The organism is Rhizobium sp. NFR03 (genome assembly GCF_900111275.1).
Lineage (GTDB): Bacteria > Pseudomonadota > Alphaproteobacteria > Rhizobiales > Rhizobiaceae > Ferranicluibacter.
On the sequence record NZ_FOGR01000002.1, the window covers coordinates 1 to 224,896 of the forward strand.

At 63.4% G+C, this 224,896-nt stretch carries 221 protein-coding genes, 2 tRNA genes and 2 pseudogenes (1 of these 225 cut by a window edge); 122 read left to right on the plus strand and 103 right to left on the minus strand.

The window, feature by feature from the left end; genetic code table 11:
* Positions 1-88 precede the first annotated feature (88 nt).
* Positions 89-165 (plus strand) — tRNA-Met (locus tag BSG19_RS05180).
* Between the two features lie 475 nt (positions 166-640).
* On the opposite strand, the gene BSG19_RS05190 is transcribed toward BSG19_RS05180, so the two are convergent.
* A complete protein-coding gene (locus BSG19_RS05190; protein WP_092985663.1) occupies positions 641-1,009 on the minus strand; it encodes a transposase in 369 nt (122 codons plus the stop codon).
* 78 nt (positions 1,010-1,087) lie between these two features.
* On the opposite strand from BSG19_RS05190, the pseudogene BSG19_RS05195 reads away from it, so the two are divergent.
* Positions 1,088-2,168: pseudogene (locus tag BSG19_RS05195) on the plus strand (IS630 family transposase).
* Positions 2,169-2,216: 48 nt separating this feature from the next.
* Here the strand turns inward: BSG19_RS05195 and BSG19_RS05200 are convergent.
* Genes BSG19_RS05200 through gspD form a run of 8 tightly spaced genes read right to left on the minus strand, consistent with a single transcriptional unit; the run spans position 2,217 to position 9,289 of the window.
* Positions 2,217-3,089 (minus strand): type II secretion system protein GspK, encoded by an 873-nt coding sequence (locus BSG19_RS05200; protein ID WP_092985665.1) that lies wholly within the window; start codon positions 3,087-3,089, stop codon positions 2,217-2,219.
* Positions 3,086-3,859 carry a PulJ/GspJ family protein gene (locus BSG19_RS05205; protein WP_139274732.1) on the minus strand — a complete coding sequence of 258 codons (774 nt, stop codon included), beginning with the start codon at positions 3,857-3,859 and terminating at the stop codon, positions 3,086-3,088. Before BSG19_RS05205 ends, BSG19_RS05200 begins: the two co-directional genes overlap by 4 nt.
* Entirely contained in the window at positions 3,856-4,317 is a 462-nt protein-coding gene (locus BSG19_RS05210) for a type IV pilus modification PilV family protein (protein WP_092985669.1), read from the minus strand. The genes BSG19_RS05205 and BSG19_RS05210 overlap by 4 nt, the downstream gene beginning before the upstream one ends.
* A gap of 13 nt (positions 4,318-4,330) precedes the next feature.
* Positions 4,331-4,744: a GspH/FimT family pseudopilin gene (locus BSG19_RS05215; protein ID WP_092985671.1), complete on the minus strand. Its 414-nt coding sequence runs from the start codon at positions 4,742-4,744 to the stop codon at positions 4,331-4,333.
* 58 nt (positions 4,745-4,802) lie between these two features.
* Positions 4,803-5,252, minus strand: coding sequence for a type II secretion system major pseudopilin GspG (gene gspG / locus BSG19_RS05220; RefSeq protein WP_092985673.1), 450 nt, complete (start codon positions 5,250-5,252; stop codon positions 4,803-4,805).
* Positions 5,253-5,300: 48 nt separating this feature from the next.
* Positions 5,301-6,506 carry a type II secretion system F family protein gene (locus tag BSG19_RS05225; protein WP_244529170.1) on the minus strand — a complete coding sequence of 402 codons (1,206 nt, stop codon included), beginning with the start codon at positions 6,504-6,506 and terminating at the stop codon, positions 5,301-5,303.
* A 48-nt stretch (positions 6,507-6,554) separates the two neighbouring features.
* The gene (locus tag BSG19_RS05230) at positions 6,555-7,112 is read right to left on the minus strand and encodes a prepilin peptidase (protein WP_092985677.1); all 558 of its coding nucleotides are present in this window, start codon (positions 7,110-7,112) and stop codon (positions 6,555-6,557) included.
* Positions 7,109-9,289: a type II secretion system secretin GspD gene (gene gspD / locus BSG19_RS05235; protein ID WP_170865878.1), complete on the minus strand. Its 2,181-nt coding sequence runs from the start codon at positions 9,287-9,289 to the stop codon at positions 7,109-7,111. The genes BSG19_RS05230 and gspD overlap by 4 nt, the downstream gene beginning before the upstream one ends.
* A 330-nt stretch (positions 9,290-9,619) precedes the next feature.
* On the opposite strand from gspD, the gene BSG19_RS05240 reads away from it, so the two are divergent.
* From BSG19_RS05240 to BSG19_RS05260, 5 genes are all read left to right on the plus strand, one after another.
* Positions 9,620-10,519, plus strand: coding sequence for a ferritin-like domain-containing protein (locus BSG19_RS05240; protein WP_210185382.1), 900 nt, complete (start codon positions 9,620-9,622; stop codon positions 10,517-10,519).
* Between the two features lie 221 nt (positions 10,520-10,740).
* Positions 10,741-12,429, plus strand: a complete 1,689-nt coding sequence (locus tag BSG19_RS05245; RefSeq protein WP_092985681.1) for a GspE/PulE family protein — start codon at positions 10,741-10,743, stop codon at positions 12,427-12,429.
* On the plus strand, positions 12,426-13,529 hold the full coding sequence (locus BSG19_RS05250) for a PilN domain-containing protein (protein ID WP_092985683.1): 1,104 nt from the start codon (positions 12,426-12,428) through the stop codon (positions 13,527-13,529). Before BSG19_RS05245 ends, BSG19_RS05250 begins: the two co-directional genes overlap by 4 nt.
* A complete protein-coding gene (gene gspM, locus BSG19_RS05255; RefSeq protein ID WP_092985685.1) occupies positions 13,526-14,164 on the plus strand; it encodes a type II secretion system protein GspM in 639 nt (212 codons plus the stop codon). The genes BSG19_RS05250 and gspM overlap by 4 nt, the downstream gene beginning before the upstream one ends.
* The gene (locus tag BSG19_RS05260; RefSeq protein WP_092985687.1) at positions 14,164-14,745 is read left to right on the plus strand and encodes a hypothetical protein; all 582 of its coding nucleotides are present in this window, start codon (positions 14,164-14,166) and stop codon (positions 14,743-14,745) included. Before gspM ends, BSG19_RS05260 begins: the two co-directional genes overlap by 1 nt.
* A gap of 30 nt (positions 14,746-14,775) precedes the next feature.
* Here BSG19_RS05260 and nhaA read toward each other — a convergent pair whose 3' ends face one another.
* The 4 genes from nhaA to BSG19_RS05280 form a co-directional block, all read right to left on the minus strand.
* Positions 14,776-15,999: a Na+/H+ antiporter NhaA gene (gene nhaA, locus BSG19_RS05265; protein WP_092985689.1), complete on the minus strand. Its 1,224-nt coding sequence runs from the start codon at positions 15,997-15,999 to the stop codon at positions 14,776-14,778.
* Between the two features lie 239 nt (positions 16,000-16,238).
* Positions 16,239-17,060 (minus strand): bifunctional allantoicase/(S)-ureidoglycine aminohydrolase, encoded by an 822-nt coding sequence (locus tag BSG19_RS05270; protein WP_092985691.1) that lies wholly within the window; start codon positions 17,058-17,060, stop codon positions 16,239-16,241.
* Positions 17,061-17,166: 106 nt separating this feature from the next.
* A complete protein-coding gene (locus BSG19_RS05275) occupies positions 17,167-18,132 on the minus strand; it encodes an HD-GYP domain-containing protein (protein ID WP_092985693.1) in 966 nt (321 codons plus the stop codon).
* A gap of 469 nt (positions 18,133-18,601) precedes the next feature.
* Complete coding sequence (locus tag BSG19_RS05280) at positions 18,602-19,363, minus strand: sulfate transporter family protein (RefSeq protein ID WP_092985695.1); 762 nt, start codon at positions 19,361-19,363, stop codon at positions 18,602-18,604.
* Between the two features lie 187 nt (positions 19,364-19,550).
* On the opposite strand from BSG19_RS05280, the gene BSG19_RS05285 reads away from it, so the two are divergent.
* Genes BSG19_RS05285 through BSG19_RS05295 form a run of 3 tightly spaced genes read left to right on the plus strand, consistent with a single transcriptional unit; the run spans position 19,551 to position 22,533 of the window.
* Positions 19,551-20,915, plus strand: coding sequence for an amidase (locus BSG19_RS05285; protein ID WP_092987179.1), 1,365 nt, complete (start codon positions 19,551-19,553; stop codon positions 20,913-20,915).
* Positions 20,912-21,823, plus strand: a complete 912-nt coding sequence (locus tag BSG19_RS05290; protein ID WP_092985697.1) for an ROK family protein — start codon at positions 20,912-20,914, stop codon at positions 21,821-21,823. The genes BSG19_RS05285 and BSG19_RS05290 overlap by 4 nt, the downstream gene beginning before the upstream one ends.
* On the plus strand, positions 21,820-22,533 hold the full coding sequence (locus BSG19_RS05295; RefSeq protein WP_092985699.1) for a copper homeostasis protein CutC: 714 nt from the start codon (positions 21,820-21,822) through the stop codon (positions 22,531-22,533). Before BSG19_RS05290 ends, BSG19_RS05295 begins: the two co-directional genes overlap by 4 nt.
* Before the next feature lie 22 nt (positions 22,534-22,555).
* Here BSG19_RS05295 and nagA read toward each other — a convergent pair whose 3' ends face one another.
* Genes nagA through BSG19_RS05315 form a run of 4 tightly spaced genes read right to left on the minus strand, consistent with a single transcriptional unit; the run spans position 22,556 to position 26,462 of the window.
* Entirely contained in the window at positions 22,556-23,731 is a 1,176-nt protein-coding gene (gene nagA, locus BSG19_RS05300; protein ID WP_092985701.1) for an N-acetylglucosamine-6-phosphate deacetylase, read from the minus strand.
* Entirely contained in the window at positions 23,728-24,759 is a 1,032-nt protein-coding gene (locus tag BSG19_RS05305; protein WP_092985703.1) for an SIS domain-containing protein, read from the minus strand. The genes nagA and BSG19_RS05305 overlap by 4 nt, the downstream gene beginning before the upstream one ends.
* A gap of 42 nt (positions 24,760-24,801) precedes the next feature.
* Positions 24,802-25,566 carry a GntR family transcriptional regulator gene (locus BSG19_RS05310; RefSeq protein ID WP_092985705.1) on the minus strand — a complete coding sequence of 255 codons (765 nt, stop codon included), beginning with the start codon at positions 25,564-25,566 and terminating at the stop codon, positions 24,802-24,804.
* The gene (locus BSG19_RS05315) at positions 25,563-26,462 is read right to left on the minus strand and encodes a glucosamine kinase nucleotide-binding domain-containing protein (protein ID WP_092985707.1); all 900 of its coding nucleotides are present in this window, start codon (positions 26,460-26,462) and stop codon (positions 25,563-25,565) included. Before BSG19_RS05315 ends, BSG19_RS05310 begins: the two co-directional genes overlap by 4 nt.
* Before the next feature lie 199 nt (positions 26,463-26,661).
* Here BSG19_RS05315 and BSG19_RS05320 point away from each other — a divergent pair, with 199 nt between their 5' ends.
* Together BSG19_RS05320 and BSG19_RS05325 are read left to right on the plus strand one after the other, a co-directional pair.
* Entirely contained in the window at positions 26,662-27,567 is a 906-nt protein-coding gene (locus BSG19_RS05320; protein ID WP_244529106.1) for an N-acetylmuramic acid 6-phosphate etherase, read from the plus strand.
* 63 nt (positions 27,568-27,630) lie between these two features.
* Positions 27,631-28,251 carry a LysE family translocator gene (locus BSG19_RS05325; RefSeq protein WP_092985711.1) on the plus strand — a complete coding sequence of 207 codons (621 nt, stop codon included), beginning with the start codon at positions 27,631-27,633 and terminating at the stop codon, positions 28,249-28,251.
* A 111-nt stretch (positions 28,252-28,362) separates the two neighbouring features.
* On the opposite strand, the gene BSG19_RS05330 is transcribed toward BSG19_RS05325, so the two are convergent.
* From BSG19_RS05330 to BSG19_RS05360, 7 genes are all read right to left on the minus strand, one after another.
* Entirely contained in the window at positions 28,363-29,763 is a 1,401-nt protein-coding gene (locus tag BSG19_RS05330) for an FGGY-family carbohydrate kinase (protein WP_092985713.1), read from the minus strand.
* Positions 29,760-30,101, minus strand: coding sequence for an L-rhamnose mutarotase (gene rhaM / locus BSG19_RS05335; protein ID WP_170865879.1), 342 nt, complete (start codon positions 30,099-30,101; stop codon positions 29,760-29,762). Before rhaM ends, BSG19_RS05330 begins: the two co-directional genes overlap by 4 nt.
* Positions 30,101-31,129, minus strand: a complete 1,029-nt coding sequence (locus tag BSG19_RS05340) for an ABC transporter permease (RefSeq protein ID WP_092985715.1) — start codon at positions 31,127-31,129, stop codon at positions 30,101-30,103. Before BSG19_RS05340 ends, rhaM begins: the two co-directional genes overlap by 1 nt.
* Entirely contained in the window at positions 31,126-32,151 is a 1,026-nt protein-coding gene (locus tag BSG19_RS05345) for an ABC transporter permease (RefSeq protein ID WP_244529107.1), read from the minus strand. The genes BSG19_RS05340 and BSG19_RS05345 overlap by 4 nt, the downstream gene beginning before the upstream one ends.
* Positions 32,152-32,161: 10 nt before the next feature.
* Entirely contained in the window at positions 32,162-33,691 is a 1,530-nt protein-coding gene (locus BSG19_RS05350; RefSeq protein WP_244529108.1) for a sugar ABC transporter ATP-binding protein, read from the minus strand.
* A 65-nt stretch (positions 33,692-33,756) separates the two neighbouring features.
* A complete protein-coding gene (gene rhaS, locus BSG19_RS05355; RefSeq protein ID WP_092987201.1) occupies positions 33,757-34,752 on the minus strand; it encodes a rhamnose ABC transporter substrate-binding protein in 996 nt (331 codons plus the stop codon).
* Positions 34,753-34,790: 38 nt separating this feature from the next.
* Complete coding sequence (locus BSG19_RS05360; RefSeq protein ID WP_092985719.1) at positions 34,791-35,600, minus strand: DeoR/GlpR family DNA-binding transcription regulator; 810 nt, start codon at positions 35,598-35,600, stop codon at positions 34,791-34,793.
* Positions 35,601-35,800: 200 nt separating this feature from the next.
* Here BSG19_RS05360 and BSG19_RS05365 point away from each other — a divergent pair, with 200 nt between their 5' ends.
* Together BSG19_RS05365 and rhaI are read left to right on the plus strand one after the other, a co-directional pair.
* The gene (locus tag BSG19_RS05365) at positions 35,801-37,900 is read left to right on the plus strand and encodes a bifunctional rhamnulose-1-phosphate aldolase/short-chain dehydrogenase (RefSeq protein WP_092985721.1); all 2,100 of its coding nucleotides are present in this window, start codon (positions 35,801-35,803) and stop codon (positions 37,898-37,900) included.
* A 23-nt stretch (positions 37,901-37,923) separates the two neighbouring features.
* Entirely contained in the window at positions 37,924-39,216 is a 1,293-nt protein-coding gene (rhaI, locus tag BSG19_RS05370) for an L-rhamnose catabolism isomerase (protein ID WP_092985723.1), read from the plus strand.
* A gap of 28 nt (positions 39,217-39,244) precedes the next feature.
* Here the strand turns inward: rhaI and BSG19_RS25980 are convergent, their stop codons facing one another.
* Positions 39,245-39,403: a hypothetical protein gene (locus tag BSG19_RS25980; protein ID WP_170865880.1), complete on the minus strand. Its 159-nt coding sequence runs from the start codon at positions 39,401-39,403 to the stop codon at positions 39,245-39,247.
* A 196-nt stretch (positions 39,404-39,599) separates the two neighbouring features.
* On the opposite strand from BSG19_RS25980, the gene BSG19_RS05375 reads away from it, so the two are divergent.
* Positions 39,600-40,361 carry an EAL domain-containing protein gene (locus tag BSG19_RS05375; RefSeq protein WP_092985725.1) on the plus strand — a complete coding sequence of 254 codons (762 nt, stop codon included), beginning with the start codon at positions 39,600-39,602 and terminating at the stop codon, positions 40,359-40,361.
* A 43-nt stretch (positions 40,362-40,404) separates the two neighbouring features.
* On the opposite strand, the gene BSG19_RS05380 is transcribed toward BSG19_RS05375, so the two are convergent.
* Complete coding sequence (locus BSG19_RS05380; RefSeq protein WP_244529109.1) at positions 40,405-41,088, minus strand: Crp/Fnr family transcriptional regulator; 684 nt, start codon at positions 41,086-41,088, stop codon at positions 40,405-40,407.
* Between the two features lie 165 nt (positions 41,089-41,253).
* Positions 41,254-41,457, minus strand: a complete 204-nt coding sequence (locus tag BSG19_RS05385; protein ID WP_139274733.1) for a DUF6894 family protein — start codon at positions 41,455-41,457, stop codon at positions 41,254-41,256.
* Positions 41,458-41,762: 305 nt separating this feature from the next.
* Here BSG19_RS05385 and BSG19_RS05390 point away from each other — a divergent pair, with 305 nt between their 5' ends.
* Positions 41,763-42,719, plus strand: coding sequence for a GGDEF domain-containing protein (locus tag BSG19_RS05390; RefSeq protein WP_092985730.1), 957 nt, complete (start codon positions 41,763-41,765; stop codon positions 42,717-42,719).
* 21 nt (positions 42,720-42,740) lie between these two features.
* Here BSG19_RS05390 and BSG19_RS05395 read toward each other — a convergent pair whose 3' ends face one another.
* Positions 42,741-43,745 (minus strand): inorganic phosphate transporter, encoded by a 1,005-nt coding sequence (locus BSG19_RS05395; protein WP_092985732.1) that lies wholly within the window; start codon positions 43,743-43,745, stop codon positions 42,741-42,743.
* A complete protein-coding gene (locus tag BSG19_RS05400) occupies positions 43,745-44,404 on the minus strand; it encodes a DUF47 domain-containing protein (protein ID WP_092985734.1) in 660 nt (219 codons plus the stop codon). The genes BSG19_RS05395 and BSG19_RS05400 overlap by 1 nt, the downstream gene beginning before the upstream one ends.
* Positions 44,405-44,495: 91 nt before the next feature.
* On the opposite strand from BSG19_RS05400, the gene BSG19_RS05405 reads away from it, so the two are divergent.
* Positions 44,496-45,050 carry an NUDIX hydrolase gene (locus BSG19_RS05405; RefSeq protein ID WP_092985736.1) on the plus strand — a complete coding sequence of 185 codons (555 nt, stop codon included), beginning with the start codon at positions 44,496-44,498 and terminating at the stop codon, positions 45,048-45,050.
* A gap of 79 nt (positions 45,051-45,129) precedes the next feature.
* On the opposite strand, the gene BSG19_RS05410 is transcribed toward BSG19_RS05405, so the two are convergent.
* Positions 45,130-45,960 carry a class I SAM-dependent methyltransferase gene (locus BSG19_RS05410; protein WP_092985738.1) on the minus strand — a complete coding sequence of 277 codons (831 nt, stop codon included), beginning with the start codon at positions 45,958-45,960 and terminating at the stop codon, positions 45,130-45,132.
* Positions 45,961-46,063: 103 nt separating this feature from the next.
* Between BSG19_RS05410 and BSG19_RS05415 the strand changes: the two genes are divergently transcribed.
* From BSG19_RS05415 to BSG19_RS05425, 3 genes are read left to right on the plus strand one after another with little or no spacing between them, the layout of a single operon-like run.
* Positions 46,064-47,188: an ABC transporter substrate-binding protein gene (locus BSG19_RS05415; RefSeq protein WP_092985740.1), complete on the plus strand. Its 1,125-nt coding sequence runs from the start codon at positions 46,064-46,066 to the stop codon at positions 47,186-47,188.
* 3 nt (positions 47,189-47,191) lie between these two features.
* Positions 47,192-48,319 carry a FecCD family ABC transporter permease gene (locus BSG19_RS05420; protein ID WP_244529110.1) on the plus strand — a complete coding sequence of 376 codons (1,128 nt, stop codon included), beginning with the start codon at positions 47,192-47,194 and terminating at the stop codon, positions 48,317-48,319.
* Entirely contained in the window at positions 48,313-49,065 is a 753-nt protein-coding gene (locus tag BSG19_RS05425; RefSeq protein ID WP_092985742.1) for an ABC transporter ATP-binding protein, read from the plus strand. Before BSG19_RS05420 ends, BSG19_RS05425 begins: the two co-directional genes overlap by 7 nt.
* A gap of 129 nt (positions 49,066-49,194) precedes the next feature.
* On the opposite strand, the gene BSG19_RS05430 is transcribed toward BSG19_RS05425, so the two are convergent.
* Positions 49,195-49,425: a hypothetical protein gene (locus BSG19_RS05430; RefSeq protein ID WP_092931249.1), complete on the minus strand. Its 231-nt coding sequence runs from the start codon at positions 49,423-49,425 to the stop codon at positions 49,195-49,197.
* A gap of 194 nt (positions 49,426-49,619) precedes the next feature.
* Here BSG19_RS05430 and BSG19_RS05435 point away from each other — a divergent pair, with 194 nt between their 5' ends.
* A complete protein-coding gene (locus BSG19_RS05435; protein ID WP_092985744.1) occupies positions 49,620-50,546 on the plus strand; it encodes a manganese catalase family protein in 927 nt (308 codons plus the stop codon).
* 116 nt (positions 50,547-50,662) lie between these two features.
* Here BSG19_RS05435 and BSG19_RS05440 read toward each other — a convergent pair.
* Positions 50,663-50,752 (minus strand) — tRNA-Ser (locus BSG19_RS05440).
* A 421-nt stretch (positions 50,753-51,173) separates the two neighbouring features.
* Here BSG19_RS05440 and BSG19_RS05445 point away from each other — a divergent pair.
* The 5 genes from BSG19_RS05445 to BSG19_RS05470 all read left to right on the plus strand — a co-directional run bounded on the left by BSG19_RS05445 (position 51,174) and on the right by BSG19_RS05470 (position 56,987).
* Positions 51,174-51,485 (plus strand): hypothetical protein, encoded by a 312-nt coding sequence (locus tag BSG19_RS05445; protein WP_092985746.1) that lies wholly within the window; start codon positions 51,174-51,176, stop codon positions 51,483-51,485.
* A gap of 132 nt (positions 51,486-51,617) precedes the next feature.
* A complete protein-coding gene (gene msrA, locus BSG19_RS05450) occupies positions 51,618-52,274 on the plus strand; it encodes a peptide-methionine (S)-S-oxide reductase MsrA (protein WP_092987203.1) in 657 nt (218 codons plus the stop codon).
* Positions 52,275-52,413: 139 nt separating this feature from the next.
* Complete coding sequence (locus tag BSG19_RS05455; protein WP_092985748.1) at positions 52,414-53,313, plus strand: helix-turn-helix domain-containing protein; 900 nt, start codon at positions 52,414-52,416, stop codon at positions 53,311-53,313.
* Between the two features lie 228 nt (positions 53,314-53,541).
* Positions 53,542-55,734 carry a TonB-dependent siderophore receptor gene (locus BSG19_RS05465; protein WP_092985752.1) on the plus strand — a complete coding sequence of 731 codons (2,193 nt, stop codon included), beginning with the start codon at positions 53,542-53,544 and terminating at the stop codon, positions 55,732-55,734.
* Positions 55,735-55,994: 260 nt separating this feature from the next.
* Positions 55,995-56,987 (plus strand): BMP family lipoprotein, encoded by a 993-nt coding sequence (locus BSG19_RS05470; RefSeq protein WP_092985754.1) that lies wholly within the window; start codon positions 55,995-55,997, stop codon positions 56,985-56,987.
* 68 nt (positions 56,988-57,055) lie between these two features.
* On the opposite strand, the gene BSG19_RS05475 is transcribed toward BSG19_RS05470, so the two are convergent.
* Positions 57,056-57,265 (minus strand): SlyX family protein, encoded by a 210-nt coding sequence (locus tag BSG19_RS05475; protein ID WP_092987204.1) that lies wholly within the window; start codon positions 57,263-57,265, stop codon positions 57,056-57,058.
* A gap of 233 nt (positions 57,266-57,498) precedes the next feature.
* On the opposite strand from BSG19_RS05475, the gene BSG19_RS05480 reads away from it, so the two are divergent.
* The 6 genes from BSG19_RS05480 (at position 57,499) to deoA (ending at position 63,715) form a co-directional block, all read left to right on the plus strand.
* The gene (locus BSG19_RS05480) at positions 57,499-59,034 is read left to right on the plus strand and encodes an ABC transporter ATP-binding protein (RefSeq protein ID WP_092985756.1); all 1,536 of its coding nucleotides are present in this window, start codon (positions 57,499-57,501) and stop codon (positions 59,032-59,034) included.
* Positions 59,031-60,164 (plus strand): ABC transporter permease, encoded by a 1,134-nt coding sequence (locus BSG19_RS05485; protein ID WP_092985758.1) that lies wholly within the window; start codon positions 59,031-59,033, stop codon positions 60,162-60,164. The genes BSG19_RS05480 and BSG19_RS05485 overlap by 4 nt, the downstream gene beginning before the upstream one ends.
* Before the next feature lie 3 nt (positions 60,165-60,167).
* On the plus strand, positions 60,168-61,139 hold the full coding sequence (locus BSG19_RS05490; protein ID WP_092985760.1) for an ABC transporter permease: 972 nt from the start codon (positions 60,168-60,170) through the stop codon (positions 61,137-61,139).
* Positions 61,140-61,143: 4 nt separating this feature from the next.
* The gene (locus BSG19_RS05495; RefSeq protein ID WP_092985762.1) at positions 61,144-61,536 is read left to right on the plus strand and encodes a cytidine deaminase; all 393 of its coding nucleotides are present in this window, start codon (positions 61,144-61,146) and stop codon (positions 61,534-61,536) included.
* 84 nt (positions 61,537-61,620) lie between these two features.
* A complete protein-coding gene (gene deoC / locus BSG19_RS05500; RefSeq protein ID WP_092985764.1) occupies positions 61,621-62,397 on the plus strand; it encodes a deoxyribose-phosphate aldolase in 777 nt (258 codons plus the stop codon).
* Between the two features lie 4 nt (positions 62,398-62,401).
* The gene (gene deoA / locus BSG19_RS05505; RefSeq protein WP_092985766.1) at positions 62,402-63,715 is read left to right on the plus strand and encodes a thymidine phosphorylase; all 1,314 of its coding nucleotides are present in this window, start codon (positions 62,402-62,404) and stop codon (positions 63,713-63,715) included.
* Between the two features lie 2 nt (positions 63,716-63,717).
* Here the strand turns inward: deoA and BSG19_RS05510 are convergent, their stop codons facing one another.
* The 7 genes from BSG19_RS05510 to BSG19_RS05540 form a co-directional block, all read right to left on the minus strand.
* Positions 63,718-64,248 (minus strand): TIGR02281 family clan AA aspartic protease, encoded by a 531-nt coding sequence (locus tag BSG19_RS05510; RefSeq protein ID WP_092985768.1) that lies wholly within the window; start codon positions 64,246-64,248, stop codon positions 63,718-63,720.
* A gap of 114 nt (positions 64,249-64,362) precedes the next feature.
* A complete protein-coding gene (gene upp / locus BSG19_RS05515) occupies positions 64,363-64,992 on the minus strand; it encodes a uracil phosphoribosyltransferase (protein WP_092985770.1) in 630 nt (209 codons plus the stop codon).
* Between the two features lie 115 nt (positions 64,993-65,107).
* Positions 65,108-66,076 carry an adenosine deaminase gene (locus BSG19_RS05520; RefSeq protein WP_092985772.1) on the minus strand — a complete coding sequence of 323 codons (969 nt, stop codon included), beginning with the start codon at positions 66,074-66,076 and terminating at the stop codon, positions 65,108-65,110.
* On the minus strand, positions 66,073-67,290 hold the full coding sequence (locus BSG19_RS05525; RefSeq protein WP_092985774.1) for a phosphopentomutase: 1,218 nt from the start codon (positions 67,288-67,290) through the stop codon (positions 66,073-66,075). The genes BSG19_RS05520 and BSG19_RS05525 overlap by 4 nt, the downstream gene beginning before the upstream one ends.
* 144 nt (positions 67,291-67,434) lie before the next feature.
* Positions 67,435-68,031 (minus strand): TadE/TadG family type IV pilus assembly protein, encoded by a 597-nt coding sequence (locus BSG19_RS05530; RefSeq protein ID WP_092985776.1) that lies wholly within the window; start codon positions 68,029-68,031, stop codon positions 67,435-67,437.
* Between the two features lie 15 nt (positions 68,032-68,046).
* Positions 68,047-68,649 (minus strand): TadE/TadG family type IV pilus assembly protein, encoded by a 603-nt coding sequence (locus tag BSG19_RS05535; protein ID WP_092987205.1) that lies wholly within the window; start codon positions 68,647-68,649, stop codon positions 68,047-68,049.
* A 90-nt stretch (positions 68,650-68,739) separates the two neighbouring features.
* Entirely contained in the window at positions 68,740-69,105 is a 366-nt protein-coding gene (locus BSG19_RS05540; protein WP_092987207.1) for a pilus assembly protein N-terminal domain-containing protein, read from the minus strand.
* Positions 69,106-69,406: 301 nt separating this feature from the next.
* Between BSG19_RS05540 and BSG19_RS05545 the strand changes: the two genes are divergently transcribed.
* From BSG19_RS05545 to BSG19_RS05585, 9 genes are all read left to right on the plus strand, one after another.
* Entirely contained in the window at positions 69,407-69,580 is a 174-nt protein-coding gene (locus BSG19_RS05545; RefSeq protein ID WP_092985778.1) for a Flp family type IVb pilin, read from the plus strand.
* Between the two features lie 158 nt (positions 69,581-69,738).
* Positions 69,739-70,251, plus strand: a complete 513-nt coding sequence (locus BSG19_RS05550; RefSeq protein WP_092985780.1) for an A24 family peptidase — start codon at positions 69,739-69,741, stop codon at positions 70,249-70,251.
* A 140-nt stretch (positions 70,252-70,391) separates the two neighbouring features.
* Positions 70,392-71,204: a Flp pilus assembly protein CpaB gene (gene cpaB / locus BSG19_RS05555; protein ID WP_092985781.1), complete on the plus strand. Its 813-nt coding sequence runs from the start codon at positions 70,392-70,394 to the stop codon at positions 71,202-71,204.
* 23 nt (positions 71,205-71,227) lie between these two features.
* The gene (locus tag BSG19_RS05560) at positions 71,228-72,775 is read left to right on the plus strand and encodes a type II and III secretion system protein family protein (RefSeq protein WP_092985783.1); all 1,548 of its coding nucleotides are present in this window, start codon (positions 71,228-71,230) and stop codon (positions 72,773-72,775) included.
* Positions 72,776-72,832: 57 nt separating this feature from the next.
* Positions 72,833-73,519 (plus strand): CpaD family pilus assembly protein, encoded by a 687-nt coding sequence (locus BSG19_RS05565; RefSeq protein ID WP_170865904.1) that lies wholly within the window; start codon positions 72,833-72,835, stop codon positions 73,517-73,519.
* Between the two features lie 27 nt (positions 73,520-73,546).
* Positions 73,547-74,836: a CpaE/TadZ family protein gene (locus BSG19_RS05570; RefSeq protein WP_092985787.1), complete on the plus strand. Its 1,290-nt coding sequence runs from the start codon at positions 73,547-73,549 to the stop codon at positions 74,834-74,836.
* Between the two features lie 45 nt (positions 74,837-74,881).
* Entirely contained in the window at positions 74,882-76,342 is a 1,461-nt protein-coding gene (locus BSG19_RS05575) for a TadA family conjugal transfer-associated ATPase (RefSeq protein ID WP_092985789.1), read from the plus strand.
* 4 nt (positions 76,343-76,346) lie between these two features.
* Positions 76,347-77,357, plus strand: a complete 1,011-nt coding sequence (locus BSG19_RS05580) for a type II secretion system F family protein (RefSeq protein WP_092985791.1) — start codon at positions 76,347-76,349, stop codon at positions 77,355-77,357.
* A gap of 12 nt (positions 77,358-77,369) precedes the next feature.
* Positions 77,370-78,338, plus strand: a complete 969-nt coding sequence (locus tag BSG19_RS05585; RefSeq protein WP_092985793.1) for a type II secretion system F family protein — start codon at positions 77,370-77,372, stop codon at positions 78,336-78,338.
* Between the two features lie 32 nt (positions 78,339-78,370).
* Here BSG19_RS05585 and BSG19_RS05590 read toward each other — a convergent pair whose 3' ends face one another.
* Positions 78,371-79,237 carry a tetratricopeptide repeat protein gene (locus BSG19_RS05590; protein WP_092985795.1) on the minus strand — a complete coding sequence of 289 codons (867 nt, stop codon included), beginning with the start codon at positions 79,235-79,237 and terminating at the stop codon, positions 78,371-78,373.
* Between the two features lie 177 nt (positions 79,238-79,414).
* On the opposite strand from BSG19_RS05590, the gene BSG19_RS05595 reads away from it, so the two are divergent.
* The gene (locus BSG19_RS05595) at positions 79,415-80,833 is read left to right on the plus strand and encodes a leucyl aminopeptidase family protein (RefSeq protein ID WP_092985797.1); all 1,419 of its coding nucleotides are present in this window, start codon (positions 79,415-79,417) and stop codon (positions 80,831-80,833) included.
* Positions 80,834-80,908: 75 nt separating this feature from the next.
* On the opposite strand, the gene dnaA is transcribed toward BSG19_RS05595, so the two are convergent.
* The 3 genes from dnaA to mutM form a co-directional block, all read right to left on the minus strand.
* A complete protein-coding gene (dnaA, locus tag BSG19_RS05600) occupies positions 80,909-82,357 on the minus strand; it encodes a chromosomal replication initiator protein DnaA (protein WP_244529112.1) in 1,449 nt (482 codons plus the stop codon).
* Positions 82,358-83,449: 1,092 nt separating this feature from the next.
* On the minus strand, positions 83,450-83,716 hold the full coding sequence (rpsT, locus tag BSG19_RS05605; protein WP_062471541.1) for a 30S ribosomal protein S20: 267 nt from the start codon (positions 83,714-83,716) through the stop codon (positions 83,450-83,452).
* Positions 83,717-83,917: 201 nt separating this feature from the next.
* Complete coding sequence (gene mutM, locus BSG19_RS05610; protein ID WP_092985801.1) at positions 83,918-84,814, minus strand: bifunctional DNA-formamidopyrimidine glycosylase/DNA-(apurinic or apyrimidinic site) lyase; 897 nt, start codon at positions 84,812-84,814, stop codon at positions 83,918-83,920.
* Between the two features lie 196 nt (positions 84,815-85,010).
* On the opposite strand from mutM, the gene ubiE reads away from it, so the two are divergent.
* From ubiE to coaBC, 7 genes are all read left to right on the plus strand, one after another.
* Positions 85,011-85,787, plus strand: a complete 777-nt coding sequence (ubiE, locus tag BSG19_RS05615) for a bifunctional demethylmenaquinone methyltransferase/2-methoxy-6-polyprenyl-1,4-benzoquinol methylase UbiE (RefSeq protein WP_092987209.1) — start codon at positions 85,011-85,013, stop codon at positions 85,785-85,787.
* A 55-nt stretch (positions 85,788-85,842) separates the two neighbouring features.
* Positions 85,843-87,417, plus strand: coding sequence for a 2-polyprenylphenol 6-hydroxylase (gene ubiB, locus BSG19_RS05620; RefSeq protein ID WP_092985803.1), 1,575 nt, complete (start codon positions 85,843-85,845; stop codon positions 87,415-87,417).
* Positions 87,418-87,550: 133 nt separating this feature from the next.
* Positions 87,551-88,813, plus strand: a complete 1,263-nt coding sequence (locus BSG19_RS05625; RefSeq protein ID WP_092985805.1) for an efflux RND transporter periplasmic adaptor subunit — start codon at positions 87,551-87,553, stop codon at positions 88,811-88,813.
* A gap of 21 nt (positions 88,814-88,834) precedes the next feature.
* Positions 88,835-90,781 carry a MacB family efflux pump subunit gene (locus tag BSG19_RS05630; RefSeq protein ID WP_092987211.1) on the plus strand — a complete coding sequence of 649 codons (1,947 nt, stop codon included), beginning with the start codon at positions 88,835-88,837 and terminating at the stop codon, positions 90,779-90,781.
* Between the two features lie 97 nt (positions 90,782-90,878).
* On the plus strand, positions 90,879-91,448 hold the full coding sequence (locus BSG19_RS05635) for a biliverdin-producing heme oxygenase (protein WP_092985807.1): 570 nt from the start codon (positions 90,879-90,881) through the stop codon (positions 91,446-91,448).
* A gap of 40 nt (positions 91,449-91,488) precedes the next feature.
* Positions 91,489-94,020 carry an HWE histidine kinase domain-containing protein gene (locus BSG19_RS05640; RefSeq protein WP_092987214.1) on the plus strand — a complete coding sequence of 844 codons (2,532 nt, stop codon included), beginning with the start codon at positions 91,489-91,491 and terminating at the stop codon, positions 94,018-94,020.
* Positions 94,021-94,120: 100 nt separating this feature from the next.
* Positions 94,121-95,404 (plus strand): bifunctional phosphopantothenoylcysteine decarboxylase/phosphopantothenate--cysteine ligase CoaBC, encoded by a 1,284-nt coding sequence (coaBC, locus tag BSG19_RS05645; RefSeq protein WP_092985809.1) that lies wholly within the window; start codon positions 94,121-94,123, stop codon positions 95,402-95,404.
* Here the strand turns inward: coaBC and BSG19_RS05650 are convergent.
* Entirely contained in the window at positions 95,390-96,202 is an 813-nt protein-coding gene (locus tag BSG19_RS05650) for a class II glutamine amidotransferase (protein WP_092985811.1), read from the minus strand. The genes coaBC and BSG19_RS05650 overlap by 15 nt on opposite strands.
* Positions 96,203-96,443: 241 nt before the next feature.
* On the opposite strand from BSG19_RS05650, the gene BSG19_RS05655 reads away from it, so the two are divergent.
* The 11 genes from BSG19_RS05655 (at position 96,444) to otsA (ending at position 108,932) form a co-directional block, all read left to right on the plus strand.
* Entirely contained in the window at positions 96,444-97,346 is a 903-nt protein-coding gene (locus tag BSG19_RS05655) for a MurR/RpiR family transcriptional regulator (protein WP_092987215.1), read from the plus strand.
* Between the two features lie 103 nt (positions 97,347-97,449).
* On the plus strand, positions 97,450-99,378 hold the full coding sequence (gene iolC / locus BSG19_RS05660; RefSeq protein ID WP_170865905.1) for a bifunctional 5-dehydro-2-deoxygluconokinase/5-dehydro-2-deoxyphosphogluconate aldolase: 1,929 nt from the start codon (positions 97,450-97,452) through the stop codon (positions 99,376-99,378).
* Positions 99,379-99,498: 120 nt separating this feature from the next.
* Positions 99,499-101,388, plus strand: coding sequence for a 3D-(3,5/4)-trihydroxycyclohexane-1,2-dione acylhydrolase (decyclizing) (iolD, locus tag BSG19_RS05665; RefSeq protein WP_092985815.1), 1,890 nt, complete (start codon positions 99,499-99,501; stop codon positions 101,386-101,388).
* Positions 101,389-101,425: 37 nt separating this feature from the next.
* Entirely contained in the window at positions 101,426-102,328 is a 903-nt protein-coding gene (iolE, locus tag BSG19_RS05670; protein WP_092985817.1) for a myo-inosose-2 dehydratase, read from the plus strand.
* Positions 102,329-102,471: 143 nt separating this feature from the next.
* Positions 102,472-103,272 carry a 5-deoxy-glucuronate isomerase gene (gene iolB / locus BSG19_RS05675; RefSeq protein WP_092985819.1) on the plus strand — a complete coding sequence of 267 codons (801 nt, stop codon included), beginning with the start codon at positions 102,472-102,474 and terminating at the stop codon, positions 103,270-103,272.
* A gap of 552 nt (positions 103,273-103,824) precedes the next feature.
* The gene (locus BSG19_RS05680; protein WP_092985821.1) at positions 103,825-104,229 is read left to right on the plus strand and encodes a GFA family protein; all 405 of its coding nucleotides are present in this window, start codon (positions 103,825-103,827) and stop codon (positions 104,227-104,229) included.
* Entirely contained in the window at positions 104,226-105,056 is an 831-nt protein-coding gene (locus BSG19_RS05685; protein WP_244529113.1) for an AraC family transcriptional regulator, read from the plus strand. Before BSG19_RS05680 ends, BSG19_RS05685 begins: the two co-directional genes overlap by 4 nt.
* 37 nt (positions 105,057-105,093) lie before the next feature.
* Positions 105,094-105,705, plus strand: a complete 612-nt coding sequence (locus tag BSG19_RS05690) for a LysE family translocator (protein WP_092985825.1) — start codon at positions 105,094-105,096, stop codon at positions 105,703-105,705.
* Between the two features lie 156 nt (positions 105,706-105,861).
* The gene (locus tag BSG19_RS05695) at positions 105,862-106,584 is read left to right on the plus strand and encodes an HAD family hydrolase (protein WP_092985827.1); all 723 of its coding nucleotides are present in this window, start codon (positions 105,862-105,864) and stop codon (positions 106,582-106,584) included.
* A gap of 58 nt (positions 106,585-106,642) precedes the next feature.
* The gene (otsB, locus tag BSG19_RS05700) at positions 106,643-107,488 is read left to right on the plus strand and encodes a trehalose-phosphatase (RefSeq protein WP_092985829.1); all 846 of its coding nucleotides are present in this window, start codon (positions 106,643-106,645) and stop codon (positions 107,486-107,488) included.
* Between the two features lie 70 nt (positions 107,489-107,558).
* Positions 107,559-108,932 (plus strand): alpha,alpha-trehalose-phosphate synthase (UDP-forming), encoded by a 1,374-nt coding sequence (gene otsA, locus BSG19_RS05705; protein ID WP_092985831.1) that lies wholly within the window; start codon positions 107,559-107,561, stop codon positions 108,930-108,932.
* A gap of 173 nt (positions 108,933-109,105) precedes the next feature.
* Here the strand turns inward: otsA and BSG19_RS05710 are convergent, their stop codons facing one another.
* Entirely contained in the window at positions 109,106-110,689 is a 1,584-nt protein-coding gene (locus tag BSG19_RS05710) for a peptide chain release factor 3 (protein ID WP_092985833.1), read from the minus strand.
* 112 nt (positions 110,690-110,801) lie between these two features.
* On the opposite strand from BSG19_RS05710, the gene dut reads away from it, so the two are divergent.
* From dut to BSG19_RS05730, 4 genes are all read left to right on the plus strand, one after another.
* Entirely contained in the window at positions 110,802-111,266 is a 465-nt protein-coding gene (gene dut / locus BSG19_RS05715; protein ID WP_092985835.1) for a dUTP diphosphatase, read from the plus strand.
* A 210-nt stretch (positions 111,267-111,476) separates the two neighbouring features.
* Positions 111,477-112,793 carry an efflux RND transporter periplasmic adaptor subunit gene (locus BSG19_RS05720; protein WP_092985837.1) on the plus strand — a complete coding sequence of 439 codons (1,317 nt, stop codon included), beginning with the start codon at positions 111,477-111,479 and terminating at the stop codon, positions 112,791-112,793.
* 9 nt (positions 112,794-112,802) lie between these two features.
* Positions 112,803-115,967 (plus strand): efflux RND transporter permease subunit, encoded by a 3,165-nt coding sequence (locus BSG19_RS05725; RefSeq protein WP_092985839.1) that lies wholly within the window; start codon positions 112,803-112,805, stop codon positions 115,965-115,967.
* 85 nt (positions 115,968-116,052) lie between these two features.
* The gene (locus BSG19_RS05730) at positions 116,053-116,673 is read left to right on the plus strand and encodes a TetR family transcriptional regulator (RefSeq protein ID WP_092985841.1); all 621 of its coding nucleotides are present in this window, start codon (positions 116,053-116,055) and stop codon (positions 116,671-116,673) included.
* A gap of 184 nt (positions 116,674-116,857) precedes the next feature.
* Here BSG19_RS05730 and BSG19_RS05735 read toward each other — a convergent pair whose 3' ends face one another.
* The 3 genes from BSG19_RS05735 to polA all read right to left on the minus strand — a co-directional run bounded on the left by BSG19_RS05735 (position 116,858) and on the right by polA (position 120,512).
* Entirely contained in the window at positions 116,858-117,151 is a 294-nt protein-coding gene (locus BSG19_RS05735) for a type II toxin-antitoxin system RelE/ParE family toxin (protein WP_092985843.1), read from the minus strand.
* Positions 117,148-117,396 (minus strand): CopG family ribbon-helix-helix protein, encoded by a 249-nt coding sequence (locus tag BSG19_RS05740; protein WP_170865906.1) that lies wholly within the window; start codon positions 117,394-117,396, stop codon positions 117,148-117,150. The genes BSG19_RS05735 and BSG19_RS05740 overlap by 4 nt, the downstream gene beginning before the upstream one ends.
* 98 nt (positions 117,397-117,494) lie before the next feature.
* Positions 117,495-120,512: a DNA polymerase I gene (gene polA / locus BSG19_RS05745; protein WP_092985847.1), complete on the minus strand. Its 3,018-nt coding sequence runs from the start codon at positions 120,510-120,512 to the stop codon at positions 117,495-117,497.
* A gap of 419 nt (positions 120,513-120,931) precedes the next feature.
* Between polA and BSG19_RS05750 the strand changes: the two genes are divergently transcribed.
* From BSG19_RS05750 to BSG19_RS05760, 3 genes are all read left to right on the plus strand, one after another.
* Positions 120,932-121,435, plus strand: coding sequence for a MarR family winged helix-turn-helix transcriptional regulator (locus BSG19_RS05750; RefSeq protein WP_092985849.1), 504 nt, complete (start codon positions 120,932-120,934; stop codon positions 121,433-121,435).
* A gap of 63 nt (positions 121,436-121,498) precedes the next feature.
* Positions 121,499-122,917, plus strand: coding sequence for a dipeptidase (locus BSG19_RS05755; protein WP_092985851.1), 1,419 nt, complete (start codon positions 121,499-121,501; stop codon positions 122,915-122,917).
* 147 nt (positions 122,918-123,064) lie between these two features.
* On the plus strand, positions 123,065-124,009 hold the full coding sequence (locus BSG19_RS05760; protein ID WP_092985853.1) for a lysylphosphatidylglycerol synthase domain-containing protein: 945 nt from the start codon (positions 123,065-123,067) through the stop codon (positions 124,007-124,009).
* 202 nt (positions 124,010-124,211) lie between these two features.
* Here BSG19_RS05760 and BSG19_RS05765 read toward each other — a convergent pair whose 3' ends face one another.
* On the minus strand, positions 124,212-124,718 hold the full coding sequence (locus BSG19_RS05765; protein ID WP_092985855.1) for a hypothetical protein: 507 nt from the start codon (positions 124,716-124,718) through the stop codon (positions 124,212-124,214).
* Positions 124,719-124,901: 183 nt separating this feature from the next.
* On the opposite strand from BSG19_RS05765, the gene BSG19_RS05770 reads away from it, so the two are divergent.
* The 4 genes from BSG19_RS05770 to queC all read left to right on the plus strand — a co-directional run bounded on the left by BSG19_RS05770 (position 124,902) and on the right by queC (position 129,171).
* Positions 124,902-125,426 carry a cupin domain-containing protein gene (locus BSG19_RS05770; RefSeq protein ID WP_092931349.1) on the plus strand — a complete coding sequence of 175 codons (525 nt, stop codon included), beginning with the start codon at positions 124,902-124,904 and terminating at the stop codon, positions 125,424-125,426.
* A gap of 127 nt (positions 125,427-125,553) precedes the next feature.
* On the plus strand, positions 125,554-126,513 hold the full coding sequence (gene gshB / locus BSG19_RS05775; RefSeq protein WP_092985857.1) for a glutathione synthase: 960 nt from the start codon (positions 125,554-125,556) through the stop codon (positions 126,511-126,513).
* A gap of 134 nt (positions 126,514-126,647) precedes the next feature.
* Positions 126,648-128,180, plus strand: coding sequence for a YifB family Mg chelatase-like AAA ATPase (locus BSG19_RS05780; protein WP_092985859.1), 1,533 nt, complete (start codon positions 126,648-126,650; stop codon positions 128,178-128,180).
* A 271-nt stretch (positions 128,181-128,451) separates the two neighbouring features.
* Complete coding sequence (queC, locus tag BSG19_RS05785; protein WP_092985860.1) at positions 128,452-129,171, plus strand: 7-cyano-7-deazaguanine synthase QueC; 720 nt, start codon at positions 128,452-128,454, stop codon at positions 129,169-129,171.
* A 42-nt stretch (positions 129,172-129,213) separates the two neighbouring features.
* Here the strand turns inward: queC and BSG19_RS05790 are convergent, their stop codons facing one another.
* Together BSG19_RS05790 and BSG19_RS05795 are read right to left on the minus strand one after the other, a co-directional pair.
* Positions 129,214-129,483, minus strand: coding sequence for a hypothetical protein (locus BSG19_RS05790; protein ID WP_062595458.1), 270 nt, complete (start codon positions 129,481-129,483; stop codon positions 129,214-129,216).
* A gap of 89 nt (positions 129,484-129,572) precedes the next feature.
* Entirely contained in the window at positions 129,573-129,854 is a 282-nt protein-coding gene (locus tag BSG19_RS05795) for a hypothetical protein (protein ID WP_092985862.1), read from the minus strand.
* Between the two features lie 1,034 nt (positions 129,855-130,888).
* Here BSG19_RS05795 and BSG19_RS05800 point away from each other — a divergent pair.
* On the plus strand, positions 130,889-131,614 hold the full coding sequence (locus tag BSG19_RS05800; protein ID WP_092985864.1) for a Crp/Fnr family transcriptional regulator: 726 nt from the start codon (positions 130,889-130,891) through the stop codon (positions 131,612-131,614).
* A 64-nt stretch (positions 131,615-131,678) separates the two neighbouring features.
* Here the strand turns inward: BSG19_RS05800 and BSG19_RS05805 are convergent, their stop codons facing one another.
* Positions 131,679-131,879, minus strand: a complete 201-nt coding sequence (locus BSG19_RS05805; RefSeq protein ID WP_244529114.1) for a DUF6894 family protein — start codon at positions 131,877-131,879, stop codon at positions 131,679-131,681.
* A gap of 318 nt (positions 131,880-132,197) precedes the next feature.
* Between BSG19_RS05805 and BSG19_RS05810 the strand changes: the two genes are divergently transcribed.
* A complete protein-coding gene (locus tag BSG19_RS05810; protein WP_092985866.1) occupies positions 132,198-132,458 on the plus strand; it encodes a hypothetical protein in 261 nt (86 codons plus the stop codon).
* 43 nt (positions 132,459-132,501) lie between these two features.
* Here the strand turns inward: BSG19_RS05810 and BSG19_RS05815 are convergent, their stop codons facing one another.
* Positions 132,502-132,840 carry a hypothetical protein gene (locus BSG19_RS05815; RefSeq protein ID WP_092985868.1) on the minus strand — a complete coding sequence of 113 codons (339 nt, stop codon included), beginning with the start codon at positions 132,838-132,840 and terminating at the stop codon, positions 132,502-132,504.
* Between the two features lie 297 nt (positions 132,841-133,137).
* Between BSG19_RS05815 and BSG19_RS05820 the strand changes: the two genes are divergently transcribed.
* From BSG19_RS05820 to moeB, 6 genes are all read left to right on the plus strand, one after another.
* On the plus strand, positions 133,138-135,429 hold the full coding sequence (locus BSG19_RS05820) for a transglycosylase domain-containing protein (protein WP_092985870.1): 2,292 nt from the start codon (positions 133,138-133,140) through the stop codon (positions 135,427-135,429).
* A 231-nt stretch (positions 135,430-135,660) separates the two neighbouring features.
* Entirely contained in the window at positions 135,661-137,580 is a 1,920-nt protein-coding gene (dnaK, locus tag BSG19_RS05825) for a molecular chaperone DnaK (protein WP_092985872.1), read from the plus strand.
* Positions 137,581-137,835: 255 nt separating this feature from the next.
* Positions 137,836-138,966 carry a molecular chaperone DnaJ gene (gene dnaJ / locus BSG19_RS05830; RefSeq protein ID WP_092985874.1) on the plus strand — a complete coding sequence of 377 codons (1,131 nt, stop codon included), beginning with the start codon at positions 137,836-137,838 and terminating at the stop codon, positions 138,964-138,966.
* Positions 138,967-139,238: 272 nt separating this feature from the next.
* On the plus strand, positions 139,239-139,973 hold the full coding sequence (locus BSG19_RS05835; RefSeq protein ID WP_092985876.1) for a glutathione S-transferase: 735 nt from the start codon (positions 139,239-139,241) through the stop codon (positions 139,971-139,973).
* Between the two features lie 52 nt (positions 139,974-140,025).
* A complete protein-coding gene (gene recF / locus BSG19_RS05840; protein ID WP_092985878.1) occupies positions 140,026-141,150 on the plus strand; it encodes a DNA replication/repair protein RecF in 1,125 nt (374 codons plus the stop codon).
* Between the two features lie 10 nt (positions 141,151-141,160).
* Positions 141,161-141,937 carry a molybdopterin-synthase adenylyltransferase MoeB gene (gene moeB, locus BSG19_RS05845; RefSeq protein ID WP_092985880.1) on the plus strand — a complete coding sequence of 259 codons (777 nt, stop codon included), beginning with the start codon at positions 141,161-141,163 and terminating at the stop codon, positions 141,935-141,937.
* Positions 141,938-142,002: 65 nt separating this feature from the next.
* Here the strand turns inward: moeB and BSG19_RS05850 are convergent, their stop codons facing one another.
* The 3 genes from BSG19_RS05850 to BSG19_RS05860 form a co-directional block, all read right to left on the minus strand.
* Complete coding sequence (locus tag BSG19_RS05850) at positions 142,003-142,332, minus strand: type II toxin-antitoxin system RelE/ParE family toxin (RefSeq protein WP_092985882.1); 330 nt, start codon at positions 142,330-142,332, stop codon at positions 142,003-142,005.
* Positions 142,329-142,589 carry a CopG family ribbon-helix-helix protein gene (locus BSG19_RS05855; RefSeq protein ID WP_092985884.1) on the minus strand — a complete coding sequence of 87 codons (261 nt, stop codon included), beginning with the start codon at positions 142,587-142,589 and terminating at the stop codon, positions 142,329-142,331. The genes BSG19_RS05850 and BSG19_RS05855 overlap by 4 nt, the downstream gene beginning before the upstream one ends.
* 119 nt (positions 142,590-142,708) lie before the next feature.
* A complete protein-coding gene (locus BSG19_RS05860; protein ID WP_092985886.1) occupies positions 142,709-143,713 on the minus strand; it encodes a 2-hydroxyacid dehydrogenase in 1,005 nt (334 codons plus the stop codon).
* Positions 143,714-144,061: 348 nt separating this feature from the next.
* Between BSG19_RS05860 and BSG19_RS05870 the strand changes: the two genes are divergently transcribed.
* Positions 144,062-144,589, plus strand: a complete 528-nt coding sequence (locus BSG19_RS05870; RefSeq protein ID WP_092985890.1) for an SH3 domain-containing protein — start codon at positions 144,062-144,064, stop codon at positions 144,587-144,589.
* 21 nt (positions 144,590-144,610) lie between these two features.
* Here BSG19_RS05870 and BSG19_RS05875 read toward each other — a convergent pair whose 3' ends face one another.
* The gene (locus tag BSG19_RS05875) at positions 144,611-145,603 is read right to left on the minus strand and encodes an adenosine kinase (protein ID WP_092985892.1); all 993 of its coding nucleotides are present in this window, start codon (positions 145,601-145,603) and stop codon (positions 144,611-144,613) included.
* A 247-nt stretch (positions 145,604-145,850) separates the two neighbouring features.
* Here BSG19_RS05875 and BSG19_RS05880 point away from each other — a divergent pair, with 247 nt between their 5' ends.
* The gene (locus BSG19_RS05880) at positions 145,851-147,062 is read left to right on the plus strand and encodes an MFS transporter (protein WP_092985894.1); all 1,212 of its coding nucleotides are present in this window, start codon (positions 145,851-145,853) and stop codon (positions 147,060-147,062) included.
* A gap of 3 nt (positions 147,063-147,065) precedes the next feature.
* Here the strand turns inward: BSG19_RS05880 and nth are convergent, their stop codons facing one another.
* Positions 147,066-147,797, minus strand: coding sequence for an endonuclease III (gene nth, locus BSG19_RS05885; RefSeq protein ID WP_092987221.1), 732 nt, complete (start codon positions 147,795-147,797; stop codon positions 147,066-147,068).
* 97 nt (positions 147,798-147,894) lie between these two features.
* Between nth and BSG19_RS05890 the strand changes: the two genes are divergently transcribed.
* A complete protein-coding gene (locus BSG19_RS05890; RefSeq protein ID WP_092987222.1) occupies positions 147,895-148,395 on the plus strand; it encodes a DUF2244 domain-containing protein in 501 nt (166 codons plus the stop codon).
* An 83-nt stretch (positions 148,396-148,478) separates the two neighbouring features.
* On the plus strand, positions 148,479-149,351 hold the full coding sequence (locus tag BSG19_RS05895) for a methylated-DNA--[protein]-cysteine S-methyltransferase (protein ID WP_092985896.1): 873 nt from the start codon (positions 148,479-148,481) through the stop codon (positions 149,349-149,351).
* 175 nt (positions 149,352-149,526) lie between these two features.
* Here BSG19_RS05895 and BSG19_RS05900 read toward each other — a convergent pair whose 3' ends face one another.
* From BSG19_RS05900 to mepA, 6 genes are all read right to left on the minus strand, one after another.
* The gene (locus BSG19_RS05900; RefSeq protein ID WP_092931408.1) at positions 149,527-150,162 is read right to left on the minus strand and encodes a 2,3-bisphosphoglycerate-dependent phosphoglycerate mutase; all 636 of its coding nucleotides are present in this window, start codon (positions 150,160-150,162) and stop codon (positions 149,527-149,529) included.
* 62 nt (positions 150,163-150,224) lie between these two features.
* On the minus strand, positions 150,225-151,046 hold the full coding sequence (gene dapB / locus BSG19_RS05905; RefSeq protein WP_092985898.1) for a 4-hydroxy-tetrahydrodipicolinate reductase: 822 nt from the start codon (positions 151,044-151,046) through the stop codon (positions 150,225-150,227).
* Entirely contained in the window at positions 151,043-152,866 is a 1,824-nt protein-coding gene (locus tag BSG19_RS05910) for an ABC transporter ATP-binding protein (protein WP_092985900.1), read from the minus strand. The genes dapB and BSG19_RS05910 overlap by 4 nt, the downstream gene beginning before the upstream one ends.
* Positions 152,867-152,990: 124 nt before the next feature.
* Complete coding sequence (locus BSG19_RS05915) at positions 152,991-154,016, minus strand: glucokinase (RefSeq protein WP_092985902.1); 1,026 nt, start codon at positions 154,014-154,016, stop codon at positions 152,991-152,993.
* 104 nt (positions 154,017-154,120) lie between these two features.
* Positions 154,121-154,501 carry a methylglyoxal synthase gene (locus BSG19_RS05920; RefSeq protein WP_092987223.1) on the minus strand — a complete coding sequence of 127 codons (381 nt, stop codon included), beginning with the start codon at positions 154,499-154,501 and terminating at the stop codon, positions 154,121-154,123.
* Positions 154,502-154,575: 74 nt separating this feature from the next.
* Entirely contained in the window at positions 154,576-155,640 is a 1,065-nt protein-coding gene (gene mepA / locus BSG19_RS05925; protein WP_092985904.1) for a penicillin-insensitive murein endopeptidase, read from the minus strand.
* A gap of 198 nt (positions 155,641-155,838) precedes the next feature.
* On the opposite strand from mepA, the gene BSG19_RS05930 reads away from it, so the two are divergent.
* The 7 genes from BSG19_RS05930 (at position 155,839) to BSG19_RS05960 (ending at position 163,645) form a co-directional block, all read left to right on the plus strand.
* Complete coding sequence (locus BSG19_RS05930; RefSeq protein ID WP_092985906.1) at positions 155,839-157,743, plus strand: extracellular solute-binding protein; 1,905 nt, start codon at positions 155,839-155,841, stop codon at positions 157,741-157,743.
* A gap of 192 nt (positions 157,744-157,935) precedes the next feature.
* Entirely contained in the window at positions 157,936-159,027 is a 1,092-nt protein-coding gene (locus BSG19_RS05935; RefSeq protein WP_092985908.1) for a microcin C ABC transporter permease YejB, read from the plus strand.
* Positions 159,027-160,169 carry an ABC transporter permease gene (locus BSG19_RS05940; protein ID WP_092985910.1) on the plus strand — a complete coding sequence of 381 codons (1,143 nt, stop codon included), beginning with the start codon at positions 159,027-159,029 and terminating at the stop codon, positions 160,167-160,169. Before BSG19_RS05935 ends, BSG19_RS05940 begins: the two co-directional genes overlap by 1 nt.
* Positions 160,170-160,227: 58 nt before the next feature.
* A complete protein-coding gene (locus BSG19_RS05945) occupies positions 160,228-160,530 on the plus strand; it encodes a hypothetical protein (RefSeq protein WP_092985912.1) in 303 nt (100 codons plus the stop codon).
* Positions 160,527-161,024, plus strand: a complete 498-nt coding sequence (locus BSG19_RS05950) for a type II toxin-antitoxin system VapC family toxin (RefSeq protein ID WP_092985914.1) — start codon at positions 160,527-160,529, stop codon at positions 161,022-161,024. Before BSG19_RS05945 ends, BSG19_RS05950 begins: the two co-directional genes overlap by 4 nt.
* Complete coding sequence (locus tag BSG19_RS05955; RefSeq protein WP_092985916.1) at positions 161,021-162,649, plus strand: ABC transporter ATP-binding protein; 1,629 nt, start codon at positions 161,021-161,023, stop codon at positions 162,647-162,649. The genes BSG19_RS05950 and BSG19_RS05955 overlap by 4 nt, the downstream gene beginning before the upstream one ends.
* A gap of 33 nt (positions 162,650-162,682) precedes the next feature.
* The gene (locus tag BSG19_RS05960; protein WP_092985918.1) at positions 162,683-163,645 is read left to right on the plus strand and encodes a 2-hydroxyacid dehydrogenase; all 963 of its coding nucleotides are present in this window, start codon (positions 162,683-162,685) and stop codon (positions 163,643-163,645) included.
* A 253-nt stretch (positions 163,646-163,898) separates the two neighbouring features.
* Here BSG19_RS05960 and BSG19_RS05965 read toward each other — a convergent pair whose 3' ends face one another.
* The 3 genes from BSG19_RS05965 to xseA form a co-directional block, all read right to left on the minus strand.
* The gene (locus BSG19_RS05965) at positions 163,899-164,765 is read right to left on the minus strand and encodes a C40 family peptidase (protein ID WP_092985920.1); all 867 of its coding nucleotides are present in this window, start codon (positions 164,763-164,765) and stop codon (positions 163,899-163,901) included.
* A gap of 46 nt (positions 164,766-164,811) precedes the next feature.
* Positions 164,812-165,162 carry a MarR family transcriptional regulator gene (locus BSG19_RS05970; RefSeq protein ID WP_092985922.1) on the minus strand — a complete coding sequence of 117 codons (351 nt, stop codon included), beginning with the start codon at positions 165,160-165,162 and terminating at the stop codon, positions 164,812-164,814.
* A 107-nt stretch (positions 165,163-165,269) separates the two neighbouring features.
* On the minus strand, positions 165,270-166,838 hold the full coding sequence (gene xseA / locus BSG19_RS05975) for an exodeoxyribonuclease VII large subunit (RefSeq protein ID WP_092987224.1): 1,569 nt from the start codon (positions 166,836-166,838) through the stop codon (positions 165,270-165,272).
* A gap of 144 nt (positions 166,839-166,982) precedes the next feature.
* On the opposite strand from xseA, the gene BSG19_RS05980 reads away from it, so the two are divergent.
* A complete protein-coding gene (locus BSG19_RS05980; protein WP_092985924.1) occupies positions 166,983-167,246 on the plus strand; it encodes a spike base protein, RCAP_Rcc01079 family in 264 nt (87 codons plus the stop codon).
* A gap of 213 nt (positions 167,247-167,459) precedes the next feature.
* Here BSG19_RS05980 and BSG19_RS05985 read toward each other — a convergent pair whose 3' ends face one another.
* Positions 167,460-168,446, minus strand: coding sequence for a Gfo/Idh/MocA family protein (locus tag BSG19_RS05985; RefSeq protein WP_092985926.1), 987 nt, complete (start codon positions 168,444-168,446; stop codon positions 167,460-167,462).
* Positions 168,447-168,674: 228 nt separating this feature from the next.
* Here BSG19_RS05985 and BSG19_RS05990 point away from each other — a divergent pair, with 228 nt between their 5' ends.
* From BSG19_RS05990 to BSG19_RS06005, 4 genes are all read left to right on the plus strand, one after another.
* The gene (locus BSG19_RS05990; protein WP_092985928.1) at positions 168,675-169,625 is read left to right on the plus strand and encodes an aldo/keto reductase; all 951 of its coding nucleotides are present in this window, start codon (positions 168,675-168,677) and stop codon (positions 169,623-169,625) included.
* A gap of 63 nt (positions 169,626-169,688) precedes the next feature.
* Complete coding sequence (locus BSG19_RS05995) at positions 169,689-170,588, plus strand: polysaccharide deacetylase family protein (RefSeq protein WP_092985930.1); 900 nt, start codon at positions 169,689-169,691, stop codon at positions 170,586-170,588.
* Between the two features lies 1 nt (position 170,589).
* Complete coding sequence (locus tag BSG19_RS06000; protein WP_092985932.1) at positions 170,590-170,886, plus strand: hypothetical protein; 297 nt, start codon at positions 170,590-170,592, stop codon at positions 170,884-170,886.
* Positions 170,883-171,920: a CobW family GTP-binding protein gene (locus BSG19_RS06005; protein ID WP_092985934.1), complete on the plus strand. Its 1,038-nt coding sequence runs from the start codon at positions 170,883-170,885 to the stop codon at positions 171,918-171,920. The genes BSG19_RS06000 and BSG19_RS06005 overlap by 4 nt, the downstream gene beginning before the upstream one ends.
* Before the next feature lie 197 nt (positions 171,921-172,117).
* On the opposite strand, the gene pheT is transcribed toward BSG19_RS06005, so the two are convergent.
* The 7 genes from pheT to BSG19_RS06045 form a co-directional block, all read right to left on the minus strand.
* Positions 172,118-174,550 (minus strand): phenylalanine--tRNA ligase subunit beta, encoded by a 2,433-nt coding sequence (pheT, locus tag BSG19_RS06015; RefSeq protein WP_092985938.1) that lies wholly within the window; start codon positions 174,548-174,550, stop codon positions 172,118-172,120.
* Positions 174,547-175,020, minus strand: coding sequence for a hypothetical protein (locus BSG19_RS06020; RefSeq protein WP_092985940.1), 474 nt, complete (start codon positions 175,018-175,020; stop codon positions 174,547-174,549). The genes pheT and BSG19_RS06020 overlap by 4 nt, the downstream gene beginning before the upstream one ends.
* A gap of 1 nt (position 175,021) precedes the next feature.
* Positions 175,022-175,330 (minus strand): hypothetical protein, encoded by a 309-nt coding sequence (locus BSG19_RS06025; protein ID WP_092985942.1) that lies wholly within the window; start codon positions 175,328-175,330, stop codon positions 175,022-175,024.
* Between the two features lie 38 nt (positions 175,331-175,368).
* A complete protein-coding gene (gene pheS, locus BSG19_RS06030) occupies positions 175,369-176,454 on the minus strand; it encodes a phenylalanine--tRNA ligase subunit alpha (protein ID WP_092985944.1) in 1,086 nt (361 codons plus the stop codon).
* 104 nt (positions 176,455-176,558) lie between these two features.
* Entirely contained in the window at positions 176,559-176,963 is a 405-nt protein-coding gene (gene rplT, locus BSG19_RS06035) for a 50S ribosomal protein L20 (protein WP_092985946.1), read from the minus strand.
* A gap of 37 nt (positions 176,964-177,000) precedes the next feature.
* On the minus strand, positions 177,001-177,204 hold the full coding sequence (gene rpmI, locus BSG19_RS06040; protein WP_029620731.1) for a 50S ribosomal protein L35: 204 nt from the start codon (positions 177,202-177,204) through the stop codon (positions 177,001-177,003).
* A 161-nt stretch (positions 177,205-177,365) separates the two neighbouring features.
* The gene (locus tag BSG19_RS06045; RefSeq protein WP_092985948.1) at positions 177,366-178,316 is read right to left on the minus strand and encodes a lysylphosphatidylglycerol synthase domain-containing protein; all 951 of its coding nucleotides are present in this window, start codon (positions 178,314-178,316) and stop codon (positions 177,366-177,368) included.
* 107 nt (positions 178,317-178,423) lie between these two features.
* Between BSG19_RS06045 and BSG19_RS06050 the strand changes: the two genes are divergently transcribed.
* Both BSG19_RS06050 and BSG19_RS06055 read left to right on the plus strand, forming a co-directional pair.
* Positions 178,424-179,425, plus strand: coding sequence for a glycosyltransferase family 2 protein (locus tag BSG19_RS06050; RefSeq protein WP_092985950.1), 1,002 nt, complete (start codon positions 178,424-178,426; stop codon positions 179,423-179,425).
* Positions 179,409-180,947 (plus strand): glycosyltransferase family 39 protein, encoded by a 1,539-nt coding sequence (locus BSG19_RS06055; RefSeq protein ID WP_092985952.1) that lies wholly within the window; start codon positions 179,409-179,411, stop codon positions 180,945-180,947. The genes BSG19_RS06050 and BSG19_RS06055 overlap by 17 nt, the downstream gene beginning before the upstream one ends.
* Positions 180,948-181,050: 103 nt before the next feature.
* Here BSG19_RS06055 and infC read toward each other — a convergent pair whose 3' ends face one another.
* Complete coding sequence (gene infC, locus BSG19_RS06060; RefSeq protein ID WP_092931434.1) at positions 181,051-181,587, minus strand: translation initiation factor IF-3; 537 nt, start codon at positions 181,585-181,587, stop codon at positions 181,051-181,053.
* Between the two features lie 214 nt (positions 181,588-181,801).
* Here infC and BSG19_RS06065 point away from each other — a divergent pair, with 214 nt between their 5' ends.
* Positions 181,802-182,602 (plus strand): alpha/beta hydrolase, encoded by an 801-nt coding sequence (locus BSG19_RS06065; protein ID WP_092985954.1) that lies wholly within the window; start codon positions 181,802-181,804, stop codon positions 182,600-182,602.
* A 12-nt stretch (positions 182,603-182,614) separates the two neighbouring features.
* On the opposite strand, the gene BSG19_RS06070 is transcribed toward BSG19_RS06065, so the two are convergent.
* From BSG19_RS06070 to BSG19_RS06090, 5 genes are all read right to left on the minus strand, one after another.
* Positions 182,615-183,523 carry a sugar phosphate isomerase/epimerase family protein gene (locus BSG19_RS06070; RefSeq protein ID WP_092985956.1) on the minus strand — a complete coding sequence of 303 codons (909 nt, stop codon included), beginning with the start codon at positions 183,521-183,523 and terminating at the stop codon, positions 182,615-182,617.
* A gap of 75 nt (positions 183,524-183,598) precedes the next feature.
* A complete protein-coding gene (gene ugpC / locus BSG19_RS06075; RefSeq protein ID WP_092985958.1) occupies positions 183,599-184,720 on the minus strand; it encodes a sn-glycerol-3-phosphate ABC transporter ATP-binding protein UgpC in 1,122 nt (373 codons plus the stop codon).
* A 47-nt stretch (positions 184,721-184,767) separates the two neighbouring features.
* Positions 184,768-185,655, minus strand: coding sequence for an ABC transporter permease subunit (locus tag BSG19_RS06080; RefSeq protein WP_092985960.1), 888 nt, complete (start codon positions 185,653-185,655; stop codon positions 184,768-184,770).
* Between the two features lie 7 nt (positions 185,656-185,662).
* Positions 185,663-186,553 carry a carbohydrate ABC transporter permease gene (locus BSG19_RS06085; RefSeq protein WP_092985962.1) on the minus strand — a complete coding sequence of 297 codons (891 nt, stop codon included), beginning with the start codon at positions 186,551-186,553 and terminating at the stop codon, positions 185,663-185,665.
* Positions 186,554-186,630: 77 nt separating this feature from the next.
* Positions 186,631-187,980 carry an extracellular solute-binding protein gene (locus tag BSG19_RS06090; RefSeq protein ID WP_092985964.1) on the minus strand — a complete coding sequence of 450 codons (1,350 nt, stop codon included), beginning with the start codon at positions 187,978-187,980 and terminating at the stop codon, positions 186,631-186,633.
* 464 nt (positions 187,981-188,444) lie between these two features.
* Here BSG19_RS06090 and BSG19_RS06095 point away from each other — a divergent pair, with 464 nt between their 5' ends.
* Positions 188,445-189,065, plus strand: a complete 621-nt coding sequence (locus BSG19_RS06095; RefSeq protein ID WP_092985966.1) for a transglutaminase-like cysteine peptidase — start codon at positions 188,445-188,447, stop codon at positions 189,063-189,065.
* Positions 189,066-189,260: 195 nt separating this feature from the next.
* On the opposite strand, the gene mbfA is transcribed toward BSG19_RS06095, so the two are convergent.
* Complete coding sequence (gene mbfA, locus BSG19_RS06100; protein ID WP_092985968.1) at positions 189,261-190,244, minus strand: iron exporter MbfA; 984 nt, start codon at positions 190,242-190,244, stop codon at positions 189,261-189,263.
* Between the two features lie 245 nt (positions 190,245-190,489).
* On the opposite strand from mbfA, the gene BSG19_RS06105 reads away from it, so the two are divergent.
* The gene (locus BSG19_RS06105; protein WP_062471330.1) at positions 190,490-190,744 is read left to right on the plus strand and encodes a GlsB/YeaQ/YmgE family stress response membrane protein; all 255 of its coding nucleotides are present in this window, start codon (positions 190,490-190,492) and stop codon (positions 190,742-190,744) included.
* A gap of 57 nt (positions 190,745-190,801) precedes the next feature.
* The gene (locus BSG19_RS06110) at positions 190,802-191,131 is read left to right on the plus strand and encodes a hypothetical protein (protein ID WP_092985970.1); all 330 of its coding nucleotides are present in this window, start codon (positions 190,802-190,804) and stop codon (positions 191,129-191,131) included.
* Positions 191,132-191,206: 75 nt separating this feature from the next.
* On the opposite strand, the gene efp is transcribed toward BSG19_RS06110, so the two are convergent.
* Positions 191,207-191,776 (minus strand): elongation factor P, encoded by a 570-nt coding sequence (efp, locus tag BSG19_RS06115; RefSeq protein WP_092985972.1) that lies wholly within the window; start codon positions 191,774-191,776, stop codon positions 191,207-191,209.
* A 225-nt stretch (positions 191,777-192,001) separates the two neighbouring features.
* Here efp and epmA point away from each other — a divergent pair, with 225 nt between their 5' ends.
* Positions 192,002-193,066 carry an EF-P lysine aminoacylase EpmA gene (epmA, locus tag BSG19_RS06120; protein WP_092987229.1) on the plus strand — a complete coding sequence of 355 codons (1,065 nt, stop codon included), beginning with the start codon at positions 192,002-192,004 and terminating at the stop codon, positions 193,064-193,066.
* Positions 193,063-194,103: a lysine-2,3-aminomutase-like protein gene (locus BSG19_RS06125; RefSeq protein ID WP_092985974.1), complete on the plus strand. Its 1,041-nt coding sequence runs from the start codon at positions 193,063-193,065 to the stop codon at positions 194,101-194,103. The genes epmA and BSG19_RS06125 overlap by 4 nt, the downstream gene beginning before the upstream one ends.
* Before the next feature lie 232 nt (positions 194,104-194,335).
* On the opposite strand, the gene BSG19_RS06130 is transcribed toward BSG19_RS06125, so the two are convergent.
* The 3 genes from BSG19_RS06130 to BSG19_RS06140 form a co-directional block, all read right to left on the minus strand.
* A complete protein-coding gene (locus BSG19_RS06130) occupies positions 194,336-195,001 on the minus strand; it encodes a YiaD family glycine zipper/OmpA-like lipoprotein (protein WP_092985975.1) in 666 nt (221 codons plus the stop codon).
* Between the two features lie 92 nt (positions 195,002-195,093).
* The gene (locus BSG19_RS06135; protein ID WP_092987231.1) at positions 195,094-195,663 is read right to left on the minus strand and encodes a GNAT family N-acetyltransferase; all 570 of its coding nucleotides are present in this window, start codon (positions 195,661-195,663) and stop codon (positions 195,094-195,096) included.
* A 32-nt stretch (positions 195,664-195,695) separates the two neighbouring features.
* Positions 195,696-196,295 (minus strand): helix-turn-helix domain-containing protein, encoded by a 600-nt coding sequence (locus BSG19_RS06140; protein WP_092987232.1) that lies wholly within the window; start codon positions 196,293-196,295, stop codon positions 195,696-195,698.
* Between the two features lie 131 nt (positions 196,296-196,426).
* On the opposite strand from BSG19_RS06140, the gene lepA reads away from it, so the two are divergent.
* The 5 genes and pseudogenes from lepA to BSG19_RS06160 all read left to right on the plus strand — a co-directional run bounded on the left by lepA (position 196,427) and on the right by BSG19_RS06160 (position 199,494).
* On the plus strand, positions 196,427-198,253 hold the full coding sequence (gene lepA, locus BSG19_RS06145; RefSeq protein ID WP_092985977.1) for a translation elongation factor 4: 1,827 nt from the start codon (positions 196,427-196,429) through the stop codon (positions 198,251-198,253).
* A gap of 147 nt (positions 198,254-198,400) precedes the next feature.
* Positions 198,401-198,553: pseudogene (locus BSG19_RS26330) on the plus strand (DUF1508 domain-containing protein); the annotation flags it as partial.
* Between the two features lie 12 nt (positions 198,554-198,565).
* Positions 198,566-198,775 (plus strand): YegP family protein, encoded by a 210-nt coding sequence (locus BSG19_RS26335; RefSeq protein WP_244529173.1) that lies wholly within the window; start codon positions 198,566-198,568, stop codon positions 198,773-198,775.
* Positions 198,776-198,964: 189 nt separating this feature from the next.
* The gene (locus tag BSG19_RS06155; RefSeq protein WP_092985981.1) at positions 198,965-199,195 is read left to right on the plus strand and encodes a type II toxin-antitoxin system CcdA family antitoxin; all 231 of its coding nucleotides are present in this window, start codon (positions 198,965-198,967) and stop codon (positions 199,193-199,195) included.
* Entirely contained in the window at positions 199,195-199,494 is a 300-nt protein-coding gene (locus BSG19_RS06160) for a CcdB family protein (RefSeq protein WP_092985983.1), read from the plus strand. Before BSG19_RS06155 ends, BSG19_RS06160 begins: the two co-directional genes overlap by 1 nt.
* A 3-nt stretch (positions 199,495-199,497) precedes the next feature.
* Here the strand turns inward: BSG19_RS06160 and BSG19_RS06165 are convergent, their stop codons facing one another.
* The 3 genes from BSG19_RS06165 to BSG19_RS06175 all read right to left on the minus strand — a co-directional run bounded on the left by BSG19_RS06165 (position 199,498) and on the right by BSG19_RS06175 (position 201,682).
* Positions 199,498-199,956 carry a GFA family protein gene (locus BSG19_RS06165; protein WP_092985985.1) on the minus strand — a complete coding sequence of 153 codons (459 nt, stop codon included), beginning with the start codon at positions 199,954-199,956 and terminating at the stop codon, positions 199,498-199,500.
* A 27-nt stretch (positions 199,957-199,983) separates the two neighbouring features.
* Positions 199,984-200,700: a pentapeptide repeat-containing protein gene (locus BSG19_RS06170; protein WP_092987233.1), complete on the minus strand. Its 717-nt coding sequence runs from the start codon at positions 200,698-200,700 to the stop codon at positions 199,984-199,986.
* A 241-nt stretch (positions 200,701-200,941) separates the two neighbouring features.
* Complete coding sequence (locus BSG19_RS06175; protein WP_092985987.1) at positions 200,942-201,682, minus strand: type 1 glutamine amidotransferase; 741 nt, start codon at positions 201,680-201,682, stop codon at positions 200,942-200,944.
* Between the two features lie 178 nt (positions 201,683-201,860).
* Here BSG19_RS06175 and rbfA point away from each other — a divergent pair, with 178 nt between their 5' ends.
* From rbfA to BSG19_RS06205, 6 genes are all read left to right on the plus strand, one after another.
* Positions 201,861-202,274, plus strand: coding sequence for a 30S ribosome-binding factor RbfA (gene rbfA, locus BSG19_RS06180; protein ID WP_092985989.1), 414 nt, complete (start codon positions 201,861-201,863; stop codon positions 202,272-202,274).
* A gap of 95 nt (positions 202,275-202,369) precedes the next feature.
* Positions 202,370-203,305, plus strand: a complete 936-nt coding sequence (truB, locus tag BSG19_RS06185; protein ID WP_092985991.1) for a tRNA pseudouridine(55) synthase TruB — start codon at positions 202,370-202,372, stop codon at positions 203,303-203,305.
* A 257-nt stretch (positions 203,306-203,562) separates the two neighbouring features.
* Positions 203,563-205,266, plus strand: a complete 1,704-nt coding sequence (locus BSG19_RS06190) for a sensor histidine kinase (protein WP_244529116.1) — start codon at positions 203,563-203,565, stop codon at positions 205,264-205,266.
* Between the two features lie 187 nt (positions 205,267-205,453).
* A complete protein-coding gene (rpsO, locus tag BSG19_RS06195; RefSeq protein ID WP_092985993.1) occupies positions 205,454-205,723 on the plus strand; it encodes a 30S ribosomal protein S15 in 270 nt (89 codons plus the stop codon).
* A 293-nt stretch (positions 205,724-206,016) separates the two neighbouring features.
* Positions 206,017-208,149, plus strand: a complete 2,133-nt coding sequence (gene pnp / locus BSG19_RS06200; protein WP_092985995.1) for a polyribonucleotide nucleotidyltransferase — start codon at positions 206,017-206,019, stop codon at positions 208,147-208,149.
* Positions 208,150-208,320: 171 nt separating this feature from the next.
* A complete protein-coding gene (locus tag BSG19_RS06205) occupies positions 208,321-209,337 on the plus strand; it encodes a class I SAM-dependent methyltransferase (RefSeq protein ID WP_092985997.1) in 1,017 nt (338 codons plus the stop codon).
* Between the two features lie 113 nt (positions 209,338-209,450).
* On the opposite strand, the gene fabI is transcribed toward BSG19_RS06205, so the two are convergent.
* From fabI to fabA, 3 genes are read right to left on the minus strand one after another with little or no spacing between them, the layout of a single operon-like run.
* Positions 209,451-210,257 carry an enoyl-ACP reductase FabI gene (gene fabI / locus BSG19_RS06210; protein ID WP_092985999.1) on the minus strand — a complete coding sequence of 269 codons (807 nt, stop codon included), beginning with the start codon at positions 210,255-210,257 and terminating at the stop codon, positions 209,451-209,453.
* A 6-nt stretch (positions 210,258-210,263) separates the two neighbouring features.
* The gene (gene fabB / locus BSG19_RS06215) at positions 210,264-211,487 is read right to left on the minus strand and encodes a beta-ketoacyl-ACP synthase I (RefSeq protein WP_092986001.1); all 1,224 of its coding nucleotides are present in this window, start codon (positions 211,485-211,487) and stop codon (positions 210,264-210,266) included.
* Between the two features lie 55 nt (positions 211,488-211,542).
* Positions 211,543-212,058 (minus strand): 3-hydroxyacyl-[acyl-carrier-protein] dehydratase FabA, encoded by a 516-nt coding sequence (fabA, locus tag BSG19_RS06220; RefSeq protein ID WP_062595396.1) that lies wholly within the window; start codon positions 212,056-212,058, stop codon positions 211,543-211,545.
* 305 nt (positions 212,059-212,363) lie between these two features.
* Between fabA and irrA the strand changes: the two genes are divergently transcribed.
* Positions 212,364-212,783, plus strand: coding sequence for an iron response transcriptional regulator IrrA (gene irrA, locus BSG19_RS06225; RefSeq protein ID WP_092986003.1), 420 nt, complete (start codon positions 212,364-212,366; stop codon positions 212,781-212,783).
* A 28-nt stretch (positions 212,784-212,811) separates the two neighbouring features.
* Here irrA and BSG19_RS06230 read toward each other — a convergent pair whose 3' ends face one another.
* Both BSG19_RS06230 and BSG19_RS06235 read right to left on the minus strand, forming a co-directional pair.
* Positions 212,812-213,447, minus strand: a complete 636-nt coding sequence (locus BSG19_RS06230) for a trimeric intracellular cation channel family protein (protein WP_092986005.1) — start codon at positions 213,445-213,447, stop codon at positions 212,812-212,814.
* Positions 213,444-214,244, minus strand: a complete 801-nt coding sequence (locus BSG19_RS06235) for a YdcF family protein (RefSeq protein ID WP_092986007.1) — start codon at positions 214,242-214,244, stop codon at positions 213,444-213,446. The genes BSG19_RS06230 and BSG19_RS06235 overlap by 4 nt, the downstream gene beginning before the upstream one ends.
* Positions 214,245-214,438: 194 nt before the next feature.
* Between BSG19_RS06235 and BSG19_RS06240 the strand changes: the two genes are divergently transcribed.
* Entirely contained in the window at positions 214,439-215,725 is a 1,287-nt protein-coding gene (locus BSG19_RS06240; protein WP_244529117.1) for a TIGR03862 family flavoprotein, read from the plus strand.
* A gap of 19 nt (positions 215,726-215,744) precedes the next feature.
* On the opposite strand, the gene BSG19_RS06245 is transcribed toward BSG19_RS06240, so the two are convergent.
* From BSG19_RS06245 to BSG19_RS06255, 3 genes are all read right to left on the minus strand, one after another.
* Positions 215,745-215,933, minus strand: coding sequence for a hypothetical protein (locus tag BSG19_RS06245; RefSeq protein WP_092986009.1), 189 nt, complete (start codon positions 215,931-215,933; stop codon positions 215,745-215,747).
* Positions 215,934-216,037: 104 nt separating this feature from the next.
* A complete protein-coding gene (locus tag BSG19_RS06250; protein ID WP_092986011.1) occupies positions 216,038-216,196 on the minus strand; it encodes a YqaE/Pmp3 family membrane protein in 159 nt (52 codons plus the stop codon).
* A gap of 84 nt (positions 216,197-216,280) precedes the next feature.
* Complete coding sequence (locus tag BSG19_RS06255; RefSeq protein ID WP_092986013.1) at positions 216,281-216,454, minus strand: DUF1328 domain-containing protein; 174 nt, start codon at positions 216,452-216,454, stop codon at positions 216,281-216,283.
* A gap of 238 nt (positions 216,455-216,692) precedes the next feature.
* Between BSG19_RS06255 and BSG19_RS06260 the strand changes: the two genes are divergently transcribed.
* The 5 genes from BSG19_RS06260 to BSG19_RS06275 all read left to right on the plus strand — a co-directional run bounded on the left by BSG19_RS06260 (position 216,693) and on the right by BSG19_RS06275 (position 220,024).
* Positions 216,693-216,875, plus strand: coding sequence for a hypothetical protein (locus tag BSG19_RS06260; RefSeq protein WP_092986015.1), 183 nt, complete (start codon positions 216,693-216,695; stop codon positions 216,873-216,875).
* A 480-nt stretch (positions 216,876-217,355) separates the two neighbouring features.
* Positions 217,356-218,666, plus strand: coding sequence for an NAD(P)/FAD-dependent oxidoreductase (locus BSG19_RS06265; RefSeq protein ID WP_092986017.1), 1,311 nt, complete (start codon positions 217,356-217,358; stop codon positions 218,664-218,666).
* A 240-nt stretch (positions 218,667-218,906) separates the two neighbouring features.
* The gene (locus BSG19_RS25985) at positions 218,907-219,074 is read left to right on the plus strand and encodes a hypothetical protein (protein WP_170865884.1); all 168 of its coding nucleotides are present in this window, start codon (positions 218,907-218,909) and stop codon (positions 219,072-219,074) included.
* A complete protein-coding gene (locus BSG19_RS25675) occupies positions 219,071-219,247 on the plus strand; it encodes a hypothetical protein (protein WP_244529118.1) in 177 nt (58 codons plus the stop codon). The genes BSG19_RS25985 and BSG19_RS25675 overlap by 4 nt, the downstream gene beginning before the upstream one ends.
* 168 nt (positions 219,248-219,415) lie before the next feature.
* Positions 219,416-220,024: a DUF922 domain-containing Zn-dependent protease gene (locus BSG19_RS06275; protein ID WP_244529119.1), complete on the plus strand. Its 609-nt coding sequence runs from the start codon at positions 219,416-219,418 to the stop codon at positions 220,022-220,024.
* A gap of 15 nt (positions 220,025-220,039) precedes the next feature.
* On the opposite strand, the gene BSG19_RS25990 is transcribed toward BSG19_RS06275, so the two are convergent.
* A complete protein-coding gene (locus tag BSG19_RS25990; protein WP_170865885.1) occupies positions 220,040-220,177 on the minus strand; it encodes a hypothetical protein in 138 nt (45 codons plus the stop codon).
* Between the two features lie 241 nt (positions 220,178-220,418).
* Here BSG19_RS25990 and BSG19_RS06280 point away from each other — a divergent pair, with 241 nt between their 5' ends.
* A complete protein-coding gene (locus tag BSG19_RS06280) occupies positions 220,419-221,078 on the plus strand; it encodes a peroxiredoxin (protein WP_092986023.1) in 660 nt (219 codons plus the stop codon).
* Positions 221,079-221,105: 27 nt separating this feature from the next.
* On the opposite strand, the gene BSG19_RS06285 is transcribed toward BSG19_RS06280, so the two are convergent.
* The 4 genes from BSG19_RS06285 to phnC form a co-directional block, all read right to left on the minus strand.
* Positions 221,106-222,245: an alpha-D-ribose 1-methylphosphonate 5-triphosphate diphosphatase gene (locus BSG19_RS06285; RefSeq protein WP_092986025.1), complete on the minus strand. Its 1,140-nt coding sequence runs from the start codon at positions 222,243-222,245 to the stop codon at positions 221,106-221,108.
* Positions 222,246-222,314: 69 nt separating this feature from the next.
* Positions 222,315-223,145, minus strand: a complete 831-nt coding sequence (phnE, locus tag BSG19_RS06290; RefSeq protein ID WP_170865886.1) for a phosphonate ABC transporter, permease protein PhnE — start codon at positions 223,143-223,145, stop codon at positions 222,315-222,317.
* 82 nt (positions 223,146-223,227) lie between these two features.
* On the minus strand, positions 223,228-224,223 hold the full coding sequence (gene phnD, locus BSG19_RS06295; protein WP_092986027.1) for a phosphonate ABC transporter substrate-binding protein: 996 nt from the start codon (positions 224,221-224,223) through the stop codon (positions 223,228-223,230).
* Between the two features lie 47 nt (positions 224,224-224,270).
* Positions 224,271-224,896, minus strand: partial view of a phosphonate ABC transporter ATP-binding protein gene (gene phnC / locus BSG19_RS06300; RefSeq protein WP_092986029.1) — the 3' portion only. 241 nt of this gene lie beyond the right edge of the window; 626 of the gene's 867 nt are visible here — the last part of the coding sequence; its start codon lies beyond the right edge, outside the window; its stop codon occupies positions 224,271-224,273.

The window sequence follows — 224,896 nt, forward strand, 5'->3', positions numbered from 1 at the left end:
CTTAAGACGCGGGAGAGTCGGTCGCTGCCAGGTCTGCTAAAGGCAAACATATACCATCTTCTCAAACAATCTCAGTCCCTTTCCCTTCCGCGGGGTGGAGCAGCCCGGTAGCTCGTCAGGCTCATAACCTGAAGGCCGCAGGTTCAAATCCTGCCCCCGCAACCAAATCAAATCCGTCATACTGCACACAAAACAAACCCCCGTAGGCGCCCGCCCCGGGGGTTTTGTCGTGCCGGCATGACGCTGAGGCGGAAATAGACCGGCAGAGTGACAGAACGACGGCTATGATATACAGTCCTCACTGTATACAAGACGACGCCTTGCGACTTGGAAAGCAAGGGAGGCTGAGCCTCCAGTCCTTGAGCCTGCCGAACATGTTCTCGATTTTGTGGCGCTTCCTGTAGAGAACAGGATCGTGCGGGATAGGGACTTTCCGGTTGGTCCGTGACGGAGTGCAGGCATCGATCTTGCGCTCGGCCAGGGCCGTGCGATACCAGGCGGCATCATACCTCTTCTCTGCCAGTAGCGTCGTGGCCCGCGGCAGGACACGCAGCATATGTGCCGCTCCCTTTCTGGCCTTTGCACAAAAGCAGGACGAGAGGCCGATCGTCTTCATCACAGGCGGCATGCAGCTTGCAGTTCAGGCCGCCTTTGGCGTGTCCGATATCTCGGAGAACATCCCCTTTTTTAGCAGGCTGGCTGCCGTGCGGTGGGCTTTGACGTGGGTGGCCTCGATCATCAGGGTGTCGGATTTGCTCCGTTTCGCCGTCAGTTCGGCAAGGATCCGGTTGAAGACGCCCAGCTGGCTCCAGCGGATGAAGCTGACGTAGATCGTCTTGTGAAGCCCATATTCACGCGGCACGTCGCGCCACCGCAGGCCATTGCGCAGGACGAAGATGATGCCGCTCAACACCGAGCGGTCATCCACACGCGGCACGCTATGTGACAGCGGGAAGAAAGGTTCGATACGGCGTATCTGCGCCTCCGACAAAAGCATCAGGTCACTCATGCCAGCGTCTCTTTTGATTCCAGTGAATCAAAACGCAGAGCGCGCCGCAAACGGCAATAAACCAGAAGCTCCTGTGCAATCTGCAAAGCGGAGACTTGCCATGGGGCAGCGATTTCATTGCGGGCGGACTTCGACGCGGAAAGTCTCCTGCGTCTGGCCTGCCAGAGCAGGCATGCGGCGCAGGCGCGTCGTCTTTTGGCGCTTGCCTTGATCTGAGACGGAGGCTCGCGCATGGATGCGGAGCGGCTGGGCAGTGGGACGCTCCAGATCGTGTGGGACGGGCTCTTGCGGTTCAATGCTAATGTCCCCGACGGGCTGATGGAAAAGCTCCCGGACCTCGGTCACGGTTGAACGAAGCTCAGCGGGCTGCTCTGGCAAGAGCCATCAAACGGGGTCCGACGTCCTATCTCGACGGGGTCGTGCGGTGGCGTCTCTGTGATCTGGCTCGATGGCTCTGGGAAAAACTTCGTGTCTCGGTGAGCGAACAGACGCTGAACCGCGAGGTCCGTGCCCCTGGGTTACCGCAAACTGGCGGCCAGACCGAAACATCATGAGCAAGACCCACGAGCCATCGAGGGTTCTTAAAAAACTTCGCCGCCGCCGTGGCTGAGATCGCAAGCGGAGCGGCACGAGGAAAACGAAGAGAAAACTAATAGCAGGACGAGGCTTGGATCGGCCAAAAGAACAAGATCACCCGCCGCTGGGCAAAGCGCCGCTCAAGACCGTGCGCGCCATACGACCAGCGAACGCGATCCGCCGACATCTTCGGTGCAATCTGCGCCAAGCTCGGCAAGGCGGCGGCTCTCGTCATGCCTCGGCGTAGCGACACCTATGCCAAGACGCAGCATCTGGCGCAGATACCCACCATGTTGCCGATGATGCGCATGCCATCCTCATCCTGGATCAGGCAGGCTGGCATATGTCCAACGCACTCTTTGTGCCCGTCAACGTAACGATCCTGCCGCTGCCGCCGAAATCGCCGAACCTCAATCCGGTCGAAAATCCTTGGCGATTCACGCGAAAGAACTGGCTGTCGAGCCGCGTCTTCAAATCTTACGACGATATCATCGCCCATTGCCGCGACGCCCGGCGCAAACCCGAAAGCCAGCCATGGCGGATCATGTCTATCGGACGCAGAGAATGGGCCAATGGGTTCTGATCAATGAGGACGCATATAATAGGTCCTGAGCCTAGCGAAGAAGGCGTCTCAGTTCGGAACTGTCGGTTCACTCCAGGCAAGGACGTGGTAAGGCGCCGCCGGATTTGCGCCTGCGGATAGAACGGCCGTCACGGATGGGACAGGAGAGACTTCGTTCGTGGTGATACGGATCGCGACTTGATAGCTCACAGGTGGTTCCATGTCGACGTCTCCTGCCGCGCCGCGGATGAGGTTGGCGATGGCACGCTCGCTCTCTGGTGTCACGTTCCGCCGGAGCTTGACGATCTCTCGAGCTGTGGCGCCGCTGATCCCGACGACGGTGGCCAGAAGAGATTCCGGCGCTAGGGAGGCCGAGATGCGGCCCGACGCATTGAACGTCGTAAGGAAGGGGCGAAGCCGGAGGATGTCTTCTGGAGAAATGCCTGGAATGGCGCTGAGATCGTCGAGGCTTCGAAATGGGGCGTGACGGCTTCGGGAAGACGGCGGTGAAGCCGATGACGCGGGATCATGTGGCGCTCGCCAGTCCATGAGCCTTGACGCGAAGACGTCGGGGCGCAAGCCGGTTAATCCTGCGGCCCGGTAGGCAGCAGCGAGGAGCGTTGCTCTGGAACCATTCACGTCCGCCTTTCCGGCATCCGACGTGACCCGCAATGTGATCACACCGGCATCAAGTCGCAATTGTTGGCCATCAACCGCCTCGATCGGGCGTCTGAGCACGAAGAGCTGGTAACCGGCAAGCGCCACGGCGGACTGGATGAGAGCTTCCCGGCGGAGATCGCGGCCCGCGAGATATGCCGTATCGACCGACGCCCGCCCGAGACCGAGAAGCGCAGCAACGAGACCGGAGAGCAGAGCCACAATGGCGAGAACCGAGATGAGGATGTAGCCTGCATTTTCTGGAGGATGCGAAGGATGTGTCATGGCCGTACGTACCGCTCCCAGCCTCTGCTTTCATCGGGATCGATAGGCTCTCCGCCGGCTGGCGGCATGTTTCCGGCTCCGGATGCAGCGTCCGGCACCAGGCTGCAGATGCGTTGTTTGGGTGCGGCGCATCCGGGCTCCGCGTCGACGCGGATCGGTACGCGGACGCTGCCCTGATATTTCCCGCCTCGGTCACTCAGCGCGACCCGGATCGCGACGGGCATCGCGCGGCGACCGGACCAGCGGTCGGTCAAGGCTTCTCGGCCGTCGGGAAGGCGCGAGAAATAGGCAAAGCGGACCGTGTAACCCTGTTGAAGACGCGCGCTCACCACGTCCGTCGCTCGGTCGGTTACGGCTGCAATATTGGACGCATCGGGCGGAAGCAGACGTTCCTCTTCCTGCAAACTCGCGCCGTCGCTGGCAAGGATCACAAGGCGGCTGCCCGTGCCTGTGTCGGACGACTTTGCAAAACGGGCAAAGAGCAGGGTCGTTTCCGTACCCTCGAATACGAAGCCGCCCGCAGCGCCCGCCCAGCGCTGGGGCGTGATGGTTTCGATCCTGTCGATCAGTGTCGAAAAGATACGGCTCTTTTCCTCGATCTCCTGCGATGTTGCGGCGGTTCTGTCGGAGGCACGCAGGACCAGCGAGACCAGCGATCCCAAGGCAACCAGCAGGAATGCGCCGATGGCCATCGCCGTCAAGGCTTCCACGAGAAGGAAGCCGGAGGTCGAAACCGCTCGCGGCTGTCGGGAGGGCGAGGAGCGCATCACGGCGAGGGCTCTTCCGGGGTAGGACCTGCGCTGCGGGATGTCCGCACGAGCCGGATGGTCTCGATACGCACCACAGCATCCCGACGGCTTCCGAGCGACCAGCTGCTGCGCAGCGGCAGCGGCACGGTCACGATCATGCGACGTGGTATCCAGTCCACGGGCTTCCCCTCTATATTTGCGGCGGTCTCGAATGGAAGGCGGAGCGCTTCATATCGAACCTGCCATGGGAAGCCGTCCATCATGCCGTTCTGGATGGTTTCGCCCGGATCATCCGTAATGGGCGCTGTCATCAACGATCGCACGACCAGTTCCGCGCGCAGACGATCCTCGGCGCGCCGCGTACCATTGACGGCGGTCATCAGGGCCTGCTGGATCGCCAGCGTGCCTAAGGCCAGCACAAGAAACGCAACCAGCACCTCGATCAGGGTAAAGCCATCTTGCGCCCTGCCTCTCCTCATCGGAGAGGTTATCCTAACGCGCTGCAACGGATGGCTCCAGCATGCTGATCATGGCGGTCGGTCCGGAAATGGCGACGCGAACGCTGTCGCGTCCGGCGTTCAGAATCAGCTCGCCACCGGTCGCATGTCCGTCCGGAAAGAAACGAAAGCCACCCGATGAAGCTGGCAGGAGCCTGAGCGACATCGTCGCCGGCAGAACGATCTCGCCCTTCGAGCGCACGGACTGAATACGTCCCGCCTTCGCATCCACAACGACGGCGGTCGGACGCCCCGAGGCCAGCGCCGCATTGCGGTCCAGCCGCATCAGCGCGACGATTTCGAACGCCTTGGCGCGTAGCGCGGTTGCGCCGGTTTGCGTCCGAACGAGCGGCAAACCCAGCGCTGCGAGGAGGCCGAGCACAACGAGGGCCAGGACAACGTCGAGCATCGCGAAGCCGCCCCGTCTATCGCGTTTGAGCGGGCGGTGCGCATCCGGCAATCTGCGCCTATTGGCTGACGATGTCAGCATCGGCGCCGCTCCCTCCCGCCACCCCATCGGCGCCATAGGAGAGGATCCGGTAGGGCGCCTTGTCGCCCGGAACCGTGTATTGATAGGCGTTGCCCCAAGGGTCGGCCGGCACCGCCTGCTGCTGCAGGTAAGGGCCATTCCATCCTTGCGCGGAGCCCGGGCGCACGACGAGCGCGGTGAGGCCTTCGCTCCTTGAAGGATACCGGCCCATGTCGAGATAGAAAAGATCGAGTGACGACTTGAAAGAACTGAGCTGCAGCGCGGCAGCCCTTGTCCTCGAGCTCGTGAGATAATTCAGGACGCGTGGCCCGACGAGACCCATGACGAGGCCGAGGATGACGAGCACGACGAGGAGTTCCACCAGCGTGAAACCGCCGGTCCTGTCCCGCCGTGCCGGGCGCCTGTTTTGAGAGCGTGTCAGTATCATGTCTAGGTCCGATATCAGGTTGGCCAGGTCTTTAAACGAAAGGGTCTTTTACACGAGAAGGTCGTTGATGCTCATGAGCGCGCTCATGATGGAGAGAATAAGCCAGCCGATCAGCATGCTGACGCACATCATCAGCAAGGGGCCGGCTACAGCTGTCAGACGTGCAAGCGAGGCATCGAGTTTCGTCTCGTAGAAGACGGCGATCCGCCCGGCGCTGTCGGCGAGGTGACCGGACTCCTCGCCGACGCGCAGCATCTGCACGACATGTGCGGGCAGAAGGTTCTGCGCGGCAAGTGCCTGCGTCAGCCGCTTGCCGCCACGTACGTCGGAGATCACGCCGTCCACTTTGGTCGTCGTGCTCGGTAATGGGTGAATGCCGCGGATCAGCCGCAGGGCGGTCGAGATATCGACGCCGTTTTCCAGCAGAATTTCAAGCGTCCGGCAGAAGGTCAGTGTCAGGTGATAGGTGACGATGCGCGATGTCAGAGGCAGCACGGCAAGGATCTCGATGAACACCGACCGCCGCTGCCCCAGCCGCTTGACCAGCATGAGGCCGATGAGAAGCGCTCCTATCGCGACTAGCACGAGATCGACATTCCCGCGAAACCACTCCGAAAGGCGAAACACGAAGAGGGCCGATGGCGAGATCCGGTCACGGAAGCCGGCAATTGCGCCTTCGAACTGGGGAATGATGTAGAGAAGCACGAAGGCCAGCACGCCGAGCGCCGCGACCGTCAGAAAGGCGGGATAGGCAAGCGCCGAGACCAGCCGCTTGCGCAGGCGCTCGGATCGTTGCCGCTCGGTGGCAATGCTCGTCAGGGCCTGCTCCAGCCGGCCGGAGACTTCGGCAACCTCGATCATCTTCACGTAGAGCGGCGGAAAAAGCCGGGGATGCTGCGCCAGAACCTTGGAGAAGCTCTTGCCGGCGGACAGCTCCACATGCAGGCGCTCGATCAGCTTCACGAGCCAGCGGCGCGTTTCCATCTGCGTCAGGATGAGAAGAGCTTCGTTGAGCGTCACGCCACCCTTGAGGAGCATCGCAAGATCCACCGTGAAGCCGGTGATGTCCTCCCTCGCAGGCTCGATCGTCAGGCGGTCGCGCCAGCTGCGGGTTTCTTCTCCCGTCGTCTCCTCGATCGTAATCGGCGTGGCGTTCGCGCGGTCGAGTTGCTCGATGACATCCGCATGCGTGGACGCTTCCATCGTGCCGGCGATCATCTTTCCGCTGGCGCCCAGCGCCCGGTAGGAAAACACTGCCAATGGACGACCGCCCTTCACACAAAGATATGCTGTAGCATTTGCTCATGCCAGCGACGAGAGAATCCAGACGATGCCACAGGCTGGTGCAAGCAGAGCGCCGAACGGCAGGCGCTCGATAGCCACCGCACCCCGCCGCAAGGATAGCGCCAGCACGAGCGCGATGCCAAGCGCGCTTGCGGCGAGAAGCGCATGCGCAAAGCCGGTGACACCAACCAGAACGCCGCAGGCTGCCGCGAGCTTCACATCGCCGAAACCAAGGCCATCAACGCCTTTCCAGCGATGGTAGCCTTCGCGAATGGCAAGAAGAGCACCGCCACAGAGGAGCGCATCGATCGCGATGGCCAGAACCTCGTGAGGCAGATCGAGTGCCTGGGAAAGACGAAGGGAGGCGCCTGTCAGCGCGAGGGAGACGAGGGCACCGTCGGGAATTGTGAAGGTGCGAAGGTCCTGCCAGGCGATCCAGCCGATCATGATGATGAGCATGAGCGCGGCTGCCGCCTGTGCCGAACCGGCTGGCATCGGCAAGGCGATCACCACGGCAAAGACGAAACCGGCGACCAGCGCAAGGAGATCCGCCCGGCCCATCACGATGCGGCTCATTTCAGGCGCCCGCCGCCGCGTCCGCCGATGACGGACATCTGCGCGCGCAGGCTTTCTGCGACATTGGCGGCGTCCTGCGCATCGCGGATGATGACGGGGCGGATGAGAACGATCAATTCGGTGCGGTTTGCGCTTTTCTGGGTCTGGCCGAAAAGTCCGCCGATACCGGGCATGCGGTTTGCGCCGGGAATACCGCTCTTGCCATTGTTGGTGCCGGTGCTGATCAGCCCCCCGAGCAACACCGTCTGCTGGTCGTTGACGGAAATCTGGCTCTCGATGCGTCGCTTGGAAATCGTCGGCGTCAGGGTGTTGGCGCCGCTCGAAACGTTCGAGATTTCCTGCTCGATCTGCATCGTCACTGCATCGTTCTGGCTGATGCGCGGCGTAACGTTGAGAATGATGCCGGTATTCTTGAACTCGACCTGATTGATAACGGGTGCGACCGCGTTTTCGAGGCTCTGCGACTGGCGCGTCGTAATGGGCACTTCGTCGCCCACCTGGAGCGTCGCCGTCTGGTTCTCCAGCACCACGAGCGAGGGCGACGACAGCACCTCGACATCGCCGATGACATCGAGCGCGGAGATGATGACGTCGGGATCGGCATTGGCGCCGATAACGAAATTGAGCCCGGGGATCTGCCTCTTCAGGACACCGCTCGCCTGATCGACGAGGCTGACGGAGCCGTTATTGTTGCCAAGCCCGAGGTTCTTGCTGTTGATGAAATACTGGACACCGTATTTCAACTCTTTCGTCAGCCGCACCTCGGCAATCGTCACGTTGATGGCGACCTGCACCGGTGTCGCGTCGAGGCGCTTCAATGTCTGGATGATCTGGTCGGCCCGCTCTGAATCCCCATAGATGACGACCGAATTATTGGACGGATCGGCGCTGATGCGGATCGGCGCCTGTGTCTCCTGCCCACTGGAGGTGAGATCGACGACATTGGGAACGCCGCTCATCGCCGTGCCGGTGTTCTGGTCCGACGTCGTGGCGAACGCGGAGGCGATACGCGCATTGGCAGAGGCAGCAGAGCCCGATCCTTCGGTTTCCGACATCGCCGGATTGCCCGACGCGGAGGGATCTTCTTCCGGCTGCGTCGGCATGGGCTGCTGGGTCGGGGACGAAACCGCACCGCCTGATCCGCCGAAGAGATTGTTCATGACGGCGGCAAGCTCGGCTGCCTTGCGGTAGCGGGCCTTATAGACGACGACGTTCTGGCCGGACTGCCCGTCCTGCTGGTCGAGCCGCCGGACCCAGCTTTCCGCCCGCTTCAGAAGTCCGGCGTTGCGCGAGATCGCCATGATGCCTTTGAGACGGTTGACCGCGCGAAACTGGATGGCGCCGCTCTGTCCCTGGCTGTTGAAGATGCGCTCCAGTTCCGGAACGATCTGCTCCGGCCGGGCTTCGGCAAGGCGAAAGATCGAGACGGACTGGTTCTGCATGAAATCGGAGTCGAACGAGATGACGGCTTCTGCGACTTCGGCGCGCTGCGGACCGGAGCCGCGCACGATGATGCTGTTGCCGGCGGCGTTGACGCGCAACCCGTCGGCCTCGGCGACGAAGCCGGAGAGGAGCTCCATCATGGTCGATGCCGACACGAAGCTGAGCGGTATGACGGAAACGCCGAAACCCGCCCGTGTGCGGCCGCCGAAATCCACCGTGCCGCCGGAAAGCCCGCTGGCGGCGATGCGATACTCGCTGCCCGAGCGGATGAGGGCGAAGCCGAAGGAGGAGAGCGACGTCTCGAGCGTTGCCAGAAGTTGCTCCCGCGTAACGGGGCGGGCAGACGACAGCGTGACGGGGCCGGACAACTCGCCGCTGATGGAATAATTCAGATGCAGCGCGTCGTTGAGAATTGCGCGGGCCACATCCTTGATGTCGGTGCGGTCGAAGTTCAGCGTATACTGCCCGGCGGAGCCCGTGTCCGATGCGTTGACCGGCGTCAGCCCGCGGTCCGGACCGAAAGTCTGCGTGCTGCCGGTGCGTCGTGCGGGAGATGTCGAGGTCTGGTCGGGATGCTCGCGTGGATTGCGCGCCTGGAGATCACTGAAGACGCCACCGGCGAATGCGGATTCGCTGTCGCCGTCTATGGTCTGGCACCCGGCAAGAGACCCACCGGCGAGACCAACAAGGACGCAACACAGAACAGTGCGGCCAAATTGCATGAATGCCGGCACGCTCTCAACACTCCCCAGAGAAAGACGAGCCCCGCTCGCCATCATATCACCTCAAACGAAAACATCCGCCTGTGCAAGCTCCAAACCGGCCCGGCGCACGTACACCACAGATCTTTCGTTAGAGCCGCCTGTCTTACGCAGGCTCTGCGTCTGCCCTGCATCAAGGGACGACGAAGCGAGACTTTAAGTTTCAGGGCGGCGCCGAACATTTTGAACCCCCGAACGACGAGAACCGGGACCTTGAAACTTTTTGCGCGCGGACATCGTCACCTCTGCGCCGGTGATGATGTGCCGGTGTGCGCTTTCGGGCGAAGGGGAAGGGAAAAGCATATGACGCAGATGCAAGACGAGGGCCTCGTGCCCGCAAGAGCCATCGATCTCCAGGCGGGCCGTCGCGCCTTCCTGCGTTCCGCCGGCCTCATGGCTGCCGGGGCTGCAACCATCGGCCTCACCGGCCTGCCGGAACAGGCGCAAGCCCAGCAACTGGACGACGCGACGATCCTGAACTTCGCCCTCAACCTCGAATATCTCGAAGCGGAGTTCTACCTCATCGCTGCCTTCGGCCGCCGGCTGCTGGATGGTGACACGACGGGCAACGGCCGTCTCGGCGGCGTTCTCGGCGGGCGTAAGGTGCCCTTCAAGACGGCATTGGTTCGCAGCTATGCCGAGGAGATCGCCCGTGACGAGCAGGCCCATGTGCGCTTTCTCCGCAAGGCGCTTGGCGATGCCAAGGTTGCACGGCCGGGCATCAATCTTGCCACCAGCTTCACGGCCGCGGCCCGCGCCGCGGGCCTTGTCGGCGCAAAGGAGACGTTCGACGCCTTTGCCAACGAGAATAACTTTCTGCTCGCGGCTTTCATTTTCGAGGATGTCGGCGTGACGGCTTACAAGGGCGCCGCCCGCTTCATCGAGAACAAGGACTTCCTCGAAGCGGCGGCGGGGCTTCTGGCTGTCGAGGCCTATCACGCTGGCGAAATCCGTACGCTGCTCGCCTCGCGCGGTCTCTTTGCGCAGGCAAACGCGATCTCCGATGCCCGTGATTCACTCGACGGCACCACCGATCTCGACATGGGCATCGGCAGCGCGAAGAGCGTGAATATCGTGCCGACGGATGACAACGGCCTCGCCTTCAGCCGCACGCCGCAGCAGGTCCTGAACATCGTCTATCTCGGCTCGGGCGCAAGCGAAGCAAGCTTCTTCCCGCGCAAGCTCAATGGCACGATCGCCTGAGCTGACACGATCCCTCCGCGAGTATGGCAGCCCGTTCCCGGACGGGCTGTTTCTTTGATGCGACGGCACTGTTTTCAATGTGGCGTCATCCAGCCTGCAATCGGTTCTTGAACCAAGCCTCGTGCGGTGCTCAAAAGAGCAGATGATCGCGTGAATGCGTTGCGGCACCCGGCCCGTCACAGCCGGATGGGGTCGTGCGAGCGGGAAGAGGAGGGAGTACCATGCAACCGCAGACTGACGCATCTTCTTCGGTCGCGCTTCCCCCGCAGGATTTCCAGAGCTTCCTGTCAGCGCGCGCAAGCGGGCTCCGGCCTGTCCTGGCGCAAGGCACAAAATCACTTTCGCCTGAGGAAATGTGGCGCGGTGGTCTTGCCACGGCAACCGAAATTGCCGACGCGCTTGCCGCATACCATGCCCTGCCGCGCGGACGGTTCGAAGCGATCGCCGGCCGGCCGCATCTCATGAACGATCTGTCGCGGCGATATCTGCGTGAGGCGCATCTCTTCCCCTATGACGAGGATGGTGCGCCCATGCTCGCGCTGGCCGATCCTGCCTACAGCGATGCCGTGCGCGCCGTGCAACTGGCGCTCGGCGCACAACCGGCCCTCCGTGTCGTCTCGTTCGAAGAGATAGCGCTCCTGTTCGAGCGAGCGTCGGAGGAGCCGACACCGGAGACCGGTGTCGCCGCCATCGAAATGCCGGCGGAGACAGGCGATAGCATTCAGGCCATTCAGGATCTGGCACGCGGCGCGCCCGTCGTCCGGTTGATCGACGAGATTCTGGAGCGGGCGGTCGGGGCCGGCGCGACCGATATTCATCTGGAAACCGAGCGCGATCACCTGCGGGTGCGGCTTCGCGTCGATGGCTTCCTGCGCCGTGACCAGCGGTTGCCACTCGGACTGGCGCCCGCCGTCATCTCGCGCATCAAGATCCTCGCCGGTCTCGATATCGCCGACCGCCGCCTGCCGCAGGACGGTCGCGCCAATATCCGCATCGGCAATGCAGAAGCCGACCTGCGTGTCGCCGTCATGCCGACATTGCACGGTGAAACAGCCGTACTGCGTATTCTCTTGCGCGATAGCAGACTGCTCGATCTCGGCCGCATCGGCATGAACATGGCCGACCAGCAGAGGTTCGAGGCGCTGCTGGCCGAGCCGCATGGCGTGGTCGTCGTCACCGGACCGACCGGCAGCGGCAAGACCACGACGCTGGCGACCGCCATCTCGATGCTGAACGACCCCGGACGCAAGATCGTCACCGTGGAGGATCCTGTCGAGTACCAGATACCCGGCATCCACCAGACGCAGATCAAGCCGTCTATCGGGCTCACCTTCGCCTCCGCCCTGCGCTCGTTTCTCCGTCATGATCCCGATGTCATCATGGTCGGCGAAATGCGGGACCGCGAGACAGCCGGCATCGGCATTCAGGCGGCGCTGACCGGGCATCTCGTGCTGACCACGCTGCACACGAATTCTGCCTCCGACGCCGTGGTGCGCCTGATCGACATGGGTGTCGAACCCTATCTGCTCGGCGCGAGCCTGCGCGGCGTCCTCGGGCAGCGTCTCGTGCGCCGGCTCTGCGAGCGCTGCAAAGTGCCGGATGACAGCGCGGCGGAAGGTGCGTCGACACGTGCGGCAAGGCGCGGAATCCGCCTGCCCGCCACGCTCGACTTTCACCGTGCCGTCGGATGCGAAGCCTGCGGCCAGAGCGGCTATCGCGGGCGGATCGGCATCTTCGAGGTGCTGCCGGTCGATGACGACATCCGGACGGCGATCCGCAGAGATCCGGACCCCGCCGTCATCGCCCGTCAGGCGGAGGAGCGGGGCATGACCTCGATGCTGGAAGATGGGCTGGCGAAATGCGCCGCGGGCATGACCACCGTCGATGAAGTCATCAGGGCGACCGGATGAGCGGCATCGTCTCCCGCCTCGGTCAGCCGGCAAGGCCGCTGCTCTCCGCTTTCGTGAATGCGGTCGAGCCTGTCGTCATGGCGTTTGCGCCGGGAAAGCGGTGGGTTGTCGTCGAGGTCTCCGGCGATCCATCGGTAACGACGGAGGCCGGGCATGTGACGCCATCGGTTGACGATCTGGCGTTCTACCGCGTCTCGCGCCGGGGCGCCGTGTTCCTCGGCCATGGCAGCAGCCTTTCGGACCCGGTGCGCCGCGATGTGCGCAGCCGGAAGATCGCGGAGACGGAGCTGCGCCTCAAAGCGGAGCGCGTCGTGACGACGCAGTTGAAGGTGCCGGCGGAAGCGTCGGGCTTTGCCGCCGAGATCGTCGCCAGTCGCCTCGACAGGTTGACGCCTTGGCGAGCGGACAGACTGCTGCACGGCTTCCATCTCGCCTCGAAGCCGGGCGGCGACGGGCAACTGACCGTCGAGGTCGTCGCGACCTCGCGCGAGATCGTCGCTGCCGGCATCGCCCGGCTCGCAGCCTTCGGTCTGGTGCCGTCACGCGTCGGATCGGCCGGCCAGCCGATCGAGGAGCGCCTCCGCATCGATCTTCTCAAAGGCGAGAACGACACCCTGCGCAAATCCCGCCGCAGATGGATCGCGGCAGGCACGCTCACTGTGCTCGCCCTGACCTTCGCCGGCTTTCTCGCATCGACCGTGGCCCTTTCGATGAGCACGAGCGAGGTCGCAGATGCGCAGGCCGCGCTGGATGCGACCCGACGCAAGACCGTGGGTGCTTCGGGAAGCGGCGGCATTCGCGAACGCGAGGCGGCCATGCTGGAGGCGAAGACGCCGGACCGGGCAAGCTTCGTGCTGATCGACCGGCTCGCGACCATTCTTCCCGTGACGACCAGTCTGGATGAACTCGACATTCTGCCACAGAGCCTGCGGCTTGCCGGAACATCCACCGAGGCATCGTCCCTCATCGCGATCATCGAGGCGGAACCGGCTCTCTCGCAGGCAAGCTTTGCAACTCCGGTAACGCGGCAGGAGGATGGTCGGGATCGCTTCGATATCTCCGTTATTCGTGGTGCCACGGCCGGAGCGCCCGCACCATGACCGTATCGCCGCCACGCATGCAGGCGCTTCGCCTCTCGGCCATCCTCGTCTTCATCGGGTTCCCGGCGCTGTTCCTGACGCTGGGCGTGCTCAACTCTCTCCAGATCGCCGAGAATCGCATGATGGTGGTGGAGACCACCCGGCAGGCCGGCCTGCTCGAGCGGCGGCTGGCGACCGTCCCGGCCCTGACCGGAGACACGACGCCAAGCCTCACCATCGAAGGCTCCTCGCGAACCGCGGCCATCGCACGGCTGCAACAGACGATCCTCGATGCCGTCATGGCCGCTCCCGGCCGGATCATCGAGACGACGGCGACCGAAGGCGACGTGGCGGAGGGCGAGGAGAGCGACCATATTGCGGTCGCGACGACCTTCGATATCGACAATGACGGCCTTCTCCGCCTGCTCTACCAGGTGGAAAGCGGCCTGCCTTTGATGACCGTGGAAAGCCTCTCGATCCGCCGGCTTGCCCGTCCGGAGGGGGCAAGCACTGACGGAACAAGCACTGACGGGGCCGGTGCGGAGGGAGCAGGGGCGGGTGAAGACGGGCAGATCCTGCTGCGGGTCGATATGTCGATCGGCGCGCGGTGGACACGGAAAACGGAGCCGGATGCGAGCCCGGAGACCGGATCGTGATGCGGATGCTTCGATCGGCACCATGGCGGCAAGGCCGCAGCCGTCTGCTCGGCATCCCCTTTCTTGCGGCAGGTCTCTGCATGTGTGCTGCAGGCTCCGCTACGGCGCAGGACGTGCCGATTTCCGGCGCAGGTCCGGAGCCGATCCCGAATCCGAATCCCTTGTCGGCCATCGATCCCGCATCGCTGACCGGGTTCCGCGACCGTCCTCTCTTCTCCCCCAGCCGGACGCGTCCGCCCGATCCCGTTGCCGAACCTGCTCCCGAGGTGGCGGAGCCGCCAACGGAACAGCCAGCGGAGCCGATGACCCTGCAACTCCTCGGCGTCATCGGCACGCCGGACGGCACCAGCGCGCTCGTGCGCGACGAGAGCGACGACACGCGTCAGGTGCTGCGAAAGGGAGATGTCTTTCGGGGCTGGTCCGTCGTCTCGATCGACGGCCAGGAAATGGTGCTCGACCGGGACGGGGAGACGATGCGTTTTCCAACCTTCAAGCCGTCCGACGAGCCAACGAGCGAGGCAACGCCGGACAACGAGACCCAGTTGATGCCGGATCTCGAAGGTTCAGGCACCACCCCTTGAGCGGGATGCGCCTGAGCCGATCACGATCTGTCAGGCGGCCTGATGATCGACCGGCGTCTGTTCCCGACGATTCGTGAACCGCAGGATGATGTAGCCGAGCAGACCGGCAATCAGCGATCCGATCAGGATGCCCACCTTGACGCGATCCTGCATGTCGGGATCGGAAAAGGCGAGAAGCCCGATGAAGAGGCTCATGGTAAAGCCGATGCCGCAGACGAGGGAGACGCCGAAGGTCTGGCCCCAGCTCGCTCTCGCCGGCAGGTCCGCAAGGCCCGCCTTGACGAGGATCAGCACCGTACCGAACACTCCGATGCACTTGCCGAGCACCAGCCCTGCGGCCACGCCGAGCGTCACAGGCTCCAGGAGCGCCGACAGGCTGACATGCGCGAAGGAGACACCGGCATTGGCAAAGCCGAAGATCGGCACGATCACGAAGGCGACCGGCTTGTGGAGCGCATGCTCCAGACGATGCAGCGGCGATGTGTCTGGCGTGGCCTCGGGCGTACCAGGAGTGCGGCGGATCGGGATGGTCAGTGCCAGAATGACGCCGGCAAGCGTGGCATGCACGCCCGAGGCGAAGACCAGCACCCAGAGCACCGCGCCGAGCGCCAGATAGGGCAGCAGGCGCTGCACGCCGGAGCGGTTGAGCGCCACCAGCGCACCGATGACGATCGCCGCGCCGCCAAGCGCCATCAGGTTCATGTCCGAGGTGTAGAACAGCGCGATGATCACGACGGCGCCGAGATCGTCGATGATGGCAAGCGCCGCAAGAAAGATCTTCAGCGAGGCCGGCACGCGCGGTCCGAGCAACGAGAGAACGCCGAGTGCAAAGGCGATATCTGTCGCCGACGGCACGGCCCAGCCATGCACCGCAACAGGGTCCCGATAGTTGAAGGCGATGTAGATCAGCGCCGGCACGGCCATGCCGCCGGCAGCCGCCGCACCCGGAAGAATGCGCCGGCTCCAGGTGGAGAGTTGCCCGTCAAGCAGTTCACGCTTGATTTCGAGACCAACCAGCAGAAAGAAGGCGGCCATCAGCAGGTCGTTGATCCAGTGCTGGAGGCTCAGAGGTCCGACATAGACGTGCAGCGCGCCGAAATACGCGTCCGCAAGAGGAGAGTTCGCGGTGAGGATGGCGAGCAGGGCCACGCCCATCAGCAGCAGGCCGCTCGATGTCTCATTGTCCAGAAATTTACGGATGGTCGACTGGATGCGGCCATGGGAAACGGGGGGCGATACGTGGCGTTCGGTCATGCGCTTGGCACCTCGAAAAAGGTTGGACACAGTCTCCGTAGGTTTTCGGGAAGCCGAGGGCGCACGCAGCACACGCCCACTATCTTATATCGGGCGAAGGTCCTCAGGACCAGCATTTTCGGGTCGCAGCACGCCTCTTCGTCAGTAAACGCGCACGATAGACAGGCCGGAAGCGCTCCCGGCCCGATCTTCGTTCGCCAACACGGCCCCTGGTCGCGGTTGCTCGATGACGTCTGCTTCTACCAGAGCTTAGTGTGACGGTTGACGTCCTTGTAGAGCAGATAGCGGAAGCGGCCGGGGCCACCGGCGTAACAGGCCTGCGGGCAGAAGGCGCGCAGCCACATATAGTCGCCCGCCTCCACCTCGACCCAGTCCTCGTTCAGCCGGTAGACCGCGCGGCCTTCGAGCACATAGAGCCCATGTTCCATGACATGCGTTTCGAGGAACGGAATGACGGCGCCGGGCTCGAAGGTAACGATGTTGAGGTGCATGTCGTAGCGCACGTCGTTCGGATCGAGAAACCGCGTCGTCGCCCAGCGCCCATCCGTGTCGGGCATGGCGCTCATCTCGCAGTCGTCCTCATGGGTAAAGACGGCGGGCGGCGCCTCGAGCCCTTCGACCACCTCGAAAGCCTTTCGCACCCAGTGAAATTTCACCGGAACGTCGCCCGTATTCTTCAGCGTCCACCGGCGTCCGGCGGGCAGATAGGCGAAGGAACCGGTCCGCAGCGATTTTTCCTCCCCCTCGAAGGTGACGACCATCTCGCCATCGACCACGAAGATCGCGGCGGAAGCGCGGGCGTCGGGTTCTGGCTTGTCGCTGCCGCCGCCCGGTGCCACTTCCATGATGTATTGCGAGAAGGTTTCGGAAAAGCCGGTCAGCGGGCGCGAAATGATCCATGCGCGCGTGGCCACCCAGTGGGGCAGTACGCTGGTGACGATGTCGCGCATGACGCTGCCGGGAATGACTGCATAGGCCGTGGTGAACACCGCCTTGCTCGAAAGCAGTTCGCTCTGGCCCGGCAGGCCGCCCATGTTGGAAAAGAGACGCGTATTCTTCATCGGCTCGCTGGTATCCGTCCTGATTGTGACACGACACCATAAAGCGATCCGGCAGGGAAAGAGAGGCTTTTCTTCTGAGAAACGCCTCAGAACCGGGCTTCGATCTTCAGGCGACGCCTCTGGTCAGCTCCGAATCCAGGCTGAGAATGAATTTCCAGAGCAGCGGGATATCGAAATGGTCATCGCGCTGCAGCATCCAGGACAGGGCCATCGCAGACGACCATGGCTTCTTGTAGGGGCGCACCGAGGTCACGGCTTCGTACACGTCGCAGATCGCGCTCATGCGGACATAGAGCGAAAGTTCGCCAGCGAAGACACCATCCGGATATCCTTTGCCGTTCATGCGCTCATGGTGATGGCGGCAGATGTCGAGCACGACGCCGGGAAGGTTACCTTGCCGCTTGAGAATCTCATGGCCGCTGGCGGGATGCTGCATGATGATCTCCCGTTCCTCTGCGGTCAGTGCGCCGGTCTTGTTGAGGATCGCGGTGGGGATCGTCAGCTTCCCGATATCGTGCACCAGCCCCGCAAAGCCGAGCAGATGCACCAGCGGCTCCTCGAACTGCAGATGGCGGGCGAAATGCACGAGCAGAGCCGACACGGCGACGGAATGGACGAAGGTGACCTTGTCCTTCGATTTCAGCCGGGTAATGTCGAGAAGAATGGCCGGGCTGTCGCCGATCTGGGTCGAGATATCGCCGACGATCCCGGATACGCCCGCGATGTCGATCGGTTCGCCGTTTTGGCTCTGCCCGAACGCGGTTTCGAGCCGCTTGACAGAAGCCTGAACGACCCTGACCGTCGCGCGGCGGTTATCCGCGACAGGCTTTCCGGGAGGGGCAACGCGCGATGGCGGATCTTTGGCGAAACTTCGGCTGGAGCCATCGGCATCGATACCCTTTGCAAGGTTGATATAGATACCGGTGATCCGGCTGTTCTTGATCAGGTCGACCTCGGTTTCCGAACGCAAGAGGAAACGGCGCTTGCCGAAGGGATTGTCTTGCCATGCACCCTCGAGCGACTCGATGAACATGCCAACCCGGGCTTCATGTCTCTCGATACGCTTCACCATGATATCGTTCCCCGCGCCTCCCCTGTCTTGTATTTTCCACGCCCGCATCCTGGCGAACGCATGTCAGACTCCCGCCTGCACCCTGGTCCCGATTTGCTTTATAGCCGTAGGTTTTTAAGGCATTCCTAAGGCGGATGAACAAATCTTCGGGGTTACTGTCTACATACTGGAGATGGGAAGAAGATGCAGGCAATTCAATAGTCTAGATATGCCATTCAAGGTTGTTTAGTATGTCTCTGGAACGTTTAAATTGCCGTCGAAGATGGTATAACAAATGATATAATCGGATTTTCGGTAAGAAGCGGCTTTCGCGTCGCTTCAGCTGAGAGAATTTTCGCCCGGCTGTTCGCTGCGTTGCAATATTTTTGTTTTCGATGAGATCTTCACGTTGAGACGTGCTTGTGCTTCACCGACGGTGATCGGTGCGACAGCATGCTCATGCCCCGGACGATGAGAATGATCGTTCTGCTCAGCGGGAGATGTTCTGCAAGGGCGCCCGCACCGAAGGACGAATGCGGGGATAGCCGAACTCGGGATCGCGTGCGGACAAGGCTTTGTGCAGGTGCACCATCAACCCGGCGGCAAAGAGCGGCGTCAGAAGGTTGACGATCGGAACGGCCAGGAAGGCGGCGAGAAGCAGACCGGCCATGAAGATCGTCGTGCGATGCTTCGAGCGAAAAGCCCGCGCCTCTTCCGGTGGCCGGAACCGCATGGCGGCGAATTCGAAGAATTCCCGCCCGAGCAGGTAACCGTTGACGAGGAAGAAGGCGACGAGATTGATGCCGGGCACCAGCAGGAGGAACAGCGCGATCAGGTTGCCGACAAGCACGATGCCGAGAAATTTCAGCGTGCCGCGGATCGCCTCGCCCATGGGCAGCGCGCGGCCCGCCGGCTCGTCCGGGTAATCCCGTTTCTCGATCACCTCCGCGACATCGTCGAGAAAAAGCCCGGCGATCAGTGCCGTGACGGGTGCGAGCAGCAAAGCGAGGCCGAGCGCGAGCCCGATACTAGCGAGGATGATGAGGATGAAGGTGAACCAGCCCGCCCATTCCGGCGTGCCCGGCAGCATCTCGGTCACGAAAGGAGCAACGAAATAGACGAAGCTTTCGCGCAAGGCCAGCCAGAGCAGCACGAGCGCAAGGATCGTCAGGCCGAGCGTCTTCCAGAACGCAGCGCGCGTCTCCGGTGCAAAGAGATTGGCAAGCGACAGGCGGGCGGCGTGAAAGATCATCCGGCGGCTCCAGGGCACATGCGTGTTGCACTGCGAAGGACCATGTAGAGTGCCCGCGCGATCCCCGCAAGAAGCATCAGCTTATGCAATGGTGGTTGCGCTTCCGCAGAGCAGAAATCGCCGGGAGCCGATTTTGGTTTTCGCAGGAATGCAGTAGGAGAGAATGGTCATCTCGCCGGAGCGCATCATGAACGATATCAGGACGGACCTCTCCGTCGCCAGCCTTGCCGTTCTCCTTCAGAACGGGGCTCTCGACCCGGTCGATCTAGCGGAAACGGTGCTTGCCAGAATCGCTGCGGCAGACCCGGCGATCTTCACGGAGGTTCTGGGAACGCGTGCCATCGAGGAAGCCGGTGCCGCGCGTGCGCGCCTGAAATCTGGCCGTTCGCTCGGCCTTCTCGATGGCATTCCCGTTGCGTGGAAAGACCTGTTCGACACGAAAGGTGCCGTAACGCGAGCGGGCTCGGTCGTTCTCGATGAAGGCCCGGCCGACAAGGACGCCGCCGTCGTCGCGGCGCTTGCAGCAGCCGGCATGGTGGCGGTCGGCCGAACGAATATGAGCGAGTTCGCCTTCTCCGGCCTCGGCATCAATCCCCATTACGGCACGCCAGCCAATGCGGCCTCGACCGATGTTCCGCGCATTCCCGGCGGCTCCTCGTCCGGTTCGGCCGTCGCCGTGGCGGCAGGTCTTGTCCCCGTTGCGATCGGCACGGACACCGGCGGCTCCATCCGCATTCCCGCCGCCCTCAACGGCATCGTCGGCTATAAGGCCACCCGCGGCCGTTATTCCATGAAGGGCGTCTTTCCGCTGGCGGCAAGCCTCGATTCGCTGGGCCCCCTCTGCCGGACGGTGCAGGACGCCGTCTGGGTGGATGCCGCGATGCGCGGCGTCGGCGTGCCCGAGGCCGGTCGCGGAGAGATCGAAGGGCTGACGCTCGTCGTGCCGCAGACCGTCATGTTCGACGGTGCGGAACCCGCCGTCATCGCAGCCTTCGAGGCAGCGCTTGAGCGTCTCGCCAAAGCCGGTGCCCGCGTCGAACGCCGGGCAGTGCCGCTGTTTGCCGAGGTCTTCGAGCTGTTTGCGCGCCATGGCGCGCTCGTCACGGCGGAAGCTTTCGCGCTCCATCGCGAGCGGCTGGCGGGTCCCGATGCGGAAAGGATGGACCCGCGCGTCGTCGTCCGCACGCGCATGGGCGAGAAGATCGCCATGGCAGATTATATCGCATTGGCCTCCGCCCGCGCGGGCATGATCGCCGCTTTCTCGGCGATGCTCGCTCCCGGCGAACTGCTGGCGCATCCGACGCTGCCGCATGTCGCGCCGCCGATCGCGCCGCTTCTGACAGACGACGCGCTGTTCGTGGACACGAATTTCCGTACCCTGCGCAACACGCTGGTCGGCAATTTTCTCGATGGCTGCGGCATCACCATTCCTTGTGGCACGGGCGATGCCGGCATGCCGGTCGGTTTCCTTCTGTCAGCGCCGCAAGGTGAAGATCGCCGGCTGCTGTCGGCCGCGCTCGCAGCCGAACACATCATCCGTGGTGAGGCATGATCGTCTGTTTCGATATCGGCGGCTCTGCCATCAAAGGCGCCATCGCCACCTCGCCTGACGATATCCGTCCGCTGGCGCGCCGCCCGACGCCGCTTCACGACTTCGATGCCTTCGTCGCGACGCTGGAGGAGGCGTTCGAGGAAGCCGGCATCCGGCCCGAGCGGATCGCTTTGTCGATTGCCGGCGTGGTCGATCCCGAGACACAGGCGATCACGGTCGCCAACATTCCTTGCCTGCATCAACGGCCGCTCGCCCGCGATCTCGGCGAACGCTTGGGGATGCCGGTGCTGATTGCCAATGATGCCGACTGCTTTGCGCTGGCCGAAGCCGGCCTGGGCGCCGGGCGCGGACATCGGATCGTCTTCGGCGTCATTCTTGGCACGGGTGTCGGTGGCGGGCTGGTCGTCAATGGCCGCCTGATCAATGGTGATGGCGGCTTTGCCGGCGAGTGGGGCCATGGTCCAGCCGTCGCCGCCACGGCCGGCAATCCCCCGGTCGCCATACCGGCCTTTCCCTGCGGTTGCGGCCAGAGCGGCTGCGTCGATACGATCGGTGCCGCGCGCGGCATGGAGCGCCTCCACCAGTTGCTGCATGCGGAGAAGCTGCCGAGCCACGACATCACAGCGCGCTGGCAGGCGGGCGATGCGAAGGCCGCCCGCACCATCGAGGTTCTGGTCGATCTCGTGTCATCGCCTCTGGCGCTCGCGATCAACATCACCGGCGCGACCATCGTACCCGTCGGCGGCGGCCTGTCGGGCGTTACGCCGCTGATCGAAGCCATCGATCAGACCGTTCGTGCCCGCATCCTGCGCACATTCGACCGGCCCCTGGTCGTGCCGGGGGAATGCCGGATCGAACCCGGCCTCATCGGCGCCGCGCTTCTCGCTCTCACCGGAGAGGATCGATGAGCTCTGTCCTGCTTGAAGTCTGCGTCGATGACGCCGCCGGCCTTCTGGCTGCGGTGGAGGGAGGCGCCGACCGGATCGAGCTTTGCTCGGCCCTTTCGCTCGGTGGCCTGACGCCGACCGAAGGTCTCATGCAGCTTGCCGGCCGCATGGCCGTGCCGGTCTATGCGATGATCCGCCCGCGCGCCGGCGATTTCATCTTCGATGAGACCGAGATCGCCATGATGGAAGCGGAGATCGATGCGGCGCGTGAGGCCGGGCTTGCCGGCGTGGTGCTCGGCGCGAGCCTTGCCGATCGCAGCCTCGATGCTGCCTGTCTTGCCCGTCTCGTGCGCCGTGCCGGTGATATGGGCCGAACCCTCCACCGCGCCTTCGACCTCGTGCCGGATCAGGCGGCAGCGCTCGAAACGGCCGTCGATCTCGGCTTCGAGCGCATTCTGACCTCGGGCGGCGGCAAGACGGCGGCGGAGGGCATTGTTTCGATTGCAGACCTCGTCGGCAGGGCCGGCGGACGCCTCTCGATCATGCCGGGTTCCGGCGTAACGCTCGCGACCGTTGCCCCCTTGCTTGGCACCGGCGTTTCGGAGGTTCACGCGTCCTGTTCGTCCCCGGTTCCGACGGCCGACAGCCGCCTCGTGGAGCTTGGTTTTGCGCCGGAGACCGCGCGGCGGACGGACGCGGGTATCGTCAGAGCGCTCAAGGCAGCGCTCTGATCGAGGTCGGTATCGCCTGTTTTCAGGCTGAATACACGGCATGGCCGCGAATATAGGTCGCGACCATCTCAAGGTCTTCCGTCAGGAGAACGAAATCCGCATCGAGCCCGGGCAGAAGCCGGCCCTTGGTGGCCGACAGTCCGATCGCGTCCGCCGGATAGGCCGACGCCATGCGGATCGCCTCGCCGAGCGGCAGGTCGAGCGTCCGGTGGACGAAGCGCACGGATGACAGCATATCGATATCGGCACCGGCAAGCGTTCCGTCGGCGAGCGTCAGCCGACCGTCCCGCCGGAAGATCTCGCGCCCGTTGAGCAGAAATCCCGTCTGGTCCGATCCGATGGTCGACATGGCGTCGGTAACGAGGAAGATCCGGCCCGGTCCGACCTTTGCGCGAAGCGCGATGTTCATCGAGACCGGATCCACGTGAAAACCGTCGGCGATGATACCGGCATGCAGCGTGCCGAGATCCAGCGCCGCGCCGACGCAGCCGGGTTCGCGGTGTCCGAGCGGGCTCATGGCGTTGAACAGGTGGGTAACGGTGCGGGCGCCGGCCAGCGCATAGGTCGCCACCGTCTCGTAATCCGCAGCGGTATGGCCGAGGCTGACGGTGATGCCGGCCTTGCTCATGGCGGCCACCTGCGCAAGCGTCGCATTTTCCGGTGCGACCGTGACCATGACTGCATCGAAGAGCGACGCGCAGGCGAGGATCACGTCGAGGTCGTCCGCCTCCATCGGCCGGATCAGGTCCGGATCATGGACGCCTTTGCGTGCGACGGACAGATGCGGTCCTTCGAGGTGCAGGCCGATGAAGCCGGGAACGCCCTCCGCGCGCGCCTCGCGTGCGGCCGAGATCGCGAGAGTGCGGATATCGGGCGTATCGGTGATCAGCGTCGGAAGGAGGGCGGTCGTGCCGAAGCGCGCATGGGCTTCGCAGATCGTGCGGATCGTCCCTGCGTTCGGCGCGTCGTTCAGCAGTGTCCCGCCGCCGCCATTGACCTGCAGGTCGATGAAGCCGGGCACGAGCAGGTGTCCCTCGGCCGATACCGTCTCGATCCCCTCGGGAAGCGCCTCAGGCGCGACGATGCCGGTGATGACGCCGCCGCCGACGAGAAGCGCCTGTCCGGCGTGCCAGTCCTGCCCGTCGAAGATCCGGGCCCCGATGACGGCGAAGGCCGTTTCGTCGCGCTGTGCGTTCATCGCGTTTCCGTCACTTTCTTCAGCGCTGCCGGCTGATCCGGGTTGAAGCCCTTGGCGCGCGACCATGCCTCGACGAAACCGTAGAAGGGAAGGATGAGGCAGAGCGCGTCGGTCAGTGGATGGCCGGTGGCAACGAAGGGCAGCGGTGCTGCACGCCCATGCGCATCGGCCGTCAGGAACGCACGGGCGCCCTTGCCCGCGAGATCGTCGAGAATGCCGGTAACGGACGCCTCGGCCGCATCGCGCGCCGCAAGGCCGAGCACCGGAAAGCGCTTTTCCACCAGCGCCACGGGCCCATGCAGCACCTCCGCTGCGGAATAGGCCTCGGCATGCAGACCGGACGTTTCCTTGAACTTCAGCGCCGCTTCGCTGGCAATGGCGAGCGCCGGGCCGCGACCGAGCACGTAGAGCGAGTCGGATGTTCCGATGCCGTCGAAAAGGGCGCTCCAGTCGAGCGTTACGGCGCGGGCAAGATGCATGGGCAGATCCCGCACGGCGCGTTCGAGCGCCGCGTCCTTTGTCCATGCCGCCAGCACGGCAAGGCCGGCGATGATCGAATTGACGTAGGATTTCGTCGCGGCAACGGCGATTTCCGGGCCGGCCATGATGTGCACCGGATGCGTGCTTGCCTCGGCGATCGGCGACGGCAGCGTGTTCGTCAGTGCGATGGTGACGGCGCCGGCCTTGGTCGCGGCCTCCGCCATGGCCACGATATCGGGGCTCTTGCCGGATTGCGAAATGGCGATGGAGCCGGCACCGGCCAGCGCCATCTTCGCGCCGTAGATCGAGGCAAGCGATGGACCGAGCGACGCGACGGGGCGGCCGGTGGTCAGCTCGATCGCATATTTGAGAAACAGCGCGGCGTGATCCGAGGAGCCACGGGCAATGGTCACGAGAAAGGCCGGGTCGTGGGCGGCAAGAGCGGACCCCGCCGCATCGAGCGCGGTCCGCGATCCCTCGAGAAGCCGGGCGGCCGCTTCCGGGATCTCGTTGATCTCGCGGCGCATATGGGTCTGTTCCGTCGTCATATCGTGCGTGTCCTCAAGGCCATCTCAGCGTGTCGGCCGTCTTCAGGTGTCGGAAAGGCTGAGTTCAGCCACGAAATCATAGGCGTCGCCGCGATAGAGGGAGCGGGTGAACTCCACCACGCGGCCGGATGCGAGATAGGAGATACGCTCGATCGACAGGCTCGCCGACCCGCTCCGGACGCCGAGCATGGTTGCATCGGGATCCTTCAGTTCGCAGGCCGAGATCCGCTGTACCGCCCGCACCGGCCGAGCACGCGTCTTGTCGAGTTCCGCATAAAGCGACGTCGTGATCCGCATCGGATCCGGCAGGAATTCCGCCGAGATGCTCGCCCGTTCGATGGCGAGCGGCATATCGTCGGCGATCCGCAGGCGACCGAGCCGGGCGACGAGTGCGTCTGCCGGCAGGCCGAGCGTCATCATTTCGTCCGGCGAGGCGGCAAAGAGACCACGCTCGATCCATTGTGCCCGCGTCGTCAGCCCGCGGCGCGCCATGTCCTCGGTAAAGGAAGTGAGACGGGAAAGGGATTGCTGCACGCGCGCCAGCGGTTTGACGACGAAGGTGCCCGATCCGTGACGGCGCACGAGAAGCCCGTCGCGCACAAGATCGTCCACCGCCTTGCGCACGGTCACCCGGCTGATATTTGCATATTCTGCAAGGTCGCGCTCCGGCGGCAGCGCGTCGCCATGGTTGAGCCGGCCCGACTGGATCGCCTCTTCCAGCGACTGGCGCAGCTTCAGATACAAGGGCCCGGACCCTGCGCCCTGAAGGCCTTCGAGCGGTAGCAGGTGGGCCAGATGATCGCTCATTGCGCCGCCTCCATGCGCCCGTCGGACGGATCGGATGCGAAGCGCTGGACCGCAAGCGCAACGGCTCCGGTGAGTGCATCGGCTGCCGGCTCCGTCATCTCGATGCCGGGCCGCTGCGCAAGCCAGGGACCGTAAAGCGGCGCCAGGCCACCGACGAGGCAGAGGGTGCGGACACTGCGGGCGGTGATGGCGTCGAGCGTCTGGTCGATATCCCGAGCGGCCTTGCGAACGAGTTCGACTGCAACCGGATCACCGGCAGCCGCTGCCGAAAAGATGCTTGGTGCGTAACGGCCGTAATCGGCAGGATGTGCGGCATGGGCAAAGGCGATGATGGCGGCGGTCGAGTGGCCGAATGCGGCAAGCACCGTCTCGGTCAGGGGAGAGGCGGGTCGAACGCCGTCATGGGCAAGCAGCGCCTCCTGAAGAAGCCCTTGCCCCAGCCGGGCACCGCTGCCAAGATCGCCGACCTTGAAGCCGTGACCGCCGAGCATTGAGACCTCGCCATTTTGCCGAATGCTGTAGACGGTGCCCGTCCCGAGGCTTGCTACCGCGCCGTCGCGGTCGCCCAGCGCGCCCTGAAGCGCGATCAGAACGTCGGACACGATCTCCGCTCTGGCGAAGGGCAGGCGCGCGGCAATGAAGGAGACCGCATCCGCCACATTGTTGCCGGCGAGACCGAGAACAGCGGCGGCGGTGGAAAGTCCGGCGACAGGAAGGCCGGCCTCCTGAAAGGCAGCCTCCGTCGCCAGTCGGATATGGGATAGCGCGGTTTCCGGGTCGGTCAGTATATTGGCGGCGCCACTGATGCCGCGGCCGAGAATGCGGCCGTCCGCATCGGCCACCGCCGCCCGGCACCGCGTACCCCCGCCATCGATTCCAACGCGATAAAGACCCATGGATAACCTCCGGCTCGATAATACCAAAAAAGGACCATTTACCAAGACGAAAATCAATAAAATTCCGAAAAGGGAACTTCTCGTTGTTTTACAGGTAGGTAAGAAAAAGATATCCTTACAGTCGAGCTATGCTTTCCGCTATGCATTGATTTTTCGGGATCTATTGGTATTCATTTGGACTTATCTGAGGGAGGGTCGCGTGGCGGACAGGACGGAAGAGCGCCATGCGCAGGCACGGGACCTTGATGTCAGGGAGCCTGTCGCGATCCTGAAGCTGCTGGCGCAAAGCCAGCAGGCGGCGGCGCGGGCAGTGGATGCTGCGCTGGAGCCTCTGGCGGCTGCGGCAGGCCTTGCCACGCAGGCACTGCAAACCGGTGGCCGGCTGATCTATGCGGGCGCCGGCAGCTCGGGGCTGATGGCGATGGTCGATGCGCTCGAACTTCCCGGCACCTATGGTCTGGCACCCCATTCGGTCGTCGTTCTTCTCGCCGGCGGCGCGGCAAGCCTTGCCGACCTTGCGGGCGGCTACGAGGACGATCGCGATCTTGGTATCGGCGATGTGGAGAAGGCGGGCGTCGCAGCCGGGGATTGCCTGATCGTCGTCTCCGCCAGCGGTTCGACACCGTATGCGCTCGGCTGCGCGGAGGCGGCGAAAGCCGCAGGTGCCAGCGTCGTGGCGCTCGCCAACAATCCCGGCGCGCCGCTGCTCGACGTGGCGGATGTCGCCATCCTCTTGGAAACCCCGCCCGAGGTGATCTCCGGATCGACGCGCATGGGCGCGGGAACGGCGCAAAAGATCGCGCTCAACATGCTCTCCACCCTGGTCGGCATCGGGCTGGGTCATGTCCATGACGGGCACATGGTCAATCTGAGGCCTGACAACAGGAAGCTGCGCCAGCGCGCTGCCGGCATGGTCGCCGATATCGCCCGGATCGAACGGTCGGCCGCCGAGCGCCATCTCGACGCGGCCGATGGCTCCGTCAAGATCGCGGTCCTCCTCGCCTCGGGCGTCGCAAGCCGTGATATCGCGCACCAGCGACTGGACACCGCGGGACAAAGCCTGCGGCGGGCTCTTGCCCTTGGCGGGACACGGGAAAAGAGCTAGCCTCCGGGATAACCCGAAAAGTGTCGGGAGCCCATCGATCTTCCAGCGCAAAGGCTTTCGCCCGTGACCCTTGCAAGTCTTCTTGCCTATGCCGCCGCCCTTTTCATTGCGGCCGCCATTCCCGGTCCGGGCATGACCGCCATCGTCGCGCGCGCTCTCGGCTCCGGCTTTCGCGATACGTTTCTGATGGGTCTTGGACTCGTCCTCGGCGATCTCGTCTACCTCACGGGCGTGGTTCTCGGCCTGGCTTATGTCGCGCAGACCTTCACCACTGCCTTTCTCGTCATCAAGATCCTCGGCGCGCTCTATCTCGGCTTCATCGCCTGGAAGCTCTGGACGTCGGGCCTGATGGCGCAGAATGTGGAGGAGAACCGGGTACGCACCTCCCCGGGGCTCGCATTTCTTTCGGGGCTTCTGGTGACGCTCGGGAATCCGAAGACGATGCTGTTCTACGTCGCGCTCGTGCCGACGCTCATCGATCTCGGCACGATCGGCCCTCGCGACTACGTGCTTCTCGTGCTGACCACCTTCATCGTCCTGCTCTCGGTGCTTATTCCCTACATCGTGCTCGCCTCGCGGGCGCGCCAGTTCCTGCGCCGGCCGACGGCTCTGAAGCTTCTTAACCGGGCAGCGGCAAGCATGCTGGGGGCGACGGCCGCCTATATCGCGCTGCGCACCGCATGATGCTTCTCCGAAGTGCCCCTTTCGCGCAGGCGCGCAGCGCTCATGGCGTCGATGCGATGGAGGTGGAGAGCTGACGTCACCGAGACGCGGCAACGCATGTTTCCGGCGCGGTCAATAGGCCGCAATACGCTCCAGCCAGAGCCTCCGATAGGCTTCGATCGCTTGCCGCGTGCCAAGCTGCTTTACGGGCGCAGCGTCTCCACGGGTCGAAGGAACGGTGCCGCCCGCCAGCAATGCGGCGCCAAGGCTCGTTCCCGTCGAGCCCTCCAGCGCAAGCACATCCCGGTCGGAGAAGGCGGAGAGCGCGGAGAGATAGAGCCCGTTTTTCGCAAACGGCCCTTCGACCAGGATCGGCCCACCGGCATTCAGAAGCGCCAGGCTCTCCTGCGTCATCAGCGCGAGATAGAGACAGATGGCCACATGACGCTCGGCATCCGATGCGCCGCCGGCGGAAACCCATGCCGCCGTCATCGCCGGGAAGGGGCCGCATCCGGGCACGACGGATGGCAGGAGCATCACGCCGCGCGCGATGACGGTCTGGATAAGCGCTTCGCCGATGGACTCGGCTTGCACGGCTTCCAGACCCGATGTCAGCACCTCGTATTCCCGCCCGCCCATGAAGCGGGCGGAGGGAACGGCACGGCCATAGGCGTCGATATTGGCAAGCGTGTCCCGCGCGGGATCGAGACGTGCGAGATCGCCGCCGACGCCGAACGACACCACCCAGGTGCCGGTGGAGACGACGGAAAAGGGGACCTCTCCACCGATCAGATGCGGCAGCAGCGACGCATTGCTGTCGTGGATACCGCAATGGACCGGGATGTTCCGGTTCGCATCCAGCCCGATCTCGCGCGCCAGCGGCACAAGCAGCGGCCCGAGAGCAACGAAAGCGGAATGTACCGGCGCGAGCAGCCCGGACAGATCGAGCGTATCGACCAGCGCCGAAAATCTGCCGAGCGCAGGATCCCAGAGATCCGTATGGCATCCAAGCGATGTGACCTCGGTGGTGAACTGTCCGCTGAGCCGGCCTGACCAGTATTGGGCATAGGTGACGATGGTGCGAACCCGGGCGAACGCGTCGGGAAATGCCGTCTTCTGATAATGAAGCTGGGCGCCGAGATTGAGCCCCATCGCCAATCGGGGCGAAAAGGTTTCGGTGAAAGCTGGTCGTATCCGGTCGTAATCCGACCTTATGTCTTGCGAATAGTCATGCTCGTAGTCGAGCACCGGCAGCGCCAGCTCCCCGTTGGCATCGAGGAGGGCCGCCGCCGCCCCATGGGTGGTGACCGAGATCGCATCGAACCCCGGCGTGCCTGCCACGGCTTTCAGGGACGCGATGAGAAAGGCCCAGAGCGCGTCCGTATCATAATGCGGATAGGGGCCGTCGCTTACGACGCGGTTGGTCATCCGGTGAGATACGAGTTCCCGGCCGCTCGTCGTGTCGAAGACCACGAGCTTGGCATTGGTCTTTCCGACGTCGAAGACGGCGACTCTTCCGGGTGCGCGGGTCATGGCTGTGTCGGCAGATGAAAGACGGGGATCAGATCGCGCGACACCGGCGCGTTGTCGGGATGGGTCTCCATGATATCGGCCATATGCGCCCACCAGCGTTTCATCACGGGATGCTCGGGCAGGGCGGCCATGCCGTGGTCGCGCGGGCGCGAGAGAACGCCGAAGAGGGTCAGCGTCTCGGGATCGAGGAAGATCGAATAATCGCGGACGCCGGCCTGCGCGAGAAGCAAGCTCAGTTCGGGCCAGATCTCGTCGTGACGACGGCGATACTCCTCTTCCTGTCCCGCATGAAGCTTCATGACGAAGGCGTGGCGTTCGAGCGGTGCCTCGGGGATCATCAGGATCTCGCCTTGATGCGGCGCGCCAGGATCGGCAGCGCGATGGTGATGATGAGGAGCAGGCCGATGAAGATTGACATGACGATGCCGGGAACGTTCAAAAGCCCGAGCCCGAAGGTGACGAGGCCCATGACGAAGGCCGCGATGACGACGCCGCCGATCGTGCCGGAGCCGCCGAGAATGGAGACCCCGCCGAGCACCACCATGGTCACGACCTCCAGCTCCCAGCCTTGCGCGATCGAGGGCCGTGTGGAGCCGAGGCGCGAGGTGAGGCAAACGGCGGCGATGCCGCTCATCAGGCCCGTCAGCAGAAACAGGATGAATTTGATCCGCTCGACAGGGATGCCGGAGAACCGCGCGGCGAACTCGTTATTGCCGATCACCTGAACCTGCCGTCCGAAATTCGTCGCATGCAGAAGCAGGGCGAACAGGCCGGCGAGCACGAGAAAGAGCACGAACTCGAAGGAGAACACCCAGACCACATAGCCCTGCCCGAAGAAGGCGAAATCGGCGGGATAGCCGCCATAGGCCTTGTCGCCGAGGACAATGTAGGACAGCCCGCGAAACAGGCTCATCGTGCCGATGGTGACGACGATGGAGGGCAGCTTCATGCCCGATACGAGCACCCCGTTGACGACGCCGCAGGCCAGACCGACGCCGATGCCGATGCCCACGAGGCCTGCCGCACCCACACCCGCCTGTGCCGCCGCCCCCATGGCTGTCGAGGCAAGCGCGATGATCGCGGCGACCGACAGGTCGATTTCGCCGGCGATGACGAGCAGCGCCATGGCGAAAGCGATCATCGCCTTTTCAGTGAAGTTGAACGTGGCGTCGGAAAGGTTCCAGGCATCCAGAAAGTAGGGCGAGGCCAGCGAATTGAAGACGAAGATCGCAACGGCCACGCCGAGAAGCAGCACCTCCCAGCTGGCGAGCAGCCGGCGAAGCGGCGTGCCCAAGCGATCCGGAATGACGCGTCGGGCCGGCTGTGCGGTCTCCGATGTTGCTGATGTCGAGGGGATCGCGCTCATGCCAGGGCCTCCTTGCCGGCCTTGCCGGAACTGTTATCCTCCGCCTCCCTGTTGCGCAGGATGATCCGCCCGCGATGGCGCTCGCGGCGGGCATTGAACACGACGGCGAGAATGATGACCGAGCCGGAGATTGCCATCTGCGTAAAGGGAGAGATGCCGATGACCGGAAGCGCATTCTTGATGACGCCGAGAAAGAGCGCGCCGAGCACGGTGCCGATAACGGTGCCGACGCCGCCCGCAATCGAGATGCCGCCGATGACGCAGGCCGCGACGCTGTCGAGCTCGAAGCCGATGGCGATATCGACATAGGCGACGGCATAGCGCGAGACCCAGAGATAGCCGCTGAGACCGGCGAGCGCCCCGGAAAGCGTGAAGGCGAGAAAGCGCGTATAGCCGACGTCGATCCCTGCATAGACGGCCGCCACCGGATTGCCGCCCGCCGCATAGGCCGAGCGGCCGAAGGGCGTGTAACGCGCCATGAGGAAGACGAGCACGACGACGATGACCGCGACCCAGGACAGCACCGGCAGACCGGCAATGCCAAGCCTCGGCACGTTGAGGAATTCCGGTGTCATCTGATGCGCGTTGACCCAGGCGCCGCCCGAGAGAACGAAGGCCATGCCGCGATAGATGGTGAGCGTGCCCAGCGTCACCACGATCGGGGGCATTTCGAGCCGCCAGACGAGAAAGCCGTTGATGGCACCGAGCGCCGCCCCGATGCCAATGGCCAGCAGGATCAGGAGCACGAGCGGCAGGCCCGGCACGGCCGCGTTCAGCATCGCCACGGCCATGCCGCTGAAGGCGAGGTTGGCGGCGACCGAAAGGTCGATCGCCTTCGTCAGGACGACGGTCATCTGCGCGAGCGCGAGGATGATCAGGATGGCCGTATCGTTGAAGATGACGGCGAGGTTGCGAGGGTTCCCGAAGCCGGGCGCACGCGTCGAGAACGCGACGACCATCAGGGCAATGATGAGGAAGAGCAGGGTTTCGCGTCTTTTCAGGAATGTCGCGGTCATTGTCATCGTCTGGTCCTCACGCATTGCCGGTGGCAGCGCGCACCAGCATTTCCGGCGTCAGCCCGGCGCGCGGGTGAATGCCTGCCGACAGGCCTTCCTTCATCACCATCACCCGGTCCGACATGCCGAGAATCTCCGGCAGTTCCGACGAGATCATCACGATCGACAGGCCTTCGGCTGCCAGTTCGCTGATGAAGGCGTGAACGGCGGCCTTCGAGCCGATGTCGATCCCCTTGGTCGGCTCGTCGAGAATGATCACTTTCGGCTGCGTCGCGAGCCATTTGCCGATCACCACCTTCTGCTGGTTGCCGCCGGACAGCGTGCCGACGGGAACGGAGAGGGCGGCGGCACGCAGGTCCAGCCGCTCGGCATATGTGCGCGCCAGCGCGAACTCGTCGGCAAGCCGCAGGAAGCCGCCGCGGGACGTGCGGCCAAGCGAGGGCAGCGTCATGTTCTGGAAGATCGGCATAGGCAGCGCCAGACCATGGCGGCCGCGTTCCTCCGGCACATAGACGATGCCGGCGCGGATCGCGTCGCGCGGCGAGCGGATCGTCACCGGCCGGCCATCGATCTGCACGGTGCCGCTCGTCGGTGTGGTGATGCCGAACAGGGACTGGCACAGCTCGGAGCGTCCGGCGCCGATGAGCCCGTAAATACCGAGGATTTCGCCGCGGTGGAGGGTGAAGGAGATATCGCGAAACTCGGTCGGATGGCTGTAGCCGGAGACCTCCAGCACGGGTGCGCCTCGTGTGACCGCGATCTTCGGAAACGCGTCGGCGACCGTGCGGCCGACCATCAGGCGCACGATATCGTCCTGCGGGGTCGTCGCCAGCGCGCCGTGTCCGACGGCCTTGCCGTCGCGGAAGACCACGTAGTTCTCGGCAATCTCGTAGACCTCGTCGAACTTGTGACTGATGAAGAGGATGGCTTTGCCCTGGCGCTTGAGGTCGCGCACGATGCGAAAGAGATCGTCGATCTCTTTCCGGGAAAGCGCTGCCGTCGGCTCGTCCATGATGACGATGCGCGCCTCGATGGAGAGCGCCCGCGAGATCGCGACGAGATGCCGTTGCGCGATCGACAGGTCCTTCAGGCGAATGGTCGGGTCGATCGTGCTTTCGAGCGACCGCAGCAGGTCTCCGGCCCGCCGGTTCATGGTCGCCCAGTCGATGGTGCGAAAGCGGGTCCGCGGCGCATGGCCGAGAAAGATGTTTTCAGCCACCGTCAGCTCGTCGAAGAGCACGGTTTCCTGGTGAATGGCGGTGACGCCGGCATCGATGGCGGCCTGCGCATCGGAGAAGACGACCGGCGATCCGTCGATCCGGATCTCCCCCTCGCTTGGGCGGTAGATGCCGGTGAGGATTTTCACGAGCGTCGATTTGCCGGCACCGTTCTCGCCGATCAGCGCCGTCACCGTTCCCGGATAGAGCGCGATATCGACGCCGTCGAGCGCCTTGACGCCGGGAAAGATCTGCGAAATGCCGCGCATTTCCAGAATGGCAGGCACAGCCAAGCGATCCTCGGCGACGGGGTGTTGAAGGGCCATCATGTCCATGTCCGGTCGGAAGGAGAGGACCGGCGGCGCGGGAACGCGCCGCCGGATCGTCTGGAAAATCAGAACACCTTGGAGAACTGGTCGATGTTTTCGGCATTGTAGACGAAGGGATCGGCCATGGCGGCTTCGCCGTTCTCGCCGACCTTGATCTTGCCCATGCGGCCGGCTTCGATTTCCGATCCCGGCGCACCGTCGGCATCGCCCTTGACGAGGTGATAGGCGATCTGGGCAGCGGAGTAGCCAAGATCGATCGGGTTCCAGATCGCGAACTCCTTCGTCGCGCCCGACTTGATCGCGCCGGCCATTTCTGACGGGAGACCGAGGCCAGTCACATAGACCTGACCGATCTTGCCGGCATCCTTCACGGCCTGCGAGGCCGCGAGCACGCCGACCGTTGTGGGGGCGACGATGACCTTGACGTTCGGGTTGGACGTCATGAGGCCCTGCGCTTCGCGGTAGCTCTTGTCGGAAAGGTCGTCGCCGTAAACGGTGGTGACGAGATTGAGGCCGGGGAAGTCCTTCAGCTGCTTCTTCATTTCCTCGATCCAGATGTTCTGGTTCGTGGAGGTCGTCGTGGCCGAGAGAATGGCGAAATCACCCTTGCCGCCTTCGAGATGATCCTTGACCAGCGTCAGGCACATCTTGCCGATCAGGTCGTTGGAAGATGGGTTGAGCTGCAGGATGCGGCCTTCCGGCGCAACGCCCGAATCCCACGAGATGACCTTGATGCCGCGCTGGGCGGCCTTCTTCAATGCGGGAACGACGGCATCGGGGTCGTTCGCCGAGATCGCGATGGCATTGACGCCCTGAGCGATCAGCGCGTTGATCACCTCGATCTGGCCTTCGGCCGTCGTCGAGGTCGGGCCGGTATAGATGATCTCGACGTCGCCGAGTTCCTTGGCCGCCTCCTGCGCCCCCTTGTTGGCGGCCTCGAAGAAGCCGTTGCCGAGCGATTTCACGACGAGGCCGATCTTGACCTCTGCGGCATGTGCGGCCGAGCCGAATGCGGCCATCGCGAACACGACCCCGATGGCAAGCTTTTGTGCGAGTTTCATGCTGTCTTCCTCCCAGTTGACGATAAGTGCCCGGTCGCTCATGCGACCGATGCGGTATCCTTCGTATCCGACGCCGCCACGGGAACCGTGATCAGCTTGACCCCCGCGGCCTCCACCATGCGCACGGCCTCCTCAGACACGGCGCTGTCGGTAATGATGGTGGAAACGTTTTCGAGCGGGCAGAGAATAAGGCTCGACCGGCGGGCGAACTTGCCGGAATCGATCATGACGACGAGCTCGTCGGCCTGCCGCATCAGGCGCTGCTCGCTCTGGATCACCAGAGCGTCGGACTCCATGATGCCGAGCGCGCTGGCGCCCTGCGCGCCGACGAACATGCGGCGCGCCGAGAAATTGCGGATGGCGTCGTTTTCGAATGGCGACAGGATCAGGCTCTGGTCGCGATAGATCGTGCCCCCCGGCACCGTCACCGTGCATTTGGAATGTTTGACGAGGTGCTCGGCGATGGCGAACGAGTTGGTCATGACCTGCAGCCGACGCGCCGCCATGAAATGCACCATCTGGAAAGTCGTCGTTCCCCCGTTGATGATGACGGCGTCGCCTTCCTCACAGAGATCGACCGCCATGCGGGCAATTGCGCGCTTCTTATCGGAGTTGATCGACTCCGACACCTTGAACGGGCGTGCTGCGAGATTGCCGATTTGCGGCGGATGCACGGCTTCGGCACCGCCACGAACCCGCCGCAGCTTTCCCTGGACATGCAAAGACGCGATATCGCGCCGGATCGTCGCTTCCGACGCATCCGTCAATTCCGCAATATCCTGTACCGTCACCACAGGCTTTTCCTGGACGGCGCTCAAGATGATGCGGTGGCGTTCGCGTTCGTGCATGGGGGTCTCCTCGACAGCGAGTTATGCGAAATAAGCAGAGACTGTCAATCAATAACGATCATAAATTTCTATATTGCGCTGCACAATGAACATTTATGATCGAATATGATTGACATGATCGGTTGGACTGAGCGATATCGTCGGCAACACGGGGCCGACCTGCGTTTGACGCAAGGGTTCCGATAACATGGGAGGATGACATGTCGGAACAGAGCCGCCGTCTCGAAAGCCGTTGGGACGATGCTATTGCGAACAATCTCGATGAGCCGGGCAAGCTTCTCTATCGCTCGAATCTCCTCGGCGCGGACAAGCGCATCACCAATTACGGCGGCGGCAATACGTCGGCCAAGGTGACCGAAACCGATCCGCTGACCGGTGAGCCGGTTCGCGTTCTCTGGGTCAAGGGCTCGGGCGGCGATGTCGGCACCATCAAGCTCGATGGCTTCGCAACGCTCTATCTCGACAAGCTGGAAGCGCTGAAGGGCCTCTACAAGGGCGTCGAGGATGAGGATCGCATGGTCGGCTTCCTGCCGCATTGCACCTTCGCACTCAACCCGCGCGCCGCGTCCATCGATACGCCGCTGCACGGCTTCGTGCCGTTCACCCATGTCGATCACATGCATCCCGACGCGATCATCGCCATCGCCGCGTCGAAGAACTCGCGCGAGCTGACGAAAGAGGTCTTCGGCGACGAGATCGGCTGGCTCCCCTGGCGCCGCCCGGGCTTCCAGCTGGGGCTCGATCTCGGTGCCTTCGTCGCGGCCAACCCCCATGCCAAGGGCGTCGTGCTCGAAAGCCACGGCCTCTTCACCTGGGCCGATGACGCAAAGGCCTGCTACGAGCTGACGCTCGATATCATCAACCGCGCCATCGACTGGTTTGCCACGAAAACCGAAGGCAAGACCGTCTTCGGCGGCGCTGTTTCGACCAGACTGGAAGAAGCGCAGCGCCGCGCGATCGCCGCGCGCCTCATGCCGGAAATCCGCGGCCGCATCGGTCGGGAGGAAAGGAAGCTCGGTCATTTCGACGATCAGGCCGCCGTACTGGAATTCGTCAACTCCGCGGATCTCCAGCGCCTCGGCGCGCTCGGCACGTCCTGCCCGGATCATTTCCTGCGCACCAAGATCCGCCCGCTGATCCTCGATTTCGATCCGAAGGCCGAAGGCAGCATCGATGCGGTCGTGGCTGGTCTCGATGCGGCGCTTGACGCCTACCGCGCTGATTACGCCCGCTATTACGACACCTGCCGCCACGACAATTCGCCTGCCATGCGCGATCCCAATCCGGTGATCTTCCTCATTCCCGGCGTCGGCATGCTGTCCTTTGCCCGCGACAAGGCGACGGCCCGCATCGCCGGTGAGTTCTACGTCAACGCCATCAACGTCATGCGCGGCGCCTCCACCGTGTCGGAATATCAGGGTCTGCCCGAGCAGGAGGCGTTCGACATCGAATACTGGCTGCTCGAGGAGGCCAAGCTCCAGCGCATGCCGAAGCCGAAGAGCCTTGCCGGCCGCGTCGCCTTCGTCACCGGCGGCGCCGGCGGCATCGGTCGTGCCACGGCAACCCGCCTGATCGCGGAAGGCGCCTGCGTCGTGCTGGCCGATATCGACCAGACGGCGCTCGATGGCGCGCAGGCCGATTTCGCCAAGCGCTACGGCGCGGATGCCGTTCGCAGCGTCAAGCTTGATGTGACGGACGAACATCAGGTTGCCGCAGCTTTCACGCAAGGCCTCGTTGAGTTCGGCGGCATTGACATTCTCGTCTCCAATGCCGGCATCGCGTCCTCCGCACCGGTCGAGGAAACCGATCTTGCCATGTGGAACCGCAACATCGACATCCTTGCAACCGGCTACTTCCTCGTCTCGCGCGAAGCCTTCCGCCTGTTCCGTCGCCAGAAGCTCGGCGGCAACGTCGTCTTCGTTGCGTCCAAGAACGGGCTCGCATCCTCGCCCAATGCATCGGCCTACTGCACGGCGAAAGCTGCCGAAATCCATCTTGCCCGGTGCCTGGCGCTCGAAGGCGCGGAAGGCGGCATTCGCGTCAACACGGTCAATCCCGATGCCGTGCTGCGTGGCTCCAAGATCTGGGACGGCGAGTGGCGCGAGCAGCGCGCGGCCTCCTCCAAGATCGAGGTCAGCGACCTCGAAGAGCATTATCGCAAGCGCTCGATGCTGAAGGTCAACATTCTCCCCGAGGATGTTGCCGAAGCCATCTACTTCCTCGCCTCCGACCTGTCGGCGAAATCCACCGGCAACATCATCAATGTCGATGGCGGCAACGCGCAGAGCTTTCCGCGCTAGGCTGGAAGAGGGAGGAGACCATCATGACCGATCATCGCATCGCGCCCGACCTCGTTGCCGGGCACAACGAAAGCCGTGCCGCGTCACAGGCCGCGGATTACAATGCGCTCGGCGAGCATCTGTCGCGCCGGGGCATCGACATCGAAACGGTGACACGGAAGGTCTCGGCCTTTCACGTCGCCGTTCCCTCCTGGGGCGTCGGCACGGGCGGCACGCGGTTTGCCCGCTTTCCCGGCATCGGCGAGCCGCGTGGCATTTTCGACAAGCTGGCGGACTGCGCCGTCATCAACCAGCTGACGCGCGCCACGCCCGGCGTTTCCCTTCACATTCCCTGGGACAAGGCGGAACCGGCCGCGTTGCTGGCGGCAGCGGAAGCCTACGGGCTGCATTTCGACGCCATGAACTCCAACACCTTCTCGGATGCGGAAGGGCAGGCTCTTTCCTACAAGTTCGGCTCGCTCAGTCATGCGGATGCAGGAACGCGGGCGCAGGCGGTGGAGCACAATCTCGAATGCATCGAGATCGGCCGCGCCATCGGCTCGAAAGCGCTGACGGTCTGGGTCGGGGACGGTTCCAATTTTCCCGGTCAGAGCCACTTCACCCGCAGCTTCGAGCGCTACCTCGCCTCCATGGGCGACATCTATGCAGCACTGCCGGATGACTGGCGGCTGTTTTCCGAACACAAGATGTACGAGCCGGCCTTCTATTCCACGGTGGTGCAGGACTGGGGCACGAGCTATCTCATTGCTTCGACGCTGGGTCCGAAGGCGCAGTGCCTCGTCGATCTCGGCCACCATGCGCCCAACGTCAATATCGAGATGATCGTGGCGCGGCTGACCCAGTTCGGAAAGCTGGGCGGCTTCCACTTCAACGATTCGAAATACGGCGATGACGATCTCGATGCCGGTTCGGTCGATCCCTATCGTCTCTTCCTCGTCTTCAACGAACTGGTGGATGCCGAGCACCACGGCATCAAGGATTTCGATCCGGCTCACATGATCGATCAGTCGCACAATGTGACCGATCCAATCGAAAGCCTCATCTCCAGTGCCAACGAGATCCGCCGCGCATACGCGCAGGCTCTCCTTGTGGATCGCGAGGCTCTGGACGGCTATCAGGACGAAAACGATGCGCTCATGGCTTCCGATACGCTGAAGCGTGCGTTCCGCACCGATGTCGAGGCCATTCTTGCCGAAGCTCGTCGTCGTGAAGGAGGTGCCATCGATCCGATTGCCGCCTACCGGAAGAGCGGCTATCGCAACATGGTCGGCAACGAGCGTCCTGCATCTCGCGCCGGCGGTGGCGGCATTATCTAGGCGTTAAGATTCGGCATCGTCCTGCCCGTTACGGCGTCTGCTGCCCGGCTCCGGCCGGCGGCTCGTCACGCACTTCCCCGGGACTCGACACGAACAGATAAACGCCGGCGAGCACCGCGCCGGCGAGCAGAATGGTGATGACGAAGGTGATCATCCGCTTGAATGCCGGTGCCTGCCGATCTGCCATGGTGTCGTCTTCTCCTGTATCCTGAAGATCAAACCCGTAAAGCGCAGGTGAGGTTCCCTCTATCCGGCTTGTTTCCTCTGCAATGCTCGGTCTGCAAACGTACCGATGAATAGATATGCCCTTTCCGCAGCACATCTTAAGGTCGCGTTTACACGGGTAGCGTCTTATCCAGCTTACATAAAGTTGGAGAAGATCAATGCCAGCAACCTGCCAGGGATGTCGCGACGGTGCCGACTTCCACATTCCGTTTTCCATGGCGTTCCAGCCCATCGTCGATGTCGTCTCGAAGACCACATTCGCGCATGAGGCGCTGGTGCGCGGCATTGCGGGCGAAGGCGCCGGCTCTGTCCTGTCGGCCGTCGATGCCCAGAACCGCTATGCCTTCGACCAGCAATGCCGGGTCAAGGCCATCGAACTCGCGTCGCAGCTGTATGGCACACAGAGTGATGTCGGCCTGTCGATCAACTTTCTGCCGAATGCCGTCTACGAGCCGCGCGCCTGCATCCGGCTGACGCTGGCTGCGGCGGCGCGCACCAAGTTCTCGCCGAAGAACATCATCTTCGAATTCACCGAAAGCGAGATCCTCGACACGGCGCATATTCTCAACATCCTGAACACCTATCGCGAGATGGGCTTCCGCACGGCGATCGACGACTTCGGCGCCGGCCATGCGGGTCTGGCGCTGCTGGCGAAATTCCAGCCGGATATCGCCAAGCTCGATATGGACCTTATCCGCAATATCGACACCGACACGGTGCGCCAGACGATCGTGCGCCACACCGTCGCCATGCTGCACGATCTCGGCGTTACCCCGCTTTGCGAAGGCATCGAGACGGAGGGCGAGGCGCAGGCTCTGGAAGATCTGGGTGTGCGTCTGATGCAGGGCTATTTCTTTGCGCGCCCGAGCTTCGAGGCGCTGGCGCAACCGTCCATGAGCCGGACGGCCGCGACGCACTGACGTCTCGACGAGCGCGTCGTCATCCCCAGGCGCCAGCGCGTCGTCAGCCGATGACGCGCTTGTATTCGGCCTCGGCAAACCCGTAGGAGCCACCCGCGAGCCGCTCGAGACCCGTGCGGTCGCGTACCGTCACCGTGCCGCGGCTGGAGCGGATCAGGTTCTCGCCTTCCAGAATATGCAGCGCCGTGGTGACGCTTGGCCGGCGAACGCCGAGCATCAAGGCGAGGAAGTCGTGCGTGAGCGGCAGGTCGTCCTCGCCCGCGCGGTCATGCGCCATCAGAATCCAGCGCGCCAGCCGCTCGTTGATCGTGTAGCGCGCATCCGCAAGGGCGGTCGAGGCCACCTGCATCATGAAGGTATGAACGAACTTCATCAGGGCGTTGCGGATCGACGGATGATCCTTGAGGACCGCAGCGAGCCTTTCCGCGCTGATGCGGAGCGCCGGACCGCCGATCTGCATGAAGGCCTGATGCGGCGCCTCGCCGATGCCCAGCAGCAGCGGAAGACCCGACAGTCCTTCACGGCCGACGCAGCCGATCTCGACCCTTTGCCCGCTGGAATCCCGGATGACCTCAGAGGAGAGGCCGCCGAGAAAGAAGTAGGCGTAGGTGATTTTCTCGAAAGGCTGGTACAGGACCTGCCCGTGCACCAGGTCGATCCGCTCAAGTTGCGCAAGCATGATGTCGAGATCAGGGGGAGAAAGGGAGGCGAGAAGGCCGTTCTTCATGTAGATGTTAAGTTCTCTGGAAAGACATTGTAAGTCAGCGCATTATCCAAGACGGAGCGATGGTTTGCAAAGGTATGCGGCGTTTGGTCAAGTACCGTACCGATGGTGTATAAGAGCGCGTTTTCGGCGGGTTTAATCGTCTTGCCCGGCGGAGGTTCCCGCCGGTTACGGCAAAATATCGTCCATGGCTTCGTCATAGGTAACAGAAGCGACGCTGTGTCCTGCTTCGTCGCATATCTCGATCGATGTGAGTTCGAGCTTTCGTTCGATCTTCAGATGTTCGGCGGCAATCTCCCGGATCGCCCGCTGGGCTTCTTTGCGCGCGTCTTCCAATGATGCGACCTCGGCACCGTCCAGATCGTCCAGCACCCCATTCCGCTCGACGAGCTGAAAGTAATATCTTGGCATGCGACACGGGCTCCCGGCAGATTGTCGCCGATATGCCCGCAACCGGGGATGCTGCGGAAAGTTCCAGGCGACATCGCTTTGGTCCACTGAAACGAACGCCGCATCGACACGGTTGCGTCCTGTCGGTTGTCGCCGGATTATGTCAATATAGGCCTGAACTCTCTCGGATCGCATCGTGCGCTTGATCCTTTGTTCATGCGCGCCGTGCCATCACGTCGGTCTCCCTTTGGAGAGGATCTGAAATCTTGGTCGATAATGAAGCGGTTATGCACCTGGCGCAGCTCATGGAGGGCACCGATGTCATGGTGGCGGTCTATGATCAGGACGACCGGCTTCGCTTTGCCAATGCTGCGTTCCGCAAGGCCTGGCACATCGAAGACGACGAGCGTCCGGTCTGGTCCGATCTCATGCGCCGGAACTTCATGGCACGACGCGGCACGGTCATCTCGGCCGATGATATCGATATCTGGTTGCGCTCGGTTCTCGGGCGGCGGGGAAAGACCGGCTTTCGCGCGTTCGAAACGGATCTCCATGATGGCCGGTGGCTCTGGATGACGGAGACCATGCATGCCAATGGCTGGATGCTGTGCGTGGCCTCCGACATCACATCGCTGCGGCCCGACGAACGTGAGCTGCGGCAGGCCCGCGACATGGCGATCAAGGCCTCGCAGACCGACGACCTGACCGGTATCGCCAGCAGGCGCTTCGTGATGTCGAAGCTTGAGGCGCTCGTAAAGGCAGCTCCGGCAGAGCCTGCGATGTTAGCCGGCAAAACACCCGTTGAATACAGGGCCGTCGGATGCGTGGCCGTTCTCGATATCGACAACTTCAAATATATCAACGACCGGTTCGGCCATAGTGTCGGCGATGCCGTGCTGATGGATTTCGCCGCGACCATCCAGCGCCTTGTGCGCAAGACGGATGTCCTCGGCCGTGTCGGCGGCGAGGAGTTCGTTCTCGTTCTGCCGAACACGACGACATGGGAGGCGGAAGCGATCATCGGCCGCATGCTGGCGGAGGTGCGGCAGTCCCGCCCGGTGCGCGAGCAGCTAAGCTTTCGCTATACGTTTTCGGCCGGCCTTGCCGGCGCGCGGGCAGGCGACGATCCGGCCGATCTTTATAGGCGCGCCGACCTCGCTCTCTACGCCGCCAAGATGCGCGGCCGCGACCAGATCGGCATCGATATCGACAGCCAACGGACGAGCGGTTCCGGCGGCGGCTGAAACGTCCTGCCCTCATTCCTCTTATGCAAACAGCAGGCCCAGCGCGTAGAACGCCGCAGAGATGAGGGCGGCTGCCGGCATGGTGACGATCCAGGCGATGACGATATTGCCGGCAAGGCCCCAGCGGACGGCCGAGACGCGGCGCGCGGCCCCGACGCCGATGATCGCGCCGGTGATGGTATGGGTCGTGGACACCGGGATGCCGAGCCATGTTGCCCCGAACAGCGTCAGCGCTCCGCCCGTTTCCGCGCAGAACCCCTGCATCGGGTTCAGCCGCGTGATCTTCGAGCCCATGGTATGGACGATGCGCCAGCCCCCGAACAGGGTGCCGAGCGCCATGGCCGACTGGCAGGTGATGACCACCCAGAACGGCACGTAGAAGGTCGAGCCCAGATAGCCCTGGCTGAACAGCAGCACGGCAATGATCCCCATCGTCTTTTGCGCATCGTTGCCGCCGTGGCCGAGCGAGTAGAGCGAGGCCGAGATGAACTGCATGACGCGAAAGGTGCGATCCACGGCAAAAGGGGTCTGGCGCACGAAGACCCAGGACACCGCGAGAACGAGCACCAGCGCAAGGAAGAAGCCGATGGCCGGCGACAGGAAGATGGCACCAACCGTCTTTCCGAGCCCGCTCCAGACGATCGATGAGAAACCGACCTTGCTGAGGCCCGCGCCGACCAGCCCGCCCACCAGCGCATGGGACGAGCTTGAGGGTATGCCGAAGATCCAGGTGACGATGTTCCAGACGATGGCTCCCATCAGCGCGGCGAAGATCACCAGCGGCGAGACGATGCCGGGATCGATGATGCCGGTGCCGAGCGTTTCCGCGACATGAAGGCCGAAGAACAGGAAGGCGATGAAATTGAAGAACGCCGCCCAGAGGACGGCATATTGCGGCCGCAGCACGCGTGTCGAGACGATCGTCGCGATCGAATTTGCAGCATCGTGCAGCCCGTTCAGGAAGTCGAAGAACAGCGCGATGGCGATGAGGCCGACCAGCAGCGGAAAAGCCAGCGAAGCGTCCATCAGACGTTCTCGATCACGATGCCGCTGATTTCATCGGCAACGTCCTCGAAGCGGTCGACCACTTTTTCCAGCTCGCCATAGATCTCACTGCCGATCAGATAGGCCATCGCATTGCCGGAAGCCCCGTTGCCGGAAGAGCCATGACGCCGGAAGAGGTCCTTGAGGCCCTGTTCGTGCAGCTCGTCCGAGCGACCCTCGACGCGGGTCACGTCTTCGGCAATCGCACTCAGCCGCTGGGCATTGGCACCAACCTTGTCCAGCAGCGGGATGGCCTCCGCAATCAGGTTTGCCGCCTTGACGATCTCGCCGCCCATCTCCCGCATCACAGGGTCGAAGGCCGTCTGCTCGAACAGCCGGATGGTCTTGACCGTCTTGTGCATCATGTCGATGGCGTCATCCATCGACTGGATCAGATCCTGGATATCGCTGCGGTCGAACGGCGTGATGAAGCTGCGGCGCACGGCAAGAAGCACGTCACGCGTGATTGCATCCGCCTGATCCTCCAGCGAGACGATGCGCGCGCAGTTCTTTTCCAGCTCGATGCCGTTGAGCAGGTCGCTCAGCGCGCCGGCCGCCTCCACGACGAGCCGCGAATGCGCGGCGAACATATCGAAGAACCTGTCTTCACGGGGCATCAGCTTTCGGAATAAGCTCATCATGTCGGTCGGCCTGCACCATCATGTCAGTGTCACAAAACTGTCATAAATGGTATCGGCACTCTCTAGCAACGCAGAGCGTCGATTTGACGGCATGAAACTTCCAAAAAAGGTTACGAAGAAGCGGACGAACCAGGCGGGTCATCTGCTGCAGCAGCTGGCCACCATGCCGGCCAAACTGTTTCAGGGCGCGTTTCGCCAGCAATATGGCGCGGTGTGCTTTCGCTATGTGGGAAGCGGCGACGAGATCGAGATCCTGGTGATCACGACGCGAGAAAGCCGGCGCTGGGTCATTCCCAAGGGCTGGCCAATGAAGAAGAAGAAGCCTTATCGCGCCGCCGCGATCGAGGCCTGGCAGGAAGCCGGCGTCCGCGGCCGCACGCGCAAGAAGCCCATCGGCCGCTACACCTATCTGAAATGGCTCGACGACGGCGATGTCGCCCCCTGCATCGTCGATCTCTTCCAGATCGAGGTGCAGAGCGTCAGCACCGATTTCAAAGAACGCCGTGAGCGCGTGCTTGCCTGGGTGTCTCCCGACGAGGCCGCCCGCCGCGTACGCGAGATCGAACTGAAGTCGATCCTCGTGGAGTTCAAGCCACAGGGCGCTCGCGAGGGAGGTTTGAAGACATCGCGCAAACCGGAGGACTGACCGCTGCCGGACATTTGCAGCGGTGCGAGCGCACTGCCTCAAACAGGGCTCAAACAGGCAAAGTTCAAACAGGCGAGTTTCACAGAGGCCGGCTTGCCGTCACGGGCTTCTCCGCCACAATGGCATAGCGATGCTGGAGGCCACGCGCGAGCGCTTTGAAGCGTCCGAGATACGCGGCCTGCGCTCTGTGGATCCGGCGAAGGTCGTGGTCGGTCGAAAGGACCGAAAATCCTGAATCCGCCAGAAGGCGCCCGACAGCCTCCGCCCGGGCACCGTTCGAAAAATGCACCCGAGAGAGGATGCTCCGGTGGGTGTCCGCCAACCCGGCCGGTGCATGGACAGGCTGCGGCGAGAGCCACCCGGCCTTCTGCAAGAGCGCATCGACGCGCTTGACCACCCGCTCCAGAAAGCCCGTATTGACGAAATCGCCATCGATAACGAGCAGCCGGCCGCCGGGTTTCAGGATCCTGTACCACTCCTTGAAGCAGGCTTGCGGATCGACCAGCGTCCAGACGAGATGCCGCGTCACGATGACATCAAAGCTATCGTCGGGCGCGAGCGTCCGCTCGGCATCGCCAAGCTGAAAGCGAATGCTGCGCCCGCGCGTCTTTGCCTTGCTACGGGCGAGATCGAGCATGTTCTCCGACCAGTCGATACCGGTAACACGGTAGCCGAGATCATCCATCAGGTGCGAGATCACGCCGGTTCCACTGGCAAGGTCGAGCGCAGCCCGCTCTTCACCAGGCCCGAGATGCTTCTCGATCAGACCGTGCCAGGCCTTCCGCTCCTCCTCGGAGAAAATCTCGTGCCCCGGTGACTGGTCGAAGGTCGCCGCACGTGCGGACCAGTAATCCCGGATTTCATCTCTCAGCGTGTAGTTCGCGGCCTGTAACCCCGGGTCGTTCCGCATACTCATATCTCGCTTCAAACGTAAAATGTTTCTAAAAGATAAAACTTGACTAGGAAAGTCGACAAATCATAAGTGCCCAGCAGGTTCCACTGGAGTTTTCCTCATGCGTCTTTCCGGCAGGTCGGCTATCGCAGCCCTTGGCCTCCTTATGTCATCCGTTCTTCCCGCTTTTGCTATCGAGGTAACGGACGTGACGGGCCGCAAGGTCGATGTCAACGTGCCTGCGCGGCACGTTATTCTCGGCGAAGGCCGCCAGATCTATTTCCTCGCGGCGCTCGACAAGGAAAATCCGTTCCAGCACGTTGTCGGCTGGCGCGACGACCTGCCGAAGGCCGATCCGGAATCCTATGCCGCCTATCTCGAAAAACATCCCGAGATCGCCAAGCTCGCCACCTTCGGCGGCATGAAGGACGGCACTTTCGATATCGAGCAGGCCGTGGCCCTCAAGCCCGACGTCATCGTCATGAATCTCGATGCAAAGACCGCGACGGAAGAAGCGGGCTATATCGAGAAGCTCGCCAAGGTGGGCATTCCCCTCGTCTATGTCGATTTCCGCGAAAAGCCGATGGAGAACACCGAGCCGAGCATGCGCATCATGGGCAAGCTGATGGGCAAGGAAAAGGTTGCGGAAGACTTCATCGCATTTCGCGCCGAGGCGATCCGGAAGGTGACCGACACGCTTGAAAAGAACGCTCCGAAAAAGCCGCTCGTCTTCGTGGAGCGTGCCGGTGGATATTCGGATGATTGCTGCATGTCCTTCGGCAACGAGAATTTCGGCGGGATGGTCGAGCTTGCCGGCGGTACGAACATGGCCCGCGACATCATCCCCGGAACGTTCGGCACGGTGAACCCGGAGCAGATCATCGCGTCCAATCCCGATCAGGTGATCATCACCGGCGGCATGTGGGAAGCCTATGTGCCCGGCGGCAACTGGGTGGGCGTAGGGTACGGTGCCGACCTGAAAGAAGCCCATCGCAAGCTGGAGAATCTGACGAAGCGCCCGGCCTTCACGGGCATCAAGGCTGTGAAGAACGGCGATGTCCACGGCATCTGGCATCAGTTCTACAACAATCCCTACCAGTTCGTCGCCATCCAGCAGATCGCCAAATGGCTGCATCCGGATCTCTTCAAGGACCTTGATCCGGAAGCAACCTTCAAGGAGCTGCACGAGCGCTTCCTGCCGCTTCCCTACAAGCCGGGATACTTCGTCTCGCTGAAGGGCGAATAGGCAATGACCGTAGCGGCAACCGGGAATAGGTCGGCTCAGCCCGATTGCGATCGGGTCAGCGTTGAGCAGGATCGCTCGGGACCAGCTGCCGGGCGCACCGGGCGGGACCAGTATCGCGCCCTTGCCTTCCGGCGCATCCTCATCCTGGCGGCCCTGACGGTTGCCCTTGCGGTCAGCATGGCTGTCGATATGGCTCTGGGGCCGGCGAACTATACGTTGTCGGAGGTTCTCTCGGCCCTGCTTTCTCCGCAGACGGCCAGCGACCAGCTGCGTGTCGTCATCTGGGATATCCGCATGCCGATCGCGCTGATGGCGGTCACGGTCGGGGCTTCGCTTTCCGTTGCCGGTGCGCAGATGCAGACGATCCTCTCCAACCCGCTCGCAAGCCCCTTCACGCTGGGCATTTCCGCCGCTGCCAGCTTTGGCGCAGCCCTTGGCCTCGTCGGCGGCGTCGCCCTCTTCCCGGGCGCGACGCAGTACATGGTGCCGATCAATGCCTTCGTCATGGCGGTCGTCGCTGCCCTGTTCATTCACTTCGCCTCGACGATGCGCGGCGTCACGGTCGAGACCATCGTGCTGCTTGGCATCGCGCTGGTCTTCACGTTCAACGCCGCCCTGTCGCTGCTCGAATATCTCGCCTCCGAACAGGCGCTCGCAGCCGTGGTGTTCTGGACGATGGGCAGTCTCACCAAGGCGACTTGGGACAAGGTGGCGGTGACCGCCGCCATTCTCGTGGTGACCCTGCCGCTCTTCACGCGCCAGGCCTGGGCGCTGACGGCCCTGCGGCTCGGCGACGACAAGGCGGCGAGCATGGGGATCAATGTGCGCCGACTGCGTCTTCATACGATGCTGATCGTCAGCCTGCTGGCAGCCGTCCCCGTGTCCTTCGTCGGCACCATCGGCTTTGTCGGTCTCGTCGGTCCGCACATAGCCCGTATGGTAGTGGGCGAGGATCAGCGCTTCTTCCTGCCGGGCGCGGTCATCTGCGGCGCGCTGCTTCTCTCGGCCACCTCGGTGGTCAGCAAGGTGCTCATTCCCGGTGCGATCCTGCCCATCGGTGTGATCACCGCGCTCGTCGGCGTGCCGTTCTTCTTCGTCCTGATTTTCTCCAACAGGAGGCGGGCATGGTAAGTCTTTCCCTGAGAGATGTCGGCGCCAGCTATGGTCGTACCAGGGTCCTGTCGAAGGTGGGCATCGATCCACTCAGCCCCGGCTCCGTCACGGCCATCATCGGCCCGAATGCGGCAGGAAAATCGACGCTGTTCAAGCGGATCGCGGGCCTCATTGCCGGCCCCGGGACCGTCGACCTGTCAGGCGAGACCCGTAGCGAACGCGCGATCTGTTACATGCCGCAGGATACAGGCTCGAATGCCGTTCTCACGGTCTACGAGTCTCTCCTGCTCTCTGCCAAGCAGGGCGGCGGCTGGCGGGTGCATGACGAGGAATTGTTCGAAATCGACGCGATCCTTGCCGCCCTGCGCATCGAGAGCCTTGCCTTTCGGGGTCTCGATGCTCTCTCCGGCGGGCAGCGGCAGCTTGTCTCGCTCGGTCAGGCATTGGTACGAAAGCCCGACGTGCTTCTGATGGACGAACCGACGTCGGCTCTCGACCTTCATCGACAGATCGACGTTCTCGACTTCGTTCGGGACCTTGCAGCCCGCACCGGCATGATCGTCCTCATCGCGCTTCACGATCTCAACCATGCCCTGCGCTACTGCACCAACACCATTGTCATTGCCAATGGCGAAATGGTCGCAAGCGGCACCACAGCGAGCGTCATCACCACCGCGATGCTGCGCGATATCTACCGCATCGACGCCCGGATAGAGTCCTGCTCCCGCGGACGCCCCATGGTTATCGTCGATGGTGCTCTCTGACAGGTGAGGGGCCTACTTTCGGCTCCCTTGCGAAGGAGAAGGCAGCAGCATCTAGCAGATTGATGCCTGCCCGTCGCCGAAAGGCAGCCGGCCGGCTGCCTTCACAAATCCACCGACGTTCGGGCTCCCTCAGGCGGAGAAGCTGACCCGCACGCCGCGCTGCCGGAAGTAGGCCTGCATCATCTTGCGGCCCGAGCGGTTGTTCTGCGCAAGCTTGGCCGGATCGAACACGGCTTCCGCCGCACCCTCGCGGGCGAGCGCTGCCTTGAGGCTCGCAATATGGTCGTCGATGTCGGCATTGTCCGACTGGAGCGATGCGTAGATCTTTTCGGTTACCTCGGCCACGGTCTGTTCGCTCACGGTATCTGTCCCTTCTTTCACGAAGTCGGTCGGATATCACGATTTCAGGAATCGCCAAACTGCAGACTGCGGATGAAAACCGCCGGCCCTGAAGCCTATCGAGGCCCCACAATCGCAAGAAGATCCTTCAGGGACGGAACGCAGAAGCATTCGCTCAGTTGCGGATGTGTCATTCCCAATGAAAGGTGACCGAAATGTTCATGCGCGTCGATCAACTGCAGGCGGAACTGCCTGCGCCAAAGCGGGCGGATCCGAATGCCGCGGCCGCCCTGCAGGAGCTGCTGGGTGGGAAATACGGCGAGATGTCGACGCTCGGGAACTATATGTTCCAGAGCTTCAACTTCCGCTCGAAGGAAAAGCTGCGCCCCTTCTACAGTCTCGTTGCCAGCATTACGGCCGAGGAACTCGGCCATGTCGAACTCGTCAGCAACGGCGTCGCCATGCTTGCCAACGGGCCCGACAAGAAGAACGGAGACAAGGGCGATGGCGGCGACATTTCCGGCGCGCCGTGGGAGGACATGAAGGATATGCGGCTCGCGGCCGCCTTCCTGTCCGGCGGTGGCGGTGCCATGCCGGTCAACAGCAACGGCGCCTCGTGGAACAACGACTTCATTACCACCACCGGAAACGTGGTGGTCGATCTCCTTCACAATTTCCATCTGGAATGCGGTGCCCGCCTCCACAAGCTGCGCGTCTATGAAACGCTGTCGGACCCGACGGGCCGGGAGGTCTGCGGCTATCTGCTGGTGCGCGGCTCGGTTCACGCGCATGCCTACGCCCTGGCGCTGGAAAAGATCACCGGCGTAAAAATCAAGGACTTCCTGCCGACCCCGAACATTCCCTTGAGCAAGATCCCGGAATGCCAGAAATATCTGGACGAAGGCTCCCACCGCCGCCTCTACACGTTCAGCCCGAACGACTACAAGGAAATGGCAGGCATCTGGGGCAATGGCGAAACGGCACTTCCGGCAGATCCGCCGGGCGAACTCGAAGTCGTCGACGGCATGCCGGAAGGCGGCAAGATCCACCAACTCGTCGGCGTCCCCTCGGCCTTCACCCCGGACTATGCCCCGGAAGAAATGTTTGAGATCGCCCAGAAGCTCTACAAGAAGTCGCGATAGACTTGTGTCGTCTCGTTCATGAGAATTCGGGCTGCGGTTTCCTTGGGGATCGCAGCCTGTCTCTGACCAGGAAGGACAGACGCATCGCGTCTTTGGTCTGAAATAAGATCAGGGGATGGCGGACAGGGAGGGATTCGAACCCTCGGTACGCTTTCACGTACACACGCGTTCCAGGCGTGCGCCTTAAACCACTCGGCCACCTGTCCTTGAGATCGTCACCGCTGGTTTAGGCGGTGAGATTGTTGCGCGGACGGCGATGGAACGCGACCGGGTGCAACGGTTCGCCAGAAAATCCGGTGTGCGGAGAATCCTGCGAACGGCGCGATATATACCGATGATCTCAAAGCGATCAACCGAAATCTGACAGATTTTTCGAACAGGCGGGAAGCGTTTCCACAACGGGTCGCAGGTGCTTGCGTCAGGGTGCCATTGCGCTTGGGCGGCAAGAACCTATCTTATCATCGGAACACGCGGCAAAGTGCGACGAGAGACGCCGGGTGATCGCGAAGGACGGTCGTCTTCCGCTTGCGACCACGCGATACGGGATAGCCGGTCGAAGCGGTGTCGTCACGGGCATTGCGAGACGGACAGCGGGCAAGAGCACAGGCGAGCGGAGCGGAGGCGATAATGGCAATTCTCTTCAGGCTCGCGAGCGTTCTCGCCCTGATCGTCGCGATTCTTGCAGGAACGGTGGATGCGGTGCGTTCGGTGTCGGAGACAGCCGTGGTCATGACGCCGCTCGGGATCGCGGTCGCGTCGATCAGTCCGTCCGGCCTGGAACTGATCGAGGCGCTGGAGCGGCCGGACGGCAATGTGGCAATGCTGCAGCCGGTCGTTCGCTGGTTTCTGCAGCAGCCGGCCTTTGCGGTCTTTTTGATCGCGGCGCTGTTGTTCTGGATGGCCGGATATCGCCCGGCGCACAGGCGTCGGCTGACCTGACCTCATTCTTGAGGTCGCAGGGTTCTTGAAGTCCGCAGGCCGGCAAGCCTCGGGGAAAATTGCGTCTTCGGGCTCAGGCGCCGCAAATTTTCGATCGTATGAACAACCCATTCTGGAATGGAGACGAATGCCATGTTTCTGACCGAGCTTTTCAGCAAGAAAACCACCATGCCCGAGCCGCAGAATGCGCTTCCCGGGCGCGAGGCGCCCTTGCCCACATCCACCCACCATGCCGTTAACCGGCAGCCGCTCAAGGGGCCGTATCCTGAGGGCATGAAGACCGTGCTTCTCGGCATGGGCTGCTTCTGGGGCGCCGAGCGCCTGATGTGGCAGTTGCCGGGCGTCCATGTCACGGCGGTCGGCTATGCCGGCGGCTACACGAAGAACCCGACCTATCAGGAAACGACAACGGGGCTGACCGGCCATACGGAGGTCGTTCTGGTCGTCTACGATCCGAAGGTCGTCTCCTTCGGCGAGATCCTCAAGGTCTTCTTCGAGGAGCATGACCCGACGCAGGGCATGCGCCAGGGCAACGATGTCGGCACGACCTACAGGTCCGCCATCTATGTCAACGACGAGGCGCAGCTTGCGGAGGCCAAGACCGCACGGGATGCCTATCAGGCGCAGTTGAAAAAGGCGGGTCACCGCGAGCCGATTACCACGGAGATCGCGCTGGCCGGTACGTTCTACTTCGCCGAGCCCGAGCACCAGCAATATCTGGCCAAAAATCCTAACGGCTATTGCGGCCTGCGGGGAACCGGCGTGAGTTGCCCGGTGCCTGCTCTCTGACACTCGCGTCTTAAGACCGTATCTCAAAGGGATGGCAGAACATGCCTGCCATCCCTTGCCATTGCTTCCACGGTCGTTTCCGGGTAATACATGACCCTCTCTTTCATGTTTTAACCGCCGGGACGCCGCAACAGCGCCGATGACCTTCCAGCCGAGGATGAACAACAGGATTTCCGGTTTCGACCTGATCGGAACGTGGAACAGGCGTGCCTATAATGGCGTGGTTGCCGACGTCTGGGATGTGCAGTGCGCGCGGCTGGCCGGCGGTCTTTATGTCGCCGATGCGCCGCGGCTCTTCGTGGTGCTCGAGACGCTCGGAGATCCCGCGCGGCACCTTTCCATGGCCTCGATATCGGCAGGCGCGTCGTCAAAAAGCGAGCGCGGGGTGCCGGGGTCTCCCTGCCGTCGCCTGTCCTACATTCCCGCCGGCATGGAGCTTCGCGCCGAGCTTCAGGGCATCAGCGCGATCCGCCATCTCGATCTGCATTTCGATATATCCGCACTCGGCCAGCGCTTGGGCAGCGAGCTCGATCCCCTCGTTCTCGAACAGCCGCGGCTGATGTTTGACGATCCGCGCCTGATCGCGGTGGCCGACCTTCTGGCAGCGGAATGCGCCGATCCCGATCCCTTGCATGACCTCTATGGCGATGGCCTCGCGCTCGGCCTGTTCATCGCCCTGATGCGTGTTCCCCCGTCCAGCCGGCGCTTGCGCGGGGCTCTGGCGCCCTGGCAGCTGCGCCGGGTGACCGAGTTCATCGAGGCGCATTGCTTGCGCGGTATCCGGCTGGAGGAGCTTGCCGGGCTTACCGGCCTCTCCCAGTCGCATTTCAGCCAGGCCTTCAAGGCCTCGACCGGCATGCCGCCGCACCAGTGGCAGATGCAGGCGCGCATCGAGCACGCGAAGTCCCTGCTGTCTGCCCGCAAGGCAAGCCTCAGCGAGGTCGCGGCCGTGACCGGTTTTGCCGATCAGGCCCATTTTACCCGGGCTTTCCGCAAGATGTCGGGCACCACGCCGGGCCGGTGGCTGCGCAGCCGCTGACTGCGGAATGCCTTACGGTCGCGTGGCGGATTTGCCGCAGTCTCACTGTCGATGACGCCATCGAGAACATCGCCTCTGAATCGTTCAAAATCCGCAAAACGGATCAATCCGATCTCCTGCATTTGAGCTATGCGAAACATGATAAATCGCCTCATCTTCATGGGGCGGCAGTGCCGGATGGAACAGGTGTCAGGGCCGTTCTGCCGGATGGCGAGACGGGGTGACGACATGACGGGGACAATCAAGATGAGCCGCAAGGCGGTTTGGCTCGCCGGAGCCGCGGCCATCGCCGTTTCAGCCGGCGCATCCGCGGCGCTTGCCCAGCAGGCGCAGACCCAGCAGCCGACGCAGCTCGACGCCATCGTCGTGCGTGGCGGGCAGGCGACGGCGGAAACGGCGACCGGCCCGGTCGAGGGCTATGTCGCCCGCGATACGACGGCGGGCTCCAAGTCGGCGCTGCCGGTGACGGCCGTTCCCCAGTCCGTCTCCGTCATCGGCCGCAAGGAGCTGGATGACCGTGGCGTCGTTACCAAGATCGACGAAGCGCTGCGCTATACCGCCGGCGTCACCACGGAGCCCTTCGGCTCCGATCCGGATACGGACTGGTTCTACATTCGCGGTTTCGACGCAACGCAGTCCGGCGTCTTTCTCGACGGCCTCAATCTCTATGCCTATGGCTTCGGCGGCTTCCAGACGGATGCCTATATGCTGGAGCGCGTCGATGTGCTGAAAGGCCCGGCCTCCGTGCTCTATGGCGGCGCCACACCCGGCGGCATCGTCGATCTCATCCGCAAGCGCCCGCAGGACGAGGCCGTTCGCGAGGTCGAGGTCGGCATCAACAATTTTGGCAATGCGTTCCTCGGTTTCGACGTCAACCAGAAGGTCAGCGATGCCGTGACCTATCGCGTCACCGGCAAGGTAGGCGGTGGCGAGCAGGAGAGCGACTACGCCAACGACATCAGGGGGTTCCTCATGCCGCAGATCCGCTACCAGCCGGACGATGCGACCAGCCTGACGGTCTACGCCACGCTCTCTGGCCTCGACCAGCGCCACACCGGCAACGGCTTCCTGCCCTATGAGGGCACCGTGGTGGACGCGCCTTTCGGCAAGATCGACCGTGACGGCTTCTTCTCGGAGCCCGATCTCGACACCGGCCGCTACGACCAGCAGATGATCGGCTATGAGGTCGAGCATACGTTCGACAACGGGTTGAAGCTCTCGCAGAACCTGCGCTACAGCCATCTCGACAAGCACGAAGTGCTGTTCTACCCCTTCGGCTACGTCAACACGACCGACCCGGCGGCGCCGAACTACTACGATCTCTATCGCGTCGGCTTCGAACACACGACCCGCGTGGACAGCTTCGCCGTCGACAACCGCGCCGAGATCAAGCTCGATACCGGACCGGTCGAGCACAACCTGCTCGCCGGCCTCGACTACAAGCACTACCGGCTCGATCAGGTTCAGGCCGTGCCAGCCTTCCCGGCGGCGGCCACGCCGATCGATCCGGTCGATCCCGTCTACGGCCTGCCGCAGCCGGGCCTCAGCGGTGTCTATCTCGATCAGGTTCTGACCCTGCAGCAGGTCGGCCTCTACGCGCAGGACCAGATGCGCTTCGGCGATGGCTTCCTCGTCACGCTCAACGGCCGCTACGACTATGTGGATACGCAGTCCGAGGCGCGCATCGGCACGAGCTATCGCGACAATGACAGCGCGCTCAGCGGTCGGGCGGGCCTCGCCTACGAGTTCGACAACGGCATGACGCCCTATGTCAGCGCCGCCACGTTCTTCAACCCGCTGGTCGGCACGTCCTATCTCGGTGGTGCCCTCAAGCCGGAGGAAGGTCACCAGTTCGAGGCCGGGCTGAAATACGTGCCGACCGCCATCGACGGTCTCTTCACCGTGTCGGTCTTCCAGATCGTCAAGGAGAACGTGGCGCTGACGCGGCCCGACTTCCTGCAGGAGCAGCTGGGCGAGGTAACCTCCACCGGCATCGAGCTGGAAGCCAAGGTCAATCTCGACGCGCACTGGTCGCTGCTCGGTTCCTATTCCTATACGGATCTCGAAATCACCGAGGATCTCAATCCGGCTCTCGTCGGCAACCGCCCATACCTCGTGCCAAAGAGCCAAGCGGCCGTCTGGGTCGATTATGCGCTGACCGAAGGCGCGCTGGAAGGGATGAGCATCGGCGGAGGCTTGCGCTATCAGGGCACGTCGTTCGCGGACAACGAGAACACCCGCGAGGTCCCGGATGCGCTGCTCGCCGATGCTGCCATTCGCTACGAGAAGCAAGGCTGGGGAGCAGCCCTCAACGTCGCCAACCTCTTCGACAAGGACTATGTGAAGAGCTGCCAGGGCGTTTCCACCTGCGGCTATGGCGCCGGACGCACGATCACGCTGAAGCTCAGCAAGGCTTTCTGATCTCCTCCCTTGGTATCAGCCGTCAACGACGCGAACCGCGGCGCATCCTGACCTGGATCGCCGCGGTTCTGCCGTCTGTGGAAGGGGGATGAAAGTTTTACCAGTTGTAAAATTTTTGGTGTATTTTTCCAAAGCCCGTGCAAGGATATATCTCGACCAAGCCCGCCATCCAGCGCGGCCGGTTCCGCAGACATGCTTCCGAAACAAGAGAAGCGTGCGGGAGGACCCAGAAAACACATGGTAACAAACAGGGCTGCACAATGAAGAAAACCCTCCTCGGTCTTTTTGCTTTCTCGATGATGTCGGCCACGGCGCTGGCTGCCGACATCAAGCCCGCGGTCATCTACGACCTCGGTGGTAAATTCGATAAGTCCTTCAACGAATCCTCCTTCAACGGCGCGGAGAAATTCAAGGCCGAAACCGGCATCGCCTATCGCGAGTTCGAAATCGCCAATGACAGCCAGCGCGAGCAGGCGCTCCGCCGCTTTGCGGGTGACGGCAACAATCCGATCGTCATGGCCGGGTTCAACTGGGCCGGAGCTCTCGAAAAGGTTGCGGCCGAATACCCCGATACCAAGTTCGCCATCATCGACCTGGTCGTGGACAAGCCGAACGTGAAATCGATCGTCTTCAAGGAACAGGAAGGCTCCTATCTCGTCGGCATTCTCGCGGGCCTCGCCTCCAAGTCGAAGACCGTGTCCTTCATCGGCGGCATGGACGTTCCGCTGATCCACAAGTTCGCCTGCGGCTATATCGGCGGGGCGAAGTCCACCGGTGCCGACGTCAAGGTGCTGGAAGCCTATACCGGCACGACGCCGGATGCCTGGAACGATCCGGTCAAGGGTGGCGAGATCGCCAAGTCGCAGTTCGACCAGGGATCGGATGTCGTCTATCACGCAGCCGGCGGCACGGGTGTCGGCATCCTCCAGACGGCGGCAGATGCCGGCAAGCTCGGGATCGGCGTGGATTCCAACCAGAACGGCATGCATCCCGGCAAGGTTCTGACCTCGATGCTCAAGCGCGTCGATGTCGCCGTCTACGACAGCTTCATGAGCGCCAAGAACGACACGTTCAAATTTGGCGTCTCCGATCTCGGCCTCAAGGAAGACGGCGTCGGCTATGCTCTCGACGACAACAACAAGGCGCTGATCACGCCCGAGATGAAGGCCGCAGTCGACAAGGCCAAGGCCGACATCATTGCCGGCACGCTGAAGGTCCACGACTATATGAGCGACGAAACCTGCGCTTACTGAGACGGTCCGTGAGGCGGCAAGGGCTGTCGGCCTGTCCGGCCGGCGGCACCTCGTCGCCTTGCCGCGTCTCAATAATGCGGCGGTCGGGTGATGGAGGGGGCCTCCAGCGAGGTCTCCTCCAGCGTCAGAAACCGCTCGGTCAGGCGGTCGAGCTTCGTGCGAACCTGGTCCATGATCTTCCATTGGTCGGCAAGCTGCTGCGACAGGTCCTCGATCACGCGGGCCTGATGGGCGATCGTTTCCTCGATGGCCGTCATCCGTGTCTCGTCGCTTGTCATGATCGTCATCCTCTCTTTGTCACTGGCGGATCGTGTGCCGTCGTTATAGAGGGTTCGCCCGGCGGAAGGTCAAACGCGAAACAGCCGATCCGCTGATTTAGCGCTGTCGATCGCCGTGATCGATGTTAGCCTCAGGCTTTCCGCTTTTCTCGAAGCGGGCGGTCGGACAATCAAGCAAGCACCCGGCGGCAAGGTCTGCCGACAACGGGTGCCGGGAACGGGATGCGGCTGCCATGAGCGATATCGCGATTGAGCTTCGGGGCATCGACAAGAGCTTCGGCCCTGTCCACGCCAACAAACACATCGACCTCGTCGTCAAGAAGGGAACGATCCACGGGATCATCGGCGAGAACGGCGCCGGTAAATCGACCCTGATGTCGATCCTCTACGGCTTTTACCAGGCCGATCACGGCGAGATACTCATCGACGGCAAGGTGCTGACGATCAAGGACCCGAATGCCGCGATCGCAAGCGGCATCGGCATGGTGCACCAGCACTTCATGCTGGTCGACAACTTCACCGTACTCGAAAACGTCATGCTCGGTGCCGAAGACAGTCCTGTGCTGAACGCCTCGATCTCCAGGGCCCGCGTCGAGCTGAAGCGGCTGGAGAGGGAATACGCGCTGGAGGTCAATCCCGATGCCCTCATCCAGGAACTTCCGGTCGGGTTGCAGCAGCGCGTCGAAATTCTCAAGGCCTTGTACCGCAAGGCCGATATTCTCATTCTCGATGAGCCGACCGGCGTTCTGACCCCGCCGGAAGCCGATCACCTGTTCCGTATTCTTGAGCAGCTGAAGAACCAGGGCAAGACGATCATCCTCATCACCCACAAGCTGCGCGAGATCATGGCGGTCACCGACGAGGTCTCCGTCATGCGCCGTGGCGAGATGGTCGCGACGCGCGAGACGGACAAGACCTCGGTCGAGGAACTTGCCGAGCTGATGGTGGGGCGCCGCGTGCTTCTCCGCGTCGAAAAGGGCGAGGCCCGCCCCGGTGACGTCAAGCTTTCGGTGCGCAACCTCACGGTTCGCGATACCAGGGGCGTCACCATGGTCGACGACGTTTCGTTCGATATCCGGGCTGGCGAGATCGTCGGTATCGCCGGCGTCGCGGGCAACGGACAATCCGAGCTTCTCGAAGCCATCGCCGGCATCCGCCGTGCGGCCGGCGGTACGGTCGATCTCAACGGTTCCAAAGTCGATGTCACCGGCCTTGCCGATCCGGCGGACCTGCGCACGCGCGGCCTCGCCCACGTGCCGGAAGATCGCCATCACGTCGGCCTCGTGCTCAAATTCGAGGAAAGCGAAAACGCCATCCTCGGCTACCACCGCGATCCCGCCTACAAGAAGGGCCCCCTCCTCGATATCGCCGCCATGCGGGCCGATGCCGAGGCGAATATCGCCCGATACGACATTCGCCCGCCGAACCCGCGCCTGAAGACGGCGAATTTTTCCGGCGGCAACCAGCAGAAGATCGTGCTGGCGCGCGAGATGGAGCGCAATCCCGACGTCCTGATCATCGGGCAGCCCACCCGCGGCGTCGATGTCGGCGCTATCGAATTCATTCACAAGCGGATCATCGAGATGCGCGATCAGGGCAAGGCCGTTCTCCTGGTTTCGGTCGAGCTCGATGAGATCCGCGCCTTGTCGGACCGGATTCTCGTGATGTTTGCCGGGCGCGTCGTCGGCGAGCGTGACGCCGATGCCGACGAGGGCGATCTCGGCCTGTTGATGGCCGGCGTCGAAAACCGCATGGAGGCCGCTCAGTGAGCAACCCTTACGCCAAGTTGCCCGGCTGGGCCGAATACGGTCTCATCCCGCTCATCAATCTCGTCGTCGCCTTCCTCATGGCCGGTCTCGTCGTGTTGCTCGTCGGCGAGAGCCCGCTGGAGGCTGCCTATCACCTGATCAATGGCGCCTTCGGTCGCGGTGAATATATCGGCTTCACGCTCTACTACGCCACGACCTTCATCTTCACCGGCCTTGCGGTCGCGGTCGCCTCGCATGCCGGCCTCTTCAACATCGGCGGCGAGGGGCAGGCCTATGTCGGCGGCATCGGCGTCGCGCTCGTCTGCCTCTGGCTCGACCGCCTCATGCCCTGGTACGTGGTCTTCCCGCTGGCCATTCTCGGCTCGGCGGCCTTTGGCGCGATGTGGGCGTTCCTGCCGGGCTGGCTGCAGGCCAAGCGCGGCAGCCACATCGTCATCACCACCATCATGTTCAACTTCATCGCCTCGAGCCTGATGGTCTATCTGCTAACCCGCGTCCTGAAGCCCCTCGGCTCCATGGCGCCGCAGACGCGGACCTTCGAGGCCGGCGGGCAGTTGCCGAAGCTCGACTGGCTGCTCGGCATCTTCGGGCTCGACATCGGCAATGCCCCGTTCAACGTCTCGTTCCTCCTGGCGCTGCTGGCCGCCTTCGGCTGCTGGCTGCTCATCTGGCGCACGCGCCTCGGCTACGAGATGCGCGTCATGGGTCACAGCCCGTCGGCCGCCCGCTATGCCGGCATCAAGGACGCCCGCATCACCATCATCGCGATGATGATCTCGGGCGCGCTCTGCGGCATGATGGCGCTGAACCCGATCATGGGCGAGCAATTCCGCATGCAGCTGGATTTCGTGCAGGGAGCCGGTTTCGTCGGCATCGCGGTCGCCCTCATGGGTCGCTCGCATCCGGTGGGCATCATCCCGGCTGCCATCCTTTTCGGCATGCTCTACCAGGGCGGCGCCGAGATTTCCTTCGAAATGCCGACCATCTCGCGAGACATGATCGTCATCATCCAGGGCCTCGTCATCCTGTTCGCCGGTGCGCTCGAAAACATGTTCCGCCCGGCGATTAGCCGCATCTTCGCATCTGCCGCAAGCCGCGGGTCGGCAGCCGCTGCCACCAAGGGAGCCTGATCCATGGATGTCTTTCACATGCTGGTGACGGTTCTGGAATCGACCATCCGCGTTTCCGTGCCGCTGATCTTCGCAGCGCTCGGTGGCCTCTTCACCGAGCGGGCCGGCGTCTTCGACATTGGGCTCGAGGGCAAGATGCTGGGCGCCGCCTTTGCGGCCGGCGCGGTCGCGGCCGTCAGCGGGTCGGTCTGGGCGGGGCTGTTTGCCGCCATCCTCATCTCGGTCCTGCTCTCGCTGGTGCACGGCTATGCCTCGATCACCCAGCGCGGCAGCCAGATCGTCTCGGGCGTGGCGATCAACTTCGTCGTCTTCGGCTCCACCGTCATTCTCGGCGAAGCCTGGTTCCGCCAGGGCGGGCGTACCCCGGCATTGAGCGGCGATGCGCGCTTTGGCACCATCACCTTCCCCTTCGCCGAAGAGATCCGGCCGGTGCCGGTCATCGGGCCGATCTATGCGGACCTGATCTCCGGCCACTTCTTCCTCACCTACCTCGCCTTCGCCATGGTGCCGATCACCTGGTGGATCCTCTATCGCACCCGCTTCGGCCTGCGCCTGCGGGCAGTCGGCGAAAACCCCGGCGCTGTGGACACGGCCGGTATATCGGTTGTCTGGATGCGGTACCGGGCCGTCATCTGCTGCGGCATTCTCGCCGGTCTCGGCGGCGCCTATCTGTCGCTCGCCATGACGGCGGGCTTTGTGAAGGGCATGACGGCGGGCAAGGGCTATATCGCGCTTGCCGCTCTCATCTTTGCCAAGTGGAAGCCGCTCAATGTCATGCTCGCCTGCCTGCTCTTCGGGTTCCTCGATGCCTTCGCCATTCGCCTGCAGGGCAATCCGCTGCCGCTGATCGGGCAGGTCCCGGTCCAGCTCATGCAGGCGCTGCCCTATATTCTCACTGTCATCCTTCTTGCCGGCTTCATCGGCAAGGCCGTGCCGCCCAAGGCCGGCGGGGTGCCCTACGTCAAGGAGCGCTGATTCTATGGCGACCGATCTCTTCGAAGCCGCACGCAAAGCCATGGCGCTCGCGCATGCGCCCTATTCCAAGTTTCCCGTGGGTGCGGCCATCCGCGCGGAAGACGGCACGATCTATGCCGGCGCCAATATCGAGAACCTGTCCTTTCCCGAAGGCTGGTGTGCCGAGACCACGGCGATCAGCCACATGATCATGGGCGGTGCCCGGAAGATCCTCGAAGTCGCCGTCATCGCCGAGAAGCTGCCGCTTTGCCCGCCCTGCGGCGGCTGCCGGCAGCGCCTCTCGGAGTTCGCGGAAGCCGGCACGCCGATCTATCTCTGCGACGAGACCGGGGTGAAGAAGACGGTAATGCTGTCGGACCTCCTGCCGCATTCCTTCGCCACCGACACGATCGGCTGATCGCGGTAACCCCGCGATTGGCTTTGCCAAACGGCGCCAAAACCTCTACCGCATCAGGACCGAACCCGCCCAAGGGAGGCACCTATGACACTGGAAGCCAGCAACCGGCAGCTCGCCTCTCTCGCGCTGTCCCTGCTCGACCTGACCGATCTGAGCGAAGACTGCACACCCGAAGCCATCGAGGCGCTGTGTGCACGGGCGCGCACGCCGCATGGCCCTGTTGCCGCCATCTGCATCTGGCCGCGCTTCGTGGGGCGGGCCCGCGGCATTCTCGGCGCTTCAAGCCCGGTGCGCATCGCAACCGTCGTCAATTTTCCTTCTGGCGAACAAAGCATCGATGAGGTCGTTGCCGAAACCACGAGCGCGATCGCCGATGGCGCCGACGAAATCGACCTCGTCATTCCCTATCGCGCCCTGATGACCGGTGACGAGCAGGCGGTGCGGGACATGATCCACGCCGTTCGCACGACCTGTGGGGAAGCCGTGGTTCTCAAGACCATTCTGGAAACGGGAGAGCTGAAGGAGCGCGGCTTGATCCGCAACGCGTCCCATCTCGCCATCCAGCACGGCGCAGACTTCATCAAGACGTCCACCGGCAAGGTCACCGTCAACGCGACGCTGGAAGCGGCCGATATCATGCTGACGGCCATTCGCGAAAGCGGCCGCCGGGTGGGCTTCAAGCCGGCCGGCGGCGTCAGGACCGTGGCGGACGCCCGGCTCTACCTGACGCTGGCGGCAACCATTCACGGTCCCGACTGGCTGATGCCCTCCACCTTCCGCTTCGGGGCGTCAGGCCTGCTCGGCGATATCCTCTCCGTCATCGAGGGACGTGAGTCCCTCGCCACGCCAGCGGCGTATTGAGGCGATGATCCCGCAGGAGATCATCCGCCGCAAGCGCGACCGTGTCGCCCTCGAACCATCCGAGATCGCCGACTTCGTCGCCGGTATGGCCGATGGCTCTGTTGCAGATGCGCAGGTTGCGGCCTTTGCCATGGCGACATGGTTTTCCGGGATGACCAGCGCCGAGACGGTGGCGCTGACGGTCGCCATGCGCGACAGCGGCAGGGTGCTCGATTATCACGCGCTCGGACGTCCGGTGGCCGACAAGCACTCGACCGGTGGCGTCGGCGACAACGTCTCCCTCATGCTCGCGCCGATCCTTGCGGCCTGCGGCCTCGTCGTCCCCATGATCTCGGGTCGTGGCCTCGGGCATACCGGCGGCACCCTCGACAAGCTCGAATCCATTCCCGGCTACCATATCGCGCCGTCCGCGGAGACCTTGGGTCGTGTCGTGGAAAGCGTCGGCTGCGCCATCATCGGGCAAACGGCGGATTTGGCACCTGCCGACCGACGGCTCTACGCGATCCGCGACATCACCGCGACCGTGGACTCCGTGCCCCTGATCACGGCCTCCATCCTGTCGAAGAAGCTCGCGGCGGGCCTCGGCTCTCTCGTGCTCGACGTCAAGGTCGGCAGTGGTGCGTTCATGGCCTCCGTGACGGAAGCGGAGATTCTGGCGCGTTCGCTGGTAGACGTTGCCAATGGGGCAGGGCTGCGCACGACGGCTCTCATCACGGACATGAACGAACCGCTCGCCGATGCTGTCGGGAATGCGCTGGAAATCCTCAATTGCCTCGCCTTCCTGCGTGGCGAAAAGCAGGGTACGCGGCTCGAGCAGGTCGTCATGGCGCTTGCCTCCGAAATGCTGCTGGTTGCCGGCGTCACCTCGGGGCCTGTCGAAAGCCAGGATGCCGCGCGGCGGGCGCTGGAAAGCGGGATCGCACTCGATATTTTCGGCCGGATGGTCTCGGCGCTGGGTGGACCGGTCGATTTCGTAGAGCGCCCGGAAGACTATTTGCCAGCCGCGCCGGTTATCCGGCCGGTCACCGCGGAGCGCGCCGGCAGTCTCGCCACCTGCGATGCCCGCGCCTTGGGGATGGCGGTCATCGGGCTTGGCGGTGGACGGACCCGCGCCGATCAGGCGATCGATCACAGCGTCGGCTTCTCCGACATCCTGCCGCTTGGCACGGCTGTGACAGCGGGACAAATGCTTGCCCGCGTCCATGCCGCAGACGAGACTGCTGCCGACGAAGCCATATCGGCCTTTCTGGCAGCCTATACGATCGAGAATGCTGCTCCCGCAACGCGTCCCATCATCCTGTCGCGCCTGACCGCCTGACGTTACCGTCTGAGCCTCAAGGCGCCGTCTTCCACTGCAAAGGACGATAGCCGGTTAAGAAAGCTCATGCCCACCAGCGTCTCGGAAAGGGCCGTATCCGGCAGCACCATCGCCTGTACATTGTCGATGGCGATGCTGCCGACCTTGATCCGCTTCAAGGTCACCGGAGCCGCCTTCGCCAGGCCGTTCGCGGTGGAAACGGAGATGGCGTAGTCGAGCGTCGCGAGCGATAGGCCGATCCGTCGCGCGGTGCTCTCGTTGATCGCGACGACACTCGCGCCCGTATCGATCAAACCGCGAACGCTGCGGCCGTTCACGTCGAGATCCGTAACGAAATGCCCGCTCGGTCCGGCGGGCAGCACCACCTCGCGGGCACCGGCGGCAACCGGCACCGCGGGTTGGGCGGCAACCGTCTTTTCCGACAGAGCCGCTTGCGGTGTGGTTGCCCGGTCGAGATACCGGCCGGTCAGGTTGGGAAGGGTATAGGCGCAGACACCGGCAAGGCCCGCGATCATCAGCACGCGGCTTATCATGCCCGCAACTCCGCAGCGAAAGGACGTTCGTCCCCTTCTATCGTGCAGCGTCTTTAAGAAGACGCAAACACGGCGCGGCCTGCCCCGTCCCTTGCGCTTAAGGGTTAACGAATCTTATTTCGTCCCGTACATCCGGTCGCCGGCGTCCCCAAGACCGGGCATGATATAGCCCTTCTCGTTGAGGTGGCTGTCGATCGCGGCGGTAAAGATCGGCACGTCGGGATGAACGGCGTGGAAATTGGCGATGCCCTCGGGGGCGGCCAGCAGGCAGAGGAAACGCAGGTTCACGGCGCCGCGCTCCTTCAGTTTGTCGATCGCGGCAATCGAGGAATTGCCGGTCGCGAGCATCGGATCGACGACGATCACGAGACGCTCCGCCATGTTTTCCGGCGCCTTGAAGTAATATTCGACAGCTTCCAGCGTCTCATGGTCGCGGTAGACGCCGACATGCGAGACGCGCGCGGACGGCACCAGCTCCAGCATGCCTTCGAGAAGTCCGTTGCCGGCCCGCAGGATCGAGGCGAACACCAGCTTCTTGCCTTCGAGCACCGGTGCCTGGATCTGCTGCATCGGCGTGTCGATGGTTTCCATCGTCAATTCAAGATCGCGCGTCACCTCGTAGCAGAGCAGCGTGGAAATCTCGCGCAGGAGCCTGCGGAATCCTGCGGTCGAGGTTTCCTTCTTGCGCATGATCGTCAGCTTGTGCTGGACGAGCGGATGGTCGATGACGGTAACGCTGGTCATGCTGTAAGCCTCTTGCCGCGACGGATGGGACCCCTCCTTTTTCCACGGAAAGCCCGGCCGCCGCAAGTGCGACGCCACGCCGTCCCCAACCCATCGCACGATGTCTCGCGGATCGTCAGAGCCGGGAAAGCAGCCTCGCGCGCGTATCTTCGTCCACGAAGGCGGCCTCGATGGCCGTGCGGGTCATAGCGTCGATCTCCGCATCCTCGAACCCCATGACTTGCGAGGCGATATCGTATTCCTGTGCAAGCGATGTGTGGAAGAACGGTGGATCGTCCGCATTGAGCGTGACGCGGCATCCGGCATCGCGCAGCGCCCGCAGCGGATGGGCATGGAAGCCGGGGAAGACGCCGAGCGCGATGTTGGAGCCGGGGCAGGTCTCCAGCACGACGCCTTCCGCGGCGATCCGGCGCACGAGATCGGCGTCCTCGATGGCGCGCACGCCATGGCTGATGCGCGAGGGTCTTACGATATCGAGCGCATCGCGCACGCTGTCGGCTCCCGCCATCTCGCCTGCATGGATGGTGAGGCCGAGCCCTGCGTCGCGGGCGATGTCGTAGGCGCGCGCGAAATCTGCGACCCTAAACATCCGCTCCTCGCCCGCAAGGTTGAAGCCGGTCACGAGCGGATGGTCGCGCCGGACGGCATAGAGAGCCGTGCGTTCGGCCGCTTCAGGTCCGAGATGCCGGATGATGGTGATGATCATCCGCCCGACGATGCCGGTTTTCGCACGAGCCGCCTCGATGCCGGCGGCAAGCCCGCGGAGATAGGCATCGGCACCCAAGCCGATCGTGTTGCCGTGGTCGGGCGATACGATGATTTCGCTATATATGGTGCCGGCTGCGCTCAGTTCGGTCAGGTAGGTCTCGGCAAGTGCCGCATAATCCTCCTCCGTGCGAAACAGGGATGCGACACGGTCGTAGCAGACGATGAATTCGCTGAAGTCGGTCCAGACATAGGACCCGTCCGCAATGAGGCCGGAGACATCGACGCCATATTTTTCAGCCTGCGCAAGGGCAAGCGAAGGCGGTGCCGCACCCTCGATATGGCAGTGCAGTTCCGCTTTCTGGAGATGCAGGGTCACAGGAAGCTCCTTCCATGGGGGCCGGGCGCGATGCCGAGATGCCGCGCGACCGTCTCGCCGATCCCGGCAAACCCCTTGATGATCCCGATCGGCCGGGTTGCGACATCAGGACCGAAGAGCAGCACGGGCACGCGCTCGCGCGTATGGTCTGTGCCCCGCCATGTCGGGTCGCACCCATGGTCGCCTGTGAGAATAACGATATCGCCCGGGACAAGCACGGCGTCGAGTTCCGGCAGTCTGCGGTCGAAGGCTTCCAGCGCAGCCGCATAGCCGGCCACATCCCGGCGATGCCCGTAGAGCATGTCGAAATCGACGAAATTCGTGAACACGAGGTCGCCATCCGCAGCCTCGGCGATGGCCCTCAGGCTGGCATCGAACAGCGCTTCATTGCCGTCTGCCTTGATGGTGCGGCCGATGCCCTGATGCGCGAAGATATCGGCGATCTTGCCGATGGCGTGCACGGTTCGGCCCGCCTCGCTCAGCCTGTCGAGCAGTGTCGGCTCGGGCGGCAGCACCGCGTAGTCGCGTCGATTGCCGGTGCGCACGAAGTCCCGCGCCGTCCGCCCGGTGAAGGGCCGCGCGATCACCCGCCCGATATTGTACGGGTCGAGAAGGCGACGAACGGTCTGGCAAAGCTCAAGCAGGCGCTCGAGGCCGAAGCTCTCCTCATGCGCGGCGATCTGGAAGACCGAGTCCGAAGACGTGTAGCAGATGGGCTTTCCTGTCCGCAGATGCTCTTCGCCAAGCCGCGCGATGATGTCGGTGCCGGAGGCGTGGCAATTGCCGAGAATGCCGGGAACACCGCCGTCTGCGCAGATCCTGTCGACCAGCGCCTCCGGAAAGGCATCGCCGGTATCGGGAAAGTACCCCCAGTCGAAGCGAACCGGCGTTCCCGCGATTTCCCAGTGGCCAGACGGCGTATCCTTGCCGCGAGAAACCTCTTCGGCAGCGCCATAGACACCGTTTATGGTCTCGGGGAGGACGACGCCGACGGGCAGGCCGCCGCTCGACAACCGGGCGGCGTGAAAGAGCCCGCGTGCGCCCATGTTGGGAAGGGTAAGCGGTCCTGCGCGAAGTCCCGCCCGGTCGGCCGCACCGGCTGCGCAGAACTCGGCGATATGGCCGAGCGTGTCTGCGCCTTCATCGCCAAAGGCGGCGGCATCCGGCGCGCCGCCTATGCCGAGGGAATCCAGAACGAAGAGAAAAGCCCGCACGTTCCGCAATCTCCTGACAGATCAGCCGCATTTGATGCCCGAGCGGGGTTTGATGCCCAAGCCGGGGCCGGCCGTTTGGGGCAAGAAATACGCCCCGACGCCTGTTTTTGCAAACCGGGCCCGAAGCGCCTTGGCTGGCTGCGCTTACCTGCAGAGGGCGCAGGTGATTCCGAGGCCGACGCGCTGGCGATAATAGTAGTTTTCCGACAGGTTTATGACCTCCAGAGAATTCTCCTTCATGCCCGGCGGTGTGAACAGCATGAGTTCATAGGGAACGGTAAATTCCGAGCGGACGACGAAGGTGTTGAGAACGGTGAGGTCGGCGGGAACGGATACGGTCGCGTTGACGGCATAGGGTGTGCCGCCCTTTTCGTCCCGCGACCATTCGACGACCCCCACCCCTGGCGCAGTGACGCGAATACCCGAGACCTTCAGCGTGTACTTGCTGATGGAGAAAGGCGCCATGATGCTCAGCGCCACATTCTTCATTCCGTCGAGTTCCGTCGGAGTGACCTCCCCCTTCTGACTGAGGATGTCGGCGACGGTGCTCGTTGCCTGCGATACTTTTTGCGCCATGTTGAAGCCGACCGACAGCTCGAACGCGCCAAGATAGATCATCAGGAGGATCGGAGCGATGAGCGCGAACTCGATACCGCTCGTTCCCCGTCGATCGCGGTACAGGCGGTGAATGCGCAGGACGAGGCTTGAACGCGGATAGGTGCTGCGGTCTGTGCCGGTCATCTCGGAATACCCATCTCAGAATTTCTCGTTCATGAAGGCTGCGGTCGTCGCCATCAGATAATCGTTCGGCATGGAACTGCCGGCCGGGCGCAGGCCGGTGATGAAGGGGCGCACGAGATCGGTCACGACGGTCCAGCGGTAATAAGCCCGGATCAGATTGATGGAGCCCGGTCCGCCGGGCGTATAGCTGAAGCCGGTGACGTCGAGGTCTGTGCCCTTGCGCGGAATGGCAATCGGAATATCGCTGAAGCGCGCATAGCTGCGCACGTCGATCAGGAGCTTGGAAGGTTTGTCTGCCTCGGTCGCCGAGCAGCTCACCATAGCGGTGAGTTCGTTGCAGAAGGCGGCCCGAAACTCTGTCTGGGTCATGTTCACCGGCAGGAGGCCGGTGCGGATCTTGCGCGCCATCGTCTGGGTGGCATTGGCAAGGATCTGTTCGCCGGTAAAGGCGATGAACGTCTCGATCGAGGCGAAAATGACCATCAGGAAGGGAATGACCAGAATGGCGAACTCGATGGCGGCAGCCCCTTTGCGATCGCGCGCAAATCTGCCGGCAACCGTCCTGCATGCCGGTTCTTTCCCGCAATCCTCTCCGTCGTCCCGTTTCGTCAGCGCCATCATACCCGCCATGTTCCGCGTGAAAGGCAACGTACCGAGAAAGCGTTTCGACTTCGTAACGTGGGATGGAAAGGATGTGCCTGACGACGGCTACTTCCTGGAATGCTCCTCGCAACTTGGCGTGCAGGTGAGGATCGCACGTGCCGTCGAGCGATAGACGCGCAGTGTGTTGCCTTCGTCCGTGGAGACGAGGATGCGCTGGTCGACAATCGGATTGTCGTTCGCGTCGAGAATGACGATGTTGGTCGTGCCCACGGACTTGCCGGTGAGAACGATGGTTCGTTCGTCTGCGACGGTGGCATCGGCGATCTCGGCGCTGCCGATGATGACCCGGCTGACGCTGCGGTCGAGTTTGAGAACCCGGGCATGGTTGAGATAGACGTTCATCAGCGCGGCATCCTGCGCGATCGCCGGGCCGGCGATGGTGCCTGCAAGGCACAGCGCTGCCGCGAGCATCGTTCCGAGGCGCAGGTGAGCGAAGGGGAAGCGGGGAGACGAGATAGTGGCCATGACGTGCAGGATCCGGTGAAGCCGATGAGGCAGCATCCGTGGTTTTGGTAAATGGCGGGTTAAGCCCGCAAGGTGGAAAGCCCCGGCATGGGCTATATCCTCGTCATTTGCTCAATTTCTTTCATCTTCTGGTAATGCTCTTCCTTAAGTCGATCGAAACGTGCGCTGTGTAGGTTCATTGCAACCGGCCGGCAGAGACATGTCGGAGGGAGTGCTGAACACAAAACAATGAAGCAGGAGAAATGACATGACCGCAGTTTTCGCGCGTTTTCTCAAAGACGAGTCCGGCGCTACCGCCATCGAATACGGCCTGATCGCATCGCTGATCGCGCTTGGCATCATTTTGGGAGCAAGTGCTGTCGGCACTCAGCTCAACACAACTTTTACAAACATCAGGGACAAGCTCGTAAAGCCGGTCTGAGAAAGTTCAGAGCATCTCGAATACGCTCTTCTGCAATGGAAACTCAAGTGGCTGCCTCCGAAGGGGGCGGCCGCTTTTACGTTAAACGGCTAAAGCCCTTGGCTTCGTACTTTTTTAAAGTAACTTGTTTAGGATTGCCGTGTTTCCGGGGAGGCATTATGGTTCAGGCTGCAATTTTTGTTATTTTTCCTCTGTGCCTAGCCATTGCCGCTTGCTCCGATTTTCTTTCTATGACGATTCCTAATCGGGTCTCCGCTATCCTCCTTGGCGCGTTCATTGTGGTCGCGCCGCTGGCCGGCCTCGATATGACCGAGATCGGCCTCCATCTCTCGGCTGGACTTGCGGTCTTCGCCATCTGCTTTGCATTGTTTGCCTTGAACATCATGGGTGGCGGCGATGCCAAGCTCCTGACGGCCAGCGCTGTCTGGTTCGGGTGGAATATGAGCCTTCTCACCTTCCTCGTGGCCGTTTCCTTCCTCGGTGGCGTGCTTGTTCTCGTAATTCTCGTCTTGCGGGCTCAAGAGAACTTCATCCTCGCCTACCGCATCCCGCTTCCCGCTCAGCTCTTTCACGGCTCGAAGGTGCCCTATGGCGTTGCCATCGGCTGCGGGGCCTTCCTTACCTTTCCGGAATCCCCCCTGATGCAGCTTGCACTCGCGCATCTTCGCTGAAGCGCCGGAGCTCCCCGAAAACATAGCTTAAAGCTTTGTTAAGCATAGCCGGTTCGCTTTCGTTAACCTTAATTATACCTTTACGCCGTAGCCTTCCCCCATGTGATCCCAGCGTGATCAAGGAAGGGTTCGGTCAATAGATGAAGCCGGCGCGCATTTTCATTTTGGCCGTTGCGGTCGTTTCGGCCGGCCTTGCCGGCCTGCTGGCGATGAGCATTACCGGACCGACCGTCGTCGAGACGGCAGAGCCGGTCATCGAGCACGAACCGACCGTCAACGTCCTCGTCATGGCGAAAAGCCTGCCGGTCGGCGCGCGCCTGAGTGCCGACGCCATCCGATGGATGGCCTGGCCGAAGGCCGGTATCGTCGATGGCTTCATCACCGACGAGGCTCGCCCTGATGCAGCCACGCAGCTACAGGGCTCCGTCGTCCGCCTGCCGCTTCTCAATGGCGAGCCGGTCCGTGCCGAAAAGATCGCCGACGCCTCCGGCCAGATCCTGTCCTCCATTCTGCCGGCCGGCAAACGCGCGGTCTCGACCGAAATCACCGTCGCCACCGGCGCCGGCGGCTTCATCCTGCCAAACGACCGCGTCGATGTGATCATGGTCCGCAAGGGCGAGGGCAAGACGTTCAATACGGAAACCGTGCTCAGCAACGTTCGTATCCTCGCGGTCGATCAGCAGATCGAGGAGAAGGACGATGGCTCCAAGACCGTTCTAGGGACCACAGCGACGCTCGAATTGACGCCCGATCAGGCCAAGGTCCTCGCCGTCGCCCAGCAGATGGCCGATCGGCTGTCCCTCGCTTTGCGCTCGGTTGCCGACGCGCAGGAGTCCGACACGATCGCTGCCGACTATCTGCTCTCCGGTGGCAGCCGTCCAGCCGTGCAGCTGATCAAATCCGGCTCCATCGTCTCTTCAGACGGCGAGACCAAGACGGGAACGATGCAATGATGGCCAGCCGAGGAAAGATTCGCATGACGTTCGGCAAAAAGGTCGGCGCACCGCTCGCCGGCGTTCTTGCCGTGGCGCTGACTGTAACGTCCGTCCCGGTTCTGCCGGGCTTTATAGGTGCCGCACAGGCCGCCGACAGCGCCCTCGTGCGCATCGTCGATAGCGGCCCGGGCGTCAAGAAGACCATCAAGCTGGGTCTCAACAAGGCCGTCGTCATCGACCTGCCGACAGACGCCCACGACATTCTCGTCGCCGATCCCTCGCTTGCCGATGCGGTCACGCGCACATCCCGCCGCATCTATCTCTTCGGCAAGTCCGTCGGTCAGACAAATATCTTCATCTTCGGCGCCGGCGGCGAGGAGATCGTCAGCCTCGATCTCGAAATCGAGCGCGACGTCTCCACGCTGCAGACCAATCTCCGCCGTTATTTGCCGGATTCCGATATCAACGTCGAGATCGTGTCGGACAACATCGTGCTCACCGGATCTGTCCGCACGCCGCTCGACTCCACACGCGTCGTGGAACTCGCGCAGGCCTTCCTCCAGGGCGGCGAGGCGACGACCCGTAACATCACCGCGCAGGGCACGAACGGCGATGCCGACATCTATGCCGAAGACCGCCAGAAATCCAAGATTGTCAATCTCCTGACAATCGACGGTGAAGATCAGGTGATGCTGAAAGTGACGGTGGCCGAGGTATCGCGCCAGATCCTCAAGCAGCTTGGCTTCTCGGGTTCGGTGAGCGGCAGGAATGCTGCGATCACGTTCCAGAATCCGGCCAATCTTGGCAATGCGATCAATCCTGCATCGTCCCTCATCACCGGCAGCATTGCTAACGGCGCCATCGGGCTTGCCAGTTACATCAATGCGATGGAGCAGGCTGGCGTCATGCGGACGCTGGCCGAGCCAAGCCTGACGGCCATTTCCGGAAAGAGCGCCAAGTTCTTCGTCGGAGGAAATTATCGCCTTCCGGCAGGTCAGGAAGTGACCGAGGAAGAGGATGAGGCGACAGGAGAGAAGAAACCCGTGCTGGAACGGAAGGTTGAAACCGTCGAGTACGGTGTCGAGCTGAACTTCAAGCCGGTCGTTCTCGGTCCCGGGCGGATTGCGCTCGACATCGAAACCAATGTATCCGAGCCAACCTTCGAAGGCAGTGTCGTCAGCGGCAGCTATCAGGGAATTCCCGGCCAGAACTACATGTCTATCCGCAAGCGCGAGGCCTCGACCAGTGTCGAGCTTCCCTCCGGTGGCTCGATCGTCATCGGCGGCCTCGTGCAGGACAACGTCCGCCAGGCCATTTCCGGCGTCCCGGGCTTCGCCAAGATCCCGATCTTCGGCACGCTGTTTCGCTCGCGCGACTTCCAGCGCAACGAAACGGAACTGGTCATCATCGCCACGCCCTATCTCGTGCGTCCCGTCGCCCGCAACCAGATTTCCCGGCCGGACGACAACTTCAACCCGTCCGCCGATCTTCCCGGTTTCTTCCTCGGCGAAGTCAATCGCATCTACGGCAACCGCAGCGCCCAGCCGGTCGGGCAGTATCACGGCAATGTCGGCTTCATTTACAAATAGGCGGGGACGGACATGACATCACTGCGCGCGTTCCCCCATTCCGAAAGGCGTTCGGCCATGCCGTTCCCATCCCGCATCATCCGTATCGCCCTCCTCAGCCTCGGCATTGCGGCAAGTCTCGCGGCCTGCGCGAAGCGCGACGACCTGTCGACGGGCACCATTCCTGATGACTACCGCACCCGGCATCCGATTATCGTCGGCGAGAGCGAGCGGGCGATCGACATCCCCATCGCTTCCAGCGATCGCCGGCTTCCCGTCGGCACGCGCGAGGTCATCAAGGGCTTTGCCCAGACCTATCGCGGCTCGGCGAACGGCGTCGTCCAGATCATGCTGCCGAGCGGCTCCCGCAACGGCGCCGCGGTCGAAGCCGTGCGCCGGGATATCCGTGCGATCCTGGTGCAGACCGGCGTTCCAGCAAACCGGCTTCTCGAAACGCGTTACGATGCAGCCGGCAGCGGCGATGCGGCACCGGTTCGCCTGAGCTTCACCGCTATCACCGCGTCGACCGGGCCTTGCGGGTCCTGGCCTGAGGATCTCGTCAGCAACACGACGCAGAACCGCAACTGGAGCAATTTCGGCTGCGCCAGCCAGTCGAACCTTGCCGCCCAGATCGCCAATCCTACCGATCTGCTGGGTCCCCAGGCGCAATCGCCGATCGATGCGGCGAGACGCGGTCAGGTCATCGACGACTACAGGGGCCTCAGTTCAAGCCCGGACACCACGATCTCCATCACGACCAACTGACGCAGCTGACGCGTCGCGGGGCACCACATGAGCGCCATTGATTACAAGATCGAGAGCCTGAGCGGCGAAGCGGCTGCACCGGCCGAAGTCGTCCTGCCTCAGGATATCGAGCACCTGCGTCCGCTGCCCCGTATCTCCATCCACGCCTTCTGCGAAACGGAGGCCGTGCAGCACAGCCTGGAGCGCTGCGGGCAGGACCGGCGCATGGCAAAGGTCGGCTTCCGCATCAACAGCGGCAATGTGGCAACGGCCGCAAACATGTTCTCCACGATGCCGACGCCGAACCTCATCATACTCGAGACGTCGTCCGAGCCGGGCGTTCTCATGCAGGAGCTCGCGCCGCTCGCGCAGGTCTGCGATCCCAGCACCAAGGTCATCCTCATCGGCCGCTACAACGATATCGGCCTCTATCGCGAGCTGATCCGCAACGGCATCTCCGAATATATGGTGGCGCCGGTCGCCATGGCGGACCTGATGGGCGCGATCTCCTCGATCTTCGTCGATCCCGAGGCCGAACCGCTCGGCCGCAACATCGCCTTCATCGGCGCCAAGGGCGGTGTCGGCTCTTCCACGCTGGCGCACAATTGCGCCTGGGGCATTTCCCATCTTTTTGCGACCGAGACGGTGCTTGCCGATCTCGATCTGCCCTATGGCACGGCCAACATCAATTTCGACCAGGACCCGCCGCAGGGCGTGGCAGAGGCCGTCTTTTCGCCGGAACGTCTCGATGAGGTCTTCCTCGACCGGCTTCTGACGAAATGCTCCGAACATCTCTCGCTGCTTGCAGCGCCGTCCATGCTCGACCGCGCCTATGATTTCGACGGAAACGCCTTTCAGGCGCTTGCCGAAATTCTTCAGCGCAACGCGCCCGTCTCCGTCCTCGATGTGCCGCATACGTGGAACGAGTGGACGCGCAACATCGTCGGCGAGGCGGACGAGCTCGTCATCACCGCCGTTCCCGACCTTGCCAATCTTCGCAACGCCAAGAACCTTTTCGACAGCATCCGCAAGCTGCGCCCGAACGACAAGGCGCCGCATCTCGTTCTCAATCAGGTCGGCATGCCGAAGCGGCCCGAGATTTCCGTCGCCGACTTCTGCGAATCGCTGGAAGTCGAGGCCGCTGCGATCATTCCCTTCGATGCCGCACTGTTCGGCACGGCGGCAAACAGCGGGCGCATGATCGGCGAAACCGACAAAAAGGCCCCGACGACCGAAATCTTCTCCCAGCTGGCGCATCTGCTGACGGGCCGGGTGACGGCGAAGAAGCCCAAGAAGGCAGGGCTCGGCATGGTGCTCGGTCTTCTCGGCCGCAACTGAGCCGGAGAAGGGACGCGACGATGAGACGGAAACAGGTGGTAAGCCATGTTCGGTAAACGCGGAAACGACAGCACGGGCCGGGTGCCGAGCCCGCCGCCGGCCATGGCCTCGCCGGCTGCTGCCGTCATGGAGCGGCCGGCCGCACCCGTTCTGGCGGAAAGCGCCCGCGATGCGGCCGCGCTCGTTCGTCAGCCGCCACCGCCCGCCCCGCGCAAGCGCGCGCCCCGCACCGAAGATTACTACGACACCAAGGCGCAGGTCTTTTCCGCCCTGATCGATACGATCGACCTGTCGCAGCTGGCCAAGCTCGATGCGGAAAGCGCACGCGAAGAAATCCGGGATATCGTCAACGATATCATCACGATCAAGAACTTCGCCATGTCGATCTCCGAGCAGGAGGAACTGCTCGAGGATATCTGCAACGACGTTCTCGGCTACGGGCCGCTGGAGCCCTTGCTGGCCCGCGACGATATCGCCGACATCATGGTCAACGGCGCGGGGCAAACCTTCATCGAAGTCGATGGCAAGACGTTGGAAAGCGACGTCCGCTTCCGCGACAATGCCCAGCTCCTGTCGATCTGCCAGCGCATCGTCTCCCAGGTCGGCCGGCGCGTCGATGAAAGCTCGCCCATCTGCGACGCGCGCCTGCCCGACGGCTCGCGCGTCAACGTCATCGCGCCGCCGCTCGCCATCGACGGCGCCGCGCTGACCATCCGCAAGTTCAAGAAGGACAAGCTGAAGCTCGACCAGCTCGTGCGCTTCGGGGCGATCACACCGGAAGGTGCGGTCCTGCTCCAGATCATCGGTCGCGTCCGCTGCAACGTCGTCATCTCCGGCGGTACGGGCTCCGGCAAGACGACGCTTCTCAATTGCCTCACCGCCTATATCGATGCCAACGAGCGCGTCATCACCTGCGAAGATACCGCCGAGCTTCAGCTGCAGCAGCCGCATGTGGTGCGCCTCGAAACCCGCCCGCCCAATATCGAGGGCGAGGGCGAGATCACCATGCGCGATCTCATCAAGAACTGCCTGCGCATGCGGCCGGAACGCATCATCGTCGGCGAAGTCCGTGGCGCGGAAGTGTTCGACCTCCTGCAGGCCATGAACACCGGCCATGATGGCTCCATGGGCACGATCCACGCCAACACGCCGCGCGAATGCCTGGCCCGGATGGAATCTATGATCGCCATGGGCGGCTACACGCTGCCCGCCAAGACCGTGCGCGAAATCATCTCCGGCTCGGTCGACATCATCATCCAGGCCGCACGCCTGCGCGACGGCTCGCGCCGCATCACCCACATCACCGAAGTCGTGGGCATGGAAGGCGACGTGATCATCACGCAGGACCTGATGCGCTACGAGATCGAGGGCGAGGACGCCGTCGGCAAGATCGTCGGTCGCCACAAGGGCTCGGGCATCGGCCGCCCGCATTTCTGGGACCGCGCCCGCTATTTCAACGAAGACAAGCGTCTCGCCGCCACGCTCGACACCCTGAACAAGGAGTAGCGCGATGTTCGGTCTCGATCCCCTGATCATTGCCATCGCCGTTCTCGCCGCCATCTCCACGGCAGGCCTCGGCTATGCCTTGCTGTTCTCGCGCATCCAGGACGAGAAGAAAGTGGATGTCCGTTTTCGCAAGATCAAGTCGGCCGAGACGGACCGCGTCAACATCAGGGCCGCGCGCGACCGCATGAACGAGCTCTCCAAGCGCCGGAAGTCGGTTCAGGATTCGCTGAAGGACCTGCAGAAGAAACAGAAGGAAAAATCGGAGCGCGCCAAGCCGCCCGTCAAGGTGCGCCTGACCCAGGCAGGCCTGTCGATCTCGATCACGCAGTTCTACGTCTTCAGCGGCATTCTCGGTTTCTTCGCGTTCCTCGTGACGCTGATCGTCGGCGGGTCGCTCCTGATCGCGGCGGGCGTGATGATCTTTGCCGCGCTCGGTCTGCCCCGCTGGATCGTCGGTTATCTGGTCGGCCGGCGCTGCAAGAAGTTCATCGAGGAGTTTCCGAATTCCCTCGAGGTCATGGTGCGCTCCATCAAGTCGGGCCTGCCGCTCAGCGACGCGATCCGCCTCATCGCCACCGACGGGCAGGAGCCTGTCAAGACCGAGTTCCGCCGCGTCATCGATGCGCAGGGTGTCGGCATGACCGTGCCGGAGGCCTGCGCGCGGATGATCCAGACGGTGCCGTTGCAGGAGGTCAACTTCTTCTCGGTCGTCATCACCATTCAGGGGCAGGCGGGTGGCAACCTGTCGGAGGCCTTGAGCAACCTTGCCAAGGTGCTGCGCGAACGCCGCAAGATGAAGGCGAAGGTTCAGGCCCTGTCGATGGAAGCCAAGGCCTCGGCCTGCATCATCGGGGCGCTGCCCTTCATCGTCGCGCTGCTCGTCTACCTCAGTTCGCCCGAATACATCATGGTCCTTTTCAGAGATCCGCGCGGTCACCTGATCATGGGTATCTCGGCCATCTGGATGAGCATGGGCATCTTCGTCATGCGGCAGATGATCAACTTCGATATGTAGGGGTTTCGCGTCATGTTGGGCTTACTCACACCGGCGACCATCGTGGCGGTCCTCGTTTCCATCGCCGTCATGGCCACGATCTACACGCTGGCAGCCCCCTTTCTGGAAGGCGACGATCTGCAGAAGCGGATGAAATCCGTCGCTTCGGAGCGCGAACAGATCCGCGCGCGCGAGCGGGCGCGGCTGAACAACGAGATGACAGGGCGTGCCTCGCTGCGGGCGAAGAACAACACCTCCGTGTTGCAGGTCGTCGAGCGGTTGAACCTGCGCAAGGCGCTGGTGGACGACAAGACGGTCAACCGGCTGAAGATGGCCGGCTACCGGTCGCAGAACGCGCTCAACATCTTCCTCTTCGCGCGCTTCGTCCTGCCATTCGTCTTCCTGTCACTTGCCGCCATCTATGTTTTCGGCATCGGCGCGTTTGCCGACAGGCCGTTTACGATGCGTCTCTTCGGTGTCATTGTCGCGGCCTATATCGGCTTCTACCTGCCCAACATCATCATCAGCAACGCGATCGGCAAACGCCAGTCGTCCATCCGCCGCGCTTGGCCGGATGCGCTGGACCTTCTGCTCATCTGCGTGGAATCGGGTATCTCCATGGAACTGGGCATGCGCCGCGTCGCCGACGAGATCACCGGGCAGTCGCCGGCCCTTGCAGAGGAGATGGTGCTGACGACGGCGGAGCTGTCCTTCCTGCCCGACCGCCGTGTCGCGCTTGAAAATCTCGGCCTGCGAACCGGCATCGAGGATGTGAAGGCGGTAACGCAGGCGCTCATTCAGGCAGACCGATACGGAACGCCGATTGCCCAGGCGCTGCGCGTTCTGGCGCAGGAAAGCCGCGACCAGCGCATGAACCAGGCCGAGAAGAAGGCGGCCGCCCTGCCGCCGAAACTGACCGTTCCGATGATCCTGTTCTTCCTGCCTGTTCTCATCGCCGTCATCCTCGGCCCTGCCGGCATTCAGGTCGCCGACCGCATGTAGGCGCAGCGCCTTTTGCGTCAGGGACGCTCAGCTCAGTTCGTTCCGGTATCCGTCGCCTTGGCGGGCTTGCCATCCTTGGCGAGCTTCTGCCACGCGTTCTGTTGCGACAGGATCGAGCGGAGATAGGCGACGTTCGCTTCGGCCTGTTGGGGGGAAAGCTCCTGACGGGCGATGGCTTCGGCTTCCGGGAAGCGTCCCTGCAGGCCGATGGCGAGCGCGAGGTTCTGGCGGACGCCGCTATCGGCGCCGGGCTGTTCGGTCGCCTTGCGCAGATAGGCCTCAGCCGTCTTCAGATCCTTGGACAGGAGATAGGACATGCCGAGATTGGAGAGGACCGAGGGTTCGTTCGGCTGGATATCGAGAGCTTCGCGGTAACGCTGGCGGGCCTCCGGCGAACGACCGAGCTGGTCGAGAATGGCGCCTTCCGCCGATTTCAGCTTCCAGTCCGGCCGGTCCGGCGTCTGCGCGCGGCCGACCGTCACGAGCGCCTGATCGAGCTGGCCGGCTGCCGCCTGCGACTTGCCATAGGCGGCAAGCACCTCCCGGTCTGCCGGATACTGGATCGCCACCTGCTGCATCACCGCCAGCGCCTGATCGTTGCGGCCGGTCATGCGCAGCACGTTGGCATAGTTCAGGCCAACCGCGCGATCCCTGGGGTTTTTCTCATAAGCTTTTCCGAGGCTCTGCGCGGCGGCATTCAGCTGTCCCGCATTCATGGATGCGGCATTGAGGGAAGCCGAACCGGCCGATGACCCTGTGGGAATCGAGCCGGTGGTGAGCTCCTTGCGCGGGGATGCGCAGCCAGCGAGAAGGCCGGAAACCACGAGTGCGGACAGGGACAGTCGAAGAGATGCGCGAAACGCGCGCCGCGGATGAGGCTGGTAACGTTGTGCCGCCATGGCAAAGCTCCCGGACAAAAGGGGGAAGCACCGGCACGCATCAACTTTCACGGCGCAAATCGTGCCATCATCAATATTCTGTTAACCCTAACAGAGTGTTAATTGCGTAAGCCCAACCGCTCCGCTGCTGCGGCGCGAAGGGCCGCCAGCCGCCGCCTATAGCCGTCAGGAGATCCCATGCCCCCCTTTTTCCTTCACGATCGTCCGTCACCCTTCTTGCCGGAGGAGGGGCCGCATTCCACGGGGGAAGTCTTGCCGGTTCATGCCCTGACGCCCGCCGATCTCATGGACGAGGCGCTCGATCCCTTCATGCGGAACTGGGCGCGGCAGGCCGGCTTTACCGCCGAGAGCGGGGCGCTCCTTCTCGCGCCGTCGAAACGGGGGAGCACCGGCGCGGCGGACGGTCTCGGGGGCGCACTCTTCGGACTTGGCAACCAGCCGCTCGATGCACCGTTTGCCACTGGCAAGCTCGCCCGCGCGCTGCCGCCCGGCTCCTGGAAAATCGTCTCCGGCAACCTGCCGGCCGAACAGGCAGCCCTTGGCTTTGCACTCGGGGCCTACAGGTTCGACCGTTACAAGCCGAAAACGGGCGAACGGCCGCTCCTCGATCTCGGCAATGACATCGACCGCGCCGCGCTTGAGCGCACGATGGCCGGTATCACGCTTGCCCGTGACCTGATCAACACGCCGACCAACGATCTCGGACCGGATGCGCTGGAAGCAGCTTTCCGGGCGCTTGGCCTGCATTACGGCGCGACGGTCACGACGATTCTCGGCGATGACCTTCTGACGCAGAATTTCCCCCTGATCCACACGGTCGGACGCGCTGCCGAGCAGGCACCGCGCCTCTTGGAAATGCGCTGGGGCTCGGGCGCCAGACGTATCACCCTCGTCGGCAAGGGCGTCTGCTTCGACACGGGCGGCCTCGATATCAAGCCGGCAGCATCCATGCTGCTGATGAAGAAGGACATGGGCGGCGCTGCCAACGTCATGGGGCTGGCCCTGATGATCATGGATGCCGGTCTCGACGTCTCGCTCAGAGTGCTGGTGCCGGTCGTCGAAAATTCCATAGCCGGCAATGCGTTCCGCCCGGGCGACATCTACCGCTCGCGCAAGGGGCTGACGGTTCAGATCGACAATACGGACGCCGAGGGCCGGCTGATTCTCGCCGATGCGCTCGCTTATGCCGGCGAAAGCGGGAGCGACCTGTTGATCGACATGGCGACCCTGACGGGTGCGGCACGCGTGGCCCTCGGACCCGATCTTCCGCCATTCTTCACCGATGACGAGACGCTGGCCGCCGATCTCTCCCGCGCCAGCGTCGCGACGCATGATCCCTTGTGGCGGCTGCCGCTCTTCAAGGGATACGAGAAGGATGTGACGGCACGCATCGCCGACCTCACAAACGCTCCGTCCGGCGGTATGGCGGGCGCGATCACCGCTGCCCTGTTCCTCAAGCGTTTCGTCGCCGACACCAGCGGCTGGGTTCATCTGGATGTCTATGGCTGGAACCCGAGCGAGCGCCCGCACGCACCGGTCGGCGGCGAGGCGCAAGGCATCCGTGCGCTCTACGAGCTCATCTCACGGGGCCTTTGAAAGGTTGGCCACGCAATGAAAAAAGGCGCCGGATGGCTCCGACGCCTTGAACGTTTTCCAGAAGAACAGCCTATCCTATTCGTTGATCAGGCGCTTCAGAAGCTCGATCTCGTGGCTGAGCTTGGTGTCGCCCGAGATCAGGTCCTCGATCTTGCGAACCGCGTGCAGCACGGTCGTGTGATCGCGCCCGCCAAAGCGCCGGCCGATCTCCGGGAAGGAGCGGGGGGTCAGCGTCTTGGCCAGATACATGGCGATCTGACGCGGCTTGACGATGACGCGGGTGCGCCGGTTGGAGACAAGCTCCTGTCGGGAAACGTTGTAATGCTTGGCGACGACGCGCTGGATGTCCTCGATCCGTACGCGGCGCGGCTCTCCGGCATTGACGAGGTGGCCGAGCAGTTCGTCGACGCGCTCGATGGACAGCTGTGGCTCGAACGACATGCGGAACAGGAGCTGGTTGAACGCGCCTTCCAGCTCGCGGCCGCTGGCCGTGATGCTGCGGGCGACATGGCTAAGGATATCGGCGGGAATGTTGAGCGACGGGTCTTCCTCGCGCGCAACATCGAGACGCCGCTTGAGGATTTCCAGCCGCATTTCATAGTCGGGACCGTCCATCTCGATGGCGACGCCGCCCTGCAGGCGCGAGCGGACGCGCGGATCGAGAGATTCCAGCTCCCACGGCGCGCGGTCGGCAGCCACGACGACCTGCTTGGCGCTGTCGAGCAGCATGTTCAGCAGATGGCAGAACTCGTGCTGGATCGACTTGCCCTGCAGAAACTGCATGTCGTCGATGACGAGCAGGTCGATATTGCGCAGCGTTTCCTTCAGCGACAGGGCGTCGTTGTCGCGGATGGCGGTGGCAAAGCGCCACATGAAATATTCGGCCGTGAGATAGACGACGCGCGAGGCGCGCGGGCTCTGGATCGCGGCGATGGCGATGGCTTGCAGAAGATGCGTCTTGCCGAGGCCCACGGAGGAATGAATGAAAAGCGGATTGAACCGCACGGCGCCAGCGCCGGCCTCCGCGATCGTCTTGGCGGCAGCAAGCGCGACGCGGTTGGAAGAGCCCTCGACGAAGCTTGCAAAGCTGTAGCGCGGATCGAGCGGCGAACCGAAGAGTGGCGTGGCGACGGGAAGCTTTGCGGCAGCCGGCAGCGCGGCCGTTGCCTGCTGTCCGATGCTCTGGACGGCGCTCTTGCGAGCGGAGGAGGCCGGCGTGGATGTTGCCGCTTCCCCGACGGTGACGTCGGCTTCGCTCGGTGCACGGGTGCCGCGCATGGCGCTGCGCACCACGATCTCGACCTTGAGGATCTCGGCGTCTTCCTGCTGGAAAAGCGTGGTGATCTGGTCGAGGTAACGATTGTTGATCCACGATTTCAGGAAGGTTGTGGGCACGGAGAGGCGCACGACGCTCTTGGACATCGAGTGCAGCTTCAACCGGCCGAACCAGCTTGCAAAGACGTCAGGACCGACCTGTGCCTTGAGAAGAGCGCTGACCCGATCGAAAAGTGCGCTCTGGGTCATGATAGCCTGCTCTCCTGTCGTCTGTTCAATCTGCCCGCTCTTGATCGGCCGAGCATGTTCGCCACCGACGAATGTGCGCCCCGAGGTCACCGAATTTCCAAGCATGTGCCGCCTTCCAATGTCTGTCCCGATTCCGGCGTCCGTCACCGGCAGTCTCGTGTCGTGTCGGATGTGCCGCTGCAACGCGGCATCACCATGGTCTTGTTCGAACGGCCGGGATCCTCGTTTCCCGCTCGCTCAGGTCCCGCCGTCAAACCCGTCCGGCGCCGGCCTGTTCGACCTTGCGCCATTCGGGTCCCCGCTTGCCGTGGGACCGCTCCAGCGCGCCGCATGTCGTTTCCGCCATGCAAGACATCGCCGCCGTCTCGACTTATGCGGTTCTTCCTCGCGACCGATGAAGGTTCGAGGCGTCTCGCATCAGCTCTTCCCTCCGGCGCATCCGCCGGGCTTGATCTCCCACCACGGCTTTCGCCGCCAACTGACGACCTGTCTGGGCCGTCCGAGGTTCAATATCGCCCTCAACCTTAAGATGTAGTTTCTCGTTCCCGAACGGTGAAACCGGACGAGGCGAGACGGATCTTCAGCTGATGGAAAATTGTGATGTCCACCCCAGTTCAAGACGTGTGGAGGCTGAAGGGGTCCTTGTCAGGGCCCGTTGCCGACATCGAAAACTCGCTGTCCCACGTCTCTTGCTGAAAGCATTTAGGCAGGATCATGACCCAAGATCAATCGCCATTTTTACGGCCTGGGAGGCCTTGCCCGTTGACTCTCAAGCAGCGTTTTGCAACTGCCCGAAGCCGCCTTTTGAGAATCGCAGTCGAATCAAAGGCTTTGTTTTCGAGGCGTTCAAAGCCGGCCCGAAAAGCAAGAAAAATAAAAAATCGCTTGACTCAGATTCGTCGTGAAGGCGGCGGCTTATATGAGGCCATCCCGTCACAAAGTTTCGCAAGCCGTTGTTAATATGGGGAATATCTGGTCACATGCATGACATGAAGTCGTCACGAGCCATGACTGGCCGGAAAAGCCGGCGTACGAATCGAAAGGGCCCGGTCGATGACCGGGCCGCTCTCTCAGCAGATGAAATGACGAAGCTTAAGCCGACAGTGCGTTGACGCGGCTGGCCAGGCGCGAAACCTTGCGCGATGCCGTGTTGGCATGCACGACGCCCTTGCTGGCAGCGCGCATCAGCTCGGGCTGTGCAACGCGCAGGGCTTCCTGTGCAACGGCCTGGTCGCCGGACGCGATGGCTTCTTCGACCTTGCGGAGGAAGTTGCGAACGCGCGAGCGGCGCGACTTGTTGATCTCGGTGCGACGCGCGATCTTGCGGGTCGCTTTTTTCGCCGAAGTTGTATTGGCCATGGGTTTCTCTCTTCAGATTCTGACAAGCACCTCCGCCTCGCCGTGTCGGGTCACTGCGACCTGTCATCCAAGCTCTTCGGAGGCAATAGCGAGAAACCTGCAACGTGGCTTCCCAAACTGTGGGCGCCGTATAGACGCAAACGCCCATTTCGTCAACGCGCTATTTCAAGCGGCGTCGGCAGCGGATATGCCGGGTTGCCGCTATACCTGACACGAAGCGCAGTGGAATGTCGAGCGTCCTGCCTGCGTGATCCGGGCGATCGTGCCGCCGCAGCCCGGTCGTGCACAGGCTTTGCCCTCCCGGTCGTAGACGGCGAAGGTGTGCTGGAAGTAGCCGAGCGATCCGTCCGTCTGGATATGGTCGCGCAGCGACGACCCGCCAGCCGCGATCGCATCGGCAATGACGGCGCGGATCGCCTCCGTCAGCACGACGAGCGGCGCACGCGGCCGCCCCTTGGCATCCACCAGCTTTCCCGACGCCTTCAGCGGCGACAGCCGCGCCCGCCAGAGCGCCTCGCAGACATAGATATTGCCGAGACCGGCAATCACCCTCTGGTCGAGCAGCGTCGATTTCAACGGCTGCGCCTTGCCGGCAAAGCGGCTGGCGAGATAGGCGGCATCGAGCCGGTTTCCGGTCGGCTCTTCGCCAAGCTGCCGGAAGAAGGCGTGGGCAGCCAGCGTCTCGCGCGGGCCGATATCCATGAAGCCGAACCGGCGCGGATCGTTGTAGATCACCTGCACCGGCCCCTTATCCGCCAGAAGATGAAGGACGACATGGTCGTGCCGCTCGTCCTTGCCCCTCGGATGATGAAAATCACCCGGCGTGTCGGCGTCCCCTGTCGCCGCCTCCACCACGCGGAACGAGCCGGACATCCCGAGATGCGCGATGACGACATCGTCATTGTCGAGCTCGATCAGAAGATATTTCGCCCGACGCGACAGAGCGAGAATGCGCCGGTTCTCGATGCGGCGCGCGAAATCGGCCGGAAACGGAAAGCGCAGGTCCGCCCGGCGAACCTCCGCACGGGTAATCAGCGCTCCCTCCATCACGGGCGCAAGGCCGCGACGGACCGTTTCGACCTCGGGCAGTTCGGGCATGGGCAGTCCTTCTTCCTCGGCGCGCAGTCTTTCCCAAGAGATAGCGTCACGGGATCGGATTCGCTATGGTCTCGCAGGATCGGTGGCTGGCAGGATGGAGACAAACGTCCTATGTGCCGGTTGGCGGATAGCAGGACGGCGGTTCATCGCTGTCGCGGTCCGGATGAAGCTTTGGAATGGACAAGGGATGGACGGTATGACGGACGAACGGGTTTCCGCCGAGGGCGGCATGGAAACGTCCTACGGCTTCCGCCGCGTGAACGAGGGCGAGAAGCAGGGCCTCGTCAACGATGTGTTCCACAAGGTCGCCAAGCGCTACGATATCATGAACGACGTGATGTCGATGGGCATGCACCGGGCCTGGAAGGATGCGATGGTGGCCGCGCTCCATCCCCGTCGCAGCGCCGATTACAAGGTCCTCGACGTCGCCGGCGGCACGGGCGACATCGCCTTCCGCATCGTGGAGGCGTCGGACCGGCTGGCGCAGGCGACCGTGCTCGATATCAACGGCTCCATGCTGGGTGTCGGTGCCGAGCGCGCCCGCAAGAAGGGCCTCTCCGGCAATCTCGAATTCATCGAGGCCAATGCGGAGAGCCTGCCGTTCGAGGACGGCCGTTTCGACGCCTATACGATCGCCTTCGGCATTCGCAACGTGCCGCGCATCGATGTCGCTCTGTCGGAAGCCTATCGCGTGCTGAAGCGCGGCGGCAGGCTGCTGGTGCTCGAATTCTCCGATGTCGATACGCCGCTGCTCGACAAGGTCTATGATGCCTGGTCGTTCAACGCCATTCCGCGCTTTGGCAAGATGATCACCGGCGAGGCCGAGCCCTACCAGTATCTGGTCGAGTCCATCCGGAAGTTCCCGAACCAGAAGGATTTCGCCACGATGATCGAAAAGGCGGGCTTCTCGCGCGTCACCTACACCAACTATACCGGCGGCATCGCTGCGCTGCATTCCGGATGGAAGATCTGAAGCACATGATCAGCCTCCTGTTTGCGCCGTGTCTCCCGGGGAGCGCCCGGCACCGATGAGCACGCCCGCCACCTATCTCCGCATCGTCAGGATCGGCTGGGTTCTCGTCCGCGAGGGCGTCGTCACGGCGATCCCGCCCGAGAACCTGCCGCCCTTCGCAAGGTTCGCCCAGAAGGCCGCGGGCCTTCTGGAGCGGCGTCGCGCCCAGTTCGAGGAGCGCAGCGACCGCCTGTCGCGGGCCATCGGCCGGCTCGGGCCGTCCTACGTCAAGATCGGACAGTTCCTGGCCACCCGCCCGGATGTGGTGGGTGCGGAGTTTGCAGCCGACCTCGCTTTCCTTCAGGATCGCATGTCGACCTTCCCGGTCACCGAGGCCTATGCCGCCGTCGAGGGGTCTCTCGGACGTCCGGTTGCGGATCTCTACAGCCGCATCGAAGATCCGATTGCCGCCGCCTCCATCGCGCAGGTCCATCCGGGCTGGGTGATGCGCGACGGACGCGAGGAGAAGGTGGCCATCAAGGTGATCCGGCCCGGCATCCGCCAGCGCTTCGCCCATGATCTCGAGGCGATGTATCTCGTCGCCCGCCTGCAGGAGCGTTTCCTGCCGCACACGCGGCGCCTGCGCCCGGTGGAGGTGACGAAGACGCTGGAGCAGACGACCAAGGTCGAGATGGACCTGCGGCTCGAAGCCGCGGCCCTGTCCGAAATCGCCGAAAATACCGCCAATGACGAAGGCTTTCGCGTACCCCGCGTCGATTGGGAGCGCACGGGCCGCGACGTCGTTACGATGGAGTGGATCGACGGCACCCGCATGGCCGATGTCGAGGCCCTGCGCGCCGCCGGTCACGACCTCAACAGGCTGGCGGAGACGCTGATCCAGTCCTTTCTGCGTCACACGCTGCGCGATGGCTTCTTCCATGCCGACATGCATCAGGGCAATCTGCTGGTTGACCGGCAAGGCATGATCGTCGCCGTCGATTTCGGCATCGTCGGGCGGCTTGGCAAGAAGGAGCGCCGGTTCCTTGCCGAAATCCTGTTCGGCTTCATCACCCGCGACTATCGCCGCGTGGCGGACGTGCATTTCGAGGCAGGCTACGTGCCCTCCCATCACGATGTCGCGAGCTTCGCCCAGGCCATCCGCGCCATCGGCGAGCCGATCCATGGGCAGCCGGCGGAGACGATCTCCATGGCCAAGCTTCTCACGCTTCTCTTCGAGATCACCGAACTCTTCGACATGGAAACGCGCCCGGAACTGGTGATGCTGCAGAAGACGATGGTCGTCGTGGAGGGCGTCTCCCGCTCGCTCAACCCGCGCTTCAACATGTGGAAAGCGTCCGAGCCCGTGGTCGGCGCGTGGATTCGCGACAATCTGGGCCCGAAACGCGTTGTTACCGACCTCAAGGACGGCCTGCACGCCGCTTTGCGTCTGGCGGAGGCGGCCCCGGAGATCGTCGCGAAGACCGAGCGCTTCTCGCGCGATCTGACCGAAATGGCCGAGCACGGTCTGAAGTTCGACGTGGCGACGGCCGAGGCGATCGGGCGCGCCGAAGCGCGTCACACCCGCTCCGGCCGCGCGGCGCTCTGGGTCATCGCGATGCTGCTGGCGATCATCGTCATCAAGATCCTGTGAATTCGCTGTTCCCGACGGGGTATCGGAGCACGGGAGACCGCTACATGACAGAGATGTAATCCGGCACGACTTCAATTTACCGTCGTCAAGGCTTAACTGGAGGGTGAAGAAACGTTCCAGAGGACCGGCCTGAATGGCGGATGCCTACCCCAAGATCGTCGAGCCCCGCTCGCCCGAAAACCTGCCGCAGGGCCAGCCCGAGACGGCACCGAAGGCGAGGCCGCGTCGTCGCAAGGGCCGCATGGTCCTGCTTGCAGGCCTTCTCGCGATCGTCGGCATCGGTGGCTGGTACGGGTGGAAAGCCTATCGCGCAGCTGACGTGACACAGGCCGTGGTCACGGAAGCGGTTACGCGCGGCGATATCGAAAACAGCGTCACGGCGTCCGGGCTTCTCAGCCCCATTCGCGATGTGGATGTCGGTGCGCAGGTGTCCGGCCAGCTGAAGAGCCTCAAGGTCGATGTCGGCGACATGGTCACGCAGGGCCAGCTGATCGCGGAGATCGACAGCGCCTCCATCGAGACCCAGATCGAGATCGCCGAGGCGGAACTTGCCAATCTCGATGCCCAGATGATCGACAAGAAGGCGCAGGTGGTGCTCGGCGCCGCCAACCTCACCCGCCAGCGCAGTCTGGTCGCCGGTAACAGCGCCGCCCAGTCCGCCCTTGACGAGGCGGTCGCAGCCCTTGCCACGGCAGAGGCCAATGTCGCTGCGCTCGAAGCGCAGGTGCGCAAGCAGCAGGCGACGCTGAAGGATGCCCGCATCAGTCTCGGCTATACCAAGATCTACGCGCCGCTTGCCGGCACCATCGTCGATGTAGTCGCCAAGGAAGGCCAGACGCTGAACGCCAACCAGTCGGCGCCCACCATCGTCACGGTCGCCGATCTCGACACGATGACGGTCGAGGCGGAGGTGTCGGAAGCCGACATCGGCAAGCTGACGATCGGCATGAAGGCCTATTTCACGCTGCTCGGCCAGCCGGGCGAGCGCTATGCCGGCACGCTCCGGCAGATCAAGCCGACACCTTCGACCAAGAACAATGTCGTTCTCTACTACGCGCTGTTCGACGTGCCCAACCCAGAACGCCGCCTGATGATGAACATGACGGCGCAGGTTTTCTTCGTGCAGTCGCAGGCAAGCGACGTGCTGACCATCCCGGTCGCAGCCCTTCGCATGCGCGACGGCGGCAAGCGGGCCGAGGTCGCGGTCGTCACGGGCAATGGCGGCCAGGAGGTGCGCGCGGTCGAGCCGGGCATCCGCAACCGGGTCCGCGTGGAAATCCGCAGCGGCCTTTCCGAAGGTGACAAGGTCGTGGTCGGCTCCGGCACCGAAGGTCGTGCCTCCAATGCCCAGCGCGCTTCGACCCGGACACGCGGCGGCCCGCCGCCGATGTTCTGAGGCGCGCCCATGACCCGTGCCGTGGCGCCCCTCATTTCGCTCAGGAACATCCGCAAGACCTTCATGACCGGCGACGTGCCGGTGGATGCCTTGCGCGGCGTCTCGCTCGACATCGAGCCCGGCGAATTCGTCGCCATCGTCGGCCAGTCGGGCTCCGGCAAGTCGACGCTGATGAACATTCTCGGCTGCCTCGACCAGCCGACGGGCGGCGCCTATCATCTGGATGGCGAGGACGTTGCGGGGTTCGATGCCGACCAGCTGGCCGAGCGCCGCCGCCAGATGTTCGGCTTCGTGTTCCAGAGCTACAACCTCGTCGCGACCTCCACGGCCCGCGAGAATGTCGAGATTCCCGCGATCTATGCCGGTGTCTCCGCGAAATTGCGCGAGGCGCGTTCTCGCGAGCTTCTTAGCGCCCTGCGGCTCGGCGACCGCATGGACCACCTTCCGAGCCAGCTTTCGGGCGGCCAGCAGCAGCGCGTGTCCATCGCTCGCGCCCTCATGAACGGCGGCCAGATCATTCTGGCCGACGAGCCGACCGGCGCGCTCGACAGCCAGAGCGGCAAGGACGTGATGGCGACGCTGCGGCGCATGAACGAGGACGGCCATACCGTCATCATCATCACCCATGCGCCGGATCTGGCCGAATCCGCCGACCGCGTCATCGAGATCCGCGACGGCCTGATCGTGGCCGACCGCCTGCCGCGCCGAATAACACGCCCGGTGCGCCCCGCGCCGCGTGTCTTTGCGACGCAGGCCGGCAAGGCGGCCTTGTTTTCCGATGTGGCCGAAGCCGTGCGCATGTCGTTCCGGGCGCTCCGGGCGAATTTCTTCCGCACCGTGCTGACGCTTCTCGGCATCGTCATCGGCGTCAGCTCGGTCGTCGCCATGCTCGCCATCGGCACCGGCGCGCAGGATCAGGTGCTCAGTCGCATCGCCGCCATGGGCTCGGATCTGCTCGTCATCCGGCCGAACATGGCGAACTTCCGCGGCGGGGAGGGGGGCAGCATCGTTTCCCTCGTGCCGGCCGATGCGGATGCTATCCTGGAGCTTCCCAACATCTCCTTCGCCGTGCCGGAAATGTCGAGCACGCTCACCGTGCGGGCCGGCAATCTGGATACGCAGACGACGGTCAACGGCACGGTGCCGCAATTTCCCGAGGCGAAGACATGGGGCCTCGCCGAAGGCGCCTTCATCGCGCCGGCGGACATGCGCAGCTATGCGACCGTCGCCGTGCTCGGCAAGACGGTGGCCGAGACGCTCTTTCCGGATGGCTCGGACCCGCTCGGACAGTATATTCTCATCAAGAACATCCCCTTCCAGGTCATCGGCGTCATGGCCGCCAAGGGGGCAACGGCCGGCGGCAACGATCAGGACGATACGGTGCTGGTGCCGCTCTCGACCGGCAATCTCCGTCTCTTCGGTGCGCGCAACGTGCGCTCGATCACGGTGCAGGTGAAGGACGACAGTGCCATCAACATCACGCAGGACCAGATCCAGGCGCTGCTCGATGAGCGCCATCAGCGGCAGGACACCCAGATCGCCAACCTCGCCGCGATCCGCGAGACCTTCACCGAGACCTCTAATATCCTGAAGGTCTTTCTCGGCTCCATTGCGGCGATCTCGCTGCTGGTCGGCGGCATCGGCGTCATGAACATCATGCTGGTCAGCGTGACCGAGCGCACCCGCGAGATCGGCATCCGCATGGCGACGGGCGCGCGTGGCCGCGATATCCTCACCCAGTTCATCGTCGAGGCGCTGGTCGTCTCGGCGCTGGGCGGCCTCATCGGCGTCGGTCTCGGCCTGTCCATCGGGGCCGTCGCGCAGGCGTTCGGCGTGCCCGTCAGTTTCTCCGCCGGGCCGGTCCTGCTGGCCTTTGCCAGCGCCTTCGTGACCGGTCTTGTGTTTGGCTATCTCCCGGCGCATAACGCGTCGCGCCTCCAGCCGGCCGTCGCACTCTCGGCGCCGTAGGCGGCATTTCAAAAAATTCCGCCAGAAATGGAACCGAACCGCGTTCCGATACTTACTCCGTGTCTAACCTCTTTTGTTGAATCTCCGGAACTCCTCTATGCACGACCGGTCGCGCCGAGCCTTCCTCCGCGAAAGCACTGCTGACGCCCATGCGGCGCTTGATGACATGATCGGCGCCTTCGACAGCCTATCTTCCTACAAGATCTATCTGCGTGGAATGAGCGCCTTTCGCATTCCCGTGGAAACGATTCTTGCAGGGCGGACCTGGCCGGACGATCTCTCCCTCTGGTCGGAACAGGCTTTCGGCGCGCTCATCCGGGCTGACCTTGCCGACCTGAACATGACCGACGACGAGGCGGTGCCAGTGTCCATGGCCATCCCTCCGATAGGCGCCGCCCGGGAAGACATGCTCGGCATGCTCTACGTTCTCGAAGGCTCGGCCCTCGGTGCCCGGCTCCTTTACCGTCGTGCCCAGGCGCTGGGGCTGCGGTCGGACTTCGGTGCACGGCATCTTGCGGCTCAGGCGGAAAAGAGCGACCGTTGGTCGCGCTTCCTGCATCTCCTGGAATCGGCCGACGCCATCGAGATCGATCGCGTCGCAAGCGCATCCAGAGCCACGTTCACGGTCGCGGAAACGGCCTTCCGGAGAGCTTCTCATGCCGAATGACCTTGCGAACGTCCAGAACACGCTTCCGGCGAGCCGCATGATGAAGCCGGGCGATACGATCGATCTGACCAATTGCGATCGTGAGCCGATCCATATTCCCGGCAGCATCCAGTCTCACGGATGCCTGCTCGCCTGCGACGCCCGTGCCGGCATGGTGCTGCGGCATTCCGCCAATGCGCCGGATGTGCTCGGTCTTGAGGGCGAGGTGAACGGGCAGGCGCTGGAAGCCCTGATCGGCTACGAGGCGACGCATACCTTGCGCAATGCCGTGGCGGCCCTGCGCGACGGCAGCCGGCCGGCACTGCTCTCGGCGCTGAAGCTTGCGAACGGCGCTTACGACGTTTCCATTCACCTCAACAAGGCGACCGTCATCATCGAGTTCGAGCCGGCGACGGACGGGCAACCGCTGCAACTGGCGCGCACGCTGATCGGTCGCATCACCGATATCGACGATGTCGACCAGCTGCTGCGCCAGTCGGCCCGCCTCATCCGCGGCATGCTCGGCTACGACCGCGTGATGATCTACGCCTTTGAGCAGGACGGCGCCGGCAAGGTGGTGACCGAAGCCAAGCGCGGCGACCTCGAAAGCTTTCTCGGGCAGTATTTCCCGGCAAGCGATATACCCCAGCAGGCGCGTGCTCTCTACCTGCAGAACACCATCCGCATCATCGGCGATGCCAGCGGCACCCGTATTGCACTGGTTCCGGAAATCGACGTCTCCGGCGAAGCGCTGGACATGTCGCTCGCGCATCTGCGCAGTGTCTCGCCCATTCATTGCGAGTATCTGCGCAATATGGGCGTGGCCGCCTCCATGTCGATCTCCATCATCGTCGACGGTAAGCTCTGGGGTCTCATCGCCTGCCATCACTACCAGCCGCGCATCCTGCCCATGGCGCAGCGCGTGGCGGCCGAAATGTTCGGCGAGTTCTTCTCTCTCCATCTCCATGCGCTGAAGCAGAAGCAGCGGCTCGTTACCGCCAATCGCGCCCGCGCCTCGCTCGACCGCTTCCTGCGCATGGCCTCGCACCATGCCGACATGGGCGAGCTTCTGCGCGACCATCTCGCGCATTTCACCTCGCTCATGGCCTGTGACGGCATCGGGCTCTGGATGAACGGGACGTGGACGACCTTCGGGTCCGCACCGCCCGCCAGCGCGGTGCCGGCCATCCTCCGGCTCATGGGGTCCGTCGTGGCAGGTCAGGTCTGGGCGACCCATGCCATGGCGCAGCGCCTGCCGGAGGCCGAAAGCTTCCGCGAACAGGCGGCGGGCGTGCTGGCCGTGCCGCTGACCCAGCTGCATCGCGACTATTTGTTCTTCTTCCGCAAGGAATTCGTGCAGACGCTGAACTGGGGCGGCGATCCCAACAAGTCCTATGAGAGCGGCCCCTTCGGCGAACGGCTCACCCCCCGCAAGAGCTTTGCGATCTGGAAGGAAACGGTGCAGCTTCAGGCCCAGCCATGGACAGAGGCGGATCGGGAGATCGCCGAGGTCACGCGGGCAGCCCTCGTGGAAATCGGCCTGCGGCACAGCGAGCTGATGGCCGAGGAGCGCAGTCGCGCCGACGTTCGCCAGCGCATGCTGAACGAGGAACTGAATCACCGGGTCAAGAACATCCTCGCTCTGATCAAGTCGCTCGTCAGCCAGCCGGTCGGCGACGGCCGCAGCCTGACCGAATACGTAACCTCGCTGAAGGGCCGTATTCAGGCTCTGTCCTTTGCGCATGATCAGGTCGTGCGCGGCGATGGCGGCGGCATGCTGTCGGATCTGCTCGACGCGGAGCTCGGTCCCTATCGTAACACCGCCAACGTGATCGCCCTTGCGGGCCCGCCCGTGCTGCTCAACTCGCGCGCCTTCTCCGTCATGGCGCTGGTGCTGCACGAGTTGTCGACCAATGCCGCCAAGTACGGCGCCCTGTCGCGTCCGGGTGGAGCGCTGTCGGTCAGCTGGCGGCTGACGGAAGGTGGCGATTGCGAGATCGCATGGCGCGAAAGCGGCGGACCCACGGTTCTCCCGCCGACCCGCACCGGCTTCGGCAGCGCGCTGATCGATCGCAGCGTTCCCTACGACCTCGATGGGCGCAGCGCCGTGACCTATGCGCCGGGCGGGGTGGAAGCGGATTTCGTGCTGCCTGCCAAGCATGTTTCGCTGTCGGATCAGGGCGAGGATCGCAACATCGCGGCCGGGCCGGATGCGTCCGCAGCGGGCGCCGATCTCGATCCGGAGCTGCGCGTGCTTCTCGTGGAGGATCAGATGCTGATCGCCATGGATGTCGAAGGCATGCTGTCCGATCACGGCATCCAGAAGGTCCTGACGGCCGCTTCGGCCGACGAGGCGCTGGCAAAGCTCGCCACCTTCAAGCCGGATGTGGCGATCCTCGACGTCAATCTCGGCACCGGCACGTCCATCGAGGTCGCCGTCGAGCTTGCGCGGCGGGATATTCCTTTCCTGTTTGCCACCGGCTACGGCAACATGTCGCCCATCCCCAGCGGCTTTGCCGATGTGCCGGTGGTGCGAAAGCCCTACGAGCGCGATGCTCTGGTGCGCACCATGGGCACGCTGCTGAAGTCGTAGACAGCGTTATTGCGTCTCCGGGGAATTGACCGAGACAGCATTCCGGATCGTTGCCGCATGCGCTAGGGTCCGGCATCGATCATGCCGTTGCGGTGGTTTCATGCCTGTATCCAAGTCCCCGTCCGAGACATTGCCAGAGACATCGCCCCGCAGCCTGTCGGGCAAGCGCATTCTCCTCATCATCTCCGGCGGCATCGCGGCCTATAAGAGCCTCGACCTGATCCGCCGGCTGCGCGAGCGGGGCGCAAGCGTGCGGCCGGTCATGACGGCGGGTGCGCAGGCCTTCATCACGCCGCTCGCCGTCGGCGCGCTGGCGGCGGACAAGGTCTTCACCGAGCTTTTCTCCCGCGAGGACGAGCAGGATGTCGGCCATATCCGGCTGGCGCGGGAATGCGATCTCGTGCTCGTCGCGCCGGCGACGGCCAATATCATGGCGAAGATGGCGCAGGGGCTGACGGACGATCTCGCCTCAACCATTCTGCTCGCCACCGACAGGCCGGTGCTTCTGGCGCCGGCGATGAACCCGAAGATGTGGTCGCACCCCGCCACCCGCCGCAACCGCGCGACCCTTGCAGGCGACGGTATCGGTTTCGTTGGTCCGGGCCTTGGTGAGATGGCCGAGAGCGGCGAGCGTGGCGAGGGGCGCATGGCCGAGCCGCTTGAGATTGTCACCGCTGTGGAGGAGCGCCTGGGCGCGCCGCGGCTGCAAACCCCGTCGAGCGGGCCCCTTTCGGGACGCCGCGCCATCGTTACCTCCGGCCCGACCCATGAGCCGATCGATCCGGTTCGCTACATCGCCAACCGGTCCTCGGGACGGCAGGGCCATGCCATCGCGGCGGCACTTGCGCGGCTCGGCGCGGACGTGACGCTCGTCTCCGGCCCCGTCACGCTTGCCGATCCGCAAGGCGTTACGGTCGTTCGCGTGGAGACGGCTGTCGAGATGCGGGACGCGGCGCTCGCCGCCTTGCCTGCCGATATCGCCGTGATGGTCGCAGCCGTCGCCGACTGGCGGGTGGCCGATGTGTCGGGGGGCAAGATCAAGAAGGCGCCGGGGGAAGCTCCGCCGCCGCTGCAGCTGACGGAGAATCCCGATATCCTCAAGACCATCGGGCATCACGCCCGGCGCCCGAAGCTCGTCGTCGGCTTTGCCGCGGAAACGGACGATACGGTGGCGAATGGTCGCGTGAAGCTCGCCCGCAAGGGTGCTGATTTCATCGTCGCGAACGATGTTTCCACAGGAAGCGGCGTGAGCGGCGGCGTCATGGGGGGCACGCGCAACCGCGTGACCGTCATCGGTCGCGACAGCGAGGAAAGCTGGCCGGAACTCGACAAGGACGATGTGGCCGAAAGACTGGCGGCGCTGATCGCCTCACGGCTGACGTAAGGCGCGCCTGGCCTCGATTTCCTCGTCGAGATGGAAGATCCGCATGTCGATGCCGTTCTCGCCGATGACGACGGCCGTCCCGTCGGGGATCTCCACCCAGGCATCGTCGTCGTCGTTGAGCGGCTCGGAAACGAGGCAATATCCGCCCTGCGGCCCCATGGGTGCCGCATAGAGCGTGGGCGCGAACTGGTCGGACGCGTAGCGCACGGCGTAGAGATCGACACCGTCGGAGAAGGCAGCGGTGAAGCGCACGAGAACCTCGTGCTTCATGTGGCTCGCCAGCCGTTCGATGAAGGACAGCGTCTCGGCCATCGCGCCCAGCGGATCGCGGTCGAGGCCGAATTGCAAGGCCATCAGGAACAGGAGTTCGCTGTCCGTCGTGCCGGTGCGCGCCGTGTAGAGCGCGTCGTCGAGCATCGCCTCCATCGGCCGGCGAAGGTGCTCGAAGCCGCCGATCTGGCCATTGTGCATGAAGGACCAGCGACCATGGACGAAGGGATGACAATTGTCGCGCCGCGTGCCGCCGCCGGTCGCCGCGCGAACATGAGCGAGGAACAGGGGCGAGCGGATCTGGCGGGCAATGCTCTTCAGATTGCAGTCCGACCACGCCGGCAGAATGTCGCGGTAGCGGCCAGGCTCCGGATGATCGCCATACCAGGCAATGCCGAACCCGTCGCCATTCGTGGCGGTCTTTGCCCGCGTGGCGCAGTGCGACTGCTCGATCAGGGAGTGCGCTGGCGAGGACACGAGGTCCTCCAGATAGATCGGCTCTCCGCGATAGGCTGCCCATCGGCACATGCTGCTGAAACTCCTTGCCGGATGTTTTGAAGCCCAATCGATTTGCGGTGCGAATCGCGTGGACTGATGTCGTTAACCATAAGCGCGTGTGATCTTCAGGGGGAAGGTGGTAAAAATGCGTTAACATTCCGCTGTGCCCTTTGGGCGACAGTCGGTTCTGGAACGGATGTTCTATCATTCTTGCCGGGCAGACGTTACGATGGCGATCTGGAACAAAGGCCGAAAGAGGGATGACTGGATGATGCCGGATGTCGGGCGCGCGCCGAATGTCGAAGCCGGGGAGGACGCCACGACGACGCTTGCCGCCGTGCCGCAGGATTTCGACGCGCTGAAAGCGGTCATTCTGGAACGCAAGGGGCAACTGCCCAAGCGCCTGCGGCAGGTGGCGGCCTATGCGCTCGACCAGCCCGACGAGATCGCCTTCGGCACGGCCGCAAGCATCGCGGCAGACGCCGACGTGCAGCCCTCGACGCTCGTGCGCTTCGCCCAGCATTTCGGCTTCGAGGGCTTTTCCAGCCTGCAGCAGATCTTCCGGGCACGCCTGCGCGAGCGTAATCCGGGCTATGAGGAACGGCTGAAGGCGCTCGGCGACAACGGCCACAGCCAGCTGGAAAGCGGCGCGATTTTCAACGGTTTCGTCGCGGCGGCCCACCGGTCGCTCGACAATATCGCGGGCTCCGTCGATCCCGCCTCCTTCGAGCAGGCGGTGGATATTCTGGCAAAGGCCGAGACCATCTTCCTGATCGCCAAGCGCCGGTCCTACCCGATCTCCGGCTACATGGCCTATGCCTTCGGCAAGCTGAAGATCCGCTACCAGATGGTCGGCACGGCTGCGGGCATCGACGACGACATCCTGGCACTTGCCGGAAGGCGGGATGCGGCCTTTGCCGTCAGCTTCTCGCCCTATACGTCCGAAAGCATTCATCAGGCCCGTCTTCTGGCAAATCGCGAGGTGCCGGTGGTGTCGCTGACCGACAGCGCGTTCTCGCCGCTGGTGGAATCGTCGAAGATCTGGTTCGAGATCGTGGAAGCCGATCATGCGGGCTTTCGCTCCCTGTCGGCCAGCATGGCTTTCGCCATGGCCCTGACAGTCGCAATCGCCGAGAAGCGCCGTCGCGGATCGTCCATTTCAGAGATGGAATGAAAATTCCATATTGACGAATAGACGGAATTCATGTTCCATAGGTCCAATTCGAGAACCAAAAAGACGACGCGCCGCAGTCGGGAGGACATGAACGTTGACCGGGATCAGCCAGAGGGATGCGGCACGGCCGCTCGACATCATCACCATCGGCCGCGCCTCCGTGGACCTGTATGGGCAGCAGATCGGAACGCGGCTGGAGGACGTGGCAAGCTTTGCCAAGTCCGTCGGCGGCTGCCCCACCAATATCGCGGTCGGCACGGCGCGCCTCGGCCTGAAATCGGCGCTGCTGACCCGCGTCGGCAAGGAGCAGATGGGCCGCTTCATCGTGGAACAGCTGACCCGCGAAGGCGTCGAGACGAAAGGCATCGTCACCGATCCCGAGCGCCTGACCGCGCTGGCCATCCTTGCCGTCGAGAACGACCATTCGTTTCCGCTGCTGTTCTATCGCGACAACTGCGCTGACAATGCGCTTTGCGAAGACGATATCGACGAGGCCTTCATCCGCTCGTCCCGTGCGATCCTCGTCTCCGGCACGCATTTCTCCCGTGACAACACCGATGCCGCCCAGCGCAAGGCGATCCGCATCGCGAAGGAAGCCGGCGTCAGGATCGCCTTCGACATCGACTATCGGCCGAACCTCTGGGGCCTTGCCGGCCATGACGCCGGCGACAACCGCTACATCGCGTCGGCGCATGTCTCGGCACATCTGAAGACGGTTCTGGCCGATTGCGACCTGATCGTCGGCACGGAAGAGGAGGTGCTGATCGCGTCCGGCGAAAGCGATCTTCTTGCTGCGCTGAAGACGATCCGTGCTCAGTCGGCCGCCACGATCGTGCTGAAGCGCGGCCCGATGGGCTGCATCGTCTATGACGGCGCGATTTCCGACAATCTGGAAGATGGCATCATCGGCAAGGGCTTTCCGATCGAGGTCTACAACGTTCTGGGGGCGGGCGATGCGTTCATGTCCGGCTTCCTGCGGGGCTGGCTGGCCGGCGAGCCGCATGCGACCTCGGCGACCTGGGCCAATGCCTGCGGTGCTTTCGCCGTCTCGCGGCTGCTCTGTGCGCCGGAAATTCCCACTTGGACGGAGCTTCAGTTCTTCCTTGAAAACGGCAGCAAGGAACATGCGCTGCGCAAGGACGCTGACATTAACCATGTGCACTGGGCGACCACCCGCCGCCGCGACATTCCAAGCCTGATGGCGCTGGCCATCGATCACCGCAGCCAGCTGGAGGATATGGCCGGGGACGATGCGGGGAAGCTCGCCCGCATTCCCGCCTTCAAGGTTCTCGCCGTCAAGGCTGCTGCAAAGATCGCCGACGGCCGGCCGGGCTTCGGCATGCTGATCGACGACAAATACGGCCGCGACGCCCTGTATGCGGCCGGCGCGCTCAAGGATTTCTGGGTGGCGAAACCGATCGAGCTGCCGGGTTCGCGCCCGTTGCAGTTCGAATTCAGCCAGGATCTCGGCAGTCGCCTGATCGACTGGCCCGTCGACCATTGCATCAAGGTGCTGAGCTTCTATCATCCGGACGATCCGGCCGAGATGAAGGCGACCCAGATCGCCAAGCTGCGCGCGGCCTTCGAGGCGGCCCGCAAGGTCGGGCGCGAAATCCTGATCGAGATCATCGCCAGCAAGCACGGCACGCTGGACGACACGACCATTCCGCGCGCGCTCCACGAACTCTACGACGCCGGGCTGAAGCCCGACTGGTGGAAGCTGGAGCCGCAGGCGAGCCGCAGCGCCTGGAGCGCCATCGACGACGTCATCGAGACGCGCGATCCGCTCTGCCGCGGCGTGGTCCTGCTGGGTCTCGAAGCGCCTTACGAGGCGCTGAAGGACGGCTTTGCCGCGGCCCGCACCTCGCGTCAGGTCCGCGGCTTTGCCGTGGGACGCACGATCTTCGTGGATGCCGCGCGCCGCTGGCTGGCGGGCGAGATCGACGATGCCACGGCGATCGACGATATGGCGCGGCGTTTCAAGCAGCTGGTCGATCTCTGGGTCGGCCTTGCCGACGACAAGGCTGCCTGAGGGGCTGCCTGAGGGGCGGCCTGAGCCGTCGAGGCCGATGACGACAAAGACAAACACCGTCCGAACGGGCGGCAAGGACAGGCAGGCGCAAAACCTGCGGCGTGAGGAGACCTTGAGATCATGAACCAGCAAGCCCCCATCGCATCCGGCGATACAGGTACCCCGGCGGGAACGGTGCGTCTGACCATGGCGCAGGCCGTGGCGCGCTTTCTGACGCGGCAGATGACGGTGATCGACGGCGAGACCGTGCCGATCTTCGGCGGCGTTTTCGCCATCTTCGGCCATGGCAATGTGGCCGGCATGGGGGAGGCGCTCCATGGCATCAAGGACACGCTGCCGACCTACCGCGCCCAGAACGAGCAGGGCATGGCGAACGCCGCCATCGCTTTCGCCAAGGCAAGCTTCCGCCGCCGTTTCATGGCCTGCACCACCTCGATCGGCCCCGGTGCGCTCAACATGGTGACGTCGGCCGCGCTCGCCCATGTCAACCGGCTGCCGGTCCTGCTCCTGCCCGGCGACGTCTTCGCCAATCGCCGGCCGGACCCGGTGTTGCAGCAGATCGAGGACTTCGGCGACGGCAGCATGACCGTCAACGACTGCTTCCGCCCGGTCTCTCGCTATTTCGACCGGATCACGCGCCCCGAGCAGATCATCCCCGCGCTGCGCCGCGCCATGCAGGTGCTGACCGACCCGGCCGATTGCGGCCCGGTGACGCTGGCGCTCTGCCAGGACGTGCAGGCCGAGGCCTACGACTACCCCGAGAGCTTCTTTGCCGAAAAGGTCTGGCTGCCGCGCAAACTCCGCCCGGATACGCAGGAGCGCCTTGCCGCCTCCACCGCGATTGCCGCGGCAAAGAAGCCGGTCATCATTGCCGGTGGCGGCGTGCTCTACAGCGAGGCGAGCGAGGCGCTGGCCGCCTTTGCCGAAAAGCACGGCATCCCCGTCGTGGAAACGCAGGCCGGCAAATCGTCGCTGCCGGACGGCCACCCGCTCAACATGGGCTCCGTCGGCGTGACCGGCACATCGGCGGCGAACACGCTTGCCGAAGAAGCCGACCTCGTGCTTGCGGTCGGCACGCGCCTTCAGGATTTCACCACCGGCTCCTGGGCGCTGTTCAAGAACGAGGGCCTGAAAATCGTCGGGCTCAACGTGCAGGCTTTCGACGCTGCCAAGCATGAATCCCTGCCTCTCGTATGCGATGCCGCGACCGGGCTTGCCGAATTGTCGGCGGAGCTTGGAACCTACCATGCCGGCAGCGCCTGGGGAGACAAGGCCGGCACCCTGAAAGCCGAATGGCAGCTTGCAGCCGACACGGCGCTGGCCGCCAGCAATGTGGATCTTCCCTCCGACGCGCAGGTCATCGGCGCGGTCATGCGGGCCCGCGACCGCGATACCACGCTCGTCTGCGCGGCAGGTGGTCTTCCGGGCGAGCTGCACAAGCTCTGGAGGGCCGAAAAGCCCGGCAGCTACCACATGGAATATGGCTTCTCGACCATGGGCTACGAGATTGCCGGCGGTCTCGGCGTGAAGCTTGCAAAGCCCTCGAGCGACGTCATCGTGATGGTCGGCGACGGCAGCTACATGATGCTGAACGCCGAGATCGCCTCCTCCATCATGCTCGGTGCGAAGATCACCATCGTGCTCCTCGACAATGCCGGCTATGGCTGCATCAACCGGCTGCAGATGGCGACCGGCGGTGCGAACTTCAACAATCTGCTGGCCGACACCCACCACGTCGAGCTGCCCGCTATCGACTTCGCGGCACACGCCGCCGCCATGGGCGCCGTGACGCGCAAGGTCGCCTCGCTCGCCGAGCTGGAAGCGGCATTGGCGCAGACGGCGGCGGAAACGCGCACGACCGTGATCGTCATCGACACCGACCCGCTGATCACCACGGATGCCGGTGGCCACTGGTGGGATGTCGCGGTGCCGGAAGTCTCCGGGCGCGACGAAGTCGGCGAGGCGCGCCGGGCTTACGAGCGGGCGCTTGCCGCCCAGCGCGTCGGCTAATGCCTTTCAACGTTTTCACCTGTCACAGAGAACCATCATGATCCGCTACGGAACCAACCCGATCGCCTGGACCAATGACGACGATCAGACGATCGGCGCCCATCTCTCCCTCGAAGACTGCCTGTCCGATTGCCAGAAGATCGGCTTCGACGGCATCGAGAAGGGACACAAGATGCCGACCGACCCGCAGGCATTGAAGGCGAAGCTTGCCGAATACGGCCTCGTCTTCGTTTCCGGCTGGCACTCGACCAATCTTCTGACCCATGACGTCGAGGCCGAGAAGGCGGCGATCCAGCCGCATCTCGATCTCCTGAAGGCGAACGGCTGCAAGGTCTGCATCGTCTGCGAGACGTCCAATGCCATTCACGGCAATGACGCGACTTCGCTTGTGGCCGACAAGCCGGTGCTGCCCGACGACCAGTGGGAAAAGTTCGGCGCCGATATCGAGGCGATCGCCCAATATTGCGCCGATCAGGGCATCGAACTCGTCTATCACCACCACATGGGCACGATCGTGCAGACCGGACCCGAGATCGACCGGCTGATGGAGACGACGGGACCTGCGACCAAGCTGTTGCTCGACACCGGCCATGCCTGGTTCGGCGGCTCGGACCCGGCAGAGCTTGCGGCGAAATACATGCACCGCGTGCGCCACATCCATGCCAAGAACGTCCGCCGCGCGGTGCGCAGGGAGGTCGAGGACAACGGCCTGTCTTTCCTCGAAGGCGTGCGCCGCGGCGTCTTCACCGTGCCGGGCGACGAGGAGGGGGGTGTGGATTTCCTGGCCGTCCTCAAGATCGCTGCCGAGCACGGCTATGACGGCTGGCTGGTGATCGAGGCGGAACAGGACAGCGCCATCCGCATTCCCTTCGAATACCAGTCGCTCGGGTTCAAATCGCTGAAGGCCTTTGCGAAAGAGGCGGGGCTGGATCGGTCCTGATCTCATATTTGCGATGGCCCCTCATCCGCCTGCCGGCACCTTCTCCCCGCTTGAGCGGGGCGAAGGGACTTGGGGCAAACGCGTTTGCCTTCAGATGCAAGGCCGAGCCGGTCTCAACCCAACAACACGGATAGGAACCTGACATGCCGAACCTCCTCGTCAAGCCGCAGGGCTCTCGCGGTCTCGTCCATGACATCACGCCGGACAGTGCCGGCTGGACCTATGTCGGCTTTCAGCTGCACAGGCTCGGTGCCGGTGAGGCGATGTCAGGCGAAACGGGCGAGCGGGAGGTCTGCCTCGTGCTCGTTGCCGGCAAGGCGCGGGTGACCGTGGAGGGCGAGGATTTCGGCGAGCTCGGTGAGCGGATGAGCCCGTTCGAGGGCGCGCCGTTTTCGGTCTATGTGCCGAAGGGCGCGACCTATACGGTGACGGCGACGACGGAGCTGGAACTCGGGGTCTGCTCGGCACCGGGCGGCGAGGGCTTCAAGGCGCAGGTCATCCGGCCGGACCGGCACCCGCAGATGACGCGCGGCAAGGGCACCAATACCCGTTACGTCACCAATATCATGCCGGAGGACGACGGCGCGGCGCAGTCGCTGCTCGTGGTCGAGGTCATCACCCCCGGCGGCCACACCTCGTCCTATCCGCCGCACAAGCATGACGAGGACAACCTGCCGGCGGAAAGCTTCCTCGAGGAAACCTACTACCACCGCCTCAACCCGTCGCAGGGCTTTGCCATGCAGCGCGTCTATACCGACGACCGCTCGCTGGACGAAACCATGGCGGTGGAGAACGGCGACGTCGTGCTGGTGCCCAAAGGCTACCACCCGGTCGCCGCGATCCATGGCTACGATCTTTACTACCTCAACGTCATGGCCGGCCCTTCGCGGGCGTGGAAGTTCAACAATGCCAAGGAGCATGCCTGGCTTTTCACGGGCGTGTGACATCGGCACCGCGCGCGAAACGCCGGAGCTTTGAAAAAACAGGTTCGGACGGGGCACCGAAAGTTGCCGCGTAAAAAGGTATGAGTATGACACCTTCCGGTGCCCCGTTCGGCGGTTTATGCCCGCAACTCCGGTCTCTCTGACCCCGGTTTGCCCTCGCGCGGTCGAAACCGTGAAAGGCGGAAGCGAAGCTGTGTGCCGCACAGGCACGTCCGGGCTCATCCGATCCGATGCAGGACTGCATCGCACCGCCGTCCCGGAGGGAGACCATTTTCTGCGGACCCCTGAAGACCGGGCTTGCGTCCCGCCCTTGCCTCCCGGAGCCGGCCCCGCCTCGCCGGAACGCCTTCCGGTGTATCCGCGACGGAACGGGGCGATGATGGCATGGCGCAGGCGGGGCGGGGATGGATGGCCCCGAGATTTTTTACAAGGCATTGAAATCACAAGCGTGGCGTCGTGCCGGTATCCCCGCGCGCGGCAACGCATATTTATGCTGAAACCGGTTCCTGTTTCGGGGATTATATAGCAGTCTTAGAGAACGGGAGGCCGGACATGAGAATCGATGGAGCGTGCCACTGCGGAGAGATCGCTTTCGAGGCGGAGATCGATCCCGATGCGGTCTCCGTGTGTCATTGCACCGATTGCCAGCAACTGACGGGGACAGTCTACCGGGTCACGGTCTCCGTTCCGCGCGAGCAATTCGCGCTGACGAAAGGTTCGCCGAAGACCTATGTGAAGACGGCCGATAACGGTCACCGCCGTCTTCAGATGTTCTGCCCCGATTGCGGCTCACCGATTTTCACGACGGGAGAGGGCAATGAGGCCGCGGAGATCGGCATCCGCTGGGGCAATATCCGCCAGCGCGGCGACCTCGCGCCGAAGCGCCAGATCTGGTGCTCGTCCGCCGCGCCATGGCTGGAGACGGTCTCGCAACTGCCGGGGAAGCCGGGAGATTGAGGCCCTTCAGCGTCGCGGCCGCCGTCATCGAAGGGATCGTCGTGGTCGGTGCGCAGACCGATGCAAGCTTCGGCCGGCATACGCACGACGACTTCGGGTTCGGTTTGATCGAGACGGGCGGCCAAGTCTCGGCAAGCGGCCGGGGCCGTGTCGAGGCGGGACCCGGCCATATCATCACCGTCAATCCCGGCGAGGTGCATGACGGTCACGCGATCCGCGGCGAGATGCGGCGCTGGCGTATGCTCTATATCGACCCCGAACAGATGCACAGGATCGCAAGCGATGTCCGCGAGCGAGAGGGCGCGACGTTCGAATTCACCGATCCGGTCATCGCCGACCAGCATCTCGCGGCGGCGTTTCCCCTGCTCGTTTCGGCCATATCCGGTGAGACGGCCTGCGCGATGGCGGCCGAGGCGGGCCTCCTCTCCCTCGTGGCCCGCCTTCTCGGACGCACGCCCGTCGCCGATGCGCCGTTCGGGACGACGGCCATCGCCCGCCAGCGGATCGATGACGATCCCGCCGCTTTTCTCACCCTCCAGCATCTTGCAGCGGACACGGGCCTTTCCCGCTTCCAGTTCCTGCGTGCCTTCGCACGGGAGACGGGGCTCACGCCTCATGCCTATATCGTCCAGAAGCGCCTCGGTCTTGCCCGCCGGATGATCCTGCGCGGGATGACACTCGGCGAGGCCGCAGTCGCCTCCGGCTTTGCCGATCAGAGCCACATGACGCGGCTCTTCGTCCGCAATTTCGGGTTCACGCCGGGGGGCCTAGCCTCCGCAGCGTGGCCGCCTGCAATTTCGTTCAAGACCGCATATCCACCTGTCTGATCGAGTGGCGTTTCCCTCACGGAACAGGACGCCCATCATGTCGCTCGATTATCTTCTGACCTCGCTCGTCGTCATCCTTCTGCCAGGAACCGGCGTTCTCTATACGCTGGCTATCGGCGTGAACGCCGGAGCCCGCGCCAGCCTGTTTGCGGCCCTCGGCTGCACGCTCGGCATCGTGCCGCACATCGCGGTGGGAATCCTCGGCCTGTCGGCCCTTCTCCACGCCAGCGCTCTCGTGTTCACGACCGTGCGGTTCGCGGGCGTCGCCTATCTCCTCTACATGGCCGTGATGGTGTTGCGCGGTGGCGGCGGACTGGAGATCGCGGACGGCGCCGCCGGCCCGCGTCCGCTGAAAATCGTCGGCACCGCCATTCTTCTCAATGTGCTCAATCCGAAGCTGACGCTCTTCTTTCTCTCGTTCCTGCCGCAGTTCATTCAGCCGGAAACCCTGTCTCCGACAGGAGATCTCATGGCGCTGGCTGCGATCTTCATGCTGCTGACCTTCCTTGTTTTCGCGCTGTACGGCTTGTTTGCCAGTGCGGCAAGATCCGCGATCCTGACGCGCCCCGCGATCATGATCTGGATGCGTCGCAGTTTTGCCGCAGCCTTTGCGACGATGGGGCTGCGGCTCGCCATCGAAGGCCACTGAGAGAAGCATGGAGAGGGACCCGATGCGGCATTCTCCCATCCTTCCCGCCTTCGCCATTTGCTTTCCGGCGCCGATGTCCTTAAGCCGAGGAGACCTTGCAACGCGGCCCGCTACGCTCGGCAACATGGGGCCGCGATCTCTTCGAGACCGAAAGGAATGCCAGTCTTGTCTTCTCCCGTATCCGCTTCGTCTTCCACCGAAACCCTGTCCTCGCATCCCACGCTCGGCAAGCCGTTTTCCGCCTTCCTGTTCGACATGGACGGCACGCTCCTGAACTCCATTGCGGCGGCCGAGCGCGTCTGGGGCAAGTGGGCCGTGGCGCACGGGCTCGACCTCAAGACCTTCCTGCCCTTCATGCATGGAAAGCGCGGCATCGACACGATCACGCAGCTGAACCTGCCGGGCGTCGATCCGGCGAAGGAAGCGGCCTACATCACCCAGGCCGAGATCGACGATGTCGAAGGCGTCAAGCCGATCCCCGGCGCGCTGGAATTCCTGAAGACGCTGCCTTCCGACCGCTGGGCAATCGTCACCTCCTCGCCGCTGCCGCTGGCAAAGGCCCGTCTTGCCAAGGCCGGCATCACGGCGCCGAAATTTCTGGTGACGGCGGAAGACGTGACACAGGGCAAGCCGGCTCCGGATTGCTACCGGCTCGGCGCCGAGCGCGTCGGCTTCAATCCCGAGGATTGCCTCGTGTTCGAAGACGTTCCGGCCGGTGTCATGGCCGGCGAGGCGGCGGGCGCTGATGTTGCTGTCGTCACCACGACGCATGAGCACGCGATGGAAACGACACATCTGAAGATCCCCGGCTATGAAGGACTTGCGGTTGAGATCGCTTCCGACGGACGTCTCATGCTGGTTGAAAAGTCGCGCGCTTAAGGACACGTCACCGTCGTTAAGGGTTGCCGCGGGAACGCGGCGACCTAACTAGACCCTCATGCCAAACGACAGCCACACCCTTCTCACACCGGATCCGGGCGTCACGACCGGCGGGCAGGAGCCGTTCCCGGACGTGCCCGCCGACCTGTCAGCCGACGTGTTCAGGCGCATCGCCGCAGAGCCGGACGACTGGGCCCTGTTCCTCGATATCGACGGCACGCTGGTCGATCTTGCGGAAACGCCGGACGCGATCGTCGTTCCCCCTGATCTGCCCGCAACGCTCATGTCGCTGTCCAACCGTCTCGGTGGCGCGCTTGCGCTCGTGACCGGACGGGCGCTGCATTATGCCGACGTGCTGTTCGATCCCGCGACCTTCCCGATCGCCGGCCTTCATGGCGCCGAACTCCGCGACCAGACCGGCGCGATTACGCGGCCCGACATCACGCCTGCCTTCGTGACGCTCAAGAACGAGATCGCCAAGACGGTCAAGGATTGGGACGGCGTGCTGTTCGAGGACAAGGGCGCCGCCGTGGCGCTGCATTACCGGCTGGCGCCGGAACGCTGCGCCGATGTGGAGCACATCATGCGGCGCGCCTCGGTCGCCATCGGCGGCGATTGGGGCCTGCAATTCGGCAAGATGGTCGTGGAGCTTCGCCCGGCAACGGCGAGCAAGGGGGGCGCCCTCATGACCTTTCTGTCGCAGTCGCCCTTCGAAGGCCGAAAGCCGCTGGCGATCGGCGACGACGTGACGGACGAGGCCATGTTCAAGGTGGCGAATGCCGCCGGCGGCATGTCTCTCCGGGTCGGTGCCCCCGGTTTCGAAACGCAGGCGCAGGCCACGATCGGTTCGGCGCAGGAGGTGCGCAACGCACTGGCGGCGCTTGCCCATGCAGGCAAGCCGTGAGCGGCCCGTGCGCCGACTGTCGGAACGCGTTCTTGAGCGTATTCCGACCGATATCTGAAAGGAAACCATTTTGAGCCGTCTGATCGTCGTGTCCAACCGGGTACCGGTGCCGGAAAAATCGGGCGATGCCCCGGCGGGCGGCCTTGCCGTCGCCTTGCAGGCCGCGCTCGAGGAGCATGGCGGCATCTGGATGGGCTGGTCCGGCAAATCCAGCGGCACGAAGGAGCCGGCAGCGCTCGACCTCAAGGACCGGGGCAAGATCACCTATGCGCTGACGGACCTCACCGACAAGGATGTCGATGAATATTATTTCGGTTTCGCCAACCGCGTGCTCTGGCCGATCTGCCATTACCGGCTGGATCTCGCCGAATACGGCCGCAAGGAAATGGCCGGCTATTTCCGCGTGAACCGCTTCTTCGCCCATCGGCTGGCGCCGCTGTTGCAGCCGGACGACGTCATCTGGATCCACGACTATCATCTGATTCCGCTCGCGGCCGAACTGCGCCAGATGGGCATCCAGAACCGTATCGGCTTCTTCCTCCACATTCCCTGGCCGCCGGCCGATGTGCTCTTTGCCATGCCGGTGCATGAGGAGATCATGCGCGGTCTCTCGCATTACGACCTCATCGGCTTCCAGACGGACCACGATCTGGAGAACTTCGCAGGCGGGCTTCGCCGCGAGGGCATCGGCAACGAGATCAATCCCGGTCGCTACAGTGCGCACGGCCGCATCTTCAAGGGCGGCACCTATGGCATCGGCATCGAGACGAAGGCCTTTGCCAATTTTGCCCGAAAGAGCGCGTCGCATGTCATGGTGAGGAAGGCGGCCGCCAGCATCGAGGGGCGCGACCTGATCATCGGCGTTGACCGGCTGGACTATTCCAAGGGTATCACCCAGCGGATCGACGCTTTCGAACGCTTCATCGAGGCGAGCCCCGGACAACAGGGCAAGGTGACCTATTTGCAGGTGACGCCCAAATCGCGCTCCGAAGTGCCGGAGTACGAGGCGATGCAGCGCACGGTCGCCGAACAGGCGGGGCGTGTCAACGGCGCACTCGGCACGGTGGACTGGGTGCCGATCCGCTATATCAACCGCTCGATCTCGCGGCCGATTCTCGCCGGCCTCTACCGGATGGCGAAAGTGGGTCTGGTGACGCCGCTGCGCGACGGCATGAACCTCGTCGCCAAGGAATATGTCGCAGCGCAGGATCCGGACAATCCGGGCGTGCTGGTGCTGTCCCGCTTTGCCGGGGCGGCCCGCGAGCTCGAAGGCGCCCTCCTGGTCAACCCCTACGACATCGAGGGTACCGCGAACGCCATTGCGCGGGCGTTGTCGATGCCGCTGCCGGAGCGGCAGGAGCGGTGGGGCAAGATGATGGATTATCTCAACGAGCACGACGTGGTGCGCTGGTGCGACGATTTCCTCAAGGACCTCGTTGCCTGATCACCTTTTTTCGTCATCCTCGGCCTTGTGCCGAGGATCTGCCGTCGCCCTCGCAAACACGATGATCCGTCAGATCGCAGACCGTGCCGCAGATCCTCGGCACAAGGCCGAGGATGACGTTTGCGCGTTGGGATGACGTATCGCGAGGGAGGATGACGTTGCGGGGAGGAATATCACGCCGCCTTGGCGACGTGATATTCCTTGATGGCGACCATCTTGATCGCCTTCCAGCGTTCCGCTTCGTAGTTCAGCGAGAAGCTGTCCTGCGCCAGGAAAACTGGATCGCCGTCGAGGTCGCGGGCGATGTCGCCGCGCCGCGCGGTGATGAAGCGGTCGAGTTCGCCGGGCTCGCTGGAGGAGACCCAGCGGCAGATCGAGAAGCGTGCCATTTCGAACGAGACGGGCAGGCCGTATTCGCCTTGCAGCCGCTCCTTGAGAACGTCGAGCTGGAGGGCGCCGACGACGCCGACGATGGCCGGGGAGCCGTCTTCGGGCGAAAACAGCTGCACGACACCCTCTTCGGCCATCTGCTGCAAGGCTTCCTTGAGCTTCTTCGCCTTCATGGCATCCTCCAGCCGCACGCGGCGCAGGATTTCCGGCGAGAAGTTCGGCACGCCCTGGAAGACGAGGTTCTCGCCCTCGGTCAGCGTATCGCCGATGCGCAGCGTGCCGTGGTTGGGAATGCCGACCACGTCGCCTGCATAAGCCGTATCGGCCAGCTGGCGCTGCGAGGCAAAGAAGAACTGCGGGGCGGTAAGGCCGAGCTGCTTGCCCGTGCGGGCGAGCCGCGCCTTCATGCCGCGCTCCAGCTTGCCCGAGCAGATGCGGGCAAAGGCGATGCGGTCGCGATGGTTCGGGTCCATATTGGCCTGAATCTTGAAGACGAAGGCTGTCATCTTGTCTTCGCTCGCATGCACGGTGCGGATATCGGCCACCTGATCGCGCGGCGGCGGGGCCATGGCGCCGAGCGCGTTGATGAGGTCGCGCACACCGTAATTGCGCAGCGCCGAGCCGAAGAACACCGGCGTCATGTGGCCCTCGAGAAAGGCTTGCCTGTCGAACGGCCGGCAGGCTTCGATCGCGAGTTCGGTCTCCTCGATGAAGGTGGCGCGCTCGTTTTCCGGCAGCCGGTCGGCGACGGCCTGCGGGCCGTTGACCTTCAGGGCCTCCACCTGCGTATCCGAGCCGCGCACCGTGTTTTCGGCGAGATAGTAGGAGCCGCAGAAGCTCTTCGAGCGGCCGATGGGCCAGGTGATCGGCGCCGTGTCGAGGGCGAGCTTCTCCTCGACCTCGTCGAGGATCTCGAAGGGATCGCGGCTTTCACGGTCCATCTTGTTGATGAAGGTGATGATCGGGATGTCGCGCATGCGACAGACTTCGAACAGCTTCAGGGTCCGCGGCTCGATGCCCTTGGCGGCGTCGATCACCATGACGGCGGCATCCACCGCCGTCAGCGTGCGATAGGTGTCGTCGGCGAAGTCCTCGTGGCCGGGCGTGTCGAGAATGTTGAAGACATTGCCGTCATATTCGAACGTCATGACGGAGGTGACGACCGAGATGCCGCGCTCGCGCTCGATCTTCATCCAGTCCGACCGCGTCTGGATACGGTCCTTCTTCGCCTTGACCTCGCCGGCCAGCTGGATCGCGCCGCCGAACAGCAGCAGCTTTTCGGTCAGCGTCGTCTTGCCCGCGTCGGGGTGTGCGATGATCGCGAAGGTTCGGCGGCGGGAGACCGCATCGGCAAGCGTTTCAGCCATCGGGATTGTCCTGTTTTGCAGGGCTTATCTAGCGATATGAAGGCCGATATGCAATTGACGCCGTTGACGCCGTCATCCCGGCGTTTGCACCCGCCTTTCGAAGGAGCCGATCATGCCGGACGTTCTCGGTCCCGTTCTCGCCCTCATCCGTCTTCCGCATGGAGAGGGGCTGGCGCTGCCGGCCTATGAGAGCCGCGGTGCCGCAGGCATGGACCTGCGGGCGGCCGTGCCCGCGGACGAGCCGCTGGTGCTGTCGCCAGGGACCCGTGCGCTGGTGCCGACCGGTTTCATCTTCGAAATCCCGCAGGGGTTCGAGGGGCAGGTGCGGCCGCGCTCGGGCCTTGCCTTCAAGAACGGCATCACCTGCCTGAATACGCCGGGCACGATCGACAGCGATTATCGCGGCGAGGTGAAGGTGCTGCTGATAAATCATGGTTCGCAGGCCTTCATCATCACCCGCGACATGCGCATCGCCCAGATGGTTATCGCTCCGGTGACGCAGGCGCGCGTGGTGGAGGCCACGGACGTTTCGCAGACGGAGCGCGGTGCCGGCGGCTTCGGTTCGACCGGCGTCTGAGGCCTGCGCGCAAGCGCTGCTTGTCAAGGCTTCACGAAATTGTGCGCTGCATCATCGTAAGGATCTGCTTGACTCGTTAACATACACTCGTGTTTGTATAGTGCTCGACCTGCCCTGAACCCATTTTCGGGACGCTGTCTGATTCTCGTTTCCTCCGGCCGACGCCATGATGTCTCATGCGCGCTCCGGTCTTTTTCGTGGGACCTATTTATGCGGACCAATCGTCTGACGCTCGCCGCTCTTCTCATCAGCGCGGCTTTCCTGAGTGCCTGCCAGCAGGAGGAGGAGAAGGCGCAGAGCCAGCCTGCGCCGCCCCCGTCCGAAGTCGCCGTCGTCACGACGAAGACCGAGGAGCTGCCGATCACCAACGAGCTTCCCGGCCGGATCGCCGCGACCCGCACGGCGGAAGTTCGCCCGCGTGTCTCCGGCATCGTGGTCGCGCGCGTGTTCGAGCAGGGCACAACGGTGCAGCAGGGCGACGTGCTCTACCGCATCGATCCCGCGCCGTTTCAGGTGCAGGTCGATAGCGCCGAGGCGACGCTCGCCCGTGCAAAGGCCGTCCAGAACCAGGCACGGATCACCGCCGAGCGGCAGGAGCAGCTGCGCCGGTCGAATGTTGCGACCCAGCAGAATTTCGACGATGCCGTCGCCCAGCTGGCAGCGGCCGATGCCGATGTGGCGATTGCCGAGGCCGGCGTCGCCTCCGCGCGCCTGAGCCTGCAATATACCAACGTTACCGCGCCGATCACCGGCCGCATCGGTCGCGCGCTCATCACCGAAGGCGCGCTGGTCAGCCAGAGCGGCACCGAGAATCTCGCCACGATCCAGCAGCTCGACCCTGTCTATGCCGACTTCACCCAGACGGCGACAGATGTCATCCGCCTGCGCAAGGCGCTGCAGGACGGCCAGCTGATGACGGATGCCAACGAGGCGGCCGCCCAGCTGTTGCTGGACGACGGCACGCCCTACCCGGAGAAGGGTCGTCTGCTCTTCTCGGAAGCGGCCGTGGATGAAACCACCGGCCAGATCACACTGCGCGGCGAATTCGCCAATCCGAACGGCGATCTCCTGCCCGGCATGTATGTCCGCGGCCTGATCCAGCAGGGCATCGAGCGCAATGCGATCGCCGTGCCGCAGCAGGCCATCCAGCGCGACACCGCCGGCAAGGCGCTCGTCTATGTCGTCAACGGCGAGAGCAAGGTCGAAATCCGCCCCGTGACCACGAGCCGCGTCGTCGGCGATCGCTGGGTCGTGTCGAACGGCCTGAAGCCCGACGAAAAAATCATCGTGGAAGGCTTCCAGAAGATCGGTCCCGGCGCGCCGGTGAAGGCCGTCGACTGGAACCCCGAGCCGCCGAAGCCGGCAGGCGAAGCGGCCCCCGCCGCCGCCGCGAAGCCGGAAGGCGAGCCTGCCGGCTCCGGTCAGGGGGGCAACGATCCGGCCGGCCAGCCCGCTGCCGACGCCAAGCCCGCCGCTCCCGAAGGCGGCGCCAAGCCTGCTGAAGCGGCACCTGCACAAGCGAATTAAGGACGGTCCATGCCCAGTTTCTTTATCGACCGGCCCATTTTCGCCTGGGTCGTCGCCCTCTTCATCATGATCGTCGGCATCATCGCGATCCCGTTCCTGCCGATCGCGCAGTATCCGAGCGTCGCGCCGCCGCAGATCAGCATTTCCGCCACCTATCCCGGCGCGTCCTCCACCGAGACGTATCAGGGTGTGACGCAGCTGATCGAGAACGAGCTGAACGGTATCGAGGGGCTCCAGTATTTCGAGTCCACGTCGAACGCCGCCGGCTCCGTCTCCATCAACGTCACCTTCGCGCCGGGCACGGACCCGGGTGACGCGGCCGTGGACGTGCAGAACCGCGTTCGCCGCGTCGAGCCGCGCCTTCCCGACGCGGTCACGCAGCAGGGCATTCAGGTCGATGAAGCCGGCTCCGGCTTCCTCCTGGTGATCTCGCTGACCTCCACCGACGGCTCCATGGATGCCATCGGGCTCGGAGACTATCTCAGCCGCAACGTGCTGAACGAAGTCCAGCGTATCGAAGGCGTCGGCCAGGCGCAGCTGTTCTCCTCCGAACGCTCCATGCGCATCTGGATCGACCCCGACAAGATGGTCGGCCTCAATCTGACGGCCGGCGACGTGACCAGCGCCATCCAGGCGCAGAACGCGCAGATCGCCGCCGGCTCGATCGGGGCGCAGCCGAACCCGATCACCCAGCAGGTCTCCGCTCCCGTTCTCGTCAAGGGCCAGCTGTCCTCGCCGGAAGAATTCGGAGCGATCGTGCTGCGGGCCAATCCCGACGGTTCGGCCGTGCGCCTGCGCGATGTCGCGCGCGTCGAGGTCGGCGGGCAGAGCTACGATACCTCGACCCGGCTGAACGGCCAGCCTTCGGCCGCCATCGCCGTCCAGCTGACCCCGACCGGCAACGCGCTCAACACGGCCACCCTGATCGAGGAGCGGATGGAAGAGCTGAAAGGCTATTTTCCCGCGGGCGTCGAATATTCGATTCCCTACAACACCGCGCCCTTCGTCGAGGTCTCGATCGAAAAGGTTCTCCACACGCTTCTGGAGGCCATGGCGCTCGTATTCCTCGTGATGTTCCTGTTCCTCCAGAACATCCGCTACACCCTCATCCCGACGATCGTCGTGCCGGTCGCGCTGCTCGGCACCTGCGCCATCATGTATGCCGCGGGCTTCTCCATCAACGTGCTGACCATGTTCGCCATGGTTCTCGCCATCGGCATTCTCGTCGACGACGCGATCATCGTGGTCGAGAACGTCGAGCGCATCATGACGGAAGAGGGGCTGACGCCGAAGGAGGCGACGCGCAAGGCGATGGGCCAGATCACCGGCGCCGTCATCGGCATCACGCTGGTTCTCTCCGCCGTGTTCATTCCCATGGCCTTCTTCCCGGGTTCGGTCGGCGTCATCTACCAGCAGTTCTCGCTGACCATGGTGACCTCGATCCTGTTCTCCGCCTTCCTGGCGCTGTCGCTGACGCCGGCGCTTGCCGGCAGCTTCCTGAAGCAGATCCCGAAGGGCCAGCACCAGCAGAAGCGCGGCTTCTTCGGCATGTTCAACCGCGGCTTCGACAAGACCTCGCACGGCTACAGCGGCTGGGTCTCGTGGATGATCAAGCGGTCCGGCCGCTTCATCCTCGTCTACCTCGTCATCGTCGCGGCCATGGGCTACCTGTTCATGCGCCTTCCCTCGGCCTTCCTGCCGAACGAGGACCAGGGCTACATCATCGTTTCCATGCAGCTTCCCTCCGAAGCCACCGCCAACCGGACGACCGAGGTCATCCAGCAGGTGGAAGGTTTCTTCGGCAAGGAAAGCGCCGTGGAGCGCATCATCGCCATCAACGGCTTCTCCTTCTCCGGCTCGGGCCAGAACGCCGCTCTCGCCTTCATCACGCTGAAGGACTGGGCGGACCGGGGCGCGGACGATTCCGCGGCATCGATCGCCATGCGCGCCTCCATCGCGTTCAGCCAGATCCGCGATGCGATCGCCTTTGCGCTGTCGCCGCCGCCGATTCAGGGGCTTGGCACCAGCAACGGCTTCGAGTTCCGCCTTCAGGATCGCGCCGGCCAGGGCGATACGGCGCTGGCGGCTGCCCGCGACCAGCTTCTCGGCCTTGCCGCGAAAAGCTCGATCCTTGCCGGCGTTCGCGTGGACGGCCTGCCGGACGTCGCCCAGCTCAACCTGATCGTGGACCGCGAGAAGGCCAACACCTTCGGCGTCGCCTTTGCCGACATCAATGCCACGATCTCGACCAATCTCGGCTCCACCTACGTCAACGACTTTCCGAATTCCGGACGTCTGCAGCGCGTGACCGTGCAGGCCGACGAGAGCAAGCGCACCAAGCCGTCGGACCTGCTCACGCTCAACGTGCGCAATACGAACGGCGGCATGGTCCCCCTCTCGGCCTTCTCGTCCATCGAGTGGCAGATGGGTCCGGCGCAGACCGTCGGCTATAACGGCTATCCCTCGATCCGTATCTCGGGCCAGGCGACACCCGGCCACTCCTCGGGCGAGGCGATTGCGGAAATGGAACGGCTCATGACCCAGCTGCCCTCGGGCTTTGCCTATGAGTGGTCGGGCCAGTCGCGCGAGGAAATCCAGTCCGGTTCGCAGGCCCCGCTTCTCATCGGCCTGTCCTGCCTTCTGATCTTCCTGTGCCTTGCCGCGCTCTACGAAAGCTGGTCGATTCCGATCTCGGTCATGCTCGTCGTTCCCCTCGGCATCATCGGCGCGGTCCTCGCGATCCTGCTCCGCGACATGTCCAACGACGTCTACTTCAAGGTGGGCCTGATCACGATCATGGGTCTGTCCGCCAAGAACGCGATCCTGATCATCGAGTTCGCCAAGGAGCAGATGGAGGCGGGCAAGTCGCTGATGGACGCGACGATCGAGGCGGCGCATCTTCGCTTCCGCCCGATCCTCATGACCTCGCTCGCCTTCACGCTCGGCGTCGTGCCGCTCGCGATTGCCAGCGGTGCTTCGGCGGCCAGCCAGAACGCCATCGGCACCGGCGTTCTCGGCGGCATGATCTCGGCGACGATCCTCGCGATCTTCTTCGTGCCCGTCTTCTTCGTGTTCGTCATGAAGATCTTCCAGCGCGGCAAGAAGAACGAGCACACCAAACCGGCTTCCGGCGCAACGGCTGGCCACACAGCTGGCACGACACCGGCCGAGTGATCGCGGTTCCGGCCTGCCTGAGGGCAGGCCGGCCCCCCTCTCGAAGAGGCTTGGGGGAAGGCTTGTGGGAGGCTTGAGACAGACCATGCGGCGGACGAAGGCAAAAGCTGAGGAAACGCGCAACCGCATCCTGAATGCGGCGGAGCACGTCTTCTTCGAGAAGGGCGTCTCCAATGCGACGCTCGAGGATGTCGCCTCGGCAGCCGGCGTCACCCGTGGCGCCATCTACTGGCACTTCCAGAACAAGGCCGATATCTTTCTGGAGCTCTACAAGGCGGTGCCTCTGCCCGACGAGGAACTGTTGCGCGGCGAAATCGAAAATGCCGGTATCGACATCCTCGCCCATATCGAGGCGGTCGCCGGCGAATGGCTTGATGTCATGGCGAGCGACGAACAGCGCCAGCGCATCCTCACCATCCTCCTGCGATGCGATTATACGAGCGACCTCGCACCCGTTCTCGGACGGCAGCAGGAAATCGACGACGAGCACACGCGGTATCTCGAAGATGCGTTCGGCAAGGCCGCGTCGCGGGGGGCGCTTAGCGGTTCCTGGACGCCGGCGAGCGCTGCCCGTGCGCTGCGCTGGATGATCAAGGGCCTGTGCAGCGAATGGCTCCTCTTCGGCCGCCGCTTCGACCTTGCCCATGAAGGCCGGCAGGGCCTCTCCCGCCTTTTCGGCTGCTTTCGGAATGCGCGGGCGAGCTGAGCATTCCTGGCGATGGCGGGCAGCGGTATAAAATACGGGCGTCCCGAGTGTGGTGCACGCAGCTTGACGGTCCAGCATAAAGCCGTTGAAGCGCGAACGCCGTTAAAACCAGCTGCCGAAAGACGAAAGCTGAGAATTTCGTATGTTGCCGCCCGTATCTAAAACGCGATCACCGATAGCTTGTTTAAAGAGTTCGCGGCCAGTTCTGAGACGTGTGAAGCACGGTTAGTATTTGAATGTCATCACTCGTGACACGATACGGGAGAATGTAGGATACATCTGGAAGGACCAGCTCCCGCGTATTCTCGATGCGTCCAACCCGACCCATGGCAGGCTGCTCCGTCAATGTTTCAGCCGCAGAGACGATACGGGACACGACACGGGCAGCGGCGAGCGGCTCGTCCTTTTCGATATAAGCAGCGATTTCATCAAGTCGCCGCAGCGCTCTTCGTGTCCAGCGAAGAGATTTTCTCCTCATGACGGGCGGACTGATGTCACGTATTTGGCGACAAGCTTCGCCACGTCGTCGGCGCTGGCGAACTCACCACGGTCGGCTTCCGCCAGGCCGTTTTCGATCTCGGCAAGCTGCCATTCCTCTCGGGCGATAAAGTCCTCGATTGCCTGTGCGGCTATGTAAGAGCGAGAACGATCAAGCTTTTCGGCCAACTGGTCGAGCCTCGCAGCCGTTTCGTCCGGCACCTGCACGGTGAATGCGGTCATGATGCATCCTTTCCTAGGTTCACCCTAATCTGTCGTGAACCATTATGCGTCGTCAAGGGATCGCCGATCTGCGGCGTCGGTGCCGACCGCCGTGACCTCGGTCAATGCGCCTCGTCCCAGTTATGCGCGGCGCGAGCGTCGACTTTCAGGGGCACGCGCATGTCGAGCGCCGGCAGGGCGGCGTTTTCCATGACGGACACGATCAGGGGAATGGCCTTGTCGATGTCGGCGTCCTCCACTTCGAAGATCAGTTCGTCATGGACCTGCAACAGCATGCGGCAGCGGTCGCTAAGTTTTGCCGCTTCGAGCGCCGGTTCCATCTGAACCATGGCGCGGCGGATGACGTCGGCGGCCGAGCCCTGGATCGGTGCGTTGATGGCGGCACGCTCGTTGAAGGCGCGCACGGACGGGTTGGACGAGCGGATGTCGGGGTAATGCGCCCGCCGGCCGAAGATGGTCTCGACGTAACCGTTCTCGCGCGCAAACGCTTTGGTCGCGTCCATGTAGTCGCGGATGCCGGGGAAGCGCTCGAAATAGCGCTTGATGTAGTCGCCGGCCTCGGAGCGCTCGATGGAGAGCTGGTTGGCGAGGCCGAAGGCGGAGATGCCGTAGATGATGCCGAAATTGATGGCTTTCGCCCGCCGGCGGATCTCGCTCGGCATGCCTTCGACCGGCACGCCGAACATTTCGGACGCGGTCATCGCATGGATGTCGATGCCGTCGGCGAAAGCCTGCCGGAGCTGGGGGATATCGGCGACATGGGCGAGCACCCGCAGCTCGATCTGGCTGTAGTCGGCCGAAATCAGCTTGTGGCCTGGCGTCGAGATGAAGGCCGTGCGGATCTTGCGGCCTTCGGTGGTGCGGATCGGGATGTTCTGGAGGTTGGGTTCCGACGAGGACAGGCGCCCCGTGGTGGTGGCGGCGAGCGCATAGGACGTGTGGACGCGCCTTGTATCGGGATGCACGAAGCCGGGCAGGGCGTCCGTATAGGTGGACTTCAGCTTGGTCAGCTGGCGCCAGTCCACGATGCGCCGCGGCAGGTCGTGGCCGGAAAGTGCCAGGTCTTCGAGCACCTGCGCCGAGGTGGACCATTGCCCGGTCTTGGTCTTCGACGCGCCGGGCAGGCCCATCTTGCCGAAGAGGATATCGCCCAGCTGCTTGGGCGAGCCGATGTTGAAGCTTTCGCCGGCCAGCTCGTGGATCTCGGCCTCAAGCCGCGCCGCGCCCTGCGCGAGTTCGCCCGACAACCGCGACAGGATCTGCCGGTCGATGGAGATGCCGCGTTCCTCCATGCGCGCGAGCACGGGCACGAGCGGCCGCTCCAGCCGCTCATAGACGCGCATGAGCTTCTTGGCGGCCAGCCGGGGCTTCAGCACATGCCAGAGCCGCAGCGTCACGTCGGCATCTTCGGCGGCATAGGCGGTGGCGCGGTCGATATCGACGTAATCGAACGTGACCATCGATTTGCCGCTGCCGGCCACATCCTTGAAGGGGATCGGCTGGTGGCCGAGCCAGCGCTCGGACAAGGTGTCCATGCCGTGCGTGTTCGCGCCGGCATCCGATACGTAGGACATCAGCATCGTGTCGTCGAAGCGGGCGATCTCCACGCCATGACGCTTCATGACGAGATAGTCGTATTTCATGTTCTGCGCGACGACGAGAACGGCCGGGTCTTCGAGCAGGCTTTTCAGGAGATCGATCGCCTGTCCGCTCGGGATCTGGTTTTCCACCAGCCCGCCGCCGAGCAGGTCGCCGACGCCGCTCTTGTGGAGCAGCGGCACGTAGGCGGCGCGGATGGAGGTGCCGGACGCATCGCGGCTGTTGTCGGCGATGGCGAGCGAGAAGCCGACGAGATCGGCCCGCATCGCATCGAGCGAATTGGTTTCCGTGTCGAAGGCGACGAGACCTGCTTCGCGGGCCGCCGCGATCCAGCTTTGAAGCGTCGCGACATCGCGGATCGTGACATAGGTCGAGCGGTCGATGGGCGCGGTGGCAAACGCCTCGGCGCGCGACTGGGCGAGACCCTGCGGCGTCGCGCCGGTCTCCACGGGCAGCACCGGCGCCTGGCGCAGCACGCTGGCCGCTTCTTCCGCAGTCTCGGGGAAACCTTGCGTCGACGGCGCGCCGGCCGAAGCCGTGCCCGCAGCGCCCCCTGCATCGAGATCCGGCCCGTGGGCCTGCGCGCCGCCTTCGACCGGAATATGGGCTGGCGCCACGACATCGGCATCCGTGTCGGTCGCGGCCGCCACGCGGCGGGTCAGCGACGTGAATTCCATCGCCTTGAGGAAGGCCACGAGCTTCGGCCCGTCCTGCGGATGCAAGTCGAGCGCGTCGAGCGGCATGTCGACCGGCACATCAGTCTTCAGCGTCACGAGTTCGCGCGACAGGCGGGCGAGATCGGCATTGGCGATGATGTTCTCGCGGCGCTTCACCTGCTTGATCTCGCCGGCGCGGGCCAGCAGCGTGTCGAGATCGCCGAACTCTTCCAGAAGCTGTGCGGCGGTTTTCGGGCCGATGCCCGGAATGCCCGGCACATTGTCGGTGGAATCGCCGGTCAGGGCCTGAAGGTCGATCATCTTGGCGGGCGGCACGCCCCATTTCTCGATGACCTCGGGAATGCCGATCTGCTTGTCCTTCATGCTGTCATACATGGAGACGCAAGGGGTGAGCAGCTGCATCAGGTCCTTGTCGGAGGAGACGATGGTCACGTCGCCGCCGGCTTCTTCCGCCATCCGGGCATAGGTGGCGATCAGGTCGTCGGCCTCGAAACCCTCCATCTCGATGCAGGGCAGGTTGAAGGCGCGCGTCGCGTGACGGATCAGGCCGAACTGGGGGATCAGGTCTTCCGGCGGGGCCGTGCGGTTGGCCTTGTACTTGTCATAGAGATCGTTGCGGAAGGTCTTCGAGGAAAAGTCGAAGATCACGGCGAAATGGGTCGGCGTGACGCCGACGGAGGTATCGCGCGCGTCCGTCAGAAGCTTCCACAGCATGTTGCAGAAGCCCGAGACCGCGTTGACGGGCAGGCCGTCCGATTTGCGGTTCAGCGGGGGAATGGCGTGGAAGGCCCGGAAGATGAAGCCGGAGCCGTCCACGAGGAAAAGATGATCGCCTTTTTTCATGGAGACACGGATAGCGCGACAGGCGCGAAAGGTCCATCGGGCAACCCGTCCCGCCGATGCCGTCCGTGCGGTCTCCCACCGTTTGATGAAGGAGAAGCCGGGAAAATGAGGGCCCACCCCAAACCTTACCGATTTGTAATCAGGCATTCCCGTCGCTTCCCTTGAAAAGCCACATTCGGACCCACAAATCTCAACCAACGGCAGCGACTAGCGCCGTCATCTGGTGAAGGCCTGTCCCCCGCCGAACCCAGATGCAAGGACAAAGGCCTAACCCCCCTCTCCGGGCCTTTGTCCATCATCAAAAACCGTCATGGCCCGCCTCCGCCATGGCGGTTTTTCTTTGGGGGGCATGGCGGTTTTTCCGCTTCTGGTGGTCGCTGCGATCTTGTCAGGATTCTGTCCCGGGCGTACCCATTCTCATGGCCTATGACCGCATGGAGTCCGCCACCTATCTCGCGAGCCTTCTGGCTCGAGGCTTCTCCCGCCAGCTGCAGGAGAGGGGCCGCAAGCTCGGCTTTGCGCCGGGGCAGTTTCCGGTGCTCGCCGAATTGTGGAACGAGGACGGGCTGACGCAGCGCCAGCTCATCGACCGGCTGGATGCCGAGCAGGCAACCATTGCCAATACATTGGCGCGCATGGAGCGCGACGGACTGATCACGCGACGTCCCCACCCGACTGACCGGCGGACCCGGCACGTCTTCCTGACCGATCGCGGACACGCCCTGAAGGACGAGGCGATGACGGCGGCGCGGGCGGCCGATGACGCGCTCTTTGTCGGGTTCTGCCGCTTCGAGCGCGCGCTGATGCTGGAATATATGCGCATGGCCATCGCCAATGCCGCGTGCGCGCCCGCAGATATCTCCGCGCACCGCGACGCGGAGGCCGATCCCGGCGGGGAACAGGGCCCCGACAGCCCGCGTTGATGTCCGGGCCTTCCCAAGCCGGAATTTTTGAGTAGGGTCGCGCCGACATCAAGGAGCAGTGCAATGACCGATATCACCGGCGTTCTCGCCAAGGCGGACACCAATCTCGACGCCAGCCTGGAACGGCTCTTCGACCTCGTGCGCATCCCCTCCATCTCGACGGATCCGGCCTACAGGGACGCCTGCCGCAAGGCGGCGGAATGGCTGGTGGCGGATCTGGAAAGCATCGGCTTCACGGCTTCGGTGCGCGATACGCCCGGTCATCCCATGGTCGTCGCGCATCATGACGGTGCCACCACTGACGCGCCGCATGTGCTGTTCTACGGCCATTACGACGTTCAGCCGGTCGATCCGCTGTCGCTCTGGGAGGCGGATCCCTTCACGCCGTCCGTGCGCGAGCTGTCGCCTGACCGCACCCCTGGCCGCACCCCTGGCCGCAAAGTCATCACCGGTCGCGGTACCTCCGACGACAAGGGTCAGCTGATGACCTTCGTGGAAGCCTGCCGCGCCTATAAGGAAACCCATGGCAGCCTGCCGTGCCGCGTGACAGTGCTGTTCGAGGGCGAGGAAGAGTCCGGCTCGCCATCGCTCAAGCCCTTCCTGACCGCCAATGCGCAGGAGCTCAAGGCCGACTACGCGCTGGTCTGCGACACCGGCATGTGGGACAGCGAGACGCCCGCCATCTCCGCCGGCCTGCGCGGTCTCGTGGGCGAGGAGGTCGTGGTGACCGCCGCCGACCGCGATCTGCATTCCGGCATGTTCGGCGGCGCTGCCGCCAATCCGATCCACATCCTCTCGCGCATTCTCGCCGGCCTTCACGACGAAACCGGCCGCGTGACGCTGGAGGGCTTCTACGACGGCGTCGAGGAGACGCCGACGCAGATCAAGGCGGCATGGGAAACGCTCGGCCAGACGGCCGAAAAGATGCTCGGCGAGATCGGCCTCTCCATCCCCGCGGGCGAACAGGGCCGCTCGGTCCTCGAACTCACCTGGGCGCGGCCGACGGCCGAGGTCAACGGCATCACCGGCGGCTATACGGGCGAAGGCTTCAAGACGGTGATCGCCTCCAAGGCGTCCGCGAAGATCTCCTTCCGCCTCGTCGGCCAGCAGGACCCGGCCGCGATCCGTACGGCCTTCCGCGACTATGTCCGGGCGCATATTCCAGCCGATTGCTCGGTCGAATTTCACGAGCATGGCGGCTCGCCGGCCATCCAGCTCCCTTATGATTCGCCGCTGCTCAACACGGCAAAGTCGGCTTTGTCGGAGGAATGGCCGAAGGCTGCCGTTATCATCGGCATGGGCGGCTCCATTCCGATCGTCGGCGATTTCCAGAAGATGCTGGGCATGGAATCGCTGCTGGTTGGGTTCGGCCTGTCAGACGACCGCATCCATTCGCCCAATGAAAAGTATGATCTCCAGTCCTTCCACAAGGGCATCCGTTCCTGGGTTCGCATCCTCGACGCGCTGGCAACGGCTCGCTGATGCGTCGAACCTTCGCGCTGACGCGTTGAAATTTCAAGATATTGTGAAGACGCCGCCGGCCGGGTCGCCCTTGACCCGACCGAATGGCAATGGTCTCATGACCCATATGACGTCGAGACTGCCTCCGCCGGACCGAAAAAGACCTGCATGAAGACGATCCGCGCCCTGATCTGGCCGGCCGTCGGGCTGGCGGCTATCCTGTTTTCGCTCTACGGCCTTTATCATGAGCTGCGGGGGCTTTCGCTCGACCAGTTCCTGACGAGCTTTCAGGCCGTCCCGCTGAAAAGCTGGCTGCTCGCCGCCGGCGCCACGCTGGTGGCCTATGCGGCTCTCGCCGCCTACGATCATCTGGCGCTCGAACATCTCGGGCGGCGGCTGTCGCTGACCTTCATCACCGTCTGCTCCTTCACCGCCTATGCCCTGTCGCACACCATCGGCGCTTCCGTGTTCTCGGGCGCTGTCGTGCGCTACCGCGCCTATGGCTCCAAGGGGTTGAGTGTCAGCGAAACGGGCATTCTCGTCGCCTTCTGTTCGCTGACCTTCGCGCTGGGAACGCTGACGCTGTCGGCCATCGTGCTGCTGATCGAGCCTGACATCGTCGACCGCTTCTCCGATGTCATTCCGCTGGAAGCCTCGATCTCCACGGCGATTCTTATCCTCGTGCTGATCGGCCTTTACCTGCTCGGCAGCCTTATCGGCTTCAAGCCCATCCGCACGCGGTGGTTCCAACTGGAATATCCGCGGCCGACGCTTGCTGTCCGGCAGTTGATGATCGCCCCGGTGGAGCTGATCGGCGCGGCCGCGATCATCTATTTCGCGCTGCCGGAGGCGGGCAACCCCGGCTATATGGTCGTGCTCGGGGTCTTTCTTGCCTCATTCTCGGCAGCGCTTCTCAGCCATGCGCCGGGCGGCATCGGTGTGCTCGAGCTGATCTTCATCGCCGCCCTGCCGGAAATCGATCCGGCATCGGTGCTGGCCGCGCTCGTCATCTTCCGTCTGTTCTACCTTGTCATCCCGTTCCTGATGGCGCTCGTGGTGGTCGTTGTGTTCGAGCGCCGTCAGTTCCTGGAGCGCCGCCGCGCGGGGCTTTGATACGGCTTCCGGCTGATTGCCTCCCGATGGCATTGTTCTGGTGTCGAGCGAAACCACCCCCCGACGTCATGCTCGGTCTCGTGCCGAGCATCTGCTGCACTGCCGGGGATCTGAAGGGCTATGGTGTTTGCGGGGCGACAGCAGATGCTCGGGACAAGCCCGAGCATGACGGAGGAGAAACCGGCGACCGGTCTGAGCCGCCTTACGACGGTGAATGGCAGACCTTCGGCACGGCGTCGGCAAACGGCGTCTTCACCTCGCCGAGTTCCGCACTCTCGATGTGCAGCGGCGTGAACGGCGGTTCCTGGATGGCCGCATTGACGATGCGCGTCACGTAGCATCCGGCAAAGACGCGCTCCTTGCCGTCCTTGTCCACCGAGCGGACGGCGACGGGAACCGGCGCGTAGAGGCTGCCCGCCGCACCTTCCTGCGTGACGACGCCCGTCTTCACCTCGACCTCGACTGTGTTCTTGTAGCCCTGCACGAAGCTCGCATAGTCGCCGGCTGGCGGCTTGTCGCCGAAATAGGCATAGGCCCGCGCAAATTCCTTCCGCTCGATCGCGTTGTAGAGCGACCGGACGAGTTTTGCGCCGTCCGAGCGATCGTCCACATAGGGCGCATCCTGCGCCAGCGCGCTTTGCGCAATGGCGAAGCTTGCGGCGAGCAGAGCAAAGGAGAGGGCGAAGGAGAGAGAGGCGCGACGATGCATGGAATGTCCCCGTGATGATGTCGCATCATCAATGGATGATGTCGCATCTTTAGGCCATCGACATGCGGCAAATTGACGACGACCCGTCTGCAATCGCTCAAATGCAAGCAATCCCTTCAATTCTGTCTTCGTGTCTTTTCGCTAATGTCCCTTTCAGGACAGAATAGATACCCGAGGGATGACATGGCGCTGAAGATGCTTTTTGCGGAATTAATGGCGGTTGCCGTGCGGATCACGCCCGCTGCGCCGAGGCTCTTGCCGGTGAAACAGGTGGCCCGCAAGCAAGCGATGGTCGCATCGCCGGCAATGGACCTGCCCATGCTGCCGGCTCCGATCAATCCGGACTGGATCGTCGCCGGCGCGCCCGTCGCCCGGCTTGCCGAACATTCGCGCAGCCATGACGATGCCGCCGTGACCGCCATGTGGGACTGCACGGCCGGCGAGTTCAACTGGTACTTCGGCTGGGACGAGACGGTCGTCATCCTCGAAGGCGAGGTGCATGTAACGGCCGAGGACGGCACCGAGACGGTGCTGCGCGCCGGCGACATCGGCTTTTTCAACGGCGGCACATGGGCCAACTGGCGCATCGAGACCTATGTCCGCAAGATCGCCTTCTGCCGCAAGAAGTTCCCCGAGCCCGTCGTCATGGCCTATCGCCTGCGCGACATGCTGCGTGGCGAAGCCCCCAAGGCGGCGCTTGCCGCCTGAGGCAGGTGTTTCGAACACTGCGACTTTCGCAGAAATGCGCGGCGCTCTGCCGTTGCGTTTGGCCCGCCGGCGTCTTACGTCATGAGGCCCGCCGGAGATGAGGCGGGTCGATGATCGAGGGAAGACAATGGCAGCCACCAGGACGGCACTCCGGAACGTCGCGGTTCAGATGGACCACGTCTCCACCATCAATATCGCGGGCGATTCGACCTTTGCGATGAGCCTTGAGGCGCAGAACCGTGGCTACAGGCTGTTTCACTACACGCCGGACCGGCTGTCTCTGCGTGACGGGCAGGTTTACGCCACCGCTCAACAGATGACCCTGCGCGATGTGAAGGGCGATCATTTCACGCTCGGCGAGCCCGAGCGGCTGGATCTTTCCACCATGGATGTGGTGCTCCTGCGTCAGGATCCGCCCTTCGACATGGCCTACATCACCTCGACACATCTTCTGGAGCGCATTCACCCGAAGACGCTGGTGGTGAACGACCCGGCCTGGGTGCGCAATTCGCCGGAAAAGATCTTCGTCACCGAATTTCCGGACCTGATGCCGAAGACGCTGATCACCCGCGACCCGGCCGAGATCGCGAAATTCCGCGAGGAGATGGGCGACATCATCCTGAAGCCGCTTTACGGCAATGGCGGCGCCGGCGTGTTCCACTCCACGCGTGACGACCGCAACATGTCCTCGCTTCTCGAGATGTTCGGGCAGATGTTCCGCGAGCCCTTCATCGCGCAGGAATACCTGCCGGCGGTGCGCAAGGGCGACAAGCGCATCATTCTCGTCGATGGCGAACCCGTCGGCGCCATCAACCGCGTGCCGGCCGAACACGATGCCCGCTCCAATATGCATGCGGGCGGCAAGCCCGAACCGACCGAACTGACGTCGCGTGAAAAGGAGATCTGCGCCCGCATCGGCCCGGCTTTGCGCGAACGCGGCTTCCTGCTGGTCGGCATCGACGTCATCGGCGACGTCATGACGGAGATCAACGTAACCTCTCCCACCGGCATCCGCGAGGTGAAGAACTTCGGCGGCGCCGATATCGCCAGCCTGCTCTGGGACGCCATCGAGCGCAAGCGCGCCTGACACTCCGGCAGGTTGTGATGTTTGCAACCTGGAAGGAATGGTCGATTGCAATTGTTCCGCCAATGTTCTTGTTTTATTCCACGTCCTGTGTCATGTGAGGAAAGTCTCATAGAGCAAGGCTGGAGTGGCGGAACATGGTGGCACGGGTCAGCACGGTGGCGTTTCAGGGCATCGAAGGCGTTCCGGTCGATGTGCAGGTCATGGTCGCGCCCGGCAAGGTCGGTGTGCAGATCGTCGGCCTGCCGGACAAGGCGGTCGCCGAAAGCCGGGAGCGGGTGCATGCCGCCCTCCATGCCTCCGGCCTGTCGCTGCCGCCCAAGCGCGTGACCATCAATCTGGCGCCTGCCGACCTCCCGAAGGAAGGCAGCCATTTCGACCTTCCGATCGCGCTCGGGCTGATGGCGGCGCTCGGCGCCATTCCGCCGGATGCGCTGGCGGACTATGTGGTCATCGGCGAATTGAACCTCGACGGCACGATTGCAGCCGTTGCCGGCGCGCTGCCCGCGGCGATCGGCGCGAACGCCATCGGCAAGGGGCTCATCTGCCCGGCCGATAGCGGGCCGGAGGCGGCATGGGCCGGCGCTGAGATCGACATTCTCGCCCCCCGCAGCCTGATTGCGCTCGCCAACCATTTTCGCGGCACGCAGGTGCTGACCCGGCCGGAGCCGGCCATTCGGGCGACGGCTGCCAATCTGCCGGATCTCGCCGATATCAAGGGGCAGGAAAGCGCCAAGCGCGCGCTGGAGGTGGCTGCGGCCGGAAACCACAATCTGCTGATGGTCGGTCCGCCCGGTTCGGGCAAGTCGATGCTCGCCGCGCGCCTTCCCTCCATTCTGCCGCCGCTATCGCCGGGCGAGCTGCTGGAAGTCTCCATGATCCACTCCATCGCCGGGCAGTTGCCGGGCGGCAAGCTATCGGATCGTCGCCCTTTCCGCACGCCGCATCACTCCGCCACCATGGCGGCCCTCGTCGGCGGCGGTCTTCGCGCCCGGCCGGGTGAGGCGTCGCTTGCGCATAACGGCGTGCTGTTTCTCGACGAGTTCCCGGAATTCACGCCGCAGGCACTGGACGCGCTGCGCCAGCCGCTCGAAACCGGCGAATGCATCATCGCGCGCGCCAACCACCGCGTCAGCTATCCCGCCGCCATCCAGCTGGTCGCCGCCATGAACCCGTGCCGCTGCGGCATGGCGGGCGAGCCGGGCCACAGCTGCGCGCGCGGCCCGCGTTGCGCGAGCGATTATCAGGCGCGCATCTCCGGCCCGCTGATGGACCGGATCGACATCCGCATTCCTGTTCCCGCGGTGTCCGCCGCCGACCTGATCCGCCCGGCGACCGCCGAGACGAGCGCGGTGGTGGCGGCGCGCGTGGCCCATGCGCGGGCGCTCCAGATCGACCGCTTCATCGCCTTCGGCATGCCGACGGTCACCTCCAACGCGCGCTGCACCACGGCCATGATCGAGACGCTTGCCGAGCCCGATGCGGGCGGGCTCCAGCTTCTGCGCGAGGCTGCCGAACGCATGACGTTTTCGGCACGCGCCTATCACCGCGTCCTCAAGGTCGCGCGCACGCTGGCCGATCTCGACGGACGCCCGACAGTCGGACGCATCCATATCGCCGAAGCCATTTCCTACCGCATCGCCGGGGACCGGATGACGAATGCCGCGTGAGGGGTCTGCGCTCGGGGCCGATCTGTTTCGGCGCTGGCGTCGCGGCATTGGAAGGACAGGGGCCTTCAGGACAGGCGCGAAAACACGCGCCTGAAAACACGCGCCTGAAAACACGGGCCTGAAAATACGAGCTGGCAAAAATGTTCTGGCCCGGACCGTGCAAAGCCTGTCCCGGCTTGATAGGATACAGCCTCTCTCAAGGACAGCGCCGTTGCGCCACGTCCAAGGCTCCGGTCGCAGCCCCACCCGGTCAAAACAAGGGAATGACATCATGAAAACGCTCGTCGTCTGCTCCGGCGGACTGGACTCCGTGACGCTTGCCCATCACGTCGCGCGGGATCATCATCTCGCGGGTCTTCTGTCCTTCGACTATGGCCAGCGCCATCGCCGCGAACTGGCGTTTGCGGCCGAGGCGGCGCAAAGGCTTCGCGTTCCCCATTATCTCATCGACATCGGACCGATCGGCGCGCATCTCACAGGCTCCGCACTGACGGACGATATCGCGGTTCCCGACGGGCATTATGCCGAGGAGACGATGAAGGCGACGGTGGTGCCGAACCGCAATGCCATCATGCTCACGATCGCCTTCGGTCTTGCGGCAGCGCAGGGGCTGGATGCGGTCGCCGTCGCCGTTCACGGCGGCGATCATTTCATCTACCCCGATTGCCGACCGGACTTCATCCGTTCGTTTCAGACCATGCAGAACCACGCGCTGGACGGCTATGCCGCGGTGACGCTCTACGCGCCCTATGTGGAGCGCTCGAAAGCCGACATCGTCACCGACGGTGCCGGCAACGGCACGCCCTTTGCGCGGACATGGTCCTGCTACAAGGGCGGGGAGGCGCATTGCGGGCGGTGCGGCACCTGCGTGGAACGACGCGAAGCCTTTCATCTCGCCGGTATCCCAGATCCCACGCTCTATGAGGATGACGATTTCTGGCGGGAAGCCTGCGGGGTGGGGCGTTTCGTGGCGGAAGAGGTGCGTGGATAAGCCGGTCGCTCGAAACCGTTTCGCGCCTTTGCCGGATATCTCCTATTGGAGCGTCGGCGGATCTTCGTCGCCGAAGAACGAGCGGATGCCTTCGCGGGCAACGGTCGCCAGGAATTCGTCGAAGGCTTCCCGGTCCGTGGGGAAGGGATCCTCCCACTCTGTCACGTCTTCTTCCTGCGTCAGCACCAGCATGCGCCAATCGAGATTCGTACCCGCCGGTCGCGAGATATCGACCAGAACGGTCACGCCGTCTTCGGTGAACTCGCCGGAAAGCTCCGAATACTCCATTTCCGGTTCATTATCGTTCGACATGTGGCCTCGCCATTCTCAATCCATTCCAATCCAACCGCAATGTGGCGGACAGGATACCCTGCTGTGCATGTCCTTCAAGACATGCAGCGTCAAATTTCCGCTGACATCCCGCCGGTCCCCGATACTGAGGCAAGGGACGCATCCGCAACGGCTGCCAGCATCTGCAGATCGCGTGCGCGGATCTCCGGCGTGATGTCGCCCTGCCGGATCGCGAACCATGCTTTCAAGGCCTCGACCGGAGCGCCATGCGGTGGCGGGTAGGAGGAAAGGCCCTGCACCCAGCCTTTCAGGATATCGCGGTCCATGCGGCCTTTTTCGTACTGTTGCAGCATGCGTCGAACGGCGATCGCCAGATCTTCCGGCGCTTTCATGGTTGCGCGCCGGACGAAAGGTCGACGGGGAGGCCAATGGTGAGAAATATCGTCGCTGTCGCCATGGTCTACCGCCGTCCCGGCCGCGTCAGGCGGCTCTGATGCGAAACCCTATGGCAAAATCCGGCGCGCCGAAACCGGGCCGGGGTGAAAATCTGTCGCCGCGACGATTACCGATGTACGGCTGGTCCTCAACCATGCGCCCTTTAAACGTCAAAAAGCCCCGGCAAGCGGGGCTTTGAGGCTTTCAGGCTCATCGATGTCGGCTCAGCGCAGTCCGAAGAAAGACAGGACAGCGAGGACGACGACGACCAGTCCGACGATATAGATGATATTGTTCATGACGGGTTCCCTTGTTTGACATGTAACGAACGCGTGATTCCGCGTTTCGTTCCATTTTGCACGCTCCGGCAGCAGGTGGTGCGTTGCAGTGTCGCTCAGTGCGGCAGACCGGCACGGCTGGACCGCTTCGCGCTTTGCGATCGAATGCAGTATCGCGTTCGCCGGGTTACAGGCAGGGACAAATGATCTCGGGGGAGGGCGCCGGCTCGGTAGAAGGCATATGCCCGAATGCTTTACAGGCGCCGCATGTCCACGGAGTATTCGATCCGGGTCAGCAGTGCGAATGAGCGAAAGGTAACCGTCCATTGACGTATCATAAGGTTGATCATCGGGTGAATTTTCATCAATGAATGTATATTCGCGAAATCTTATATCGTATGATCGGCATGCGGTAAGATATGTCCGGATGAACGCGTGTAAAATGATGATATCGTCTTGATGAAAAAGCTCATGAAGGCTTGTTCTGCGATTTTGTACCATCGGAAATTATATGAAATCGGGGAGAAATACCGGAAGGTGCGGTTTGAGGATTTTCGAGGGAATCTGCGCTCTGCAGAATTCACCTAATGTCAGAATCGTACATATGTCCGGCAAGTGGTGGCGAAGTCGTTCAGACTGCCGCATAAGCTTTAAAGTACCGGCGTTTGAAGCAATGGTATGAGGTCCGGGCTCTTCCCCGGCGAGGAACGACCATGGCGCCGCTGGAACGGGAAAGCGTCCGCAACAATCTGCTTCGTATGATGACGCTGGACATCTTCTCCAAGCTGCAGCCGCTGATGGAGCGCGTCGATCTTCCCGCACGGCATGTCCTCGTGGAAGCCCATGTTCCCACCACGCATGTGACGTTCATCGAGGGCGGTCTGTGCTCTCTGGTTGCCACGAGCAGCGATGGCGAGGATATCGAAGTCGGCCATATCGGCTCGGAGGGGCTGGCCGGCGCCCATGTCCTTCTCAAGGTGGACAGCACGCCGAATCGCACCTTCATGCAGGCGGCCGGTTCCGGCATCCGCGTTCCCACCCAAGCCGTGCTCGACATTCTCCAGGACGACGAAACCAGCACGCTGCTGATGAACTACATTCACTGCTGCGAAATTCAGGTCGCCCATTCCGCGCTCGCCAATGCGCGCTACAACATGCATGAGCGCCTCGCGCGCTGGCTGCTGATGTGCCACGACCGCATCGATGGCGACGACCTGCCACTGACCCATGAATTTCTGTCCGTCATGCTGGGCGTGCGACGCTCTGGCGTGACCAACGAGCTGCACATCATCGAGGGGCTGAAAGCCATCAAGGCGACCCGGGGAAATATCCGGATTCTCGACCGCAAGCGTCTCGAGGAGATCGCGGGCGCTTCCTATGGGGAGCCGGAGAAGGAATATGACAGGCTGATCGGCCGCGCGGCGCCGCCACGGCGGTGAGGCGATCGTGCCGGACGGTGTCGGCCTGACGGCGCCGCGTGGCGCGAGGCCAAGCGTGATAGCATCATGGTTCGGGCGTGATCGCGTCTGAAAACGGCACGACGAGAACGAGGCCGTTTCCATCGTGGATCTCGATCCGGCGCGACGAGATATCGAGACCGTTGAGGATCGCGGCGCTCATGAGACTGCGTGCATCCTGAATGGCTTCGGCAAGCGCCGCCTCCAGAGAGGCCACTTCGGTTCCCTCCAGGTCCGGTATCGTCATCGACGACGTCACGATGTGAAAGTAAAATCTCGGCATCGGCATCCGCTTCAGGCAGTCTGGTTGCTGAGGACGGCGCGTTCGCGAGACGTCGGTTGGAACCTCTCAATTACCGAAACCGAGGCTCTTTAGGAAGATGGCGACTTACGAGGACACCGTAACGTGGTTACCGCTCGTATCGTAAGTGGGCATCGGAGTGGGCATTGTGATGCGGGATGGAGCTGAAAAACGCAGCTGTGCGCTTTCGTACAGTTGTTGCAAAAGCGGAACTTCCCCCTGCAAGTGTCATTCCTGACGTAACTTCTTCGGAAGGAGCCGCACATGACGAGCATACGCCCATCACCGCAGCACCCGGATGCTGCCGTTCCCGAACCGGATGTTGCGGCCATCTGGGTCGAGCGGATGGCGCGTCGCTTCTATCGCTCTCCGGACGATGTGCGGGATCTGGTTTCGCTGACGATCGGCCGGATCGATCCCGAGATGGCTGCGCATGAATGCGACGCCGACTACCGGATTTGCGCGCTTGGAATCATGCGCCGCATCGTTCTCGATCGATATTTCCTCGATCACGACCACCGATAGCGACGCGACATCTTTCCGATATTTTCGCTGGCATCACGCGGCGTCAGTGACGAACGGTTCCTTTGCCTTGACAGGAGAGTTTGCGGATCATCTCCTCGATCTCGCCGGCATCCCCGGACAGGCGATAGACCGCATGGCCTTCATCGAAAACGGCATCCGGCATGAGGAACAGGAAGGGCACGTCGAGCGATTCCAGAAGATCGGCAAGGCGCTGCGTCAGGCCGGCGTCCGCATCGAGAAAGATCAGCACGCCGTCGAGCCGCAGGCATTCGTCCATGCCGGTTTCCGAGACATCCACCGGCCCGAGAAGATCGGCCCCGGCGGAGCGCCAGGCGTGCCGGATCCGTGTGATGTCTGTTTCCAGGGGGTCGCCGACAAGCATGACCTGGAACCGTCTGGCCGATCGTATCGTCACAGAGAAGACCAGCCGCCTGCCGACTGCCCCTGTTGGATTGGAATTGCCCAACCAACTCGCTCCGGTTTTGTTCACGCCGAAGATCGAGATCCGGGCTCACCGGTCTCATTAGCATGTCGTTAACGCCCCCTTAAATCGCCGCATTTACAGTTCACCGCACCCTGCGACGGCCCGGGTGGCCTAGGTGCCGCCTCGGCGCGGCCTGGGCACGGCTTGCCGGTCGTCACGTCCTTCAGCACGCACACGGAGCGGTCACATCCCGGTATGGCAGGCACATCTCGTTCACGTCCCCGCATCGATCCGTCCTTTTCGAGCGGCGACGACGATGGATTCCGCGTCGATGCGAGTGACCGCGTGAGCGGACGGGCTACGGCGTCCAAAGCCTCCGGCTCCAAATCTTCCGGGGCGAAATCTGCAAAATCCAAGAGCGGCGGCAAGACCGCGCGCCGGTCCCTGAAGGGGCGAGGCGGCCGGCGGAGCAGCAGCGGCGGCGGTGGTCTGTTCGGCTTCGTCAGGGCCTTCGTGTACTGGTGCATCGTCGCCGGCATCTGGGGCGCCATGGGCATCGGCGGGCTCGTGCTTTACTACGGCTCGCGCATGCCGAACGCGACCAGCTGGACCATTCCGGAACGTCCGCCCAACGTGAAGATCCTGGCGGTCAACGGCGACACGCTGGCCAATCGCGGCGCGACCGGCGGCGAGGCCATCGCGCTCGAGGACATGTCGCCGTTCATTCCACAAGCCGTCATGGCCATCGAGGACCGGCGCTTCTATTCGCATTTCGGCGTCGATCCGCTGGGTCTTGCCCGCGCTGTGATCACCAATGTGACGACCGGGCGCATGGTGCAGGGCGGCTCCACGCTGACGCAGCAGCTGGCGAAGAACCTGTTTCTCTCGCCGGAGCGCACGCTGGAGCGCAAGGTGCAGGAAGTGCTGCTCGCCTTCTGGCTGGAGCAGAAATATTCCAAGGACCAGATCCTTGCGATGTATCTCAACCGCGTCTTCTTCGGGTCCAATGCCTATGGCGTCGAAGCCGCTTCGCAGCGCTATTTCAACAAGTCCGCCCGGGACGTCAATCTCGGCGAGGCCGCGCTGCTCGCCGGTCTTCTGAAAGCGCCGTCGCGCCTGTCGCCGGCCCGCGATCCGAAGGCGGCCGAGGAGCGGGCGCAGGTGGTGCTGGGCGCCATGCGCGAGGAAGGGCTGATCACCGACGACGAGGTGAAGACGGCGATGTCGCAGCCGCCGACCAAGGCAAAGAGCTTCTGGTCCGGCGCGCAATATTATGCAGCCGATCTGGTCATGGACCAGCTCCCGAGCCTCGTGGGCGCCGTCAAGCAGGACCTCGTGGTGGAAACCACCCTCGATCTCGATCTCGAAGCCAAGGCCGAAAAGACCCTTTCCGACATGCTGAAGGAGAGCGGCGCGAAGTCGCGCGCCTCGCAGGCGGCGCTGGTTTCCGTGGATGCGACGGGCGCCATCCGGGCGCTTGTCGGCGGGCGGGACTATGCCGAAAGCCAGTTCGACCGCGCGGTCAAGGCCAAGCGCCAGCCGGGCTCCGCCTTCAAGCCCTTCGTCTATGCCGCAGCCATGGAGATCGGCCGCACGCCCATGTCCATCCGGAACGATGCGCCGGTGCGCATCGGCAAATGGACGCCCGAAAACTACGACCAGAAATATCGCGGCGAGGTGTCGCTGGCCGACGCGCTCGCCAACTCGCTGAACACCATCGCCGCCCAGCTCGTCATGGAGGTCGGTCCGCCGCAGGTGGCAAAGCTCGCCCATCGCCTCGGCATCGAATCGGAGCTGCAGGCGAACGCCTCCATCGCTCTCGGGACATCGGAAGTCAGCCTTCTGGAGCTGACATCGGCCTATGCCCCCTTCATGAACGGCGGCTTCAAGGCGACGCCGCACATCGTCAAGCGCGTGACGACGGCCGATGGCAAGGTTCTCTACGAGAACACCTACGACAACCCGCCGCGCGTGCTCGATCCCGAGATCGTCTCGGAGATGAACCAGATGATGGTGGGGGTGGTGGAGCGCGGCACGGGCAAGAATGCCAGGCTCAAGGGCTGGCAGGCCGCCGGCAAATCCGGCACCACACAGTCCTTCCGCGACGCGCTGTTCGTCGGCTTTACCAGCAACCTGACGACGGGCGTCTGGTTCGGCAATGACGACGGAACCTCGATGAAGAAGGTGACGGGCGGGGGACTGCCGGCGAAGGCCTGGCATACCTATATGACGGAAGCGCATGAAGGGCTGACGCCCTCGCCGATCTTCGGCACGAAGGGCATACAGCCGTCCTTCGACGATCCCGGCATCCAGCGCACGATCGGCGACGTTATCTCGGGCGCTTTCGGCGAAAAGCCTGCGGATGTCTACCCGGACGCTCCGGTGGCGGACGCGGAAATGCCGCCATCCGACGTGCCCCTGTCGCAAGGCGGCTCTGCGGATGCCGCGGAAGGTGGCCTGGTGCCGCCGGCCGATGTCGGGCAGACGACGAGCGGCACGCCGCGCACGCGCCGCACCACGCTGTTCGATATCCTGACCGGGGGTTGACGGCAGCGCTTAAGCATGCGGGTGCGGAAAGGGATCTAAACTCTTTCGCCTCCGCATTTCTTTTCACGGTCTTCAGGGCTTGCGACGCCTTGCACAGCAAAAAACCCGTCCTTATATACGCCGCACGTCCAAGGCTTCCGGGCCGCGGCACAAAACGACAAGAGCATCCCTAGGGGCTGTCGCACGAATGCCTGACCGGGTTCCGACAGTCCGCTGCAAGGAGAGAACGACATGGCAAAAGTAATCGGTATCGATCTGGGAACGACCAACTCCTGCGTCGCCGTCATGGACGGCAAGGACGCGAAGGTCATCGAAAATGCGGAAGGCGCGCGCACGACGCCATCCATGGTCGCCTTCTCGGATGATGGCGAACGCCTCGTTGGCCAGCCGGCCAAGCGCCAGGCCGTCACCAACCCCGAGAACACCCTCTTCGCCGTGAAGCGCCTCATCGGCCGCCGCTACGAAGACCCGACCGTGACGAAGGACAAGGCCCTCGTGCCGTTCAAGATCGTCAAGGGCGACAATGGCGACGCATGGGTCGAAGCCGGTGGCAAGAACCAGTCTCCGTCGCAGGTCTCCGCGATGATCCTTCAAAAAATGAAGGAAACCGCCGAATCCTACCTCGGCGAAAAGGTCACCCAGGCCGTCATCACCGTTCCCGCCTACTTCAACGACGCCCAGCGTCAGGCCACCAAGGATGCAGGCCGCATCGCCGGTCTCGACGTGCTGCGCATCATCAACGAGCCGACGGCAGCAGCGCTCGCCTATGGCCTCGACAAGACCGAAGGCAAGACGATCGCCGTCTACGACCTTGGCGGCGGCACGTTCGACGTCTCGGTTCTGGAAATCGGCGATGGCGTCTTCGAAGTGAAGTCGACCAATGGCGACACCTTCCTCGGCGGTGAAGACTTCGACATGCGTCTCGTCGAATATCTCGCAGGCGAATTCAAGAAGGACCAGGGCATCGACCTGAAGAACGACAAGCTCGCTCTGCAGCGCCTCAAGGAAGCGGCTGAAAAGGCCAAGATCGAACTGTCCTCCTCGCAGCAGACGGAAATCAACCTGCCGTTCATCACGGCGGATGCCTCCGGCCCGAAGCACCTGACGCTGAAGCTGACCCGTGCTAAGTTCGAGGCGCTCGTGGACGATCTCGTCCAGCGCACGATCGCGCCCTGCAAGGCAGCGCTCAAGGATGCCGGCGTTTCGGCTTCCGAGATCGACGAAGTCGTGCTCGTCGGCGGCATGAGCCGCATGCCGAAGGTGCAGGAAGTCGTCAAGCAGCTGTTCGGCAAGGAGCCGCACAAGGGCGTCAACCCGGATGAAGTCGTCGCACTCGGCGCCGCCATTCAGGCCGGCGTTCTCCAGGGCGATGTCAAGGACGTTCTGCTCCTCGACGTGACCCCGCTGTCGCTCGGCATCGAAACCCTCGGTGGCGTCTTCACCCGTCTGATCGAACGTAACACGACGATCCCGACGAAGAAGAGCCAGACCTTCTCTACCGCGGAAGACAGCCAGTCGGCCGTCACCATCCGGGTCAGCCAGGGCGAGCGCGAAATGGCGCAGGACAACAAGCTGCTCGGCCAGTTCGACCTCGTTGGCATTCCCCCGGCACCCCGCGGCGTACCGCAGATCGAAGTCACCTTCGACATCGACGCCAACGGTATCGTCAACGTTTCGGCCAAGGACAAGGGCACCGGCAAGGAGCACCAGATCCGCATCCAGGCATCGGGCGGTCTGTCGGACGCCGACATCGAGAAGATGGTCAAGGACGCAGAGGCCAATGCCGAGAACGACAAGAAGCGTCGTGACGGCGTCGAGGCGAAGAACCAGGCCGAAAGCCTGATCCACTCGTCCGAGAAGTCGCTGAAGGAATATGGCGACAAGGTCACCGAAGCCGACCGCACCGCCATCTCCGACGCGATTGCCGCGCTGAAGACATCGGTCGAGGCTTCCGAGCCGGACGCCGAAGACATCAAGGCGAAGACGCAGACGCTTCTGGAAGCATCCATGAAGCTCGGCCAGGCGATGTATGAATCGCAGCAGACCGATGCGGCCAATGCCGATGCTGCGGCAGATGCTGCCCGCGACAATGTCGTCGATGCCGACTACGAAGATGTCAGCGACGAAGACGATCGCAAGAAGTCTGCATAAGGCGTGAAGGCCTGACGCTATCAAAAAGGCCCGGAGCAACCGTTCCGGGCCTTTTTTGGTAAAGCGCCGGGAAAAAGCGACACGCTTGGCAGTTTGCCTTCTTTTCGTCGAAAAAGCCGGAACCCGTGCGGATTCGCTATGGTATCGGCGTGCGGGATTTCCTAAATCCTTATCAACGAAATTCGGCTCAATGAAATCTGGCGACGACCGACGGCCGGTCCTGTCGCCGCGGTTCAACGGGATACGCGCGACCACATGAAACGTGATCTTTACGAAACACTCGGTGTTGCAAAGACAGCCGACGAGAAGGAGCTGAAAAGCGCTTTCCGCAAGCTGGCGATGAAATACCACCCGGACAAGAATCCGGGCGATGCGGAATCGGAAAAGACCTTCAAGGAAATCAACCAGGCCTACGAGACGCTGAAGGACCCGCAGAAGCGGGCAGCCTACGACCGTTATGGCCACGCTGCCTTCGAACAGGGCGGCATGGGCGGCGGTGGCGCCGGCATGGGCGGTGGTGCGGCTGGCTTCTCCGATATCTTCGAGGACATCTTCGGCGAGATGATGGGCGGCGGACGTCAGCGCCAGCGCTCGTCCGGCGGTCGCGAACGCGGCGCCGATCTCCGCTACAACATGGAGATCACGCTGGAGGAGGCCTATGCCGGCAAGACCGCGCAGATCCGCGTTCCCACGTCGATCACCTGCGAGGTCTGTTCCGGATCGGGCGCCAAGCCCGGAACCAAGCCCACGACCTGCGGCACCTGCCAGGGCTCCGGCCGCGTGCGCGCAGCGCAAGGGTTCTTCTCGATCGAACGGACCTGCCCGACCTGCCAGGGTCGCGGCACGATCATTCCGGATCCCTGCACCAAGTGCCACGGACAGGGCCGTGTGACGGAAGAGCGCTCGCTGTCGGTGAACATTCCCGCCGGCATCGAGGACGGCACCCGCATCCGGCTGTCGGGCGAGGGCGAGGCCGGTCTTCGCGGCGGTCCTTCGGGCGATCTCTACATCTTCCTCTCGGTCAAGCCGCACGAGTTCTACCAGCGTGACGGCGCCGACCTTTACTGCAGCGTTCCGATCTCGATGACGACGGCGACGCTTGGCGGCAAGTTCGACGTGCAGACGCTTGACGGCACCAAGTCGCGTGTCACGGTTCCCGAGGGCACGCAGGCCGGCAAGCAGTTCCGCCTGAAGGGCAAGGGCATGCCGGTGCTGCGCTCGACGCAGGTGGGCGATCTCTACATCCAGATTGGGATCGAGACGCCGCAGAAGCTGACAAAGCGCCAGCGCGAGCTGCTGGAGGAATTCGCCGAGATTTCCTCGAAGGACAACAACCCGGAATCCGCTGGCTTCTTCGCCCGGATGAAGGAATTCTTCGAGGGCTGACCTTCGGGTGAGGGTTCCGAACGTGAAACGTCATCCTCGGGCTTGTCCCCGGGATCTGCTGACGTGAACAACATCAAATCGTTGCAGATGCTCGGGACAAGCCCGAGGATGACGAAGAGAGCGTTGCGCCTTTTTCATCAGACGGAAGGCCGGACGCCGAGAGGCGCCCGGCTTTTTTTCGTGCAAGCGGATATCATTGCCATGGCTGCGAACCGCTCCATCTCTTGAGCCTGAACACGACGGTCGTTCCGTCAGATGAGAGGACATGCGCCATGACCTATGAGCTTTACTACTGGGACGGTCTTCCCGGTCGCGGCGAATTCGTGCGGCTGGCGCTGGAGCAGGCCGGCGCCGACTATATCGACGTCGCCCGCGGCCAAGATGGTACCGACCGGATGCTGGAGATCATGGAGGATGATCGGGCGGACGCGCCGTTTGCGCCGCCGTTTCTCAAGGATGGCGATCGGATCGTCTCGCAGACGGCCAACATTCTTTTCTATCTCGGGCCGCGCCTCGGCCTTGCGCCGGCGGACGAATACGAGCGCCATCGCCTGAATGGCTTGCAGATGACGATGGCCGACATGGTGGCAGAGGCGCACGACACCCATCATCCCGTGGCGACAGGGCTCTACTACGAGGACCAGAAGCCTGAAGCGAAGCGCCGTGCCGCCGATTTTCGCACGGCGCGCATCCCGAAATTCCTCGATTACTTCGAGCGGATACTGACCGCCAATCCCGCGGGGCCGAAGCATATCGTCGGCGAAGCGCTGACCTATGGCGACCTCTCGCTCCATCATCTGCTCGAAGGCTTGCGATACGCCTTTCCGAAAGCCATGTTGGCCTATGGCGACCGCTGGCCGCATCTCGATGCGCTGCGCGGCCATGTCTCCGACCTGCCCAACATTGCCGCCTATCGCGCCTCCGACCGCCGCATCCCCTTCAACGAGTCCTGCATCTTCCGCCATTATCCCGAGCTCGACGGCGTCGAGACGGGCGACGAGCGTTGATGGAACGCACGGCGCTTGTCAGGCCTCGCGGGAAAGCTTAGAGCCGGACGGCATGCCGCAAAAAGTCTCTCTGTCCCGTCTGAAACTCAGCGATTTCCGTAATTATGCGGCGCTTTCGCTCGATCTCGACGCGCGCCATGTCGTGCTCACGGGCGAGAACGGCGCGGGCAAGACCAATCTCATGGAGGCGGTCTCCTTCCTCTCGCCGGGGCGGGGCCTGCGTCGTGCGGCCTATGCCGATGTGCCGCGTGTGGGCGCCGATGCCGGCTTCTCCATCTTCGCCGCCATCGACGGCATGCAGGGCGATGTGGAGATCGGCACGGGAACGTTCGGAACCGAGGAGGGGCAGGCCCGTCGCCTGCGTCTCAACGGCACCAATGCCAAGGCGATCGACGAACTGCTCGACCATCTGCGCGTGCTCTGGCTGACGCCGGCCATGGACGGCCTGTTCACGGGGGCCTCCGGCGACCGGCGGCGCTTCCTCGACCGGCTCGTCCTCTCGCTCGATGCCGAGCACGGACGACGGGCGACCGATTTCGAGCGCGCCATGCGCAGCCGCAACAAACTGCTGTCCGAACCGGGCGCCGATCCGGTCTGGCTGACCGGGCTGGAGCGTCAGTTGGCCGAACTCGGCATCGCCATGGCGCTCGCCCGCAATGAAATGCTCGGGCTTCTGGCAGCGCTGATCGATCGCAGCCCTGACGACGGCACGTTTCCAAAGGCGGATCTCGCCCTGTCGGGCTTTCTCGATGGCGAATGGCATCGCCCGGCCTTCGATCTGGAGGAGGATTATCTGGAGCGCCTGCGCACCGGCCGCTGGCGCGACGGGGCGGCGGGGCGCACGCTCGAAGGTCCGCACCGCAGCGATCTCCTGATCCGCCATCGGGCCAAGAACATCGAGGCCGAACGCTGCTCGACGGGGGAGCAGAAGGCGCTGCTCGTCGGCCTCGTGCTAGCGCATGCAAGGCTCGTGGCCGATCTCACGGGTCACGCGCCCGTGCTGCTTCTCGACGAGATCGCCGCGCATCTCGATGCCGGCCGTCGCGCGGCGCTGTTCGACATCGTCGACGATCTCGGCGGGCAGGCCTTCATGACCGGCACCGATCGCGCCATGTTCTCGGCGCTCGGGCAGCGCGCGCAGTTCCTGACGGTTGCCAACGGGCAGGTTTTCGAGTGAGTGTCGCGACATGGCCGAGAAAATGACATCCCCACTGACGCCAACCGAGATCGATCGCTATTCCCGCCATATCCTGCTGCCGGAAATCGGGGGGCAGGGGCAGCAGGCGCTGAAATCGGCCCGTGTGCTCGTGGTCGGTGCGGGTGGGCTCGGAGCGCCCGTTATCCTCTATCTCGCGGCAGCCGGCATCGGAACGCTCGGGATCGTCGATGACGATGCGGTGTCGCTCTCCAACCTCCAGCGCCAGGTCATCCATCAGACGTCCACCGTGGGCACGAGCAAGGTGGACAGCGCGCAAGACGCGGTGGCGCGGCTGAACCCGCACGTGACCGTTTGCCCGTTGCCGTTCCGCCTCACGCCCGACATCGTTTCCGAAACGCTCGCCGGCTACGACATCGTGGTCGATGGTTCCGACAATTTCGACACGCGCTATCTGGTCGCAAACGCGGCCGAGACGTTGCGCATCCCCCTGGTCACAGGCGCGGTCGGCCGTTTCGACGGCTCCCTGACGGTCCTTATGCCATGGACTCTCGACGCGGCCGGTCGTCAGTCGCCGCGCTACCGCGATCTCTTCCCCGAGCCCCCACCACCCGGCACGGTGCCGTCCTGCGCGCAAGCCGGCATCATCGGCGCGCTGACAGGCGTCATCGGCACATTGCAGGCTATGGAAGTGGTCAAGCTGGTGACAGGTGCCGGAGACCCCCTTGTCGGACGCCTGCTGCTCTATGACGCGCTGGCCGCCCGTTTCGATACCATCCGCTACAAACGCCGCCATGCGGATCGCTGAGTGCGGGCCGGATAGATCCGCTGAGCCAGAGGCTTGCTAGCTGGTCGTAGCAGGACCCGAAGGCGTCATCGCTCGTCGGCGATGTCCTCGTCGCTTTCTTCCTCGGTGCTCGGTGTTAGCTGAAGCATTCTGCCATGGCGAACTGCGATGATATTCACAACGCCTTCTTCGCGGATATAGTCAAAAAGATACGTGTCGACGACAAGGGTCAGCCCGCCCTTGATCCGCAGGCCGTGCATCACGTTTCCCGCTTCGTCGAACATCCTCAAAATATCTCTTGCACGCCGAACGGTCTCCGAGAAATTCCGAGCGGCATGTGTGTTGCGGCGACGAAGATAGGCAGCTTCATTCCTGACGAAGGTGGCTGCTTCTTTCGAAACCGTCACACGTGTCATGCAGCCTGGCCGGCGATGACTTTGTCAACATCGGCGATAAGGTCGTCGATATCCTCGGAGTCACCTGCTGCAATCTGGTCCCGCCCGCGAATGGCAGACAAAACATCCGCTCCCTCATTGAGGAGATACGTTTTCAGCGCGCGAACGATGATGTAGCTCCGCGAACGGTCCGTTGCTTCGGCGATGGCCTCGACGCTTGCAAGAACATCCGAAGGAACGCGAAGCGTGACGGATTCCGACCCTTGCGACTTGGACATAGGTGTCTCCCATTCTCATAGAATGTAAGACACTGTAAGACATTTCACATTGGCGTCAACACGTATTGATCGATGCGGCAGATCTCTCCTTCGAAAGTCCGCGAGAACCCGTACAAAGCTCAGTTGCGCCCCGGCAGCACCCGGTCCGGCGGGCGATGACCGTCGAAGAAGGTGCGGATGTTGATGATGACTTTTTCGCCCATGTCGACACGGCTTTCGAGCGTTGCCGAACCCATATGCGGCAGCAGCACCACCTTGCCTTCGGAGGCCAGCTTGACAAGCTTCGGATTGATGGCCGGCTCGTTTTCGTAGACGTCGAGACCCGCGCCGGCGATACGACCCTCGCGCAGGCACGCGATCAGCGCTGTCTCATCCACGATGCCGCCGCGCGCGGTGTTCACGAGGTAGCTTGTGGGCTGCATCAGCTGCAGGCGGCGCGCCGAGAGCAGGTGATAGGTCGCGGGCGTCGAGGGGCAGTTGACCGACACGAAGTCCACGCGGGCGAGCATCTGGTCGAGGCTGTCCCAGTAGGTCGCCTCCAGCGATGCCTCTGTCTCCGCGCTGACGCGGTGGCGGTTGTGATAGTGGATGGAGAGGCCGAAAGCCTTGGCGCGGCGGGCAACCGCGGTGCCGATCCGCCCCATGCCGACGATGCCGATGCGCTTGCCGGAAATCCGGCGCCCGAGCATCCAGTTGGGCGACCAGCCGGCCCAGTCATGGCGGCGATCGGCGAGAATAGCAGCACCCTCCGTCAGCCGCCGGGGAACGGCGAGAATGAGCGCGAGCGTCATGTCGGCGGTGTCTTCGGTGAGCACGGCGGGCGTGTTCGTGACCGTGATGCCGCGCCGGGCGGCGGCGTCCACATCGATATGGTCGACACCGTTCGAAAAGCTCGCGATCAGCTTGAGTTTCGGCCCGGCCTGCTCGATCAGGCGAGCATCGATCCGATCGGTGACGGTGGGAACCAGCACGTCGGCATGGGCGAGGGCCGCGGCCAGCTCTTCCTGGCTGCGCGGGATATCCTCGATGTTGAGTTCGGCATCGAAGAGTTCGCGCATGCGGGTCTCGACGATGTCCGGCAGCTTGCGGGTGATGTAGACCGTCGGCCTCTGTCTCTGCGTCATCGTCAAATTTCTCCCCCCGACCCCGTGGCCCATGCGGTGCACCGCGTTGACGGCTTCTTAACCAAGATGATGGATCGTATCCGCAGAGCGTTATCTAGCAGACACGCACGGGAAGACCAACACAGCCTGCCTTTCGATGCCAACGGGATGACCGTGGTTTTGAAACCATGCAGGCAGGCCTCCGGCGCTCCGCTGGCAATGCGCATTCTTGTTCGACCGGATCGGAAAACGGATTTCGCCATGCGCCAGTTCCATCTCAGTGTGATCGCGCAGCCCATTTTGAAAGCGAGGGCCAGTTTGAATGCGAGGGCCAGTTTGCAAGCGAGGGGGACCGCCAGGCGCGGCCTCATGGCGGCTCTCCTGGCGGCCTTCACACTCGGTTCGCTTACGGCCTCCGGCATTGCCGACCTCGCATGGGCGCAGGCGGCCAAGGGCGCGAGCGGCCTGCCGCTGCCGCGCTTCGTCAGCTTGAAATCGAAGAGCGTCAATCTGCGTGTCGGCCCGAGCGTCGATTATGCCGTCTCGTGGCGCTACCTTAAGCCCGGCGTGCCGGTCGAGATCATCCAGGAATACGACAACTGGCGGCGCGTGCGCGATGCCGACGGTACGGAGGGCTGGGTCAATCAGGCGCTTCTCTCCGGTGCCCGCACGGCGCTTGCCGCCCCGTGGATGCGGGGCAAGGGGCAGGGCGTGCTGGTGAACATGCGCCGCGAGCCGCAATCCAACGCCAACATCGTCGCCCGCATCGAGCCGGGCGTGATGCTGCACATCGGCGAATGCACCGGCGAGTGGTGCAAAGCCGAAGCGCAAGGGGCGGAAGGCTGGATCGTCCAGACGGAGATCTGGGGCGCCTACCCCGGCGAGGCGTTCAAGTAGCCGCCGTGCCGAGGTGAAACATCAAAGAAGGCCTGCTTTTGCGGCGGCATTCTTCAGAGACACCATGGGGCGGGGGCCGATCTGCTCGATCACGATGCCGGCAGCCAGACTGCCGAGCTTGCCGCAGATATCGAGGGGCTTGCCTGCCGTGTAGCCGAACAGGAAGCCTGCGGCATAGAGATCGCCGGCACCCGTCGTATCCACGACGCGCGAGACCTTGGTCGCCTCGATGTTGATCCGCTCTTCGCCCCGAACGATGATCGAGCCTTCCTCGCTCAGTGTCACGGCGGCCATGCGGCAGTCGCGCGACAGCTGCGCGAGCGCGTCCGAGAAGTCCTCCGTCTCATAGAGCGCCAAGGCTTCCGCTCGGTTGGCGAAGACGATATCCACCGTGCCGCTCGTCATCAGCTCCAGGAATTCGGCCCGGTAGCGGTTGACGCAAAAACTGTCGGACAGGGTCATGGAGACCTCCCGGCCGTTTTCGTGCGCGATGCGCGCAGCATCGCGAATGGCTTCCTTGGCGCGCGGCGGATCCCAGAGATAGCCCTCGAAATAGGTGACGGCGGCATTGGCGACGACGTCAGGCTCCACGTCTTCGGGGCCGAGCTCGACGCAGGCGCCGAGATAGGTGTTCATGGAGCGCTCGCCATCCTCGGTCACGAAGATCATGGAGCGCGCCGTCGGCGGGAATGTCTCGAGCGGCTGCGTGCGGAAATGCACACCCTGCGCCTGGATGTCGTGGGTGAAGATCTCGCCCAGCTGGTCGTTGGCGATCTTGCCGAAATAGGCAGCCTTGCCGCCAAGGCTCGCAATGCCGGCCGCCGTATTGCCGGCGCTGCCGCCGGACGCCTCGAGCGCCGGGCCCATCCGCGAATAGAGAAGCTCGGCGCGCTCGGCGTCGATCAGGTTCATCGCGCTCTTGATGATGCCGTTATCGGTGAGAAATCGCTCTTCACAGCGTGCGATGATATCGACGATGGCATTGCCGATCGTCAGGACGTCGAAAGTGGTCATGAACCCCGCCTGGAAAAACTCTGTGGCCGGGCTTTGGTCTTAATCGAATTCTCGCGCTTTGAAAGATCTTATCGCCTGCAATATCGCGAGCGCGTCGCTTTCCGCGTGCAAATGCCGCGTTGCGGACGGCAGGGTAAGCGTGGCATATCGATGGACTGTCCCCTTCCGAAAGCCGCTCTTTCGGTCGTGGAAGCTGCCCCCGGGAGAGGGGCCTTTGCAAAATGAGCCTGGGAAACGGAGAGCGTTCATGACGGCCACCCTATCGGAGCCAGACGTGACCCCGGATCCGAATGCCAGCGGGCTTTCGGCGCGCCTGAACCTCGTTCTCGCGGCGGCCTGCGGGCTCATCGTCGCCAATCTCTATTACGCACAGCCGCTCGTCGGGCCTGTCAGTGCCTCGCTCGGCCTCTCGCCGGATGCGGCAGGGCTGATCGTCATGCTGACGCAGCTCGGATACGGCCTCGGGCTGCTGCTGATCGCGCCGCTCGGCGATCTCTTCGAAAACCGCAAGCTGATCCTCGTCATGCTCGGCCTGTCCATTCTGGCCGTGCTGTCGGCGGGCCTGCTGACGCAGGCGGTGGCCTTCCTTTCGGCGGCCTTCGCCATCGGCCTCTGCTGCGTGGCCGTCCAGATCATCGTTCCCTATGCAGCGCAGATGGTGCCGGCGCAACAGCGCGGCCGCGCGGTCGGCAACGTCATGAGCGGCCTGATGGTCGGCATCATGCTGGCCCGGCCGGTCTCCAGCTTCATCGCGGCCTTTCTGCCGTGGCACATGGTCTTCGTGCTGTCGGCGCTCGCCATGTCCGGCCTTGCGATCCTCCTCGCCCGTGTCCTGCCACGCCGCATGCCGTCATCCCGGCTTGGCTATGGCGCGCTGATCGGCTCGCTGCCGCGGCTGTTTGCGACGCAACCCGTGCTGCGCCGGCGCGCGGCCTATCAGGGCTGCATGTTCGCGGCCTTCAGCGTCTTCTGGACGGTGACGCCGCTGCTGCTGTCGAGCCCGGCTTTCGGCCTCTCTCAGATGGGCATCGCGCTCTTTGCGCTTGCGGGTGCGGCGGGCGCGCTCGCGGCCCCCATTGCCGGGCGCCTTGCCGACAGGGGACTGAGCTTTGCGGCCACCCGCATCGCGCTTGTGGGCGGTGCCTGCGCCTTCCTCGTCACGCATCTGGCCCCGGAGGGCTCGACGGCCGCGCTCGTCGTTCTCACCCTTGCCGCCATCGGCCTCGACTTCGCGGTCTCCACCACCCTCGTTCTCGGACAGCGGGCGATCTATGTGCTGGGCGACGAGCATCGCAGCCGGCTGAACGGCCTGTTCATGGCGACGTTCTTCCTGTGCGGCGCGCTGGGCTCGGCCGCCGGCGCCTGGCTCTACGGGCATTACGGCTGGTGGGGCGCCTCGCTCCTCGGCTTCGCCCTGCCGGCCGCGGCACTGCTCTACAGCCTCACCGAGCGGCGATAAGGGTCAGAACACCTGCGGCGGCAGCGCGACCAGCGGTGCCGGAATGGTGTTCGTCTTCTCCGCCGCCTTGCAGAGATCCGCGATGATACAGTGCTCGCATTCGGGACGGCGCGCCTTGCAGGTATAGCGCCCGTGCAGGATCAGCCAGTGATGGGCGTGGTAAAGATAGTGGTTCGGGATGACCCGGACCAGATGATCCTCGACCTCGTCCGGCGTCTTGCCCGGCGCAAGGCCGATGCGGTTGGCGATGCGGAAGATATGCGTGTCCACCGCGATCGTCGCCTGGCCGAAAGCCATGGAGAGCACCACGTTCGCCGTCTTCCGCCCGACGCCGGGAAGCTTGACCAGTTCGTCCCGGTCGCGCGGCACCTCGCCGCCGAAATCCTCGACCAGCATGCGGCTGAGCGCGATGACGTTCTTCGCTTTGTTGCGATAAAGCCCGATGGTGCGGATATGCTCGCGCACCGCATCCTCGCCGAGCGCCAGCATCTTCTCCGGCGTGTCGGCGACCGCAAACAGCGCCTTCGTCGCCTTGTTCACACCCACATCCGTCGCCTGTGCCGACAGCGCGACGGCGACCACCAGGGTGAACGGGTTGACGTAGTTCAGCTCGCCCTTCGGCTCCGGCCGCTGCACGCAGAAGCGGCGGAAGATTTCCTCGACCTCTTCGGTCGCATAGGCGCTCTTCGGCTTGCGGGCCTTTGCCGTCGGTTTAACACTGCGCGGCTTTGCCATCGTCTCGCTTCTGCGCGGCTTTGCCGCTGGCGCGATGGCCGCAAGCTTCACGGATTTCGGTTTCGGCTCTTTCATGTCTCCTCTATACTGGCGTGCCATGAACGATGGCAACGCCGACATGCGCCCCACGGACAAGCCCGTTTTCGCCGCCGAGCTGACGCCCTATCGTTCGCTCGGCGCAAAGGGCCTGCGCGTCGTCTTCCTCATCGCCGCGCTGATGAGCCTCGTTCATGTCTTCGTGTTCCTCGTCATCGGCGCTTGGCCTGTCGTGTTCTTCTTCGGACTGGATTTCATCGCTCTCTTCGGTGCCTTCTGGCTGAACAACCGCTCGTCCCGCATGCGCGAGGAGGTCAGCATTTCGAGAACGGATGTCGCCGTGCGGAAGTTCACGGCGAGCGGGCGCATGACGGAGCATCGGTTCAATCCGTTCTGGACCCGCTTCGATGTCGCCCGTCACGACGAGATCGGCATCGTCTCCATGCATGTCCGCGACCGGCTGCGCACGACCGATATCGGCTCCTTCCTCAATCGCGACGACCGCGAGACCTTCGCCACCGCTTTTTCCGGTGCGCTCGCGACCGTGAAGCGGCGCGGCTGAGATCGCAAATCGGGTGGCGGCAGCGGCGCGGACATGCTGTTGTCGGGTGGACCGCCGCTGCCGAGGCGAAAGAGGAGATGACCATGACGATCATGCCGCGCCTGACGAGCGAGATCACGCCCGAGGGCACCGATTACGAGACGGTCTGCCGCGTGGTGGAACTCCTCACCGACGATTACCGCGACCAGCCGAGCCTCGACGACATTGCCGGGCGTCTGGGGCAATCTCCGACGCACCTCCAGCGGACGTTTACCCGCTGGGCGGGCCTCTCGCCGAAAGCCTTCCTGCAGGCGGTGACCCTCGATCACGCCAAGCGCCTGCTCGGCACGGAAGGTCTGCCGCTTCTGGAGGCGAGCCTGGAGCTCGGCCTGTCCGGCCCCGGGCGCCTGCACGACCTGTTCGTGACGCATGAGGCGATGTCGCCCGGCGAATGGAAGCTGCGGGGCGGGGGGCTCACCATTCGCTACGGCTTCCACCCGTCACCCTTCGGCACGGCGCTCATCATGGTGACGGAGCGCGGACTGGCGGGCCTTGCCTTCAACGATGCGGGCAGCGAGCGGGAAAGTTTCGAGGATATGGCCGGGCGCTGGCCGAACGCGACCTATGTCGAGGATATCACCGCCACAACGCCCTATGCCGCGCGGATCTTCGAGACAGAGCGCTGGGAGGCTGAACAGCCGCTCCGGATCGTGCTGATCGGTTCGGATTTTCAGGTGCGGGTCTGGCAGGCCCTGCTCGACATTCCCATGGGCCGGGCCGAAACCTATTCGGCGATCGCCGGGCGTATTGGCCAGCCCAAGGCATCCCGTGCGGTCGGCGCCGCCATCGGCCGCAACCCCATCTCCTTCGTGGTGCCCTGCCACCGTGCGCTTGGCAAAGGCGGAGCGCTGACCGGTTACCACTGGGGCCTGACGCGCAAGCGCGCCATGCTCGGCTGGGAGGCGGGAAAGGTATAGGTAGGTCTTGGAGACGCTTCCGGGGCGGCCACCCGTGTTTTCGTCATCCTCGGGCTTGTCCCGAGGATCCGGTGAAGAGGCGTGAGTCGCCGACGGTGCGGCTCGTCTGGCCGACGGCAGATCCTCGGGACAAGCCCGAGGATGACGGTCCTGGGGGTGCGCTTCTTCCGACCCGTCAGTGCGCGCCGGACATATCGCCCAGAACCTCTTTCGACGCGACGGTCGAATCGGCATTGAGCGTGTAGACCATGGGAACGCCGGTCGCGAGGTTGAGCTTCAGGATCTCTTCCTTGGTCAGGCGGTCGAGCACCATGACCAGCGCGCGCAGCGAATTGCCGTGCGCGGCGACGAGAACCGTCTGGCCCTTCAGGACGCGCGGCAGGATTTCCGTGAGGTAATAGGGCCAGACGCGGGCGCCCGTATCGCGCAGGCTTTCGCCGCCCGGAGGGGGCACGTCGTAGGAGCGGCGCCAGATGTGCACCTGTTCCTCGCCCCACTTGGCGCGTGCGTCGTCCTTGTTGAGGCCGGAGAGATCGCCATAGTCGCGCTCGTTGAGCGCCTGGTCGCGGATCGTCTCAAGCTCGGGCTGGCCGACGGCGTCGAGAATGATCTTCAGCGTCTTCTGCGCGCGCGTCAGGTCGGAGGTGAAGGCGATGTCGTATTTCAGGCCGGTGGCGGCGAGCGCCTTGCCGCCGGTTTCGGCTTCCTCGATACCGAGCGGCGTCAGGTCGGGGTCCTTCCAGCCGGTGAAGAGGTTCTTCAGGTTCCATTCGCTCTGGCCGTGACGCACCAGGACAAGAGTGCCGCTCATGATGGTTCATTCCTCGTTATGTGTTGACGTCGGGAAAAGGCAGGGAAAGGGAGGCGAAAGGCTCAGGCAGCGAGCCCCAGCACGTCCAGCATCGAATAGTAACCGGGCTTCTGCGACCGCGCCCAGAGAGCAGCCGTCACGGCGCCACGCGCAAAGATCGAGCGGTCGGTGGCGGAATGGGACAGCGTCACGCTCTCGCCTTCGCCGGCGAGGATGACGGAGTGTTCGCCGATGACCGAGCCGCCGCGCAAGGTCGCAAAGCCGATCGTGCCCTCGGGCCGTGGCCCGGTATGGCCGTCGCGCACGCGCACGGACTGGCTGTGAAGGTCTATGCCGCGGCCACGCGCGGCTGCTTCGCCCAGAAGCAGCGCCGTGCCGGACGGCGCGTCGACCTTGTGCTTGTGATGCATTTCCAGAATTTCGAGATCCCATCCGGCGGCGGGAAGCGCCCGGGCGGCCTGCTCTACGAGAACGCCCAGTAGATTGACGCCGAGGCTCATATTGCCGGACTTGACGATCCGCGCATGACGGGCGGCGGCTTCGAAACGCGCTTCGTCGGCGGCCGAGCATCCCGTCGTGCCGATGACGTGGACGATGCGGGCCTGTGCGGCGAGCCCGGAGAATTCGACGCTGGTCGCCGGTGCCGTGAAATCGAGCACGCCTTCGGCTTCGACGAAGGCGCGCAGCGGATCGTCCGTGACGAGGATGCCGGTGGGCCCGAGGCCCGCGATCTCGCCCGCGTCCCGCCCGATAAAGGCGGAGCCGGGGCGGGCGACGGCGGCCGACAGGGTAACACCCGGCATGGCATGGATCGTGCGGATGAGCGTCTGGCCCATGCGGCCCGCCGCGCCCACGACGACGAGTTTCATGTCCGTATCGCTCATGTCGTCGTTTCCGTGCTGTCAACCAGATCTTCAAGAGTGGCGGCCGGCTGGCTGCCCTGGAGATTGTGAAGGCGAGCGTAAAGCCCGTCCTTGCGATCCGCAAGCTCCGTATGCGAGCCTTCCTCGACCACGAGCCCGTCGCGCATGACGATGATCTTGTCGGCGTTGACGATGGTGGAGAGACGGTGCGCGATCACCACGACGGTACGGCCGTCCATGGCATGGTCCAGTGCCTTCTGCACCGCGGATTCCGATTCGGTGTCGAGCGAGGACGTCGCCTCGTCCAGAAGCAGAATGGGTGCGCGCCGCACGAGCGCGCGGGCGATGGAGAGCCGCTGACGCTGTCCGCCCGACAGTGTCACGCCGTTTTCGCCGACCGGCGTATCGTAGCCCTGCGGCTGGGCGAGAATGAAGTCATGCGCATAGGCGAGCCGTGCGGCCTCGTAGACCTCTTCGTCGGTTGCCTCCGGCCGCCCGTAGCGGATGTTGTCGCCGATCGAGCCCTCGAACAGGTAAGGCTGCTGGGAGACGTAAGCCAGCCCGTTGCGCAGCGACAGTTTCGTGATGTGGGCGATGTCCTGCCCGTCGATCAGGATTTCGCCGACGGAGGGATCGTAGAAGCGCGGAATGAGGCTGATGACCGTCGATTTGCCGGCGCCGGAAGGGCCGACCAGCGCCGTGGTCTTGCCGCCTTCCGCAACGAAGCTGACGCCCTTGAGGATCTCGTCGCCATTTCCATAGGCGAAGTGCACATTGTTGAACGTGATCGTCGCGGACGACACCTCCAGCGCCTTCGCATCCGGCTGGTCGCGCTGGTGCGGCACCGTGTCGAGGACTTCGTAGATCATCCGCGCATTGACGGCGGCGCGCTCCAGCGACACCTGCAGGCGCGCAAGACGACGGGCCGGATCGTAGGCCATCAGGAGGGCGGTGACGAAGGAGAAGAAGGCGCCCGGCGGCACATTGTCGTAGATCGAGCGGAAGGCGGCATAGCCGAGAACGCTGGCGATCGCGAAGCCCGCAAAGGTCTCCGTCATCGGCGCGGTGCGCTCGGACAGGCGGGCGATCCGGTTCGCGCGGTTCTCCGCACGCTGGATGATCGCCTCGACCTTGCCCTTCAGCTGCTCCTCCATGGTGAAGGCCTTGACGATCGTGATGCCCTGGATCGTCTCCTGCATGGCGCCGAGAACATGGCTGTTGATCTCGACCGATTCGCGCGTCGCGTTGCGCAGGCGGCGCGACACGTAGCGAAGGCCGATCAGCAGCGGCGGAGCGATGAGGAAGACGATGATCGTCAGCACCCAGTCCTTGCCGAGCATGACGCCAATCAGCGCGATCAGCGTCAGGAGATCGCGTGCGATCGAGGTGACCGTCATGTTCAGCACGTCGCGGATGCCTGAAACGTTCTGGCTGATCTTGGCGGAGATGCGGGCGGAGCGGGCATCGGTGAAGTAGCCGACGCTGAGCGCCATCAGGTGGGAATAGAGCCGGCGCTGATAGCTGGCGACGATGTTGTTGCCGATCTTCGACAGAGCGACAGCCTGCCCGTAGGTGGCAAAGCCGCGCACGACAAAGGCGATGAAGATGGCGGCGCAGATGATAAGCACCATGTCGGCGCGCTTGTTGGCGAACGCCTCGTTGACGACGGCTTCCATGATCCAGGCGGTAAACGCCGTCGATGCCGCGACCAGCGCGAGGCAGGCGATGGCGAACAGATAGCCCTTGATATGTGCCCGCCCGTTTTCCTGCGCCACCCGCTTGAGCACGCTGGTGATCGTCTCGGCGTCCACTGGCGTGTGCTTCTTCTTCTGATCTTTCAAAAGCTCTTTCCCTGACCGGGCGGTTCTTCGATCCGATGCTTGCGCCGCGCTCTATAGTGCCTCCCGAGCCGTTTGGCGAGTCTCGGCCCTTTTCGCAGGCATCACCCGGTTCATTCGGCCCCGGTCAGGCCTTCCAGTGACGCCCTGTCGTGGCCACGCCGAAGCGCGCCGGGGTCTGCGCGAAGGCCGCAAGACCGGCAAGGGCTGCAAAGGGATGGGTGACCACATAAGTCGGGATCGAGCGCATCAGCGCCGAATGCGGCGCCTTATCCTCGAAAGCGGCCCGGAACTCCGGCTGTTGCAAGGCGGGCAGGATCTTCTGGGAAATGCCGCCGGCGAGATAGACGCCGCCGCGGGCCATGAAGATCAGCGCCATATCGCCCGCCACGCGGCCGAGATAGCGGGCAAAGAGCGACAGCGTTTCGACGCAGGCCTTGTCGGTGCCGGCAAGGGCTGCCGACGTGACCTCGGCCGGGTCCGTATGCTCGGGCGTGAGCCCGTCCGTCTGGCAGATCGCCTGATAGATATTGACGATGCCGCGACCGCAGAGAAGCTGCTCGGCGGAGATCCGGCCCTCGATCGTTTCCAGATGCGGCCAGATCGCCGTATCGCGCGGCGTGCGCGGGCCGATGTCCACATGGCCGCCTTCGCCGGGCACCGGAAAATAGGTGGAATGCGTGTGCAGAAGACCGGCAACGCCAAGGCCCGTGCCGGGCCCGAGAACCGCGCAGGAGGCGCTTTCCAGAGGCTCGCCGACACCGATCTGCGCGCAGTCGCTCTTGGCGATGGCGGCCACGGCCAGCGCCTGCGCCTCGAAATCGTTGAGAACGATGACGTCCGACAGGCCAAGCGTCGCGATCATGTCGGCCGGCGTGATGACCCAGCCCGCATTGGTCAGGGGAATTTCGTCGCCCTTGACCGGGGCGGCGACCGCGATGATGGCCGAACGCGGGCGGAGGGTGGCTTGCGGGAGAATGCTGGTTTCGAGCGCGGCCTGAATGCTCGGATAGCCCCCGGTCGGCACCACGGGAAACACCACGGGCTCCGAGGTCTCGTCGTTCAGCAGCGCGAAACGGGCATTGGTGCCGCCGATGTCGCCGATCAGGATGGGAAAGGCGAGGCCGGGAACCGTTTCTGCAGACGCGGACATGAAACCTCCTGGATTGGATCAGCGGGCGGGCGGGAAGCGCTTCGCATGTTTTGCAAGGCCGCTCCAGTGCAAAAGTCGAAAAGGCGAGATATCGAGGCCGGCGCTCAGAGCGGTCGGAAATCCACCAGCCGCTCGGCCGTCGCGCGGTTGAGCGCCATGGGGATGTCGTAGACGGTCGCCAGTCGTGTCAGGGCCTTCACATCGACATCGTGCGGCAGCGCCGTCAGCGGATCGATGAAGAAGATGAGGAGATCGACATCGCCGGTCGCGATCAGTGCGCCGATCTGCTGGTCGCCGCCGAGCGGTCCGCTTTTCAGCCGGGTCACATCGAGACCGGGGCAGGCCTCCTGAACGCGACCGCCCGTGGTGCCGGTGGCGACGATGCGCCATTCCGCCAGCACGCTCTGGTGAGCTCTGGCAAAGTCCGCCATGTCCTGTTTCTTCAGGTCATGCGCGATCAGCGCCATGCATTTGCGAGCCGTCATTGCGTCCTCCGCGTGAACCTCTGCGCTCATATTTCCCGGAACCTAAATCGATTCAAGAGGAAAGTGAGGCTGGATCACGGCGCGGAGCCGGCGCTCGGCCGCCGCGTGGGAACGGGAACGGACGGATCGGCGATCGCCGCTGGAGGCATGATTGCGTCGGGTGCGGCGGGAACGGACGCAGACACCGGGACAGCGCCGCCGAAGGTGGACGCTGCTTCCGACGAGGATGGCGCCGCCAGAACGCCGCTGCACGCCTGCGGCAGGTCTGACAGCATGACGAAGCGCGGCTTGACCGGCTTTGCGTTGGGGTTCGGCTTCGGCTTCGCCCACGGCTCCTGCGTGAACCACCAGGCGAGCGATTTGTCGCAGCCATCGCCGGGCGCCACGGCCGCCTGCGGCTTGCAGCCGGGCGAATCGGCCGGGCACTTGATGCGGATATGGAAATGCTCGTCGTGACCGTAGATCGGCCGGATCTTGCCCATCGACGTCCGGTCGCCGGTCCAGGTCTCGCACAGCTTCTTCTTGATCGCCGGGTTGACGAACACCCGATCGACCTCCGGCTCGGCTGCCGCCCGCATGACCAGCCGCGCATGGGTGGGCGTCCAGCGCTCCGGGTTCACGGTGAGGAATTTCGTCTTGTCCAGCATGGACACGAAGGGCTTGTTCTCGCGTTCCGCCACGCTCATCGGCCGCGCGGGCTTTGGCTGGAACCAGATGTCCGCATCGAGCCCGATCTGGTGGGAGGCATGGCCGGTCAGCATCGGCCCGCCGCGCGGCTGCGAGATATCGCCGAGCAGAATGCCCGATCCCCAGCCGATCTCGGCCGCATCGCGCGAGAACCGCTCCAGAAACGCGATCATGTGTGGATTGCCCCAGCGGCGATTGCGCGAGAGGCGCATGGCCTGCCAGGTCGGCCCGTCGGCCGGCAGCGCGACCGCACCCGAAAGGCACCCCTTGGCGTAGGAGCCTAAGGAGGCCGGCGCCGTCCTGCTGGGAAGCGTCATGCCGCCGAACAGCTGCTTGGCCGTCTGCGGCTCTGCCGACAAGGCCGGCTCTAGGCCAAGCGGCAGGATCAGGGCGGCGGCGATGAACGCTCTGGCCGCCCATCCGGTCGAGTATCTTGCGAAAGACGATGTCATGCGGTCTGTCCGGTGTTGTCGGGATCGGGCGTAGGCGGGCGGGGTCGTCAGGAAGGATCTGTCTCACACGGTCTTTGTGTCAGACTTGCGGTCAAGCCGATGTGAAGGCAGATTTCGTGCAGTGCGATAAGCGCCGTCTGTCAATCGGCCGTATTTTGCCTATTGTGTGCCCCAGACGCGACCAAGGAGACGAACCGCATGCGGCAGAAGACGAGCAGGACGACACCGGCACTGACCTTTGGCACCCTGGCCTTCATTGCCGCCGCCTTCCTCGCCACCTCCGTCGCACGCCCCGTGCAGGCGCAGGATCTGCAATGGCGCCACGGCATGTCGACGGTGGGCGAGCTGAAATATCCGGAAGGGTTCAAGAAGTTCGACTATGTGAATGCGGAGGCGCCGAAGGGGGGCGAGGTCCGGCTGGCCACCATGGGCACGTTCGATACGTTCAACCCGGTTCTGGCCAAAGGCGAGTTGGCCGCCGGGGTCACGGGACCCGTTTCCAGCGCTTCCGGCATGTCCGTCGGTCTCGTTTTCGAAACTCTGATGAAGCCCTCCATGGACGAGGTTCTCACGGACTATGGTCTGCTCGCCGAGGCCGTCGCCTATCCCGATGATGTTGCATGGGCGAAGTTCCGTCTCCGGCCGGAAGCGACGTGGGCCGACGGCAAGCCGGTGACGCCGGAGGACGTGATCTTCAGCTTCGACAAGGCCAAGGAACTCGACCCCAAGGCGGCATCCTATTACGGCCATATCACCAAGGTGGAGAAGACCGGCGAGCGGGAAGTGACCTTCTCTTTCGACGAGGTCGGAAACAGGGAATTGCCAAAGGCGGCAGGCGGCCTCATCATCGTACCCAAACACTGGTGGGAGGGAAAGGATGCTGAAGGGCGGCCGCGCGACATCTCGCGCACCACGCTCGAAATGCCCATGGGCTCCGGGCCGTACAAGATCGCATCCATGAAAGCCGGTTCGGCGGTCCGTTACGAATTGCGGGACGACTATTGGGGGAAGAACCTGAACGTCAATGTCGGGCACAACAACTTCAGAACCATCAGCTTCACCTATTTCGCTGACCTCGACGTCGCTTTCGAAGCCTTCCGGTCCGGTAACGCGAATTACCGCTGGGAGAATTCAGCGCGACGCTGGGCGACATCCTACGATTTTCCAGCGGTCAAGGATGGCCGGATCAAGCTGGAGCGGTTGGAGAACGATGATCGCGACAGCGGCGTCATGGTGGGCTTCATCCTTAACCTGCGGCGTGATCCGTTCAAGGATGTCAGGGTAAGAGAGGCTCTCAACTACGCATTCGATTTCGAGGAGTTGAAACGGACGATCTTCTACAATGAGTATGATCGCGTCGACAGCTTCTTCTTCCCGACCGAGTTGGCATCTTCAGGGCTTCCGCAGGGGCGTGAACTGGAGATCCTCACGGAGCTGAAGGACAAGGTTCCCGCGACCGTCTTTACCAAACCTTATGCCAATCCCGTCGGCGGAGACCCGGCAAAGCTTCGGGACAATCTGCGCAAGGCCATCGGCCTTGTGAAGGAGGCTGGCTACGAGCTGAAAAACAACCAGATGATCGAGACGAAGACGGGCAAGCCGCTGACATTCGAGATCCTGCTCGACGGCACGACGATCGAACGTGTCGCTTTGCCCTTCAGCCAGAACCTGCGAAAGATCGGCATCGAGGCGCGGGTTCGCACTGTCGATAGCTCGCAATACACCAATCGCTGGCGGTCCAAGGACTTCGACGTCATCTATCTGGGCTGGGCGCAGTCTCTCAACCCGGGCAACGAGCAGACGGAATATTGGGGCACGGCGGCCGCCACGCGCGAAGGATCGCAGAATTATTCCGGTCTTGCCGATCCGGGTGTCGATGCGCTGATCCGCAAGGTGATATTCGCGAAGGATCGTGACGACCTCGTTGCGGCGACCAAGGCGCTCGACCGTGTTCTTCTCGCCAAGCAGATCGTCATTCCGACCTACGCCTCGCGCGACATGCGGATCGCCTATTCCAAGGACCTGACCCATCCCGAAAATCTGCCGGAATATGCTGTCGGCTTTCCCGCGATCTGGTGGTCGGCTTCCGCGAAAGCTCCATGAAAGCCTTGCGCGTCAAACTGGCCTGCTTTTCATAGGCACGCCGCGAATCAGGAACGGGAATGTTAGCGCATTGATGGAATATTGGAAAATCGGCCCGCAAATCCGGTCGGACACCGGGAAGAGAGGCCATAGCGGCGTCATCGACAACGCCATCATGTCGGTCGCCGGCGTGCGGGCCGGGGTGACAGTCTGATGGGCGGTTATATCCTGCGCCGTCTGTTCCTGATGATCCCGACGATCATCGGTATCATGGCCATTTCCTTTGCCATCGTCCAGTTTGCTCCCGGCGGTCCGGTCGAGCAGGTCATCGCCGACCTCACCGGGCCGAACCAGGGCGGCGATCGCCTGTCCGGCGGCGGTAGCGATCTCGCGGGCGCCTCCGGCGGCGACCAGAGCGGCGGGAGCTATCGCGGCGCGCAGGGCCTCGATCCCGATTTCATCGCCAAGCTCGAAAAGCAGTTCGGTTTCGACAAGCCGCCGCTGGAGCGCTTCCTCACGATGATGTGGAACTATGCGCGCTTCGATTTCGGCGAGAGCTTCTTCCGCAACACATCGGTCATCGACCTCATCCTCGACAAGATGCCTGTCTCGATCTCGCTCGGCCTGTGGATCCTGATCCTCTCTTACGCGATCTCGATTCCGCTCGGCATCAAGAAGGCCGTATCGGACGGCTCGCGCTTCGACGTGTGGACCTCCGGCATCGTCATCGTCGGCTATGCCGTGCCGGGCTTCCTGTTCGGCATCCTGCTGATCGTGCTGTTTGCCGGCGGCTCCTTTCTCGACTGGTTTCCGCTGCGCGGCCTCGTCTCGGACAATTTCAGCCAGCTCAACTGGTGGCAGAAGATCCTCGACTATCTCTGGCACATGACGCTGCCGCTGATCACGCTGCTGCTGTCGGCCTTCGCCACCACGACGCTGCTCACCAAGAATTCCTTCATCGACGAGATCCGCAAGCAATATGTCGTTACCGCGCGCGCCAAGGGGCTGGCGGAGCGGCAGGTGCTCTATCGCCACGTCTTTCGCAACGCCATGCTGATCATCATCGCTGGCTTCCCCGCCGCCTTCATCTCCGCCTTCTTCACAGGCTCGCTTTTGACCGAATACATCTTCTCGCTCGATGGCCTCGGTCGTCTGGGCTATGACGCCGTGGTCAAGCGCGACTATCCGATCGTCTTCGGCACGCTCTTCATCTTCTCGCTGATGGGCCTCGTCGTGAGCCTGCTGTCCGACCTCATCTACACCTGGGTCGACCCGCGCATCGATTTCGAGCGGAGGGACGTCTGATGACGGATATCGCCGCAAACACTGCCATCCTGCCCGGCGCGAAACCCGGCCGGCTGTCGCCCGTCGCAAGGCGGCGCTGGGAGAACTTCAAGGCCAACCGGCGCGGCTACTGGTCGCTCTGGATCTTTCTCGCGCTCTTTGGCTTCAGCCTTTGCGCCGAGTTCATCGCCAACGACCGGCCGATCCTCGTCTCCTACAAGGGCGAAATGCTGGTGCCCGTGCTGGTGAATTATCCGGAAGAAAAGTTCGGCGGCTTTCTGGCCGAGACCGATTATGCCTCCGACTTCATCCGAGAAGAGATCGAGGCGAATGGCTGGATGGTCTGGCCGCCGATCCGCTATTCCTACCGCAGCGCCAATTCCAACATCCCGCACTCAGCGCCCACGGCGCCCTTCTGGACGATGAGTGCTGCGGAACGCTGCTCCGGCTATCCGCAGGGGGAGGCCGATCGCGGCTGCACGCTCGGCAATTTCAACTGGCTCGGCACCGACGATCAGGCGCGCGACGTCGCCGCCCGCACGATCTACGGCTTTCGCATCTCTGTGCTTTTCGGTCTCGCGCTCACCATCGCGTCGGCCGTCGTCGGCGTCACCGCCGGCGCGATCCAGGGCTATTTCGGCGGATGGACCGACCTGTTGATGCAGCGCTTCATCGAAATCTGGTCATCCATGCCGGTGCTCTACATCCTTCTGATTATCGCGGCGATCCTGCCGCCCGGCTTCTTCGTGCTGCTCGGCATCATGCTGCTCTTCTCCTGGGTCGGCTTCGTCGGTGTGGTGCGGGCGGAGTTCCTGCGGGCGCGCAACTTCGAATATGTCCGCGCTGCCCGGGCACTCGGCGTCGGCAACGCGACGATCATGTGGCGGCACCTTCTGCCGAACGCGATGGTGGCCACGCTCACCTTTCTGCCTTTCATCCTCTCGGGCTCCATCACCACGCTCACCTCGCTCGACTTCCTCGGCTTCGGCATGCCCCCTGGCTCGCCGTCTCTCGGAGAGCTGATCGCGCAGGGCAAGTCCAACCTCCAGGCCCCCTGGCTCGGCCTCACCGCCTTTCTGGTGATGTCGGTCATGCTGTCGCTGCTGATCTTCATCGGCGAGGCCGCGCGGGACGCGTTCGATCCGAGAAAGACGTTCGGATGATCTCGCCAGACACCTCGGCAAGGAATATGATGGATGCGACTCTTGCTGGAGCACGGACATGAACAAGATCGTTCGCGAATTTTATCCCGTGTCGAGCCTTCCAGACGATCTCAAAGCCGGGCTGGACGAAGATGCGCTTGTCCGTATCGTTATCGAGGAAACGCCGGAGGACAGGTCTGGATCGCCTGAAACGATGTGGGCTGGCTATCCCGATGACGAAGAGGCATCGCGCCCGGTGGCGTCTATCACCGAAGTGCTTGAGGGGATCCGTCTCTACAAGGCAAGCCACCCCTCTACCGAGACGGAAGAAGAGGTCGTGCGTCGCATTCGGGAACTCCGCGACGAGTGGGATGACGAATGACGATTGCGTCACGCGTCTATCTGGATACCAGCGCCTTCATCTTTGCCGTCGAAGAGACATCCGTTCGCTCGGATCTCATCAATGCGATGTTCTCCGCGTCCGCTAAACTCGCTATGCCTATGCTGGTGACAAGCGAACTGACCCTTGCCGAGGTGCTCGTCAAGCCCTACCGGGATGCCGACGATGTTCTCATTCGCCGTTACGAGGATCTTGTCCGCTCCAGTCGGACGCTCGTCTTGCAGCCGGTCGCACGGCGAACGTTGAAATATGCCGCCTATTTACGCACACGCAACCGCATGAAGCTGCCGGATGCCGTTCATCTATCGACGGCCGTCGGATCGCGTTGCACCCACTTCCTCACTGCGGACGATGGCCTGCGGAAATGTCGTACAGCCGATCATGCCGGCCTGGGTATGGTTGGACTGGCTCCAATGACGATGGCCGCCCGCGACATCCCCACACTCACCACCCTTCTGGAATCCCTAGCCTCATGACCGAACCGCTCCTTTCCGTGCGCGATCTCTCCGTGGCCTTCCATCAGGGTGGCAAGACGTCTCTGGCGGTCGATCGGGTGTCGTTCGATATCGCCAAAGGTGAGGTCGTGGCGCTTGTGGGCGAGTCCGGTTCGGGCAAGTCGGTTTCGGCGAATTCGATCCTGAAGCTCTTGCCTTATCCCGCCGCGAGCCACCCGAGCGGGGAAATTCTCTTCAACGGTCGCGACCTGCTGAAGATCGGCGATGCCGAGCTTAGAGATGTGCGCGGCAATGACATCACGATGATCTTTCAGGAGCCGATGACGTCGCTCAATCCGCTCCATTCGATCGAGCGGCAGATCGCCGAAATCCTCGATCTGCACCAGGGTATCAAGCCGGCGCAGGCGCGACCGCGCGTGCTGGAACTTCTGCGGCAGGTCGGCATCCGCGAGCCGGAGAAACGCCTGAAAGCCTATCCGCACGAACTCTCCGGCGGGCAGCGCCAGCGCGTGATGATCGCCATGGCGCTCGCCAACAGGCCGGAACTGCTGATCGCCGACGAGCCGACCACGGCGCTCGACGTGACCGTGCAGGCACAGATCCTCGAGCTTCTGAAGCAGCTGAAGGACGAGCATGGCATGTCCATGCTGTTCATCACCCATGACCTCGGCATCGTCCGCAAGATCGCCGACCGCGTCTGCGTCATGACGAAGGGGAAGATCGTGGAAACGGGCCCGACGGCCGAGATCTTCGACAATCCGCAGCACGAATATACCCGCCATCTGCTCGCCTCCGAGCCGCGCGGCGAGCCGCCGGCATCCGACGAGACCAAGCCCATCGTCATCGAAGCCAAGGACATGAAGGTCTGGTTTCCGATCAAGGCCGGTTTCCTGCGCAAGACGGTCGATCACGTAAAGGCTGTCGACGGCATCGATCTCACGCTGCGCGCCGGGCAGACGCTGGGCGTCGTCGGCGAGTCCGGCTCCGGCAAGACCACGCTCGGCCTCGCCCTCACCCGGCTCATCGGCTCGCAGGGGCGCATCGCCTTCGAGGGACGCAATATCGAGAGCTACGCCTTCAGCCAGATGCGGCCGCTGCGCCGGCGCATGCAGATCGTCTTTCAGGACCCCTTCGGCTCGCTCAGCCCGCGCATGGCCGTCTCCGACATCATCGGGGAAGGGCTGCAGGTGCACGAACCGTCCCTGTCGGCACGAGAGCGCGATCAGCGCGTGGCGGCGGCGCTGGAAGAGGTGGGTCTGGACGCCGCCACGCGCTGGCGCTACCCGCACGAGTTCTCGGGTGGCCAGCGCCAGCGCATCGCCATCGCCCGCGCCATGGTGCTCAAACCCCAATTCGTCATGCTGGACGAGCCGACCTCGGCGCTCGACATGAGCGTACAGGCGCAGGTGGTCGATCTGCTGCGTGATCTGCAGGCCCGCCATGGCCTCGCCTATCTCTTCATCAGCCATGATCTGAAGGTCGTGCGGGCGCTGGCCAACGACATGATCGTCATGCGGCTCGGCAAGGTCGTGGAGAAGGGGCCGGCCGAGGCCATCTTCACGGCGCCGCGCGAAGACTACACCAAGGCCCTGATGGCCGCGGCCTTCGATCTGCAAGCCGTGCCCGTTCCGGCCGTGCGCCAGTAGCCGCAACCGCCAAGACATAGTCCGAGAATCAGCATGCCCCCTGTTAAAGCGCCCATCGTCATCGACCTGAAGTTCAACGCCGGGGAGGTGCAGGCAGCCCTTGGCGATGCCTTTCCGGGCCGCGAGGTCATCAACCGTGCCGATCCCGTCCATGCCGGGCGCGATCTGTCGCAGGCCCGCTACGCCGTCGTCTGGAAGTCGCAGCCCGACCTTTTCGAGCGCGCGCCGAACCTTGAGGCCGTGTTTTCAGGCGGTGCCGGCGTCGATCACGTGCTGACGCTGCCGGGACTGCCGGATGTGCCGCTGATACGCTTCGTCGATCCGACGCTGACCACGCGCATGAGCGAGTGGGTGGTGCTGCAATGCCTGCTGCATCTGCGCCAGCATATCGCCTACGAAGCCCAGGCCCGACAGGGCGTCTGGGCGGAGCTTTCCCAGCCGGAGGCACGGGAACTGACCGTCGGCGTCATGGGCCTTGGCATTCTCGGACAGGATGCGGCGCGCAAACTCAAGATGATGGGCTTCACCGTCATCGGCTGGTCGCGCCGGCGCAAGACGATCGAGGGGATCGACACCTATGACGAGAGCGGCCTCGACGCCTTTCTCGAACGCACCGACTTCCTGGTCGGCCTGCTGCCGCTGACAGCCGAGACGCGCGGGCTTTTCAGCACGGCGCTTTTTGCGAAGCTGAGCCGCAGGGGCCCGTTCGGTGCGCCCGTTCTCATCAATGCCGGGCGCGGGGGCAGCCAGGTGGAGGCCGATATCGTCGCGGCTGTCCGCTCCGGCGTGCTGCATGGCGCCTCGCTCGATGTCTTTTCCACCGAGCCGCTGGAGGCCGATAGCCCGCTATGGACGCTGCCGAACGTCATCGTGACGCCGCATGCGGCAGCGGCGTCGGATGTCCGCGCGCTCTTCCGCCATGTGGAAACGCAGATCAGACGGCATGAAGACGGTCTGCCCTTCGAGCATCCGGTCGATCGCACAGCCGGCTATTGATCTCGGGCTATGATGCTTTGCATCATCCGGCTTCCGGCTGATGGCCTGCTTGTGGCGTTGTCCTTGTATTGAGCGACACTACCCCCTGTCGTCATGCTCGGCCTTGTGCCGAGCATCTGCTGGCCTGCCCGCGATCTGGCGAACCATCGTATTTGCGGAGACGACAGTAGATCCTCGGCACAAGGCCGAGGATGACGGAGGAGAGAGCGAACGGTTGCTTTACAAAAACCGCATCGACCAACCGGCGACCGTATTACCGGCTTTCCACGGGACGACGGAAGGCGGTGGGCTGCTCATAGAGCCAGCCGATCCGCTCGATGGCCTCGTTTAGCCCTTCGCGCGCCACCGTCATCGTGTTCCCATTGGCGTGGATGAGAGTGTCGCTATCTTCCATGATGGCGACATGCCCTTTCCAGAAGACGAGGTCGCCACGACGCAGTTCCTCGCGGGTGATTTCGGAGCCGAGGGATGCGGCCTGCATGTCGGTGTCGCGGGGTGCGGCGACGCCGGTCATCATCAGCGAGAGTTGCACGAGGCCCGAGCAATCGATGCCGAAGCCGGAGCGGCCGCCCCAGAGATACGGCGTCTCGATGAAGCGCGCCGCGATGGACACATAGTCGCCCTGCAACGCCTCGCCGACCGGCGCGCAATGACCGGCGACGACGGCCTGTCCGTTTTCCAGCAGGAAATAGCGCGTGCCCCGCGTGCTGCGCTCGTCGATGGCGGTGATGCGGCTGCCCATCGAGAGCGCCTGTACCGTCGGAAAGCGAAGGTCCGGCCCGGAATAGACGAAGGTGCGTGGCGTGGTGATGATGTGCGTGAGGCTCTTCTGGATACTGACGACGGCGAAATCCGGGACATAGCCGACATAGCTGTCCGCATCCGCCTTGACCCAGGCCCAGCCGTGCGAGGTGTCAAGCACGCGCACGGTCTCGCCGATCAGCAGCTCGGTATCCGTGCCGCAGCCGAGGTCCGGTTCTGCCCGAAGCGGCATCACCGGCACGCAGCAGACGGCGGAAGAGCCTGCGGTATAGGAAAGAGCGTCCACATGGCCGCGCAGGCTCTCTTCCGCGAGATCCGGGCGAAAGGCATGAAGCCTGCGGTCGAAGGAATGGGTCATCACGCTCACATATAAGGAGTTCGGGAAGGAGGGTCAGGAAAAATGATCAGAGCGACAGTCTACGTCCGCGATCAATGATCAGATCGCCAAGCTTTTCAAGATAGAGCGCGCCGGTGACGGTGCGTTTGATGACGACGTTGCGCCGGTCGCGTTCGTCGCGCACCCGCTCCACCAGCCCCCGCTCGCCCATCGTGTCCAGCGCCCGCGTGATGACAGGCTTGGTCACGCCCAGCGTCGCGGCAAGGCCGCGCACGGTATGCGGCGGCGGCACGAGGTAGATGTGCAGCAGAATGGCCATCTGGCGCAGCGTCAGGTCGCCGGTCTCGATGCGCACCTGATCGAGCGAGACCGTGTGCCAGAGCGTCAGCGCCTGCGTTGCGGACAGTTCGACCGGCATGATCCCTCCGGGTCTCGGATAACAGGATCCAAGTTGTCCCGGAAAATCGTTACGGAAGCGTTTTCACCGGCGGCAAGGAGCGAATCCGAACGTCCACGACGCGCACTTTAGAAAAGACTGCCCTGCTGTGTCGTCTCCGTGCCGCCGCGCTTGCGCGCCTTCGGCGTCGTCCCCTCGGTGGTGATGGCGCCGACCGAGGCATCGGCAAATTGCAGGGATACGCTCTGGCCGGCGGAAAGGGCGGCTGCGGCCTTGACCGGCGCGCCGTCCGCATCCCGCACGATCGCGTAACCGCGGGCGAGCACGTTCTGGTAGGAGAGCGATTGCAGCACCCGATCCTGCGCCGTAACGGCGCTGCGGGCGCGGCGCAGGTCGGCGATAACGGCGGCGTCCGCGCGGCTCGACAGGCCGGTCAGCCGGTCGGCGGAGCGATGGATCTGCGAGAGCAGCCGCACCGGCAGGCCGCGCAGTGCCGCATCCGCCGAGGTCACGCGGGTACCGGCGCGCGCGATCAGCCGCTCGACATTGCGTTCCGCCCGCACCATGCGCTCGAGAAGCCGCTGGCGCCGGTCGTTGATCCGGGCGGTGAGGACATCCGGGCGCAGATGCGCGCCGACGCGCTCGAAGCTGCGCCGCTTGTCGGCCGTGTTGCTGACGAGCCCGCGAACGAGCCCGGAGGCCGCCTCGTCGAAGCGGCGGCGCGGCAGAGCGAGCACCTGATCGAGCGAGGGCAGCGCGCGCGCGAGTGCCCGCAGCGACTGCCGGCGATTGTCCATATGCCGCCCCGCCGCGCCGCGCAGGCGGGCACTCAGCGCAGACAGCGTGGCTTCGAGATCGGCCCGCACCGGCACCGCCATTTCCGCGGCACCCGTCGGTGTGGGCGCGCGCCGGTCGGCCGCGTGGTCGATCAGCGTCCAGTCCGTTTCGTGTCCGACAGCCGAGATCAGCGGGATATCGGAGGCGGCGGCAGCGCGCACCACGGCCTCGTCGTTGAAGCCCCAGAGGTCTTCGAGGCTGCCGCCGCCGCGCGCGACGATCAGCACATCCGGCCGGGCAATCGGTCCGCCCGGCTCCAGCGCATTGAAGCCGCGAATGGCGGCCGCCACCTCGTCGCCCGAACCTTCGCCCTGAACCTTGACCGGCCAGACGACGACATGCACGGGAAAACGATCGGCGATGCGGTGGAGGATATCGCGGATGACGGCGCCGGTCGGCGAGGTCACCACGCCGATGACGCGCGGCATGAACGGCAGGAGCTGCTTGCGGCTCTCCTCGAACAGCCCTTCGGCGGCGAGCTTGCGCCGGCGCTCCTCCAGAAGCGCCATCAGGGCGCCGGCACCCGCCGGCTCCAGCGTCTCGATCATGATCTGGTATTTGGACGAGCCGGGGAAGGTGGTGATCTTGCCGACCGCGATCACCTCCATGCCCTCTTCGGGCCTGAAGCGCAGCTTGCCCATCGTGCCCTTCCAGACGACGGCGTCGATGCGGGCGCGTTCGTCCTTCAGCCCGAAATAGGCATGGCCCGAGGAATGCGGACCGCGATAGCCGCAGATTTCGCCGCGCACGCGCACCTGATCGAAGGCCTGCTCCATGGTCCGCTTGATCGAGCCGGACAGCTCGGAAACGGAATATTCCCACAGGTTTGACGGCGAATCGGCATCGAAGGAAAAGCTCATGCCGCCATTCTGACGCGCGCTGCCATGGATGACCAGATGCGGTGTTCCAGTCGGCAATGTCGTCTTCGTTTTTCCCCGTCTTCTCGTTCCAGGTCATCCTGTTCGAGGACGACCAGCACAAACCCAGAAAAGGACGACAGAATCATGACCGACCGCTTCGCTCACACGGCAGGCTCACTCTCAAGCCCGGCCACGCATGCCTTCGCCATCACGCCTGCAGACGGAGACGACCTGCCGGAGACCACACGGGCGATCTATGTCGGTGCGGGCGGCGCGATCGCGCTTCGCATGCAGTCGGGCGCCTTTGTCACGATGGCAGGCGTGCCGCAGGGCACGCTGCTGCCCTTGCGCGCCGACCGCATCCTTGCCACCGGCACGACGGCATCCGGTCTCGTCGGGCTCGTATGAGGCTTTTGTTTTGCCGCACTGTCCGGCGCCGAAGCAATCCCGCTTCGGCTGGAATTGCTCCGGGACTCAGACGGGTTCCGGCAGTGACGGCTTGATGACGAAGGGCACAACGCTGTCTTCCGTCATGCTCGGGCTTGTCCCGAGCATCTGCACGCAGTGATTTCCTTGACGGCCGCAGATCCTCGGCACAAGGCCGAGGATGACGGTTCACGGTCAGACGGCTTCCCAGCCGTCCTTCTCGCTGGCGCGGTAAATCGCGTCGATGAAGGCCTGGTTGGCGCGCGAGTTTTCGAGCGTCACCACGGCATCCTCGCCGCCGGTGGCCGCGCGCGAAAATGCTTCGGCCTGAAGCTTGTACTGGCGCGTATCCTGAAAGCGGAAGAGCTGCGACTGGCTGTGGTTCTGGTTGGTCAGAGCCACTTCCTGGCGGCCGTAGCGCTCGGCATTGAAGGGCGAGGTCACTTCAATCACGCCCTCGTCACCGTGGAACACCATGGCCTGGCGTGCCGCAAGCTGGGTAGAGATGTAGAAGGACAACTCGAATGTGCCGAAGTCGGCCCGGACGCTCGAATAGATATCGGTGCCGAAGGTCAGATCGCGCTCCGTCGTCGCCTGCACCCGCTGCGGCTCGATGCCGGTCGAGAAACGGGTGGCCATGGTCGGGTAGACGCCGATGTCGGGAAGACCGCCGCCGCCGAGCGCGGGAATATTGCGCATGTTGGCCGGGTCGCGATTGAAATAGGTAAATGCGCCCTGCACATGCCGGAGACGGCCGATAGCGCCCTCGGACAGCAAAGCCCGCACCTTGTGCCAGACGGGGCTGTAGGTGATCATATAGGCTTCCGAGATCAGCACACCGGTGCGGTCGCGCGCCTCGATCAGCCGGTCGATCTCCTGCGCTTTCAGGGCGATCGGCTTTTCGCAAAGCACATGCTTGCCGGCTTCGGCAGCCCGGATCGACCACTCCACATGCTGGGCGGTGGGCAGGGGAATATAGACCGCATCGATCACGTCGGAAGCGAGCATATCCTCGTAGCTCGCAAAGGCGTGCGGCACGGAAAACCGGTCGGCCATGGCGCGGGCGCGGGCGCCGTCGCGGCTGGCAATGGCGGTGACGACGCAGTTTTCTGCGTCCTGAATGGCGGGGACAACCGCGTCGCGACCGATCTTGGCGGTCGACAGAATTCCGAACCTCAACATGACATGCTTCTCCCTGATTTTGCGCGGGACTATGTCATGAGAGGCGGGCACTGTCTGTCTCGCCACGTCCGCATCGTCGGGCTTCCCCATGTTTTTGGTTTCGCTTTTGGATGGTCCGCCGTACCTTTTGCCGCCGTCCACCTGTCAGGCGGCGGTCAGTGTCCCTATGTCGAGGGTCAGGGCTGCGGCCCGAACCCTCGTGATCCGAGAGCAAACCGGAGAGTTTTCATGGAAAAGAGACAGCTTGGCCGCACAGGTCTGGCCATCGCGCCGCTGGTGTTCGGAGGCAATGTCTTCGGCTGGACGGCGGACGAGACGACGTCCTTCCGACTGCTCGATGCCTTCTTCGATGCAGGCTTCACCGCCATCGACACGGCAGACGTCTATTCCGCTTGGGTGCCAGGCAATCAGGGCGGCGAGTCCGAGACGATCATCGGCAAATGGCTGCGCCAGACGAAGCGCCCGCGCGACGAAATCGTCATCATCACCAAGGTCGGTTCCGACATGGGAGAGGCGCGCAAGGGCCTTTCGGAGACGTGGATCCGCAAAGCCGTGGACGACTCGCTGCTGCGCCTGAACACCGATCACATCGATCTCTATCTCTCGCACTGGCCGGATGCCGAGACGCCTTACGAGGAAACGCTGGGCGCATACGACGCGCTCGTGAAACAGGGCAAGATCCGCGCCATCGGTGCATCCAACCTCGATGCGGCCCAGCTGCGCCAGTCGCTCGACGTCGCCACGCAAAACAACCTGCCGCGCTACGACGTGCTTCAGCCGGAATACAATCTCTACGACCGCTCGAGCTTCGACGGTGCGCTCCGCAATCTCTGCATCGCGGAGGAGATCGGCGTCATCACCTATTTCAGCCTCGCCTCCGGCTTCCTCTCGGGCAAGTACCGCTCGCACAAGGACCTCGAAGGCAAGGCGCGCGGCAAGGGTGTCGAAAAGTATCTCGATGGCCGCGGCATGCGCATTCTCGGCGCGCTGGACGAGATCGCGGCGGAGAAGCAGGCGACGCCGGCGGAAATCGCGCTGGCCTGGATCATGGCACGCCGCGGGGTGACGGCGCCGATTGCGAGCGCCACGAGCCTCGAACAGCTGCAGAGCCTGACGCGATCTGCCGATATCGATCTCTCCGAGGAGGATTGCCAGCGGCTCAACGAAGCGAGCGAATAGTTGACGTGCGGGCATGCCTGTCTAAGCTGATGCTTTCGGCGCGCTTCGGATGAGGAAAACGCAATGGCGAAAGAGATCTTCGTTTCCTACGGTATCGATGTGGATGCGGTGGCTGGCTGGCTCGGGTCCTATGGCGGCGAGGACAGCCCCTGCGACATCTCGCGTGGCGTCTTTGCGGGCAAGGTGGGGAGCGTCCGTCTTCTGAAGATGTTCGAGAAATGGGGCATCAAGACCACCTGGTTCATTCCCGGCCATTCCATCGAGACCTTCTGGGACGAGATGAAGGCGGTGGCCGATGCGGGTCACGAGATCGGCATGCATGGCTACAGCCATGAAAACCCGATCGCCATGACGCCGGAGCAGGAAGAGGCAATCTTCGACAAATGCGTCGATCTGATCACGCAGCTCTCCGGCAAGCCGCCGCGCGGCTATGTCGCGCCGTGGTGGGAGTTCGGTTCCAAGACCAACGCTCTCCTGAAGGAGAAAGGCATTCTCTACGACCACTCCCTGATGCACAACGATCACTTCCCCTATTACGTCACCGTGGGCGACGAATGGACGAAGATCGACTATTCGCAGCACCCCTCCACCTGGATGAAGCCCTATGTGGCGGGGCCGGAGACGGACCTGATCGAGATCCCGGCTTCGTGGAATCTCGACGATCTCCCGCCGATGATGTTCATCAAGGCAGCGCCCAACAGCCACGGCTTCGTCAGCCCGCGCGATCTGGAACAGCAATGGCTCGACCAGTTCGAATGGGTCTACGAGAACTACGACTACGCCGTCTTCCCGATCACCATCCACCCCGACGTCTCGGGCCGGCCGCATGTGCTGAAAATGCACGAGCGCCTGTTCGAGACGCTGAAAGGCTATGACGGCGTGAGGTTCGTGACGATGGAGGAGATCGCGCAGGATTTCGCCACGCGCTTCCCACGTTCCGGAACGGAGCGGCCGCAGCCCTGACATGTGCGGCCTCTGCGGTGCCTTCGCGAATGCCGACCACTGGAGCCAGGGCGGCGACGTGGCGCTCGTTATGCCCGCTGCCGAGCGCATGCGGCAGGCGGCTGCCGCCAACTGGGTGCTGAGCGCCCGTGGCCTGAAGCTGTCGGTCTGGGCCGACCGTTTCGTGCTGCGGGGGCCGACGGGCAAGAGCGTCGTGGTCGATCACCTCGGCGCCCTGTGGCCGGCGGCAGACAGTCTCGGCGGCCACGTCGATCCGCTTGACCCTGTCTTGATGGCGCGGCTGGAGGACGCGCAATGACGCGCGACCTGATCACCGCCAATGTGCTGACCGGTTTTCTGGGTGCCGGCAAGACGACGCTGCTCAACCGGCTGCTATCAGGGCCGGACCTCGGCGACACCGCCGTCATCATCAACGAGTTCGGCGATATAGGCCTCGACCATCTTCTGGTGGAAAAGGTCGATGGCGATATCGTGCTGCTGAAGAGCGGCTGCGTCTGCTGCACGGTTCGTGGCGATCTGAAGGACGCCGTGCTTTCGCTGTTCGAGCGCCGTGCGCGCGGCGACATCCCGCCCTTCCGGCGGCTGGTCATCGAAACGACGGGGCTTGCCGATCCCGCGCCGATCATCGCGACGCTCGCCGCCGATATCATGCTCAAATATCATTTCGCCATCGGCAATGTCGTCACGGTCCTCGACGTGCCGAACGGCCTGCACAATCTCCAGACCTTCGAGGAGGCCGCCCGTCAGGTGGCGCTGGCCGACCGCATCGTTCTCACGAAGACCGATCTTGCGACGGCTGATGCCTGCGCGGCGCTGCGCGCGGCCGTGGAGGCGATCAACCCCGCTGCCATTGTCACCTCAGGTGACGAAAGCGGCGCGGCTGCCCGACTGCTGACGCAGGATATTCACGATCTTGGCTCCCGACCTGCGGAGGCGCGGCGATGGGTAACCTCCGCACGGCATGGCGACCACCGGCACACGAGCCCGGACCGCAACCGGCACGGCGAGATCCGTGCTGTGTCGCTGACGATGGATCGCCCCATCGCCTGGGCCCGCTTCTCGCTCTGGCTGTCACTGCTGGTGCACCGGCATGGCACGCGCATTCTGCGGCTGAAGGGCATCCTCGATGTGGAGGGTGCGGCGTCCCCCGTCGTGGTGCACGGCGTCCAGCATCTCATTCATCCGCCCTTTCACCTGGGCGACTGGCCCTGCGAAAGAGCGAGCCTGCTTGTCGTCATCACCGACGGCGATCTTGGCGATCTCCAGCGTTCCTTTAGCGCATTCATGGGCATGCGGGCCGAAGCGCATGTCGGGATCACGACGAGCTTGTAGTTCGGCTTTCGGTTGATGGATGGCAAGGTCATCGTTCGCCCTCTCCTTCGTCATGCTCGGGCTTGTCCCGAGCATGACGAAGGAGAGGGCGAACGTCTCAAGGAACATGATCCTTCAGATCGCGGACAAGGTAGCAGATGCCCGGCACAAGGCCGAGCATGACGGCGGGAGTTGGCGCCAGCGCTGTGGCACCGTGCTTATCCGCGCAGAACGCCGCCGGTGGTCTTCGTGACATTGGCGAGGATCCTGGCGGTGAGGGCATCGAAGTCCTCGTCGGTCAGCGTCCGGTCTGCCGGCTGGATGACGACCTCGACCGCAACCGATTTCTTCTCTTCGCCGAGAGACGCGCCTTCGAAGACGTCGAAGACGGTGACGCCGGCAATCAGCTTGCGGTCGGCACCCGACGCTGCCTTCACGATGGCGGCTGCTTCGACCGTCCGATCCACCACGAAAGCGAAGTCGCGCTTCACGGCCTGGAACGGCGAAAGCTCGAGCGCGGGCTTGGTGCGGGTCGCCTTCTTCTTCGGCTCGGGCAGGGCGTCCACGAACACCTCGAAGCCCGCAAGCGCGCCGGAGACATCCAGCGCCTCCAGCGTCTTCGGGTGGAACTCGCCGAAGAAACCGAGCGTGATCTTCGGGCCATATTTGATGGTGCCGGAGCGGCCCGGGTGGAACCAGCCCGGCGCGCCCGCCTCGATCTGCACATTGGCCATGGGCACGCCGCAGGCCTCCAGCACCGCGAGCGCATCGGCCTTGGCGTCGTAGACATCCACCGGCTTGCCGCCGCCGCGGGCAGCATTCGACCAGGCACGACCCGCACCGGCAAGGCTCGCCGTGCCGCGCCGGATCCCGCCGGCCACGCGACGCTGCCCCTCGGGCCGGTCGTTTTCATAGGTGCCGGACACCTCGAAGATCGCGACGTCGCCATAGCCCTTGTCGGCATTGCGCTGCGCGGCCGTCAGCAGGCCGGGAAGCAGCGAGGGCCGCATGTCCGACATATCCGCCGCAATCGGGTTGGAGAGGGCAAGCGCCGGAGCGCCGCCGCCAAAGAGGGTCGCCTGTGCCTTCGGAATGAAGGACCACGTGACGGCTTCCAGCATGCCGCGTGCGGCGAGCGCCCGCTTTGCCAGCCGCGTGCGGATCTGCAGCGTGGTGAGAATACGCGTATTGACCGACACGTCACGTTCGAGCGGGACCGGCTTGATATGATCGACGCCATGGATGCGCATGACCTCCTCGACCAGATCCGCCTTGCCATCCACATCGGGACGCCAGGAGGGAACCGTCACGGTGAACCGTCCGTCTTCCGCGCCGTTCTCGACGGTGAAGCCGAGGCCGCGCAGGATGGCGACGCTCTCCTCCGTGCCGACATCCAGCCCCGTGAGGCGCTTGACTTCGGACACCGGAAAATCGATGGCTTTAGGCGCTGTTTTCGGCCCCTCGACGATATTGGCCTTGGCCGGCGTGCCGCCACACAGTTCCAGCACCAGTTCCGTCGTGCGGTCCAGACCCGGCACCATATAGGCCGGATCGACGCCGCGCTCGAAACGGTAGCGCGCATCCGTGATGATCCCGAGGCTGCGGCCGGTGCGGGCAATGTTCATCGGGTCCCAGAGGGCCGACTCGATCAGCACGTTGGTCGTGTTTTCGTCACAGCCGGAATGCTCGCCCCCCATCACGCCGCCGATCGACTCCAGACCGTTCTCGTCGGCAATGACGACCGTGTTCGGCGTCAGCGTATAGGTCCGCTGGTCGAGCGCGAGAATGGTTTCGCCTTCCACCGCGCGACGCACGGTGAGATCGCCCTTCACCTTGGCGGCATCGAAGACGTGCATCGGCCGGCCCATGTCGAAGGTCATGTAGTTTGTGATATCGACCAGCGCATTGATGGGGCGCAGGCCGATGGCGAGCAGCCGCTTCTGCATCCAGGCCGGGCTCGGCCCGTTCTTCACACCGCGCACGAGCCTCAGCGAGAAGCCGGGGCAGAGATGTTCGTCCTCGCCGAGGTCGAGGCGGACCTTGACCGGCGTTTCGCCATCGATCGGGAACGCCGGCGCCTGCCGCGTCTTCAGCGTGCCGAGGCCCGACGCTGCGAGATCGCGGGCGATGCCGTGAATGCTGGTGCAATCCGGCCGGTTCGGGGTCAGGTTGATCTCGATGATCGGATCGTCGAGCCCGGCATAGGCGGCAAAGCTCGTGCCCACCGGGGCATCCGCCGGCAGATCGATGATGCCGTCATGGCTGTCGGACATCTGCAACTCGCGCTCCGAGCACATCATGCCCCGGCTTTCCACACCGCGAATGTTGCCGACGGCGAGCGTCACGTCGATCCCCGGCACATAGGCGCCCGGCGCCGCAAAAGCCCCGATCAGCCCCTCGCGCGCATTCGGCGCGCCGCAGACGACCTGCACGGGCTTTTCCGTGCCGATATCGACCATCAACACCTTTAGCTTGTCGGCCTGCGGATGCTTTTCGGCCGACAGGACCCGGGCGATGACGAAGGGTCTGAACGCCGCCTTGTCATCGACATCCTCGACCTCAAGCCCGATGGCTGTCAGGCGCGTGCAGATCTCGTCGAGCGAGGCATCGGTATCAAGGTGGTCCTTGAGCCAGGAGAGTGTGAATTTCATGATTTTCGTTCTTTGAAAAGCAGACACGTTGCCAGAAGCTGACGGTCTGAAGGTTGTAACTGGTCGAGCAGATGAATCACGATTTCCGCATCGTTAAGGAGTGCCTCGGCTTCATCGAGGGGAAAAAGTGCTTTGTCCGGAGACGAATAATCTGCCCGGTGCCGCTCCTCCTTAAGGCGGAGGATCAAAGGGCCGAGCGTTTTCATGACCGCATGGTCTTTCAAGGGTGATTGCGCCAGCGCGTTCGTCAACGGTCCGTGATCAAGCGCTCTGTAGACGCGCTGATAGGAGAGATCTTTGCGCGACGCATCGGGAAGCAGCGACTCGGCGCAGAGTTTTGCCATCTTGTGGAACACGGCATAATAGGCCGTGCTTACGGCGCGGCGTCGGAACGCTGCGCTTTTTGGGCTAGAATCGAGCAATGACCACGCGGCAGCCAGCATGGCATTCACCATCTCGCGTGATGCCATGTCAGTCCTCATCGCCATCGTCGGCCGGATCAGCGGCCTCTGGTCCGGATGGCGTGGTCAGGAAGATGATCCGCTCCTCGCCCTCCGATCTCAAGGCTGCGTGAGCGGCGTCCATTGCGGAGATGCGCTTTTCTGCCGGAACCGCCCTTGCGACATGGGCGACGACACGAAGGATGGGGAGGCCGTCGGCGGTTTCATCCTCGCGCACATCAATGCTGTGGAACCCGTAAGCCATCAAGCCTTCGCTGAGGACCGGAGAAAGGAGGTGCCGCAATTGATCAGTACGCAGGAATTTTGCATGAACGTTCATCACGTCCTCCTTTCGCTCGTCAATGTTCTCTTAGTCTATCACCCGCTCAACCCCCCGAACAGCGTCGGCATGTCGAGCGGGCGGAAGCCGTAGTGGGACATCCAGCGGACGTCGGCATCGAAGAAGTTGCGCAGGTCCGGCATGCCGTATTTCAGCATGGCGATGCGGTCGAGGCCCATGCCCCAGGCAAAGCCCTGGTAGACGTCGGGATCGAGACCGCCGGCGCGCAGGACGTTCGGGTGCACCATGCCGCAGCCGAGGATCTCCATCCAGTCGGTGCCCTCGCCGAACTTGACGATCGGTCCCGACGAACGGTCGCACTGGATGTCCACCTCGAAACTCGGCTCGGTGAAGGGGAAGAACGAGGGCCGGAAGCGCATGGTGACGCTGTCGACCTCGAAGAACGCCTTGCAGAACTCTTCCAGCACCCAGCGCAGATTGGCGACATTCGCCTTGGTATCGACCACGAGGCCTTCGACCTGATGGAACATCGGCGAATGCGTCGCGTCGGAATCCTGCCGGTAGGTCTTGCCGGGAATGATGATCCGGATCGGCGGCTTTTGCGTCTCCATCGTGCGCACCTGCACGGGCGAGGTATGCGTGCGCAGCACCTTGCGCGCACCGCTTTCGTCCGGCGGGAAAAAGAATGTGTCGTGCATTTCGCGGGCAGGATGGCCTTCCGGGAAATTCAGGGCGGTGAAATTGTAATAGTCCGTCTCGATGTCGGGACCTTCCGCAATCGAGAAACCCATGTCGGCGAAGATCGCGGTGATCTCGTCGGTGATCTGGCTGATCGGATGGATGCGGCCACGCTCGGCTGGCGAGGCGCGCACCGGCAGTGTCACATCGACGGTCTCGCGGGCGAGGCGCTCGGCGATGGCTGCGTCCTTCAGATCCGCCTTCCGGGCTGCGATTGCCTCGCCAACGACCGTCTTCAGAGCGTTGATCGCTGCGCCACGCGTCTGGCGCTCCTCCGGCGTCATCGTGCCCAGCGTCTTCAGAAGTTCGGAGATCGAGCCCTTCTTGCCGAGCGCTGAGAGGCGCACCGCCTCGATCGCGGCCTCGCTGTCGGCAGAGGCGATCTCGCCGAGAAGAGTGCTTTGCAAAGTGTCGAGGTCGCTCATTCGTCTTCTGCCTTGTCGATGGGGCGTGTTCAAAAACGGAAAAACCCGCGCTAGCCTGCCAGCGCGGGTTTCCCAAAGTCTTCAGTCGTCAGGGAAGCGCTGGCTTACTTGACCGCGCTTTCAAACTCGTTCTTCGTGCCGGCGTCCTTCAGGTAGGCCAGAGCCGACTTGGAGGCTTCGATCAGCGCGCCGAAGGCAGCGGCATCATGGATGGCCATGTCCGAGAGAACCTTGCGGTCGACTTCGATGCCGGCCTTGTTCAGGCCGTCGATGAAGCGGCCATAGGTCAGGCCGTGCTCGCGGACGGCAGCGTTGATACGCTGGATCCAGAGCGCGCGGAAATTGCGCTTGTTGACCTTGCGGTCGCGGTAGGCGAACTGCTTGGAACGATCGACGGCAGCCTTGGCTGCACGGATGGTGTTCTTGCGGCGGCCGTAGAAGCCCTTGGCTGCCTTCAGAACCTTTTTATGCTTTGCATGTGCGGCTACGCCGCGCTTTACACGTGCCATGGTATGATCTCCTTAAAATCCAAAAGTGCCAGACGTCTCAGAGACCGTTGGGCAGGTAGTTCTTGATGACCTTCTTGCCATCGGGCTCGGCCAGCACCATCGTGCCGCGGGCGTCGCGAATGAACTTGTTGGACCGCTTGATCATGCCGTGGCGCTTGCCGGCGGCAGCTGCTACGACCTTGCCGGTCGCGGTGATCTTGAACCGCTTCTTGGCAGAGGACTTCGTCTTCATCTTGGGCATTTTGCTACTCCATTCTGAATTATGTGAGGGGACTGACGAGGTCTCCTCCAGCGTAAAAGAACGGCCACGGCATGCCCTGCCGGACCGTTCGGACGGCGGCTTATAACCGCAGGACGGCTAAAGAGCAACAGGGCGGCTGCGGGATTCTCGCCAATGGATCTTCAATGCGCCGAGCGTCGGGCTGCCATAAAGGGCAGGATCAGCGACAGCCCGGTGCCGACGAGGGCGGAAACGACGATCAGGAGATGCGTGTTGATGCTGGCGCTGGCGAGCACCTCCAGCATATCGGGCGACCGCGAGGCGCCGAGCGCGGCCGCACCGGCGGCAATGCCCGCCGGATAGGTTCCCACGCCCGCGGGCGCATGGACCGGGAGAACGGAGGAAATCTCGCCGCCGAGCGCGCCCCCGACGCTCGCCGATATCGGCCCGACGCCCATCAGGCCGAGGATCCAGGCGAGAACCGCGACCTTGATGCCCCAGTTGAAGATGGTGAGGAACCAGGCGCGGACGAAGGCGGCGAGATCGGAAGGAATGCCGGCGTCGATCTCGTCGACGATCCGGTCGAGCTTTGCCGGAACATGCCGTCTTGCCAGCGCGACGAGGCGTGTGCGCAAGGGAAAGAGCAGGATCGGCAGAAGCAGGAACAGCAGCCACAGGGTGCCGGCGACGACGGGTTGTGCTGCCATGACGACAAGGCCCAGCCCGCCCGCAGCCAGGAGAGCATGCAGGTCGAGCAGGCGCAGGACGAGAAGCGCCGAGGCGCCGCGCGCCAGCGGCACGCCGAATTCCGAACGCATCAGCAGAGGGAAGCTCGTTTCCCCGGATCGCAGCGGCATCATGATGTTCAGGAGATTGTGGATCTGCGTGACACGGAACAGGGCGAGAAAGCGGCCGCGGGTCTCGTTTCTGAAATAGTCCTGCATGCGGTGGGTACGGATGAAATAGGTGGCGACGAGCAGCGACAGCGCCACCAGCCCGGTACCGGCACCCACATGCTGCCATCGCGACAGGATCTCGCCCCAGCCGAGAAACCATTGGAGAAAGACGGCATAGAGTACGATGACACCGAGGGCGATCAGCGGCACGCGGTTGTGGTTTCTGGACGCCTGCATGCTCGATCGTCTCCTGGCTCGCCCGCAGCCGCGAGCCGCGGATTGCTCCTCGAAGGCGCCTGCTATAACAGAAGCCCGGGAAAAACCAGATATGTCCGGAGTACCAGGTGCTGGAAGCCACGTCAGAAACAGCGATAATTGCGGGAACCGCAGGCGAGGTCGAGCTTTCGATCCTGATCCCGGTCTGCAACGAAGAAGAGAGTATTGCGCCGCTTTTCGAAAAGATCTGCGATGCGATGCAGGATTTCGGCAAACCCTGGGAGCTGATTATCGTCGATGACGGCTCGACAGATGCGACGCTCGTCAACGTCCGCAAAGAGTTTGCCCGGCCGGGGCTCGATCTGCGGATCGTCGAGTTCCAGCGCAATTTCGGCAAGGCCGCGGGACTGCAGGCGGGCATCGACGTGGCGCGTGGCCGCCTGCTCGTCACGCTCGACGGCGACCTTCAGAACGACCCCTACGATATTCCGCGGATGGTCGCCGTTCTGGAAGAGCGCGGCCTCGATCTCCTCTGCGGCTGGCGCAAGGCGCGACAGGACGGGCTGGTCCTGCGGCTGATCCCGTCCTGGTTTGCAAACCGGCTCATCCGCAAGATCACCGGCGTGCACATCCACGATTACGGCTGCGGCCTGAAGCTCTACCGGACGGCCATCCTCCGGCAGATCCGCATTCTCGGCGGCATGCACCGGTTCATTCCCGCCTGGATCGCGACCGTCGTGCCGACGTCGCGCATCGGCGAGATGGTGGTGAACCACTATCCGCGCCAGTTCGGCGAATCCAAATACGGGATATCGCGCACGTTCCGCGTCTTCCTCGATCTCCTGTCGGTGCTGTTCTTCATGCGCTTCCGCCAGCGTCCGGCCCAGTTCTTCGGCTCCATCGGGCTCGTCTTCGGCGCGGTCTGCGGCCTCATGTTCCTTTATCTCGGCTGGGCGAAATTCGTGCTGGGGCAGGATATCGGCACCCGGCCGATGTTCATCACCGCCGTCATGCTCTTCATCGCGTCTGTGCAAATGATCACCACCGGCATCGTGGCGGAAATGCTGGCGCGCATGCAGGTCGGGGAGACCAACTATATCGTGCGCAGCATTCATGGCCGGGACGACTGAGGTGATCGAAGCATTGTCGCGCCGTCGCGGGCTGCTCTACGGGCTGCTCGTTCTTTACTTCCTCATCAATATCGCACTCCGGCTCTCTCTGCCGTCTTCGCTGGAACTCGACGAGGGGCAGCAGTTGTTCCTCGCGCAGTGGCTGGCGGTTGGCTACGACAGCCAGCCGCCGTTCTACAACTGGCTGCAATACGGCGTCGTCCAGCTGCTGGGCGATACCGTGCTGGCCCTGTCGCTTCTCAAGAATGCGATGCTGTTTGGCTGTTACGGGCTGGTGGGCCTGACGGCGGCGCGGATCATCCGCAATCCCGTTCTCGTCGTCATCGCCGTGCTCGGGCTCTTGACCGTGCCGCAGATCGTCTTCGAGGCGCAGCGCGACCTGACGCATACGGTGGCCGTGCTCTTTGCGGCCTGCCTTTTCGTCTATGCGCTGGTCGCAACCTTACAGCGGCCGACCGCCGGCCATTATGCGCTGACGGGGCTTGCGATCGGGCTCGGTGTCATCGCGAAGTACAATTTCGTCCTTCTTCCCTTTGCGGCCCTTCTCGCCGTCCTTCTCGATCCCGTGTTCCGCCGGCGCCTGTTCGATGTGCGGCTGGTTCTGACGGCCGTGATCGCCGTGGCCATCGTGACCCCGCATGGCTTGTGGTTCGTCGAGCATCTCCAGACGGCGACGGACCGCACGCTCGGCAAGCTGATGCAGGATGGCGATATCAGCCGTCTGGAGCAGATCGGCGACGGTTTGCTCTCGCTCGCGCAGGCGCTGATCGCCTTTTCGTTCGTCACGATCGGTATATTCGCCGCCGTATTCGGCCGGCAGTTGCGCGCCGCGTGGCGCGCGCAAAGCACCTGGTCGCGGCTGATCGGCCATATGCTTCTCGTTCTCGTTGCAGCGCTCGTGCTGCTGGTCGTGGTCGGCGGCGTCTCCCATATCAAGGATCGGTGGCTGACGCCGTTCTTCTTCCTGCTGCCGGTCTATCTCGCGCTGAAGATCGATCTTCTGGACCAGCCTCTCGGCTCAGGGCCGAAACACTTCGGCCGGATCGCCATTCTCATCATGGTCGTCGTTCCCCTGCTCCTCTTCGCGCGCGTGCCGGCGGCACGGCTGACCGGTGAGTACAAGAAGATCAACGTTCCCTACCAGCCGGCGATCGAGGCAATTCTTGCGACCGGGCGCCACCGCCCGACGCTGATCGCGACCGTCGAACAGCAGATGGCCGGCAATCTTCGCCTCAACGCGCCAGGCATTCCGGTCATGATCCCCGGCTACGAGGCCTTCCAGCAGCCGGTGGCCTTCGATGCCGAGCATCCGTTGCTGATGATCTGGCGCGACGATGGCGAAGCGGATGCGCCGATAGAGCCGCTGTTGCAGGACTGGTACGACGCGTATATCCGCGCCGTCACGGGCGGAGCCACACCAAACCCGATCGAGGCGCATGACATCGCGCTGCCCTACCATTACGGCCGGCCGGGGGACCTCTATCATTTCCGCTATGCCTGGGTGTACCCGCCGGCGCCGTGACGGCAAGCCTGCGAAAACGACACGAAAAAGCCGTCCGGGACGATGTCACGTACGGCTTTTGAAGGTCGGTCGGGATGTGCCAAAGCCTATCCCGGCCGCACGCTTATCTCGGTGCGAGCACCATCATCATCTGGCGGCCTTCGAGCTTGGGCTCGGCTTCGACCTTGGCAATGGTCGTGGTGTCTTCCTTGACCTGGAGCAGAAGCTTCATGCCGAGTTCCTGGTGCGCCATTTCGCGACCACGGAACTTCAGCGTCACCTTGACCTTGTCGCCTTCCTCGAAGAAGCGGTTCATCGCGCGCATCTTCACCTCGTAGTCGTGGGTGTCGATGTTCGGACGCATCTTGATCTCCTTGATCTCGATGATCTTCTGCTTCTTGCGGGCTTCGGCGGCTTTCTTCTGGGTCGCGTACTTCATCTTGCCAAGATCGAGGATCTTGCACACCGGCGGTTCGGCGTTCGGCGAGATCTCGACGAGATCGAGGCCGGCTTCCTCTGCCATGCGGAGTGCCTGGTCGGTCGGCACGATGCCCTGGTTGCCGCCCTCGGCATCAATCAGCTGGATCCGGGGAACGCGGATCTCCTTGTTGGAACGGGGGCCGTCCTTGACCGGGGCATCATTTTTGAAAGGTCTGCGAATGGTCGTACTCTCCTCGAGTTGTTGACGACGTTTTGATATCTGACGAGGCAGGATCCGAAGGCGGCGCTGGCCGCGGGATTGTCTGGATCGTTTGAGGCGACGTCTTTACCACAGGTCGGAAAGAAAATCACCACCTGTCATGCGCCCGCAAAATCTGTTTTAGAAGATTTTCGGCCACCTCTTTGCTGACTGCGTCGCCTCGGAAGGAACGGATATGTCGCTTACACCCCAGCTTGTCCAGCCGGAGACCCTCGATGTCGGAAAAGACGACGCCAAGCGGCGCATCGCCTACATCCTTCACCCCGCCACCGACGAGACGAAGCCGACCCTCGTCTGGCTCGGCGGGTATCGATCCGACATGAGCGGCACGAAGGCGGTGGAGATCGAGCGTCATGCACGCGAGACGCGCTGCGCCTGCCTGCGGCTGGATTACTCCGGCCATGGCGCGTCCGGCGGCGCATTTCGCGAGGGCACGATCTCGCGCTGGCTGGAGGAAAGCCTCGCCGTGATCGACCGGACGGTCCGTGGCCGGATGATCCTCATCGGCTCGTCCATGGGAGCCTGGATCGCGCTGCGCGCTGTCCAGACCCTGCGCGCCCGGGGTGAAGGGCAGCGCCTCGCTGGCCTCGTGCTGATCGCGCCCGCGCCGGATTTCACGGTCGATCTGATCGAGCCGAACCTGACGGAGGCGGAGCGGGCGTCGCTCGCCGAGCGCGGCTACTTCGAGGAGCCGACGCCCTACGGGCCTGATGCCAACATCTACACGGCCGCGCTCATCGAGGATGGACGTGACAACGTGGTTCTCTCCGGCATGATCGAGACGGGATGCCCGATCCATATCCTCCAGGGCATGGCGGACCCGGATGTGCCCTTTGCCCATGCCCTGAAGCTGATGGAACACCTGCCCGCCGACGATGTCGTCATGACGCTCATCGGCGACGGCGATCACCGCCTGTCCCGCCCGGAAGATATCGAGCGGATCCTTGCGGCGATCGACGGCCTGATGGCGGCTTGATCTCGCCCGGCTTCAGGCGCGTGCGTTGACGAGCGTGGCAAGCTTGCGGGCCTGCTGGAGGCAGGCCGGCTGCTGGTCGAGGAAGCGGCCCGAGTCGATTTCCATGATCAGCGTCGTATCGGGCAGGAAGGTCAGCTCGGAGAAGATCTCCTCCCAGGCGATGTCGCCCCAGCCGATCGGCAGGTGCAGGTCGCCGATGCCGAGCGCCGTTGCCTCGGCCGGGTGGTAGAACGTCTTCCTCGTATAGGGCAGGCCGAAGCTGTCATGGACATGCAGATGGCCTGTGACGGGCGCCATGGCGCGCAGTTCGTCGCGGAAATCGAGGCCCTTGAAGGTCGATTCGATATAGGCGTGCGAGAAGTCGATCAGCGCCACGACATTGTCGGAGCCGACGGCCCGCACCGTCTCGGCCACCTGGCTCGGCGTCTGGCGGTATTGCCCGCTTTCGGTCGTGAAGATGTTTTCGAGCACGATGCGCACGCCGTAACCGCGTGCGACCTCGCCCATCTCGGCCAGCGCATCGCGCTCCATCCGGTCGAGATCTGCCCCGTTCTCCTCCGGGCCGAGAAGGGCGGCACCCGAATGATGCACGAGGATGCCGGCGCCGAGCCGGTCGCAAAGCTCCAGCATCGCCCGCACCACCTTTTTCTGGAGGTGGAGATGCTGGCGGTCCATGAAGTTGGAGATGATCTGCCCGTGCAAAGAGAGTTTCTGGAAGCCGTAAGGACGCACGATATCGGTGACGCGCCGGGTGCGATCCTCGATAATGCGGCCGCCGGCGATGATCTCTTCGGCATAGATGCCGATTTCGCAGGCATTGGCGCCCGTCTCGGCGATCTCGCGCAGCGAGGCGTCGAGCACCGACAGGTCGCCGTTGCCGGTCCGGTTGCAGAAGCCAATGGCGGAAATGATGTCGCTCATGGAAGAATCGTCCTCATCGTCTGTTGAAATCGGTTTGCCATCGCGAGGTTAGCCCACCGCGGTGCATGGGAACGTTCAAACGGCTTCCGCAGTCTGGCGAACGGGCTCGTATCGCCCGACGGAATGCGTCACGTCGAGACGGCGTCCGGTTTCCCGGTCGAAGACGTGCAGCTGGGCGGGCGGCAGGGCCAGTCCGATCAGATCGCCCGGCGCCACGCGGATATCGAGCGGGATGGCGGCTGCGAAGATGCGGCTGCCGAAGGCCACATGGATGATGCGCCCGGAGCCGAGTTCCTCGACGAAATCGACCCGTGCCGGCAGTCCCTCGCCGGCCGGCAGCACGCGGCACTCTTCCGGGCGAATGCCGAGCGTCACGTCGCGTCCGGCAAGGGCTGCCGCCATGGCGGAAGGGATCGGGATCGCCAGATGCTCGTGGCGCGCGACGGTGCCGGCCGCGTCGATGCTGGTATCGATGAGGTTCATCGGCGGCGCACCGATGAACGAGGCAACGAAGACGCTCGCCGGGCGGTGATAGATATCGAGCGGCTGGCCCACCTGCTCCACATGGCCCTTGTTCATGACGACCAGCTTGTCGGCCAGCGTCATCGCCTCCACCTGATCGTGCGTGACGAAGACGGAGGTCGCCGACAGGCGCTGATGCAGCTTGCGGATCTCGGCGCGCATGGTGACGCGCAGCGTTGCGTCGAGGTTCGACAAAGGCTCGTCGAAGAGAAACACGCCGGGCTCGCGGATGATCGCCCGGGCCATGGCGACGCGCTGTCGCTGCCCGCCCGAAAGGGCCGCGGGCTTGCGCTCCAGATAGTCGCCGAGCCCGACGATCTTGGCGGTTTCGGGAATGCGCACGCGGCGCTCCGCCTTGGGCACGCCCGCCACCTTTAGCGCATAGCCGATATTGTCGGCCACCGTCATATGCGGATAGAGCGCATAGTTCTGGAACACCATGGCGCAGCCGCGCTCCCGGGGTTCGAGCTTGTTGACGACGCGGCCGTTGATCTCGATCTCGCCGCCGGTGATGTCTTCCAGTCCCGCGATCATGCGCAGCAGCGTGGACTTGCCGCAACCGGAGGGGCCGAGGATGACGACGAACTCGCCGGAGGCGAAGGCAAGGTCGATGCCGTGCAGCGTCGCGGTCTTGCCGTAGGATTTGCGGACGGCCCGGATGGTGATGTCAGCCATGGGTGAAGCCTTTCTGTGTGGAGTGGCGGCTTTTCAGCGCCGGAATGTCATTTTTCGCTGGAGACGAGGCCGCGCACGAACCAGCGCTGGAGAACCGCGACGACGACGACGGGCGGCAGCATGATGATGAGGGAGCCCGCGAGCGTCACGTTCCAGTCCGGCGTACTGCCTTCGTCCGGCAGCAGCGAGACGAGCGACATCATCGTCGTCTTGTAGGCGGGATCGGTGATCATCAGCAGCGGCCAGAGATACTGGTTCCAGCCGTAGACGAACATGATGGTGGTCAGCGCCAGCATGTTGGTGCGCGACAGCGGCAGGAGCACATCGAAGAAGAACCGGATCGGCCCCGATCCGTCCATGCGAGCGGCTTCGGCAAGCTCGTCGGGCAGGGTCATGAAGAACTGCCGGTAGAGGAAAGTGCCGGTGGCCGTGGCGACCAGCGGCAGGGAGAGACCCGCATAGGAGTTCAGCAGGTTCCACTCGATCGTCACCGTAATGCCGGTGACCCAGGCGATCAGAAGACGGATCGGCTCGAACAGGTCCGCGGCGACCGCATAGGTCGGGACCACGCGCACTTCGAGAGGAAGCATCAGCGTGATGAACACGATCCAGAAGAAGAAATGCTTCAGCCGCGTGCGGAAGAAAACGATCGAAAATGCCGTGAGCGCCGACAGCGCGACTTTGCCGAAGGTGACGATGCTCGCCATGATGAAGCTGTTCAGCATGGCCGTGCCGAGATTCGCCCGCTGCCAGGCCGCCGCCATGTTCGCGATCAGCTGGTTCTGCGGCAGGAAGTTGAAGGGAACGGCGTTGACCTGCTGCACGGTCTGGCTGGCGCCGGCGACGATGACCGCGAAGGGACCGAGGAGAAGGAGAAAGCCGAGCGCCATCAGCACGTAGGTGAAGGCGTCGGCGTAAGGTGTGCGCTGGATCATGGTCGCCTCACTTGTAATGCACGCGCCGCTCGACGAAGCGGAACTGGATGAAGGTGAAGATCATGATGAGGCCGATGAGCACGATGCTCTGGGCCGAGGCGCCGGAATAGTTGAGGCCGCGGAAGGCCTCCTCGACGATGCGGTAGACCATGACCTCGGTGCCGTGGTTGGGGCCGCCATCCGTCGTGCGGGCGACGATGCCGTAGGTGTCGGCACCGACGAAGCCCTCGGTCATCATGGTGACGCTGAGGAAGAACAAGGTGGGCGCCAGCATCGGGATCTGGATGTCGATCGCCCGGCGGATCGGTCCGGAGCCATCCATCGCGGCCGCTTCGGTCAGCGACTTCGGCACGGACTGCAGGCCGGCCAGCAGGAAGATGAAGGTGTAGCCGGCCCATTTCCAGGCAAACACGACGATGACGAGGATCAGCGCGTGACTTCCGTATTTCGCGGGGTTCCAGAAATCGGGAAAGATGGAATTGACCGAGGCCATCAGCCCGCGTTCGGGCGACAGGATGAAGCGGAAGGCCATGCCCGCGGCAGGGCCGGCAATGGCGTAGGGCAGGATATAGAGAAAGCGCACGGCGCCCGAGCCCGGCAGCTGCCGATCCACGGCGAGCGCCAGCACGAGGCCGATGAAGATGGTGGAAAGCGTGCCGGCGAGCGCGAAGGTGAGGCTGACGACGACCGAGTTCCAGTAGAGCGGATCGGCAAACACGTCGCGGAAATTGGCAAGGCCGACGAACTCGGCAGAACCGCCGAAGGGCGGCTCCAGCGTAAAGGCCCAGCGCACGACGGCGACGGCCGGCCAGTAGAAGAACAGGGCGATCAGCGCGAGCTGCGGCAGGGCGAAGGCGGTCGGTATCCACCAGCTTCGAAAAACGGCGCGTTTGTCCATGATACGGGAACCTGAAAACAAGCGGAATGCGGGAAGCCTGCCGCGGGGCGCGGCAGGCTCGATGATGACGGGATCGCTTAGTTCAGCGTCTGGCCGCCATAGGTCTTTTCAAAGCGGCGCAGGATCGCGTTGCTGCGCTCGGCAGCCTGATCCAGCGACGTCTGCACGTCGGCGTTCTGCATGAAGATCGCTTCGAGCGCGGTGCCGACTTCCTTGCGGATCTGCGTGAAGCCGCCGAGGCGGATGCCGCGGGTGTTTTCGGAGGTCGGGGTGTAGGTCAGGCTGGCGATGGCCAGTTCACGACCCTTGTAGGGCGCCTTGTCGTAGAAGCCGTTGGCCTTCATGGCCTCGAAGCCGGACTTGGTGACGGGGATGTAGCCGGTGACGGTCGACCACCACTGCGCCATCTCCGGCGTGCCGAGATAGTTGAGGAACGCTGCGGCTCCCTTGTACTGTGCATCGGGAAGGCCGGCCATGACCCAGAGCGAAGCGCCGCCGACGAGCGAATTCCGACGCTCGGTGCCTTTCCAGACCGGAAGCATGGCGATCTCCCACTTCACGCCTTCCGGCAGCGTCTTGGCGATCGTGCCGTGATCGGCGACCGACGTCTGGATCATCTGGCAGGTCTGCGAAGTGAAGGCGGGGACGACGTCCATGCCGAGCTGCTTGGTCTTGATCACGACCAGCTTCTCGTCGGCCAGCTTCTTCAGGAACTTCACCTGATCCACGAACTTGGTCTTGTTGAAGACGACTTCGGCATCGAGGCCCTTGTAGCCGTTGGCCTGCGTTGCGATCGGCTGATTGTGGATGGCCGAGAACTGCTCCATCGTCGCCCAGGTGTCGAAGCTCATACCCATCGGGCATTCGTAGCCGGCAGCCTTCAGCTTGCGGGCGGCCTCTTCGACCTGTTCCCAGGTGTCCGGCTTGAAGTCGATGCCGGCCTTCTCGAAGGCGTCGACATTATAGTAGAACATGGCGGTGGACGAATTGAACGGGAAGGAATTCAGCTCGCCGCTGGCCGACGCGTAGTAATTGGCGATGCCGCCGAAATAGTTGTCCCAGTCGATCTTGTAGCCATTGTCGGCCATCAGCTTCTTGGCGGGGATGAAGGCCTTGGACAGCATCAGGTCCAGCGTGCCGGCATCGTAGATCTGCGCGATCGCGGGCTGCTTCTTGGAGCGATAGGCGGCAATCGTATTCTGCAGCGTGGTGTCGTAGGCGTTCTGCGAGGTGCAGACGACTTCGAAATCGCCCTGCGACTGGTTGAACTTCGAGCAGGCTTCCTGCACGCGCTCGCTGAGATCGCCCGTCAGGCCATACCAGAATTCGAACTTGGTCTTTTCCGCATGGGCCGGGGTGGTTGTGGCGGTGAGGGTGGTGGCGGCCAGAAGGCCCGCCAGGACGGATGTCAGAACGGAAATTTTCATTGTGTGCCTCTTGCAGGGACGGGAAGGCCTATCCGGGCTCAAGGCCTCGGATAAATCCTCGCCGCTGCTAGCAGCCGGGCATGACAGTCAGGCGTCGCTTGCGTTAAGGAATCATGACGGTCGAAAATGATGCAGCGCGGTGCGCGACATACCGGCAAGTGCATCGGACATTGCCGAAATACCGCGTTAACCTGTCTGAATACGCGTTAAGACGTCAAGAAAAATGTTAAAAAACAGGTGGTTATAAGAGGTGATGCGGAATTGCCTCCAATTTTAACCATATGAATCGATCCCCAAATCTTCAGATTGACGCAGGGGGAAGTTGGCTGTTAACTTTCTGTTAACGATTAGAGCGGTGCGCGCAGCCTTCAAGACGCGAAACCGGCGTTGTTGTCACTTTTCGAGCGGGGACCGGACGTCGCATGCTTTGCGGCGAAAGCATCCCTGCGCCACAGGGGATGTGCATGGCACAGATGACGGGGCTCAAGGGAATGGTCTTCGCACTCGCGAGCCTTCTCGTATCGGCAGGTGCCGCCGTACCGGCGCTTTCGGCAACGGCACTGTCCATGCAGACGGGCTCGATCACATCCCAGCCCATCGGCCACTACGAGTTCTGCAAGACGCATGCAGCCGAGTGCGACATTCGCACCCGCTCGACGCCCGCACCCCGCGTTACCGCCTATGGCTGGTCCGTCATCCGCGCCGTCAACGCCGATACCAACCATGAAATCACGCCGATGACCGATCTCGAGCTCTATGGCCGGGACGAAGTCTGGGCCTATCCGGAAACGGCCGGCGACTGTGAGGACTACGTTCTTCTCAAGCGCAAACGCCTCATGGAAAAAGGCTTTTCTCCGGCAGACGTACTGATCACCGTCGTGCGCAAGCCGGATGGCGAAGGCCATGCCGTCCTCACCGTGCGCGCCGCCCAGGGCGATTTCGTTCTGGACAATCTCGATGACGACGTGAAGCTCTGGACCAAGACGCCCTACCGCTTCCTCAAGCGCCAGGCCTCCTTCAACACGGGCCGCTGGGTCACCATCGAGAACGGCGCCGAAATCGTCGTGGGTTCGGTCGGGCGATGATGCTTGTCCGTTCTCTTCACCCTTAAGACGTCCGGGGACGGCTCAAGGGTGAAGAAGGACTGAACGCTCCCTTTCGTCATGCTCGGGCTTGTCCCGAGTATCTGCAACGATTTTTTGTTGACGTCAGCAGATCCTCGGCACAAGGCCGAGGATGACGTTTCGCGAGAGGAAACGGTGAGGGCGCCTGAGGGCGCCTCAGCTGTTCCCGATCAGAATACCCGCCCCCAGAACCAATCCGCCGCCGAGCACGACCTGAAAGGCCGCGCGTAGAAAGGGCGTTTCCATGAAGCGGTTCTGGATGAAGGCGATGGCCCAGAGTTCGATGAAGACCACGGCGACGGCGAGCGTGGTCGCGGTCCAGAAGTCCGGGATCAGATAGGGCAGGGCATGGCCGAGGCCGCCGACGGCGGTCATGATGCCGCAGGCAAGGCCGCGCTTCAGCGGAGAGCCGCGCCCGGAAATCTTGCCGTCGTCATGCGCCGCCTCGGTGAAGCCCATGGATATCCCTGCACCGACGGAGGCCGAAAGGCCGACGAGGAAGGTCTGCCAGGTATCCTGCGTTGCGAAGGCTGCGGCGAAAATAGGAGCGAGCGTCGAGACGGATCCGTCCATCAGGCCCGCAAGCCCCGGCTGGACATAGGTCAGAACGAATTGCCGCCGCGCCGTATCGTCCTCCGATGCCTTGACGTCGTCGGGAGCATGCCGCGCGCCCAGCATGCGGGCGATGTCCTCATGGCCTTCTTCGGCGAGAGCGAGATCACCAAGCAGCTTGCGCGTCTCGGCATCTCCGCAGCGCTTGGTGGCCTCGATATAGAAGTTCTGCGCTTGCCGCTCCATCGTCTCGGCTTCGCGCCGCATCTGGTCGAGCGTCAGGCTGCGCTGGAGCCAGTCCGGCTTCTGGCGGATAAAGCCGCTGACATGCTCCCGGCGGATGAGCGGTATTCGCTCCCCGAAGCGCCGGCGATGTATGTCGATCAGCATGTTGCGATGCGTATGCTCGACGGTCGCCATGTCCTCGAACACCTTGGCGGAGGCGGGAAAGGCAGCTCGGAGATGATCGGCATAGGCAAGGTAGATCCGCGCATCGTCTTCTTCGGACGATATCGCAAGCGCCAGGATTTCCTGCTCGCTCAGACTGTCGAAGGTGCGGCGGGAACGGGAGAAGAAGCTCGTCAGCATGGTCGGTCCTGAATTTAGAATAATTCTAAACTAGGCTCTTTGGCGATAAGTGCAAGAGCGAATGCGCAGCTGCCTTCCCACGACCTGTTGAACCGACGGAACGGGTGGACAGCACATCCGCAACGGCAAGGCTTCCGGCACCGCGCCCGGTCGAAGCCGACGCGGCAGGACTCGCAAGGGAACAAAACCACACGCTTCACGTTCATCTCGGCAATTTGAAATTATTGAACCCACGGAGAATGACAATGGACGTAAATGGCGTAGGCTGGCTCGCAGCAATCATCATCGGCGGCTTTGCCGGTTGGCTCGCAGAACAGTTCATGAAGTCCAATATGGGCGTGTTCATGAACATCATCCTCGGCATCATCGGTGCCGTCGTGCTCAACGCAATCCTCGCCGCTATCGGCGTATCGCTGGGTGCCGGCTGGATTGCCTACCTGATCACCGGCTTCATCGGTGCCTGCATCCTCATCGCCATCGGGCGAATGGTGCGCCGCTAAGCGGCGTACCGGAGGCGGCAGGCATATCGGACCGCGAACGTTTCTGAGGAGATCGACATGCTGACATTCGCTGCCGAAGGCAACGGTCAGGGCAAGCTTGAGATCAACGGGCAGACGGCACCCGTGACGTACGAACTTGTCGTCGCCCGGGAAGAGGACGAATCTCGTCAGGTGCGTATTCGTCTCAATGCCCCGCGCGACTGGCTGCTCAACCAGGGCTTCAAGGGCGAGGCAACCCTCGTGCGCGCCAATGGCGATCGCATCCCGGTGCGTCGTGAAGGCGGGCTGGATGTGGACGACGCCATTTCGGTGACGCTCGAAGGTTACGACGATACGCGCACCGACGCGTCCGATGTGGATGCTGCCTATCCCGAGCTGAAGCACTGACGCTGTCGCAAGAAGCAAATGAAAAGGGCGCCGTTGACCACGGCGCCCTTTTTGCGTTTCTGGCTTGCTGGACGGTCAGTCCTTGGCGCGCTCGACATAGGAGTTGTCTTCCGTCGCGATGACGACGCGGGTGTTCGCGACGATATGCGGTGGAACCAGCGTGCGAACGCCGTTCGACAGGATGGCGGGCTTGTAGGACGAGGATGCCGTCTGGCCCTTGGTGACCGGTTCGGTTTCGACGATTTCGAGCGTGACGTGGCGCGGCAGCTGGATCGCGATGGCGAGGCCTTCGTGGATCGACAGCGTGACCGTCATGCCGTCCTGCAGGAAAACCTTCTGGTCGCCGATGTCTTCGGCCGTCATCGTGACCTGGTCGTAGTTCGCCGGATTCATGAAGTGGAAGCCTTCGCCATCTTCATACAGGAAGGTGTGATCGCTGTCCTCGACATAGGCGCGCTCGACCTGTTCCGTCGTGCGGTAGCGCTCGGAAACCTTCACGCCGTCGGAAATCCGGCGCATGTCCACCTGCGTCACCGGCGTGCCCTTGCCGGGGTGGAAGTTGGCGGCCGTGAGAACGACATAGAGCTTGCCGTCGACGTCGAGCACGTTGCCCTTGCGAACGGAGGAGGCGATCACCTTGACCATAAGTCTTCCTTGTAACTGATAAAGATGCATCGTAGAGCGTGGCAATCTGCCCAACTGCGATGCGGGTAAAACCGGATTTGGGCCGCACCTAGCGCATATCAAGGCAAATAGCCAGTGCGGGCCGCGCGGCGGACGCCAAGAATGCCTGAACACGAAGGGCTGCTCGCGGGCTCAAGCGATGCCCGAAGCCGAACCCCCAACACCGAACGAGTGACCGATCCTGCCATGACGCCAGCCGCAGCTTCCCCCTGGTGGACACCGCATGTTCACGCCGACCGACGCCCGTTCCTGCTGGCGCGAAACCGGATCAAGGCGGCGCTGCGTTCCTACCTTGCGCGTGAGGACTTTATCGAAGTGGAGACCGCAGCCCTTCAGGTCTCGCCCGGCAACGAAGCCCATCTCCATGCTTTCGAGACGGCGGCGATCGGTCACGACGGATTGCGCACGCCGCTTTATCTTCACACGTCGCCGGAATTCGCCTGCAAGAAGCTGCTGGCAGCGGGAGAGCATCGCATCGCCTGTTTCGCCCCGGTTTATCGCAACCGGGAGCGCGGCCCGTTGCATCACCCCGAGTTCACCATGCTCGAATGGTACCGGACGGGCGAAACCTACCGGTCGCTGATGACGGACTGCCACGCGATGCTGATATGCGCGACGGAGGCTGCGGGAACACGGATGCTGAGCCATCGCGGTCGCCTCTGCGATCCCGCGCTCGACCCCGAGCGCCTGACGCTCGCCGAGGCGTTTACCCGTTATGCCGGTATCGATCTCCTGGCGACGGTGACATCCACGGGCGAGACCGACCGCGATGCGCTGGCCGCAGCCCTGGGCGGTGCCGGTATTCGTATGGCGGGGGATGACAGCTGGTCCGACCTTTTCAGCCGTGTTCTGGTCGAGAAAATCGAGCCGCATCTGGGGATGGGCCGCGCGACGATCCTGATGGAATATCCGGTGGCCGAGGCCGCGCTCGCCCGCCCGTCGCCTGGAGATCCGCGTGTGGCGGAGCGGTTCGAGCTTTACGCCTGCGGCGTCGAGCTTGCCAATGCCTTCGGCGAACTGACGGATGCCGGCGAGCAGCGGCGGCGGTTCGAGCTGGAGATGGCGGAAAAGAGCCGCATCTATGGCGAGCGTTATCCGCTGGACGAGGATTTTCTCGCAGCGCTCGCGATCATGCCGGAGGCGAGCGGCAGTGCGCTGGGTTTCGACCGGCTCGTGATGCTGGCGACGGACGCGTCGCGCATCGAGCAGGTCCTCTGGGCGCCGGTCACGGACACGGGAGAGCCGCGTTGAGCGGGACAGCATTGAAAAGCATATCTCAGTTGCGGGACGCCGGGCTGCTCGGCGAACAGGCCGGCGATGTCGAGGCGGTCGCGCGTCGCTATGCCGTGGCTGTAACACCCGCCATGGCCGCGCTCATCGATCCCGCCGATCCCCGCGATCCGATCGCGCTTCAGTTCGTTCCCGATGTCGCCGAACTCGACCACAAACCGGAAGAGCGTGCCGACCCGATCGGCGATGCCGCCCATAGTCCCGTCGAAGGCATCGTCCATCGCTATCCGGATCGCGTGCTCCTGAAGGCGGTGCATGTGTGCCCGGTCTATTGCCGCTTCTGTTTCCGCCGCGAGATGGTCGGTCCGGACGGTCTGGGAACGCTGGCGGCGGACGCGCTGGATGCGGCGATCGCCTATATCGCCGATCATAAGGAGATCTGGGAGGTCATTCTCACGGGTGGCGATCCGCTGGTGCTGTCGCCCCGCCGTCTGGCGGACATCATGGCGCGTCTCTCCGTCATCGACCACGTCAAGATCGTTCGCCTGCACAGCCGCGTTCCCGCCGTCGATCCCGCGCGGATCGATGCGGCGCTGATTGCAGCCCTTCGCGCCAGCCGCAAGACGGTCTATGTCGCGCTGCATGCCAACCATCCGCGCGAGCTGACGCAGCAAGCGCGCGATGCCTGCGCCCTGCTGGTGGATGCCGGCATCGTCATGATCAGCCAGACGGTGCTGCTGAAGGGCGTGAACGACACCGTGGAAACACTCTCGGCGCTCATGCGGGCCTTCGTGGAGACCCGCATCAAGCCGTATTACCTGCACCACCCGGACCTTGCGCCGGGAACCGCGCATTTCCGCCTGTCGGTGGAGGAAGGGCAGGCGCTGGTCGCCGGGCTTCGCGGCGTGATTTCCGGCCTCTGCCAGCCGACCTACGTGCTCGACATTCCCGGCGGCCACGGCAAGTCGGTCATTGCCGCACCGAGTATCGAGCGGACGGATCAGGGCCACAGGATCGAGGATTTTCGCGGCGCCGTCCACGATTATCCCCCGCGCTGAACGGGAAAAGCCGGCACCTTGCGGCACCGGCTTCTTAGGCAGCAGATGACGTTGGAAATACGCTCTTCCGTCATGCTCGGGCCTGTCCCGAGCATCTGCACCGTATTGATTTTGCACCGCGTTGCAGATCCTCGGCACAAGGCCGAGGATGACGCCTCGCGAGGAAATCTCTACCGACGATCTGAAGCCGGCACTTCCGGGCCGGCTTTTGTCATTCCTGCAGAGATAACGCTTACTGTTCCTTGATCGGCGCGATGGAGATTTCCACGCGGCGGTTCTGGGCCCGGCCGGCCTCGCTCGAATTGGAAGCGACCGGACGTTCGGCGCCGTAGCCCATGGCGGACATGCGGCGCTGGTCCACGCCCTGCGAGCCCAGATAGTTGGCGACGGAGGCGGCGCGGCGTTCCGACAGGGCCTGATTGTGGCCGGCGCTGCCGGTCGAGTCCGTGTGGCCATCGACATCGACAAGCGTCTTGTTGAACTTGCGCAGCACGATGGCGACCGAGTTCAGCGTCGAGTAGAAGCCCGGCATGACCTGATCCTGATCGGTCGCGAACGTGATGTTCGACGGCATGTTCAGGATGATGCGGTCGCCCTGGCGGGTGACGGAAACGCCGGTGCCCTGAAGCTGCGCGCGCAGCTCGCTTTCCTGGCTGTCCATGTAGTTGCCGATAAGGCCGCCGCCGAGCGCGCCGATGCCGGCGCCAACGAGCGCAGAATCCCGACGCCCGCGGGCGCTGCCGCCGACGAGAAGGCCGGTTGCCGCACCGAGGCCCGCGCCGATCAGCGCGCCGCCTGCCGTGTTCGACATCTTCTGTTCGCCCGTATACGGGTCGGTCGTCGTGCAGCCGGAAAGGTAGATGGCCGAGACGGCCACGATGGCGAGTTTCTTCATCATCGAATCAAGGGTCCCCAAAATTGCTCCCTGTTCCTCATAACATTGATTGAGGCCTTATGATGGAAACGGGGACGATGGAAATCGCGTTCCGGTCAAACCAGTGGGCGTGCGGCCAGTGGGGGTGCGGCCAGTGGGGTGCGGGATGCTGCGAGCGGCTTGTAGAAGAACGTGGAACCGCAGAAGCTGCCATCCGGAAAGAGGGCGTAATCGGGGATGACGCCGGCGCGGGTCCAGCCGAGCCGCGCATAGATCGCCTCGGCCGGGCTGCCGGTTGCCGTGTCCAGCACGAGAAGATGCCGCCCGAGCGCCAGCGCCTCGTCCTCCGCTGCCGTCATCAGCAGGCGGGCAAGGCCACGCCTGCGACCGCGCCGGTGGACGAGAAGCTTCTTCAGGTCGGCGCGATGCGGCTGGTTCGGAGGCAGGCCGATGCCGAGCTGAACCGTTCCCAGGATCTCGCCATCGCATTTCGCCACCAGCAGCACTGTGTGTAATGATGTCACGGCGTCCGCAACGCCGGCCCAGTAGGTCGCCGCATCCTTATCGCCGAAGGACTGGAGGAAGCCGACGGATGCGCCGTCCGCGATGCAATCGATCAGGATCGCCGAAAGGGCCGGGATCGCTGCGCGGGCATCCTCGCCGGTCAGGCGGCGGATCGCGGGCAATGTATCGGGCAATGTGTCCTTCGTCGGCATGGTCATGAACGTCCCTTGTTCGTCTGCGGATGACCGCGATGGAGGATGATGGCGTAGCGGGCCGGGTCCGCATGGGGGTTCGAGAACACGATCATCTCGCTCAGCCGCATGAACAGGCAGTCTCCCGGGTGGAGGTGATAGGTCTCGTCCCCGGCCGTCATCGTCATGCGGCCCTCGATCAGCCAGAGATGCTGCGTCGTGCAACTGTCGAAAGCCTGCGGCTCGAAGACGACCCGCCCGCCGGAGGGGAAGCCGACATCGACGATATCGACCGGCGATCCCGTGGCTTCCGGCGACACGGCCCGCCTGACATAGCCGGTTTCCGGATCACGCCAGACATGCTGGTCTTCCACCCGTCGCAAGGGGCTGTCCGGCGGCGCATCTTCGGCGAAGAAGCGCGACAGGGTCGTGCCGAGCGCGTGGCAGAGGCGCGCCAGAAGCTGTGCTGTCGGATTGGCCTCGCCCCGCTCGATCCGGGAGATCATGGCGCGGCTGACGCCGGCGCGTTGCGCCAGTGCATCGAGGGTCGTTGCGTGTCGTTGACGCAGAGATCGCAGTCGCTCGCCGATGTCGGCGTCGGATGGAGGTGCGCTATTTTCCATCATAGGAGAATTGCAATCTTCTATAGTGGAGTCAACCCTCTCAGGCGACATGCGGAATTATGGTATCCGAAAGCTGAACACCCTGCATTTCCCGCTTTGCGGGCGTCGGGAGCGCTGCTATATGCGGGCGCATGAGCACACCATCCTCCAAGACGCCGCTGGATCATATCCGCAACTTCTCCATCGTCGCCCATATCGACCACGGCAAGTCGACGCTTGCCGACCGGCTGATCCAGTCGACGGGCGGCCTTGCCGAACGCGACATGTCCGAGCAGGTGCTGGACTCGATGGACATCGAGCGCGAGCGCGGCATCACCATCAAGGCCCAGACGGTGCGTCTGCACTACAAGGCCAACAATGGCGAGACCTACATCCTGAATCTCATCGACACCCCCGGGCACGTGGACTTCGCCTATGAAGTCTCGCGCTCGCTGTCGGCCTGCGAAGGCTCGCTGCTGGTGGTGGATGCCAGCCAGGGCGTGGAAGCCCAGACGCTGGCGAACGTCTATCAGGCGATCGACAACAATCACGAGATCGTCACGGTCCTCAACAAGATCGACCTGCCGGCGGCCGAGCCCGACCGCATCCGCGAGCAGATCGAGGAGGTCATCGGCATCGACGCCAGCCAGGCCGTGCTGATTTCGGCCAAGACCGGTCTCGGCATTCCCGACGTTCTCGAAGCCATCGTCCACCAGCTGCCGGCGCCGAAAAGCCCGGGCGGCGAGAAAGCACCCCTCAAGGCGCTGCTGGTCGACAGCTGGTACGACACCTATCTCGGCGTCATGGTTCTCGTGCGCGTTATCGACGGCGTGCTCTCCAAGGGCCAGACGATCCGCATGATGGGCACGGATGCCAAATACCAGGTGGAGCGCGTCGGCGTTCTCACGCCGAAGATGCTGGCCGTGGACAGCCTTGGACCGGGCGAAATCGGCTTTTTCACAGGCTCCATCAAGGAAGTGGCCGACACCCGCGTCGGCGATACGATCACCGAAGACAAGAAGCCGACGGCGGAAGCGCTGCCGGGCTTCAAGCCGGCCCAACCGGTGGTGTTCTGCGGCCTTTTTCCGGTCGATGCGGCGGATTTCGAGGATCTGCGCTCGGCCATGGGCAAGCTGCGCCTCAACGACGCGTCCTTCTCGTTCGAAATGGAAAGCTCGGCCGCCCTCGGCTTCGGTTTCCGCTGCGGCTTCCTCGGGCTTCTGCACCTCGAAATCATCCAGGAGCGGCTGGAGCGCGAGTTCGACCTCGACCTGATCGCGACGGCACCGTCGGTGGTCTACAAGCTGACCATGACGGATGGTTCCGAGAAGGAGCTGCACAACCCGGCCGACATGCCGGATCCGGTGCGGATCTCCGAAATCCACGAGCCGTGGATCAAGGCGACGATCCTGACACCTGACGATTATCTCGGCGGCATTCTCAAGCTTTGCCAGGACCGTCGCGGCGTGCAGACCGAGCTGACCTATGTCGGCAAGCGCGCCATGCTGACCTACGAGCTGCCGCTGAACGAAGTCGTGTTCGACTTCTACGACCGGCTGAAGTCGATCTCCAAGGGCTATGCCTCCTTCGACTATCATCTCGACGGCTACAAGGAGGGTAACCTCGTGAAGATGTCGATCATGGTCAATGGCGAACCTGTCGATGCGCTCTCGATGCTCGTGCACCGCTCGGCGGCCGAAAAGCGCGGTCGCGACATGTGCGAGAAGCTAAAGGACCTGATCCCGCGGCACATGTTCAAGATCCCGATTCAGGCGGCCATCGGCGGCAACGTGATTGCCCGCGAGACGATCTCGGCCATGCGCAAGGACGTGACGGCGAAGTGCTATGGCGGCGACGCCAGCCGCAAGCGCAAGCTGCTCGACAAGCAGAAGGCCGGCAAGAAGCGCATGCGCCAGTTCGGCAAGGTCGACATCCCGCAGGAAGCCTTCATCGCCGCTCTGAAGATGAGCGACGAATAACGTCCTGAAATGCAGCCGATGTGCTGCCGGAATATCGGCAGTACATCGGCTATGTCTTTTTTAATACGCATTCCTGAGGCGCAAATTTTGTTGTAGATCTTCCTCACGGAGGACGGCATCCGGCCGTGTCCGAAGGGAGGATATGACATGCATAGGTTCAAGATCCTGAAAGCCGCCAGCGGCCAGTTCCGCGTTCAGTTCCTCTACAATGCCGAGGTCATGGTCTGGTCGGAGAACTACGCTTCCAAGGCCAGCGCCAGGAACTGCATCGACTCGATCAAGAAAAATGCGCCGGGCGCGTCGACGGTCGATCTGACCAAGGACGAAACCGGCTCCGGATATCGTTTCGAGATCGTCGAGAACAAAGGCGGCGAACATTTCGTCCGCTTCAAGGCGGCGAACGGCGAGCCCATGGTCCAGTCCGAAGCCTACGCCTCGAAAGCGGGTGCCAGGAACTGCATCGAATCCGTCAGGAAGAACGCCCCGGATGCAGCTGTCGAGGACGAGACGGTCGCGGCCTAGAGCCGGCGCAGGTTGCTCCAGAAAAGTCGATATCTGACAGAGAGCCATCATGCCGCGCCGAAGATGCGTGACGGATCGTCTCTTTCAATCCGGGCGGGATGGTTTATCCTGTCACTCTCGCCCGGACGCGGCCTGCACTTTTAAAAAAGCGATGCAGGACGGCTCGGGATTTCTATCGAGGATGTTCTCATGTCGCAAACTGCCCGCACACGGCCCGACGTCTCGCTGGACGAAAAACTCGTTGCCGACGCGCTGGAGCTGAACATCGATATATCAAGCGCGGCTGCCGACGGCGTCGCCAAGGCGGTCAAGGCGGAGCGGGAGCGGCTGTGGCTGATCGAGAATGCCGAGGCCTTCAGAGCTGAAAGAGAATATATTCAAAAACACGGTCTGCCCTTGGCGAAATATCGTCAGTTCTGATGGCACGCTTCCGTGTCTATGAGCTGAAGTCTTCTGACGTCATCGCGCTGGATCTGCAGGCGGATCTCGTGGAACTCCTGCCGACAAGGGTTATGGCGCCATTATATCCGATAACGACGATGACATGGTCATTCAGTCGATTGAATCCTCGATTTGTCATCGACGGGCAAACATATTCCATGGCCACGCAGAGGATGTCTTCCGTCGATCAGAGAGACATCGGGCGTGAGGTTGCAAATCTGTCCTCCCGCTCCGACGACATCACCTCAGCCCTCGACTTTCTTTTCCAGGGCTTCTGATCGTCATCCCTCCGATCGATATTCCGCGATCAACCCCTCGAAATCCTCCCTCGGCGGAAAACGCTCGTAGCTGTGAGCAGCGCCCGTCTCGGCAAAGGCGAGCTTTTCGCAGGTATAGGTCTCGATGAAGGGACGGTACCATGCCGTGTCGTCCAGCATGGTGGCGCGGACGTTCACCATGTCCGGCATGCCCTCGATCCGCGTGAACATCCAGCTCAGGCAGTGCGGGCAGCAGAAGTGGTGCAGCATCTCGCCGTGAAGTCCGCCGATGACCGGCTCTCCCTCGGTGACCGAAAAGCCCGATGCGGGAACGGCGACGCTCAGGGAGTACGGTCCGCCCGTCATCTTCTGGCATCCGGTGCAATGACAGGCCATCGTTACGATCGGCGGCGCGCTGATGGAGATACGAACCTTTGCGCAACGACAGGCGCCCGTCAGCGGGAGATGCGGAGAAGGCGCCATTCGAACGTTCTCGTTTCTGTCCGTTTCTCAGTCGTGTTTGCAGGGCCAGTTCGGCGGCGATGTCAGTCCCGGCGGAAGCTTCGTCTTTCCATCGCCGCAGGCGAGCGCGATCTGCTCCTGTTTCAGTCCGGTTGCAGCCGAAAGGTCCAGCCCCTCGACGCGGGTGAGAAACAGGAACGCCTCATCGAAGGCGATCGGACCCTTGAAGGTCGCACCGGTCAGCTTTGCACGAGCGAGGTTGGCGAGCGAGAAGCGCGTGCCGGTGATGGTCGACTTCGAGAAGTTGACCCTCGAAAGCTCGGCCTTGCTGAAATCCGCTCCGGTCAGGTCGGCTTCCGTTATATTCGTGCGCTGAAGTTCGGCTCCATAGAAGGATGCTCCGGCCGCCTTGATACCGGAGAAATTGGAGCGATAGGCTTCGATCCGCGAGAAGTTCGCCTTCTCGGCGGTCGCGCCGCTGAGCGAGGCCCGGATCAGCGTGGCCTTTTCGAGGGTCGCGCCGGTGAGGTCCGAGCCGCCGAGATCGGTGGCCGACAGGTTTGCACCCGCAAGAACTGCTTTGGTCAGCGTGCTCGACGGCAACATCAGGTTGGCCTTGCTGCAGCCGCTCCAGTCGATCCCGGAATTGGGCGTCGCGTCGCAATCCGCCGCTTCGACCGGGCCGGCCGTACCGGAAAGGCTCGCAGCAGCAATAAGCGCGCAAAGGCCTGCAACCGGCAGGCTGAAGCCCAGGAGGGCTTTCATGCGCACATCCATCCGGTCAAGAAAGGATGAGGTCGGGGTCCGGCCGATTGTGTTCGTCATTGCCATGCACGCCAGAAGCCGGCGCGTCCTCCATGTATTCATGATGGCCATACTAGGCGTAAGGGCACCATGCTGCAATGGTCGGCGGACCTTACGTTACGCCTTTGATGAGCGCATCAATGAAGGACGCCGGCGTCGAGACAGCCGGCTATGGCATACGGAAATAGTGTGACCCACGGCGTCAGGCCGCATCCACCGTCGCGATGGTCACAGCCTGCGACACGGCGATCGTGCGGACCCAGGCGCGTGCAAGCGCCAGTCCCGCCGCGTCCGAGGCGGCACCGTGTTGCGCTTCGAGTGCGGCGGAGCGGGAGAGCCAGCCGGCGTCGATCCGGTCGATCTGGTCCCTGTAGATCTCCTTCCATCGGGCGATAACGGCCGTTCCCGCCTCGAAGTGGAACTGCATGCCATAGCTTGCCCGGCCGATGCGGAAAGCTTGCAGAGGAACGGCGTCGTTCCACGCCAGAACCTCTGCCATCGGAGGCAGGGTAAACGTGTCCGAGTGCCACTCGAAGGCCGGAAAATGTGCGCCGGCCGCAGACAGGACCGGGTCCGCCTGCCCGGCCACCGTCAGAGAGACCTCCTGCCAGCCGAACTCGGGTGCAACGCCGAGACGATTGTCGCCGCCATGCGCGCGGGCGAGGAGCTGGCTGCCGAGGCAGATGCCGAGCACGGACCTGTCCGTCTCCGTAAATCGGCGCATCAGGCGGACAAGCGCCGGCAGATAGGGATGGAGGTCATCGTCGAGCGCGCTCTGCTCCCCGCCCAGCACCACCATCGCGTCATAGGGCTCCGGTCCCATCGGCAGGGGATCGCCCGCATAGGCCTTGAGAACATCCAGACGGGCGCCGGCCTCCGTCAGCGCGATGCCAACGAGACCCAGATCCGAATGGGGCATGTTTTCGATGACGAGGACGTGCATGGCGGCTCCGCGGGCTTCGTGTCGTCAGATAGAGATCATGCGCTGGCAATCCGATCAAGAGGGCGGTCCAAGCCCGCATTTGCGGGACTTTTGCGCGCCGAGCCTTGACCTTCAGCCTCGAAAGAGGCATTGCACCGCCTCAATCGCGCCGAGATCGGCGCTCGATATTGGATACACCATGGCCAAATCCACCTCTTCGGGCCGCACCCAGCGCATGCTGCGGGTCGGCGAACAAGTCCGCGCAGCCCTGGTTCAGGTTTTGCAGCGGGGAGAGGTGCGCGATGCCCTGATCGAGAGCACGGTCATCTCCATCTCGGAAGTCCGCATGTCGACGGACCTGAAGGTGGCGACGGCTTATGTGACGCCGCTCGGCGTCGCCGATCACGACGGCATCATCGAGGCGCTGAACCGACATGCAAAGTTTCTCCGGGGCCGCCTGTCGCCGCATCTTCGCCAGATGAAGTACATGCCGGAAGTGCGCTTCAAGGACGATACGAGCTTCGACAACTACAAGAAGATCGACGATCTACTGCGATCGCCCGATGTCGCGCGCGATCTCGGCCCAAGCGATGACGAGGCCGACGACCGCTAGAGCGCTATGCGTCATAGATGACGCGATGTGCGTGAACAGGATGCGAGACCTTCGGGTTTCCACGAAACCGACACGAATATTGGAACGACAAGACGATGGGTAAACCGCGCAAACCAAAAGGGCGGCCGGTCTCCGGCTGGCTGATCCTCGACAAGCCGCTGGATTTCGGATCGACGGAAGCCGTCTCCAAGATCAAGTGGATTTTCAAGGCCCAGAAGGCGGGACATGCCGGCACGCTCGATCCGCTGGCTTCGGGCATGCTGCCGATCGCGCTGGGCGACGCCACCAAGACCGTGCCTTACGTGATGGACGGCCGCAAGATCTACGAATTTACCGTCGCCTGGGGCGAAGAGCGCACGACGGACGATCTGGAAGGCTCGGTTGTTCAGTCCTCCGACAAGCGCCCGAGCGAGGAAGACGTCCGAGCGCTCCTGCCGAACTATACCGGCGTCATCGAGCAGGTCCCCCCGCAATTCTCCGCCATCAAGATCGCCGGCGAACGCGCCTACGATCTGGCGCGTGGCGGCGAGGTGCTTGATATTCCGCCACGCGAAGTGGAGATCTTCCGCCTGTCGCTTCTCGGCTGCACGCCCCAGCTCGCGCATTTCGAGATCGAGTGCGGCAAGGGCACCTATGTCCGCTCGCTCGCGCGCGATTTCGGCCGCGATCTCGGCTGTTTTGGCCACATCGCCTCGTTGCGCCGCTCCTTCGTCGCGCCCTTTGCCGAGGACAAGATGGTGCCTCTGTCGCAACTGACAGCGCTCGAATCCATCGAGAGCGACGAGGATCGGCTGGCCGCGCTCGACGCTTTCCTGATCGATACAGGCGAAGCCCTGTCGAACCTGCCGCATATCGCCATCAGCGAGGATCAGGCGCACCGCATCCGCATGGGCAACCCCATCATCCTTCGCGGTCGGGATGCGCCGCTCGCCGAAGACGAGGCCTATGCCACCGTTCGCGGCCGGCTGGTTGCTATCGGCGAAATCGGCGAAGGCGAGTTCCGCCCCAAGCGCGTCTTCAACACCGACTGATCTGTCACGCTGATCGGGTCCCGCCGACTGGGCAAGCCGTCCGCTTCCGCGCAAACGAATTCCGGTGTCTTTCCAAAGAGCGCCGGGGGTGGTCTAGTGACGTGATTCGGGCATTCGGCCTTGCCGGATGACAGATGGTGCAAGGGAGCGAGCCGGTCCGTGATGCTTCATCCGGATCCGGTTCCAAGGGCGGCGTGTTTCGGGACATGCGCGGCGCTTCGGGGGCGGGGATCTTGGGTGGTGGGCTGAACAGAGGCTTGCGCCAACGGGTGATCGGCGGGCTTTCCAGCCTGCGCAGACGTTTGCGCCGTCCTCTGGCCTTCTATCTCGCGGCCCTGCTGCTGGTCGCCATCATCCCGTGCTTCCTCTTCTCGATGATCGTGCTGAAACGTAGCATGGACGATCAGGAGCGCGTGGTGACCGCGCTTCTCAAGGCATCCACCGGCTCCGTCACGCGGGCCGTGGAGCGCGAGGTGGATGGCATGCTGACCACGCTGCGGGTGCTGGCGTCATCGCGGTCGCTGGAGAACTCGGATCTTGGCGCTTTCTACAGGCGCGCCTCCTCGGCTCTGGCCGGTACGGGCATGAACCTCCTGATCATCGACCGCAATTATCAGCAGCTGATCAATACGCGCATTCCCTTCGGCCAGCCCCTGGGACGCGCCTCCGATCCCGTCTCCGTGGATCAGGCCTTTCGCAGCGGCGCGCCTCTGGTCTCCACGGTCTTCTTCGGGCGGACGGCCAAGACCTGGGTGTTTAACGTCTATCTCCCCGTCTTTTCCGCCAACCGGCAGGGCGACTACCTGATGACGCTTACGCGCGATGCGGTCTCGCTCCAGCGCGCGATCGGTCGCGACGTGCTGTCGCCGGGCTGGAACGCCGCGATCATCGACGGCGCGGGCGATGTCGTGGTCGCCTCCGATCCGAAGATCGAGCCGGGCCGGCCGTTCTTCATGTCCATCGTGCCGTCGATGCGGGTGGGGGTGGGCGAAGCCGTCGAGGCCGGGATACGCTACCGCACGGTCACCGAGTTCTCCGTGCTCAGCGGCTGGAAGATCGTCGCCTGGGCGAAGGCCGCCGATGTCGATGCGGCCGCGCGCCGCTCCTATGTCTGGCTGGCGGGCGGTGCGCTTGTCTTCGCCGCCATCGCCCTTGGCATTTCGCTCGCCATCGCGCGCATGATGAGCCGGGGCGTGCGCCTGCTGGCGGATGACGCGCGCAGGCTCGGTCGAGGCGAGCCGGTCGCGATGCGCCCTCATATGGTGGAAGAGGTGACGATCGTATCCGCCGCGCTTTCGGAAGCGGCCGAAGAGCGGGAGCGGGCCGAAGCGGAGATCCGGTTCCTGATGCGCGAGGTGGCGCACCGCTCCAAGAACCAGCTGAGCGTCATCCAGTCCATGCTGACGCAGTCCGCAGCCTCTCTCGAAAGCCGGCAGGATTTCGTAGAAACCTTCCGACGACGGGTTGCGGGGCTCGCGCGCTCGACTGACCTGATGATCGCGAACGCCGCCCAGGGCATCGATATGGACGAACTGGCGCGCAATCAGCTGCAGCCTTTCATTCCCGATAATTGCGATCGCTTCCACATCTCCGGACCTCCCGTGCGGCTGGATACGCAGGTGTCGCAGACGCTCGGCATGGCGCTGCACGAGCTCGCCACCAACGCCACCAAATACGGCGCGCTCGCCAATGCGAGCGGTCGTGTCGATCTCGCCTGGACCCTCGACGATGAGACGTTCCGCCTCGTCTGGCGCGAGAGTGCCGCCGATCTGACGCCGGAGATGCGCGCGCCCGGCCGCAAGGGTTTCGGCACGCTCGTGCTGGAGCGCATGCTCGGCATGTCGCTGGACGCCCGGCTGCAGCGCCTCATGCACGAGGACGGCATCGAGTGGCGCGTGGAGATCGACAGCGCCCGGCTGAACACGCCCGCGCCCGATGGCGGCAAAGGTGCTGCAGGTTAGGGGAAGGCCTCCCCACGTGGCAAGGCCGGGAATGCGGCTCTTTCCTTTCTGTCACGAATGCTTTATAGGCACCGCCAGCATAAGGATGGGCTTTAACGTGCCTGTCTCCTTCTGCCCTCAAGGCCGCAGCTAGACGACATCCCGGCTGCCGGCGACCCGCAATCCTTAAAATCGAAAGGATCACACGATGTCGATCACTGCAGAACGCAAGACCCAGCTGATCAAGGAATACGCAACCACCGAAGGCGACACCGGTTCTCCGGAAGTCCAGGTGGCCATCCTGACCGAGCGGATCAACAACCTGACCGAACACTTCAAGGGCCACAAGAAGGACAACCACTCGCGTCGTGGCCTTCTCGCCATGGTTTCGAGCCGTCGTTCGCTTCTTGACTACCTCAAGAAGAAGGAAGAGGCCCGCTACACCAAGCTGATCACTTCCCTCGGCATCCGCCGTTAAGATCGTTCCCGGCGGGCGGCGCCTGAAGGCGCTCGCCCGCCGGCCTCTTTTATGGATGCGGTCTCCGCATCTCGACTGAAAGTCCACCAGCAGGCCGGACGTGCCGGACTGCAGAGCAACAGATGACCTGTCATGGGGCAGGATTGCAGGATGCTTCGGAGCCTCGTCTGGCTTCGTGAACCCGGAAGCCTCCCGTTGTCTTGCCCGTGATGTGTCGACCATGCAGGGCCGCACGCGCCGTTCTTTACAAAGGCCTGCGGCGCGGCCTTGCCGCACAAATGTTAGGACAAGATATGTTCGATACCCATAGCGTCGAAATCGAATGGGCAGGCCGCCCGCTGAAGCTGGAAACGGGCAAGATCGCCCGCCAGGCCGATGGCGCCGTTCTCGCCACCTACGGCGAAACCGTCGTTCTCGCCACCGTCGTTTCGGCAAAGTCGCCCAAGCCCGGCCAGGACTTCTTCCCGCTGACCGTCAACTACCAGGAAAAGACCTATGCCGCCGGCAAGATCCCGGGTGGCTACTTCAAGCGCGAAGGCCGACCGAGCGAAAAGGAAACGCTGGTTTCCCGCTTGATCGACCGTCCGATCCGCCCGCTCTTCCCGGAAGGCTACAAGAACGACACCCAGGTCGTCGTCACCGTCGTCCAGCACGACCTTGAAAACGATCCGGACGTCCTGTCGATGGTTGCAGCCTCCGCTGCGCTGACGCTTTCCGGCGTTCCCTTCATGGGCCCGGTCGGCGGCGCGCGCGTCGGCTACATCAACGGCGAATACGTCCTGAACCCGCATCTCGACGAGATGGACGAATCGGTTCTCGACCTCGTCGTTGCCGGCACGCAGGACGCCGTCCTGATGGTCGAGTCCGAAGCCAAGGAACTCAACGAAGAGATCATGCTCGGCGCCGTCATGTTCGGCCACAAGGGCTTCCAGCCGGTGATCGACGCGATCATCAAGCTTGCCGAAGTCGCCGCCAAGGAGCCGCGCGAATTCGAACCGGAAGATCATTCCGCGCTCGAAGGCGAGATGCTCCAGCATTTCGAAGCCGAACTGCGCGACGCCTACAAAATCACGCAGAAGGCCGACCGCTACAAGGCCGTCGACGCCGTCAAGGCCAAGGTCAAGGCGCACTTCTTCCCCGAAGGCGAAGAGGCTCGCTACACGAACGAAGTCATCGGCGCGGTCTTCAAGCACCTGCAGGCCAAGATCGTCCGCTGGAACATTCTCGACACCAAGAGCCGCATCGACGGCCGTGATCTCGAGACCGTTCGTCCGATCGTATCGGAAGTCGGTATCCTGCCGCGCACCCACGGTTCGGCTCTCTTCACCCGCGGCGAAACGCAGGCGATCGTCGTCGCCACGCTCGGCACCGGCGAAGACGAGCAGTACGTCGACAGCCTGACGGGCATGTACAAGGAGCGCTTCCTGCTCCATTACAACTTCCCTCCCTACTCGGTCGGTGAAACGGGCCGCATGGGCTCCCCGGGCCGCCGCGAAATCGGCCACGGCAAGCTCGCATGGCGCGCGATCCGTCCGATGCTCCCGAGCCCGGACCAGTTCCCCTACACGCTGCGCGTCGTCTCCGAGATCACCGAGTCGAACGGCTCGTCCTCGATGGCGACCGTCTGCGGCACGTCTCTGGCCCTGATGGATGCAGGCGTTCCGCTGGCAAAGCCGGTTGCCGGCATCGCCATGGGCCTGATCCTCGAAGGCGACCGCTTCGCGGTTCTCTCCGACATTCTGGGTGACGAAGACCACCTCGGCGATATGGACTTCAAGGTTGCAGGCACGGATGCCGGCATCACCTCGCTGCAGATGGACATCAAGATCGCCGGTATCACCGAAGAGATCATGAAGGTCGCGCTCAGCCAGGCGCAGGGCGGACGCAAGCACATCCTCAACGAGATGGCCAACGCCATCACCGAGGGCCGCAGCCAGCTCGGCGAATTCGCACCGCGCATCGAAGTCATGCAGATCCCGGTCGATAAGATCCGGGAAGTCATCGGCTCCGGCGGCAAGGTCATCCGCGAAATCGTCGAGAAGACCGGCGCCAAGGTCAACATCGAAGACGACGGCACGATCAAGATCGCATCGTCTTCCGGCAAGGAAATCGAAGCGGCCCGCAAGTGGATCCACTCGATCGTTGCGGAACCGGAAGTCGGCCAGATCTACGAAGGCACCGTTGTGAAGACCGCCGACTTCGGCGCCTTCGTCAACTTCTTCGGCCCGCGTGACGGCCTCGTGCACATCTCGCAGCTGGCGACAGACCGCGTTGCCAAGACCTCCGACGTCGTCAAGGAAGGCGACAAGGTCTGGGTCAAGCTGATGGGCTTCGACGAGCGTGGCAAGGTCCGCCTGTCCATGAAGGTCGTCGATCAGGCGACCGGCAAGGAAGTCAGCGAAAAGGGTGGCGAAGCCGCCGAATAAGGCGAGCCGCCGCATTTTGACAGGAAGGGCGCGGGGCGTTGATCGCTCCGCGCCCTTCTTGCATGATCACGAAAGCGGCCCCGCGGCCGCGACAAGACGAACACCGCTGGTATCCTGACGAGATCCGGCACGACGGGCAGCCGCAACAGGCCGCCGAAGAGGCAAGACGCAATGACGAGCGACAAGGTCAAGACCCTGTTTCATCCCTTCGACAGCGGCGTGCTGTCGCCGCCGGGCGAAGGCGAACGCGTCCTCTTTTTGGCCGCGGAAACCGGCTACCGGTTGCCGGAAGGCTTCGATGCGGCGCTGGTCTGCGTTCAGCCGAGCCGCCCGGCCTATCGCGCGCTGGTCTCTGCCGGCGCCAATGTCACGCCCTTTGTCGAAGGCGACGATTACGCCGCCACGCTGATCCTCTGCGGCAAGCACCGCGGCGAGAACGAGAACCGCATCGCAGAGGCGCTGAAGCGTACCCGTATCGGTGGCCTCATCGTTGTCGCCGGCACCAAGGAAGACGGCATCCAGTCTCTGCGCAAGCGCATCAGCGCGCTGGAGTGGGGTGGCGACAGCATGCCCAAATATCACGGTGTCGCCTTCTGGTTCGCGCGCCCCGAGGATCCGGCAGCCGAGATCGAGCGCTTCGCCTCGAAGCCCGTTCGCGTCGAGGGCCGGTTCGATGCCGCTCCCGGCATGTTCTCGCATGACCGGATCGATGGCGGCTCGGAACTGCTGGCCTCGCGCCTGCCCACGGACTTCGCGGGCCATGCCGCAGATTTCGGCGCAGGCTGGGGCTACCTCTCCGTGATACTCGCCGAGCGCGCGCCTGATGTCAAAGGCATCGACCTGTTCGAGGCCGACTATCACGCGCTGGAGGCTGCGCGCGGCAACCTGAAGACCAATGCGCCGAAGGTGCCGACGCGCTTTCACTGGCAGGACCTCACGCAGGAAGCACCGCGCGACCACTACGACCTCATCGTCATGAACCCGCCTTTCCATGAGACGCAGGCCGCAGACCCGGCTCTGGGCGCCGCGATGATCGCCATGGCCGCCAAGTCCCTGAAGGCCGGCGGCCGCGTCATGCTGGTCGCCAATCGTGGCCTGCCCTACGAGCCGACCATGAACGCGACCTTCAAGGAATGGGGCGAAACCTGCCGGAATGCGCGCTTCAAGATTCTGTGGGGCCGGAAGTAGACCGACTTCGGGCAATAGACGTCCCATCATGCAAAAGGCGCCGCGAGATGATCGCGGCGCCTTTTTTCATTCAGGGATACTTTTGGATCAGAGGTGACGGTTGCTGAGCAACCTCACGCCCCGTCCGCGTTCCGCAGCGTCTCCAGCACGGGCATCGATGTGATGTTGTAGCCGGAATCGACGTAGTGGATCTCTCCCGTCACGCCGGAGGCGAGGTCGGAGAGGAGGTAGAGGGCGGAGTTGCCGACGTCGTCGATGGTGACGGTGCGGCGGAGCGGCGCGTTCTTCTGGTTCCAGGAGAGCATGGCGCGCGCGTCGGAAATGCCTGCGCCGGCAAGGGTGCGGATGGGGCCCGCCGAGATCGCGTTGACGCGGATGCCGCGGGGGCCGTAATCGGCAGCGAGATAGCGCACGGAAGCTTCGAGAGCTGCCTTGGCAACACCCATGACGTTGTAGTTCGGCATGACGCGCACGGAGCCGCCATAGGTCAGGGTCAGCATGGAGCCGCCCTCCGTCATCATCTCGGCCGCACGGCGCGCAATCTCGGTGAAGGAGAAGCAGGAGATGACCATGGTCCGGCTGAAATTGTCGCGGCTCGTATCGGCGTACAGGCCCTTCAGCTCGTTCTTGTCGGAAAAGCCGATGGCGTGAACGATGAAATCCAGGCTGCCCCAGCGCTCTTTCAGAGTCTCGATGACGGTGTCGACGGAGCCGAGGTCCTCGACGTCGCAGGGCAGCAGGAGATCAGAGTTCAGCTGGGCCGCCAGCGGCTTCACGCGCTTGCCGAGCGCTTCGCCCTGATAGGTGAAGGCAAGCTCCGCACCCTCGCGCGAGAGCGCCTGGGAAATGCCCCAGGCGATCGAATGGCTATTGGCGACGCCCATGATGAGCCCGCGCTTACCCGACATCAGACCGGTCATGGCGACTTACCCGTTGTAGCGCTGGAAAACGAGCGTGGCATTGGTACCGCCGAAGCCGAAGGAGTTCGAAAGCACGGTGTCGATCTTCGCATCGTCGATACGCTTGCGAACGATCGGAACGCCGTCGAACTCCGGGTCGATCTCGGTGATGTGGGCGCTTTCGCCGATGAAGCGTTCCTGCATCATGAGCAGCGCATAGATCGATTCCTGAACGCCGGCCGCACCCAGCGAATGGCCCGTCAGCGACTTGGTCGACTGGACCGGCGGGATCTTCGCCCCGAAGACCTCGCGGATGGCGCCGATTTCCTTGCTGTCGCCGACCGGCGTCGAGGTGCCGTGCGTATTGATGTAGTCGATCTCCGTCTTCACGGTGGCCATCGCCTGCCGCATGCAGCGGATGGCGCCTTCGCCGGACGGGGCAACCATGTCGTAGCCGTCGGATGTCGCGCCGTAGCCGGTCAGCTCGGCATAGATCTTCGCACCGCGAGCCTTGGCATGTTCCAGCTCTTCGAGCACCAGCACGCCGGCGCCTCCGGCGATGACGAAACCGTCGCGGGACACGTCGTAGGCGCGCGAGGCGCTCGCCGGAGTGTCGTTGAACTTCGATGACATCGCGCCCATCGCGTCGAACAGGTTCGACATCGTCCAGTCGAGATCCTCATGGCCGCCGGCGAACATGATGTCCTGCTTGCCCCACTGGATCATTTCCGCGGCATTGCCGATGCAGTGCGCGGATGTCGAACAGGCCGAGGAGATCGAGTAGTTGACGCCGTGAATCTTGAACCAGGTCGCAAGGGTCGCCGACGCGGTCGAGGACATGGCCTTGGGCACCGCGAACGGGCCGATGCGCTTCGGGCTGTTGTTCTTGCGGGTGATGTCGGCGGCTTCGATCAGCGTCCGCGTGGACGGTCCGCCCGAACCCATGATGATGCCGGTCCGCTCGTTGCCGGAGATGTCGCTCTCCTCGAGACCCGAATCGGCGATCGCCTGCTTCATGGCAACGTGGTTCCAGGCGCCGCCCTGCGACAGGAAGCGCGCCGCGCGCCGATCCACGAGGTCCGTCGTGTCGAGATCGGGCGAGCCCCAGACCTGGCAGCGGAACCCGTGCTCGGCAAAATCGCTGGAAAAGCTGATACCGGAGCGCGCATCGCGCAGCGAAGCCGTAACTGCTTCGGCGTCGTTCCCGATGGAGGAAACGATACCAAGACCCGTGACAACAACCCGTCTCATCTCGATGACCTTTTCTTGAAGTGAACTGGAGAAAGCGCGTAAGACCCTTTAAGGATCAGGCTGCCTTTTCCTTCGACAGGCCGACGCGAAGATCCGTTGCCTGGTAAATGGTTTCGCCGTCGGCCTTCAGCCAGCCGTCCGCGATGCCGAGCACAAGCCGGCCGCGCATGACGCGCTTGAAGTCGATGCCGTATTCGAGCAGCTTGGTGTCGGGAAGAACCATGCCCTTGAATTTCACTTCGCCGGTGGACAAGGCCATGCCGCGGCCGGGCTCGCCGAGCCAGCCGAGGAAAAAGCCCGTCAACTGCCACATGCCGTCGAGGCCAAGGCAGCCGGGCATGATGGGATTGCCGGGGAAATGACAGGGGAAATACCAGTCGTCCGGCTTCACGTCATACGCGGCGCGGATGTACCCCTTGTCGAACGTGCCACCGGTTTCGGAAATGTCCGTTATGCGATGGACCATCAGCATCGGCGGAAGCGGCAACTGCGCATTGCCGGGGCCGAACAGTTCGCCCCGCGCGCAACGCAGGATGTCGTCGTAGCCGTAGCTGGATTGTCTGGTCGTCATGAACGTCTGGTGTCTCCGCCAAGATGTCTAAGGTTAGCCCGGTTGCGAACCGGGTCTTGCTTTTGCCGAGCCGCTCGACCCGTGGTTCTCTCGCCGTCCGGGACATGCCGGTTTTGGCCTATATCCGCAGTCGCATAGCGCATGATACCGAAAACAACCAGTAGCAATTGCCATATCGTCATTTTTTCGCGGCCTTTTGTCCTCCGGGGCGGGTCAGGCACCTTTATGTGTATTGAAAGGCCGGCCCACCAAAGTTATATCGACACGATGACTCAACTTAACAAGAGCTGCCCGGACAAGTCTGCATGACGATGGAAACTGAGATGAGGCCCGACGACCGTTTGCGCCGCTTCGGCCTCAGGCCGACGCGTCAGCGCATGGCGCTGGCCGATCTCCTGTTTGCAAAGGGTGACCGTCACCTGACGGTCGAGGAGTTGCACGAGGAGGCCGTAACCGTCGGCGTGCCCGTGTCGCTGGCCACCGTCTACAATACGCTGCACCAGTTTACCGAGGCCGGCATGATCCGCGTTCTCTCGGTGGAGGGTGCAAGGACCTATTTCGACACCAATGTCTCCGATCACCACCACTTCTTCGTGGAAGGTGCAAACGAGGTGCTCGACATCCCCGTCAACAACATCACCATCGGCAACCTTCCCGAGCCTCCGGAAGGCATGGAAATTTCCCATGTCGACGTGGTGATCCGGCTGAAGCCTCGGCAACGCTGACACGTCGTTTCCCCGTCAGTGTTTTCTCTCAGAGCACATCGTCAGGGTCTCGGCCCGGGCCGGCCTTGCCTGTCGGCAGCGTCCAGCCGAATTTCAGCGCACCACCCCGCACGATGAAGGCGGAGACGATGCCGAGCGCGGATGCGGCGATCAGCGGAAGACCCGCAAGCGTTGCGAGCGTGAAGACGGCAGAGCCCGTCAGTGCCGCCGTCACATAGATTTCCGGGCGCAGAAGCACCGAAGGTTCGCCTGCGAGAAGATCGCGTAGGATGCCGCCGAAGGTCGCGGTGAGCATGCCCGTGACCAGAGCGACGACGGGTGAACCCGTGGCCGATAACCCTTTGGCGGCACCCATCACGCAATAGGCGGACAGTCCGATCGCATCGAGCCAGACCAGCGCGCGATACCGTGAATCGAGCCGGTGCGAGGACAAAAACAGAATGACGCCGACACTCGCGCAGATCACGAGATAGAGCGGGTTCTTCACCCAGAAGACGGGCGTCGCCCCCAGGATGACGTCGCGGAGCGTGCCCCCGCCGATGCCGGTGATGGAGGCAAGGAAGATGTAGCCGATGATATCGAGCTGCTTGCGCGAGGCGGACAGCGCACCGGTTGCCGCGAAGACGGCGACGCCGGCATAATCGAGAAGATCGAGAACGCTCATGGGCGTTCCGCCGCCGGAAAGAGGGCAGAGGTGCGGCCTGTGAAGGAATAGGCGGCAAGGCCGATCCACTCGCGCACCGCCGTCGTCGTCAGCTGCGCATTGAGCGCCGGCTGGCTGAAGTCGAAGCCGTAACGCGCCTTGCCTGTCGTCCGGTAATCCGTCGGCCAGGGCGTAATGGCTATGCCGAGCTTGCGGAACAGCCCGACGGCGCGTGGCATGTGGAAGGCCGAGGTGATCAGCAGGCAGTTCGACAGACCGTTTTGCGACAGGAGTGCCTGCGTATTCGCCGCATTTTCGAATGTCGTGCGCGACGCGTCCTCGCGGATCAGGCGCTCGACGGGTACGCCGAAGAGCGGAAAGAACCGCTCGGCAACCTCTGCATCGCCATCATAGGTCCCGCTGAGCGAACCGTCGCCGCCCGATATGAGGATGCGGGCGGCAGGCACGAGGCGGGCGATGCGCAGCGCCTCGACGAAGCGGTCGGCCGCCTGGTTGAACTCGATTCCGCCGCGCGTCGACATCACCTCGTTCTCGAAGGCGCCGCCGAGGATGATCATGCAGGAGAGATCCGCTGGAAGGGCAGGCGGGCGTGGAAACCGGTCTTCCAGCCGTTGCAGCAGCACACTGCCGGTGGTCGTGAAAAGGGTCACGAAGAGGAGGAGCGTCGCGCACCCTGACAGGAGAAGCCCGAGCCGCTGGTAACCGGCGACGACGGAGACGAACCCGGAGAGCACGAGCGCAAAGGCGAGCGACAGAGGCTGGGCAATCAGCCAGAAGATCTTGGAGACGAGAAACATGGATTTGGGCACGCGAGGTTCGGATATCGATGGGGGACCATAGACGTCAGGCTTACCCGGAGGCAACCGGTGGCGGTGAGGGCATTCGCGGTTGTGACCGCGGTGATCGCGTTCGCCGGTGTCCTGTCCCCGTCTGAACACCTGCCCCGCTCGCCATCTTGCACCGAGCCGGCCTTTGCCGCATGAAACGAACCATGACGACAGCGGACAATATGACAAAGACGATCGCGATCATCGGTGGAGGACCGGCGGGGCTGGCGGCTGCCGAAATCCTGTCGAAAACACAGCATGCGGTCACCGTCTATGACGCGATGCCGACGATCGGCCGCAAGTTTCTGCTTGCGGGGAAGTCGGGCCTCAACCTGACGCATGCCGAACCTTACGACACTTTCGCCAGCCGCTTCGGCGCAGCCAATGACAGGCTTCGGCCGGCTCTCGATGCGTTCTCTCCCAAAGACGTGCGGCGCTGGGCTGAAGGCCTCGGCGTCGAAACCTTCGTCGGTTCGTCGGGACGCGTGTTTCCCAAAGCCATGAAAGCATCGCCCCTGTTGCGGGCGTGGCGCCAGCGGCTGGAGACGCGCGGTGTCACCATCCAGACCCGCTGGCGGTGGGTTGGCTTCAGCGACAGCGCGAACGATCATGACCTCGTGTTCGAAACGCCGGAAGGCATCCGGACGATCGCCAGCCACGCGACGGTGCTGGCGCTAGGCGGGGCAAGCTGGCCACGGCTCGGTTCCGACGCCCGATGGGTTCCGATGCTGGAAGCCCAGGGAATTGCCGTTGCGCCGTTCCGTCCTGCCAATTGCGGTTTCGATGTCGCCTGGAGTGAGGAGTTTGCCGCGCGTTTTGCAGGGGCGCCGGTAAAGTCGGTCGTGGCGACGTCGCAAGACGGGCGTACACAAGACGGGCGTACACAAGACGGGCGCACCCAAGACGGGCGCACACAGGGCGAGTTCGTCATCACGCGTCACGGGATCGAGGGTAGCCTCGTTTATGCACACTCGGCGGCACTGAGGGATAGGCTGGAGGCGGAGGGGCAGGCCGACTTCGTCCTCGATCTTCTGCCGGGCCGCTCGCTTGAGGCTTTGACATCCGCTCTGGAGATGGCACCCCGCAAGGCGAGCTTCAGCAATCGTCTGCGCAAGGCGGCAAGGATCGATGGCGCCAAGCTGGCGCTGCTGCGGGAGGTGATTCGAAATGCAGATCGTTTGCCGGCAAACGATCTCGCTTCCGTGCTGAAAATGCTGCCGATACCGCTGGTTCGACCAAGGCCGATCGAAGAGGCGATCTCGTCCGCCGGCGGCATATCGTCCGGAGCGATCGACCCGAGCGGAATGCTGCGGCACATGCCGGGCGTCTTCGTTGCGGGCGAAATGGTGGACTGGGAAGCGCCGACCGGCGGATACCTGCTGACGGCCTGTTTTGCGACGGGCCGGCATGCGGCATCGGGCCTCTTACGTTGGATGTCCGGGGCGGATTAAAATGCGGCCCGTCCTATACCTAGCGAAAAACCGGCGCTCTCGTGGCGTTCATGAGCAGTTCCTGCTCGGTCGCAAACTGTCCGAACAGGCGCGTCAGGCGAAGCTTTTCATCATCTCCGAGCCGATATCGACGGCAGAAGTCATCCACGCTGCGCACCCGGCGCAAGGGGCTGCTTTCCACTTTTGCAACGTCGATATGCTCGCTCACGGTCTGTCCCTTTCAATTGGCGGATAGCAAACAATCCGCCACGGAATTGGTTCCGTGGCGGATGAACTTTTTCTGCTTCGGCCCAGGAAAGCCTCGTCGCGCGCTTATTTTTTCAGGATGACCCAGATGGCGTGGATGATGCCCGGAATGTAGCCGAAGATCGTCAGCAGGATGTTCAGCCAGAAGTGCAGGCCGATACCCACCTGAAGGAAGACGCCAAGCGGCGGTACGAGAATGGCGAGAAGAATGCGCAGGACGTCCATGATAATCTCTTTCTAAAAGCTCCGATGGTCAAATGGCCGAGATGCCGGGAAGGTTGAATTCCCAGCTCTCGTCGACGGCATGACTCAGAGCACGGCGCTACCCGCCATGAAGGCGAGGACCACGAAGATCAGGAAGACGACGATGGCGATGAAGAACAGCACGCGGGCAATGGTCGCTGTGGCAGCGGAAACGCCGGAGAAGCCCAGAAAGCCGGTGATGAGGGATACGACGAAGAAGATCAGCGCCCACTTGAGCATGGTAGTTCCTTTACGAACGGGTTCGCTTTCAAACGCATATCCGGGAAATTTGTTCCTGATGAAGGCCGCCGCGATGCTAAGGCTGTTTGAATATGGAGAGGTCCGTGACGCGGTCCGTTTCATGAAACGCATATAAAACTGTTCAATTGCGTACGGTTCTCCCTGCATTAAAATAGTTGAATGACGGTGCAGGCATTGAGGAGGAGAACACTCATCTTATTAAAGATAGAGAACCTCTATGACCGAAGAGAAGAAAAAGCGTCGTCCGAAAGCGGGGCCGGCGCTCGGCAATATTGATGAAACGAAAGTGGTCGCGCAGGCAATCATCGACACGCAGCTGAACGCCGCTCGTGAGAAGACGGAGCGTTTGAAGCGCCTTCGCCTCCAGCGAGAGGCGCAGCCGGACGAGACGGCACGCTGATCGCAGCGTGCCTGCGAAAGACAGGATCACGACGCCAAGAGCGGGATGGGTGATCGCTGGCCGGATGGGTGGGAAGCTCGCCTGCCGTTTCGTTGGCCATAGGAAGAAAGCGGAAAAATCCCTATGTTCTTCATCCCCATCGCGTCCGCTTGACACGGCCTGCGATCTGGGTGGTCAAGTATGTGAACCTTGCTTGGTTCCGGCTAACGGATCGATTTTCAACAGCTGATAGAATTTTCGCTCCGGTCTTCCGAACGCCGTCCTGACGGCACGGATCTTCGGGAACCATGGCCGGTCGTGGCGGTTTGCATCGCCGGGCTGTTTTGCCGTACGTTGTCATAACGATGATCGGGCCATGACGATGTTCGGAAAACAGGTGCTTCGGCAAGGGCGCCTTGTTTCACCCACCCCGTTCGTGCTTCATGTGAGGGATCGCGGATAAGCGTCTCTCATTATTTGCGCCATGAGGAGTTCTCGGTGATGAATGTTCTGGAACCCGCAGACCCTGTCATGACGCCACCCCGCCGCCGCGTCGTCATTATCGGGGCAGGCTTTGGCGGTCTGGCCTGTGCGGGCGCTCTCGGGGATACGGATGTCGATGTGATCGTCATCGACCGGCGAAATCACAATCTGTTCCAGCCATTGCTGTATCAGGTCGCCACCGCGGCGCTTTCTCCGGCGGATATCGCCGAGCCGATCCGCCGTACGCTGGGGCGATACCGTAACATCCACATCATGCTGGCCGAGGCCGACGGCGTCGATACCGAGACCAGACAGGTGATGCTGAGGGATGGCGGCACCGTCTTCTACGATCAGCTGGTGATCGCCACCGGCTCCGACTACAACTACTTCGGCCATGACGATTGGCAGCATTTCGCGCCGGGCCTGAAGACCCTCCACGAAGCGCGTCGTATCCGTCACCGCCTGCTTCTGTCTTTCGAGAAGGCAGAGCGGACGGAGGATCCAGAGGAGCGGAAGTCTCTGCTTACCAGCATCGTCGTTGGAGGCGGGCCGACCGGCGTCGAGATGGCCGGCGCCATCTCCGAGCTCGGTCGCTCGATGGCATCACGCGACTTCCGCACCATTCCGGCAAGCGATCTCCGTGTCATTCTGGTCGAGGCAGGGCCACGTATCCTCTCGGCTTTTCCGGAACACCTGCAGGCCTACGCCCTGCGCTATCTCGAAAAGATAGGCGTCGAGGTGCGGCTGGGTGCGCAGGTGTCCGATATCACAGCGGAGGGCGCCGTCATCGCCGGACAAATGGTCCGCGCGGGCAGCATCGTCTGGGGTGCGGGCGTCAAGGCGTCGCCGGCCTTCCGTTGGCTCGGCATCGAGGGCAAGGCGAACGGTCGCATCCCGGTGGATGGCAAGCTCCGGGTCGAAGGGTTCAAGAATATCTTTTCGCTCGGCGACACCTCGTTCCAGGCGAGCGAGAGCGGCGCGCCGCTGCCAGCCCTTGCACAGGTGGCAAAACAGCAGGGCCGCTATCTCGGCAAGCTTCTGGCCAGGCCCGACGCGATCGAGACGGCCAAGCCGTTCCATTTCGCCAATCGCGGCAACACCGCCGTGATCGGGCGCAACGCCGCGATCTTCGATTTCGGTCGCTGGACGCTGAAAGGCTATCTTGCCTGGATCCTCTGGGCGATCGTCCATGTCTATCTCCTCGTCAACTTCGAAAAGCGGATGCTGGTCACCGTCCAGTGGATCTGGCGATATCTCACCCGTCAGCGCGGCGCGCGCCTGATCGACGAGAACGACAAGGAAGATGTGTCACCCGCCGTGATCAGGTGATGTCGGTCAAGCCGGCGTACGGCATCTGACGGATACGGATGTCGGTTCCTTGATTTCGGAACCTTTGGCGCCGGGACTGGTTCGACCCCCGACAGACGATGCGCGGGAGCACTCCGCCATCCCTTCATCCGGCCCCGTGCCGGCATGCCTGTCGCGGCCGCGCCGGCTCCCCCCTGTCGCCGGTTCTGTCGCGACAGGCTCATCCAGAGCGCGCCCCGGCGCGCCGAGCGTGAGGTCGATATGCCTGAGAATTACACATCCCTGATCGTCATGGTGGTCGTGCTCGTGGGTGTCTGCGGCGTGGTCGGCGCCTGGGCGCTCCGCAGCCGCCGACGCAGTGCCACGATGGCGTCCCTTGGTCGTCAGGATCGCCAAGACAAGACGCTGGAACACGGGAGAATATCGTGACCGGAGATCGAAACCGCGAGCCATACATCGCCCCTTCCGCCGATACGCCAGAGCAGACGGAGCGTAAATCGAAAGCCGGCAAAGGGATCATTATGTTCATCGCGGCTTTCGCCATTGCCGCGTTCCTGATGTATCTGAGCGTTATCATCTATGGGAGCATCGTGCGTGTCTGATCACGGCCACGAATACGATGCTTTGCCATTCCCCCCGGAGTGGCGATCGATCAAAGAAGCCCGGTTTTCTGGGGCTCTCTATCTGATCGATGATTTTATATTCGAAGCGATTCCTGTCTCGGGCATTATGCGGTAGGTTCCCGCCCGCAGCCAAAGGCGGGATGACGGGTGATACGACGGAAGACGATCTGGGCTTTCATAGCCGCGACCATGGTTCCGGCGCTTGCTGCGCCTTTGCCGGCAAGGGCAGAGGTGAAGGCGACGGAGACCGTCGAAACCTACGCGATTTCGGGCAAGACCGGTGCTGAACTCTACGCATCGATCGGCGCACGGGGGCCTCTTCTCGGCGCAAACAGGGTCATTGCCCATACGCGTTTCAAGCTGACATGGCGAAGAGACTACCAGAGACGCGGCAATGATTGCGTCCTCGCATCGGCAATCCCGCGCCTCACCATCATCACGACCCTGCCAAAGCCGACGGCGAAGCTCTCGGGCCCCGTCGGCGCAAGCTGGACCCGCTTCATCGACGGCGTTCGCCAGCATGAAGCGGTGCACGGACGATATGTTCGCGAACTTGTCGCGAAGATCGAGACGGCGACGATCGGGCTGACGCAGCCGGACGATCCCGGCTGCACGAAGATCAAGACAGAGATGAACCGCCGCCTGGGCGCCATCTCCGATGAGCGGCGCGATCTCGATCGCGCCTTCGATCAGGCGGAGTTCACCGAGGGCGGCGCTGTCCACACGCTTATTCTGGCGCTGGTCAACGGTCCCTGACAAAGCGGCACGTCGTCAGGGATTCTGATCGAGCGCACTGGGCGAGGGCTGTCCGCCCTGCTGGTTGTCGTCATGCGAGGGCATGGTGCCGAACAGGATGATGCCGACGACGATGGCGATGGCGGCGAGGATGACGAAATATCGCATTTTCACGAGAGGGCTCGCTCCGTTGGAAGGTCGGGATGCCCGAACAGCGCATCGTCTCCAGTGTTCCCGTAGATCGTGTCATGACGGCTTGCGTGCGGTATCTCCTGGCTCGTCAAGGCACTGCATTCGTTTTTATCATTCGAGGAGGAAAATTTGGTGGCCGGCCCTGCGGCGTGCAGGCGGGGACAGCCTTGAACGAGGGCCGCGATGATGCCACTTTCCGGCAACTTGAAAAGAGGACCGTTCCATGAGCCTGCGCATCAACGATATCGCCCCTAATTTTACCGCCGAAACCAGCAAGGGAACGATCTCGTTCCACGACTGGATCGGCGATGGCTGGGGTGTTCTTTTCTCGCATCCCAAGAATTTCACGCCGGTCTGCACGACGGAACTCGGCGCCATGGCGGGCCTTCAGGACGAGTTCGCCAAGCGCGGCGTCAAGGTCATCGGCATCTCGGTCGATCCGGTCGAAAGCCATGAGCGCTGGAAGAACGACATCCGCACGGCCACCGGCTTCGAGGTCGATTACCCGCTGATCGGCGACAAGGACCTCGCTGTCGCAAAGCTCTACGACATGCTGCCGGCGGGTGCCGGTGAAAGCTCGGAGGGCCGCACGCCTGCCGACAACGCGACCGTGCGCTCGGTGTTCGTGGTCGGGCCGGACAAGAAGATCAAGTTGATCCTCACCTATCCCATGACGACCGGCCGTAACTTCGACGAAATCCTGCGCGCGATCGACTCGATCCAGCTGACGGCGAAGCATCAGGTGGCGACGCCTGCGAACTGGAAGCAGGGCGAGGACGTCATCATCACGGCAGCTGTTTCCAACGAGGACGCCATCGCCCGCTTCGGCAGCTTCGATACGGTGCTGCCCTACCTGCGCAAGACGAAGCAGCCGACCGCCTGAGGTCGGAGCAGACGGCGGACGGTTGGCTCAGGCGACGCGTTCGCCGGCCCGCCACACGCCGGCCACGAGAGGCGGCGCACCGGGCTCCGCCCGCACGCGAAGCAGATCGGCCCGAAGGCCGGTCTCGATCCGGCCGCGATCGGCAAGCCCTGCCGCCCGCGCCGGGTTTGCCGTGATCATGCGCACCGCATGCGGCAGATCGGTCTGTCCGCGCTCGGCGAGCAGGAAGGCCGCCTGAAGCAGGCTGAAGGGCACATAATCCGACGAGAGAATATCGAGGGCATCGCACTCCAGAAGGTCGAGCGCGGAGACATTGCCGGAATGCGACCCGCCCCGCACGACGTTCGGCGCACCCATCAGCACCTGTAGATGACAAGCCTTGGAGAGTGTGGCCGCCTCGATCGTGGTGGGGAACTCCGCAAGGGCGATGCCGAGATCGACGCTCTCGCGCACATGGGCAGCCGTCGCATCGTCATGCGAGGCCATGGGGATACCGGCTTCGCGGCAGCGCGCCGCAAGGGCGAGGCGATTGCGGTCGGCATTCTCCACCGACTGGGCGATACGCCGGGCACTGAACGCTTCGAAATCCGCATCGGAAATCTTCTTCTTGCCCTGATAATAGATCCGGTAGGCCTCGAGGCTCACGAACTGCCGCTGTCCGGGGGCGTGATCCATCAGGGATGCCAGCCGAACCCGGTCGTTGCGCTTCATCTCATCGAACTGTTCCACCACATCGGGCATGGAGACTTCGCAGCGCAGGTGGATGAAGTGCTCGGCGCGCAGGCGATTGGCATCCGTCGCCGCCGAGATGGTTGCCGCCATGTCGGCCATATCGCCGGTTCCCAGATCCGTATCGCCGTCGAGCCCGACGCGAAGCGCGTCGAACACGGTGGTGATGCCGGCGGTGGCGATCTGCCCGTCATGCGCCTGTAGAGCTGCGGCAAGGTTCCAGCGGACCTTCGGGCGCGGCTGGATATGCGTTTCCAGATGGTCAGTGTGCAGTTCGACGCAGCCCGGCATCAGGTAATCGCCTTGCATGTCGGTCCCGTGCGCCGTCGTCCCCGTGCAGATGTCGGCAATGACGCCATCGCGGACGAGAACGGTGCCCTCGACGATCTCTGTGGGGAGGATGATGGCGCAGTGGGTGAAGATCTGTTCGCGTGTCATGGTCTGCCGTTCCGCAGCATGAGGCTGCAGCTTTTCGGGTAGGAGGTGAATGTGCGTGGCAACAGCGCGTCAGATGACGAGCTTGCGCAGTTGCTGGGAGAGAATATCCATCAGGGTCACGGTTGCAACGATGATGAGGAGGATCGCGGAGGCCTGAGGATAGTAGAAACCGCGAATGCTCTCGAAAAGGATCTGCCCGATGCCGCCGGCGCCGATGAGGCCAAGCACGGTGGCGGAGCGGATATTGGATTCGAGGCGATAGAGCGAAAACGAGATCCAGAGCGGCAGAACCTGCGGGATGACGCCAAAGATAACCTGCTGCAGACGGGAGGCGCCGGTGGTGCGGATGGCCTCGACCGGACGCGGATCGATCGCCTCGACGGCTTCCGAGAAGAGCTTGGCGAGAATGCCCGTCGTGTGAACGAACAGCGCCATGACGCCGGCAAATGGCCCGAGGCCGACGGCGACGACAAACAGAACGGCAAAGACGATCTCATGGATCGCGCGGAACAGGTCCATCAGCCGGCGAACCGGGTGCAGCACCCACCAGGGGGCCATGTTGTGGGCCGAGAGGATACCAAAGGGAATGGACAGGAGAACCGCGAGAAAGGTGCCCCAGAGTGCGATCTGGATCGTGACGATCATTTCGCGGAGATAAGACGCCCATTCCTTGAAATCCGGTTTCAGGAAATCCTTGGCATAGGTCGCCATGTTGCCGGCGTCCGAGAAGAGGTAGGTCCACCGCCCCATTTCGGCCGGTCCCCAGCTGGCGGCCAGGGCGCCGACGAAGACCAGCGTGACGAGCCAGCCGCGCATGCCGCTCCGAGAGGGCCTTGCTCCGGTCTGGTTCGTCGTCGGGCGGGCATGGGTTGCGCCGGTTGAGGCGATGACGTCGGTCATGGGCGTCGTCCTTGATGGATCGGGCAGTCGGAAACGGTAAGGAAACCGGAGCGGACGGTGCCGCCCGCTCCGGTTCAAGGCATCAGCCGTTGGAGGCCGTTCCGAGTTCGGCTTCGTACTTCGCCTTCTGCTCGGTCAGCGGCTTGACCTTCTCGGCCTTGGCTTCCGCCGACAGCGAGGCGTCGCCTTCGATCTTGGCGATCGACTTCGACAGTTCCATCACGCGGATCGGCAGGAGCTGCTTGTCGGTCGAGGCCCTGAACGGCGCCCACTTCAGGGCGGCGAGGACCTCCTTCTCATGGGCGACGTCGCCCGTGGAGTTGGCAGTGCCGTAGCTGAGGAAGAAGTCGCGCAGCTTGGTCTTTGCCTCTTCCGGCAGGTCCTTGCGCCAGACGATCGGGTCGGAAGGGATCAGCGGCGAGCGCCAGATTTCGCGAATATTGGCGAAAGCATCCGGCTTGTTCTGCTGGATCAGCGCCATGTTCTCGGTGTTGTTGGCCGCCGCATCGACCTGTTTCATGGCAACGGCCATGGCGTTGGTCTCGTGGTTGGCGTTGGTCACCGTCTTGAAGCAGGCCTTCGGGTCGATGTTGCGCGTGCCGAACACGAAGGTCATGGGTACGAGATAGCCGGAGGTGGAGTTCGGGTCGCCGAGGCCGAAGCTCTTCGTCTTGTCGCAGGTCAAGAGTTCATCGATCGTCTGGATCGGCGAGTCCTTGGGGACGATGACGACCGACCAGTAGCCTGGGTCGCCGTTCTTGGCGACGCTCTGCACGAACACTTCGCCATCGGCACGATCGACCGCTTCCATGGCCGATTTGTTGCCGTACCAGGCGACCTGCACCTTGTTGAAGCGCATGCCTTCGATGATGCCGGCATAATCGGAAGCGAAGAAGGGCTTCACCTCGAGACCGGTCTTGGTCTTGAGGTCGGCCAGAAGCGGCTCCCAGGTGGTCTTCAGGTTCTGCTGGGATTCGGTCGAGATGATGCCGAAGTTGATGGTCTCAGCGGCAAGCGCCTGCTGGCTCAGTGTGGCGGCGAACGAAAGCGCCGCAATGCTCTTGAAGATCGCGTTCATGGTGGTCTCCGGTTGGGCCGTTATCGTGGATCGGGCAGTATCTTGAATCAGACGGGGACGAGCGCCGCCTGACGTTTGTGAAGTCCGACGCCGGATGGCGCCATGGGGTCGTCCGGGCCGCCCGGGGCGGCATCCGGCAGGACGAGTTCTTCCGATGCCGCTCCGTAGAGCTCGGCCAGGAAATCGTTGGAAAGGGCGGTGGACGGGCCGTCATAGACGATAACGCCGTCGCGCATGGCGATCGTGCGGCGGCAATAGCGCCGCGCATATTCGACCTGATGGAGCGACACGAGCACGGTAATGCCGTCTTCGCGGGAGATGTCGGCGAGCACGTCCATCACCCGGCGCGCAGCCGACGGATCGAGCGCCGAGATCGGCTCGTCGGCAATCAGGATACGGGCTTCCTGCACGAGGGTGCGGGCGATGGCCGCGCGCTGCTGCTGGCCACCGGAAAGCGTTGACGCACGTTGCGCGGCAACCTGGGGAATGCCGACGCGGGCGAGTGCGGCTCGCGCCTTGTCCTTCTCCCCGGCGTTGAACAGGCCGAGCGTGCCACGCCAGCGCGGTATGCGGCCGAGATGGCCGATCAGGACGTTGGTCAGCACGGACAGCCGTCCGACGAGGTTGAACTGCTGGAAGATCACGGCGACGCGGCCGCGTGCCGCCTCCCGGT

Bases quoted from the DNA above. Each gene is read 5' to 3' on its own strand.
- BSG19_RS05365 (WP_092985721.1), top strand. From the start codon at position 35,801: ATGTCGGAACAGAGCCGCCGTCTCGAAAGCCGTTGGGACGATGCTATT.
- fabA (WP_062595396.1), bottom strand. From the start codon at position 212,058: ATGACGACCAGACAATCCAGCTACGGCTACGACGACATCCTGCGTTGC.
- BSG19_RS06170 (WP_092987233.1), bottom strand. From the start codon at position 200,700: ATGAAAGCCCTCCTGGGCTTCAGCCTGCCGGTTGCAGGCCTTTGCGCG.
- BSG19_RS05465 (WP_092985752.1), top strand. From the start codon at position 53,542: ATGACGGGGACAATCAAGATGAGCCGCAAGGCGGTTTGGCTCGCCGGA.
- BSG19_RS05230 (WP_092985677.1), bottom strand. From the start codon at position 7,112: ATGAGCCGCATCGTGATGGGCCGGGCGGATCTCCTTGCGCTGGTCGCC.
- BSG19_RS05820 (WP_092985870.1), top strand. From the start codon at position 133,138: ATGGCAGGCACATCTCGTTCACGTCCCCGCATCGATCCGTCCTTTTCG.
- BSG19_RS05880 (WP_092985894.1), top strand. From the start codon at position 145,851: ATGACGGCCACCCTATCGGAGCCAGACGTGACCCCGGATCCGAATGCC.
- BSG19_RS06110 (WP_092985970.1), top strand. From the start codon at position 190,802: ATGCTGACATTCGCTGCCGAAGGCAACGGTCAGGGCAAGCTTGAGATC.
- dut (WP_092985835.1), top strand. From the start codon at position 110,802: ATGCCGGACGTTCTCGGTCCCGTTCTCGCCCTCATCCGTCTTCCGCAT.
- nagA (WP_092985701.1), bottom strand. From the start codon at position 23,731: ATGAACGCACAGCGCGACGAAACGGCCTTCGCCGTCATCGGGGCCCGG.
- BSG19_RS05640 (WP_092987214.1), top strand. From the start codon at position 91,489: ATGAAGCCGGGCGATACGATCGATCTGACCAATTGCGATCGTGAGCCG.
- lepA (WP_092985977.1), top strand. From the start codon at position 196,427: ATGAGCACACCATCCTCCAAGACGCCGCTGGATCATATCCGCAACTTC.
- moeB (WP_092985880.1), top strand. From the start codon at position 141,161: ATGGCCGAGAAAATGACATCCCCACTGACGCCAACCGAGATCGATCGC.
- BSG19_RS05920 (WP_092987223.1), bottom strand. From the start codon at position 154,501: ATGACGGCTCGCAAATGCATGGCGCTGATCGCGCATGACCTGAAGAAA.
- BSG19_RS05560 (WP_092985783.1), top strand. From the start codon at position 71,228: ATGACGTTCGGCAAAAAGGTCGGCGCACCGCTCGCCGGCGTTCTTGCC.
- BSG19_RS05795 (WP_092985862.1), bottom strand. From the start codon at position 129,854: ATGAAAGCGCCGGAAGATCTGGCGATCGCCGTTCGACGCATGCTGCAA.
- BSG19_RS05570 (WP_092985787.1), top strand. From the start codon at position 73,547: ATGAGCGCCATTGATTACAAGATCGAGAGCCTGAGCGGCGAAGCGGCT.
- BSG19_RS06140 (WP_092987232.1), bottom strand. From the start codon at position 196,295: ATGGAAAATAGCGCACCTCCATCCGACGCCGACATCGGCGAGCGACTG.
- polA (WP_092985847.1), bottom strand. From the start codon at position 120,512: ATGAAAAAAGGCGATCATCTTTTCCTCGTGGACGGCTCCGGCTTCATC.
- BSG19_RS06090 (WP_092985964.1), bottom strand. From the start codon at position 187,980: ATGAAAATTTCCGTTCTGACATCCGTCCTGGCGGGCCTTCTGGCCGCC.
- BSG19_RS06165 (WP_092985985.1), bottom strand. From the start codon at position 199,956: ATGGCGCCTTCTCCGCATCTCCCGCTGACGGGCGCCTGTCGTTGCGCA.
- BSG19_RS06095 (WP_092985966.1), top strand. From the start codon at position 188,445: ATGGCACAGATGACGGGGCTCAAGGGAATGGTCTTCGCACTCGCGAGC.
- rpmI (WP_029620731.1), bottom strand. From the start codon at position 177,204: ATGCCCAAGATGAAGACGAAGTCCTCTGCCAAGAAGCGGTTCAAGATC.
- BSG19_RS06005 (WP_092985934.1), top strand. From the start codon at position 170,883: ATGACGCGCGACCTGATCACCGCCAATGTGCTGACCGGTTTTCTGGGT.
- BSG19_RS06285 (WP_092986025.1), bottom strand. From the start codon at position 222,245: ATGACACGCGAACAGATCTTCACCCACTGCGCCATCATCCTCCCCACA.
- BSG19_RS05850 (WP_092985882.1), bottom strand. From the start codon at position 142,332: ATGACACGTGTGACGGTTTCGAAAGAAGCAGCCACCTTCGTCAGGAAT.
- BSG19_RS05380 (WP_244529109.1), bottom strand. From the start codon at position 41,088: ATGAAGAACGGCCTTCTCGCCTCCCTTTCTCCCCCTGATCTCGACATC.
- BSG19_RS05240 (WP_210185382.1), top strand. From the start codon at position 9,620: ATGACGCAGATGCAAGACGAGGGCCTCGTGCCCGCAAGAGCCATCGAT.
- BSG19_RS05390 (WP_092985730.1), top strand. From the start codon at position 41,763: ATGCACCTGGCGCAGCTCATGGAGGGCACCGATGTCATGGTGGCGGTC.
- rhaI (WP_092985723.1), top strand. From the start codon at position 37,924: ATGACCGATCATCGCATCGCGCCCGACCTCGTTGCCGGGCACAACGAA.
- BSG19_RS05735 (WP_092985843.1), bottom strand. From the start codon at position 117,151: ATGAGGAGAAAATCTCTTCGCTGGACACGAAGAGCGCTGCGGCGACTT.
- phnD (WP_092986027.1), bottom strand. From the start codon at position 224,223: ATGAACGCGATCTTCAAGAGCATTGCGGCGCTTTCGTTCGCCGCCACA.
- BSG19_RS05940 (WP_092985910.1), top strand. From the start codon at position 159,027: ATGACGGATATCGCCGCAAACACTGCCATCCTGCCCGGCGCGAAACCC.
- BSG19_RS05475 (WP_092987204.1), bottom strand. From the start codon at position 57,265: ATGACAAGCGACGAGACACGGATGACGGCCATCGAGGAAACGATCGCC.
- BSG19_RS06175 (WP_092985987.1), bottom strand. From the start codon at position 201,682: ATGCACGTCCTCGTCATCGAAAACATGCCCCATTCGGATCTGGGTCTC.
- BSG19_RS05250 (WP_092985683.1), top strand. From the start codon at position 12,426: ATGAGCGGCATCGTCTCCCGCCTCGGTCAGCCGGCAAGGCCGCTGCTC.
- coaBC (WP_092985809.1), top strand. From the start codon at position 94,121: ATGCCTGTATCCAAGTCCCCGTCCGAGACATTGCCAGAGACATCGCCC.
- BSG19_RS05860 (WP_092985886.1), bottom strand. From the start codon at position 143,713: ATGACGCAGAGACAGAGGCCGACGGTCTACATCACCCGCAAGCTGCCG.
- BSG19_RS06000 (WP_092985932.1), top strand. From the start codon at position 170,590: ATGTGCGGCCTCTGCGGTGCCTTCGCGAATGCCGACCACTGGAGCCAG.
- BSG19_RS05810 (WP_092985866.1), top strand. From the start codon at position 132,198: ATGACGAGCATACGCCCATCACCGCAGCACCCGGATGCTGCCGTTCCC.
- otsB (WP_092985829.1), top strand. From the start codon at position 106,643: ATGCCAAACGACAGCCACACCCTTCTCACACCGGATCCGGGCGTCACG.
- BSG19_RS05400 (WP_092985734.1), bottom strand. From the start codon at position 44,404: ATGATGAGCTTATTCCGAAAGCTGATGCCCCGTGAAGACAGGTTCTTC.
- BSG19_RS05280 (WP_092985695.1), bottom strand. From the start codon at position 19,363: ATGATCTTTCACGCCGCCCGCCTGTCGCTTGCCAATCTCTTTGCACCG.
- mutM (WP_092985801.1), bottom strand. From the start codon at position 84,814: ATGCCCGAACTGCCCGAGGTCGAAACGGTCCGTCGCGGCCTTGCGCCC.
- BSG19_RS05695 (WP_092985827.1), top strand. From the start codon at position 105,862: ATGCCAGTCTTGTCTTCTCCCGTATCCGCTTCGTCTTCCACCGAAACC.
- BSG19_RS06065 (WP_092985954.1), top strand. From the start codon at position 181,802: ATGTCGCTTACACCCCAGCTTGTCCAGCCGGAGACCCTCGATGTCGGA.
- BSG19_RS06230 (WP_092986005.1), bottom strand. From the start codon at position 213,447: ATGAGCGTTCTCGATCTTCTCGATTATGCCGGCGTCGCCGTCTTCGCG.
- BSG19_RS05760 (WP_092985853.1), top strand. From the start codon at position 123,065: ATGAAGACGATCCGCGCCCTGATCTGGCCGGCCGTCGGGCTGGCGGCT.
- iolE (WP_092985817.1), top strand. From the start codon at position 101,426: ATGATCCGCTACGGAACCAACCCGATCGCCTGGACCAATGACGACGAT.
- BSG19_RS05980 (WP_092985924.1), top strand. From the start codon at position 166,983: ATGACCGACCGCTTCGCTCACACGGCAGGCTCACTCTCAAGCCCGGCC.
- BSG19_RS05575 (WP_092985789.1), top strand. From the start codon at position 74,882: ATGTTCGGTAAACGCGGAAACGACAGCACGGGCCGGGTGCCGAGCCCG.
- dnaK (WP_092985872.1), top strand. From the start codon at position 135,661: ATGGCAAAAGTAATCGGTATCGATCTGGGAACGACCAACTCCTGCGTC.
- cpaB (WP_092985781.1), top strand. From the start codon at position 70,392: ATGAAGCCGGCGCGCATTTTCATTTTGGCCGTTGCGGTCGTTTCGGCC.
- BSG19_RS05190 (WP_092985663.1), bottom strand. From the start codon at position 1,009: ATGAGTGACCTGATGCTTTTGTCGGAGGCGCAGATACGCCGTATCGAA.
- dapB (WP_092985898.1), bottom strand. From the start codon at position 151,046: ATGAGCGATACGGACATGAAACTCGTCGTCGTGGGCGCGGCGGGCCGC.
- BSG19_RS05790 (WP_062595458.1), bottom strand. From the start codon at position 129,483: ATGTCGAACGATAATGAACCGGAAATGGAGTATTCGGAGCTTTCCGGC.
- BSG19_RS05950 (WP_092985914.1), top strand. From the start codon at position 160,527: ATGACGATTGCGTCACGCGTCTATCTGGATACCAGCGCCTTCATCTTT.
- xseA (WP_092987224.1), bottom strand. From the start codon at position 166,838: ATGAGCTTTTCCTTCGATGCCGATTCGCCGTCAAACCTGTGGGAATAT.
- BSG19_RS05710 (WP_092985833.1), bottom strand. From the start codon at position 110,689: ATGGCTGAAACGCTTGCCGATGCGGTCTCCCGCCGCCGAACCTTCGCG.
- iolD (WP_092985815.1), top strand. From the start codon at position 99,499: ATGAACCAGCAAGCCCCCATCGCATCCGGCGATACAGGTACCCCGGCG.
- BSG19_RS05990 (WP_092985928.1), top strand. From the start codon at position 168,675: ATGGAAAAGAGACAGCTTGGCCGCACAGGTCTGGCCATCGCGCCGCTG.
- nhaA (WP_092985689.1), bottom strand. From the start codon at position 15,999: ATGACCGAACGCCACGTATCGCCCCCCGTTTCCCATGGCCGCATCCAG.
- BSG19_RS05305 (WP_092985703.1), bottom strand. From the start codon at position 24,759: ATGACGACGGAACAGACCCATATGCGCCGCGAGATCAACGAGATCCCG.
- BSG19_RS05750 (WP_092985849.1), top strand. From the start codon at position 120,932: ATGGCCTATGACCGCATGGAGTCCGCCACCTATCTCGCGAGCCTTCTG.
- BSG19_RS05470 (WP_092985754.1), top strand. From the start codon at position 55,995: ATGAAGAAAACCCTCCTCGGTCTTTTTGCTTTCTCGATGATGTCGGCC.
- BSG19_RS05330 (WP_092985713.1), bottom strand. From the start codon at position 29,763: ATGACCCGCGCACCCGGAAGAGTCGCCGTCTTCGACGTCGGAAAGACC.
- BSG19_RS05755 (WP_092985851.1), top strand. From the start codon at position 121,499: ATGACCGATATCACCGGCGTTCTCGCCAAGGCGGACACCAATCTCGAC.
- BSG19_RS06235 (WP_092986007.1), bottom strand. From the start codon at position 214,244: ATGTTTCTCGTCTCCAAGATCTTCTGGCTGATTGCCCAGCCTCTGTCG.
- BSG19_RS05535 (WP_092987205.1), bottom strand. From the start codon at position 68,649: ATGGCGCTGACGAAACGGGACGACGGAGAGGATTGCGGGAAAGAACCG.
- nth (WP_092987221.1), bottom strand. From the start codon at position 147,797: ATGGCAAAGCCGCGCAGTGTTAAACCGACGGCAAAGGCCCGCAAGCCG.
- BSG19_RS06085 (WP_092985962.1), bottom strand. From the start codon at position 186,553: ATGGACAAACGCGCCGTTTTTCGAAGCTGGTGGATACCGACCGCCTTC.
- recF (WP_092985878.1), top strand. From the start codon at position 140,026: ATGCCGCAAAAAGTCTCTCTGTCCCGTCTGAAACTCAGCGATTTCCGT.
- BSG19_RS05345 (WP_244529107.1), bottom strand. From the start codon at position 32,151: ATGACAATGACCGCGACATTCCTGAAAAGACGCGAAACCCTGCTCTTC.
- rpsO (WP_092985993.1), top strand. From the start codon at position 205,454: ATGTCGATCACTGCAGAACGCAAGACCCAGCTGATCAAGGAATACGCA.
- mepA (WP_092985904.1), bottom strand. From the start codon at position 155,640: ATGACATCGTCTTTCGCAAGATACTCGACCGGATGGGCGGCCAGAGCG.
- mbfA (WP_092985968.1), bottom strand. From the start codon at position 190,244: ATGCTGACGAGCTTCTTCTCCCGTTCCCGCCGCACCTTCGACAGTCTG.
- BSG19_RS05490 (WP_092985760.1), top strand. From the start codon at position 60,168: ATGGATGTCTTTCACATGCTGGTGACGGTTCTGGAATCGACCATCCGC.
- BSG19_RS05410 (WP_092985738.1), bottom strand. From the start codon at position 45,960: ATGCGGAACGACCCGGGGTTACAGGCCGCGAACTACACGCTGAGAGAT.
- efp (WP_092985972.1), bottom strand. From the start codon at position 191,776: ATGGTCAAGGTGATCGCCTCCTCCGTTCGCAAGGGCAACGTGCTCGAC.
- BSG19_RS05770 (WP_092931349.1), top strand. From the start codon at position 124,902: ATGGCGCTGAAGATGCTTTTTGCGGAATTAATGGCGGTTGCCGTGCGG.
- BSG19_RS05565 (WP_170865904.1), top strand. From the start codon at position 72,833: ATGCCGTTCCCATCCCGCATCATCCGTATCGCCCTCCTCAGCCTCGGC.
- BSG19_RS05595 (WP_092985797.1), top strand. From the start codon at position 79,415: ATGCCCCCCTTTTTCCTTCACGATCGTCCGTCACCCTTCTTGCCGGAG.
- BSG19_RS05530 (WP_092985776.1), bottom strand. From the start codon at position 68,031: ATGACCGGCACAGACCGCAGCACCTATCCGCGTTCAAGCCTCGTCCTG.
- BSG19_RS05210 (WP_092985669.1), bottom strand. From the start codon at position 4,317: ATGAGGAGAGGCAGGGCGCAAGATGGCTTTACCCTGATCGAGGTGCTG.
- BSG19_RS05540 (WP_092987207.1), bottom strand. From the start codon at position 69,105: ATGCTCGCGGCAGCGCTGTGCCTTGCAGGCACCATCGCCGGCCCGGCG.
- BSG19_RS05815 (WP_092985868.1), bottom strand. From the start codon at position 132,840: ATGCTTGTCGGCGACCCCCTGGAAACAGACATCACACGGATCCGGCAC.
- BSG19_RS05965 (WP_092985920.1), bottom strand. From the start codon at position 164,765: ATGACCCATTCCTTCGACCGCAGGCTTCATGCCTTTCGCCCGGATCTC.
- BSG19_RS05445 (WP_092985746.1), top strand. From the start codon at position 51,174: ATGGCAATTCTCTTCAGGCTCGCGAGCGTTCTCGCCCTGATCGTCGCG.
- BSG19_RS05350 (WP_244529108.1), bottom strand. From the start codon at position 33,691: ATGATGGCCCTTCAACACCCCGTCGCCGAGGATCGCTTGGCTGTGCCT.
- deoA (WP_092985766.1), top strand. From the start codon at position 62,402: ATGATCCCGCAGGAGATCATCCGCCGCAAGCGCGACCGTGTCGCCCTC.
- pheS (WP_092985944.1), bottom strand. From the start codon at position 176,454: ATGAGCGACCTCGACACTTTGCAAAGCACTCTTCTCGGCGAGATCGCC.
- queC (WP_092985860.1), top strand. From the start codon at position 128,452: ATGAAAACGCTCGTCGTCTGCTCCGGCGGACTGGACTCCGTGACGCTT.
- gspM (WP_092985685.1), top strand. From the start codon at position 13,526: ATGACCGTATCGCCGCCACGCATGCAGGCGCTTCGCCTCTCGGCCATC.
- BSG19_RS05290 (WP_092985697.1), top strand. From the start codon at position 20,912: ATGATCGTCTGTTTCGATATCGGCGGCTCTGCCATCAAAGGCGCCATC.
- BSG19_RS06155 (WP_092985981.1), top strand. From the start codon at position 198,965: ATGTCGCAAACTGCCCGCACACGGCCCGACGTCTCGCTGGACGAAAAA.
- BSG19_RS05800 (WP_092985864.1), top strand. From the start codon at position 130,889: ATGGCGCCGCTGGAACGGGAAAGCGTCCGCAACAATCTGCTTCGTATG.
- BSG19_RS05405 (WP_092985736.1), top strand. From the start codon at position 44,496: ATGAAACTTCCAAAAAAGGTTACGAAGAAGCGGACGAACCAGGCGGGT.
- BSG19_RS25980 (WP_170865880.1), bottom strand. From the start codon at position 39,403: ATGGCAGATCGGCAGGCACCGGCATTCAAGCGGATGATCACCTTCGTC.
- gshB (WP_092985857.1), top strand. From the start codon at position 125,554: ATGGCAGCCACCAGGACGGCACTCCGGAACGTCGCGGTTCAGATGGAC.
- BSG19_RS05495 (WP_092985762.1), top strand. From the start codon at position 61,144: ATGGCGACCGATCTCTTCGAAGCCGCACGCAAAGCCATGGCGCTCGCG.
- BSG19_RS05945 (WP_092985912.1), top strand. From the start codon at position 160,228: ATGAACAAGATCGTTCGCGAATTTTATCCCGTGTCGAGCCTTCCAGAC.
- BSG19_RS05930 (WP_092985906.1), top strand. From the start codon at position 155,839: ATGCGGCAGAAGACGAGCAGGACGACACCGGCACTGACCTTTGGCACC.
- BSG19_RS05425 (WP_092985742.1), top strand. From the start codon at position 48,313: ATGGTAAGTCTTTCCCTGAGAGATGTCGGCGCCAGCTATGGTCGTACC.
- BSG19_RS06045 (WP_092985948.1), bottom strand. From the start codon at position 178,316: ATGCAGGCGTCCAGAAACCACAACCGCGTGCCGCTGATCGCCCTCGGT.
- BSG19_RS05295 (WP_092985699.1), top strand. From the start codon at position 21,820: ATGAGCTCTGTCCTGCTTGAAGTCTGCGTCGATGACGCCGCCGGCCTT.
- BSG19_RS06250 (WP_092986011.1), bottom strand. From the start codon at position 216,196: ATGGACGTCCTGCGCATTCTTCTCGCCATTCTCGTACCGCCGCTTGGC.
- BSG19_RS06055 (WP_092985952.1), top strand. From the start codon at position 179,409: ATGGCCGGGACGACTGAGGTGATCGAAGCATTGTCGCGCCGTCGCGGG.
- BSG19_RS05875 (WP_092985892.1), bottom strand. From the start codon at position 145,603: ATGACCACTTTCGACGTCCTGACGATCGGCAATGCCATCGTCGATATC.
- BSG19_RS05935 (WP_092985908.1), top strand. From the start codon at position 157,936: ATGGGCGGTTATATCCTGCGCCGTCTGTTCCTGATGATCCCGACGATC.
- fabI (WP_092985999.1), bottom strand. From the start codon at position 210,257: ATGACCGGTCTGATGTCGGGTAAGCGCGGGCTCATCATGGGCGTCGCC.
- BSG19_RS06070 (WP_092985956.1), bottom strand. From the start codon at position 183,523: ATGAGCGACATCATTTCCGCCATTGGCTTCTGCAACCGGACCGGCAAC.
- ubiB (WP_092985803.1), top strand. From the start codon at position 85,843: ATGAGCACGCCCGCCACCTATCTCCGCATCGTCAGGATCGGCTGGGTT.
- BSG19_RS06280 (WP_092986023.1), top strand. From the start codon at position 220,419: ATGAGCCTGCGCATCAACGATATCGCCCCTAATTTTACCGCCGAAACC.
- BSG19_RS05590 (WP_092985795.1), bottom strand. From the start codon at position 79,237: ATGGCGGCACAACGTTACCAGCCTCATCCGCGGCGCGCGTTTCGCGCA.
- phnE (WP_170865886.1), bottom strand. From the start codon at position 223,145: ATGACCGACGTCATCGCCTCAACCGGCGCAACCCATGCCCGCCCGACG.
- dnaJ (WP_092985874.1), top strand. From the start codon at position 137,836: ATGAAACGTGATCTTTACGAAACACTCGGTGTTGCAAAGACAGCCGAC.
- BSG19_RS05635 (WP_092985807.1), top strand. From the start codon at position 90,879: ATGCACGACCGGTCGCGCCGAGCCTTCCTCCGCGAAAGCACTGCTGAC.
- BSG19_RS05455 (WP_092985748.1), top strand. From the start codon at position 52,414: ATGACCTTCCAGCCGAGGATGAACAACAGGATTTCCGGTTTCGACCTG.
- deoC (WP_092985764.1), top strand. From the start codon at position 61,621: ATGACACTGGAAGCCAGCAACCGGCAGCTCGCCTCTCTCGCGCTGTCC.
- BSG19_RS05625 (WP_092985805.1), top strand. From the start codon at position 87,551: ATGGCGGATGCCTACCCCAAGATCGTCGAGCCCCGCTCGCCCGAAAAC.
- BSG19_RS05550 (WP_092985780.1), top strand. From the start codon at position 69,739: ATGGTTCAGGCTGCAATTTTTGTTATTTTTCCTCTGTGCCTAGCCATT.
- BSG19_RS05585 (WP_092985793.1), top strand. From the start codon at position 77,370: ATGTTGGGCTTACTCACACCGGCGACCATCGTGGCGGTCCTCGTTTCC.
- BSG19_RS05360 (WP_092985719.1), bottom strand. From the start codon at position 35,600: ATGCACGAACGCGAACGCCACCGCATCATCTTGAGCGCCGTCCAGGAA.
- BSG19_RS05985 (WP_092985926.1), bottom strand. From the start codon at position 168,446: ATGTTGAGGTTCGGAATTCTGTCGACCGCCAAGATCGGTCGCGACGCG.
- BSG19_RS06265 (WP_092986017.1), top strand. From the start codon at position 217,356: ATGAATGTTCTGGAACCCGCAGACCCTGTCATGACGCCACCCCGCCGC.
- BSG19_RS05215 (WP_092985671.1), bottom strand. From the start codon at position 4,744: ATGCTCGACGTTGTCCTGGCCCTCGTTGTGCTCGGCCTCCTCGCAGCG.
- BSG19_RS05510 (WP_092985768.1), bottom strand. From the start codon at position 64,248: ATGATAAGCCGCGTGCTGATGATCGCGGGCCTTGCCGGTGTCTGCGCC.
- msrA (WP_092987203.1), top strand. From the start codon at position 51,618: ATGTTTCTGACCGAGCTTTTCAGCAAGAAAACCACCATGCCCGAGCCG.
- BSG19_RS06105 (WP_062471330.1), top strand. From the start codon at position 190,490: ATGGACGTAAATGGCGTAGGCTGGCTCGCAGCAATCATCATCGGCGGC.
- BSG19_RS05580 (WP_092985791.1), top strand. From the start codon at position 76,347: ATGTTCGGTCTCGATCCCCTGATCATTGCCATCGCCGTTCTCGCCGCC.
- BSG19_RS06255 (WP_092986013.1), bottom strand. From the start codon at position 216,454: ATGCTCAAGTGGGCGCTGATCTTCTTCGTCGTATCCCTCATCACCGGC.
- BSG19_RS05545 (WP_092985778.1), top strand. From the start codon at position 69,407: ATGACCGCAGTTTTCGCGCGTTTTCTCAAAGACGAGTCCGGCGCTACC.
- rbfA (WP_092985989.1), top strand. From the start codon at position 201,861: ATGGCCAAATCCACCTCTTCGGGCCGCACCCAGCGCATGCTGCGGGTC.
- iolB (WP_092985819.1), top strand. From the start codon at position 102,472: ATGCCGAACCTCCTCGTCAAGCCGCAGGGCTCTCGCGGTCTCGTCCAT.
- BSG19_RS05960 (WP_092985918.1), top strand. From the start codon at position 162,683: ATGCCCCCTGTTAAAGCGCCCATCGTCATCGACCTGAAGTTCAACGCC.
- BSG19_RS05835 (WP_092985876.1), top strand. From the start codon at position 139,239: ATGACCTATGAGCTTTACTACTGGGACGGTCTTCCCGGTCGCGGCGAA.
- BSG19_RS06240 (WP_244529117.1), top strand. From the start codon at position 214,439: ATGACGACAGCGGACAATATGACAAAGACGATCGCGATCATCGGTGGA.
- rplT (WP_092985946.1), bottom strand. From the start codon at position 176,963: ATGGCACGTGTAAAGCGCGGCGTAGCCGCACATGCAAAGCATAAAAAG.
- BSG19_RS05890 (WP_092987222.1), top strand. From the start codon at position 147,895: ATGAACGATGGCAACGCCGACATGCGCCCCACGGACAAGCCCGTTTTC.
- BSG19_RS06020 (WP_092985940.1), bottom strand. From the start codon at position 175,020: ATGGCATCACGCGAGATGGTGAATGCCATGCTGGCTGCCGCGTGGTCA.
- BSG19_RS05805 (WP_244529114.1), bottom strand. From the start codon at position 131,879: ATGACGATACCGGACCTGGAGGGAACCGAAGTGGCCTCTCTGGAGGCG.
- BSG19_RS05480 (WP_092985756.1), top strand. From the start codon at position 57,499: ATGAGCGATATCGCGATTGAGCTTCGGGGCATCGACAAGAGCTTCGGC.
- pheT (WP_092985938.1), bottom strand. From the start codon at position 174,550: ATGAAATTCACACTCTCCTGGCTCAAGGACCACCTTGATACCGATGCC.
- BSG19_RS05260 (WP_092985687.1), top strand. From the start codon at position 14,164: ATGCGGATGCTTCGATCGGCACCATGGCGGCAAGGCCGCAGCCGTCTG.
- BSG19_RS05200 (WP_092985665.1), bottom strand. From the start codon at position 3,089: ATGACACATCCTTCGCATCCTCCAGAAAATGCAGGCTACATCCTCATC.
- BSG19_RS05780 (WP_092985859.1), top strand. From the start codon at position 126,648: ATGGTGGCACGGGTCAGCACGGTGGCGTTTCAGGGCATCGAAGGCGTT.
- BSG19_RS05730 (WP_092985841.1), top strand. From the start codon at position 116,053: ATGCGGCGGACGAAGGCAAAAGCTGAGGAAACGCGCAACCGCATCCTG.
- BSG19_RS06130 (WP_092985975.1), bottom strand. From the start codon at position 195,001: ATGATGAAGAAACTCGCCATCGTGGCCGTCTCGGCCATCTACCTTTCC.
- BSG19_RS05680 (WP_092985821.1), top strand. From the start codon at position 103,825: ATGAGAATCGATGGAGCGTGCCACTGCGGAGAGATCGCTTTCGAGGCG.
- BSG19_RS06205 (WP_092985997.1), top strand. From the start codon at position 208,321: ATGACGAGCGACAAGGTCAAGACCCTGTTTCATCCCTTCGACAGCGGC.
- BSG19_RS25985 (WP_170865884.1), top strand. From the start codon at position 218,907: ATGCCTGAGAATTACACATCCCTGATCGTCATGGTGGTCGTGCTCGTG.
- BSG19_RS05655 (WP_092987215.1), top strand. From the start codon at position 96,444: ATGCCGGATGTCGGGCGCGCGCCGAATGTCGAAGCCGGGGAGGACGCC.
- BSG19_RS05340 (WP_092985715.1), bottom strand. From the start codon at position 31,129: ATGAGCGCGATCCCCTCGACATCAGCAACATCGGAGACCGCACAGCCG.
- epmA (WP_092987229.1), top strand. From the start codon at position 192,002: ATGACGCCAGCCGCAGCTTCCCCCTGGTGGACACCGCATGTTCACGCC.
- BSG19_RS05900 (WP_092931408.1), bottom strand. From the start codon at position 150,162: ATGAGCGGCACTCTTGTCCTGGTGCGTCACGGCCAGAGCGAATGGAAC.
- BSG19_RS05720 (WP_092985837.1), top strand. From the start codon at position 111,477: ATGCGGACCAATCGTCTGACGCTCGCCGCTCTTCTCATCAGCGCGGCT.
- BSG19_RS06080 (WP_092985960.1), bottom strand. From the start codon at position 185,655: ATGATCCAGCGCACACCTTACGCCGACGCCTTCACCTACGTGCTGATG.
- irrA (WP_092986003.1), top strand. From the start codon at position 212,364: ATGACGATGGAAACTGAGATGAGGCCCGACGACCGTTTGCGCCGCTTC.
- rpsT (WP_062471541.1), bottom strand. From the start codon at position 83,716: ATGGCCAATACAACTTCGGCGAAAAAAGCGACCCGCAAGATCGCGCGT.
- BSG19_RS05310 (WP_092985705.1), bottom strand. From the start codon at position 25,566: ATGAGCGATCATCTGGCCCACCTGCTACCGCTCGAAGGCCTTCAGGGC.
- gspG (WP_092985673.1), bottom strand. From the start codon at position 5,252: ATGATACTGACACGCTCTCAAAACAGGCGCCCGGCACGGCGGGACAGG.
- ugpC (WP_092985958.1), bottom strand. From the start codon at position 184,720: ATGGCTGACATCACCATCCGGGCCGTCCGCAAATCCTACGGCAAGACC.
- rhaM (WP_170865879.1), bottom strand. From the start codon at position 30,101: ATGATCCCCGAGGCACCGCTCGAACGCCACGCCTTCGTCATGAAGCTT.
- BSG19_RS05690 (WP_092985825.1), top strand. From the start codon at position 105,094: ATGTCGCTCGATTATCTTCTGACCTCGCTCGTCGTCATCCTTCTGCCA.
- ubiE (WP_092987209.1), top strand. From the start codon at position 85,011: ATGACGGACGAACGGGTTTCCGCCGAGGGCGGCATGGAAACGTCCTAC.
- BSG19_RS05855 (WP_092985884.1), bottom strand. From the start codon at position 142,589: ATGTCCAAGTCGCAAGGGTCGGAATCCGTCACGCTTCGCGTTCCTTCG.
- BSG19_RS05765 (WP_092985855.1), bottom strand. From the start codon at position 124,718: ATGCATCGTCGCGCCTCTCTCTCCTTCGCCCTCTCCTTTGCTCTGCTC.
- BSG19_RS05275 (WP_092985693.1), bottom strand. From the start codon at position 18,132: ATGGTGAAGCGTATCGAGAGACATGAAGCCCGGGTTGGCATGTTCATC.
- dnaA (WP_244529112.1), bottom strand. From the start codon at position 82,357: ATGACCCAGAGCGCACTTTTCGATCGGGTCAGCGCTCTTCTCAAGGCA.
- rhaS (WP_092987201.1), bottom strand. From the start codon at position 34,752: ATGAAACTCGCACAAAAGCTTGCCATCGGGGTCGTGTTCGCGATGGCC.
- BSG19_RS05270 (WP_092985691.1), bottom strand. From the start codon at position 17,060: ATGAAGAATACGCGTCTCTTTTCCAACATGGGCGGCCTGCCGGGCCAG.
- BSG19_RS05315 (WP_092985707.1), bottom strand. From the start codon at position 26,462: ATGGGTCTTTATCGCGTTGGAATCGATGGCGGGGGTACGCGGTGCCGG.
- BSG19_RS06260 (WP_092986015.1), top strand. From the start codon at position 216,693: ATGACCGAAGAGAAGAAAAAGCGTCGTCCGAAAGCGGGGCCGGCGCTC.
- BSG19_RS05420 (WP_244529110.1), top strand. From the start codon at position 47,192: ATGACCGTAGCGGCAACCGGGAATAGGTCGGCTCAGCCCGATTGCGAT.
- BSG19_RS05995 (WP_092985930.1), top strand. From the start codon at position 169,689: ATGGCGAAAGAGATCTTCGTTTCCTACGGTATCGATGTGGATGCGGTG.
- BSG19_RS05375 (WP_092985725.1), top strand. From the start codon at position 39,600: ATGCCAGCAACCTGCCAGGGATGTCGCGACGGTGCCGACTTCCACATT.
- BSG19_RS06025 (WP_092985942.1), bottom strand. From the start codon at position 175,330: ATGAACGTTCATGCAAAATTCCTGCGTACTGATCAATTGCGGCACCTC.
- pnp (WP_092985995.1), top strand. From the start codon at position 206,017: ATGTTCGATACCCATAGCGTCGAAATCGAATGGGCAGGCCGCCCGCTG.
- upp (WP_092985770.1), bottom strand. From the start codon at position 64,992: ATGACCAGCGTTACCGTCATCGACCATCCGCTCGTCCAGCACAAGCTG.
- BSG19_RS05415 (WP_092985740.1), top strand. From the start codon at position 46,064: ATGCGTCTTTCCGGCAGGTCGGCTATCGCAGCCCTTGGCCTCCTTATG.
- fabB (WP_092986001.1), bottom strand. From the start codon at position 211,487: ATGAGACGGGTTGTTGTCACGGGTCTTGGTATCGTTTCCTCCATCGGG.
- BSG19_RS05395 (WP_092985732.1), bottom strand. From the start codon at position 43,745: ATGGACGCTTCGCTGGCTTTTCCGCTGCTGGTCGGCCTCATCGCCATC.
- BSG19_RS05870 (WP_092985890.1), top strand. From the start codon at position 144,062: ATGGCGGCTCTCCTGGCGGCCTTCACACTCGGTTCGCTTACGGCCTCC.
- BSG19_RS05650 (WP_092985811.1), bottom strand. From the start codon at position 96,202: ATGTGCCGATGGGCAGCCTATCGCGGAGAGCCGATCTATCTGGAGGAC.
- BSG19_RS05955 (WP_092985916.1), top strand. From the start codon at position 161,021: ATGACCGAACCGCTCCTTTCCGTGCGCGATCTCTCCGTGGCCTTCCAT.
- truB (WP_092985991.1), top strand. From the start codon at position 202,370: ATGGGTAAACCGCGCAAACCAAAAGGGCGGCCGGTCTCCGGCTGGCTG.
- BSG19_RS05725 (WP_092985839.1), top strand. From the start codon at position 112,803: ATGCCCAGTTTCTTTATCGACCGGCCCATTTTCGCCTGGGTCGTCGCC.
- BSG19_RS05915 (WP_092985902.1), bottom strand. From the start codon at position 154,016: ATGTCCGCGTCTGCAGAAACGGTTCCCGGCCTCGCCTTTCCCATCCTG.
- BSG19_RS05285 (WP_092987179.1), top strand. From the start codon at position 19,551: ATGAACGATATCAGGACGGACCTCTCCGTCGCCAGCCTTGCCGTTCTC.
- BSG19_RS05435 (WP_092985744.1), top strand. From the start codon at position 49,620: ATGTTCATGCGCGTCGATCAACTGCAGGCGGAACTGCCTGCGCCAAAG.
- BSG19_RS06160 (WP_092985983.1), top strand. From the start codon at position 199,195: ATGGCACGCTTCCGTGTCTATGAGCTGAAGTCTTCTGACGTCATCGCG.
- BSG19_RS05970 (WP_092985922.1), bottom strand. From the start codon at position 165,162: ATGCCGGTCGAACTGTCCGCAACGCAGGCGCTGACGCTCTGGCACACG.
- BSG19_RS05895 (WP_092985896.1), top strand. From the start codon at position 148,479: ATGACGATCATGCCGCGCCTGACGAGCGAGATCACGCCCGAGGGCACC.
- BSG19_RS05245 (WP_092985681.1), top strand. From the start codon at position 10,741: ATGCAACCGCAGACTGACGCATCTTCTTCGGTCGCGCTTCCCCCGCAG.